The following is a 225991-nucleotide window of genomic DNA, read 5'->3' as shown; positions in this document are numbered from 1 at the left end:
GTACAACGCGCGCAAGCACGGACTGATCGGCCTCACACGGACGTTGGTGGCGGAGAGGGGCGGCCGGGGCGTACGTGCGAACGCGGTCTGTCCAGGGTGGGTGAAGACGGAAATGGACGCGGCGGACCAAGCGCCGGCGGCTATGCGGACGCCGACATCACGGACCGCGTCCCGATGGCCCGTTTCGCGTCCCCCGAGGAATCGCGCAGGCGACGGCGTTTCTGGCGGACGGGCGGCGGAGCGGGTTCATCAACGGGGTGGCGTTGCCGGTGGACGGTGGGTGGACGTCGAATGCGAGTTGGACGTCGCTGAGGCTGAGGCTGAGGAAGCGGGGAGCGGGTCGAATGGCGCGGCGGCCCCGTGTCTCATCGCGGAGTGGGTACCAGGCGCAGTCGAGTCGGCGGACCTGCTCGACTGCACCAGAGTCCGTCTGCGCGACGAGCCGCCCCTTGTCAGTGGCTGATCACCGGTTGATGGACTGAATCTCCTCGACGGTGATCGGCTGGTCGTTGCCGTACTCGCCGTTGGGGAGGTCGCCGCCCGCGCCGCCCGTGCCGGTCCAGGTGATCTCCCAGGTGGCGGTGGCCTGGAGGTTGAACGTGCCGTTGCCCGACGAGCGTTGGTAGGTGACGCCGCAGGGCGGCGTCTGCTTCGACTTGCCCTTCGCGTACGGCTCGCCGATCGAACCGTCGTCGTTCATCTCGCACTTGCCGGATGCGGGGAGCAGCGTGGCGTCTTCCGTACCGGGCTTGATGCTGAGCGCGACGGGCTTCGCGACGGTCGTCGCCTCGATGTGCAGCCCGGGGGCGTCGAGCGAGGCGGTCACGGACACGGGCTTGAAGTCACCCTTGTCGAGCCAGGCCCAAGTGGGGAGGTTGACCTTGGAGGGGCCGTCGGGGGCGAGGGTGACCTTGGTGCCGGGGACCTTGATCTGGTTGTAGGCGAGTTTGGCGAGGATCTCCGGGCTGATGGCGTTCGGGACGTCCGGGATCTCGCCGTTGTCGACCCAGAAGGGGGGATCGGTGCACTTCGCCTGTTCAGCGACCGTGGCGTCGGGGCTGAACTGGGCGCCCCACCACATCCCTTTCTTCTCCTTGTCGATGTTGTAGTTGTCCTTGGCGTAGGCGTGGTTCTCGTCGGACATGTCCTTCAGGGCATCCCGTGGAGCGCCGGGGTCGTGCCTCGCGGTGAAGTACATCCGGTCGCGGAACTTCGCGAACTCGCCGGCCTTCCACTCCGGGGCGTACCAGCAGGGCGGCGGTGTCCAATTGGGGTCGACTGACGTGACCGTGCCGCCGCCAGGAGAGGTGCCGGTGGACTTGTAGGTGATCTTGGCCTGGGCGGCGACCGTGTGGTCGGGACCCTTGGAACCCTGGCTGTCGATTTTGACGGGGTCCGCCGCCATCGCGGGAGTGCCCGCCAACAGGACCAGTGAGCCGCAAACAGCCGACACAATAAGTGGCTTACGCATACCTATCCCCCGTTATCCCCGTTATCCCATGCATTGCTGAGATTCGCCCTCCACCTTGACGAGGTCGGCCCGCCACAGTCCCTTGGTGCTCTTGGCGGCAGTCATCGAGATCTGCCAGGAGGAGTAATCCTTGATGCTCGGCTTGGTGCGGAGCACCTTCTTGGTTTTGACTTCCTTGCCGAAGAGCTTGTTGTCATTGGTGCAGAAGGTGACGGCGACGGTCTTCTTCTCCGTGACGGTCTGCACCTTCACGTCCGTGTACCGGCGCTCACCGGTGACGGTGTAACCGGCGTCGATGTGGTCCTTGATCTGCTTCTTCGCGTACGTCTGCGCCGGGCTGCCGATCTCCGAGTAGAACTTGTACGCGGCGTCGTCCGCATCCTGCTTGACGATTCCGTACTCAATGGCCCGCGCGTAATTCTGGGCGTCGTTCAGCGCCGCCACCTGGTCCGGGTCCGACAGGTTGACCTTGCCGAAGACAAGATCGACGTCGGACGGGAACTTCATCTCCGGCCGGTCGATCTCCGAAGCCCCGCCGGCTTCAGGGCTCGGCGAGGTGCCCTTCTTGGTGTCACCGGAACCGGCCCCCGGGATCTTGTCGCTGCCCGAATCCTTGCTGTCCCCGCCCCCGCACGCGGTCAAGAGGAGAGCAGCGGCAGCCGCCATCGAAACGGCGGCGACGGGCAGGGTGCGACTGCGGTTCACGTAGGACTCCCGGTGGGGCGACGGTTCTGCAAGCCATCAGACGGTACTGAAGTGGTCAATGGTTTCGCCAGAGTCGACCTTGCCGAATCCGACTGGCGAATACGAGCAACGCTCACCGGCACTGCGCAGCCTCGTCCTCGACCTTGGCCTTCTGAGCGAGCCAGAGGCCGTCGGTGCTCTTCGAGGGGACCATCTCAATCCGCCAGAGCCAGTAATTCTTGGGGCCCGGTTCGAAGGGGATCTTCTCTTTTGTCCGGAGATCCTTGCCGCTCATCTTGCTCTCGTCGGAGCAGAAGGTGACGACCATGCCCTTCTTGTCCGCGCCCTCGCCCGGCTGCACTTTCGCATCGCTGTGGGATCGCTCGCCCGCGACGCTGAAGTCGGCCGAGGAATGATTCCTGATCTGGGACTTCGCGTACTCGCGGGCATCACTGCCCGCCTCCGAGTAGAACTTGTACGCGGAGTTCTCCGGGTCCTGCTCGACGATTCCGTAGACGGTTGAACGCGCGTAATTCTGGGCGTCGTTCAGCGCGGCGGCCTGGTCCGGGTCGGACAGCTCATTCTTCTCGAAGACCAGACGTACGTCGGAGGGGAACTTCATCGCGGGCCGCTCGATCGCGGGCGCCTCGCTCCTCTTCGCGCTCGGCGAGGCACTCTTCTCCGCGTCTGCGCCCCCGGAAGCCTTGCCCTTCCCGGAGGAGTCACTGTCGTCACCCCCGCACCCCGTGAGCAGGAGAGCGGCGGCAGCCGTCAGCGAGACGGCTCCAGGCAGGACACGACTGCGGTTCACGTAGGACTCCCGGTGGGGCGAGGGTTCTTCACGCCATCTGACGCTACTTAAGTGGCAGATGGTTTCGCTGGGATTCACTTCACCGGGAAGTGAAGGTTTTGTCGCGCGCGGTGTACCGGTCGATGTCGGCCGGCACACCGCGCACTGCAGTCAGCGCAGCGGATCAGCGGCGGTTCATCGTCCGCTTGACCTTCTTGCCCGCCGGTGATTCATCCAGCGTCTTCCACAGCTTCGATGAGCTCAGGGACGTGTACACACCCGGAGCGCCCTGCGCCCCGCAGCCGTCCCCGTACGAGACGACGCCGATCTGGATCGGGGCCCTGCGGCCGGGGACGTTGCGGAAGATGGGGCCGCCGCTGTCGCCCTGGCAGGAGTCCTTCGTCTCAACTCCCGCGCAGAAGTTGACCTTTGAGTTGTACTCCCCGTAACTCGTCCCGCATTCCGCGTGCGAGAGGATCGGGACCTTTACCTGGCGCAGGCGGTCCGGGGTGTTGGGGAGTTCTGCGTCCGTGTTGCCCCAGCCCGTGACCGTGGCCTTCTGACCCGGGCGGATCAGGGCGTCCGTGCCTTGGGTGGGGAGGGCGATCGGGCTGATGCCTTTCACCGGCTTGCTGAGTTGGATGAACGCTACGTCGTACGCCTCCTGGCCCTTGAGGTAGCGGGGGTGAACGACCACTCCGCCCTTCGCGGCGTTGCGGATCTGGCCCTGGCCGGAGGAGGAGAGGACCGTGCGGCCCACCGCCATCTGTAGCTTCTTCGGGCTCACGGGCTTGCCCGCGTCGTCGACCAGGCAGTGCGCCGCCGTCATCACCGTGTCCGCGGTGACGAGGCTGCCGCCGCAGAACTGGCGGTCAAGCGCGCTGCCCTGGCCCTTGTCCATGACGGCCACCATGCACGGGTAGGCGTCGTTGGAGACTTCGGTGCCGCCGATGATGGCGTGCGCGGCAGGGGTGCCTGTCGCCAGCAGGGCCAGCGTCGCTGTCGCTACGCCCGCCGTCGCTGCCAAGGTCTTGCCCGAGCCGCGTCGTGTGCGTGAGGGAAGGGAGGGAAAGGAGGGAAAGGAGGGAAAGGAAAGTCTCATGGGGGTTGAATTTCTCTTTCGTGAGCAGGAGTTTCCGGCGCGGGACCCTGCCGCCGCTTCCGCTCGGTCACTCGATTGCTCGATCGGTGAGCTTTCGCCGCGCGGCCCTTGCGCCGGACTGTGAGATGAGGGACAAGGGGCTGGGGTTCATCGGCCGCCCTTAGGGAACTGGCTGTCCTTCGGGGAACTGGCCGCCCTTAGGGAACTGGCTGTCCTTCGGGGAACTGGCCGTCCTTCGGGGAACTGGCCGTCCTCAGGGAACCGGCCCCGCCCCTTCCGGCGTCATCCGTGCGGTTGATGGATCAGCGGTCCGGTTAGTCACGGATCGGTCGGTGTCCCTCATCGCCCCGCACCGCGCCGCCCGTTGCGCAAAGGGCGTTCATTCGCGTACGCACATCCCCGCCCCCTTCCGCGATCCGGGAATGCGTGGGAACCATGGAGCATGGATTGCGCGTGAATAACGATGAGGCGGGCGGGCTCCGGCAGTCTCAGCGCGCCTTGAGGGGCTTATGTGCTGCTGATACGGTGCGATGACTTGACACTGTGCCTGGGGCTGAATAGCCCGCCCGAGGCGGGCGAGAGAGTCGCGAGTGTCCGAAAATGACCGAAACTTCTTGGGCGTGCGGGGAGCAGTTGCGTGAAGATCCAAGAGCGTACGGGGGCGGGCAACAGCCGTTCCGCCGCGCCGGTTCAGCCAGCGGTCGGTGAGCGCCTTCCCGCGCCGCCTCGCGAGCGCAAACCGGCACTCGCCGCCCTGGCCGTTCTGCTCATCCTGATCGGTGCCCTCGGCGCTACCGTCCTCGTGCTGCGCGCCGGAGAGCGCGTAGAGGTCGTGAAGGTGACGCAAGAGATCGCGGCGGGCGAGTCGGTGAGTGACAGCAATGTCACCTCCGTCATGGTCGCCGACGACGCGAGCATCAACTACGTGAAGTGGTCCCAGGTCGACGGCCTGAAGAAGCTCAAGGCCACGAACACCATCCCCAAGGGTGCGGTGGCCGTGGGCGAGATGTTCTCCAGCAAGAGCGGCCTGCCCGCGGGCAAGTCCGCCGTCGGTGTCGCCCTCAAGGAGGGCCAGTACCCCGCGGACGGGCTGAAGGCAGGCGACAGCGTGGACGTCTACCAGGTCGGCGACGACGCCCCCGCCGGCAGTGACGACAAGGCGACCGGCGGTTCGGCCGGATCGAGTGCGAGTGACTCGCCGATCGTGTCCGCCGCCCGCGTCAGCTCCATCGCGGACAAGAGCGACTCGACCGTGAGCACCGGCGCCCTCGGCGTCACGCTCCTCGTCGACACCGCCGACGCCGCCGCCGTCACCAGGGCAGCGTCCGCCGGTGCCGTCGCGCTCGTCCAAGTGTCTCCCAACGGCAACTAGAGGCGAGTAGAAGAGACATGGCGCTCATTGCTCTCGCCGCTGACAAGGGGTCTCCCGGAGTCACCACCGCGGCCGTCGCGCTCGCTGCCGTCTGGCCGCGCCGCGTACTCGTCGCGGAGACCGACCCCGCCGGTGGCGACCTCGTCTACCGCAGTGCCGCCGCGCACGGCGGACCGCTCAACCCCAACACCGGGATGCTCAGCATCGCGGCCACCGCACGCCGAGGCCTCGTACCCGACCAACTCTGGGACCACACCCAGCCGTTGGCCGGTGGGCTAGAGGTCCTCGTCGGGCTCGGAGTGGCCGAGCAGGCCGCCGGTCTCGCGGGGCTCTGGCCCACCCTCGGCCGTGCCTTCTCCCAGCTCGCCGACTCCCCGCACGCGCCCGCCGATGTGATCGCCGATTGTGGTCGCATCAGTGGGGACACTCCTGCCGTCGAGCTCTTCCCGCAAGCCGCCCTCGTGCTGCTCATCTCGCGGACCGAGCCCGAGGCCATCGCCCGCGTACGTGACCGTGCCGCCGCCCTGGCCACCAAGCTGCACGGCGGATCCCGTGGCGCCGCGTCGCTCGCGACCCCGCTCATCGGCGTACTCCTGATCGCCGAACCGTCGACGTCCGCCAAGCTCGTCCACCAGGTCAACGACATGCTGATGGCCGCGCAGACCGGCGCACGCGTCGTCGGCACGCTCGCCGAGGACCCGGCGGGCGCCGAGCAGTTGGCGGGTCGCAAGCGCGGCCGTCTCGACAAGTCGATGCTGATCCGCTCGGCCCGCAAGGTGACCTCCGACCTGTACCAGCAGTACGGCGCCGCCTGGACGAACCCGACCGCGGGTACGCACGGCGGACACGGCACGCACGGCGGACACGGTACGCATGGCACGCACGGGGCAGGCCGATGACCGTTCCCGTCGATCACCAGCTCGTGAAGCGGTTCCGGCAGGACGCCGGTGACCGCATCGCCGAGCAGCGCCGCCTGGACCAGGTCTCCGGCGTCACCCCCATGTCGGGCGAGGACGAGCGGCAGTACGCCCGTGCCGTCATCGCCCAGATACTGGAGGAGTACGCCCGGATAGAGATCAACGCCGGGCGCACCCCGCTGGACGCGGACACCGAGGAGAAGTACGCGGCCGCCGTGCACGCCGCGCTCTTCGGCGTCGGCCGGCTCCAGCCGCTGCTCGACGACCCGGAAGTCGAGAACATCGACATCAACGGGTACGACCAGGTCTTCGTCGGATACGCCGACGGCCGCGAGGCCAAGGCGGACCCGGTCGCCGAGACCGACGAGGAGCTCATCGAGCTCATCCAGATCCTCGGCGCCTACTCCGGCCTCTCCTCGCGCCCCTTCGACTCCGCGAACCCGCAGCTCGACCTCCGGCTGCCCGACGGCTCGCGTCTGTCGGCCGTCATGGACGTCACGCGACGCCCCGCGCTCTCCATCCGACGTGCCCGCATGGGCAAGGTCTTCATGTCGGACCTGGTCGGCAACGGCACGGTGACTCCCGAGGTCGCGCACTTCATGGCATGCGCGGTGCGGGCCCGCAAGAACATCATGATCGCGGGCGCGACCAACGCCGGAAAGACCACGCTGCTGAGGGCGCTCGCGAACGAGATCCCGCCGCACGAGCGTCTGGTGACCGTCGAGCGCGCCCTTGAGCTCGGCCTCGACCAGTACGCCGATCTGCACCCCAATGTGGTGGCGTTCGAGGAGCGGCTGCCCAACTCCGAGGGGCAGGGCACCATTTCGATGGCGGAGCTCGTGCGCCGTTCGCTCCGTATGAACCCCTCCCGCGTCATCGTCGGTGAGGTGCTCGGCGACGAGATCGTGACCATGCTGAACGCGATGTCGCAGGGCAACGACGGCTCGCTCTCCACGATCCACGCCAACAGCTCGAGTGAGGTCTTCAACCGCATCTCGACGTACGCACTCCAGGCCACCGAGCGGCTGCCCATCGAGGCGAGCCAGATGCTCGTGGCCGGAGCCGTCAACTTCGTCGTCTTCATCCAGCGGCGCAACAACTACCAGACCGGCGGCAAGCTCCAGCGCATGGTGACCTCGGTCCGCGAGGTCAACGGCGTCGACGGCCGCGTCCTGTCCAGTGAGGTCTTCGCGGAGGCCTCGAACGGGCAGATCGTCGCGCACGCGCCGATCGCCTGCATGGACGACCTGGCCCAGTTCGGCTACCGCCCCGCCGGGCAATGGGGGTGAGCACGACATGAACTCACTCGGCTCGATGGGCGGCCTTTTCTCGCTGCCCGTCCTGTACGCACTGGGCTGCGGCATCGCGGTCGGCGGTGGCCTCGCGGTCCTCGCGATCGCGCTGCGCGGCCTGCCGGTGAAGCCCGAGCACGAGAAGCAGAAGGCCAGCGCGCGGATGAGCGAACTCATCCGGTTCGCGGGCCAGCGCGGATCGCTCGCCATCGGCGTCGGTCTGGTGGTGCTTCTCCTGACCCGCTGGGCGGTGGCGGGCATCGCGTCCGGCATCCTCGTCTTCTTCTGGGACAAGCTGTTCGGCGGCGCTTCGGAGGAGCGCGCGCAGATGAAGCGCGTCGAGGCGCTGGCCGCGTGGACGGAGTCCCTCCGAGACACCATCGCGGGCGCGGTCGGCCTGGAGCAGGCGATCCCCGCTTCGGCGCGGGCCGCTGCGCCGGTGCTGCGGCCGCATCTGGATGCTTTGGTGGACCGGCTGCGTGCGCGTACGCCGTTGCCCGAGGCGCTCCAGGTGCTTGCGGACGAGATTGATGACGCGTCTGCGGACATCATCGTGGCGGCACTGATCCTGAACGCGAAGCTGCGTGGGCCGGGGCTGAGGCAGGTGCTCGGCGCCCTTGCCAAGTCGGCGCGCGAAGAGGTCGACATGCGGCAGCGCGTGATGGCACAGCGGGCGTCGACGCGGCGGTCGGTGCAGATCGTGGTGGCGGTGTCGATCGCGTTCGTACTCGGTCTGTCGATCTTCAACCGGGACTTCGTCTCGCCGTACGGCACGGCGGTCGGGCAGCTCGTACTCGCGTGCGTCTGCGGTCTGTTCGCGCTCGGCTTCTGGTGGCTGCGCAAGCTCTCGACGGTGGAGACCCCGGACCGCTTCCTGGTACGGGACGAGCCGGGTGTGCAGTTCGTTCGTCCGCGGGGTCCGGGCGCGGGCCCCGCGGGTGGTGCCGCTTCGGGCGAGCAGGCGCCGCTGACGGGCCCGGCGGGCCCGTACGGCCAGCCTCAGCCGGGTCAGGGCCCGGGTCAGCCTGGTCAGCCGGGCTATTCGAATCCTGAGGGGGTACGTCGATGAGCCTGACGATGCCGATAGTGATCGGCGCGATCATGGGCCTGGGCATCTACGCCCTCGTGCGTGCGCTGATGCCCTCCAAGCGGAGTGCGGTCGCGACTGTCGCGCGGATTGACGCCATGCGGGCTCGGGGGGCGGCCTACGAGGCGCAGCGTTCACCGTCCGGTGACGGCAAGAAGGCCTCCGGCCGGATTGATTCGACGCGGGCCCGGGTGGGTGCGCGGGTCGCCGAGTTCTATCTCGAGCAGGGCTGGGAACAGCGCTCGCTGCGGGCCGACTTGGCGGTGCTCGACCGCAGCTGGGAGAAGTTCCTGGCGACGAAGACGTTGCTGGCGGCCGTGGGGGTCTTCTTCGGACCGTTCATGTTCGCCGTCATCTGGACGCTCGGCGTCGGCAGCAGTCCGATCATCCCGGTCTGGCTCGCGTTGATGTTCGGCGCCATCTTCTTCTTTCTGCCCGACCTCGAAGTGCGGCGTGACGCTGCGAACAAGCGACGCGACCTGCGTCGCGTCATCGGCGCCTATCTGGACCTGGTGTCGATGAGCCTGGCGGGCGGGCGTGGCCTTCCCGAGGCGCTGATGGCGGCGGCGGAGATCTCCGACGGCTGGGCGACACGGCGTATCCGGGCGGCGTTGGCCGATGCCCGGATCACCGGCATCAGCCAGTGGCAGGCGCTCGGCGCGCTCGGCGAGCAACTGGGCGTCGAGGAGCTCAAGGACCTGTCCGCTTCTCTCGGCCTGGTGGCCGATGACGGCGCCAAGGTGCGCGAGTCGCTCGCCTCCCGCGCGGAGACGATGCGGCACCGCGAAATGGCCGAGATCGAGGGCAGTGCGGGTGAGAAATCCCAGTCGATGCTCGTCGCCCAGCTGCTGTTGTGCGCGGGCTTCCTGGTCTTCCTGATCTTCCCGGCGGCGATGCGCGTGTTTCAGGTCTAGCGATCTTTACGGCGATGGACGGGCCGGCCGAAACGTCGGTGGCCCGGGACCCTTCCCCCCACTCCTGAAAGGACAACTCACCATGAACGGACGGAACTTCAGCACCGGCAACCCCGGTCTGGACCTCGTGATCACCTTCTTGCAGGGCCGCGTGCAGCGCGCCCGCTCCGGCGAGCTCGACCGCGGTGCGTCCGCGGTCGAGTGGGTCATCATCTCGGCGGTCGTCGTGGCGATCGTCGGCGTGGTCGCCGCCGTCATCAACGGAGCGCTGAAGGGCGGCGCGAACGACGTCAAGAAGTGCATCGAGGGCGCTGACCAGGACGGCACCTGCTGATCAGCCGGTGACCGGGGAGCGAAGGCGGCCAAGAGTGCACGGGTGCGTTAAGCGATGGGTACGCCGCAGGGTGGAGGCAGCCTCCACCCGCGGCGAGTCCGGCATGACCGCGATCGAGTTCGTGCTGCTCACTCCGGTCCTTTTCTTCATGATCTTCGCGACGGTGCAGTTCGCGCTGTACTTCTTCGCGGATCATGTCGCCCAGGCCGCGGCCCAGGCGGGTGCGCGCAAGGCCCGTGCGACGGCAGACGCGAACCCGGGCGGTTGGCGGGGCGACGCGCGTGACGTGGTCGACGACTACATCCAGCAGCTGGGACCGAAGTTGGTGCTCGGCCCGGACGTGAAGGTGATCGAGCCGAAGGCGAACACGGTCGGCGTGGAGATCACCGCGAAGGTGCCATCCGTCTTTCCCGGCCTTGATATGACGGTGCGCGCGCAGTCGGCAGGCCCGGTGGAGCGGTTCGTGGAGGAAGACGGCTGATGAGGAAAGCATGGGCCCGTGCTGTCCTCCACGGGATGTGCGCGTCGGGCCGTAGGTCGGATCGAGGGCTCTCGACCATCGAGGTGGTCATCCTCGCGCCTGTGATGATCCTCTTCATCCTGATCCTGGTGGCCTTCGGCCAGCTTGTCGACGCCCGGGGAGGCGTTGACGGGGCGGCGCGTGACGCCGCGCGTGCCGGTTCGATCCAGAAGAACCAGGGCACGGCGATGGCCGAGGCGAAGGCGGCGGCGGAGGCCGACCTCGAGGGAATGTGTGTCGGTCCGGTCAACGTCAACCAGACGAGCGCGGGCTTCGAGTCCGGCACGTTCTTCACGGTCGAAGTGAGCTGTCAGGTAAGAGGCCTGGCCATCCTCGGCCTCGACATGGAGACGACGCTGAAGGCCAGCTTCAGCTCTTCACTGGACCCACTGCGGAGGTCGGTGTGAGCATCAGTCCTCGCATACGAGATTGGGCCGCCGCCCGCCGTGAACGCCTCGACGACCGTGGTTCGGGCGCCGGTGCCGTCATCATCTTCGCGCTGGTCTTCCTCTCGCTGTCGGCGTTCGTCATCGACGGTGGCCTGTCCATCTCCAAGCGGGAGCGGGCCGCGGACATCGCGGAGCAGGCAGCGCGTTACGCGGCGCAGGACATAGACCGCGAGGGCATCTACGAAGGTGCCAAGGGCGCGCCCATCAACTACGAGAACTGCGGCGCGCGAGCCAAGGAGTTCGCCCGCTCGACGGGTATGCGTGGTGCGGACGTGGGGGCGACGCACTGCGTGACCGCCAACGCCAACCAGGTCGAGGTCGAGGTCCAGCTGACGTACAGCCCGGTGTTCACCGGGATGTTCTACGGCGGCGATGTGACGGTGCACGGAACCGCGGTCGCGGAGAACGAGGTCGGCTGAGCAAGGGCTCTGCTCCGGCCCCCAAGGGCTACTCGGGCCCCCAAGGGCTACTCGGGCTTCCACTGGGTGGCTGTCACCACGTAGCTGCGGAGATTGTCGTTCGTCGGCTCCTTGTTGACCTTGGTGATCCACAGGTGCGTGACGGGTCCGTCGCTGGACTCAATGCAGATGCCGGTGTTCGCCTTGAGGAGCGAGTCGTTCCTGATCTGGCTCAGTTTGATGGGGTTGGGCAGATTAGCCTCGCGCGCGCCGTCGCGGCACGCGCTGGGGGTGGGGCGTTCCTCGGTGGTGGTGCTGAAGGCGCCGCTGCCGTCGGCGAGGCGGATGCCATTGATGCTGAGGGGCTCCGCGCAATCCGTGTACGTGAGGTAGGGGCCGGAGGTCATCGCGTACCCCGAGCTTGTCTTGAGGTCCAGGTCATTGATGCTGAGCTCGGTGGCATCGGTCGGCAGGCAGTGGTCAAGGCCGCCGTCCTTGGAGTTGGGGTCGAACTTGGGTGCTCGCAGGGTCAGCGGCTTGTTCTGAGCGCTGATCTGCCACCCCGCCTCGGACTTCGGCGCGTTGGCCGCCTTCTCCGGTGACGCCTCACCGCCCGCTCCGGTGTCGCTGCCGCCGGGCTTGCTGCCAGCCTCGGAGCCGGAACCGGTCTTGCCGCCCGCCGAGTTGTTCTCCTTTTCGTTCCCCATGAGCTGGTACGCCGCGAAGCCCCCGCCTCCCACCGCCAGCACCCCCACGACAGCGAGCGCCGCGATCAGCGGCGTACGGCGTCGCTTGCCGCCCGTCGTCGGGGCGGAGGGCGGCGCGTATGCGGGCGAGGTCGGCGCGGCAGCGGCGAAAGCCGCCCCCGGCGTATGCGCGGGCTGCGTCGGCAGCGGCGGCTGTGCGGGGGCGTAGGAAGGCGGCCCGGCGGGGGAAGCCGGCGCACCGGAGGCCGGCCCACCCGAAGCCATGTGCAGCCGCATCGTCTGCTCCTGCCGCGCGATCTGCTGCGCGACGGCAGGCGGCAGCCACCAGCCCTCCTGGCGGGCAAGCCCCGACGTACCGGCGAGCGAGGCGCACGCGTCGACGAGCTGGGCCGGGGTCGGCCGAGCCCCCGGCTCCTTGGCGAGGCAGGCGGCGATCAGGGGACGCAACTGCTCGGGGCAGGCGGAGAGATCGGGCTCGTTGGAGACGATGCGGTAGAGCAGCGCATGTGAGGAGCCGTCGCCGAACGGATGCTGCCGGGTCGCGGCGAAGTACGCCACGAGGCCGAGCGCGAAGACGTCGAGGGCCGGGGTGACATCGCCGCCCATGGCCTGCTCGGGGGCCATGTAGGCGGGCGTGCCGAGCCGTACGTCCGTGCCGGTCAGCGCGGTGGTGTCGGCGGCGCGGGCGATGCCGAAGTCGATGACGCGGGGGCCGTCGGCGGCCAGCAGGACGTTGGAGGGCTTGAGGTCGCGGTGGATGACGCCGGCGGCGTGGACGCTCTGCAGGGCTTCGGCGATGCCGGCCATGAGTTGCAGGACGGTCGGTACGGGGAGCACTCCGTGCTCGTACACGGCGGAGGAGAGGGAGGGCCCGGGGACGTAACTCACGGCGAGCCAGGGTTCGGGCCCTTCGGTGAAGCTGTCCAGGACGGGCGCGGTGTAGGGCCCTTGGACGCGGCGGGCGGCGGTGACTTCCTGCGTGAAGCGTTGCCGGAACTCGGGGTCCTGCGCGTACTCCCGCCGTACGACCTTCAGAGCCACGGGCTGGCCGCCGCGCGTGTGCGACAGATAGACCACGCCCATACCGCCCTCGCCCAGACGGGCGCGCAGTCGGTATCCGGCTATCTCGCGGGCGTCGTCCGGCGCCAGCTCGTCCATGGTGGATCCTCCCCGAAGTATTGGGGCCCATGGTACGGAAGGGGTTTGTGGTCCGGCTCGCGCAGCGTCCTGTCGTCCAGGCGGATCACGCGTCCGCCCTGCTCCTGGAACTGGGCAGTCTCGACGTACAGCCATGGGTCGTCATGGCGCGTGAAGACGACCCATGGTGAACGACGCTGGGTGAGGGTGGCGCTCATGGTCGAGGTTCTGGATCAGCGGTTGATCGACTGGACTTCCTGGACGTTCATGTCCTGGGTCGTCTCGAAGGTGCCGTTCGGCAGCAGGTGTTTGCCGTCGTTGTCCGAGCCCTCCCAGGAGATCTCCCAGGTGATGGAGGCCTTCAGCTGGTACGGCTTTCCGTCGGTCGCGCGGAGGTACTTGATGCCGCACGGCGGGTCCTGCTTCGACTTGCCCTTGGCGTAGGGCGTGCCGATGCTGCCGTCGTCGTTGATCTTGCACTCGCCGGACGCCGGGAAGGTTTCCGCGTCCGCCGTGCCCGGTTCCAGGTGGAGGCTCTTCGGCTTGGCCGTGGTCTCTGCCCAGAGCGGGGTGTTCGGGAGCTCCGCGCGGACCTTGACGTCTTTGAAGGTGCCCTTGTCCAGCCAGGCCCAAGTAGGCAGGTTCACCGTCGACTTGGCCTCGGGCTTCAGCTCTACCTTGGTGTCAGGGACCTTGACCTTGTCGTAGGCGTACTCGGCGAGCATCTTCGGCGTCGGGGCATGCGGGTCGTTCGGGATCTTGTTCGCGTCCACCCAGAACATGATGCGGCCACAGTCCCATGACTTGGAGTCCGAGGAGTCGGGCGCCACGCCTCGCCAGAAGCGGCCGTCCTTGCCCTCGTTGTAGTCCTTGTAGCCGTCGGCCTGGCTGTTCGAGGCCGCGTGCAGGTCGAAATTGTCGGCGGGCTTGCCGTCCCGGTAGTGGTCGGTCCAGAGCCCCTTGCCGAACCAGGACTCGTGGATGCCGACGTCGCCGCCGCCGTCCTTGTCCACGAACTCCTTGAGCTCCTTGGAGGTGAAGGCCGGCTCGTACCAGCAGGCGGGTGGCTCCCAGTTGGGGTCGATCGGGGCGAGGTTGCCCTTCTTGCCGCCGCCATCGCCACCGGAGGGGAACGAGAGCTGGATCGAGGAGACTCCGGCCGACAGGTTGCCCTTCTTGTCGGAGCCGCCGCTCGGCTTCTCGTTGGACGGGGGGTCAGTGGTGTTGTCCCCCGGCCCGGCCGCGTAGGCGGCTCCGCCCGACCACAGCACGGCTGTCGCCGCCATTGCCGCGGACCATCGCACCGCACGTCGTGAGGATGTCATCGCCGGCACTCCTTCACTCGACCTTCGACCTCGATCTGCAGCACCTTCCAGATCTTCTCCGAACCCTTGGGCTGCTTCATGAGGAGGCGGAACTCCTGGTAGTCGTCGAGACTCGGCTTCGTGTGCCTGATCTTCTCGGTCTCGACGCTCTTGCCGTAGAACTTGCTCTGGTCGCGGCACATGGTGACGAGCACACCGGCCGTGCCGACCTTGTCGGTCTTGGCGCGGTAATAACTGTCTGTTCCGGTAGCGGTCCATTTGTCGTCCACCCACGACTTGATCTGCTTCTGCGCGTAGCGGGTGGCATTGCCCAGCGAATAGAACTGGTACGCCGGGTCCTTGGGGTCCTGAGCGGTGATCCCGTGATTGAGGGCCCGGATGTAGTTCTCGGCGTTCTCCTGAGCCGCCGCGTGACGCGGGTCGGACGACTTCGAGGAGTCGAATTCGACCTTCAGGTCACTCGGCAGGCTGACATCCGGCTCGCCGGGATTCGCGGGAGCCGAAGACTTCGACTTCTCCGAGCCGCCCCCCGCCCCCTCGATCTTGTCCGAGGAGTCATCGCTCCCGCCGCCCCCACAGGCGGTAAGGAGCAGGGCCGCGCCCGTCACCAGCGCGGTCACGATGGGCATAGTGCGACGGGCCACGATTGCAGTCCCCCAGAGTTCGATATGTGTGCAGGAGAGAATGGAGCCGGACGAAGTTACCAGGCGTGGGTTACCAGCGCTGGTGGGCCGTGTGAAGGTTCTCGCGTTCTGTGCGATGACGGAAGCGAATGGTCCTCAAGTGCTACGTGGGCGCAGCGATTCCGTGCCGGAACTGTGACTCGGGGGGATGAATGTTGTTCCGGGTGGTCAATCACGGGGTAGCAACCGCTCAGGAATGCCTGCGATTACGGGGTAACTCGGGTGTAAACGGGCATCCGTAGAAGCTCCTTGGGGGTCGTGTGAAGCCGTTGCCCCTGTCTGACCTTCGGCCCCTTCCGTACCATCACCTCAGTAGGCTCAGCGCAAGGACCACTGAACGCTGAAGGCTGAAAGCTGAAGAAAGACCACTGAAGAAAGACCACTGAAGACCGCGGACGACCGCTGCCCCCCACCCGCTCCCTCTCAGAGGACACCAGGACACCCGCCATGGCGCGCACCACTTCAAGTTCGACAGGCGGCCCGTCGGCTCCACGGAATCGGACGCCGCAGCCGCTGCCCCGGCGTCGTCGTACGTTCGGGGACTTCGTCAAGGCGTTCTTCGCCTTCGTCGCGTTGGCCGCGCTGCTCTTCGGTGTGCCTGGCGCCCTCGCGTACGCCGTGGGGTGGCCGCTTCCCGGCGGTGCGCCCTCGCTGGACTGGCTGCAGCAGGAGATCACGGTCGGGACGTTCATCAACGTACTGACCGTCGTCGTCTGGCTCGCCTGGGCCCAGTTCACCGCCTGTGTACTGGTGGAGATCAAGGCCGCGCTCTCCGGCGTCGGTATGCCGGGCCGCGTTCCCGGTGCCGGTGGCAGTCAGATCCTGGCCCGTCAGCTCGTCGCCGCCCTGCTCCTGGTGGGCGCCACCGCCGCCAGCTTCGCTCCCGGGCTCTCGCAGTTCGGGCATTCGCTGGAGGGGAACCAGAAGCCCGCTTCCGCCGCCTCCGCCCAGCAGACGCCCGGTGGCCTTTTCGGGCAGGAGCAGCAGGCAGGGAGTGCCGCGAGCGCCATTGCCGAGCAGGCCGAACAGGCTGCCGCGCACGCCGACGGCGGGGGCAGCAACAAGGACGGGGACACCAAGTACTACCGGATCCAGCCGCCCGAAGGGCGTCACCACGATTCGATGTGGGAGATCGCCGAGCGGCACCTGGGAGACGGTCGCCGGTACAAGGAGATCTACCAGCTCAACAAGGACCGTGAGCAGCCCGACGGTTCGAAGCTCTCCGAGGCCAGTCTCATCCGGCCCGGCTGGATCATGGAAATGCCCGCGGACGCGCACGGCGGCGAGCTCGTCGAGATGCCCGACGAGGCGCCCAAGGTCTCGCAGGACGTGAAGGAGCAGATCTCCGACTACGCCAAGTCCGGGGACCAGGCGAAAGAACAGGGTGGCGGTCAGCAGGGCGGCAGCGGTTCCGGCTCCGGCTCCGGTTCAGTCGATCGCGATACCGCCCACATCACCATTCCCGAGCAGCAGCGGCCCTCCGAGGGTGGTGGGCACGGGCAGCAGGAGGCTCCCGTCGCCAGTAGTGGGAGCAGCGAGTCCGACAGCTCCTCCTTCGGGCTGCCCGAAGCCCTCATCGGTGCGCCCCTCCTCGCCGCCGGGCTCCTCGGAGCCCTCGGCCGCCGTCGGCGTCACGCGCTGTGGCAGTCGGCCATGGGTGCCGTCGGCGGGCGTCGCGGCATGGAGCCGCCGACGCCGACCGGGGGCGCGGCCGACGCGCAGGACGCGTTGCTCGTGGGGGCCGACCCCGAAGGCGTACGCCTTCTTGATCTGTCACTGAGGGGGCTCGCCGCATCCCTCGCCGAGGAGTCCCGCGCGCTGCCCACCGTGTACGCGGCCTGGCTGAGCCGCGGGGATCTGCATCTCCAGCTCGCGCAGCCCGCCGGGCGGCCGCCCGCTCCCTGGCAGCTCGGGCAGGACCAGACGTTCTGGATGCTGGCTCGTACCGACGCCGAGCAGTACGAGGACGTGGACACCGCCGCTCCCTATCCGGGCCTGGTGAGTCTGGGAACGCTCGATGACTCCCGGCTGCTGCTCAACCTCGAAGCCGTGCCCGGTGTCGTGTCGCTGAGCGGGCGCGAGGCCGATCGCGCCGCCGTCTTCGCCTCCGTCGCCGCCGAGCTCGCCACCAACGGGTGGTCCGACCGCATGACCATCACCCTCGTCGGATTCGGGCAGGACCTGACGCCGCTCGCGCCCAACCGCCTTCGGCACCTCGACGACATCGAGGCGCTGATCGAAACCATGGAGGCGGAGACGCGACAGCGGCGCGGAGCCCTGGGCGCCGCCGGTCACGACTCCGTGCTCACCGGTCGTACGGGGCCCGCCCAGCACACCCGCTGGGCTCCGCATCTCGTGCTCCTCGCCGCCGAGCCCGCCGGGGACGATGCCGTGAAGCTCGCTGAACTGGCCGCCGATGCCAGCCGGTTGGGCATCGGGTACCTCGTCGGTACCGAGTCAGGGGATCTGCCGGGTGCCGCCTGGGAGATGGAGATCACCCGCGAGGGCAAGCTGCTCGCCCCGCTGCTCGGGCTCGAGCTGGAGGCGCAGTCGCTGCCCGAGGCCCAGCAGCGGGCCGTCGTGGAGCTGTTCGTCGATGCCGATCCGGGGCAGGGCGAGGGCGAAGGCCGTGGCGCTGGGTTCGGTGCCGGTTCCGGTCGTACTTCCGGACGTACGGGTGCCAATCCGCCGTTCCTCGTCGACGTCACCGAGCAGGGGCGTCCCGCCGTGTACGCCCGCCTCGTCGGTACGTACGAGATCATCGGCCTCGAAACGCCGGACGGCGAGCGCAGTCCGCTGATGCACGAGGCGCTCGCCCTGCTCCTGCTGCACCGCGAGGGTGTGCACCCCCGGGTGCTCGCCTCCGCGCTGTGGCCGCGCGGGGTCACCGAGGACGTACGCGACGCGCTCGTCGACCGGCTGCGGGAGTGGCTCGGTACCGAACCCGACGGGTCGGCGCGGCTGCGGGCCGACCAGAGCGGGCGGCTCACCCTCGCCAAGTCCGTCGTATCCGATCTGGATGTTCTGCGGTCGCTCTACCACGAGGCGACTCAGGGGCGCGGGGCCAACAGCCGGGCCGTGCGCGGGCGGATGCTCACCGATGCGCTGGTGCTCGTACGCGGGCCGCTGCTCTCGGACCGGCCGCAGGGGCGGTACGCGTGGCTCACGCACGAGATCATCGATGCGCAGCTGCCGCTCCTCGTCGCCGACATCGGCCTCGCTCTGTCCGAGTTCCACTTGGAGAAGGGGCGGTCGGAGAAGGCCATCGAGGCGCTGAACGCTTCGCTGAATTCCGCGCCGGGGGATGAGCGGCTGTGGAACGAGTTGCTGCGGGCCACGCATGAGGTGGGCGACCCGGGTCGCCTTCAGCAGGTGGCTGCGGATCTCGTTGCACGGAGCGGGGCTCGGGGCGTACCGCCCCGGACTGAAGCCCTGCTGGACGAGTTGCTTCCTGCCTGGCGCAGTGGGCTCTCTGCCGTGGGGTAGTTCGGTTCCGTTCCCCTCTGCGGGTGGGGGGCGTTTTCGAGGCCGCCGCTTCGCGGCGGATGTTTCCCACCCACCCACCCGTATCTCCGCGTCTAGAGGGTGAACCGTTGGACCCCTTGGTGTATCTCGTCGTCGGGGGCGCTCTCTGGGGCGCCCTCGCCGGGCTTCTCGTGCCCCGTGCCGCCTACCGGCTGTCCGTGGCGCCCGATGAGGCCTGGCGTGCCGAATGCCCCGACGGGCATCCCGTCGGGGGCTGGGTCGGGCTCGCGCGGTGTGCGGACGGGACCCGGAACGGGCCCCGCACCCTGACCGTCTCCCTCGCCACCGCCCTCGTCTGCGCCGCCCTCGCCGCCGCGACCGGCGCACGGCCCGAGCTGGCCGTCTGGATGCTGCTCGCGCCCTTCGGCGTACTGCTCGCCATCGTGGACTTCACCGTGCACCGGCTGCCCGATGTGCTGACTCTGCCGCTCGCCGTGGCCGCGCTCGCGCTCCTCGGAGGCGCCGCGCTGCTGCCCGAGCACGGCGGGTCCTGGCCGCACGCGCTGTACGGGGCGCTCGGGCTCGGCGGTGGGTACTTCGTGCTGTTCCTGATCAGCCCGAACGGCATGGGCTTCGGCGATGTGAAGCTCGCGCTCGGCCTCGGGGCCGTCCTCGGCTGGTACGGGTGGGGCGGGGTGCTGCTCGGCACCTTCGCCGGGTTCCTGCTCGCCGCCCTGTACGGGGCGGTGCTCGTCTTCGCCCGCCGCGCCGGGCGCAAGACGGCCATCCCCTTTGGGCCCTTCCTGATCGGCGGCGCGTTCGTCGGGCTGCTCGTCGGGGCGTACGCCGCCTGACGTCGGGCGGCCCGAAGGGCTGGCGTACGCTGAATCAGTCCGTCCAGAACCCTTACGAAAGGGACGCCCCGGTGACCGAGAAGGCCGACCTTCAGTCCGTCCTCGACCGTGCCGCCGCAGGTGGGCGGATCAGCGAAGAAGAGGCGCTCGACCTCTACCGCGATGCCCCGCTGCACGCGCTCGGCGCCGCCGCCGACGCCATCCGCCGCCGTCGGTACGCCGGGACCGAGCACATCGCGACGTACATCATCGAGCGGAACATCAACTACACCAACGTGTGTGTGACCGCCTGCAAGTTCTGCGCCTTCTACGCCGCCCCGAAGGACACCAAGAAGGGCTGGACGCGCGACCTCGACGACATCCTGCGGCGCTGCGCCGAGACCGTCGAGCTCGGTGGTACGCAGGTCATGTTCCAGGGCGGACACCACCCGGACTTCGGCGTCGAGTACTACGAAGAGCACTTCTCCGCGATCAAGAAGAACTTCCCGCAGCTGGTCATCCACTCCCTCGGCGCCTCCGAGGTCGAGCACATGGCCCGCATCTCCAAGGTGTCCGTCGAGGAGGCGATCCAGCGGATCCACGCCGCCGGGCTCGACTCCTTCGCCGGCGCCGGTGCCGAGCTGCTCCCCGCCCGGCCGCGCAAGGCCATCGCCCCGCTCAAGGAGAGCGGCGAGCGCTGGCTGGAGATCATGGAGATCTCCCACGGCCTCGGTGTCGAGTCGACGTCCACGATGCTCATGGGCACGGGCGAGACCAACGCCGAGCGCATGGAGCACCTGCGGATGATCCGCGACGTACAGGACAGGACCGGCGGCTTCCGGGCCTTCATCCCGTACACCTACCAGCCTGAGAACAACCACCTCAAGGGGCGGACCCAGGCCACGATCTTCGAGTACATCCGCATGATCGCGATCGCGCGGATCTTCCTCGACAACATCGCCCACATCCAGGGTTCCTGGCTGACCACCGGCAAGGAGGCGGGTCAGCTCACGCTGCACTACGGAGCGGACGACCTGGGCTCGGTCATGCTGGAGGAGAACGTCGTCTCCTCCGCCGGTGCCAAGCACCGCAACAACCTGCGCGACATGATCGACATGATCCGCACCGCGGACCGTGTCCCCGCCCAGCGCGCCACGACGTACGAGCACCTCGTCGTGCACGACGACCCGGCGAACGACCCGACCGACGACCGCGTCGCCTCGCACATCTCCTCCACGGCGATCGAGGGCGGCACGGCACACCCCGAGCTGAAGCTCCTCGCCAGTAACTGAGGCCGCTTTGCGCACACTTCACGTCGCCGATGGGACACCGGAGGCGGCGGTCCTGGTCGACGGGGCGGTCATCGCCGCCGTCGGCCCGTACGACGAGCTCGCCGCCGCGCACCCCGCTGCCCGCGTCCGGCGCTGGCCCGGCATCCTCACGCCGGGCCTGTTCAATCCGTACGGTCCCGAGCTTCTCGAAGCCACCTACCACCCTGACCCGCGCGAGGCCGAACGGCTCGGCACCGAGCCCATCGGCGGGGAGCGCGCGCGGGCGATCTTCCGTACCGACCCGTCCCGTATCGGCGCCAGCGCCCGGCGGGGCGTGCAGCGGCTCCTCGCGCACGGCACGGTGGCGGTCGCGGGCGAACTGCGGGCCCGCCCCGTCGTCGACGCCGTCCGCCGGGCGGGCCTCGGGGTGGGCCGCCGCCCGCCCCGGGTGCAGGGTCCTGTGTCCCTGTCGCCGACCCCCCTCGTCCTCCTGCCGCCCTTGAGGGAGGGCGGCCCGGCCCGGTTCGCGATCTTCGATGTGCCCGACCGGGCGGAGCTGGTGCGCCAAGGCGCGGGAACGTGCGTGGCGACGGTAGTGGGCGGCCGATTGGTGTACCGAGCCCGTTGAGGGCCGTCCCGCAGGGGCGCCCTCAGGGACGCGGGGAACTGCGCGAGCAACCACAACGAACCCGCACGCGCCACGCAGACGGCACCGGGCAGACGCTTCCGCGAAGAAGCCCGCCGCAGGCGAAGCAGGGCGCCGCCAGGGCAGGAGGTCGGCCTGACACAATGGTCAAGTGACCCGAGCTTCCCTGGACAAGCAGCCCCACGAAGTCGCTTCGATGTTCGACGACGTAGCGGAACGCTACGACCTCACGAACGACGTGCTCTCCCTCGGCCAGTCCCGGCTCTGGCGCAAGGAGGTCGCCAAGGCGGTCGACGCCCGCCCCGCGCAGAAGGTCCTCGACCTCGCCGCGGGCACCGCCACCTCCTCGCAGCCCTTCGCGCGGGCCGGCGCGTACGTCGTGCCCTGCGACTTCTCGCTCGGCATGTTGCGGGTCGGCAAGCAGCATCACCCGTGGATGCCGTTCACCGCGGGCGACGCGACGAAGCTGCCGTTCAAGGACGACACGTTCGACGCCGTCACGATCTCCTTCGGGCTTCGCAACGTCCACGAGACCGATGAGGCGCTGCGCGAGATGTACCGCGTGACGAAGCCCGGCGGCCGGGTCGTCATCTGCGAGTTCTCGCACGCGACGTGGGCGCCGTTCCGCACGGTCTACGAGGAGTATCTGATGCGGGCGCTGCCGCCGGTCGCGCGCGCGGTCTCCTCCAACCCTGACGCGTACGTCTATCTCGCGGAGTCCATCCGCTCCTGGCCGGACCAGCCGACGCTGGCCGCGCGCATGAAGGAGGCGGGCTGGTCGAAGGTGGCGTGGCGGAATCTGACCGGCGGGGTCGTGGCGCTGCACCGGGGGTTCAAGGCGGCGGCCGCATAGGCCTGTCCCTGTTGCGAATCCCTCTTGCGGATTCCTCTTGCGAACGCAGTTGGCGGAACCGGGCTGATGGGAACCAGCCAACGGGCAATATGTGTCCGTTGATACGACTCCGCCGACGCGACGGTGTCGACGGTGTCGAAGCGAATCCGCTCTCTCGCCTCGGCCCGCCGCGTGTTCGGTCGGCGGCGTGGATCGGTCTTATCGGTCATCTCACCAATGACGGAGCGTTGCCATGGCGTCGCACTGCCCTCACTGCGGGGCACCCACCCCTGAAGAGGCCCGCTTCTGTATGAAGTGCGGGCGGGAGCGTCCGCGTGACACGACAGTGGACGCGGGGCCCGCGGAATTGACTGCGGCGTCGGAGGGCCCTGAGCTCGAAGCTCCCGGGACCGAAGCTCCTGAGCTCGAAGCTCCCGGGACCGAAGCTCCTGAGCCCGAAGCTCCCGGCAGTGAGGCGGGCCCCGGGTTCACTGAGATCTCCCTTCCCGCGCCCGCACTTCCCGCCGCCCCGGTGTCTCCGCCCCCGCCCCCGCCCCCGCCCGCGTACGTACCCGTGCCCGCACCCGTGCCCGCACCGCCGCCCTCGGCTCCCTCACCCCTGGGTGCCTTCTTCGGGCGGGCGTTTCGTGGGGACTGGGCCGGGGCCGCCCAAGCTGCCCTGTGGCCCGTGGGGTTGGTGCTTGTCGCGGCTGTCGCGCTGGCCATCCCCTCCTACGGACAGGGCGATGACGCCGACGTCGCCGTCGGGTTCGGCGAGCGGCTGCGGATCGCTCTCGCGCTGCTGCTCCAGGCCGTGGGCGGCGGCTTCGAGGTGTCGGGGAGTGAGCGGCAGCAGTCGTCCGTCTTCGGCGGTGACAGCTCCGGAGTGGACGCCGCCTTCGACGGCAGTGCCACGCTGCACCTCATTCCGCTGACCGCCACCGCCTTGTGGATCGGGGCCCTCTTCATCGGCGTACGCATCCTGCGGAACCGTGTCCTCGTACGTCAGGCAGGCAGCAACAGTGGTAACACCGTGGGGCTCGAAGCGGCCGTGCGCGTCACCCTGTTGGTGACCGTGGGCACCCTCGTGCTCAGCCTTTTCGCGCAGCCCGAGATCGAGGGCGTCGAGCTCTCCTCCTCGCCGGTGCTCGCCGCGCTCGGCGCGCTCGTGCTCGGACTCGCTGTCTCCTTCGGGGTACTTCACCGCGACGACTTGGCTGCGTGGACGGCACAACGACCGGGCTGGCAGGTGCTGTTCCGCGCAAGTGGCACGGCACTGCGCGCGCTCGCGATCGTGCTGGTCCTGTGCTCGGTCGTCGCGTTCATCAGCCTCACCCAGATCGACGACCTCGAAGGTCTCACCGACCTCGACGACACCGACGTGTCCCCGCTGCTCATCGCCCTGCTCCTGCTGCCGAACCTCGGCGTCGCCGCTCTCGGCCTCGGGTGGGGAGCGCCGTTCGAGGCGTCGGTGCGGGGGAGCGGTTCGGGGTACGGCGGTGGCTATGAGAGCGAGTCCTTCGGCCTCTCCGAACTGGGGGACGTCACCAACTCGTGGGCGATCGTGGGGGCGTTGACGCTCGGGCTCGTCTGCGCGCTGACCCTCGGCATCCTCGCCGCGCGCCGCTCCGCACACCGGGGGGAGCAATTGCTCGCCGCCGGTGTCTTCTTCGGGCTCTTCCTGCTGCTCGCCGGGGTCGGCGGGCTCAGCGTCGATGCGTCCGGAAGCGCGTCGTCGGAGTTCGGCGGTGGCGGGAGCAGCAGCGGCAGCGGCTCGGGCAACGGCAGCTTCGATACGGGCGTGAGCGTGCCGGATGCTCTGCTCTTCGGGCTGCTCTGGGTGTTCGTCGCTGCGCTCATCGCGCCGTATCTGCTCCAGATGCTCGGGCAGCGGACGGGACCTGGTGCAGTGGGGGCAGCGGGGGCAGTGGAGACGGCGGGGGCAGTGGGGACGGTAGGTGCGGTAGGCCCCGTGGCAACGGTCTCCCCCGAGCCCGGAATTGCGGAACCCACGCCGCCAGCCGCGTACAACCAGGGCGCCTACGCCCCCACCTACGACGCCGCCTACGCCCCCCACGCCTTCCAGCTCCACCAGCAGCCCACCGCGCCCCCCACCGCCGAGCCCCGCCGCACCGCCCTCTGGGTGGCGACCCTCACCGCCGCCTTCGTCATCGGCAGTGGCATCGCAGCCGGGGCCCTGCTCTGGCAGGACAACGGTGACGGTACGGCCGACAAGGCGGGCGGCAAGGACGACAAGGCCTCCGTGAGCCGGACCGACGACCCTGACCAGCAGTCCTCGTCCTCACCGTCCCCCTCTCCCGCCAGCTCTCCCTCCACCTCTCCCTCGGAACAGCCGACCGCCGGCCCCGACACCGTGGACCAGGACACTCAACTGCCCGCGGGCTCCGACCTGGTGTCCGACGTGAGCGGCTTCGAGTTCGCCGTGCCCGACGGCTGGACCCGGCATGGCGAGGACCGCCCTGGCCAGATCGTGTACGCGGGGTCGACCGGCCGTGAGGAGTTCCTGGTCGGCGTGGTCCGGAACGCCACGTACACCTCGTACGAGAACTTCACGACCATCGAGAAGGACGCCAAGAAGGACCCGAAGAAGACGGACTACCAGCGGATCCGCCTTGAGCCGAACACCTTCCAGGGGCGTAGCGGTGCGATCTGGGAGTACACCTACGTCGACACGGCCGGCCGTGAGATCCATGCGCTGGACCAGAGCTACGTCGCGGACGACGGCACCGAGTACGCCATCCAGCTCTCCTGGCGCGCGGACTTCTGGTCCGCGGACGAGGGCGCGAAGATCCACGGGATCGCCCTCGACCACTGGCGGGTCAACGACTGAGCCCTCTCAATAGATCCCGCGGCGCGCTACAGCTCGAGCCGGAAGCAGTACGCCTTCCGGTCCGACCCGGACCCCGACCCCGACCCCGACCCCGACCCCGACCCCGGAATCGTGAAGGCGGCCCCGTCCCGCTCCATGCCGAGCCGTCGCGTCACCGCCACGGACCGCTCGTTGCGGGCGTCGACCATCGCCACCACATTCCGTACGCCCGCCGCGCGCACCCGCTCCAGGGTGGCCTGCGCGGCGGCGGTCGCGTACCCCTGCCCCCAGGCGGCGCGGCCGAGCCGCCAGCCGATCTCGACCTCGCCCTTGGGGCCCCAGTCGTGCGGCCACGGCTGTGCCCCGGTGAAGCCGATCGGCTCGTCCCGTGCGTCGAGCAAGGTCCAGAAACAGAAACCGATTTCAGCGTCGTGTCTGCGCTGGCGGGCAGTCAGCTCCTCGTACACGGAGAGCTCGGACGACCTGCCGCCGAAGAACTCCATGACGTCCGGGTCGTCGAAGAGCCGGTGCCAGGCGAAGGCGTCCTCGTGCGTCGGGACCCGGAGTCGCACGGCGGGCAGCGTCTTGAGCGCGGCGGCAGGGGTCTCGGTCGGCAGTGCCTGCTTTGTCACGGGTGGCCCTTCGGCTGGCTGATCAGTACCGCTGCATAGACTGCCCACATCCCGTGCCGGTCGGCACACAGATTTCGAGCCTTGGGGAGAACCCGCCGTGACCGAGCCCCAGCCCCTCACCGAACACACCGCTGATGTGATCGTCGTCGGGGCCGGGCCAGCCGGTTCCACGACGGCCTACTACTTGGCGAAGGCCGGACTCGACGTACTTCTTCTTGAGAAGACCGCGTTCCCAAGGGAAAAGGTCTGCGGCGACGGCCTGACGCCGCGCGCGACCAAGCAGCTCGTGTCCATGGGGATCGACATCTCCGAGGAAGCCGGCTGGCTGCGGAACAAGGGCCTCCGGATCATCGGAGGCGGCGTACGACTCCAGCTCGATTGGCCGGAACTCGCCGCCTACCCGAACTACGGCCTCGTCCGAAAGCGCGACGACTTCGACGAGCAGCTCGCGCGCCAGGCCCAGAAGGCGGGCGCCCGGCTGCACGAGCGCTGCAATGTCGGTGCCCCGATCATCGACGACCGCACGGGCCACATCACCGGCGTGCACGCCAAGATGGGCGAGGAGAAGACCCCGGTTACGTTCCACGCGCCGCTTGTGGTCGCCGCCGACGGCAACTCGACGCGGCTCTCGCTCGCGATGGGTCTGCACCGCAGGGAAGACCGTCCGATGGGCGTCGCCGTCCGTACGTACTTCACCTCGCCTCGCCACGACGACGACTACCTGGAGTCCTGGCTCGAACTGTGGGACCGCCGCGGCAGCGAGGACCGGCTGCTGCCCGGCTACGGCTGGATCTTCGGCATGGGCGACGGCACGTCGAACGTCGGACTCGGCATTCTCGACTCCTCCGCCGCCTACAAGGAGCTCGACTGGCGCGAGGTCCTGAAGGCCTGGTGCGCCTCGATGCCCGAGGACTGGGGCTACACCCCGGACAACATGACGATGCCGATCCGCGGCGCGGCCCTGCCGATGGCCTTCAACCGTCAGCCCCACTACACCAAGGGCCTGCTCCTGGTGGGCGACGCGGGCGGCATGGTGAACCCCTTCAACGGAGAGGGCATCGCGTACGCCATGGAGTCCGGGCAGATCGCGGCGGACGTCGTCGTCCAGGCGCACTCCCGGCAGACCCCCGCCCAGCGGGAGTTGGCGCTCCAGCGCTACCCGAAGGTCCTCAAGGACACCTACGGCGGCTACTACACACTGGGCCGCGCCTTCGTGAAGCTCATCGGCAACCCGAAGGTCATGAAGATCGCCACGCAGCGCGGCCTGACCCACCCGATGCTGATGCGCTTCACCCTGAAGATGCTGGCCAACCTCACCGACCCGACGGGCGGCGACGCGATGGACCGCATCATCAACGGCCTGAGCAAGGTGGCTCCGAAGGCGTGAGCCCTGGGGATCCCGGGGTGCGGGACATATCCGATTTGCCCTCACCCCGTGGGTAGTACGACGCTGGTCGCATGATTTTCATCGCAGTCAAGTTCACCATCCGCCCCGAGCACACCGACACCTGGCTGGAGCGGACCGCCGAGTTCACCCGGGCCACGCGCGCGGAGGAGGGCAACCTCTTCTACGACTGGTCCCGCAGCGTGGACGACCCGAACCAGTTCGTCCTCCTGGAGGGCTTCGCCTCACAGGAGGCGGGCGCCGCGCACGTCGGCTCCGACCACTTCAAGGCCGCCATGGAGACGATGTCCGAGGCGATCGCCTCGACCCCGGAGATCATCCACACGGAGATCCCGGGCAGCAGCTGGTCCGAGATGGGCGAGCTCTCGCCGAAGAGCTGATGCGTGCGCCTCGCTGAGCGCACAGAAGGGCCGGGAACCCCGTCGGGGGTTCCCGGCCCTTCTAGGTAGCTGTGAGGGCCGTCAGAGGACGCGCACGGCGCCGCTGGCGGGGTAGCCCGACAGGTCCTGGACGACAACGCCCTTGCCGGGGTTGGCGGCGTCGAGGTACTGGCCGTTACCGATGTACACACCCACGTGGTACGCGGAGCCCGCGCCACCCCAGTAAAGGATGTCGCCCACCTGGACGTTGTCGAGCGAGACCGGCGTACCGGAGACCGACTGGTCCTGCGAGACGCGCGGAAGGTCCACGCCCGCCTGCTTGAACGCGGCCTGGACGAGGCTGGAGCAGTCCCAGGCGTTGGGTCCAGAGGCACCCATGACGTACGCGTCACCGAGCTGGGCCTTGAGGAAGCTGATGACCGTGCCGACGCTGCCGCTGGCCGGGGCCACATCGGCGGCGGCGCTGGAGCCGGAGCCCGAGGCGCTGAGCGTCGTGCGCTCCTCGGAACGCGAGGCGCGCTCCGCCTCCGCCTTCTTCTTGGCGGCGGCCTCGGCCTTCGCCTTGGCCTTCGCCTTCTTCTCGGCGGTGGCCTGGTCTTCCTTGGCCTGCTTGGCGGCCTTCACGGCGGCCGCGTCCTGCTCGGCACGGAGCTCGTAGCTGTCGGCGGTCTGCTGGGTGGCATCCGCGGACTGTGCGATCTGCGTGGAGAGGTCCGTGGTGAGCGTGGGCATTTCGATGGTCTCGGTCACCGGCTCGGCGGCGGTCGCCGTGCCGGCAGCCGCGGCCACTGCCAGGGTGCTGAGGACGCCACCGGCAACTCCGGCGCGCAGTGCCATTTTCGAGGCGCTGCGACGGGGCTTCCGGTGGCTGGGTATGTGAGCGGTGTGGGACATGAGAACAACCGCTATCAGGGAGTCAGGGTTCCCATCAAGAAACGTGGTCTGCGCCACAGTTGCTCCCGGAGGCATTGAATCCCGGGCGTGTCACTTCTTATTGACGCCGTAACGGGCAATGTGGACAACGGTAATCACGCCTGTGATCATGGGTTTTCTGCGATACGCCCGAATTGCCCGTGGTCTACCACCCGTTGAGCCAGTTGGCCAAGCCCGGTTTCTCGACGGCAAGCTGCCGTGTGGCGCAGGTCACAGGTGTGGCCCTAGGGGATCTCCCTGAGATCCCACCGAGACCTTCCCGAGATATCCCGAAGAATTCAGGGGTGTTGTCGGTGTGGGGGACCGGTGACGGATCGACGGTGGATCGACGACGGATCAGCGGTGGATCAACGACGGGTCGACGGCGGACCGGCAGTGGATCAACGACGGGTCGGCGCTGAACCCGTGCCGGATCGGTGTCGGGGTCGATCCCGGATCGGTGTCGAGGTCGATGCCGGATCGGTTTCGGGCTGAAGCCGGTTCACGCTCACGGTGATATGTCGGTTCACGTTCACGGTGACACCCAGTCGGCCACGTGCCGCCCACGTGCCGCCCAGGTGTCGCCCACGTACGGATCACGCGTCGACTACATGCCGCCCGCTACGCGCCGCCCGCGCCCGCGACGCCCCGCCGACCGCTACACGCCGCCCGCGCCCGCGAGACCCCGCCGACCGCTAGTGAATCTGTGCACGCATCCGAGTCCGTCCACTCCTGCCCTCTCCTGCTCTCTCCCGGCCCCTCCCCTCCGCTTCCGTCCACTCTCATCCACACCCCTCCCGCCAAAGTGTGAACGCGCCGCCACTATCAAGCTGACCTGTCCAGCGCCAATTTGCTGGAGAGCGCGATCTCTTGATAGGGCGACCCCCTCCTGACCAGGGGTAACTAGCGAAGATGTCACCTCTGGTGATCACTCAGGCGCTTCGCGTATGAAGATCACCGCTCATCCGACTTCATGATCCTTCGTCAGGTGGTGGAGATCACAAAGCCGTTGTCGTACCCCGTGTCGCAGATCACAGACCGGCGGGCATAAGATGCGGGGCAGTTGGGCTTGTGACCTGCTTCACATGTAAGCGATCTTCGTGGGGCAGGACGCGCAGTCCAATGCAACCGCCAACAGTCAGTGCCGACTGAGAGGAGCGAGGAGCGTGAATGCCTATGCGCCCATCCTCGTGCTGGGAGCCCTCGGGGCAGGCTTTGCGATCTTCTCCGTGGTCATGGCCACGCTTATCGGTCCAAAGCGGTACAACCGCGCCAAGCTCGAGGCGTACGAGTGCGGTATCGAGCCGACGCCGACTCCGGCCGGCGGTGGGCGATTCCCCATCAAGTACTACCTGACGGCGATGCTCTTCATCGTCTTCGACATCGAGATCGTCTTCCTTTACCCCTGGGCCGTCACGTTCGACGCACTGGGGATTTTCGGGCTCGTGGAGATGCTGCTCTTCGTGCTCACCGTCTTCGTCGCGTACGCGTACGTATGGCGGCGTGGCGGCCTGGAATGGGACTAAGGGTCTGAGGGGCAAAGAGCAATGGGACTCGAAGAGAAACTGCCGAGCGGATTTCTGCTGACCACCGTCGAACAGGCCGCGGGCTGGGTGCGCAAGTCATCCGTGTTCCCCGCGACCTTCGGCCTCGCGTGCTGCGCCATCGAGATGATGACGACGGGGGCCGGGCGCTATGACCTGGCCCGCTTCGGCATGGAGGTCTTCCGCGGTTCACCGCGCCAGGCCGATCTGATGATCGTGGCCGGACGCGTGAGCCAGAAGATGGCGCCGGTCCTGCGGCAGGTCTATGACCAGATGCCCAACCCCAAGTGGGTCATTTCCATGGGGGTTTGTGCTTCGTCGGGCGGGATGTTCAACAATTACGCGATTGTGCAGGGAGTGGACCATATTGTCCCTGTTGACATCTATTTGCCCGGCTGCCCGCCGCGGCCCGAGATGCTGATCGACGCGATCCTCAAGCTCCACCAGAAGATCCAGGGCGGCAAGCTCGGGGTCAACGCGGAGGAAGCGGCCCGCGAGGCGGAGGAGGCGGCGCTCAAGGCGCTCCCCACCATCGAGATGAAGGGGCTGCTCCGGTGAGCGACGCACACGACGAGCACCTGAACGGGGATGGGAACGGGAACGGCGTCCCGGCCCCCCGCGGCGAGACCGGTGAGGTCATCGGCGTACGCAAGGGCATGTTCGGCGCCGACAACGGCGGCGATACGTCCGGTTACGGCGGGCTCGTGCGGACGGTCACCCTGCCGGGCGCCACCGCGCGCCCCTACGGAGGCTGGTTCGACGAAGTCGCGGACGAGCTGGAGGGGGCCCTGGAAGAGCAGGGGCTCCTGCCTGCGAACGCGATCGAGAAGACGGTCGTCGACCGCGACGAGCTGACCTTCCACATCGCGCGCGAGCACCTCGTCCGGGTCGCTCAGACCCTGCGCGACGACCCGGCCCTGCGCTTCGAGCTCTGTACGGGTGTCTCGGGGGTGCACTTCCTCGAGGACAAGGGCCGCGAGCTGCACGCCGTCTACCACTTGCGCTCGATCACCCACAACCGCCTGATCCGGCTCGAAGTCGGTGCCCCCGACGCCGATCCGCACGTCCCCTCGCTGGTCGCGGTCTATCCGACGAACGACTGGCACGAGCGCGAGACGTACGACTTCTTCGGCCTGATCTTCGACGGTCACCCGGCGTTGACGCGGATCATGATGCCGGACGACTGGCAGGGCTTCCCGCAGCGCAAGGACTACCCCCTAGGCGGCATCCCCGTCGAGTACAAGGGCGCCCAGATCCCGGCTCCGGACCAGCGGAGGTCGTACAGCTGATGAGCACTTCACACGCATCCGCACGGGAGACGACCGAGGGGACTGTATATACAGTCACCGGCGGCGACTGGGACGAGGTCGTCCAGTCCGCCGCCCGGTCCGACGACGAGCGCATCATCGTCAACATGGGTCCGCAGCACCCCTCCACCCATGGTGTGCTCCGGCTCATCCTGGAGATCGAGGGCGAGACCGTCTCCGAGGCCCGCTGCGGCATCGGCTATCTGCACACGGGCATCGAGAAGAACCTCGAGTACCGCACGTGGACGCAGGGCACGACGTTCGTCACGCGCATGGACTATCTGACGCCGTTCTTCAATGAGACGGCGTACTGCCTCGGGGTCGAGAAGCTCCTCGGCATCGAGGATCAGATCCCGGACCGCGCCTCGATCATCCGCGTCCTCCTGATGGAGCTCAACCGGCTCTCCTCGCACCTGGTGTGCATCGCCACTGGCGGCATGGAGCTGGGCGCGACGACGATCATGATCTACGGCTTCCGCGATCGTGAACTCGTTCTCGACATCTTCGAGTTGATCACCGGCCTGCGCATGAACCACGCGTTCGTCAGGCCCGGCGGACTCGCCCAGGACCTGCCGCCGGGTGCGGTGGACCAGATCCGCGAGTTCGTGAAGAAGATGCGGAAGAACCTCGGCGAGTACGACAAGCTCGCCACCGGCAACCCCATCTTCAAGGCCCGTATGCAGGACGTCGGCTATCTCGACCTCGCGGGCTGCATGGCTCTCGGGGCCACGGGACCCGTCCTGCGCTCGGCGGGCCTGCCGCACGACCTGCGAAAGTCGGATCCCTACTGCGGCTACGAGAACTACGAGTTCGACGTGCCGACCGCCGACACCTGCGACTCCTACGGACGCTTCCTGATCCGCCTGGAGGAGATGCGCCAGTCGCTGCGCATCGTCGAGCAGTGCCTGGACCGCCTGGAGCCAGGGCCGGTCATGGTCGGGGACAAGAAGATCGCCTGGCCCGCGCAACTGGCGCTCGGCCCGGACGGATTGGGTAACTCGCTCGATCACATCAAGAAGATCATGGGCACCTCCATGGAGGCCCTGATCCACCACTTCAAGCTGGTGACCGAGGGCTTCAGGGTCCCGGCCGGGCAGGCGTACACCGCGGTCGAGTCACCCAAGGGCGAGCTCGGCGTGCATGTCGTCTCCGACGGCGGCACCCGCCCCTACCGGGTCCACTTCCGCGACCCGTCCTTCACCAACCTGCAAGCCATGGCGGCGATGTGTGAGGGCGGCCAGGTCGCCGACGTCATCGTCGCCGTCGCGTCCATCGACCCCGTGATGGGAGGCGTCGACCGGTGACCACCACTCCTTCCCAGCAGGGCGCGGGCGTCAGCCTTGGGATGCCCCAACTCCCCGCCCCCGACTACCCGGCCGATGTGCGCGCCAGGCTCGAAGCGGACGCCAAGGAGGTCATCTCCCGCTACCCGGACTCCCGGTCCGCGCTCCTGCCGCTGCTGCACCTGGTGCAGTCCGAGGAGGGCCACGTCACGCGCACGGGCATGGCCTTCTGCGCGGAGGTGCTCGGCCTGACCACCGCCGAGGTCACCGCCGTAGCGACCTTCTACACGATGTACCGGCGCAAGCCCTCCGGGGACTACCAAGTCGGGGTCTGCACGAACACGTTGTGCGCCGTCATGGGCGGTGACGCGATCTTCGAGTCGCTCCAGGAGCACCTGGGCGTCGGCAACGAGGGGACCACAGAGGACGGCAAGGTCACGCTGGAGCACATCGAGTGCAACGCAGCCTGTGACTTCGCTCCCGTCGTGATGGTCAACTGGGAGTTCTTCGACAACCAGACTCCCGAGACCGCCAAGCGGCTCGTCGACGACCTGCGCGCGGGCGTGCAGGTCGAGCCGACCCGCGGCGCCCCCTTGTGCACGTACAAGGAGACGGCCCGGATCCTGGCGGGCTTCCCGGACGAGCGCGCGGGTGCCGTCGAGGCGAGCGGCGGCGCGGGCCCCGCATCACTGATCGGACTGCGCCTGGCCAAGGGTGAGTTGCCGCAGCCGCGCGTGGTCCACCCGCGCACGGGCGGCCCAACGGGCGGCCCGCAGGACGAGGCGCCCGCCGAGCACCTCAGCTCGCATGACGCACCGCAGCAGACCTCGGCATCCGACCCGGCCCACCCGGCCGGACCGACCGCCGAGGAGGGGGAGTGATGACCTTGGCAGCCGAGATCGACCACGAGACGAGCCCCGAGAAACTGCTCGCGCCGGTGCTTTCGGCGTTCTGGGACGAGGAGAAGTCCTGGACGCTGGACACCTACCGACGGCACGAGGGGTACGAGGGCCTGCGCAAGGCCCTGGCCATGGCGCCGGACGACCTCATCGCGTACGTGAAGGACTCCGGTCTGCGCGGCAGGGGCGGCGCGGGATTCCCCACCGGAATGAAATGGCAGTTCATTCCACAGGGAGATGGAAAGCCGCACTATCTAGTTGTCAACGCCGACGAATCGGAGCCGGGGACCTGTAAGGACATCCCGCTCCTCTTCGCGAACCCGCATTCCCTCATCGAGGGGATCGTGATCGCGTGCTACGCGATCCGTTCTTCTCATGCCTTCATCTACCTGCGTGGTGAAGTCGTCCCCGTGCTCCGGCGGTTGCACGAGGCCGTGCGTGAGGCGAAAGAGGCGGGATTCCTGGGCGAGAACATCCTGGGCAGCGGACTCGACCTGGAACTCACCGTGCACGCGGGCGCCGGCGCGTACATCTGTGGTGAGGAGACCGCGCTGCTCGACTCGCTCGAAGGCCGCCGTGGCCAGCCGCGACTGCGTCCCCCTTTCCCGGCCGTCGCGGGCCTCTACGCCTGCCCCACTGTTGTCAATAACGTCGAATCCATCGCGTCGGTTCCCGCGATCCTGAACCGCGGAAAAGACTGGTTCAAATCGATGGGCAGCGAGAAGTCCCCGGGCTTCACGCTCTATTCGCTGAGCGGGCACGTCACCAATCCCGGCCAGTACGAAGCCCCGCTCGGCATCACGCTGCGCCAGCTGCTCGACATGAGCGGCGGGATCAGGGCGGGCCACCGGCTCAAGTTCTGGACACCGGGCGGCTCTTCGACGCCGATGTTCACCGACGAGCACCTCGACGTCGCCCTGGACTATGAGGGAGTGGGCGCCGCAGGTTCGATGCTCGGCACGAAGGCGCTCCAGTGCTTCGACGAGACGACCTGTGTCGTACGGGCGGTCACGCGCTGGACCGAGTTCTACGCCCATGAGTCCTGCGGCAAGTGCACGCCCTGCCGCGAAGGGACGTACTGGCTGGTGCAGTTGCTCCGCGACATCGAGGCGGGCAAGGGCGTCATGTCCGACCTGGACAAGCTGAACGACATCGCCGACAACATCAACGGCAAGTCCTTCTGCGCTCTCGGTGACGGCGCCGCGTCGCCGATCTTCTCCTCCCTCAAGTACTTCCGCGAGGAGTACGAGGAGCACATCACCGGCAAGGGCTGCCCCTTCGACCCGGCCAAGGCGACTCTCTGGGCCGACCGGCCCGCCGCACATTCGGAGGTGAACGCATGACAGTGACCACAAACAGCGCTCCCTCCGGGGGCGGCGAGGCGGCGGTTCCGCCGGAAGATCTCGTGTCGCTGACGATCGACGGCATCGAGATCAGCGTCCCGAAGGGGACGTTGGTGATCCGGGCCGCCGAGCTCCTCGGGATCGAGATCCCGCGGTTCTGCGACCACCCGCTGCTCGACCCGGCAGGCGCCTGCCGCCAGTGCATCGTCGAGGTGGAGGGCCAGCGCAAGCCGATGGCCTCCTGCACCATCACCTGCACCGACGGCATGGTCGTGAAGTCGCAGCTGTCGTCGGCGGTCGCCGAGAAGGCCCAGCGCGGTGTCATGGAGCTGCTCCTCATCAACCACCCGCTGGACTGCCCGGTCTGCGACAAGGGCGGCGAGTGCCCCTTGCAGAACCAGGCGATGCAGGTCGGCGACACGGACACACGCTTCGAGGGCAAGAAGCGGACGTTCGAGAAGCCGGTGCCGATTTCGACGCAGGTCCTTCTCGACCGCGAGCGGTGTGTGCTCTGCGCGCGCTGCACCCGGTTCTCCAACCAGATCGCGGGCGACCCGATGATCGAGCTGCTTGAGCGCGGCGCGCTCCAGCAGGTCGGCACGGGTGAGGGCGACCCCTTCGAGTCGTACTTCTCCGGGAACACCATCCAGATCTGCCCGGTCGGCGCGCTGACATCGGCGGCGTATCGGTTCCGCTCCCGGCCCTTCGACCTGGTGTCGTCGCCGTCGGTCTGCGAGCACTGCGCGGGCGGCTGCGCGACGCGCACCGACCACCGGCGCGGCAAGGTCATGCGGCGGCTCGCCTCGAACGACCCCGAGGTCAATGAGGAGTGGCTCTGCGACAAGGGGCGCTTCGGCTTCCGTTACGCGCAGAAGCCGGACCGCCTCACCACGCCGCTGGTGCGCGACTCCTCGACGGGCGAGCTGGAGGCGGCCAGTTGGCCCGAGGCTCTGGAAGCCGCGGCCAACGGTCTCGCCGCCGCGCGCGGCCGTGCCGGTGTGCTCACCGGTGGGCGCCTGACCGTCGAGGACGCCTACGCGTACAGCAAGTACGCGCGCGTGGCGCTCGATACGAACGACATCGACTTCCGCGCGCGCGTGCACAGCAGCGAGGAGGCCGACTTCCTCGCCGCTCGTGTCGCGGGCCGTGGCCGGGATCTCGACGGGAGCGGCGTCACGTACGCCGCTCTGGAGAAGGCTCCCGCCGTCCTGCTCGTCGGCATGGAGTCCGAGGAGGAGGCGCCCGGCGTCTTCCTGAGGCTGCGCAAGGCCTGGCGTAAGCACGGCCAGCGGACCTTCTCCCTCGCGACCTTCCAGACCCGCGGCCTGGAGAAGGCGGGCGGCACGCTGCTGCCCGCCGCTCCCGGCACCGAGACGGAGTGGCTCGACGCGCTCGCCGCCGGAGCCGGTCTCCAGGGTGACGGTGCCAAGGCTGCCGATGCGCTTCGTACTGAAGGCGCGGTGATCGTCGTCGGTGAGCGTCTGGCCGCCGTGGCGGGCGGGCTCACCGCCGCCGTACGGGCCGCCTCCGCGACCGGTGCGCGGCTGGTGTGGATTCCGCGCCGGGCGGGGGAGCGCGGCGCCATCGAGGCGGGCGCGCTGCCTTCGCTGCTTCCCGGCGGGCGTCCTTCCACCGACCCGCGTGCGCGTGACGAGGTCGCGGCTGCCTGGGGCGTCGCCGAGCTCCCGCACCGCTACGGCCGCGACACCGGCCAGATCGTCGAGGCCGCCGCGACCGGCGAACTGGGCGCGCTCCTGGTGGCGGGTGTGGAGGTCGCCGACCTTCCTGACCCGGCACGCGCGCGTGAAGCGTTCTCCGAGGTCGGGTTCCTGGTCTCCCTTGAGCTGCGGCCCAGTGAGGTGACCGAGCACGCCGATGTCGTACTTCCGGTGGCCGCGGTCGCGGAGAAGCCGGGCACCTTCCTCAACTGGGAGGGGCGGGCGCGGATGTTCGACGCCGCGCTCAAGCCCGACCAGATGACGCGCACGCTGGCCCCGACGGACGCGCGTGTGCTGCACATGCTGGCCGACGCCGGGGACGTACACCTGGGTCTTCCCGACCTGACGACGGCCCGGCGCGAGCTCGACCGGCTCGGCGGGTGGGACGGGGCGCACGCCACCGAGCCCGTGGAGACCGGCGCTCAGTCGCAGAGGCCCGCCTCCGGAGAGGCCGTTCTCGCGGGGCACCGGCTGCTGCTCGACCAGGGCCGCCTCCAGGACGGCGACGATGCCCTTGCCGGAACGCGGCACGCGGCGGTCGCCAGGCTCTCCGCGGCCACCGCGGCCGAGGCGGGCGTGAAGGACGGCGACGTCCTGGCCGTCACCGGCTCCGCGGGGGCGACCGAACTGCCGCTCCGGGTCACCGAGATGCCCGACCGCGTGGTGTGGCTGCCGCTGAACTCGACCGGGGGAGGCGTCACTTCCGACACCGGCGCCCGCCCCGGCGATCTCGTCCGCATCGGCCCGGCGCTCCTGCCGGAGCCTTCTGAGGCCCCGGAGGTGACGTCGTGATGCACACCGTGGTGCCGCTTGCGGCGGAAGACCTGTCCATGTTCGGCACTGACCCCTGGTGGCTGGTCGCCGTCAAGGCGGTCTTCTGCTTCGCGTTCCTGATGGTGACGGTGCTCTTCTCCATCGTCTGGGAGCGCAAGGTCGTCGCCTGGATGCAGCTGCGTATCGGGCCCAACCGGCACGGCCCCTGGGGCATGTTGCAGTCCCTCGCGGACGGCATCAAGCTGATGCTCAAGGAAGACGTGATCGTCAAGCGCGCGGACAAGGTGGTGTACGTCCTCGCGCCGATCATCGCGGCCATCCCGGCCTTCATGGCGATCGCGGTGATCCCCTTCGGTCCCGCGGGCAACGAAGTCTCGATCTTCGGCCAGCGCACGACGATGCAGCTCACCGACCTGCCGATCGCGATGCTCTACATCCTCGCGGTCGCCTCGGTCGGCATCTACGGCATCGTGCTCGCCGGTTGGAGCTCCGGCTCCACCTATCCGCTCCTCGGCGGCCTGCGCTCCTGCGCGCAGATGATCTCGTACGAGATCGCGATGGGCGCGGCCTTCGCCTCGGTGTTCCTCTACTCCGGGTCGATGTCGACATCGGCGATCGTGGAGGCGCAGGCGGACCGCTGGTACGTCCTGCTGCTTCCGGTCTCGTTCCTGATCTACATCATCACGATGATCGGTGAGACCAACCGCGCTCCCTTCGACATGCCGGAGTCCGAGGGCGACCTGGTCGGCGGCTTCAACACCGAGTACTCGTCGATCAAGTTCGCGCTGTTCATGCTCGCCGAGTACGTCAACATGGTCACCGTCTCGGCGGTCTCGGTCACCCTCTTCCTGGGCGGCTGGCGGGCCCCGTATCCGGTCAGCACCTTCTGGGAGGGCGCGAACCACGGCTGGTGGCCGATGCTCTGGTTCGTGATCAAGGTCCAGCTGCTGCTGTTCTTCTTCATCTGGCTGCGCGGCACGCTGCCACGCGTCCGCTACGACCAGCTGATGAAGCTCGGCTGGAAGGTCCTGATCCCGGTCTCCGTCGTCTGGCTGATGCTCGTGGCGACAGTCAGGGCGATGCGGAACGAGGAGTACGACTTCACCTCGATCGCGCTCTATGTGGGCGGCGGAGTCATCGCGTTGCTCTTGCTCTCCGTCGTCGTCGACATCTTCCGCGACAAGCGCGAGAAGGAAGCGGCGGTCGAGGAGGAGCCGGTCGCCTTCGACCCGATGGCGGGCGGATTCCCGGTCCCGCCGCTGCCCGGACAGAGCCTGCCGCCCGTACCGCGCCGACGCCCGCGACAGGAGCGGGAGTTGATTGTCAGTGGTGGGCCGGATACTCAAAGTGACGGAACCCGAAGTGACGGAAAGGAGGCGTCCGATGGCTGAGTCGAAGAAAGAGTCACACCAGTCACAGAGCGAGTCGAACCAATCGAAGCAGGGGTTCCAGAACCCCGTCGCGGGCTTCGGCGTGACCTTCAAGGCCATGTTCAAGAAGCGGCTGACCGAGCAGTATCCGGAGCAGGAGAAGACCACCGCTCCCCGCTTCCACGGCAGGCACCAGCTCAACCGCCATCCGGACGGCCTGGAGAAGTGCATCGGCTGCGAGCTCTGCGCCTGGGCCTGCCCCGCGGACGCGATCTATGTGGAAGGCGCGGACAACACCGAGGAAGAGCGCTACTCCCCGGGCGAGCGTTACGGCCGCGTCTACCAGATCAACTACGCCCGCTGCATCCTGTGCGGTCTGTGCATCGAGGCGTGCCCCACGCGCGCGTTGACGATGACGAACGAGTTCGAGCTGGCCGACAGCAGCCGCGAGAAGCTCATCTTCACCAAGGAGCAGCTGCTCGCCGGCCTGGAGGAAGGCATGGTCGAGTCACCGCACTCGATCTTCCCGGGTACGGACGAGCAGGACTACTACCGCGGTCTGGTGACCGAGGCGGCGCCCGGCACGGTGCCCCAAGTGGCCGTCAGCAAGGGCGAGAAGCCCGCTGGCGAGCACCAGGAAGAGGGGGTGGAGGCATGACCGCGCTCGCCGCCTACACCACCTCCACCGGTGAGGCCGTGCAGTTCTGGGTGCTCGGCACGGTCGCCGTGATCGGCGCCCTGTGCACCATCCTTATGAAGAAGGCCGTGCACAGCGCGCTCTGTCTCGCCGGGACCATGATCATCCTGGCGGTCTTCTACCTCGCCAACGGGGCGTACTTCCTGGGCATCGTCCAGGTCGTCGTCTACACCGGCGCGATCATGATGCTCTTCCTCTTCGTGGTCATGCTCGTCGGCGTCACCGCCGCCGACTCCCTGAAGGAGACCATCAAGGGGCAGCGCTGGCTGGCGGGCCTCTGCGGCTTCGGCTTCGCCATCCTGCTCTTCGCGGGGATCGGGAACGCCTCGGTGAGCGAGTTCGCCGGGCTGAGCAAGGCGAACGCAGGCGGCAATGTGCAGGGCCTCGCCGAGAGCATCTTCACGAAGTACGTCTTCGCCTTCGAGATCACCGGCGCGCTGCTCATCACCGCCACGGTCGGCGCGATGGTGCTCACCCACCGCGAGCGCACGGAGCGCGCCAAGACGCAGCGCGAGATGTCCGAGGAGCGCGTGCGGTCCAATCACCTGCCGCCGTTGCCCGCCCCCGGTGTCTACGCCCGGCACAACGCCGTGGACGTCGCGGGCCTGCTCCCCGACGGCACCCCGTCGGAGCTCACGGTCAACAAGACACTGCGTGAGCGCGGCCAGATCCGCGATGTGTCCAACGAGGCCCTTGACGATCTGCGGGCCCTGGAGCAGCGCTCCGAGGACCGTCTCGAGCGGTCGTCCAAGAGCGAGGAGGCGTCGAAGTGAATCCGGTCAACTACCTGTATCTCGCGGCGCTGTTGTTCTCGATCGGCGCCACCGGCGTACTGATCAGGCGGAACGCGATCGTGGTCTTCATGTGTATCGAGCTGATGCTCAACGCGTGCAACTTGGCCTTCGTCGCCTTCTCCCGGCTGCACGGCAATCTCGACGGCCAGATCATCGCCTTCTTCACGATGGTCGTCGCCGCGGCGGAAGTCGTGGTCGGCCTCGCGATCATCGTGTCGCTGTTCCGCTCCCGTCACTCGGCCTCGGTCGACGACGCCAGCCTGATGAAGCTGTAAGGGGTCGCTGAAAAGTGGAGAACCTGATCGCGCTGCTCGTAGCGGCGCCTCTGCTCGGAGCGGCCGTACTGCTGTGCGGCGGGCGGCGGTTGGACCGTGTGGGCCACTGGCTCGGCACCCTGCTCGCTGCCGCCTCCTTCGTCGTCGGTGCGGTGCTCTTCGCCGACATGCTGGGCAAGGGCGCCGAGGAGCGCTCCCTGTCGCAGCACCTGTTCAGCTGGATCCCCGTAGAGGGCTTCCAGGCGGACGTCGCCTTCCAGCTCGACCAGTTGTCGATGACGTTCGTCCTGCTGATCACCGGTGTGGGCACACTGATCCACATCTACTCCATCGGGTACATGGAGCACGACGAGCGGCGCCGCCGCTTCTTCGGCTATCTGAACCTGTTCCTCGCGGCGATGCTCATCCTGGTCCTCGCCGACAACTACCTGCTCCTGTACGTCGGATGGGAGGGCGTGGGCCTCGCCTCGTACCTCCTGATCGGCTTCTGGCAGCACAAGCCCAGCGCGGCCACCGCCGCGAAGAAGGCCTTCCTGGTCAACAGGGTCGGCGACATGGGCCTCTCGATCGCGATCATGCTGATGTTCACCACCTTCGGGACGTTCGCCTTCGGGCCTGTCCTGGAGGCCACCGGTGAGACGTCGGAGGGCAAGCTGACGGCCATCGGCCTGATGCTGCTGCTCGCGGCCTGCGGCAAGTCCGCCCAGGTGCCGCTGCAGTCCTGGCTCGGCGACGCGATGGAGGGCCCGACCCCGGTCTCGGCCCTCATCCACGCGGCGACGATGGTGACCGCGGGCGTGTACTTGATCGTCCGCTCCGGCGAGATCTTCAACGCGGCGCCGGACGCCCAGCTCGTCGTCACCGTCGTGGGCGCGGTCACGCTTCTCTTCGGTGCGATCGTCGGTTGCGCGAAGGACGACATCAAGAAGGCCCTCGCCGGGTCGACGATGTCCCAGATCGGGTACATGATCCTGGCCGCGGGCCTCGGCCCCATCGGCTACGTATTCGCGATCATGCACCTGGTGACGCACGGCTTCTTCAAGGCGGGGCTCTTCCTCGGGGCCGGTTCGGTCATGCACGGCATGAACGAAGAGGTCGACATGAGGAAGTACGGCGGCCTCAGGAAGTACATGCCGGTCACCTTCGTGACCTTCGGGCTCGGCTATCTGGCGATCATCGGCTTCCCCGGTCTGTCCGGCTTCTTCTCCAAGGACAAGATCATCGAGGCGGCGTTCGCCAAGGGCGGCACGGAGGGCTGGATCCTCGGCTCGGTCGCGCTGCTCGGCGCCGCGATCACCGCGTTCTACATGACGCGCGTGATGATCATGACCTTCTTCGGTGAGAAGCGGTGGCAGCCGGATGCGGAAGGCAACGAACCGCACCCGCACGAGTCGCCCAAGTCGATGACGATCCCGATGATCGTGCTCGCCTTCGGGTCGGTCTTCGCGGGTGGGTTCTTCAGCATCGGCGACCGCTTCATGCACTGGCTGGAGCCGGTCACCCACCACGACCACGGTGACTCTCCGCTGAGTGCCACCACGGTCACCGGCGCCACCATGGTGGTCCTGGTCATCGGTGTGGCCCTCGCCTACGTCCAGTACGGCCGCCGTCCCGTCCCGGTCACCGCCCCGCGCGGTTCGCTGGTCACCCGGGCGGCCCGGCGCGATCTCCTTCAGGACGACTTCAACCACGTCGTCCTGGTGCGTGGCGGAGAGCACCTCACCCGCTCCCTGGTGTACGTCGACCACACCCTGGTCGACGGCGTCGTCAACGGCACGGCGGCCTCGGTCGGCGGGCTCTCCGGACGGCTGCGCAAGATGCAGAACGGCTATGCCCGCTCCTACGCGGTCTCGATGTTCGGCGGCGTTGCGGTACTCATCGCCGTGACCCTGCTGATGAGGGCGGTCTGATACCGATGTCCTTTCCTCTGCTGACAGCGACGGCGGTGCTCCCCGCGGTCGGCGCGATCGCCACGGCAGCCGTCCCGGCCGCCCGGCGGACCGCCGCCAAGTGGCTCGCGCTGCTCGTCTCGCTCGCCACGCTCGCGCTCGCCGTGACCGTGCTCGTGCGCTTCGACCCCGACGGATCCCGCTATCAACTGACCGAATCGCGGGCCTGGATCGCGGAATTCGGGGTGCGGTACGAGCTCGGGGTTGACGGCATCGGTGTCGCGCTCCTCGCGCTCACCGCCCTGCTGATGCCCTTCATCATCCTGGCGGGCTGGCACGACGCCGACCCCCTGGAGACGAAGTCCTCGCGCTGGCGGCCGACCCAGGGCTTCTTCGCCCTGATCCTGGCCGTCGAGGCGATGGTGATCATCTCCTTCGCGGCCACCGACGTCTTCCTCTTCTACATCTTCTTCGAAGCCATGCTCATCCCGATGTACTTCCTCATCGGCGGCTTCGGAGACCGCGCTCACGCGGGCAGCGACGAGAAGGCATCGGCGCAACGCTCGTACGCGGCCGTGAAGTTCCTCCTCTACAACCTGGTCGGCGGCCTCATCATGCTGGCCGCCGTGATCGGGCTCTACGTAGTGGCGGGGAACTTCTCGCTCCAGGAGATCGCCGAGGCGCGGGCCAACGGCACGCTCGACATGGCGACCAACACCGAGCGCCTGCTCTTCCTCGGCTTCTTCTTCGCCTTCGCGGTGAAGGCGCCGCTGTGGCCGCTGCACACCTGGCTGCCGAACGCGATGGGCGAGGCCACGGCCCCGGTCGCCGTACTGATCACGGCAGTCGTCGACAAGGTCGGCACGTTCGCGATGCTGCGGTTCTGCCTCGGTCTCTTCCCCGAGGCGAGCAAGTGGGCGACGCCGGTCATCCTCGTACTGGCGCTGATCAGCATCGTCTACGGCGCACTGCTCGCGGTCGGCCAGCGTGACATCAAGCGCCTGGTGGCGTACGCGTCGATCTCGCACTTCGGGTTCATCATTCTCGGCATCTTCGCGATGACGTCCCAGGGGCAGTCCGGCGCGACGCTCTACATGGTCAACCACGGGATCTCGACGGCCGCCCTGATGCTGGTGGCCGGCTTCCTGATCTCGCGGCGCGGTTCGCGGCTCATCGCGGACTACGGAGGGGTGCAGAAGGTCGCACCGGTGCTCGCGGGCACCTTCCTGATCGGCTCTCTCGCGACGCTCTCGCTGCCGGGGCTCGCGCCGTTCGTGAGTGAATTCCTGGTCCTGGTCGGCGCGTTCGCGCGCTATCCGGTGGTCGGCATCATCGCCACCATCGGCATCGTGCTCGCCGCGCTCTACACCCTCGTCCTCTACCAGCGGACGATGACGGGCCCGGTGAAGCCGGAGGTCTCGGCCATGCCTGACCTGCGGGTGCGTGAACTCGTGGTCGTCGCGCCGCTGATCGCGCTCCTGATCGGCCTCGGCGTCTACCCGAAGCCGCTCACCGATCTTGTGAACCCGGCGGTCAAGCACACCATGTCCGACGTACAGAAGAAGGACCCGAAGCCCGACGTGGAGGCGGCCAAGTGAGCGCATCAGCCGTCCACAGCCTGTGGACAATGGCGTCGGCCGCGGCGCCCCAAGATCAGATCGACAAGATCGACACTCCCACGATCGAGTACGCGCAGCTGTCGCCGACGTTGATCGTCATCGGTGCGGCGGTCATCGGGGTGCTCATCGAGGCCTTCGTGCCCCGCAAGTCCCGTTACTACGTCCAGGTGTTCGTGGCCGTCGTCGCCATCACCGCGGCCTTCGCCGCGGTCGTCGGGCTCGCGGCCACCGGATACGGCTCGACGAAGGCGCACATCGCCGCCATGGGAGCGATCGCGGTCGACGGACCCGCGCTCTTCCTTCAGGGCACGATCCTCCTCGCGGGACTCGTCGCGATCTTCACCTTCGCGGAACGGCGTCTCGACCCCGTGGCGCATGGCAACCGCGTCGACTCGTTCGCCGCGCAGGCCGGTGCCGTGCCGGGCAGCGCGGGCGAACAGGCCGCCACGAAGGCCGGGTTCACCACCACCGAGGTGTTCCCGCTGGCCCTCTTCGCGATCGGCGGGATGCTCGTCTTCCCGTCGGCGAACGACCTCCTGACGCTCTTCATCGCCCTCGAGGTCTTCTCGCTGCCGCTCTACCTGCTGTGCGCCCTCGCCCGCCGCAAGCGGCTCATGTCGCAGGAAGCCGCCGTCAAGTACTTCCTGCTCGGCTCGTTCTCCTCGGCGTTCCTGCTCTTCGGGATCGCCCTCCTCTACGGGTACGCGGGCTCGGTGTCGTACGGCACGATCGCGAAGGTCGTCGACGGCAGCATCAAGACGGTCGACCCGGCGCTCGCCGACACCATGGGCAACGACGCGCTGCTCCTGATCGGCGCCGCCCTGATCGTGATGGGGCTGCTCTTCAAGGTCGGCGCGGTGCCGTTCCACATGTGGACGCCTGATGTGTACGAGGGCGCGCCCACGCCGGTCACCGGCTTCATGGCGGCGGCGACGAAGGTGGCCGCCTTCGGCGCGCTGCTCCGGCTGCTCTACGTGGTCCTGCCGGGGCTGCGCTGGGACTGGCGTCCGGTGATGTGGGGTGTCGTGATCCTCACCATGCTGGCCGGTGCGATCGTCGCGATCACCCAGACCGACATCAAGCGGCTCCTCGCGTACTCCTCGATCGCGCACGCGGGCTTCATCCTCGCGGGTGTCATCGCCATGACACCGGACGGCATCTCGTCGGTCCTCTTCTATCTGGCGGCCTACTCCTTCGTGACGATCGGCGCGTTCGCGGTGGTCACACTGGTGCGGGACGCGGGCGGCGAGGCCACGCACCTGTCGAAGTGGGCGGGGCTCGGCAGGCGCTCGCCGCTGGTCGCGGCCGTCTTCGCCGTCTTCCTCCTCGCCTTCGCCGGCATCCCGCTGACCTCCGGTTTCTCCGGAAAGTTCGCGGTGTTCAAGGCGGCGGCCGAGGGCGGCGCGGGTGCGCTCGTAGTGGTCGGTGTGATCTCGTCCGCGATCGCGGCGTTCTTCTACATCCGTGTGATCGTGCTCATGTTCTTCAGCGAGCCGAAGGCGGACGGCCCGACGGTCGCCGTGCCGTCGCCGCTGACGATGACCGCGATCGGCGTGGGTGTCGCGGTGACCCTGGTCCTGGGCGTGGCCCCGCAGTACTTCCTGGATCTGGCGAACCAGGCGGGGGTCTTCGTCCGGTAGTCCAGCTGTTCTACTTGCCGCCGCCCGGCACCCCGTCCGACAGGGGTGCCGGGCGGTGGCCTGTGGATAACTCCGTGACTGTCGGTGTGGCGCCCTATCGTGGAGGCAGTGGTCGAAGCACGACGTACGGGGGCAGGGCGATGAACGGGATTGATGGCATGAGCGAGGTGACCGTACCGATCGCGGTGGCGGAGAGTGACGCACTGCGGACGCTGCACCGCGTCTTCGGGTACGACGCGTTCCGCGGTGAGCAGGAAGCGATCATCGAACATGTGGTCGCGGGCGGGGACTCCGTCGTTCTGATGCCCACCGGTGGCGGCAAGTCGCTCTGCTATCAGATCCCGGCCCTGGTGAGGCCAGGCACCGGCGTAGTCGTCTCGCCGCTCATCGCGCTCATGCAGGACCAGGTCGACGCGCTGCGGGCGCTCGGCGTGCGGGCCGGGTTCATCAACTCCACGCAGGACTTCGACGAGCGGCGCGTGATGGAGGCCGAGTTCCTCGCGGGGGAGCTCGACGTGCTCTATCTGGCACCCGAGCGGCTGCGCCTCGAGGGGACGCTCGATCTGCTCTCGCGCGCCAAGATCTCCGTCTTCGCGATCGACGAGGCGCACTGCGTCGCGCAGTGGGGCCACGACTTCCGCCCCGACTATCTGGCACTCTCCCTGCTCGGCGAGCGCTGGCCCGACGTACCGCGCATCGCCCTGACGGCGACGGCGACGCACGCCACCCACCGGGAGCTCACCGAGCGGCTCGGTATGCCGGACGCCAAGCACTTCGTGGCGAGCTTCGACCGGCCCAACATCCAGTACCGCATCGTGCCCAAGGCCGAGCCCAAGAAGCAGCTCCTGTCCTTCCTCAAGGAGGAGCACGCGGGAGACGCGGGCATCGTCTACTGCCTCTCGCGCAACTCGGTCGAGAAGACCGCTGAGTTCCTCTGCCGGAACGGCATCGAGGCCGTGCCGTACCACGCGGGTCTCGACGGCGGGACGCGCGCCAGACACCAGTCGCGCTTCCTCAGGGAGGACGGCCTGGTCGTGTGCGCCACGATCGCCTTCGGCATGGGCATCGACAAGCCGGACGTCCGTTTCGTCGCCCACCTCGACCTGCCGAAGTCGGTCGAGGGGTACTACCAGGAAACGGGCCGTGCGGGCCGTGACGGACTCCCCTCCACGGCCTGGATGGCGTACGGCCTCCAGGACGTCGTCCAGCAGCGGAAGATGATCCAGGGCAGCGAGGGCGACGAGGCGTTCCGCCGCCGGGCGGCCTCACACCTGGAATCGATGCTGGCGCTGTGCGAGACGGCCCAGTGCCGCAGGGGCCAGCTCCTGACGTACTTCGGCCAGGATGCGGACGGCCAGTCCTGCGGCAACTGCGACACCTGCCTCACACCGCCGGAGACCTGGGACGGCACGGTGGCGGCCCAGAAGGTCCTCTCCACGGTCGTCCGTCTCCAGCGCGAGCGCGGGCAGAAGTTCGGCGCCGGCCAGATCATCGACATCCTGCTCGGCAAGAAGACCGCCAAGATCATCCAGTTCGACCACGACCAGCTCTCGGTCTTCGGCATCGGCGAGGAGCTCGCCGATGCGGAATGGCGGGGCGTGGTGCGGCAGTTGCTGGCGCAGGGCCTGATCGCGGTCGAGGGGGAGTACGGGACGCTGGTCCTGACCGAGGAGAGCGGCACTGTGCTCGGCCGCGAGCGGGAGGTGCGGTTGCGCAAGGAGCCGAAGCGGCCTGCCGCGGCGAAGTCCGCGTCCGCGAAGGGCGAGCGGAGGGCGAAGTCCGCGGCGGCCGTCGCCGACCTGCCTCAGGAAGCGGTGCCGGTGTTCGAGGCGCTGCGGGCGTGGCGCGGGGCACAGGCCAAGGAGCTGGGCCTCCCGGCATACGTGATCTTCCATGACGCCACACTGCGGGAGATCGCCACGCTCCGACCGGGCTCCCTGGCGGAACTCGGCGGAATCGGCGGCCTCGGCGAGAAGAAGCTGGCTACGTACGGGGAGGGGGTGCTGGAGGTCCTCGCGGAACTGGACGGTACGGCCACGCATCCTGCGGAGGCCTCACAGGCTCCGGAGGAGTGGCCGGAGCCGCCGGACGAGTTCTGAGCGCCCCAAAGGGGCGCGGGGAACTGCACGGCCAGCCACGACGGCGCCGCAGAAGATCGAACGCACCGCGCGGAACCGCTGCCGCCGGGGGTGACCCACCCCCGGCCGGCAGTGTCAACGGGCCGCGGCGACCCTGCCAGAAACCTCTCCGAGGCCCACCCGGGTGCCATCCGGGCCCGGGGCCCACGCCGAGAGGGTCACCTCATCACCATCCTCGAGGAACGTCCGCTTCCCGTCCGGAAGGACAAGAGCGTCGCGGCCGTTCCAGGTGATCTCGATCAGCGAGCCGTACTGACCCTCGGACGGCCCGCTCACCGTGCCAGAGCCGTACAGATCACCCGTGCGCAGGGACGCGCCGTTCACCGTCATATGGGCCAGCTGCTGGGCGGCCGTCCAGTAGACGGTGGAGAAGGGCGGCTCGGAGATGACGTGGCCGTTCAGCGTGACGGTGATGCGCAGGTCGTAGCCCGCGGGCTCGTCTGCGACGGACTCCGCCGAGTCGTCCAGGTAGGGGAGGAGCTCGTGCGTACGGGCGGGAGGGGCGACCCGCGCCGCGTCCAAGGCCTCAAGGGGGGTGATCCACGCCGAGACGGAGGTGCAGAAGGACTTGCCGAGGAACGGTCCGAGCGGGACGTACTCCCAGGCCTGGATGTCACGCGCCGACCAGTCGTTGAGGAGGCTGAGCCCGAAGACGTGCTCCCGGAAGTCCGCGAGCGGCACCGGCGTGCCGAGCTCCGACGGCGTACCCACGACGAAGCCGACCTCGGCCTCGATGTCGAGCCGGACCGAGGGCCCGAAGACCGGTGCCGTCTCCGCGGGGGCCTTGCGCTGACCCGTGGGGCGTACCACTTCCGTCCCAGAGACCACAACGGTGCCGGATCGGCCGTGGTACCCGATGGGCAGGTGCTTCCAGTTGGGGGTCAGCGGAGTCGGTGATTCGGGGCGGAAGATCTGCCCCAGATGAGTCGCGTGGTGTTCGGAGGCGTAGAAGTCCACATAGTCCGCGACCTCGAAGGGGAGGTGCAGTGTGACCTCGGATAGCGGGTGGAGGAGGGGGCGCACGACCTCGCGGTGGGCCGGGACCGTCACCCACGCCGTGAGCGCGCGCCGTACGTCGGACCAGGCCGTGCGGCCCGCGGCGAGCAGCGGGTTAAGCGTGGGCCGGGAGAGCAGTGAGACATAGGGCGAGCCGAGTGCCGCGGCCGCGGCGCCCGCGTCCAGGACATGATCGCCGAGCCGCACACCGACCCGGCGCTCCGGGCCCCCGGCCGAGGCGTGGGCCGAGTCGCCGGCCAGGGAGAACACGCCGTACGGGAGATTGTGCGGCCCGAAAAGGTGGCCCTCGGTGAGAGCGAAGGGGTCGCCTTCGGAGGGGACGGAAGGGTTGCTCCCGGCCGGATCGAGCGGGGTCTGCTCGGACATGCGTACCTGCCTCGCTTTCCATATGGGTGTGCCACACGGTACGTGGAAAGTCCCTGGTTACGGCAGTGGCTAAAGAGTTAGCAATGTCCGAATAAGCCTTGCTGGAGGGGTCAATTCGGGCTTAGCGTCTTTTGGGGGACGCGGACTGGCTGGGTCCGGGTCGGATTGAGGGGACACGTGGGGGGACCCGTGGCCAGGAGTGACGACAGCGTGCCTTTCTCGGTGGACCGAGGGGTGCCCGGCCTGATCGTGAAGTTCGGCAGCTATCCGCTGCACCACGGCGGCGTGGGTGCGATCCGCAGCCTCGGGCGCCTTGGCGTGCCCATGTACGCGATCACGGAGGACCGGTACACGCCCGCCGCGGCCTCCCGCCACCTCACCCGTGCCTTTCCCTGGCCGACCACCGGGGCGGAGGAGCCGGAGCGGCTCGTCGACGGGATGCTGCGCGTCGCGCGCCGGATCGGCAGGCCTGCGGTCCTGATCCCGACCGACGAGGAAGCGGCCGTTCTCATCGCCGAGCATCAAGGGCCGCTGAGTGACGCGGGATTCCTCTTCCCACGCGTAGAGCCGGAGTTACCCCGCCGCCTCGCCAGCAAGCAGGGCCTGCACGAGCTGTGCGTGGAGCACGGCATCGCCTCGCCGGCCGCGGCCTTCCCCGAGAGTTACGGGGACATCGAGGAGTTCGCCGCATCGGCGGTCTTCCCCGTGGTCGCCAAGAACCGCGAGGCGTTCACGCGCCGCAGCCGTCCCGCGGTGAACGGGACGACACGTATAGAGACGTCCGACGGCCTGCTGAGCCTCGCCCGCGACTGGGGCGTACGGCCCGGAGTGATCCTTCAGGAGTATCTGCCGCGCGAGCAGGCCGAGGACTGGATCGTGCACGCGTACTTCGACGCGGACTCGACACCCCTGGCGATGTTCACGGGCGTCAAAGTCCGCTCCTGGCCGCCGCACGCGGGGATGACGGCGAATGCGTACGTCGTCGACAATCCGGAACTCGCGGACCTCGCCGCACGTTTTATCAAGCAGATCGGCTTCACCGGCGTCATCGACCTCGACCTGCGCTTCGACCGGCGCGACGGTCAGTACAAACTGCTCGATTTCAACCCCCGCATGGGTGCCCAGTTCCGGCTCTTCGAGAGCGAGTCGGGGATCGACGTCGTCCGTGCGATGCACCTGCACCTGACAGGGCGCCCGGTTCCGGAGGGGGAACAGCGCGCCGGCCATCGGTACGTCGTCGAGAACATCGACCTGCCCGCCCTCCTCGCCTACCGCCGCAGCGGATACACCACGCCGCACGCGCCCCCACGCGCGAGCGGCACGGAGCTGGCGTGGCTCGCGGCCGACGACATGAAGCCGTTCTTCACGATGCTCGCCCGTTTCGTACGGCCGGGGGCGAAGCATCTGTACCAACTGTGGCGGACCAACCGCCGTGGCAGCACGACCAGTTCGCACAGCACCACCGGCAATTAGCAGAGCGGCACCACGAAGTAGGCACACGCGGTAAGTGACGTCCTGGGGAGGGACTTCGTGATCCATCCAGTAGCAGTCATCGGGGCGGGGCCGTACGGCCTGTCCACCGCGGCCCATCTGCGGGCGCGCGGCATCCCGGTGCGGATCTTCGGTGACCCGATGGTGAGTTGGCGTGACCACATGCCGGCGGGGATGCTTCTCAAATCGACGCCCGTAGCCTCGAACATCGACGCGCCACAGCGCGGATACAGACTCGTGGACTACTGCGACGCGGCAGGAATCCCACGCCTCGTCACGGACGAGGACATCATCCCCGCCGCGACGTTCGTGGCCTACGGGGAGTGGTTCCAGCAGAAGCTCGTGCCCGAGCTCGAGCGGGTGCGGGTGGTGTCGGTGGAGCGAAGAGGCACGGCGGGCTTCGAGCTGAAGCTGGACTCGGGCGAGCAGTTCACGGCACGCGCGGTCGTCGTCGCGACCGGCCTGTCCGGTCTCGCTCATGTCCCGCGCGAGCTCGCCGCAGCCGCGCCGGACGGGCCGACCCCCACAGGGCCCGTCTCGCACAGCTCCCAGCACCACGATCTGTCACGTTTCTCCGGCCGTGAACTGATAGTCGTCGGGGCCGGTCAATCAGCCTTGGAGACCGCCGCGCTGGCGGCCGAGGCGGGGGCGAGTGTGCGTGTCGTGGCGCGCGGCAGGGGCGCGGTGGACTTCGGCGACCCGCCGTGGAACCAGCCGAAGCTGCGTCCGGAGTCGCCGTTCGGCCGCGCCTGGTCGCTGTACGCGTTCAGCTATCACGCCGATCCGTACCGCTACCTCCCTCCCCAGGCCCGCCACTTCCTGGTCCGCCGCATCCTGGGCCCGCTCGGCGCGTGGTGGCTGAGAGACCGCTTCGAGGACAAGGTGCGGACACGCGAGGTGCGGCGGATCATCAAGTCCGAAGCGCGGGAGGAGGGGTCGGTCCTCCGGGTGGAGACGCCCGGCGGCCGCATCGAGGAGCTCACCGCCGACCACGTGATAGCGGCGACGGGCTACCGCGTGGACTTGGCCGCGATGGACTTCCTCGGCCATGAACTGCGGGCCCGCCTGGCCGTCAGCCGCGGCACACCGAAGCTGGGCGCGGGCTATGTCTCCTCGGTCCCGGGCCTGTACTTCACGGGGATGCTGGGCGGCTCGTCGTACGGCCCGATCATGCGGTTCGTGTGCGGCACGGAGTTCGCCTCGCCGCGGCTTGCGGGGCATTTGGCCAAGGTGCACGGCTGAGGGGTCTCAACTCGGGCACACCCCGCCGCCCTCGCGCAGGCCGATGGCTCGAAGCGACACGTCCCGGTGAATCCTTCGAGCGCCGGTGGTGCGACCGGCGCACTGTGCGCGTCACAGCTCCTGTCGCATTGCGTTCAGCAGCGCTGTGGATCCGTATTCTCTGGATCATGGCTGCACCCCTCGCATATTCACTCATCGCCACTGACCTGGACGGGACGCTGCTGCGCGGCGACGACACCGTCTCCGACCGGTCGCGGGCCGCGCTGGCCGCGGTGGTCGGGGCGGGGGCCCGGCATCTGGTGGTGACCGGGCGGCCCGCGCCGCGGGTGAAGCCGTTGCTCGATGATCTGGGGGGTGCGGGACTCGCCGTCTGCGGGCAGGGGGCGCAGTTGTACGACGCCGGTGCGGACCGCATGGTCTGGTCCGTGACGCTCGACCGGGAGCTCGCCGAGGCCGCGCTCGGGAAGATCGAGGCGGAGGTCGGGCAGCTCTACGCCGCCGTTGACCAGGACGGAGTGGACGGGCTGACCCTTATCGAGCCCGGGTATCTGATGCCGCACCCCACCCTGCCCGCCGTGCGGGTGAAGGGGCGTGACGCGCTCTGGGCCGAGCCCATCAGCAAGGTGCTCCTGCGCCATCCCGAGCTGACCGACGACGAGTTGGCCGCCGTCGCGCGTGACGCTGTGGGGCCCCTCGCCACCGTCACCATGTCAGGGCCCGGCACCGTCGAGCTCCAGCCGCGCGGGGTGACCAAGGCGACCGGGCTCGCTCTTGCCGCCGAGCGGCTCGGGATGACTGCGGAGGACACCGTCGCCTTCGGTGACATGCCCAATGACGTGCCGATGTTCGTGTGGGCGGCGCGTGGTGTCGCCATGGCCAACGCGCATCCCGATCTCAAGTCGGCCTCGGACGAAGTTACTTCCTCCAATGAGGATGACGGGGTGGCTCTGGTGCTCGAGCGGTTGCTGGCAACGGGGGAGTAGCCCGAGCAGCCCCCGGACAGTCCTAGCCCGCCGTGCGTGGGATGCGTTTCTCCCACGTCCGGTGGAACACCACCTCGCCCCCCTCCTTGCACACCACCTCGTTGGACGTGATGAAGTCCGTCGCGTCGCAGGTGATCTCCGAGCGGGACTCGACCCGTACGTCCCATGCCAGTTCGGGGCGGTGCAGCCGGATCGTCCAGTCGGAGCGGGTGCGGGCGCTGAGGGGGTCGGACTCGTTGATCGTGTACGCCTCGACCGCGTCCTCGGTGAATTCGAGGCCGTCCGGGTAGACCCGCGTACCGCCGTAGCGCGGGTCCACCTCCAGGCGCCATTCGCCCTTCGCCACATCGCGTACGACCAGGCGCTCGGGGCGCGGCTCGTCGAGCGTCGCCGGGTAGACCACCTCGAGGGGTGCTGACTGCTCGGGGGCGGGGAAAGTGATCGAGGGGTCCAGATCGCCTTCCCGTACCGGGAGGTCGAGCGCGCTGCCCGCCGGGTCGAGGACGAAGCCCGCCGAGTCCGCCTGCGGCCAGATCCACGGCCAGTACGCCGATGACACCGCGAGCCGGATCCGGTGTCCCGGCGGGAAGGTGTGGCCGATGGCGTTCAGTTCGAACGTCACGTCCTCCGTGGCGCCGACCGGCCACGGCTCGACCTGGTCACGGCCGTTGCGGGCGGAGAGGTTCAGTGCGCCGCGGGTGACCAGGGTCGACGAGCCGTCCGGCGCCACGTCGCAGACGCGCGCGATCGCCTGGCCGGTGGGGGCATCCATGCGCAGCCGAAGGGTCACCTGGGGGCGGCCCAGGATGCGTACGGCCGAGGGGACCTCGAACTCGAAGCACGCCGACTTCGCGTCCTCGTCCCGCTGGTCCGGCGGCAAGTCCGCGTCGTTGCCGAAGGGGAAGTAGCGGCCCGCGTCCAGGCCCGTGTGCTGGGGGGAGTCGACGACGAGAGGGGCGCCCTGGAGGGCGTACGAGGTCGTGGTGATGTTCGGGGAAGGCCAGGAAGGGTCGCCGACCCAGCCGCCCGGCAGCTCGTCGTACACCGTCGCCGGCGGGTGCGAGTCGCTGATCCAGGAGCGGAGCTTCGGCTCGGACATGATGCCTGTGTCCACCCCCTTGAGGTGGTGGTCCCACCAGCGCAGGGTCTCCTGGAGGAAGCCGATCGCCGGGCCCGGCGGCAGGCCCCGGTCCGGGTACTGGTGCGACCACGGCCCGATCAAGCCCCGTACGTCACCCGGCAGCTGCTCCACCAGGCGCAGGACCGTGTCCCGGTAGGGGTCGTGGAAGCCGCCCACCGCGAGCACCGCCGCGCCGATCGCCGAGTAGTCCTCGCAGACGCTGCCGTGCTGCCAGTACGCGTCCCGCGTCTGGTGGTCCAGCCACGTGTGGATGAAGGGGTCCACGGCTTCGAGGCGGTCGACCCACATCTGACGCCAGCGGTCGCCGACGAACAGCGGGTCCGGCGGGCGGGAGACGAAGGCCAGCATCGTCGCCGCCCATGCGTGCATGTCGACGGCGAGGACGGAACCACCCATGTAGTGCACGTCGTTGTCATAGCGGTCGTCCGCCGAGCAGACCGTGATGATCGCCTTGAGCGGCTCGGGCGCGAGGGCCGCGATCTGGAGGGAGTTGAAGCCGCCCCAGGAGATGCCGAACATGCCGACCTTGCCGGAGCACCAGGGCTGCTCGGCGAGCCAGTTGACGACCTCGACCCCGTCCGCCAGCTCCACGGCGTCGTACTCGTCGCCAGGCAGACCCTCCGAGTTGCCGTGGCCCCGCACGTCCACGCGCACGGAGGCGTAGCCATGGCCCGCGTACCAGGGGTGGCGCTGCGCGTCGCGTGGCGCCGTCCAGTCGCTCAGACGGTAGGGGAGGTACTCCAGGAGCGCGGGGACGGGTTCGTCCGTCACCGGGCGCCAGATGCGCGCGTAGAGCTTGGTCCCGTCCGGGAGGGGTACCCGGACGTCCTCGTGCGTCGTCTCGTACGGGAAGGAAGTGCGAATCTGCATGGCGGGAACCTCGGGAACCTCAGTGTCCTCAGTGGACGGGGTGCATGGTGCGGCGCAGCCACGGTGCGAGCAGGATGACGGCGATACCGGCGGCGACCGCGATCGCGCCGTTCACGCCGAAGTACGCCGGGTTGGAGACCTCTCCGTAGAGCTTCACGATCTGCGCCTGGATGCCGTTGGCGAGGGCGAGCGAGAGAAACCAGAGGGCCATGGTCTGGCTGGCGAAGGCCTTCGGGGCGAGCTTCGTCGTGGCCGACATGCCCGAGGTCTCCACGAGGATGTCGCCGAGCCCGAGCAGCAGGTACGAGCCGACGATCCACCAGACCGCCATCTTGTACGAGTCGTCGCCGTGCCCGGAGGTGGGCAGGACCATCAGGAGGAACGACAGACCGCCCAGGATCACGCCGAACGCGATCTTGTTGGAGGCGTGCGGCTGGCGATGGCCCATCCGGGCCCAGACCGCGGCGACGACCGGGGCGAGCGCGACCTCGAAGGCGCCGAGCGCGGAGGCGTACCAGCTGGCGGGGAAGGTGAAGCCGAAGATCGAGGTCTCGGCGTTCGTCGAGGCGAGCAGGATCATCGTCGAGTAGGCCTGGAAGAGGATGAAGTTGAAGACGACCGAGGCCAGGAAGAGGACCACGTAGGGCTTCAGGCGCCCGCGTTCCTCGCCGCTCACGCGCGGGCTGCGGAACATGACCACGAAGTAGACGACCGGCGCGATCACCGAGATGACGGTGAGCAGGTCGACGAAGCGGTCCATCGTCAGCCAGCCGACGCCGGCGAGCAGGGCCGCGACGGCGGCGACCACGAGGACGCCCACGACGATCAGGACGACCGCGCGGCGCATCGCGTCCTTGGGCAGCGCGAATTCGGCCGTCGCCTTGCGTCCGGCGAGGTGGCGGCGGCCCAGGACGTACTGGATCAGGCCGAACGTCATGCCGATCGCGGCCGCCGAGAAGCCCCAGTGCCAGCCCTTGTGGTCGCCGAGCCAGCCGGTGATCAGCGGGCCCGCGAAGGCACCGATGTTGATGCCCATGTAGTACAGCGCGAAGCCCGCGTCACGCCGGTCGTCGTCGGTGCGGTAGAGCTTGCCCACCATCGAGGCGACGTTCGGTTTGAGCAGACCCGTACCCGCGCTGATCAGGCCGAGGCCGACCCAGGTCATCGTCGCCGTCGGGACCGCCATCGAGTAGTGGCCGCAGGCGATGAGGATGCCGCCCCACAGGACCGCGCGGTACGAGCCGAGGATGCGGTCGGCGAGCCAGCCGCCCGCCACCGACACCAGATAGACGAGTGTTCCGTACGCCGCCGACACCGACGCGGCGGTCCCGGAATCCATGCCCATGCCGTCGTTCGTGACGGAGTCCGCGAAGTAGAGGACCAGGATGGCCTGCATCCCGAGGAACGAGAAGCGTTCCCAGACCTCGAGGCCGGAGAGGGTGAGCAGCCCGCGCGGCTGCCCGAAGAAGGCGTGGTCGTCGCCCGGTGGCGGCTCCGTGGGTGGTTCAGCGGGCGGCTCGGTGTCGGCCTCGGTGCGGGACAAAGGTTCTGCTCCGGGTAGTTCCGTTGTTGATGGGGCTTCTGCTGTTAGCGGCGCGGGGTTTCCGCCGTTAGTGGGGTGATGCGGTCTTCTCGGTCGTATCAGCTGATCAAGAACATACCGGTGGTCATGGAACGTCGCCTGGGCGGCATGGCACAGGCGGGTGCCCACTGTGATCGAAAGGCGACCGGATACGCTGACTTGAGTAATGGCAGCGACACATCGACAAACCGTGTCATCGACCCCGTCATCGCGCAAAGATCGACCGAGTGATGATCGACCGAGCGACCGACTTGTGATCGTCAGCAGACAGGAGAACCCCTCGTGACCGTCGTCGGGCCCTTCGGCCTCAGCGTGCGGGACCAGGCTCTCGAAGCCGATGTCCAGGCCGGATTGGTGGCCGTCGAGGAAGGTCTGCTCGACGCCACCAAGAGCGGGGTCCCCTTCATCACGGAGGCCGCGCAGCACCTGGTGCGCGCGGGCGGCAAGCGGTTCAGGCCGCTCCTCGTGATGCTCTCCTCGCAGTTCGGCGATCCGTTCGCACCGGGCGTCGTGCCCTCCGCAGTCGTCGTCGAGCTCACGCACCTCGCGACGCTGTACCACGATGACGTGATGGACGAGGCGGACGTACGCCGAGGCGTCGAGAGCGCCAATCAGCGCTGGGGCAACTCGGTGGCGGTCCTCACCGGCGACTTCCTCTTCGCCCGCGCCTCGTACATCCTGGCCGACCTCGGCCCCGACGCCGTGCGCATCCAGGCGGAGGCCTTCGAACGCCTGGTCACCGGCCAGATCCTGGAGACGGCGGGCCCGACCGAGGGGCGCGACCCGGTCGACCACTACCTCGACGTGCTCGGCGGCAAGACCGGCTCGCTGGTCGCCGTGGCGTGCCGGTTCGGCGCGATGATGTCGGGCGCCGACGAGACCGTCGTGGACGTCCTGACGCAGTACGGAGAGCGGCTCGGCGTCGCTTTCCAGCTCGCCGACGATGTACTGGACATCGCGTCCGACTCGCGTGAGTCAGGCAAGACGCCGGGCACGGACCTCCGTGAAGGCATTCCCACCCTTCCGGTCCTGCGGCTGCGTGAGCGCGTGGAGAAGCTCGGGCTCCCCGATGACATCGCCCTGTGCGAGCTCCTCGACTCGGACCTGACGGACGATGCGCGGCATGCCGAGGCGCTGGCGCGGCTGCGGGTCCACCCGGCCCTGGAGCAGGCGCGCAAGGACACCGTGCGGTTCGCGGAGGAGGCGCGTGCGACGCTCGCGCCGCTGCGGGAGTGCGACGCGAAGACCTCGCTCGTCGAGCTCTGCGATCTGGTGGTGCACCGGGCGGGCTGAGACCGCTCGCAGGTGTGTGACGCAGGTCACATTCATTTTGTCCAGTCTGGATTGAGTCCAGGGTCAGATCCCTTCCGTACCTATGCCCGGAAGCCGACGCAGGGGGCGTCGGCTCAGGCAGGGGGATTTCAGATCATGGGCACTCTTCGCACCTCAGGCACTCTTCGTACCTCAGGCACTTCTGTTTCTGTGAACCGCCGCGGCCGGGCACTGCTCGCCGTGGGTGCGGCCGTCGCCGCCGCGGCGGGAGTGGCGGTCGCGGCACCGCCCGCCGTCGCGCACAGCGGTGGCACAAGCGGCGGCGGATCCGTCTTCGCGGCGAGCATGAACGGCGCGAACGAGGTGCCGGTGCAGGGCGGGCCCGCGGTCGGCGACAAGGACGGCAAGGCCCTGGAGTTCATCAAGGTCGAGGGCGACAAGGTGTCGGTCACGGTCAAGTGGCGCGGCACGGGCAAGCCGACCGCCCTCCACATCCACCAGGGCGCCAAGGGCACCAACGGCGGCGTCAAGGTCGACTTCACCAAGCTGCTCGACAAGGGCAAGAAGGACCACCGCGTCTCCGGCACGGTCACGGTCGACGACGCGGCGCTGCTCGAGCAGTTGAAGGCCGACCCCGGCAGCTTCTACGCCAACCTGCACACCGCCGAGTTCCCGGGCGGGGCCGTCCGCGGCCAGCTCCACCAGGTGACGGCCGACGTCGACTTCGGCCACGCGGCGGCCAACTTCCAGGCGTCCGTGATCCAGGGCAGCCAGATCTACGAGTGCAAGAAGGCCGATGACGGCTCCGGCAAGTTCGCCTTCGCGCAGCGTGACGTGAGCGCGCGGCTCGGCGGCCACATCGCGCACAGCTTCACCGCGCCCAACTCGGGCACCCCGCAGTGGGTGGCCCCCGACGGCAGCGCGGTCACCGGCAAGCTGATCTCCAAGACCCCGAACGGCGACAAGAACATCGCCGAACTCGACCTGGCGGCCACCCAGACAGGCAAGTCCCACGGGCTGCTCGCCGGGACCACGGAGATCCTGCGCCTGAACACGGTGGGCGGGGTCGCGCCGGCGGGCGACTGCGAGGCGGGGGCCATCGCGAGCGTGCCGTACAAGGCGGATTACGTGTTCGTTCAGCGCTGAGTCGGAGCTGAGTCGGCGCTGAGTCGGCGCTGAGTCAGCGCTGCGCTCGTACGGCTGACGCGGCGTCTCCCCTACGGGATGGGGGAGGCGCCGCCTCTCTGTGTCATCCCACAGCAGTACGTGGAGTTGCTCCCGGGGTCTGACGCTTCTCGCTGGCCGATTTGGTCGTATAGAGGCAAGCAAGGTCCAGCAAGACCAACCACTCCTGACCTATTCGGGTGAGAATGGCGGCGCGGGGTGGACGCACGCACGTACTGGGAAGGCCGCCGCCGACCACGGAGGTAGGGCACACAATGGCACCGTACGAACCGGAGCAGAACACCAGCGACGCAGGGGAGCTGCGCGCAGGCCGTCGCAAGGCCGCGCGTTACGTCGTCCCGATCGCGGTGGCGGGGGTGGCGGCGGCGACCATCGGGCTCGTCCCGGCGCTCGCCACGTCGGGCGACCCGGACCTGCCGAAGGTCACCGCACAGGAACTCATCGAGAAGATCGCCGCTTCGGACACGGAGCAGCTCTCGGGCACTGTGAAGATCAGCACCGACCTGGGCCTGCCGTCCTTCGGGGGCATGACCGGCGGCTTCGCTCCGGGCAGTGGCTCGGGCGGCGGAAGCGAGGACGGCGAGGGCTCGTCCGCGGACCCGCAGTCCAAGCTGATGGAGCTGGCGTCCGGCACGCACACACTGCGCGTCGCCGCCGACGGCCCCGACAAGCAGAAGCTGTCCGTCCTGGACAACGCCGCGGAGTACAGCCTGATCCACAAGGGCGACGACGTCTGGGCGTACGACAGCAAGTCGAACGAGGCCTATCACTCGAAGGCGGCGGGCAAGGCTGCGGGCAAGCACGGGGACGCCGGCAAGAAGGATGTCCCGAAGGACCTCCCCAAGGATGTCCCGTCCACGCCCAAGGAGTTGGCCGACGAAGCACTGAAGGCGGCCGACGGCACGACGTCGGTCAAGGTCGACGGCACCGCGCAGGTCGCGGGCCGCGACGCCTACCGCCTGGTCATCAAGCCCGAGCAGGCCGGTTCGACGGTCGGGCAGATCACGGTCGCGGTGGACGCCGAGACCGGTACGCCGCTGAAGTTCACGCTCACCCCGTCGAGCGGCGGCAGCGCGGTCGTCGACGCGGGCTTCACGAAGGTCGACTTCGGCAAGCCGGACGCGTCGACGTTCGACTTCACACCGCCCAAGGGCGCGAAGGTCACGGAGGCCGACGACGCCAAGGCCGAGAAGCACGGCTTCAAGGGCGACGCCAAGGAGTTCAAGGGCGAGGAGGGCCTGAACGGTCTGAACGTCATCGGCAAGGGCTGGAACTCCATCGCCGAGCTGAAGGCGCCGGGCGGCCAGGGCCTCCCGACCGGCAAGTCCGGTGAGTCCGGTGAGTCCGGTGACGTCCCGCCGGACGCACAGCGCCTCCTCGACTCGCTCGGCGACAAGGTGACGGGCAAGTTCGGCTCGGGCACGGTCTTCAAGACACGCCTGATCAACGCCCTCATCACCGACGACGGCAAGGTGTACGTGGGAGCGGTGACCAAGGACGCCTTGGTCAAGGCAGCGAACGCCGCCCACTAGCGCCCCGTAAGGGGCGCGGGGCTGTGACATCTGCGGCTCCGCCGCGTGGGCGCGACAAGCTACGACGCACCGCAAGTGGCATACGGCGGCGGATTCAGGGGGCAGACCTCTGAGTCCGCCGCAGCTACGGGTGGCGCTCGGACGACGGGAGGACAAGAGTGCCGAGCACCACCGGCAGTGCGACGGAAAGCGTCATCGAGACGTCAGGACTCACCAAGCGCTACGGCAAACAGCTGGCCGTGGACAGCCTCAGCCTCACCGTCCCCACAGGCAGCGTCTTCGGGTTCCTGGGGCCGAACGGCTCCGGCAAGACGACCACCATCCGGATGCTGATGGGCCTGATCGAGCCGACTTCCGGCCATGCCAAGGTCCTCGGCCGCCCCATGCCGCGCGAGACCCGCACGGTGCTCCCGCACGTGGGCGCGCTCATCGAGGGCCCGGCCCTCTACGGCTTCCTCTCCGGCCGCGACAACCTCCTTCGTTACGACGCCGCCGACCCGACCGCCGATCCCCGCACCCGCCGCGCCCGAGCCGAATCGGCCCTGGACCGGGTGGGGCTGACGGCCGCCGGGAGCAAGAAGGCGAAGGCGTACTCGCTCGGCATGAAGCAGCGCCTGGGCCTGGCCGCCGCCCTGCTCCAGCCGCGCGAACTCCTCGTGCTCGACGAGCCGACCAACGGGCTCGATCCGCAGGGAATGCGTGAAATCCGGGCGCTGGTGCGGGAGTTGGCGTCAGAGGGCACGACCGTCTTCCTCTCCTCGCACCTCTTGGACGAGATCGAGCAGGTCTGCACCCATGCCGCGGTGATGGCCCAGGGCCGTCTGATCACCCAGGGCCCGGTCGCCGAACTCGCCGCGGGCGCGCGGGGGCGGCTCGTCGTGACGACCCCGGACACGGGAGAAGCGGCCCGCGTCCTGAAGGAGCTCGGCGTGACGGATCTCGTCGTGACGGAGGACCGGGTGACGGGCGAGCCACCGGGCGCGGACGCGGGAACGGCCACCCGCACGGATGTCGGCACGGACACCGGCATGGATATCGCGGAGTTGAACGCCGCCCTGGTCGGGGCGGGCGTACGCGTACGGGGCTTCGGCGTCGAACGAGCCTCGCTGGAGGACGCGTTCGTGGCGCTGACGGGGGAGGGTTTCGATGTCGCGGGCTGAGATCACCGACGTACGGGAGATGGAAGACGTACGGGAGAGCGGCGATGCACGCGAAAGCGGCGACGTACGCGAAGTGCGCCGCATCTGGAGCCTCGGGCTCCTCCGCAGTGAACTGGGCATCACCTTCCGCCGCTGGCGCACCCTCGCCCTGCTCGGCGTGCTCGCCGCCGTGCCGATCCTGGTGGGCATCGCCCTCAAGATCGAGACCAGCGACGGCTCGTCGGTCGGCGGGGGCGGCGAGGGCGGTGGGCCCGCGTTCATCGCGCAGGTCACCAACAACGGCCTGTTCCTGGTCTTCACCGCGCTCGCAGCGACGCTCCCCTTCTTCCTGCCCATGGCGGTCGGCGTCGTCGCGGGCGACTCCATCGCGGGCGAGTCGAGCGCGGGCACGCTCCGCTATCTCCTGGTCGCCCCGGCGGGCCGGACCCGCCTGCTGCTCGCCAAGTACGCGACGACGATGGTGTTCTGCGTGGTCGCGACCCTGGTCGTGGCCGCGTCCGCGCTCGCCGTCGGTGCGCTGCTCTTCCCGCTCGGCGAGGTCACCACGATCTCCGGCACCCGGATCAGCTTCGGCGAAGGGCTGCTGCGTGCCCTGCTCATCGCCCTCGCGGTCGCCGCGTCACTGATCGGCGTCGCGGCGCTCGGGCTCTTCGTGTCGACGATGACCAGCAGCGGTATCGCGGCCATGGCGACGACCGTCGGCCTGCTGATCACGATCCAGATCCTCGACCAGATCCCCCAGCTGCACGCCATCCAGCCGTACTTCTTCTCGCACTACTGGCTGTCCTTCGCGGACCTGATGCGCGAGCCCGTCTACTGGGACGAGCTGGTCAAGAACCTCGGCCTGCAAGGCCTGTACGCGGCCGTGTTCGGCTCGGCGGCGTGGGCGCGGTTCGGGGCGAAGGACATCACGGCGTAGGGGGCATCCCGTAGAGGGCGTCCGTAGGGGGCGTCCGTAGGGGGCGTCAGCTTTCGTATGGGAAGCGGGCCACCTGCGGCTCCTGCGCGAAGAACGTCTTGGCCTCGGTCAGCGCGTGCTCGTCCTTCAGTACGTCGCCGGGCTTGCTGCCGTTGCCGAGCAGTACGCCGCCGAAGCGCATCCCGAGATACGCGGCGGAGTTCCGCAGGGTGCCGACGAGCGGCTCCGCGACGACCGGCTCGCTGCCGGCCAGTGCTGTCACGCCCCACAGGGTGCGCCCGGCCATCGTGGCCTTGAAGTCGACGCTGGGAATGCGCAGCCAGCCCGACCAGTAGTCGAGGTAGCGCTTGGTGGTGGCCGAGACCGAGAACCAGTACAGGGGCGACACGATGACGATGTCGGTGGCCTCGACGGTGGCGTCGAGCAGCAGCCTCGCGCTGTCGCCGCTCGGCCTGACGAAGTCGCTGTCGTGCCGGAGGTCCTCGAAGTCGGCCAGCGGGTGGTCGGCGAGGTTCAGCCAGCGCTGCTCGACGTCCGACGGGAGCTGCTCGGCGGCCCTGCGGGCGAGGATCTCGCTGTTGCCGTCGGGGCGCGAGCTGCCGAGTACGAAGAGGAACTTACGGGTCTGAGTCATGAGGTGCCCCCTGGGTGCGATGCCGCGCAATTACCTGCACGTGCACTATATGCACGCGCAGGTAATTGCGTCCAGGGGGTACTGAGGGGGTGCTACCGGGCCGCTGCCCCGGCCGGGCTCAGGAGGAGAGCCCCCATATCGCGTACGCGATGGCGTCGCTGTTGTGGTCGAGCGCGGTCCCGTCGATGTTCTTCTCCGTGTCGCACGCGGAGTGGTAGCACTTGTCGAACGGCTCACCGGCCGTGCCGCCCCAGTTCTGGGCCTGCTCGGCGGTCTTCTTGTAGTCGGCGCCGCTGAAGAGGCCGCCGACCGGGATGCCCGCGTCCTTGAACGGGGCGTGGTCCGAGCGGCCGTCGCCCTCCTCGTCGGGCTCCGTGGCGAGCTTGAGGTCGCCGTAGAAGTCCTTGAAGGTCTTCTCGATCGTGGGGTCGTCGTCGTAGACGAAGTAGCCCGGGTTCGGGGAGCCGATCATGTCGAAGTTCAGGTAGTCCTTGATCTTCGAGCGGTCGGCGGCCGGCAGTTTGTCGACGTAGTGCGAGGAGCCGACGAGTCCCAGCTCCTCGGCGCCCCACCAGGCGAACCGCAGATGCTTGGTGGGCTTGTACTGCTCTTTCGCCACGGTGAGCGCGGTCTCCAGGATCGCGGCGGACCCCGAGCCGTTGTCGTTGATGCCGGGGCCCTCGCCGACGCTGTCGAGGTGCGAGCCCGCCATGACGACCTGGTCGGCGTCGCCGCCCGGCCAGTCGGCGATGAGGTTGTAGCCGGTCTTGCCGCCGGAGGTGAACTCCTGGAGGGAGGTGGTGAATCCGGCCTCGTCCAGCTTGCCCTTCACGTAGTCGATGGAGGCCTTGTAGCCCGCGCTGCCGTGGGCGCGGTTGTCGCCGTTGGACGAGGCGATGGACTGCAACTGCGAGAGATGGGCCTGGACGTTGGTGACGGAGATGTCGGGCGCGGCCGCCGTGGGGGAGGGGGCCGCGGAGGATATCGCGCTGGTGGTGAGGAGTCCGGCGGCGGCTATGACGGCGGCTGCCGTGGCGCGACCGGGAATGGAGAGCTTCATGTGGGGGGCTCCGAATTCCGTGAATGTCGAACGGGATTGGCGTGCCTGATGGTGCTGTGGAGATTGACCGTGCGTCAAGAGCGCATATCGGTCGACGTGTTCCGCATGGCGGTGGGTGCCGTCGTCTTGGCTGGTGGCCGGTGCTTGGCAGTTGGCGGTCAGCGGCGGGTGCCGGGCTTGGGCAGCGGGCGGGGGCGGGGGATCGAGCGGGGCTTGGGGTCCCGCCCCCGCTGTCCGTTGAACTCGTTGCGGGGAAGGCCGGTGGGGTGAACTCGCAAGGTTGCTCCTGGGGTCGGGCGGGAACGTAGGGCGGGCATGTGGAGCGGGGTGTCGGGCGGGCGTACGGTCATGCGCCGTGATGCGCCGTGATGCGCTGCAACTGATGTACTCTGATTGAAGTGGTTAGAACGTAGTACTTCACTTGCAGTGGTGTCAATGGATTTCTGGGCTCACGTCCCGCCGAGTCCCGCTGTCGCCGAGTCCTGCCGAGTCCCACTGAGTCCCGCCGAGTTCAGGAGAACCTCATGCGTCAGAACCCCGCCCGCCGCGCCGCGCTTCTGGACGCCGCCATCGAGGTGCTCGCCCGCGAGGGGTCACGCGGGCTGACTCTCCGCGCTCTCGACACCGAGGCGGGCGTCCCCACGGGCACGGCGTCGAACTACTTCACCAACCGCGCCGACATGCTGGGCCAGATCATGCGGCGCACGCGGGAGCGTCTGACGCCCGAACCGTCGGCGGTGGCCGAGACGCTGGAGGCGGGGCCTTCGCACGAGCTGGTGAAGACCTTCATGCACCAGATCATCGAGCGGATGCGGGCCGACCGCAGCAGCCACCTGGCCATGCTGGAGCTGCGCCTGATGGCCACCAGGAGTCCCGAGCTCCACGCCGAGCTGACCCGCTTCTTCAGCGAGGAGCTCGAAGGCAACATCCGCTTCCACCTCGACAGCGGCCTGCCGGGCGACGGCACGGGCATGGTGCTTCTCTACCTGGCCATGCTCGGCTTGACGGTCGACGAGCTGACGATCCCCGAGCTTCTGGCACCGCATCAGCCCGAGCGTCTGGTCGACGAAATGGTGACGCGACTGCTGCTGTGAGCTGCTAGTCGTGAGCTGCTAGTCGTGAGCCGCTAGTGGACGCAGAACTCGTTCCCCTCCGGGTCCGTCATGACGACCCACTCGCCCCCCGGCTGCTTCACGCGGCGCAGGACGGCCGCGCCCAGCGTCTCCAGACGTGTGACCTCGGTGTCGCGGGTGCCGGGCGCGGAGTGCACATCGAGGTGCAGCCGGTTCTTGCCTGTCTTCGTCTCCGGTACGCGCTGGAAGAGGATCCGCCTGCCAAGGCCCGTGCCGCTCTCCTCGTCGTACGGATCGTCCGGATGGCGCACGGCCACGAGATCACGGAAGGCGCGGCGGCCGAGGAACTCGACGGTCTCCGACTCCGGGACCGCGCCGAAGCCGAGGAGCCGGGTGATCAGCGCGCTGTTGTCCTCGGTCTCATAGCCCAGGGTCTCGGCCCAGAAGACGGCCTGGGCATGCGGGTCCGTGGCGTCGACGACGAGTTTCCAGTGCAGAGTCATGGCGTCATGCTAACCACTTATAGTGGTTACGTGAGGGAGACAGGACGGAGATAGCGGCAATGGGACAGGCGTGGCAGCCGGGGTTGATGCTGAGCCCTCCTCAGGGGCGGCCCTTCCACTTCGATCCGGGCGCGCTCTGCCTGGAGTTGCTCGCGACGGGCGGCCCAGGGGTCTTCGCGCGCTTCGAGGTGCTGCACGAGCCGTCCGACCTGGTGCACTGGGCGGGCGAGAGCCGCCTTCAGACCGGCGGTCTTGAACTAACCGTCACGGGGGAGGAGCTGGCGGATGTGCGGCGGACGCGCGACGCCCTGTTCCTGCTCACCGCCGACAGCGCCCACGGTCGCCCGATCGACCCCCGGCACCTGTCCGCGCTGAACGGCGCGGCGGCCGAGCCCCCGCTCATCGCCCGTATGGAACCGGACGCCGCGCGCGCGTGGGCCCCGGGCGCCACCGGCACACAGCTCCTGTCGACCGTCGCCCGAGACGCCGTCGACCTCTTCACCGGGCCGTACGCACACCGCATCCGCGAGTGCGCGACCCACAACTGCTCCTTGCTCTTCGTCGACATGTCACGCCCTGGGCGCCGCCGCTGGTGCTCCATGGAGCGCTGCGGAAACCGCCAGAAGGCGAGGGCACACCGGGCCCGGAGCGTCTGAGGCGGCGGCGGTCTGCAGCAGGGGCTTGGGGCCCGAAGGGGCGCGGGGAACTGCGCGCCCAGCCAACGACGAACCCGCAGAGGTAGATGTTGGCAGCCAGCAGCCAGCAGCCAGCAGCCAGCAGCCAGCAGCCGGCAGCCGGCAGCCGGCAGCCGGTAGTCAGCAGCCAGCGCCAGCAGCCAGCAGCGTCAGGCCGCAGGCTCAGTCTCCCGCACGGCGGCAGTGGAGGCCGACGAGGCCGCGGCCCGCCGAGCAGCGGCAAGCCTCCCCGCGTTCCCCCGCGCGGAGCGCACCGCATCCCAGGTCAGCAAGGTCAGCGCCAGCCACACAAGCCCGAACCCGGCCCACCGCTCGGGCGGCATCGCCTCGTGGAAGTACAGGATGCCGAGCACGAACTGGAAGACAGGGGCGAGGTACTGGAGCAGCCCCAGCACCGAGAGCGGCACCCGGATCGCGGCGGCGCCGAAGCAGACCAGGGGAGCGGCGGTGATCACGCCGGTCGCCGCGAGCAGCGCCGCGTGCCCCGCGCCCTCGGCGCCGAACGTGAGGTCGCCCCGCGAACCGAGCCACACCAGGAAGGCGACCGCGGGCACGAACTGGATCGCGGTCTCGGCGGCGAGCGACTCGAGCCCGCCGAGGCCGACCTTCTTCTTCACCAGGCCGTACGTGGCGAAGGAGAAGGCCAGGCAGAGGGAGATCCATGGCGGCTGCCCGTACCCGAAGGCGAGGACCAGGACCGCCGCGAGGCCGACGGCGACCGCCGTCCACTGCATGGGACGCAGCCGCTCGCCGAGGAGGAGGACGCCCATGGCGATGGTGACCAGGGGGTTGATGAAGTAGCCGAGGGAGGCTTCCACGACGTGGCCGGAGTTCACGGCCCAGATGTAGACGCCCCAGTTGACCGTGATCACCGCAGAGGCGATCACGACCAGGCCCAGCTTGCGGGGCTGGCGGAGCAGTTCGCCCGCCCAGGCCCAGCGCCGCACGGCGAGCAGCGCGATGCCGACCACGACGAGTGACCAGGTCATGCGGTGCGCGAGGATCTCGGCCGCCCCCGACGGTTTGAGCAGGGGCCAGAAGAGGGGCACGAGGCCCCACATCCCGTAGGCCGCGATGCCGTTCAGCAGCCCTATGCGCTGCTCGCCCTTCGACTGCTGGGCAGCTGTGGCAGCTTCCACGGCCCCTCCTTCGTGCGGGGCAGCCTCTCGCTGCCTCCACGAAGGTAGCCGCACCGGCGCCCTCGTGTCATGCCCGTCTCACGAAAACGGTCATGACCCCCGCATCGTCGGCGTCAGCCCTTCAAAGCCACTGAGATCGCGTCGGCGAGAGGCGTGGTCGGCCGCCCGATGAGCCGGGCCAGATCGCCGCTCGTACCGGCGAGCAGGCCTCGCTCGATCGCCGCGTCCACGTCGACGAGGATCGCGGCGAACTGCTCGGGAACACCGGCGCCGGTCAGGATGGCGAGGTTCTGCTCGGCGGGGACGCTCGCGTACGAGATGTCCTTGCCGGTCTGCCGGGCGATCTCGGCGGCGTACTCGGCCAGGCTCCACGCGACGTCGCCGCTCAGCTCGTAGGCCTTGCCCTCGTGTCCTTCGCCGGTCAGTACGGCGACGGCGGCAGCCGCGTAGTCGGCGCGCGACGCGGAGGCGACCCGGCCCTCACCGGCGGAGGCGACGACGGCGCCGTGCTCCAGGACGGGGGCGAGGTTGGCCGTGTAGTTCTCGTGGTACCAGCCGTTGCGCAGGAACGTGTGCGGCAGGCCGGAGTCGAGGACGATCCGCTCGGTCTCCTTGTGCTCGGCCGCGAGGTCGAAGTCGGCGTCGGGTCCGCCGAGGACACCGGTGTACGCGAGGAGCGCGACGCCCGCGCCGCGCGCGGCGTCGATCACCGCGCGGTGCTGCGGAACCCGCTGCCCGACCTCGCTGCCGGAGATCAGCAGGACCTTGTCGCCCGCGGCGAAGACCCCGGCGAGGGTCTCGGGGGCGTTGTAGTCCGCGATGCGCAGCTCGACGCCGCGTGCGGCCAGGTCGGCGGCCTTCTCCTTGTTGCGTACGACGGCGGCGATCTGCCCGGCGGGGACCTGCGCGTCGAGCAGCCCGTCGATGACGAGACGGCCGAGGTATCCGGTGGCTCCGGTGACGACGATGCTCATGTCTGAAATCTCCCTGAACTGCTTTGGGTGCTTTAGGCGCTTTAGGCACCTTAGGTGTGCTTCTGGAGATGAGCCTACGTCGAGCACTAACTATTGGAAAGTACCCACTTTGAAGTAAGGTACCCACATGGCAGTAAGTAGCTGGAACCTCGGGGACGAGGGCATGTGCCCGCAGCGCCTCGTCCTGGAACACGTCACGAGCCGCTGGGGCGTGCTCGTCCTGATCGCCCTTGACGAGCGCTCGTACCGCTTCGGCGAGCTGCGCCGGGCCCTCGGCCGGGTCAGCGAGAAGATGCTGACGCAGACCTTGCAGACCCTGGAGCGCGACGGCCTCGTGCACCGCGATGCCAAGCCGGTCATCCCGCCGCGCGTCGACTACTCGCTCACCGACCTCGGGCGCGAGGTCGGTGAGCAGGTCCGGGCGCTCGCCGAGTGGACCGAGCGGCGCCTGGCGGACGTACAGAAAGCGCGCGGGGTGTACGACGAAGCCCGGTCCTGAAAGCTCCTGAGAGTTCAGAACCGGGCTTCGGGGCAGACAAGCCGCAGACGGGCGGGTCGCGAGTCGAGCTAGCCGACGACCGTCCAGGTGTCGCCCCCGGCGAGGAGCGTGGCCAGGTCGCCCTTGCCGTTCTGCTCGATGGCGGTGTCGAGCTGGTCGGACATCAGCGTGTCGTAGACCGGGCGCTCGACGTCGCGGAAGACGCCGATGGGGGTGTGGTGCAGGGTGTCCGGGTCGGCGAGGCGGGAGAGCGCGAAGGCCAGCGTGGGTGAGGTCGAGTGCGCGTCGTGGACCAGAATCTGAGACTCGGTCTCAGACGTGACCGGGACAACTTTGAGATCGCCGGTCGCCGGATCGCGTACGACACCCTTGGAGCCGTCGGCTCCGAACCGGATGGGCTGTCCGTGCTCCAGGCGGATCACGGCTTCCTCGGCCTGCTGCCGGTCCTTCAGGACCTCGAAGGCGCCGTCGTTGAAGATGTTGCAGTTCTGGTAGATCTCGACCAGCGCGGTGCCGGGGTGCTGGGCGGCCTCCCGCAGGACCTGCGTGAGGTGCTTGCGGTCGGAGTCCACCGTCCGCGCCACGAACGACGCCTCCGCGCCGATCGCCAGGGACACCGGGTTGAAGGGCGCGTCGAGCGACCCCATCGGCGTCGACTTCGTGATCTTGCCGACCTCGGAGGTCGGGGAGTACTGGCCCTTGGTCAGGCCGTAGATCCGGTTGTTGAACAGCAGGATCTTCAGGTTCACGTTGCGGCGGAGGGCGTGGATGAGGTGGTTGCCGCCGATGGACAGCGCGTCGCCGTCACCGGTGACCACCCACACGCTCAGGTCCCGGCGCGAGGAGGCGAGACCGGTGGCGATGGCCGGGGCACGGCCGTGGATGGAGTGCATCCCGTACGTGTTCATGTAGTACGGGAAGCGGGACGAGCAGCCGATGCCCGAGACGAAGACGATGTTCTCCTTCGCCAGGCCGAGTTCCGGCATGAAGCTCTGCACGGCCGCCAGGACCGCGTAGTCACCGCAGCCGGGGCACCAACGCACCTCCTGATCGGACTTGAAGTCCTTCATGGACTGCTTGGCCTCGGCCTTGGGCACCAGTGAAAGCGCTTCGATCGTGCTCCCGCTCCCGGTGCCTTCGGTCTTCGTGTCAGCCATTGATGGCCTCCTTGAGAGCCGTGGCGAGCTGCTCGGCCTTGAACGGCATTCCATTGACCTGGTTGTACGAGACCGCGTCCACGAGGAACTTGGCGCGGACCAGCGTGGCGAGCTGCCCGAGGTTCATCTCGGGAATCACCACCTTGTCGTAACGCTTCAGGACTTCGCCCAGATTCCGCGGGAACGGGTTGAGGTGGCGCAGATGGGCCTGCGCCACGCTCACGCCGACCGCTCGCAGGCGGCGGACGGCCGCGGTGATCGGGCCGTACGTCGAACCCCAGCCCAGAACAAGCAACTTGGCGTCGCCGCTCGCGTCGTCGACCTCCAGGTCGGGCACCTGGATTCCGTCGATCTTGGCCTGGCGGGTGCGGACCATGAAGTCGTGGTTGGCGGGGTCGTACGAGATGTTGCCCGTGCCGTCCTGCTTCTCGATGCCGCCGATGCGGTGCTCAAGACCCGGCGTGCCGGGGACCGCCCAGGGGCGGGCGAGGGTCTGCGGGTCGCGCTTGTAGGGCCAGAAGACCTCGGTGCCGTCGTCCTCGGTGTGATTGGTGCCCGAGGCGAACTGCACGCGCAGGTCCGGCAGTTCGTCGGTGTCCGGGATGCGCCAGGGCTCGGAGCCGTTGGCCAGATAGCCGTCGCTCAGGAGGAAGACGGGAGTGCGATAGGTGACCGCGATACGGGCCGCCTCGATCGCCGCGTCGAAGCAGTCGGCCGGAGTCTTCGGCGCGACGATCGGCACCGGCGCCTCGCCGTTGCGCCCGTACATCGCCTGAAGCAGATCCGCCTGCTCGGTCTTGGTCGGCAGCCCGGTGGAGGGCCCGCCGCGCTGGATGTCCACGACAAGCAGCGGCAGTTCGAGCGAGACGGCGAGCCCGATGGTCTCCGACTTCAGCGCCACTCCGGGCCCGGAAGTCGTCGTCACCCCGAGCGAACCGCCGAACGCGGCTCCGAGCGCGGCGCCGATGCCAGCGATCTCGTCCTCGGCCTGGAAGGTCCGTACGCCGAAGTTCTTGTGCTTGGACAGCTCGTGCAGGATGTCCGATGCGGGAGTGATCGGGTACGAGCCGAGATAGAGCGGCAGGTCTGCCTGTCTGCCGGCGGCGATCAGGCCGTACGACAGGGCGAGGTTCCCCGAGATGTTGCGGTACGTGCCGGTGGGGAACGCCTGGGACGCCGGGGCGACTTCGTACGAGACCGCGAAGTCCTCGGTCGTCTCGCCGAAGTTCCAGCCCGCGTGGAAGGCGGCGATGTTCGCCTCGGCGATGTCCGGCTTCTTGGCGAACTTCGTGCGCAGGAACTTCTCGGTGCCCTCGGTCGGGCGGTGGTACATCCACGAGAGCAGCCCGAGCGCGAACATGTTCTTGCTGCGCCCCGCGTCCTTGCGCGAGAGGTCGAACTCCTTGAGCGCCTCGACCGTGAGCGTCGTCAGCGGCACCGGATGGACGCTGTAGCCGTCCAGCGAACCGTCTTCCAGCGGCGAGACCTCGTAGCCGACCTTCTGCATCGCCCGTTTGGAGAACTCGTCCGTGTTGACGATGATCTCCGCGCCGCGCGGCACGTCGGCCATGTTCGCCTTCAACGCGGCCGGGTTCATCGCGACGAGGACGTTCGGCGCGTCGCCCGGCGTGAGGATGTCGTGGTCGGCGAAGTGCAGCTGGAAGGAGGACACGCCAGGCAGGGTCCCGGCAGGGGCGCGGATCTCGGCGGGGAAGTTGGGAAGCGTCGAGAGGTCGTTCCCGAAGGACGCCGTCTCTGAGGTGAAGCGGTCACCGGTGAGCTGCATACCGTCGCCGGAGTCACCCGCGAAACGGATGATCACCCGGTCCAGACGACGTACATCCTTCTCACCAGCAGGCTTTCGTTGCTCTCCGACGACTGCCTCATCGGCCTGCTCGGCTGGGCTACTGACCTGGCTGGTCACTGAACTGGACCTCCCTCGGGCGGCTGAGCGAGAAGGGCTGGGCGACCGGCCTTCCCAATGCCCACCCTACGTCGGTAAGGGTCGCCTTCCCGGGGTAGATCGCATGATGGACGTGCTTTTGAGACGCGTAGATGCCCTGGTTTGTCATGATGTGCCTAGCCCCCCGGCCCGACATGGAAGACGCCCCCACTCATCCTTTGGTTCTAGGACTGTTCTCCGTAATCGTGCTGTTCTCGCTGGTTTCGCTGTTCTCGCTGGTTTTCGGCCTGCTGGCTGATCTCGGTTGTTCCGGCCGTTCTGGCTGGTCCGGCCGGTCTCGCTGTTCTCGACTGTCTTCGTGCGGCATTCGTGCGTCATTCGTGTGCGCCAAATAACTGACAGAGTGTCAGATTGTCAGGAGTTGAGGTAGGTGAGAACCGCCAGTACGCGCCGGTGATCCCCGTCACTCTGGGAAAGGCCCAGCTTCAGGAAGATGTTGCTGACGTGCTTCTCCACGGCGCCGTCGCTCACCACGAGCTGCCGGGCGACCGCCGAGTTCGTCCGGCCCTCGGCCATCAGGCCCAGTACCTCGCGCTCGCGCGGCGTCAGCCCCGCGAGGACGTCCTGCTTACGGCTGCGGCCGAGCAGCTGCGCCACGACCTCGGGGTCGAGCGCGGTGCCGCCGTCGGCGACACGCACCACCGCGTCCACGAACTCGCGCACCTCGGCGACGCGGTCCTTGAGCAGATAGCCGACGCCGCGGCTGGACCCGGCGAGCAGCTCGGTGGCGTACTGCTCCTCGACGTACTGCGAGAGGACGAGCACCCCGAGCTCCGGAAACTGCTGGCGCAGGTGCACCGCGGCCCGCACTCCCTCGTCGGTGTGTGTCGGCGGCATCCGCACGTCGGCGACGACCACGTCGGGGAGCGCACCCGTGGCGGAGAGTTCGTTGATCGTCTTGATCAGCTGGTCCGCGTCGCCCACCCCCGCGACGACGTCGTGCCCACGGTCGGTCAACAACCGGGTCAGGCCCTCCCTGAGCAGCACTGAATCCTCGGCGATGACCACCCGCACCTTGTCCTCCACGTCCACGGCCCCCCGCATATTGATTTCGCTGTCCCCCGACACCTCAGTATCGCGCGTACATCGCGCGTACGGGGGAGCGTTACAGCGTTCGTGGACAGACAGCTCTGCCGTGTTCGGTCTCTTGATACGGGCGGCAGAATGAATCGGCGCCCAGCCGATGGGCCGGGCGCCGATCTACGAGGCGACTACGCCCGCCACGGCAACTCCGCCGTCACCGTCGTAGGCCCGCCCACGGGCGAATCCACGACCAGAATCCCGTCGACCGCATCCAGCCTCTCGGCGAGGCCCGCGAGCCCGGACCCACTGGTCACATCCGCACCTCCCGCACCGTCGTCGGAGACCTGAAGCATCAGACGGTCCTCGACCTGCCAGACGTCGACCGAGCCCCGGGTCGCCCGCGCGTGCTTGCTGATGTTCTGGAGGAGCTCGGAGACAGTGAAGTACGCGATGCCCTCGATCGCGGCGGCAGGCCGCGCGGGCAGATCCACCTCGACCTGGACCGGGACCGTGCACCGGGCGGCGAGCGAGGAGAGCGCCGCGTCGAGGCCGCGGTCGGTCAGGACAGCCGGGTGGATGCCGCGGGCCAGGTCACGCAGCTCCTGCAAGGCGACCTTCACCTCGCCGTGGGCCTCGCCCACCATGCGCGCCGCGGCCTCCGGGTCCTCCGTCAGCTTCTCCTTGGCCAGGCCCAGATCCATGGCGAGCGCGACAAGGCGGGCCTGCGCTCCGTCGTGCAGGTCGCGCTCGATGCGGCGCAGGTCGGCCGCCGCCGTGTCGACGACGACGCCACGGTCCGACTCCAGCTCGACGACACGCGTCGCCAGGCTCGACGGGCCGAGCAGACCGACGACCATGACGCGGTCGACGGTGGTCAGGGCCCGGATGATCCAAGGGGTGGCGAGGGTGATCAGGAGGCCGGTGAGGGCGGTGACGCCGATCTCGAAGGGGTTGTCCAGGTAGATGCGGTGGCCGTCGTCGCCGTAGAGCTGGATGCCGCCCTGGCCGCCGTACATCGGGAAGAGCCACTGCCACAGCGGGTACGTGAGCATCGCCCAGCCGTACGTCCAGAAGACCACCGACACGGTGAAGGAGAAGACCGCCCACGGCATGTGGATGACGGAGTAGATGACGTGTCGCCAGGAGACGCCGCTCTTGAGCACGGCGCCCATCCACGCCATCGCGCCGCCGCCGTTCTTGGGCCGCAGCGGCTCCGGGTTCGCCACCTCCACGTCGAGCAGCGCCCGCGCCCGCACCCGCTCCAGGGAGCCGACGCCGCGGCAGGCGGCGAGCCCGGCGGCCAGGACGGGGATGCCGATGAACGTGATCAGGAGTCCGGCGCCGAGGGACAGCATCGTGACCGCGAACGTGAACGTCATGAGGCTGATCGGAAGGCTCAGCAGCACATAGCCGAACTCCTTCCAGGCGCGGGCCTCGATCGGCGCGCGAAGCCCGGCGGGGATACGGCTCCGCCGCTCGTCGAGGTCGGATCCCCGGAACTCCGAACGGTTCATGCGCCCGTACTCCTGTCCGTACTCCGTGGCCATCGGTGTCGTCCGTTTCTGCTCGGTCGGGCGTGGTGCGCTGCGTCGGCGGTGTATCTCAGCGGCGGTGTATCTCAGCGGCGGTGTATCTCAGCGGTGGTGTACCTCAAGAGTGCTGGCCGAGCGCGATCCGGACCATGTGGTGCGTAGGTGTCTTGGACCGGGGGTTTTCCCTACCCCTGGTCCCGGTCCCGCCACGGCAGCTCCGCCGTGATCGTCGTCGGCCCGCCCTGCGGCGAATCGATGACGAACAGGCCGTCGACCGCACCGAGCCGGTCCGCGAGCCCCGCCATGCCCGTACCCCCTTCGAGGCTCGCGCCGCCCCGCCCGTCGTCCCACACCTGGATGAGAAGCCGCTGGTCGGAGCGCCACACCTCGACGGACGCCGAACGCGCCCCGCTGTGCTTGCTGACGTTCTGAAGAAGCTCGGAGACCGTGAAGTACGCGATGCCCTCGATCGCGGCCGCCGGGCGCGCGGGCAGGTCCGCCGTCACCTTCACCGGGACCGTGCACCGCGAGGACACCGAGGAGAGCGCCGCGTCGAGGCCGCGGTCGGTCAGGACCGCCGGGTGGATACCGCGGGCCAGATCACGCAGCTCCTGGAGGGCCAGTTTCACCTCGCCGTGCGCCTCGTCGACCATCGCCGCCGCGGTGTCGGGGTCCTCCAGGAGCTTCTCCTTGGCCAGACCGAGCCCCATGGCGAGCGCGACAAGGCGGGCCTGCGCTCCGTCGTGCAGGTCGCGCTCGATGCGGCGCAGGTCGGCCGCCGCCGTGTCGACGACGACGCCACGGTCCGACTCCAACTCGACGATGCGCCGCTCCAGTTCGTCGGAGGGCGAGAGCAGCCCGCGCACCATCGCGCGGTCGGCGTTGGTCAGACCGCGCACGATGTACGGGAGCACCGGCCAGAGCACGAAGACCCCGACCAGGGAGATGGTGAAGGTCAGCACGCCCCAGGGCAGCCGCATGAATCCGAACAGCATCGCGCGCCAGCCGACCGGGTCCTTCAGGCTCGACCACAGCCAGCTGAAGAATCCGTGCCCGCTCGGCTTCGGCATCGGGCTCGGCTCATCGATCCGCACCCCGAGCAGCGCCCTCGCCCGAGCCCGCTCCATCTTGCCGAGCTGTCGCGCGCCGAGCAGCGCGCCCGCGAGCAGCGGCAGGCCGATGACCGTCACGGCGAGACCGCCGCCGGCCGCGAGAGTCGTGACCACGTAGACGAAACAGGCCACACCCAGCGGGAGGTTGACGAGGAGGTGCGCGATCTCCTTCCAGGTGTGCCGGTCGTACGCCGCGAAGCGCGCGGGCGGTGGCGAGGGGGAAGGGGAGGGCGCGGGCGAGGAGGCGGACAAGGACATGGCGCGTGCGGTCATACGGGCCAGAGTGCACGGCTCGGCGCTCTGATGCCATGAGGGGGACCGCCCAGGTGTACGGGGGATAACCCCACCTGGCCTGACCGAACTGTGACGCTCTGCTTACCTGGCCTTTAGCAGGCCCTAGACTCCCGTGCGTACAGATCGTCGAACAACGATCAGTGACGAGTGACAAGTGACGAGTGACGAGTGACGAGTGAGAGTGATGAGTGAGGGGCTGACGTGCACGTGACGAACGTCGCGGCGAGCTACTACCAGTCGTACTCCGTCGTCGGACTGCTCGCCGTGGTCGGCGTGCTGTTCGTCGCTGTCGCCTTCGGCGCGGGGCGGCTGCTGCGGCCGGTCGTGCCGACACCCGAGAAGCTCCTGACGTACGAGTGCGGTGTCGACCCGGTCGGCGAGGGATGGGCCCACACTCAGGTCCGCTACTACGTCTACGCGTTCCTCTATGTCATCTTCGCCGTCGACTCGATCTTCCTCTTTCCATGGGCGACGGTCTTCGCCGCGCCTGGCTACGGTGCGACGACGCTGGTGGAGATGTTCATCTTCCTCGGCTTCCTGACCGTGGGCCTGCTGTACGCATACAAGAAGGGCGTCCTCACATGGACGTGACCCCTGCTCCCGTCGACCTGCCGGAGCCCCAGCGGCTGGGCGTGCTCTCCCGCCTGGCCCCCGAGCCGATGAAGGTGGTCCTCAACTGGGGCCGCCGGTACTCGTTGTGGGTCTTCAACTTCGGCCTCGCCTGCTGCGCCATCGAGTTCATCGCCGCCTCCATGGCCCGGCACGACTTCATCCGGCTCGGCGTGATCCCGTTCGCGCCGGGCCCGCGCCAGGCCGACCTGATGGTGGTGTCGGGCACGGTGACGGACAAGATGGCCCCGGCCGTGAAGCGCCTCTACGAACAGATGCCGGAGCCCAAGTACGTCATCTCCTTCGGCGCCTGCTCCAACTGCGGCGGCCCGTACTGGGATTCGTACGCGGTGACCAAGGGCGTCGATCAGATCATTCCGGTCGATGTGTACGTTCCCGGCTGCCCGCCCCGTCCTGAGGCGCTGCTCCAGGGAATCCTCAAGCTCCAGGAGAAGATCGCCGCGGAGTCGCTGGGCGAGCGGTACGGCAACGGCAACCGGCCTTCGACGGCGGCTCTCCAGAGCGGCCTGGTGAAGCCGCCGGTGGCTGTGACGCCGGGTGCTTCGACGCCAGGCGCCTCGACGCCGGGGGAGGGGCAGGTATGACCGGCTGGCTGCCGAGCCCCGTCGAGGAACTCTTCGGCGCCGATGCCACAGCCGACGAGTCGTACGACCTCTTGACGGTCGACGTCCCGCCGAGCTCGTGGATCACGGCGCTCGAAACCGCGCGCACGACCCTGACCTGCACCTATTTCGACTGGCTGAGCGCGGTCGACGAGCCGGGCACGGGCTTTCTCGTCTCGGCCCACGTGGTCGCACTCTCGCCCGTACGACGCCTCCTCATCCGTACGACCGTCCCGCACGACGCCCCGGTCCTGCCGACCGCGGTCGACGTCTACGCGGGCGCGGCGTGGCACGAGCGCGAGACGCACGAGATGTTCGGCGTCGACTTCACCGACCACCCGCATTTGGTACCCCTGCTCCTCCCCGACACCTTCGAAGGCCACCCCCTGCGCAAGGACTTCGTCCTGGCGGCCCGGGTCGCGAAGGCGTGGCCCGGTGCGAAGGAGCCGGGGGAGTCGGAGCACGGCGGCCCCAAGCGCCGCCAGATGCTGCCCCCCGGCGTACCCGACCCGAACGAATGGGGCCCCCTCAAGGGCCAACTCCCCGCGGCCCCGGCCCGCCCGGCCCGCGGCGCCGCCCGCCCGGCAGGCGACCGCCCGGTCCGCCGGTCCCGCACGGCGGGCGAGGGCTCGGCGTCCCAGTCCCAGTCCCAGTCCCAGAGCCCGGCAGCGAAGACGCCGGTTGAGGCGAAGCCCGAGGCAGCCCCGGCACCCGAGGCGAAGCCCGAGGCGGCTCCGGCACCGGCTCCAGCTCCTGAGACGAAGCCCGAGGCGCCCGAGGCCAGTTCCGACGCCCCGTGGCACCAGGCACGCCCGGCGTTCGACGGTACCGACACCACCGACACCGACACCGGCAAGGGCACCAGCACCGACACCGGCAAGGGCACCGAAACCGACGAAACCGACGACAATCGCCCAGGAGGCACGGAGTGACCGACGCGCTCGACGTCGCCCTGCGTCTCCTCATCGTCTTCGCCGTCTTCCTCGTACTGCCCCTCGTGATCGGTCAGACCGAGCACAAGGTGATGGCCCACATGCAGGGCCGCCTCGGCCCCATGTACGCGGGCGGTTTCCACGGCTGGGCCCAGCTCGTCGCCGACGGAGTCAAGTTCGCGCAGAAGGAAGACGTCGTACCGGCCGATGCCGACCGCCGTATCTTCCAGCTCGCCCCCGCTGTCGCCCTGCTGCCCTACCTCCTCGTCCTCGTCGCCATCCCCATCGGCCCGAGCGAAGGCGCCGTCGGCCAGCTCGTCGACGCGGGCATCTTCTTCGTGCTCGCCGTCATGGGCGTGGGCGTACTCGGCTCGCTCATGGCGGGCTGGGCGAGCGCCAACAAGTTCTCCCTCCTCGGCGGCCTCCGCACCGCCGCCCAGCTCCTCGCGTACGAACTCCCGATGCTGCTCGCCGCGGCTTCGGTCGCGATGGCGGCCGGCACGGTGTCCCTCCCCGGCATCCTCAATGCCTTCGAGTGGTGGTGGCTGCCCTGGCAGATCGTCGGCGCCCTCGTCTTCTTCATCGCGGGCCTCGCCGAACTCCAGCGCCCGCCCTTCGACATGCCGGTCGCCGACTCGGAGATCATCTTCGGCGCGTACACGGAGTACACGGGTCTCCGCTTCGCCCTCTTCCTCCTCGCCGAGTACGCCGGAATCGTCGTCCTCTGCGGCCTCACCACCGTCCTTTTCCTCGGCGGCTGGCACGGACCCTGGGGCGCCGACGGGCTCGGCTGGGTCTGGACCCTCCTGAAGACAGCGGTGCTCGCCTTCCTCGTGATCTGGCTCCGCGTCAGTTACCCCCGTCTCCGCGAGGACCAGCTCCAGAAGTTCTCCTGGACCCTCCTCGTCCCGCTCGCCCTCGCGCAGATCGCGCTCACCGGCATCGTGAAGGTGGCGATCAACTAAATGCCTCCGATCCCTGGGTCCGGCCTGGCCAAGGGCCTCGCTGTCACCCTCCGCACGATGACGAAGAAGACCGTCACCGAGCAGTACCCGGAGCACCAGCCCGAACTCCCGCCCCGCACCCGGGGCGTCATCGGGCTCTTCGAGGAGAACTGCACGGTCTGCATGCTCTGCGCCCGGGAATGCCCGGACTGGTGCATCTACATCGACTCCCACAAGGAGACGGTCCCGGCAGCCGTCGAGGGTGGCCGCGAGCGCAGCCGCAACGTCCTCGACCGCTTCGCCATCGACTTCTCCCTCTGCATGTACTGCGGCATCTGCATCGAGGTCTGCCCCTTCGACGCACTCTTCTGGTCACCGGAGTTCGAGTACGCCGAGACCGACATCCACGAACTCACCCACGAGCGCGACAAGCTCCGCGACTGGATGTGGACGGTCCCGGCCCCGCCCGCCCTGGACCCCGCCGCCGAAGAACCCAAGGAGATCGCCACGGCGCGCAAGGCGGCGGAGAAGCTGGCCGCCGCCCAGGAAGCCGAAGCAGCTCAGCAAGCCGAAGCAGCTCAGCAAGCCGAGGCAGCTCAGCAAGCCGAGGCAGCCCAGCAAGCCGAAGCAACCCAGGCCCCGGAACCCGGACCGGAGGCAGAAGCGTGACCCTCGCAGCCGCTGCGGCGACAGCAGCCAACGCCCCCCTGGCGGCCAATGCCCCCCAGGGCTTCCTCTCCCCGACGGGAGTGGAGATCGCCTTCGTCCTGGTCGGCCTCGTCACCCTCGGCTCAGCGATCGTCACCGTCACCACCAAGCAGCTGGTGCACGCCGCCCTGTGGCTCGTGGCGACACTCGGCGGCCTGGCCGCCGAGTACCTCCTGCTCACCGCCGAGTTCATCGCCTGGGTGCAGGTCCTGATCTATGTCGGCTCCGTCGTCGTCCTCCTTCTCTTCGGTCTGATGCTGACGCGGGCCCCCATCGGCCGCTCCCCGGACGCCGATTCGGGCAACCGCCCGGTCGCGCTCGCGGTGGCCGTCCTCGCGGCAGCCGCCCTGGTCTGGGTCGTCGTCGACGCCTTCCGGACGACCTGGATCGACCTCGACCGCGCCGCCGACGAGGCCCAGGGCTCCACCGCCGTGACCGGAAAGTTCCTCTTCCGGCACTGGGTACTGCCCTTCGAAGCCCTCTCGGTCCTGCTCCTCGCCGCCCTGGTCGGCGCGATCGTCCTCTCCCGCAGGAACGCCCGCATGACGCGCATGACCCGCAAGACCGACGCCCCCGGCGACACCCGCACGAACGGTGCCCCCAGCGACAAGGAGCAGCGCTGATGCACCTCGCCTATCCCGCCGTCCTGGCCGTCCTCCTCTTCTGCGTAGGCCTGTACGGAGTGCTCGCCCGCCGCAACGCGATCCTGGTCCTGATGTCCGTCGAGCTGATGCTCAACGCCGTCAACCTCAACCTGGTCGCCTTCGACGTCTGGCTCCGCGACGCCCTCCACTCCGGCCAGGCCCTGACCCTCTTCACCATCGCCATCGCAGCCGCCGAGATCGGCATCGGCCTCGCGATCGTCCTTGCGGTCTACCGCAACCGCGGCTCCTCCGCAGTCGACGAACTCCGCGACACCGCCGAGGGCCCCGACGGCGACGCCGAGGACGCCGTCGACGAAAAGCCCGCCCCGGCACAGAAGGCTGAGGCCACCGCGTGACCACGACCACCCTCGCCGTACTCGTCCCCCTCCTGCCGTTCCTCGGCGCGGTCGCCGGTCTGCTGCTCGGCCGCACCGTCCCGGGTCTCGTACGCCCCCTCGCGGTGCTTCCCACCCTGGCGGCGCTGGTCATCGCCGTCCTGGTCGCCGCCCGCCACGGCGGCGGCGCCGACATCGAATCCGCAACCGAGCTCACCCCGACCGGCTCGGTCCCCATCGAACTCGCCCTGCACATCGATGGCTTCGCCGCCCTCGTCGCCGTCCTGGTCGGCGTCGTCGCCTCCTGCGTGCAGATCTACTCGACGGGCTATCTGCGCGACGACCCGCGCTACCCCTCGTACGCCGCTCTCGTCTCCCTCTTCACCTCCGCGATGCTGCTCGTCGTCTACTCCGGCGACCTGATGGTGCTCATGGTCGGCTGGGAGATCATGGGCATCTGCTCGTACTTCCTCGTCGGCCACTACTGGGAGACGCCCGAAGCCCGCGCGGCCTCCCTCAAGGCCTTCCTGGTCACCAAGCTCGGCGATGTCCCCTTCCTGATCGGCCTGTTCGCGCTCGCCGCCGACGCCGGGTCCTTCCGCATCACGACCGTCCTCGCCACGGTCGCGGACGGCGGCCTCGACCACCCGACGCTGATCGCTCTGCTGCTCCTCGCCGGAGTTGCCGGCAAGTCCGCGCAGTTCCCGCTGCACACCTGGCTGCCCGACGCGATGGCGGGCCCCACCCCCGTCTCCGCGCTGATCCACGCCGCGACGATGGTCGCCGCCGGTGTCTACTTCGTGGCCCGCCTCCTCCCGGTCTTCGCCGCATCCGCGGCAGCGTTGGTCGTCCTCGCCGTCATGGCCGCCGTCACCATGGCCGGCTCGGCACTGGCCGCGCTCGCCCAGGACGACATCAAGCGCGTCCTCGCCTACTCGACGATCGGCCAACTCGGCTATCTGACCGGCGCCCTCGCCGTCGGCGACCGCGGTGCCGCCGTCTTCCACCTCCTCTCGCACGGCGCCTTCAAGGCGCTCCTCTTCCTCGGCGCGGGCGTGATCATCCACGCCTCCGGCACCAACTCCCTCGCCGCGATGTCCCGCATGAAGAGCCTGCGCGACCGGGTCCCCGACGCCTTCTGGACGATGACCGTGGCGCTCCTCGCGCTCGCCGCGATCCCGCCCTTCAGCGGCTTCTTCTCCAAGGAAGCCGTCCTGGGCGCCGCCGAGCACGCGGCCACAGGACACTCCGAGACCGCTCCCAGCGCGGCAGGCTGGATCGTGCTCGTCGCCGGTCTCATCACCGCCCTGCTCACCGCCGCCTACGCGACCCGCCTCTGGCTGCTCGCGTTCAACGGCCGGGGCCCCGAAGCCCCGGATCACGGTCGCCAGCCCATCACCATGACCGCCGTGCTCTGGGTGCTCGCCGTCCCCTCACTCGCCTTCGGCCTCACCGTCGGCGTCCTGCCGGACTGGTTCGACGGCCACTCGCTCACCCCGACCCTCACCACCTCCGTACTCGGCACGGGACTCGCCCTCGTCGGCGGGCTCGTCACGTACGGCGCGTGGCGGCACACCACAGCACTCGCCGCCCGCGTCCCGATGGGTGCGGTCGCCGCCGACGCGGGAGCCGACGGAGGCCTGGTCGAAGCGGAGGCCATCGCCTCGCACGAACCCGCCTACGGAGACGTGGCCGCCGCCCACGACCCGGCCGACCCCGGCCGACTCCTGCTCGGCCCGCTGCACCGGCACGCCGCAGTCGGCTTCCACCTCGACGCCGTCTACGCCGCCCTGTTCGTGCGCCCCGTCCAAGCCGCCGCGAGCCTCGTCCGGTTCCTGGACCGCGAGGTCGTCGAGACGTACGTCCGCGGCGCGGGCACCGCACCCCGCTGGCTCGGCGCGGCCGTCCGCCGCGCACAGACCGGCAATGTGCAGACCTACCTGAGCGCGCTGCTCGCAGGCACCGTCGTCCTGGCTGTCGCCGCCGTCCTCGTCGCCACCGTCGGAGCGTGAGCAGCCGTGATCGATATCAGTGAATCCGTGATGCAGCTTCTCCTGGCGTTGATCGTGGTCGGCCCGCTCATCGGCGCCGTGGCGGCTCTCCTCCCGGCCCCGCCCGGACTGAAGGGGAAGTCGCCCGACCAGGCGGTGCTCCGCCACGGCGTGGTCGTGACCGGCGCGATCCTCATCGCAGCGATCGTCCTCGCGCTCGGCTTCAACCATGACAATCCGTCAAAGATGCAGGCCACGACCGATATCAGCTGGATCCCCGCACTCGACGTGCGCATCCACCTCGGCATCGACGGCATCTCGCTCCCCCTCCTGGTCCTGACCGCGCTCCTGACCTTCCTCTGCGCGCTGTACTCCTACTTCAAAATGCCGTCGGGCCCGTCTCCCAAGGCATTTGTCGCGCTGATCCTCGTGCTCGAGTCCGGCACCCTCCTGACCTTCGCCGTCCTCGACCTGCTGCTGTTCTTCCTCGCGTTCGAGATGGTCCTCATCCCGATGTACTTCCTCATCGCCCGCTGGGGCGGCGCCCAACGCACGCAAGCGGCTTGGAAGTTCATCCTCTACACGCTTCTCGGCTCCGTCGTGATGCTGCTCGGTCTCCTCCTCATCGGCCTCAAGTCCGGCACATTTGACATGGTGGCACTCGCCACTGACAACGGCCGGGGCCTGACCACATCCGTGCAGGTCATCGCCGTTCTGGCGATCGGGATCGGGCTCGCGGTCAAGACGCCGATGTGGCCGCTCCACAGCTGGCTGCCGGACGCGCACACCGCCGCGCCCACCGTCGGCTCGGTGCTGCTGGCCGGCGTGCTGCTGAAGATGGGCACGTACGGATTCGTGCGGATCCTGCTGCCCATCGCGCCCGACGGGATGCACACCTTCGCGCCGTACCTCGCGGCCTTCGCCGTGGTCGGGATCATTTACGGTTCGCTCGCCTGCCTCGCGCTCGCCAAGCAGGGCGCGAAGGGCGATCTCAAGCGCCTCATCGCGTACTCGTCCGTGGGCCACATGGGATTCGTCCTGCTCGGCATCTCGACGATGAGCCCGACCGGCGTGAACGGCGCGCTGTTCGCCAATATCGCGCACGGCCTCATCACCGGCCTGCTGTTCTTCCTCGTCGGTGCGCTCAAGGACCGCACCGGCACGAGCGACCTCGACACCCTCGCGCAGGAATCGGGCGCCGCGCTGTACGGCAAGGCCCCACGCCTCGGCGGTCTCCTCGCCTTCGGCGCGGTCGCCTCGCTCGGCCTTCCTGGTCTCGCCGGGTTCTGGGGCGAAATGCTCGCCCTGTTCGGCGCGTTCAAGCCCGCCGACGACCTCAGCCGCCCCGCCTTCCTCACCTTCATGGCGATCGCCGCCTTCGGCACCCTGCTCACGGCCGCGTACATGCTCATCGTCGTACGCCGTGTCTGCATGGGCCCCATGCCGCAGGGCGCAGCCAAGACCGACACCCCGGCGCTCGCCGACGTCCAGGGCTATGAGTTCGCCGCCTGGACCCCGCTCGTCGCTCTCACCGTCCTCGCCGGACTCTGGCCCGCCGCTCTGCTCGGCCTCACCGACCCGGCCGTGCAGCAGCTCCTCGCAGGAGGCAAGTCGTGACCGTGGCCGCCGAAAGCGCCGCCAATGTGGTCCAGTCCGTCGACTGGCTCGCGATCGCTCCGCCCACCATCGCGGCGGTCGTCGGTCTCCTCGTGCTCGTCGCCGACCTCTTCGTGGGCGACAAGAAGAAGGCGCTGCTCGGCTGGATCTCCGTGGCGGGTCTTGCCGCCGCCGGACTCTCCCTGCTGCCGATCCTGAACGACGACCGGTCGACCTTCTGTCTGACCGGAGTCGACGCGGACGCTTGCAGCTACACGGCCGACCGCTTCACACTCGTCATCCAACTGCTCGTCATCGGCGGCGCCCTGCTGGCCGCGCTGCTCTCGATGAGCGCGCTCAAGGACGCGAACGGCACGGACAAGGAACTCCCCGAAGGGGAGTTCTGGTTCCTGCTGCTCTCCTCCGCCGCGGGTGCCGCGCTGCTGCCCGCATCGCGTGACCTCGCGACCCTGATCGTCGCCCTCGAAGTCGCCTCGCTGCCCGCCTTCGCGCTCGTCGGCCTCAGGCACGGCGACAAGCGGTCATCCGAAGCGGCCCTGAAGTTCTTCCTGTCCTCCGTCACCGCGACCGCCGTGACGCTGATGGGCGTCAGCTTCGTGTACGCCGCGACAGGCACCCTGCACCTCACGGAGATCGCCGCCGAGCTCCAGCACGTCGACGGGCAGCTGGACACACTCGCCCAGGCCGGCGTCGCCCTCACCCTCGTCGGCTTCGCCTTCAAGGTCGCCGCAGTGCCCTTCCACTTCTGGGTACCCGACACCTACGTAGGCGCGCCGTTGCCCGTCGCCGCCTACCTCTCCGTCGTCGGCAAGGCGGTCGGCTTCACCGGCCTGATCCTCGTCACCGTCGTCGCCTTCCCCTCGTACGCGGACGTATGGGGCCCGGCACTCGCCGTGCTCGCCGCCCTCACCATGACCGCGGGCAACGTGGCAGCGCTGCGCCAGCGGGCCACGCGCGCGTACAGCGCGGTCCGCCTGCTCGCCTGGTCCTCGGTCGGCCAGGCGGGATACCTCCTGGTGCCGATCGCGGCTGCCGGATACGCCGACAACCCCGCGGAGGCCGAGAAAGCCGTCGGCTCCACCGTCGCGTACGCCCTGATGTACGCGGCCGTGAACCTCGGAGCCTTCGCTGTCGCAGCGCTCGTCGGCCGTACGCAGCTACTGAACCGCGTCAGCGACTACCGCGGCCTGTACGCGCGAAGCCCCCTCGCGGCCCTGGTGCTCGGCTTCTTCCTGCTCTGCCTCGCGGGCCTGCCCCCGGGCATCATCGGCCTCTTCGCGAAGGTCACCGTCTTCTCGGCGGCGGTCGACGCGGGCCTCGGCTGGCTGGCCGTGGTGATGGCCGTGAACGTGGTGATCGCGCTCTTCTACTACCTCCAGTGGACCGCGCTGCTGTTCCGCGCCCCCGAGGGCGAGCCGGTCAAGCACCGCGTCCCGGCACCCCTGACGGCGGCCATCGCCCTCACCGCGGTCCTCGGCATCGCGCTCTCCGGAGCACCCCAACTCATCCTGAGGTTCTCCGACACCGGCCTCTTCTGACGAGTCCCTTCTCCGAAGGGCCGCTCGGGCATCACCCGAGCGGCCCACATCGCTGCCGCACCGCTCCTGCACGCACAAGGGAACTAGTGCTCCCCGCCTGGCGTTGACCAGTACGGGAGGGTCCACTGAAGAGTGGAAGCACCAGTAGCCAGAGGGTTCCCCCACGCACCACAGGAGGGCGTACCGTGCACCGCCGGCACAACGGGCTGAAGACCGCCGTACTCCTCGGGGGACTGTCCGCTCTCATCCTCGTCATCGGCAGTTTCTTCGGACGTACGGGCTTGATCGTCGCGCTCTTCGTGGCGCTCGGCACCAATGCGTACGCGTACTGGAACAGTGACAAGCTCGCTCTGCGCGCCATGCGTGCGCGCCCGGTGAGCGAATTCGAGGCGCCCGAGCTGTACCGCATGGTCCGCGAGCTCTCCACCCAGGCCCGTCAGCCCATGCCCCGCCTCTACATCTCGCCCACCGAGGCGCCGAACGCGTTCGCGACGGGCCGCAATCCGCGCAACGCGGCGGTGTGCTGCACCGACGGCATCCTGCGCCTCCTGGACGAGCGTGAACTGCGGGGCGTCATCGGCCACGAGCTCAGCCATGTCTACAACCGCGACATCCTGATCTCGTCCGTCGCGGGCGCACTCGCGTCGGTGATCATGTTCCTGGTCAACTTCGCCTGGCTGATCCCCATCGGCAGGTCGAACGACAACGAAGGCCCCGGCATCTTCGGAATGCTCCTGATCATGCTCCTGGGTCCGCTCGCCGCCTCCGTCATCCAACTCGCGATCAGCCGCTCCAGGGAGTACGAGGCCGACGCGTCCGGCGCGCAGCTCACGGGGGACCCACTGGCCCTCGCGAGCGCCCTGCGTAAGCTCGACGCGGGCACGAAGCAGCTTCCGCTGCCTCCTGAGCCCCGCCTCGAGACGGCAAGTCACATGATGATTGCGAACCCTTTCCGTCCAGGGCAGGGCATGTCCAAGATGTTCTCCACGCATCCGCCGATGGCGGAGCGCATTGCCCGGCTCGAGCAGATGGCAGGTCGTAACCAGTGAAGACAATCCTCAACGTCATTTGGCTCGTCCTGTGCGGCTTCTGGATGTTCCTCGGCTACGTGCTGGCGGGGTTGCTCCTCTGCATCACGATCATCGGCATCCCGTTCGGCCTCGCGAGCTTCCGGATCGGCCGCTATGCCCTGTGGCCCTTCGGCTACACGACAGTTGAGCGCCGCGACGCGGGCGCGCCGTCCTGCGTCGGCAACATCCTGTGGCTGATCCTCGCGGGCTGGTGGCTCGCGATCGGCCACATCGTCACCGGCTTCCTCCTCTGCGTCACGATCATCGGCATCCCGCTCGGCGTCGCCAACTTCAAGCTGATCCCGGTGTCGTTGATGCCGCTCGGCCGCGAAATCGTGCGCACGGACCAGCCGTTCGCGACGCGCTAGCGGAACCGCACCCGTCCCTTGTGACGTCCTTCAGGACAACAGCACGAAGAGGGGCAGGTTTCACCGCATGGGCATCATCAGCTGGATCGTTCTGGGGCTGCTGGCCGGTGTCGTGGCCAAGGTCCTGCTGCCGGGCCGCGACCCGGGCGGCTTCATCGGCACGACCGTCATCGGCATCGCGGGCGCCTTCATCGGCGGCTGGCTCTCCGCCCGCTATCTCGACCGCCCGATAGCCACCGACATCTACGACGGGGCGACCTGGGCGGCGGCGATCGGCGGCTCACTCGTCCTGCTGGTCGCCTACCGCATCTTCTTCGGCCACTCGCGCCGCTGAGGCGCCGTACCCCCGATCTGCGGCCAGCAGCAAGGGCGGGCACCCGGTCCGGGTGCCCGCCCTCCGCCGTCGTACGGCTATCCAACCAGTAGGTACTGGGAACTACCTGTAGTTCACGAACTGCACCGCAAAGTCGAAGTCCTGCCCCTTGAGCAGCGCCTGTACGGACTGCAGGTCGTCGCGGCTCTTCGAGCTGACCCGCAGCTCGTCGCCCTGGACCTGCGCCTTGACGCCCTTGGGGCCCTCATCGCGGATGATCTTGGCGACCTTCTTCGCGTTCTCCTGGGAGATGCCCTCTTCGATCGAGGCGAAGAGCTTGTACTCCTTGCCGGACAGCTGCGGCTCGCCCGCGTCCAGCGACTTCAGTGAGATCCCGCGCTTGATCAGCTTGGACTGGAAGATGTCGAGGATCGCCTTGACCCGCTCCTCGCCGTTCGCCTCCATCAGGATCTTCTCGTCGCCGGACCAGGCGATCGAAGCACCCGTGCCCTTGAAGTCGTAGCGCTGCGAGATCTCCTTGGCGGCCTGGTTGAGGGCGTTGTCGACCTCCTGCCGCTCGACCTTCGAGACGATGTCGAAACTGGAGTCGGCCATGTCCTGTGGCTCCTTGTATCGGGGTCTGCGTACTCAGCTGGTGCACGGCCTTCGGTCCCTGGCCGCATCCGCAAAGCCTAGCCACCGCCCCCGCGCCGGGCACTGATCAATCGGGTGGCGAAGCACCCCTGTCCATCGGGTATCGTTTACGTCGTTGCCACGGAGCGCCCGCGTCAAGCGGACGATTCCAGGCAGCGACCCAGGCGGTGTGCCCGAGCGGCCAAAGGGAGCAGACTGTAAATCTGCCGGCTCAGCCTTCCCAGGTTCGAATCCTGGCGCCGCCACAGGGAAACAAGAAGGCCCCTGGTCTGCCGAAATGGCAGACCAGGGGCCTTTTTGCTGTGCGCTCCCAGAGGGGTGGGACTGTCTCACTCTTTCTCGGTTTCGAACGCTCCGTCTCAGAGTGTGTGGACGGCGCGTGGACGGGATTTCCGGGCCCTCAACCTCGCCCGTTCAGCCGAGCGGAGATCTTGGCGTTTGCGGCCTCGTCTCCGTCGCTGAGGAACTTCGCGTACACCCGGAACAGCACGGCGACGCTATGCCCCGCCCGTTTGGCCACGAGCTGAGGCTCCACACCGGAGCTGAGCCATGTGGAGACCGCGGCGTGACGAAGGTCATACGGGCGCTTCGCGAGTGTCGACTCTCGTTGAGCGGGCGTGAGAGCCCGCCTACGAGCCTCTGCCCAGACCTCCCCATAACCGGTGTCCTGGATAAGCCCGCCACGGCTCGTCCGGAACACGCGGCCGTCGGGCGCGGTGCCGTACGCCGTGATGTGCCAGCGCAGTAGCGCGACTAGCTCCGGTGGGATGGGGACGGCCCGCATAGCTTTCCGTGGGCGGTGCTTCAGGCCCCGCTTGTCGTGAGCCTCGCCGCTGTCCGTCCACGCCGACCCCGAGCGCGGGCGTGTTTCCCGCAACCGCAGGGCGCCCCAGCCTCGGCGTGGGAGGTCGCAGTCCTGCTCCCGCAGGCCGATCACTTCGGCCGGACGCGCGGCCCCGTAGTAGATGCACCCGAAGAACGCAATGAGTCGGCGCCCCCGAGGGCTCTGCTCGCGCACGGCCTTCAGGAGTGCCGCGCCCTGCTCGGGGTCCGGCACGCATTCCGGGTCCACCTCTTCCTCGACTTGCTCCGGAAACTTCCAGCGGACCTGGGGGAGCGGGTTGTCGTTCAGAAGGCCGGCGTCGACCGCATAGACGAGCGCGTTGTGGAAGATTGCGCGCTTGCGGCGGATAGAAGAGGCCGCGGCGGTCGTGCCGTCCAACTTCTTCGTGAGAGCGTCCAGCGCGGTGCGTACCTGCATCCGGTCGGCGAGTGCTGAAGTGGGGAGCGACTTGCGCTCGAACCAGGCGAGCGTCTTGGCGACTTCCGCTGGCGGTTCCTGATCCCATCGGTTCTTGTTGAACGCCCAGCTATAGAGCGCCGTGCGGACGGCGTGGACGTCGGGCATTCCCCTCGTGTCCTTGACCAGTGCAGGTGTAACGCTCGCCATGGCCTCGGCGAGCGTCCGCCGCGTGGAGCCGGGGGCGTGGGTCCACTTCATCTCGATGTACCGGCGGGCGTGCTCGTACCAACTGATGTCCCGTTCCTTGGCCACCAGCGATTTGGGAAGCCCGCTGGCCACCTCGAAAGGCTCGCCCTCACGGGCCGCTGTGATGAGCTGGGCGCGTCGGCTCTCCGCGAGGCCCAGGGTCAGGAACGACTCGGAGTGCGGCTTGGCGCCGACTTTCCAACGGAGCTGGTATGGCTTCCGGTAGTCGCGCTTTCGGATCGCCCAGACCCGCACGGTGTAGCTCCACTCCACTACGCAGCCTCCATCGTGTTGAGAAAGTCGTCCAAGTCGCTGCGCCAGACGCGCAGATGTCCGTTCGGAAGGCGGTGGGCCTCGGGGCCCAAGCCGCGATTGCGCCAGCGGTACCAGGCGGCGCGGCTGATGCCGATTTCGTCCAAGACGACGCTCAGAGGGAGGAGTTCGTCGGCGGACTTGCGCTTGCGAGGCGTGGTCATACGCGGGTCTCCTCTGCGAACTCGGGACCGTGCGGAGAGAGGGCCAGTGCCGCAGAAACCGCAGAATCCGCAAAAAGGTGGGTGCGGACGGCCTGATCTGCGGTGTCGGAGGTGTGGGGGTGGTTGCCGCAAAAATCGCGGGAATCGCCGCAGAAATAGGCGGCGGGGCCGGGCACGTGCTGAGGTCCGGCGGCGGCGCTGATTTGTGCGGCGGGTTCGCGGGTTTCTGCGGCGGCGGGGCGCGTGGGGCGTCGCCGCAGGTGGGTGGGGGTGGGTTCGGGTTTCTGCGGACTTTGCGGTTTCTGCGGCGGGGGCCCCATGCGGGAGCGGGTGCGCGGGCTCATGCCTTGGCCTCCCACACAGTGGGGTGGATGACGTAGCGCGGGGCCGGTGGGCGTCCGCGCTTGCCCGTGCGGGGCGGGGTCTCGCTACGCAGGTAGCCGTGCTCCTCCAACAGAGCCACGGTGGGCTCCAGGTCGGCGACCGTGGGGAACTCGGAGCGGGAGACCTTGGCGAACAGGTCGCGTCGGGTCACGCTCTCCCATCCGTTGTCCCCGATGACGGACAGGAGACTGCGGGCGCGGGCAAGAGTGGCGTCGGCGCCCATGAGGTCGAACACGGTCAGGGCGTGGGCGGCGAAGTAGTCGCCCAGCTCGATCGCGGCGTTCATGGTGTCGGCGCTGATGGGCTGGGTGTATCCGTTCTCCAGGTGCTCGCCCAGGTGCAGCAGGCCCGCGATGCGGGCGGTGGCGCCCACGAGCTTGCTGGCCCACTCGGTCACGTGGCCAAGCCGCCCGCCGCGGGCTCGGAGCTGCGGCTCCACGCGCTCGTTGTACGTGCCCAAGACCTCATCTGCCTCGGGGGTGAGGCGCAGGACTGCGGGGTCAGTCCAGTCGGCGAGCGAGAGGGTGAGGGCGGTGACGGTGCGCTCGTACGCTTCGGCGACGGGCTCGGGGACCTGGTCGGGGTTGGCCTTGCGGTAGCCGACCAGGGATTCCGGGAGCGCGTACAGGAAGCGGGCGAGCAGGCCGCGGCCGTCCATGACGCGGTTCTGCCCGATGTCCTTGAGGACGGACGGCTGGACCGCCAGGCCCATGGTCAGGGCGGGAGATTCGATGTTCTCGGAGCGGGTGCGCCGGTCCACGCGCAGCCAGTCCCCGGCGTGGCCCTTGAGGAAGACCTCCATGTTCGGGGTGCCGGAGTAGCGGCCCGCGATGATGTCGAAGATGCCGCCCTCGGCGGACATCACCGACAGCCGTCCGCCCTGTTCGCTCATGAGCGTGGTGACGGTCTCCGGGGTGGAGTCGTCGGCCAACAACCGGGGCTCGTTGGGGACTTCGAGACTGTCGGCGGCCTGCGCGAGCGCGATGGCCTCTGCGGTCAGTCCGTCGCGCTCCATGCCCTCGGCCTTGGCGGCTTGGGTGGCGGCCTTGTCGGCAGCCTCGCGAGCCATCTTGGCGGTCACCTCCGCCTCGGCGATGCGCCCGGCGGCAGAGGACACGAGTAGCTTCTCCGCGGCCCGCAGCGGGGACGTGAGAGCCGCGAAAACGGCTGACTTACGGTTGCCGGGAGGAAGCGCGACGACCGTGAACAGGTTCGTCGGCTCGCGCCAGCGCCCGCGCAGTTGGACGATGACGCGTCCGCCAGCCGCCGTGGCGAGCACCGCCAGGGCGAGCGTCCCGGCAAGGTCCGCCGGGGTCTGCGTCTCCTCCGCTACCGCGTCCACGAACTCGCGCAGCCACGCGGGCAGGACGTGGCTCGGGAATGGCGGGAGCTGCGGCTGCGTGGTGAGCGGGATCGGCTCGCCCCACGTTCCCGGCAGGGTCTCGGCACTGAGCGCCAGGGCCTCGCGCAGATCCTCGGGGGTGGCGTCCGGGGTCATCCCGGCCTGTACGAGGCGGGTGCCTGCTTCGATGCTGCGGCGGCGCTGAGCGTGGCCGTGGACGATCTCCGCGTAGTGGGCGGCGTTCGCGGCGGTGGGGACGGCCTGGACAAGGGTGTGGAGGTACGGCCGTCCGCCGACGCGGGGCAGGTCGCCGGTCTGTTCGAGGTGGTGCCCGAGCGTGATCGGGTCGACCGCCTGCCCTTGGCTGTGCAGGTCGAGGATGGCGCGGTGGATCGTCTCGTGAGCGGGCCGGTAGTGGTCGGCCGCATCCATGACCGCCGTTACCTCGGCGATGGCATCGGGGGCGAGCATGAGGGCGCCGACGATGGCCTGTTCGGCGTCGACGTCATTGGGCGGGACGCGGGTGAAATCATCGGTGGTGCGGTCACGCATCGGCAGCACACGGGCGTGCTGTCCGTGCGCGGGCTCAGGTGTCATGCTGGGATTTCTCCTTGTTCTGTTGGAGGGACGGGAGAAACCGGGCGGGCGCGGTCTTGTGGTGAGAGGCGCCCGCCCGGGCTTATCTACGGCTCGTCGTCGGTGCCGGGCAGGGGCCCGGACCAGCCGATCGGGCTAGACGCGCTGTGGGCCTTCTTCAGGGCGGCGGTGAGCACGTCGGCGTGCTCCATCGCGTCGCGCAGTGCGGTGATGGCGTCGCCCACGTGCTGCCGTGCCGTGGTCGGCGGTCAGGTGGCCGCTCGCGTCCATGGCATCCAGGGCCTCGGCCGTCTGGTCGAGGGACTGCGGCAGGCGCTGCGCGAGGGACACGAACGCGCCGATCACGTGGTACGCCGTGCCGGGGTAGGCGATGGCCGACGCCGCGTCACGGCGGGGGTAGGTCGCGTGGTTGAACTCGCGGATGGCTTCGGCGGCGTGGCGGATGAGGGCGTCGGGGTGAACGGGCTTGTCGGTCATGGAGGTTGAGTCCTTCCGTGGGCGTTCAGAGGTCAGTGAGGGTGGCGGCGACCTTCTCGGAGGTGGGCATCAGTGCTCCATGTCGTTGTCGGCGGGGGTGAGTTGGGGCAGGCCCGCATCGGCAAGGGCCTTGGGGTCGAAGCCGGGCAGAGCAGCGCGGGTGAGCAGGGCGGTGGCGAGCTGTTCGGCGTAGGCGGCGCCGGTGCGGGCCACCTCGATCTGCGCTCCGGCCCGCAGGGCTTCCACGCGCTCGATGTGGGCGTGTTCCTCGCGCCGCTCGGTGGTGTGCCGTTCATGGGCGACACGCTCGCGGTGGTCGGTGCGCCAGTAGCGGGCCGCGAGCCCGTATGCGACGACGGTGGCCAGCACCCACAGCAGCAGCGGCAGGGAGAGACCGTCGGAGTATCCGGCGACACCCGTAAAGGCCAGGGCCCCGGACGTGGCGAACGCCGTTCCGGCAATGACGCGGTCTCCGGCGAAGCCGGCGGAAGCGAAAGCGCCAGCCGCCCCGGCGGCGAGGGACAGGGCGGCCATCAGCACGGCGTTGCCAGCGGAGTGCTCGGCGCCGTTGGCGTTCCAGATCCTCGCCAGGATCAGCACGGTGGAGGTGGCCAGTGCGGGGGCGGCCTTGGGCGCGATGATGGCGAGCCAGTGGCGGGCCACAATCTGTTCGTTCACGGCGGTGTCCTCCTTGTCAGGGCCGCAGGTTGCCGAGCGCTTGGGCGAGCGCGGTGCACAGGTTGCGAATCGGCTCATCCGCGCCGGTTCCGGCGGTGAAGAACCCGAGCAGGAACAGGACGATGGCGGGGCCGATGCCTCCGGCCTTGGCCTTGACGATGAAGATGGCGGCGATGCCGAACAGGAGGATCGCGGAGAGGTTGACCGCCATGGGCGGGTGCTCCTTTGCGTTCAGCGGGCGGGGCAGGACGTGAGCAGCAACCCGAGGGCGACGCCGATGAGCGCGAGGCGCAGGATCGCGCTCATGCGGTCGGCGCCTTCCGGGAGCCCGCGGCCTTGGCGGCGGCTTCGTCGGCGGCGCGGCCCGCGCGGTAAGTGCGGGCCCACAGGTTGTAGAAGTGGCGCCCGACGCGTATGCGGATGCCGTTGCCGTCGCACTTGCGGCAGTGCTTGCCGCGCTTGGGCTTGCCCTTCTTGGTGTAGGTGAGCTGGAAGCCGAGTCCGTCGCACTTGCGGCAGGATTTCCAAGGGGAGGCCGCGCACACTCCGATATAACCGAGCGTGTACAGAATCAAGAGGGTGCTAGCGAGCAGGGGAAGGGTCATGGGAGCCTCTCAGGGCGGGTTTCGGGGTTCTCGCAGGTGGGTCGCTAGGTGCTAGCGACCTGATCAGGGGCGGTATTGGTCGCTAGCGAGGTTGCTAGGTCTAGCGACCTCGCTCGCTAGACCTAGCGGTCTCCGGCGCCTACTTGCCGCCCCGCTTCTTGTTGCGCTCTGTAATCGTGTCGATGATGTGCTGACGCTCGATGCCGCGCCGGTTGGCGCCCTTGCCGCCCTCGGTCTTGCCCCACACCTGGCCGGTGGTGATGCCGTACGGCTTGAGCGCGGCGGCGAGCTGGTCGGCCTTGGCGCGGCCCTCCAGGTCGGCCCACTCGCCGTAGACGGCGGGGGCGAACTCGGCGAGGCGGTCGACGACCGTCTCCGACCACACCTTGTCCTCGCTGCGACCGAGCACAGCGGCGACGTCGTCGAGGATCGCGTCCGCACTGCGGGTGGCGCTGGACTCGCCCGCGGCGTCGCCGGACAGCGTGCCTTCGTCCTCGCGCAGGGCGCGGGCACGGTTCAGGATCGTGTCCGCGTCGCGGCCGGTGGCCAGGTAGGTGCGCACGATCCCGGAGTCGTCGGTCATGCCCTTGAGCAGGCCAACTCCCTTGTGGGACTTGAGGAGCTTGGACGCGTCCAGGCCCTCGCCATAGGAACCGGCACCGAGCACCACCTCAGAGACGTGGTACGAGCCGACCCGCAGTGAAAAGCGGGCCTGGTGCTGGTCACGCAGCACGCTCGGGCATGCGGTGTCGTCGGGCTTCTGTGTGGAGTTCATGACCGAGACGCCGACCGCCGGGGCCACGCGGGCGAGGTAGACGAGCAGGTCAAGGATGGTCTTGCCGTGGGTGGGGTGCTGCAAGTACTCCTGCACCTCATCCACCACCACGAGGGTGAGCGGCATGTTCAGCTTCCGGTCCCGGCTGATCTCGGGGGTGAGCTTGCCCTCCGGGCAGATGTGCAGGGGCAGTTCGGACAGCCGGTGGTAGCGGTCCTCCACATCAGCCTTCAGCTCCATCAGGGCGTTGACCAGGTGCAAGACCGGGTCAAAGCCGTCGCGAGGGACGATGCCGAAGCCGATCCGGTGCGCGACCTTGGTGAAGGAGCGCCAGTCCGGGGAGGCCTTGCCGTCGAACACGATCAGGCGGACGTTCGGGTCCAGGGCGGCGGCGAGCGCGATGGTGCGGGCGGAGAACGTCTTGCCCTGTCGCGGCACCGCGCCGACCAGCAGCGACAGCCACAGCATGGTGGCCATCACGGGGTTGCCTCGCTCGTCGACGCCCCACGGGAACGGCTTCCAGAAGTCCACGCGGGTGGCTCCGAGCAGCGGCGTCTTCCCGGACGGGACGGCGAGCGGGTCGCGGTCGGCGATCCAGTAGGAGGCGCGCCGGCCGCTGGTCTCGTCCTTGTCCATGAACAGCTGGGTGGGGGCGATGTCCATGCCCGACGCCAACCGCGAGTGCGCCTTCAGCGCGTCCTCAAAGGTCATGCCGTACGGGAGGTCGACCACCACACGCCAGCCGTCCCCGTCACGGCCGATCGGCCGCGGGAAAGCGATCGTCTGATCCTTCGTGGTCAGCTTCGCGGCCTCGTGTGCGCGGATGACGATGTCCGAGGACAGCTTGCGCTTGCGGAACGTCACCTTCGCCCGGTCGATGAGCGGCTTGTCCGCAGGCGCTCCCCCAAGTCCCAAACCGGTGGTCAGGGTGGCAATCGACAGGGCGAGCAGCCACGTGGGAGCCATGACCCACAGCAGTAGAGCGACCGTGAGGCCGACGACGCTGGACACGGTCGCGATGACCGAGCGCAGTCGCACCCGGGCATCGCGCTGCCGGGACAGCTTCAGGTACGTCGCGGCGTCCTCATCGAGCACGGAGGCCAGGCGCAGGGCCCGCCCTTCGGCGTCGAAGACCCACTTGCCGATGGCGGACGACCAGCGCCAGGCGCCGCGCGGCGAGTAGGCGACCAGCTTGGGCGTGTAGACGCACGGCAGGCGCCAGGCGTGGTAGCCGAGCATCGCGGAGTAATGCCGCACCGCCCACTTGCGGACGGCCTTGCGCTGGTCAGGCAGCTTCACCCAGTCCGGGAAGACCGACTGACGGACCTTGTCGCGCTCCTGCATCCACTCGTTGATGGACGGCGGGTAGATCTCCTTGGGCGGGTCCACGTCCGCGCCCTCGGTCAGCCCTTCAGCCTCAGGGTCCTCGGTGTCGGGGAGTTCGGCCTGCCACTCGCCCGGCTTCACCGTGTCCGGTGCCTGCTCAGCAGGGTTCGGGGCGGAGGCCCTCTTGAGCTTGAACGGCAAAACTGCGGCGGACTTTTCCTCTTCCGGCCCCTCAACGGGCGGACCGGACACGTTGATCTCGGTCATGCTGAAGTGCTCCTACAGGGAGTTGAAAGGGGTTCGGCCGCCGCGGTCGAAGGTGAGCGGCCGAACCCCGAAAGGGCTGGTCAGGCAGCGACCTGAAGGTTGGGCTAGGCGCAGGGCACGCACATGCCGAGCGAGGTGGGGATGACGTATCCGGCATCCCGCCGACACTCGGGGCAGGTGCGGCGCGCACGGTTGGCCTCGGCGAGCGCGGCCCGCTTGGCGAGCGTCATCGGCCGCACGGGCTTGGCCAGTTCGACGCGGTACAGGTACGCGGTCAGCGGCTCGCGCCGACGGCGCGGACGCAGGAGCTGAGCGGCGATGTCCTGCCCACCCGGTCGCAGATCGCGGGCCCGCAGTTGGCGGCGGGTCGCCAGCCCCTCGGGGGTCAGCTTCCACGGGTAGGTGGGAAGGCCGAACCGCTCGCCCGCGGGGTCGAAGCAGTCAGCCAGCGTCAGCCGCATCACGCGGCCAAGGGCTCGTCGCGGATGTCTTGCAGGCGGGCGCTGACCCATCCCACCGACCAACCGGTTCGGTCGGCGATGGTGCGGACCGAGTCGCCCGCGGCGTGTCCCTCACGGACTGCGGTGAGCGCGTCGGCCTCGTTCATCTTGTCCACGGCTGTGGTGTTCACGGCTCGCGGCGTGGGGGTCGGCTTGGGCCGTCCGGCGCGTTCACGAGCGGCGGCCTCAGCGCGTTCACGAGCCTGGCGTTCACGCTGTTCACGCTCGGCCCGCTCCTGCTGTTCACGGCGCTCGCGGTCGGCCCGCTCGCGTTCCTCGCGCTGTAGCTCGTACTGGCGCTGCTCGTGCCGGGCCCGCTCCTGCCGGTCGGCTTCCTCGCGGCGGAGACGTTCCTCGTGTTCGCGCTGCTCACGTCGCTCGTTCGCCTCGCGCTCAGCGCGCTGGGCTTCGAGGCGTTCGGCGTGCTCGCGCTTCTCTCGCTCAGCGCGTTCACGGGCCTCGCGCTCGCGTTCACGCTCGTCCCGGGCAGCTTGTTCACGGGCCTTGCGCTCGGCGCGTTCACGCTCGGCCTGCTCTGTCTGGGCACGAGCGATTTCGTCCAGGCGGCGGGTGATCGCACGGCGGTAGGCGAGCCCGGCTTCACCGGTCGCGATGAGCAGTACGGGGGCGACCATGTGAACACCCACGCCGACCAGATCGCCCTTGAGCGCAGAGTCTCCGATGTTGAGCGCGACGGTCATCAAGCCCGTGAGCCAGCGCAGGATGGCTGGCCACCTTCCCGCGTCGCCCCCGAGCCGGGCCACCGTGGAATCCAGGCGGATCACGATGACGACGGCGGAGTCAACTACGAGCGGCAGGATCGGCGCCGTCCAGCCCCACCCACCGGGCGTCACGCGCTGAACCAGCGGCGTGACGGTGAGGACGCTGAAGAGGATCGCGCCGAACGTGATGGTCCACGTGCCCAGGCTCAGGGTGCGTTCCGCACCCTGAATCTGCTTCGGGGTCATCGCGGCGACCTTCACGCCACAGCCTCCTTGCGGACGCGGCGGGAGCGGCGCACGGGCCGCGTGAGCGGAACGACGTTGAACAGTTCCGGCACGTGCTCCTCGATCGCCGCGGCGGCAATCCGGATCGCGTCGTCGGGGAGGTGGGGGTTCTCGGCGAGGATGTCGCGGGCCGCGTCCAGGCGGGCCGCGCGCTCCAGCTCGCTCTCGCCGTCCACACCGAGCCAGAGTTCAACCGGGGTGCCCAGGGCGAGTTCAACGAAGTCGGTGGCGCTCACGGCCTGATTGCCGCCGATGTAGCTACGCATGACGTGCTCCCGATATTGGAGGGACGGAAGATGGCCGGGCCGCTCGCGGTGCCTTGGTGAGAGGGCGAGCGGCCCGGAGGTGAGCCTCTGCTACAGAGCGGCGAGGCGGCGCCCCGGCCGGGAGTCGAACCCGGCCTTCGACCATCGGGGCGGTTGTGCGAGTGCGGTTGGTGGCTGATGGGGGGAGCGGCTTACTCGTCGTCGGTCTCCTCGGTCTTGACCCCGGCACCCATGACCACGTCGCCGTAGACGACTCCGCCGGAGACGCCGACCTGGTCGCCCAGGACGATGTCGCCGCCGAACGTGATCTCGGCATCCCCGAAGTTGAAGACCACGCGGCTCTTGTCGCTCATGTGCTTCTCCTCTGTCGATGTGCGGGCGGTCAGATGACCGCAGCACCCCGGAGCGGATTCGATCCGCCGCCATCGAGGCTTGTCCGGGGCTCCCGAAGAAGTCGGGATACGGCTTCACCGGCGCCCCGCTACCACGGAGCGCCGGTCCCGAGCCGGAAGAGTCGGGCGCGTCATCGTCACTGCTCTGACGCCAGCAGGGCGGCGCGCATCAGGTGGCGTCCAAGGGGCTGTTCTCCAGGAATGGAGGCATGTTCCCCAAGGGCGTTTCTCCAGAGCTGACACGCGGGGCAGGACAGGTTCGCCTGCCACGAAGTGGCCGCCGGCGGCCATCACCCGGGCCGTTGCGGGAGACGGGGCGAGTGCGCCCCGTCGGCTGATTGGCACTGTTCAGTTCTCAAGGACCGAGCACTTCCGGTAGAGCGCGGTAACCCCTCGAAAGGGGGCTCCCGTTCCTCTCGGAGCGGGACCCAACCGGAGCATTCGTGCAGGTCAAAAAGGTTTCGCGAGCTCCCCGACCCCTTGGGGACCGAGCCGCTCGCTCAACTGCATCTCAGAGTGCACTGTGAGGCAGAGTGCGTCAAGTGCCATCACGGAACAAGTGACGCGGGGCGCTGGTTCTATCTCTGAGGCTTGGGCACTATGAGGCAGAGACCGAGACGAGACTTGGGGTACAGATGGTCGAGTGGACCGGCAAGTTCGCCTATCAGCAGGTAGCCGATGACCTGCGGCGACGCATCGCGGATGGCGAGTTCGCCGAGACTGGACAGCTCCCCTCGTACGGGGATCTCCAGAAGTCGTACGAGATCACGGTGACCGTGGCCCGTACCGCCATCAACCAGCTCAAGACCAACGGACTGGTCGTGAGCCACCAAGGCAAGGGGGTCTTCCTGACCCCCGACGCCGACCGCACTGCCGCACAGCTCGCCGATCCAGTCGGGGCCGTGACTGAGCTGCGCGAGGAAGTCGAGAAGCTGCGGACCGAGGTCGGAGAGCTGCGACAGCGCGTCGCGACCCTGGAAGGGGACTGATTCTCCAGCAGGCCGAGTTGGGGCCTGTACGGTCGCGCCGTGGGGCATCTGAACCTCCTCGTTCGGTGTGGGAACAGTTCACCGCCGCGGCGCGAAACCCGGTATCACATTGCGCTACCTGACATGTTCGAAGCGGTTTTATACATCCGCTTACACATGCGATATCACGAATTTCCATAGCTCTAGTCGGGCCGCTACACTCGCGGCTCCGAGTAGCTATCTAGGAGGGGCAGATGGCTCGGAAGCACTCAGATTGGAAGCCCGAACTCCTGCGAATGCATCGCGAGGAGATAGGGCTCACCCTGGAAGACACGGGGGAGAAGCTCCGCGAAATCGCGGAGCGGCATGGCTTCAATATTGCCGCAAACTTCCAAACGATCTGGGGCCACGAAAAGGGTTCGGTATATCCCGGTCCGCATTACCGCCGGGCGTACTGTCGCCTCTATCGACGCAATGAGGCCCAACTCGGCTTCCGTAAAGCCCTGCCCGGAGAGGATGCCCCTGTGGAATCCGTACCGGCGCCCGCACCAGTTGAGCGTAAGCTCCCCGACCAGCCAGACGCAGTACGCCAAGCGCTCGGTAGCATCCGCGAAGGTACCGATGGCGTGGACAGCGAGCTTCTGCGCAATCGCGTGATCAACGCATGGCGTAATGGCGCCGCAGCAAGCAACACCGACGGCCCCATCGTCGTCCTGGTCGGGGGATACGCCGGGTCCGGGAAGTCGGAGTTCGCGAAGTTCCTCGGGGGGCTTACGAGCTGGCCCATTCTCGACAAGGACTCGCTAACTCGTCCACTGGTGGATCAGCTCTTGGTCGCGCTGGGCGGGGAGGCTCACGACCGGAGTTCGGAGCTTTACCGGGAAAAAGTCAGGCCGTACGAATACCGATGCCTCATGGAAGCCGCATGGGACAACTTGAATTGCGGAATCTCCACGATCCTCGACGCCCCATTCATCTCTGAATTTTCCCAAGCCGAGTGGATGCGGCGATTCCAGAACCGTTGCCGGTCCAAGCGGGTTTCCGTCGCCCCTATATGGGTCGAGTGCGACCCGGATTCCATGCGCGAGTACATCGAGTTCCGGGGAGCGGCCCGCGATGCCTGGAAGATGGAGGCGTGGGACGAATACGTCTCGGGTCTCGATCTGAAGATGCGCCCGCAGGGCCCGCACTTCGTCGTCGACAACCGGCTCGGCGCCGCTGTGGCCCTGGTCGACGAAGCCCGCGACGTACTAAGTGGAGGCGGGCTGTGAGCCCTTGCGGCGTCATCCTGTATGGCCCACCGGGTTCCGGCAAGGACACGATCACAGCCGAACTGTCCGCGCTGCGACCGGAGTTCGTTCTCTTACAGCGGCTCAAGGCGGGCCCTGGGCGGACTACGGGGTACCGACTGACGACAACCGACCACATCGAGGAACTGGCTCGGGCCGGAGAGGTCCTGTACCGCAACAGCCGGTACGACGCGGAGTACGCCATCGACCGCGGCGAGGTCTCCGCGCTCGTCGGCTCCGGCCGCATCCCGGTTCTCCACATGGGGCAGGTCGCCGGGGCGCGGGCCGTCGCGGCCTTCCCCATCAACTGGGTGCGGGTTCTTTTGTGGTGCCCGGAGGACGTGACACGGCAGCGGTGCAGTGAGCGCGGGGACAAGGACCTGGAAGCCCGGCTCAAGGTCTGGCACGAGACCCGGCAGGACCTCTTGGACCATGCCGCCGAACCCTGGTCTCTCGTCATCCGAACCGACGACGTCAGCGCGGCTCAGGCCGCGCACGCCATCGACGAAGCCCGGTTGGCCGGCATCCACGCCGAAGTACGAGACATCCGCGGGCTGGTCGGATGACCGTCGTCGGGGTGCTGCACCCCGGGAGCATGGGCGCCGCTGTGGCCGCACAGGCCTGCCTAGGCGGCGCTGAGGTTCTGTGGTGCCCAGCGGGCCGCAGCTCAGCGACCAAAGAGCGGGCCCTGATGCACGGGCTCACTGCGACGAACAGCCTCGGAGAGCTGGTCGAGCGCGCCGACGTCATCCTCAGCATCTGCCCTCCGGCCTATGCGGAGGACGTCGCTGTCGAGGTCTCGGCGTACCCGTTCGCGGGGGTCTACGTAGACGGCAACGCCATCGCTCCGGCGACCATGGCGCGGGTCTACGCCATCCTGTCCCGCACTGAGGCGACCGTCGTCGATGGCTCCGTCATCGGCTCGCCCCCGTCCGCGTCGAAGTCCACCCGCCTGTACCTGTCTGGCCCCGGGGAGGCTCTGCCGCCTGTTGCAGCGCTCTTCGACGGGACGGCGGTACACGCTCACGCATTGCCCGGCGGCATCGGTCGCGCTTCGGCGTTGAAGCTGTCGTACAGCAGCTACCAGAAGGCGAGCCGCGTACTGGCCGCCGTCTCGTACGCCCTGGCGCGGGACTACGGAGTCGAAGATGAGCTACTAGACATCGCGCAGGGACGCAGCACGAGCTACCTCGCGGAGACGGCCTACATTCCGAAGGTCGCAGCACGGTCATGGCGCTGGGGCCCCGAGATGGACGAAGTGGCCTCGGCACTCCGTGAGGCAGGTCTCCCGACCGACCTTGCGGAGGCGTCAGCCTCCGTCATGAGCCGCTGGGACAGCCTCAGGGACGCGCCATCGAGCATCCCCGAAGCGCTTGAGCAGCTGCACACCGCACCGAACAGCGAGCCTGCCCAAGAGAGGGGCGGGTGTGGTCAACTCCACCCCTAAGCAGGCGGGTTACCGACTGGTGGAAGGTCGAGCGGCGGTAGCGTGCCGTCGACCGCACACCACGACCCTTGACCGGGAGCCACTCCGCGATGTCTGGCCTTACCGACGTGCCGCGCGAACCTGAACCCGAGACCGCCGACGGTTACCAACCGTGGGTGGGTGATGTCCTGCATCACCTCGCATACGAAGGCCAGCGGCTGTCGGAGGCCGACATACTCACCCCCCTCCCCGAGGGCTTCGTGTTGACTTGGGAGGGCGTAGACGCGATCCTCTCCGCCGCCTGGAAGACCGATAGGGAAGAACTCAAGTGGACCATAGACGTCCAAATAGCCCGACAGGTCAGATACGCCAGCGACGGCGCGTACGTCTTCCATCGGGAGTATGGGTCACCTGACCGATACAAACCTTACGTACTACTTAAGAATTTGTTCCCCGCAGAATCGGGTTCCACCTGGGGCGACCTCGTTGAAGAAGTCATTGAATCTCTCAATGACCCAAAACAAGAGTACGGATGGCGCTTAGAGCCCACCAAACAGTACGAGTACGCGAACAGCGTTATCGCCTACCGGCGGGACGTCGCGACGGCGGAACGCCGCATACGGAGGGCTCTGCTGTCGCGGTGGCTCCGGCTGGTGCCGCTTGTGGTGATGCCACTGGTTCTGACAGTGGTCGGGTGGGGAAACCTGTGGCCGGAGAACGTGCCGGACCTGCGCACGTTCAACAGCGTGACCATCGCGGTGATGTTGGTCCTGGTGGTGGTGTTCCTGGTCGGCTTCTTCCTGCGGGTTAAGGACGAGAAACACGGTGTCAGGTCGGTGTTCCTACTCCGCAGGGATCTGGAGATCATCCACGATAGATGGATCCTCAATGCCTCAAAGACGCGCCCGACGACGGAGCGGCGGGACGGCTACCGGGAGCACATACCTCGGGTGATAGATCGCTTGCGACGCGATACACGGTTCTACCGGCGTATTCACAACTGGTTTCAGTGGGGGGTGTTCTTCGCGTCGGTGGGGACCACGGCGACTACGGCTTTCTGGGAGACCCCGCAGCCGGGTAAGACGATCCTGATCGTGCTGGGGTCGTTCCTGGCGTTCGCCACCGCAGTGACGGGCTATTTCAAATTCCGTGAGCGGGCGTACAACCTTCAGCAGACCGCGGACCAGGTAGAGCAACACGCCACGGCTTTCGATTTGGGGATTGCGCCGTACGCGGATGCGGACGCGGCGGTGAACCTGGAGAGGTTCGCGGAGAACGTGGAGACGCTTCGGATGGAGCAGCGCAAGCGGGAACAACAGTTGGAACAGCCGCATCAGGGGCAGGCCGACGTCATCTGACCAGCAGCAAGACGGCCGTCAGTAGGCCTTGGACTGACAGGACACCGAATGACCCCGGTGAGGCTGGTTCGGCCGTCGATGACCGTTCCGTATAGGGCTACGGATCAAACCACCTGCTTAGCGGCCCGGCGGGAGTGGAACCTCGTAAGCGACTTCCCACCGCGAGTCGGGGACGATGATGTCCGCTGTCTCCACGGGGCGGCCGTCCGCGTCGTAATAGGTGCGCTCGATGCGAAGCACCAGTTCGCCCGGGGTGATGCCCAGCAGGCCCGCTTGCTGCGGGGTGGCGCGAGCAGGGTGTGGAAGTTCCACCGCCCGCTCGATGGCGACGCCGATGGACCGCATTCGCTCCACCACACCGGTACCGGCCATCGGCCCCATCTCCGGCAACAGGATCGGGGTGCCGTCCGTGACGGCCATGGGTTCCCAGGACGTCGACAGCTGCGCGGGCCGGTTGTCGGCGAGGAACTCGTAGTCGGTACGTACACAGAGCGCTTCGGGTTGGATCGCGAGTCGCTGCGCGATGTCTTCCGGCGCTGGTACCCGCGCTTCTGAGTGGCAGTCCCACGAGCCGTGCTTGCCGAGTTCCTTCATGTCCGCGCGGAAGGGACTGCCATCGCGCGACTCATGGTGACGCGAACGCACCATCCGGGCCCGCTGGCGCGGTTCGCGTACGTAGGTCCCGGAACCGGCGCGACCTTCGAGGAGCCCCTCTGTGATCAGCCTTTCCTGGGCTCTCTGTGTGACGTTCGTCCCCACCCCGTATTCCTCGGCGAGCTTGGCTCGCGAGGGCAAGGGTGCGCCAGCTTCCCACTCTCCGGACTGAATCCGGCGACGCAGATCGTCAGCGACACGGATGTACGGCGGCTGGTATTGGCCCATGCGACAGCTCTCCGGGGGTCCGAACGGCACATGCAGCGGGTCTCAGACTGCGTTGACAAGCTAATGCATCAGGTGCAATCTAATTGATTAGCACAACGCTACGTGATCGCGTCCTCACGAGGGAGATTCGTGCGTTCCCCCACTACTGAAGCGGCCCATCTCGCTGCACTGCTCACCGCCGCGACTGGACACGAGCCGCGGATCACAGGGGCGGGGGAGCTGATCCGTATCGAGGTCGACTTACCCGATGAGCTGAGCGAGACCGCAAGTCGCACCATCCTCGCCGCGCTCGGCTCGGCCACGCGCTTCGGCTACGAGCGAGCCGACGGTCACGCGTACGTCTGGGCCACGCTCAGCAGGCCAACCGCAGAGGAGTACGACGTGGGCACTGAGCCCCTGAGATACGCACCCCCCGGGCCGCGTACGAGGCGACCCGAATGGCTCCCCCTCGGCAACACCATCGAGACCGTACCGGCTGGCGTGTTCTGGAATGCCGTCCGAGTGCCGGCCGATGTCGGCGAGAAAGTGCTGAGGGTGCTCGGCGAGTTCACTGGAGCAGTCATTGAGGACCGTTCCGCCCAGACGCTGTACTGGCTCGTCCCCCCGCGCGCCGCGCGGGAATGGGGCCTCCCGGGCGTCGAAATTCTGGGCATCGACGCGTGGGTGGGGGTCCCGGGTCCGTCCGTCGAGTATCGGTGCCGATGGCGGATCAGCGTGGACGATGCCGGGCCACTCACCGAGCCGGACGCGCTTCGCACGGCACTCGTCGCGGTGCTGGCGGAACTTGGCGACGGGAGCCCTGCATGAGTGCCTGGGCAGCGCCCGGCGCCAGCTTGCCGAGTGCGGGCGCTGCCCCTTCTCCGGGCCTGATCGCATCACTTGGCGTACGGGTCTGGCTGGAGGCGTCCGAGACAGGACAGCTCTTCGCGCCCCTGTTGATCACACATCCGCCTGCCCGGCGTGAGGGCAAGACGTCCGAAGAGATCGTGACGCGTATGCGTACGGTTGCCGAAGCGCTTCGTCTGGGGGGGTCCCGGTTCGCGCGTCCCCGACGTTGGAGCACGTGTGACCGTCTCGCCGCGTGGCCCAGTGCTGCTCCACTTCAACGACACACCGTGGGCGCTGCGGTTGCCGATCAACAGGGTCTACGCGACAGCCCTCACACAGCTCGGTTACGTCCTCCTGGCGGTCGGTCTCGACCCGCTGAGCAAGGGGGCGAGTCGCGAGGTCATGGACCGCTACATCCGAGAGGAACTTCTCGGTGAGCGGCTCCTACTCGGCAGCGCGACGGTTGTTCCCGCCCACGACGGTCAGCGAGGAGCCCCCGGCAAACTCAGCAGGTGATCGAGCGCCGTGAGGACATGCGGGGCGATGTGGTCCGGCTCTGGCCAGCGTCCCGGTCCCTCCGGCCACGGCTTCCCATTGCTCACCCAGATCGTGTGCAGACCGGCCGCGCGGCCAGCGGCGACATCGGTCGCCAGGCCGTCCCCGACCATCCATCCCCCATCCGCGATAGCACGCCCGCAGCGCCTCGCGGCCACTTGGAGGGGAAGCGGATCAGGCTTTCGCACGCCGAACTCGCCAGAGACGCAGTACGCGTTGATGCGTGAGGCGATGCCGGAGCGCACGAGCTTGGCCCGCTGGATGTCCTCGGCGCCATTGGTAACAACCGCGACTGACCAGCCCTGCCCCTGGAGCTGGTCCAGGCCGTCGAGGATCTCGCCGGGGCACTCTACATTCGCGGCCAGGGTGCGGACGTAAGCCGCCCACAGAGACTCGACCGGCTCAGCGAGACGGAACCGCTCACGCAGCTCTGCGAAATCGGACGGGTAAGCCCGCTGAGCCAGGGCGCCCCGCATCCAGCCGACGGCCTCAGCGCCCAGAGCGCGCTCCTCGCAGAAGACGCTGAGGCATGCCTCAAGCGCTCGCTGCCGGTTCACGAGCGTGTTGTCCAGGTCGAACAGAGCAAGACGTTGCACGGGGCGGGAGCCTACGCGCTGGGCCCGTTCCCTGAGCCGCTCGCAGATGACGGACGTCGAGACTTCGGGCAGCCGCCGCGACCGCACGAAGCCTCGGGCCCAGTCCTCCAGTCCCCGCTTCGGTCGACTACTGAGATTCGTTCCGTGATGTCGCTGTCCGGTCGGTAGAGCTGCGGCTATGACCGAGCTGCGGACGACTTCACTCGAAGATCACGAGTGGCGGCATATTGAGACGCCACCGCGGTCTCGGGAGGCATCTATCACCTGCAAAGGGGCCCTGGCGGGTTTAGCCGTCGGCCTCATACTCGGCAGCCAACTCGTGCGCGAGGCGATGCCGCGTCCAGACCTCCGGTCGGGTGAGTACCGAGTGCCCGTACCACACCGGCACCGGCAGGATGCGCACGCGATTAGCAGGGAATTCACCGGTCACGGGGATTTTTTTGACACGTGACCAGAGACTGTCAAGTAGAACGGTCAAGTCAAAGCGGGGACGCATCGAGACGATATGTTTCACGTGCTCGGAGATGACCTGCCATTCAAGCGCGTTGCGTTGATGTGGTGGTGTGGCAATCATGACCAGCATATCGATGCGGAGCTTATGGCTGGCTGCTGCCAGGAGGGCGACGTTTCCGCCATGGCTGTGAGCGAATACTTTCGAGAACCCCGTACATTGGCGATCGGCAGCCCATTTGGCTAGAGCATGTGCGCCAGCAACCCGATCGTGGACGGTGAACCCAGTGGGCCAGCGGTAGTAATTGTCATGGGCGTAAAGATCGTTACCGACGGGCGGGAAGGTGCCGTCAGAGGGCTCACTGTTGCCGGGTTCCTTCTGGAGATAGTCGAAGAGCCGCTCCCCAGGCCGCCACCATGATGGCCGCTTGAACCGGCTCCATGTGCCGGGCACGATGACTGAGGTGTGAGCTCTCTCAGCGCCCTTCCCCTCATCTGGCTTGTGGCTTTCCCTGAGCTCGGCCAGGACTGGGTGGCTCGGGGCAGCGTGCAGCAGGGCGTCGATGGCGATTTGCTGGACTGTGTCGTTCGCGGACGAGCAGCCTTCGGCGAGGGTTTCGATTGTCGGCCAGGTCAGGGTAGTGCGGAGGCCCGCCAGAGAAGAAGCCGCAGCGACGCGCACGATCTGATGTCGACTGAACTGGCTGACGTGGAGCAGAGAGGCCGCTGCAGCCCTCGGGTCCTTGTCCTGCCTGACTGCCTCGTACAAAGTCGGAGCCAGGGCACTTTCTAGCCCGCCGTACTCGTCCCACCATCGCTGGGGTGCTGGACGGACCATGTCCTGAATATGGCTCGCAATCGGTTGTGACCAGCCAGGAAACTCATGCCAGTGGAACGGCAACTCGATACGCAGATGATCTTGGATATAGAACTCGGCGAACTCCGTGAGGAATGGGTAGCTCAGTGGCGGAATTTCCGGGATTTGCAGTTCGGTCGCGCCATCCTCGCTCCGGAGCGCGTCTGCCTGCCCTGCCAGTTGCAGGCCCAGACCCACAACCTGGGCGGCCTTCGACCAGGCGGCGATCTCGTCGTCCTGTGCGAAGGCTTGCTCCCCGGGAAGGGGACTCTCAATCACTGGATCCAACAAGACCAATCCCCAATCCACCTGGACGAAGCGGGCTGATGGAGATCAGATCAGGCACTCTCTGTGAATGCAGGTTGCCTCGCGATTTCAGCGGAATATCTCACTCTCCCAGCACACAGCAGGGCGCGCGCCCATTGATGATCTTCGAGCCCGCAGCTCGGGCCTAGCTGCAGCTCCACGTGCCGGGTAGCGGCATCACGCGACGAATCTCAGTAGGTGCTGTCAATGTCGAAGAGTGTCAGCACATAACGACGCCACTGGCCCCACTCAGAGGGCGGTATGAGAGTGCGTAGGTGTTTTGTCGTCACCTGAACGTGTAGCGGTGTGGCATCTCGGCCGGTCGGCGGCCCTGGGCATGTTGAGCTGGTCGCCGTGAGCGAGCGCAAGTCCTACAAGACCGACCTGAGCGATGAGCAGTGGGTGTTGGTCGAGCCGGTGATCATCGCGTGGAAGGGTGCGCATCCCTCGGTCAGTGGTCATCAGGGTCGGTACGCGATGCGGGAGATCGTCAACGCGCTGCTCTACCAGGGCCGGACCGGTTGTCAGTGGGAGCTGCTCCCGCACGACTTTCCGCCGCCCGGCGCGGTGAAGTACTACTTCTACATCTGGCGCGACGACGGGACCGACCAGACCATCCACGACCTGCTGCGTTGGCAGGTGCGAGAGAAGCTGGGCCGGAAGGCAGATCCGAGCCTGGTGGTGCTCGACACTCAGAGCGTGCACGCGGCGGCCGGAGTGCCCGCCGAGTCGACGGGGCGTGATGCGGCAAAAAAAGTACCGGGCCGCAAGCGCGGCCTGGCCGTTGACGTTCTGGGACTGGTGATCGCAGTGGTCGTGGTGGCCGCGTCGGCGCACGAGAACGCCGTCGGGATCGCGCTGCTGAACAAGGTTGCCGCCGACACCGACGCCGTGGAGAAAGCCCTGGTCGACCAGGGCTTCAAGAACGCCGTCGTCGCGCACGGGGAGAAGGTGGGCATTGAGGTGGAGGTCGTGGAGCGCAACCCCGCACAGACCGGGTTCGTTCCCCAGGCCAAGCGGTGGGTCGTGGAGCGCGCCTATGGGATCTTGGTGCTGCACCGCAGGCTGGTGCGCGACTACGAGCACCGGCCCCGCAGTTCGGAGTCACGGGTGTACTGGGAGATGACCTCGGTAATACTGCGCCGGTTGACCGGGGCGACCGCGCCGGCCTGGCGCACCTCGTGACCGGTGGAGAGCTGACGCTCGGGGCGGTGCTGGCCCGGCTGGAGGAGCGGGAACGAGAGATCACCGCGCAGGCCGAGGCAACGAGGGAACGGATCGCGCAGCTGACCGCACAGCTCGACGAACTCGACCGGGCCACCGAGGAAGTTCGGATCACCCGCAAGACACTGCTGGAGCTGCCCGATCCGCAACCGCCCGCACCCCCGGCACCGAAACTTCCGGATCATCCGGCCTATCAGCAGATCATGGCGGTGTTCACCGCGGCCGGCCACCCGCTGCGAGCCCGGCAGGTCTGCGAGGCGATGGACCTGGCGGTCGCGCCCAACAACATCAACAACATCCGCCTAAAGCTCAAGCGGCTGGCCGACCGCGGGATCCTGGCCGAGACCGAGCAGGGCTTGTTCACCCAGCCCCGGCCGTAGCCGCCACGACCTGCCCGCCCACCCCGGACAAAACCAAGAATCGGGCATCAGGTCTCATACCGTCCTCACCCGGCCTCCTTCAGCAGGGCCGCGATGGTGTCGCGGCCCGCCGTCCGCCCCCGGCCGGCAAGCTCGTCCGCCAGACGGCGCAACGACTTCGTCGTCCACGTCAGCGGCTTCATCGGATCGCCCTGCGTGTTGTCCTCGACCAGCCGCAGCAGGGCCGGCACCAGAGTCGGGTCCTTCATCGCCAGGGCCGGGCGGCCCGCCCCCGGCCGCCGCACCCGCCCGTCCGGCTTCTCGCCCGCGTCGAGTTCGACCAGGCCACGGCTGACGCAGCCGCGCGAGACGCCCGCGGCCCGCGCCACCGCGGCGATCCCGCCGTGCCCGAGCTGCCGGGCCTCTGCCGCGTACAGGATCCGGCGCTGCCGCTCGTCCAGATACGGCGTCACCGCCTCCAGCTTCTCCCGCAACGACTCCACCGACCCATCGAAGCACCCCATACACCATCAACGAGGCCAACTACCGCATGTGACCCACTAATTCATCGACGGCCCCCCTTGGCCGGAGAGTTTCGGGCTCGGCCGAAACTTCTTCCTCCACTCTCGTGGTCCATCTAACTTCCTGCCTATGAAGCACGGGAAGGAGGTTGACATGGCTCAGAAGATCACGATCCGGCGGCTGGACAAGAAGGAGACCACCGACGACGGCAGCGGCATGTGCGGCTGCTAAAGACGGTGCGTACCGCAAGGTGACCACAGAGGTCACTCCGAGCGAGCGGCGCCCGGTCCTTGGCCTGGCGCCGCCGTGTCACCGGCCAGCAGACAGAGCGCAGGGGGAGGAGAAGCGGCATGACCGCGGGACCCGAGACAGCAACGGCGATACGCCGGCCACGGATCAAGCCCGAGCACCAGCCGTACCGCACCACGGACGGCCACGTCCGCATCGGGAGCGTCATCTATGGCATCGGCGCGGAGATCGAGGACCCCAACGGGTGGATCTGGACACTCACCGAGGCCATGGACGGCACCCGTGCGCCGGAAGGCATCATAACTGTGGTACGCGCCGAGCACCCGGACGTGCCGCCCGAGGACATCCGGCAGGCGATGGCAGACCTGCGCGAGGCCGGATTCTTGGAGGACGCCGGGGCAACTCCACCTCCTGGGTTCGGCGAGCGTGAACAACACCGGTACGGCCGAGGAGTGACACTCCTGCGATGGATGGACCTCTCCTCACGGGTGAGCGCCTGGGACACACAACAGCGGCTGCGCCAGGCGCGCGTACTGCTCATCGGCGTCGGCGGTACTGGCGGCTTCGCCGCCCATGCCCTGGTGGCCTCTGGGGTGGGCCACCTGCACGTTGTCGAGCCCGACATCGTCGAGCTGTCCAACCTCAACCGACAGCCACTCTTTCGCGAAGACGACATCGGGACACCTAAGCTGGACACCGCGCTGGTCACGCTGCGCGCGCTGAACTCGGATGTGACGGTCACCGGGGAGCAGCATCGCGTTCGCGATGTCGACGACTTCGCCGCCCTGTTAGCCGCGCCCACCGCAGGTGGCAGGAGCGGCGAGCGTCGCGGCTACGACCTGGTGGCACTCGCCGCGGACCATCCACCCGAGATTCGCCGCTGGGCGAACCGGGCGTGTCTGGACGCGGATGTCGCCTGGGTGGAAGCCGGCTACCACGGGCCGTTGGTGTCGGTCGGGGTGCACGTTCCCGGCCAAGGACCGTGCTGGCGGTGCCTTCGCGACGGCGAGATGGCACGGCTGGATCTGCGACTGGCACCCGGCCAGGACGAGGAAGCCGCCTCGCCCCGCATGTCCTGGAACCCCGTCAACGCCGTGACTGCGGGCCTATCCGGCAGCCTGATGGCCCACGCGGCCATGGCCCTGCTGACCGGGGCACCGCCGATGCGGCCCGGATTCCGGTTCGGAATTAACCTCATGGCCCTCGCCGACCCGGTCCACGCGCGCTTTCCACGCCGTAAGGAGTGCCCAGACTGCGGCAGGTACGGACAGCAGGACCAGCCGTGACGGACACGACGCCCCGCGAACACCAGATCAACGCGAACTTGGCAACCCGGGTCCGACTCCACCCGCTGGCGCGTCGCGACGACGGCGACGCGTGGATCGTCGGCCGGGTGGAGGCCCGTACCTTCGTCGCCCTGCCCCACATCGGCGTTCGGGCCGTCGACCTGCTCGGGCGCGGGCTCACCGCCGCGCAGGTCAGCCAGCATCTGACGGCCGAGACAGGCGACGACATCGACGTCCCCGCGTTCATCAACGACCTGGCCGGGCTCGGCTTCGTAGCCGGGCTCGACGGCCGGACCCTCCCATCCGCCGAGGTACCGCCCGCGACCTTCCCATGGCTGCGCCCCCACCACGTCCGGTTCACGCTCAGCCCTCTCCTGCCCTTTCTGCTCGGCGTCCTCACCACCGCCGCCGCAGTTGTACTGGCCCTACGTCCCGATCTGCTCCCCACCTACCGCGACCTGTTCTGGAGTCCGCACGGAAGCCTCGTCATCGGCTTCTCCGCCGTAACCGGATGGACTCTGGTGCTGATTCACGAGCTCGCGCACCTGACGACCGCACGGGCTGCGGGAGTACCCGGCACGATCCGGCTGGGCACCCGTCTGCAGTTTCTCGTTATGCAGACCGATATCAGTGGAATCGAACTCGCCCCACGCCGCCACCGCATGACGGCCTACCTCGCGGGCATCGCCGTCAATCTGGCCATCGCCGCGGCCGGGATCGTCACGCTGGCCGCCCTGCCCGCGGGAGGTATTACCCACCGGCTCCTGTCCGCCACGGTTCTGATCTCCCTTCTCTCCCTCCCCTTCCAACTCATGGTGTTCATGCGCACCGACGTCTATTTCGTATTGCAGGACCTGACCGGCTGCCGTGATCTCTTCCACGACGGCATCCGCTACACCCGCTACCTGGCAGGGCGTGTCGGCCGTGTCCTCGCGCATGGCGACGCTCCTGCCCCTGCGGACCCCAGCTTGCTGCTGTCGACGAAGGAGCGTCGGGCTGTCCGCCTCTACAGCCTCGTCCTGGTCGTCGGCACCACGTTGTGCCTGGCCGTCCTTGCGGCCGTCACCCTGCCTGCCAATGTCGCGCTCCTCGGCCGAGCTGCAACCCACGTGGGGCCCGCGCACCCCACAGCGGAGAACCTTGACAGCGTCACCGTCCTCACCACGCTCGGCGGCATGCACCTCCTGTGGGCCGCCACCTGGTGGCGCAACCACCACTCCAAGAGGCGGTAACCTCAACGGCGGCGCTGCTCTTCGTCACTCGGCTTTGCCCCGCCGGTCAGGCCCTGTTGGGCGAGACCCAGACTCCACCGACGTCTGCCCTTGCTGGAGAAGCTCGGCTTCGTGCGTGAAGGGACGTTGCGGGAAGACTGCGTCGTCAACAGCGAGGTCTCTGACTCGTGGGTCTACGGGCTGATCAGGCGAGAGTGGCAGCCGTCGTCCGAGCCGGTTCCCGCCCACTGAGTTCCGTCGCTCGGCACCCGGTATCGGCTAACCCCAAGCAACTGATTACTGCGCCTCATCCACACACAATGGCGAACCAGGCAAAGAGTCACATACCGCCCTCTCAGGACTCCCGCCTGGGGACGTCCTTCACAGTGGTGGTGCGGACAGTGCCTCACGCGCTGCGGCCACGAACGTTTGGTAGTGGGTGCTGGCATCCCGCATCAGCTCGTCGAATCGGGGTTGGGTACTAGCGTCCAGACCTGGGGCTCCCCGCAGAGGTTCGACGTAGCTCGCCACCCCGGCAAGCGCAGCCCAAACGCGCGCAGCGCTGCCGTCAACATCCTGAGGGCCCGCCAGGGTGACGCGTGTGTGGAGCCTCGCCAACTCCTCTAGACGGGCGTCGAGAGCAAAGCTGTGTTGCTCGATCGCGAACCAAGCTGGTTCCGAGAATTCGTCTGGTTCCGCCAGGCACTCACGGAGGTCGGCCAGGAGGAGGAGCGTGCGCTCCGCTTCCTCCAGGAAGACCAAGTACGCCGATTTGCGCTCGTCCCGAAGCCTCAGCCCATGGTCGAGGCGCCCTTGGTCTCGCGACTGATGTCGCGCCGTCATGTAACCGAGCAGCGCAGATCCCAGACCACCTGCGATACCAACTCCCGCCCCGAGAACGGCCGCTATTCCCTGATCCATGGGGGCAGCCTGCACGACCGGCGCTCTGGTGTCCGACGGTTGCCCCGTTGTCCTGATCGTCGTCCAGTTCGCTGACGGACGTCACCATGCGCGCAGTTGGAGGGCGTGGGCGCCCACGGAGGTCCTGAGAGGAGACGGAAGGGTCCTCAGAGAGGGGTGCTCCGGAGCGCTCTTTGGACGACACGTGGACGGTGAGCGTGCTGCCCTGCGACCCAATGGCCCCCCACGCAGGTCAGAGGGGGTGCACGTTGCTGATGTTCGGGTGACTGTAAATCTGCCGGCTCAGCCTTCCCAGGTTCGAATCCTGGCGCCGCCACACGAAGGAGACCCTCTCCGGTCTTGCGGAAACGCAAGTCGGAGGGGGTCTTTTCGTACGCTGAGCGCATGTCGTCCATGCCATCCGTGCCATCCGTGCCGTTCACGTCATCGCGCCGCAGGCACTGCCCCGAATGCCGCCGTGAGATCGCCGTAGTCGGAGGCCGGTTCGCCCGCCACGATCCGCCGGGCCCGCGTGGCGGCGGCGACCTCGTCTCCTGCCCCGGTTCCCGCAGGCAGGCCCAGCTGGGAGCCGCACAGCCCGCTCTGGACGGTTACGAGGTCCCCGACTTCCCCGGCCAGCTCCCGCTGTTCTGAAGCGCTCTCACAGGCCTTCAGGGCTGTCGTACGTCCATCCTGCTCACCAGGCCGTCGGCGCGGAAGCTGTAGACGTGCTCGACCGTCGTGGGCGCCCAGTGGTCACCCGTCCCGTCCCGCAGTCCGGGCCGCACGGTCGCCACGACCCGCCGCCCGTCGTCGTCGAGCCGCAGCCGCTCCAGGTGCACGAGGGGGTGCATCACCGCGAACTGCCGTGCCCAGTAGGCGCGGACCTCCGCGACACCGTGGGCCCGGGTGTTGTCCAGGAGGTTCGGCCAGTCCACGTCAGGCGCCAGGGAGCGGGGGATGAACGCGTCGCGCTCTTCGGTACTGAAGACGGCGTACATCTGCCGCAGAAGGGCTTCCCGCGCGGCGGGCACATCGGAAGCAGGCATCGTGTTCCTCACGTAGGCGGCAGCTCAAGACAAGCACCGCCCCGCGCGCGGGACATCCCTCGGAAGGCCGACTTCGCCGTACGGACGTCAGTTCCCCGCAACGGACTTGACCGCCACGGACACCGGAGTGGACCCGCTGATCAACTCCAGCGTCAGCTCTGCCGTCGCCGATGAATCGACCAGCTCCGCGAGCACCGCGGCCACGTCGTCACGGGGGACCGGGCCGCGTCCGGTCGACGCCTCCAGGCGTACGAGACCGGTGCCCGCGTCGTCCGTCAGCATCCCTGGACGCAGGATCGTCCAGTCCAGGGCCTTGCGGCGTCGTACGGAGGCATCGGCTTCGCCCTTGGCGCGCAGATAGGCGTCGAAGATCTCGTCGCCCTTGTGCGCGGGGTCCGCGCCCATCGACGACACGACCACATAGCGCCGCACTCCGGCGCGCTCAGCCGCGTCCGCGAAGAGCACGGCGGCGTCGCGGTCCACGGTGTTCTTGCGGTCGGCTCCGCTGCCCGGCCCCGCGCCCGCCGCGAACACGGCGGCGTCGGCGCCTTCCAGGTGCCCCGCGACCTCGTCGACGGACGCCGACTCCAGGTCGCACAGCACGGCTTCGGCACCCGCGGCCCGCAGGTCGGTCTCCTGCCCTGCCCTGCGGACGAGCCCGACTACTTCGTCACCCCGCGCGGCGAGCAACCGCTCGAACCGCAGCGCGATCTGACCATGACCACCAGCGATGACAATGCGCATGTCTTCGACCGTACGGCAGCCCCCGCATGATCGCCCCGCGCACGCCGGGGCACGCGCGGCGGTCATCCGCCCTCAGGACGGTTCCAAGCCTTTCGGCCGACCCGGCCCGGCATCCTTGGACCGCCCCTGACGGGGCAGATCGAGCGCCACGGCGGCAGCCGAGTCGCAGTACTCCCGCACCGCGCTCGTCCGTGCCACCACGCGCCCCCGGTGCACCACGAGGCGGCTGTACGCGAGCGAGAGCGCCCCCGCGAGATGGTCGCCCCGCACCGCGAGCAGCTCGGCGGGGAAGCCCGCCTCCACCCGGACCTGGGGAAGCCCCATCGCGGCCCGCGCCGCGGCGCTCACCGAGCCGTACGCGTCCTCGGGGTGCAGACCGCACCGCGACGCCAGCAGGTAGGCGGCCTCCAGCGGATCCCCGCGCCCCACCGGATTGGACACGTCCCGCATCGCCCCACTGCCCGCGGCGACCCGCACCCCGGCCGCGCGCAGCAGCCGTACGGGGGCGACCGCGCCGCGCCGGTCCACGCTTCCGCACCCGCCCTGCGGCAGGCACACCACCGTCACACCGCCCGCGGCCAGCTGATCGGCGGTCCGAGCGGCCACGTCCGACGGCAGCCGGCCGAGCCCGCCGCACGGGCCGATGGTCACCCCGGGACGCAGCCCGCCCGCCATCGCGGCGAGCCGCCCGAGCCGCGCCGGATCACCGCCGTCCGTGTGCAGATCGACGGGGCAGCCGTGCTCGGCGGCGACCTCGAGCACCGCTTCGACGTACCCGGTCGGATCGGGGTCCAGATCGGGGCAACCGCCCACTACGGAGGCGCCCATTTTCACCGCGTCCCGCAGCATCGAGAGCCCGTCGGCACCGGCGATCCCGGTCAGCAGCCGCGGCACGGCCACGGCCGTCAGATCGACCAGGCCACGCAGCGAACGCCGCGCCTGGAGCACCGCCTCCATCGACGTGAGCCCCTGGACGTCGCCGATCCGCACATGAGAGCGCAGCGCTGTCGCGCCGTGCCCGAGTTGCAGGAGGGCTGCCTCGGTGGTCCTGCGCTGGACGTCCGCGAGTTCGTACGAGACGGGCCCCTCCGCGTCGGCGGACAGTGCCGTGTCGCTGTGCGCGTGCGGCTCGGCCGCGGCCGGCAGCAGGAGATAGCCGCCGAGGTCCACGCGCGGGGCGTGCGAGGTGAGGCTGCCCGCGGTGCCGACCGCTTCGATGCGCCCGGAACCGAGCCGCACGTCCACGGTCCGGCCGTCGGTCAGCCGGGCGCCGCAGAGATGCAGCGCGGTGGCGTCGGCGGCGTCCTCACCGGAGGCGCCGGCGGAGCCGGATGAACCGGACGAGCCGGAGGAGTGGGGCTGCGGCTGGCTGTCGGGCATCGCGCTCCTGAGGTTCGGGGGCGGCTGCGGGCATGGCATCGAGGCGTCCAAGATCACGCAGCATGGGTCGAGCCTAGGACGATGGCGGGCCCGCTTCGAGGAGGAGCGGAATAGTCGTACCGGCGTGGTGTGAGGCTCCGAACCGGTGTGGCGTGAGGCGCCGAAGTGACGTGGTGAGGCGCCTGGGACGCACCCCGAGATGCCCCTGGACAGCCCCGGCGAAACGGATTTGGGCGATCGGCGACCGACCGTGTAATGTCTTCATCGCTCGCCCCAATAGCTCAGTCGGTAGAGCGTCTCCATGGTAAGGAGAAGGTCTACGGTTCGATTCCGTATTGGGGCTCTGATGTCGAGTGATCCTCGCCTCCGGGCGAGGAGATCCGGCATCTACAGCGGTGTAGCTCAGTCGGTAGAGCAAGCGGCTCATAATCGCTGTGTCACCGGTTCAAGTCCGGTCACCGCTACTGAATTGGTAGCCGATTGTGGGGTCGGACCTTCGATCGGCTACTCTTTTTTTGCGTTCATCCGTCCATCCGTCCGTCAAGGAGCACTCACGTGGCTGCCACAGACGTCCGCCCGAAGATCACGCTGGCCTGCGTGGAGTGCAAGGAGCGGAACTACATCACCAAGAAGAACCGGCGTAATGACCCGGACCGTCTTGAGATGAAGAAGCACTGCCCGCGCTGCAACGCGCACACTGCGCACCGCGAAACGCGCTAGATACAGGCTCGTACACGAGGCCGTCCCCGATTTCTGGGGGCGGCCTCGCGTCGTTTACCCACACCTGTCGTTCACCCATACCTGCAGGAGGTGCCGAGTCCATGGCGCTCGACCAGTCCTTCGTGGGGCGGTCCTACCCGCCCACCGATCCCTATGAGGTCGGCCGGGAGAAGATCCGTGAGTTCGCCGAGGCGGTGGGCGACACCAATCCCGCCTACACCGACGCGGACGTCGCCAAGGCTTTCGGGCACCCCGATGTGATCGCCCCGCCGACTTTTGTGTTCGCCATCTCGTTCAAGGCCGCGGGCCAGGTCATCGAGGACCCGCAGCTGGGGCTGGACTACAGCCGTGTCGTGCACGGCGACCAGAAGTTCGCGTACACCCGGCCGGTGTGCGCGGGGGACCGGCTCACGGTCACCTCGACCATCGAGGCCATCAAGTCGATGGCGGGCAACGACATCCTGGACATCCGCGGCGAGGTCCACGACGAGGCGGGCGAGCACGTCGTGACCGCCTGGACCAAGCTCGTCGCGCGTGCGGCGGAGCCTGCGGCAGAGGGCGTGTGAGGCGATGACAGCGAAGATTTCGTACGACAGCGTCGAGGTCGGCACCGAGCTGACGGCCCAGGCCTTTCCCGTGACACGCGCCACACTCGTGCGGTACGCGGGCGCCTCCGGTGACTTCAACCCGATCCACTGGAACGAGAAGTTCGCGGTCGAGGTCGGTCTTCCCGACGTCATCGCGCACGGCATGTTCACCATGGCCGAGGCGATCCGCGTCGTGACGGACTGGGCGGGCGACCCGGCCGCCGTCGTCGAGTACGGCGTGCGGTTCACCAAGCCCGTTGTGGTCCCGAACGACGACAAGGGCGCGCTGATCGAGGTCAGCGCCAAGGTCGCCCAGAAGCTCGACGACAACCGGGTCAGGGTGGACCTGGTGGCGATGAGCGCGGGCCAGAAGGTGCTCGGCATGTCCCGCGCGGTGGTCCAGCTCGCCTGACGGAGTAGGCAGTAGCGGACAGGTAAGGGGCACCCCGCAGTTGCGGGGTGCCCCTTACTCGTACGCCCTCCCGAGGGCCTCTTGACATAATTAGTGATTGGTCACTAACTTAGTCGCATGGCAAGGATGAGCGCAGAGGAGCGACGCGAGAGCGTCATCCGCGCGGCGATGATCGAGTTCGCCCGCGGTGGCTACAACGGCACGTCCACCGAGGTGATCGCCAAGCGGGTGGGTGTCTCGCAGCCGTATCTCTTCCGCCTCTTTCCGGGGAAGCAGGCCATCTTCCTCGCCGCGTCCGGGCGTTGCTGCCAGGAGGTCACCGGGGTCTTCAAGGAGGCCTCCAAGGGGCTCGAGGGTGAGGGCGCCCTCCATGCCATGGGCGAGGCCTACCAGGCGCTCATCGCCGACGACCCGGACATGCTGCTCATGCAGATGCAGATGTACGTCGCCGTGGCCTCCGCCGAGGCGGCCGGTGACCGGGAGTTCGGCGAGGCGCTGCGCGCCGGCTGGATGGAGATGTACGACACGGTTCGCCTCGCGTTGGGGCCGGACCTCGGAGATACGACGCAGTTTCTCGCGTACGGGATGCTGGTCAACGTCCTGGTGTCGATGGGGTTCCAGCCCGATCATCGGGTGTGGACCGGCTTCTACGAGTCGGCGCAGCCCAAGAAGTGAGTCGTGTGTGTCAGGGGGGTGCGTACTTTTGCGCCCAGATAAGTTAGTAATCAATAACTAACCACAGGGGAAGCAATGTCACAGCAGGCAGCACGGCGCGGGGGCGCAGCCTGGGCCCTCGCCATCACCGGCGTCGCCGGATTCATGGCGGCCCTCGACAACCTCGTCGTCACCACCGCTCTGCCGTCCATCCGTGAGGACCTCGGGGGAGGGCTCGACGACCTCGAATGGACGGTGAGCGCCTACACCCTCACGTTCGCCGTGCTGCTGATGTTCGGCGCGGCCCTCGGCGACCGCTTCGGCCGCCGCAAGCTCTTCACCGCCGGCCTCGCGGTCTTCACCGGAGCCTCCGCAGCGGCGGCCCTCGCGCCCGGCATCGAAGCGCTGATCGCCGCCCGCGCGGTCCAGGGCGTCGGCGCCGCGATCATGATGCCGCTGACGCTCACCCTGCTGACGGCGGCCGTGCCGGTGGCCAAGCGCGGGATGGCGTACGGGATATGGGGCGCCATCAACGGCCTCGCGGTCGCCAGTGGGCCGCTGATCGGCGGGACTCTCACCGAACACGCGTCCTGGCAGTGGATCTTCTGGCTGAACGTTCCGCTCGGCATCGTCGTACTGCCGCTCGCCCGGCTGCGGCTCGCCGAGTCGTACGGCACGGGCGCGCCACTCGACATCCCCGGCACGCTGCTGGCCAGCGGCGGGCTCTTCGGCATCGTCTACGCGCTGATCCGCGGCAACCTCGACGGCTGGACCAGCGCGACCGTCCTCGTCGGCCTGATCGGCGGCGGGGTGCTCCTGGCGCTCTTCGTGCGGCACGGAATCCGCAGTGAGAACCCGATGCTGCCGATGCGGCTCTTCCGTAGCCGTGCCTTCTCCGCGATCAATGCCGCGAGCCTGCTGATGTTCGTCGGGATGTTCGGCTCGATCTTCCTGCTCAGCCAGTTCCTCCAGACCGTCGTCGGCTACTCGCCCACCGAGGCGGGCCTGCGGATGCTTCCCTGGACCGGTATGCCGATGATCGTCGCCCCCATCGCGGGCTACCTCTCGGACCGGATCGGCGGGCGCCCGGTCGTGACCGTGGGCCTCGCACTGCAGGCCATCGGCCTCGCCTGGTTCGCGGCCGTCGTGGAGCCCGATATGTCGTACGCCGCCCAGCTCCCCGCCCTGATCATCAGCGGCGTCGGCATGGCGCTCTACTTCGCCCCGGCCGCGAGCCTGGTGATGTCCAGCGTCCGCCCGTCCGAGCAGGGCATCGCGTCCGGCGCCAACAACGCCCTGCGTGAGGTCGGCGGCGCCCTCGGTATCGCGATCCTCGCCTCGGTCTTCTCCGCCCAGGGTGGCTACGGATCCCCGCAGAGCTACGTGGACGGCCTCGCACCCGCGCTGTGGGTGGGCGCCGCGATGGTCGGCGTGGGCGCGGTGGCGGCCGCGATGCTTCCGGGGCGGACCGTGGCGGGGAAGCCTGCCGGCGCCGTACCGGACGCGGCCGACGAGCGCACTCCGGCCGGCGTCTGAACCGGCTCCGCCCCGCGTCACACCTCCCACGGTCCGTGGCCCCGCCCGAGAGGCGGGGCCACGGACCGTACCCTTGAGCACGTGCAGGAACTCCACGATGCTCCCCTCGCCCCGCTGACCACCTTCCGGCTCGGTGGCCCCGCGACCCGACTGATCACCGCGTCGACCGACGCCGAGGTGATCGCTGCCGTCCGTGAGGCCGACGACTCCGGGACCCCTCTGCTGCTCATCGGCGGCGGCTCGAACCTGGTCATCGGAGACAAGGGCTTCGACGGCACCGCTCTGCGCATCGCCACGAAGGGCTTCGAACTCGAAGGTACGAAGCTCGAACTGGCGGCCGGTGAGGTGTGGACCGACACCGTGGCCCGTGTCGTGGAGGCCGGTCTCGCGGGCATCGAGTGCCTCGCGGGGATCCCCGGCTCCGCGGGCGCGACGCCGATCCAGAACGTAGGGGCGTACGGCCAGGAGGTCTCGTCGACCATCACCGAAGTGGTCGCGTACGACAGAAAGACGCACGAGACGGTCACCGTCACGAACGCCGAGTGTGAGTTCTCGTACCGTCACAGTCGCTTCAAGGCCGATCCCGACCGCTTCGTGGTCCTGCGGGTCCGCTTCGAGCTCGAGGACGCCCAGGGGATGAGCGCCCCCATCAAGTACCCGGAGACGGCCCGCACGCTCGGCGTGGACGCGGGGGACCGGGTCCCGGCGTCGATCGCCCGGCAGACCGTCCTGAAGCTCCGCGCGGGCAAGGGCATGGTGCTCGACCCCGAGGACCACGACAGCTGGTCGGCCGGGTCCTTCTTCACCAACCCGATCCTCACGGACGAGGAGTTCACCGCCTTCCACGCCCGCGCGCAGGACCGTCTCGGCCCGGACGTCGCACCCCCCGCCTTCCCGACCGGCGACGGCCGTGTGAAGACCTCCGCCGCCTGGCTCATCGACAAGGCGGGCTTCACCAAGGGCTACGGACAGGGCCCGGCCCGCATCTCCACCAAGCACACCCTCGCCCTCACCAACCGCGGCGGCGCGACCACCGAGGACCTTCTCGCCCTGGCCCGCGAGGTCGTCGCCGGAGTACGGGAAGCTTTCGGGGTCACGCTGGTCAACGAGCCGGTGACGGTGGGCGTCAGCCTGTAGCGGTCCCTCTACGGAGCGGGCCGGTAGGCCACTAGTAGGTCACTAGTAGGCGACGCCCACGCCCTGCTTCACGGTCGACAGGTCGTCGACCATCGCCAGCATCGCGTGCGCCACATCGGACCTCGCGATGAACCGCGCGCTGACCGGCGTGCCCCCGACGACCTGGCGGTAGACGCCCGTCGCGGGCTTGTCCTGTAGGCGCGGCGGGCGCACGGACGTCCAGTCCGTCGCGCTGCGGGCCAGCTCGGCCTCCATGGCCCGCAGATCGTCGTACACGGGCTTAAGGATCTTGCTGACCAGGGATCCCGCGATCCGGTCGATCACCGGCTGACGCTCCGGGGCCGGGCCGACAGGACCCGCGCTCACCACCACGAGCCTGCGCACCCCCTCGGCCTCCATGGCGTGCACCACCGACCGCGTGAGCTCGGCCGCGATCCCCGCGTCCGCCTTCTTGCGCGGCCCGAGCCCCGACAGGACCGCGTCACGCCCGGCCACCGCCGCTCGCAGCGCCTCCGGATCGGCCAGGTCCGCACGGAACACCTCCAGGCCGTCTCCCGTCGCGTCAAGCCGCGAGGGATCACGTACGACGGCCGTGACCTCGTGGCCGGCCGCCAGCGCCTGCCGGACGATCTCTCCGCCGATGCCTCCGGTCGCACCGAACACCGTTAGTTTCATTGCGCACCCTCCCCGGGTGGGTAAGTATTCACTCACCTCTAGGGTGAGTACTCGCTCACCCCTTCGTCAAGCTTGGTTGGACGCCACATGCAGCAGAAGCCCACCCGGGCCCGCATCCTCGACGCCGCCCATGACCTCATGCTCACCATCGGCCTCGCTCGCGCCACCACCAAGGAGATCGCCAAGGCGGCGGGCTGCTCCGAAGCGGCGCTCTACAAGCACTTCGCGAGCAAGGAGGAGCTGTTCGTGGGCGTCCTGCAAGAGCGCCTTCCCCGCCTGGGCCCGCTCCTGCGCCGCCTCGCCGAGGACCCGGGGGAGCGTCCCGTGGAGGAGAACCTCGCCGAGATCGCCCGCCTGGCCAGCCACTTCTACGCCCAGAGCTTCCCGATCGCCGCGTCCCTCTACGCCGAGACCAGACTCAAGCGCCGCCACGCGGACTCCATGCAGGAGATGGGCACAGGGCCGCACGTGCCCATCGAGGCCCTCGACGCCTACCTCCGCGCGGAACGCGACGCCGGCCGGATCGCCCCCGGTGCCGACACCTTCGCGGCCGCCTCGCTCCTCCTGGGCGCCTGCGCCCAGCGCGCCTTCGCCTACGACTCGATGATCGGCAAGGAACCCCCGCAGCCCGTCGACGAGTTCGCCGCCGCCCTCGCCCGCACCCTCCTTGCGGGCATCAGCCCCTGAGCCACTCCTCGATCCCGGACAGCAGTTCTCCTTGTACGTCGACGGGGGCGGCCGAGCCGCGCACCGACTGCCGGGCGAGCTCGGCCAGTTCGCTGTCCTCGAAGCCGTGGTGCTTGCGCGCGATCTCGTACTGGGCCGCGAGCCGTGAACCGAAGAGCAGCGGATCGTCGGCGCCCAGGGCCATCGGCACCCCGGCGTCGTACAACGTCCGCAGCGGCACGTCCCCGGGCTTCTCGTAGACGCCGAGCGCGACGTTGGACGCCGGGCACACCTCGCAGGTCACGCCCCGCTCGGCGAGCTGCTTCAGGAGCCGCGGGTCCTCGGCCGCCCGCACCCCGTGCCCGATCCGCCCCGCGTGCAGGTCGTCGAGGCAGTCGCGCACCGAAGCGGGCCCGCTGAGCTCACCGCCGTGCGGCGCCGCGAGCAGGCCGCCGTCCCGTGCGATCGCGAAGGCCCGGTCGAAGTCCCGCGCCATGCCACGGCGTTCGTCGTTCGAGAGCCCGAAGCCGACGATGCCGCGATCGGCGTACCGCACCGCGAGGCGGGCCAGTGTCCTGGCGTCCAGAGGGTGCTTCATGCGGTTCGCGGCGACGAGCACGCGCATACCGAGGCCGGTGTCCCGCGAGGCGCTCTCGACGGCGTCCAGGATGATTTCCAGGGCCGGGATGAGCCCACCGAGCCGTGGCGCGTACGACGTCGGGTCGACCTGGATCTCCAGCCATCCCGACCCGTCCCGCAGATCCTCCTCGGCGGCCTCACGCACCAGGCGCTGGATGTCCTCCGGCTCCCGCAGGCAGGACCGCGCCATGTCGTAGAGCCGCTGGAAGCGGAACCACCCGCGTTCATCGGTCGCCCGCAGCTGCGGAGGCTCCCCGCCGGTCAGCGCCGGTGGCAGCCGCACCCCGTACTTGTCGGCGAGTTCCAACAGGGTCGTGGGCCGCATCGACCCGGTGAAGTGCAGATGCAGATGGGCCTTCGGCAGCTCTCTTACGTCCCGTACACGCTCCATTCAAGGATCTTGCCGTACGTACATGGCCTCCCGGTAGCCGCTTTCCCCTTCGGGTTCCGCCCCGAACGAAGAAACGGGCCGCCTCCCCGAAGAGGGGAGACGGCCCGCATGCGCGCGCGTGGAGCGCGAAAACTACCGGTGAAGCCTCAGTCGCGAGCCTCGGCAAGCAGCTTCTGCAGTCGCGAGACGCCCTCTACGAGGTCCTCGTCACCCAGGGCGTACGAGAGGCGCAGGTAGCCCGGCGTCCCGAAGGCCTCGCCCGGGACGACCGCGACCTCGGCCTCCTCCAGGATCAGCGCGGCGAGCTCCACGGAGCTCTGCGGGCGCTTCCCGCGAAGCTCCTTGCCGATGAGGGCCTTCACCGAGGGGTATACGTAGAACGCGCCCTCGGGCTCGGGGCAGAGCACTCCGTCGATCTCGTTCAGCATCCGCACGATGGTCTTGCGGCGCCGGTCGAAGGCCTCGCGCATCTTCTCGACGGCGGTCAGATCGCCGGAGACGGCGGCGATGGCCGCGACCTGCGCGACATTGGAGACGTTCGACGTGGCGTGCGACTGCAGGTTCGTCGCGGCCTTCACGACGTCCTTCGGGCCGACGATCCACCCCACGCGCCAGCCGGTCATCGCGTACGTCTTGGCCACGCCGTTGACCACGATGCACTTGTCACGCAGCTCGGGCACGATCGCCGGGAGCGAGGTGAACTTCGCGTCTCCGTAGACGAGGTGTTCATAGATCTCGTCGGTCATCACCCACAGGCCGTGCTCGACGGCCCAGCGGCCGATCGCCTCGGCGTCGGCCTCGCTGTAGACGGCACCGGTCGGGTTGGACGGCGACACGAAGAGGACGACCTTCGTGCGCTCAGTGCGCGCGGCCTCCAACTGCTCCACCGAAACGCGGTAGCCGGTGCTCTCGTCGGCGACGACATCGACCGCCACGCCGCCCGCGAGACGGATCGACTCCGGGTACGTCGTCCAGTAGGGCGCGGGGACGATGACCTCGTCGCCCGGGTCGAGGATCGCGGCGAACGCCTCGTAGATCGCCTGCTTGCCGCCGTTCGTCACCAGGATCTGCGAGGCGTCGACCTCGTATCCCGAGTCGCGCAGCGTCTTCGCGGCGATCGCGGCCTTGAGCTCGGGGAGCCCGCCGGCCGGGGTGTAGCGGTGGTACTTCGGGTTCTTGCAGGCCTCGATGGCGGCTTCGACGATGTAGTCGGGCGTCGGGAAGTCGGGCTCGCCCGCGCCGAATCCGATCACCGGCCGCCCGGCGGCCTTGAGGGCCTTCGCCTTGGCGTCGACAGCCAGGGTCGCGGACTCGGAGATCGCGCCGATGCGGGCGGAGACCCTGCGCTCGGTGGGAGAAGTGGAAGCGCTCATCACCCCATCGTTCCAGACCTGAAACGCCCCCGGCACACGGGTTTCGGTGTTTGCCGACGGACCGCCGGATCTGATTCTGTTCGACGGAGGGCCGTGGAGCACGTACACTCACTGCTCGTTGGCCCTCAGCGGTCGCACCCTCTCACCGCACTCTGTGCACTCGGGCGGATGCGGTAGGTTGGGGGAAATCAAAGGGTCGTAGCTCAATTGGTAGAGCACTGGTCTCCAAAACCAGCGGTTGGGGGTTCAAGTCCCTCCGGCCCTGCTACACACTCCTCTCGCCAGGAGGTGTGCGCATGTACGTACTGCATTGCACCGCCGTGCGGCTCATACCGGGCGCGGCACGGCCACGACCCGGAATCAGGTGAGGACGAGTGACGGACGCCGTGGGCTCCATCGACATGCCTGATGCCCAGGACGAGGCGCCGGAGTCCAAGAAGAAGGCCCGAAAGGGTGGCAAGCGCGGCAAGAAGGGCCCCTTCGGCCGTCTCGCGCTCTTCTACCGCCAGATCGTCGCGGAACTCCGCAAGGTCGTCTGGCCGACTCGCAATCAGCTCACGACCTACACGACCGTGGTGATTGTCTTCGTCGTCATCATGATCGGCCTCGTGACCGTGATTGACTATGGGTTCAACCAGGCCGTCAAGTACGTCTTCGGCTGAGCCGATGGCTGAGCCGAGAGCGAAGGGCGCCGTACCCGGCGCCCATTTCGCGCGTTCCACCCCTCTGTATCCAGGAAGAAGCAGCCACAGTGTCTGACCCGAACCTGAACGACGCCATCGAGTCAGTCGAGTCCGCTGAGGACGAGCTCGACATCGTCGAGGCGGCGGACGCCGAGGAGCCGGACCAGGCCGAGGCTGCCGACGCCGCCGCGGGCGAGGCCGCCGAAGAGGCAGCCGTGCACGTCGAGACCGACTCGGAGCCTTCCGAGTCCGAGGAAGACGCCGAGTCCGCTGACGAAGCAGTCGCCGACGAAGCCGCCGCCGAGTCCGACGAGGACGGCGAGGCCGCCGCCGAGGACGAGACCGAAGAGGCCACCGACGCCGAAGAGGCCGCTGAGTCCGACGAGGACGCCGAAGAGGCCGAAGAGGCCGAGCCGGTCGACCCGATCGTCGCCCTGCGCGAAGAGCTCCGCACCCTCCCGGGCGAGTGGTACGTCATCCACACGTACGCCGGTTACGAGAACCGCGTGAAGACCAACCTCGAGCAGCGTGCCGTCTCGCTGAACGTCGAGGACTTCATCTTCGCGGCCGAGGTGCCGCAAGAAGAGGTCGCGCAGATCAAGAACGGCGAGCGCAAGACCGTCCGTCAGAACAAGCTCCCCGGATACGTCCTGGTGCGCATGGACCTGACGAACGAGTCCTGGGGCGTCGTCCGCAACACCCCCGGCGTCACCGGCTTCGTGGGCAACGCCTACGACCCGTACCCCCTGACCCTGGACGAGATCGTCAAGATGCTCGCCCCGGAGGCCGAGGAGAAGGCCGCCCGCGAGGCCGCAGAGGCCGAGGGCAAGCCCGCTCCGCAGCGCAAGCTCGAGGTCCAGGTGCTGGACTTCGAGGTCGGCGACTCGGTCACCGTCACCGATGGCCCGTTCGCCACGCTGCAGGCCACGATCAACGAGATCAACGCCGACTCGAAGAAGGTCAAGGGTCTCGTCGAGATCTTCGGCCGCGAGACCCCGGTCGAGCTCAGCTTCGACCAGATCCAGAAGAACTAGCCTTCGCGGCTTCCTCTGGAACACACGCCTCCGACCAGGTCAGACGGGCTCTCAAAGCCGGTCTGACCTGCTCGGTTTTTAGCCGCACGACTATACCCGTTATCGTGGTGCGGTATGCCTCCGTCCGGATGACTGGGCGGTGGCTGGAAACTCTCACTAGGACCCGGAGAGAGCAATGCCTCCCAAGAAGAAGAAGGTCACGGGGCTTATCAAGCTCCAGATCCAGGCCGGCGCAGCCAACCCGGCCCCGCCGGTCGGCCCCGCGCTGGGCCAGCACGGCGTCAACATCATGGAGTTCTGCAAGGCCTACAACGCCGCGACCGAGTCGCAGCGTGGCTGGGTCATCCCGGTGGAGATCACGGTCTACGAAGACCGCTCCTTCACCTTCGTGACCAAGACTCCGCCGGCCGCCAAGATGATCCTCAAGGCCGCGGGTGTCGAGAAGGGCTCCGGCGAGCCGCACAAGACCAAGGTCGCCAAGATCACCGAGGCGCAGGTCCGCGAGATCGCCACCACCAAGATGGAAGACCTCAACGCCAACGACCTGGACGCCGCGTCGAAGATCATCGCCGGCACCGCCCGTTCCATGGGCATCACGGTCGAGGGCTGAGACTCCCCGTCTGACCTTTCTCAGTGGTAGGGCCACGCGCCGGCCCGCACCACGACTCCACACCTGAAACCACAGGAGCAGAAGTGAAGCGCAGCAAGACTCTCCGCGCTGCGGACGCGAAGATCGACCGGGACAAGCTCTACGCCCCGCTCGAGGCCGTCCGTCTCGCCAAGGAGACCTCCGCGACCAAGTTCGACGGCACCGTCGAGGTCGCCATGCGTCTGGGCGTCGACCCGCGCAAGGCCGACCAGATGGTCCGTGGCACCGTGAACCTCCCGCACGGCACCGGCAAGACCGCCCGGGTCCTGGTCTTCGCGACCGGTGACCGTGCTGCGGCCGCGGAAGCCGCTGGGGCCGACATCGTCGGCGCCGACGAGCTCATCGACGAGGTCGCCAAGGGCCGCCTGGACTTCGACGCCGTCGTCGCCACCCCGGACCTCATGGGCAAGGTCGGCCGCCTCGGCCGCGTGCTCGGTCCGCGTGGTCTGATGCCGAACCCGAAGACCGGCACCGTGACCCCCGATGTCGTGAAGGCTGTCAACGACATCAAGGGCGGCAAGATCGAGTTCCGCGTCGACAAGCACTCGAACCTGCACTTCATCATCGGCAAGGTGTCCTTCGACGACACCAAGCTGGTGGAGAACTACGCCGCGGCGCTCGACGAGATCCTTCGTCTGAAGCCGTCGGCCGCCAAGGGTCGCTACATCAAGAAGGCCGCGCTCACCACCACGATGGGCCCCGGCATTCCGCTGGACAGCAACCGCACCCGCAACCTCCTCACCGAGGAGGACCCGGCCGCCGTCTGAATCTGACGGCAGTCGCGTCGCGCACGCGTTTTTGCTGACGGGCCCCGCAACCTTTCGAGGTGCGGGGCCCGTCCTCGTATAGGCGCACGCCTGTGAGAGGGCTGCGCTAGCGTGCGGGTTTCACACAAGTGCTAGGGGTGGGATGTCATGAACAGCTCGACCATGCGACGTACGGGTCTTTCGATCGCGGTGGCTGCCGCGCTGACCGGGGTCGCGGCCTGTGGTTCGTCCGGCGGCTCCGGGGGCGGCGAGGGCAAGAGCAAGGGGAACGGCTCGCCGGCTCTCAGCCCGATAGCCGCCCTGCGCACCATCCAGAACAAGACCGACAAGGCCGACTCGGCCAAGGTCGAGGGCAAGACGGTCATGGGCACCCAGATGTCGATGAACATGGACGGCGCCATGGCCTGGTCGGACGGCATCACCGGCAATGTCACCGCGACCCTCACCGGTGGCACCCAGGCCGATCAGATGAAGCAGATGGGCCAGTCGAAGATCGACTACCGCTATCTGAAGACAGGCTTCTACGCGAACATGGGCGACAAGTTCGCCTCCCAGGCCGGTGGCGGCAAGCACTGGATCGCGTACGACTACGCGACGCTGGCCGAGATGGGCGGCGCGGCCGGTGACGCCTTCAAGGACCAGATGCAGAACACCACCCCGAACCAGTCGGTCAAGATGCTGCTCGCCTCGGGTGATGTGAAGCGCGTGGGCGAGGCCACGGTCCGCGGGACGAAGGCCACGCACTACTCCGGGGTCGTCGATGTCGCCGACTTCACCGGCAAGAACTCGAACCTGGACTCGTCCCAACTGGCCGAGCTGAAGAAGCAGTTCAGCCAGGCAGGCATGAGCACCGAGACGATCGACATCTGGGTCAACGACGACGACCTCCTGGTCAAGAAGATCGAGAAGGCCGAGATGAAGACCGGCTCCTTCGAGCAGACGGTCTACTACAGCGACTACGGCACTCCGGTCTCCGTCGAGAAGCCCCCGGCCACGGACACCATGAGCTTCAAGGACCTCATGAACCAGCAGCCACAGGCTTGATCACTCCTGTCCGGTAGTCTCGCCATACGCATTTTTATCGATCATGTGTTCCTAGGGGTGGGGTCATGACTGCAAAGAGAGTGGCGGGCGCCGTGCTCGCCACCGCGCTGCTGTGTACGGGCGCGGTTGCCTGCCAGGGCTCCGACAGCGACGGCAAGGCCAAGGGGGCGGGCTCGGGGGAGACCCAGTCCCGGTCACAGGTGACCGACGTCATCACAGCGGCGTACGAGAAGACCTCGAAGGCCAAGTCGGCCAAGGTCGAGATGACGATGTCGGTGCCGTCGAGTCCGATGGGTACGGTCGGCGGCAAGGGCGCCGGTGACATGAAGATGTCCGGCGTCATGGGCTGGGACCCGACCGTCATGGATATGACGATGTCGGGTTCGGCGCTCACGGAAGCCGACCCGGAGGCCCCAGAGAAGATCCGGGTGCTCTGGCAGGACAACGTGATGTACATGGACGTGGGGGCTGCCGCCGCCAAGGACATGGACGGCGGCAAGCGGTGGATGAAGATGGACCTGAACTCCATCGCGAAGCAGGCCGGTGACGAGAAGCTCGCCAAGCAGATGACCGGCGGCCTGGACAACATGAACCAGGACCCGGCGCAGCAGCTCGCGATGCTCCTCGACTCGCCGAATCTGAAGCACCTCGGTTCGGCCGAGGTCGACGGTGTGGAGACCCAGCGCTACAAGGGCCGGCTCACCGTCAAGGAAATGATGGCGTCCAACAAGGGCCTCAGTGACGTGCTCAGCAAGAGCGAGCGCGACAAGGTGTTCAAGAACATGAAGAAGTCGGGCATCAAGGGCTACGACACCGAGGTCTGGGTCAACAAGGACGATTACCCGGTCCGTATGGACATCGACATCAAGTCCCCCGAGGGCACGCTGAAGACGTCCCAGAAGTTCTCCGACTACGGCGCGGCGGCCAAGGTGACCGCTCCGCCTGCCGGGGAGACCTTCGACCTGATGGACACGTTCAAGGAGCTCGGCAAGGGCGGCTCGGGAGCCGGCGCGGACAGCGGCTTCTGACCGGCCCCTTGCAGCGGCTCTGAGCCGATTTGCCTGACGCGAACCCGTTCGCGTACTCTTCCACAGAAGCCAAAGACCGCTGGTCGTTGCCGTGCGCTTGCAAGAGGGCGCGGTGGCCGAAGGATCCGCTGAAATTGCGGACGACCCGCGTAGGTGACTGTGGAAGTGCTCCCGGACGGGATTCCGTCAGGTCGAGCTCAGCCCCGGCGCCTGCGCCGGGGCGTTTTGTTTTGTCAGCCCCTTCTGAGCGGTCCTCATCACCCGGAAGGAGGCCGACGCTCTATGCCGACGCCCGACAAGGCTGCCGCGGTAGCCGAGCTCACGGACAAGTTCCGCAGCTCGAACGCCGTCGTGCTGACCGAGTACCGGGGTCTCACCGTGGCCCAGCTCAAGCAGCTGCGCCGTTCCCTCGGTGAGAACTCCGAGTACGCCGTGGTGAAGAACACGCTGACCAAGATCGCGGCCAACGCGGCCGGGATCTCCTCGCTCGACGACCAGTTCACTGGTCCGACGGCAGCTGCCTTCGTCACCGGTGACCCGGTGGTGTCGGCGAAGGGTCTTCGTGACTTCGCCAAGGACAACCCCAACCTCATCATCAAGGGCGGTGTCCTTGACGGTAAGGCGCTGACCGCCGATGAGTTCAAGAAGCTCGCGGACCTCGAGTCCCGCGAGGTTCTGCTCGCCAAGCTGGCGGGTGCCATGAAGGGCAAGCAGACTCAGGCTGCTCAGGTCTTCCAGGCGCTCCCGTCGAAGTTCGTCCGCACCGCGGAGGCGCTTCGTGCCAAGCAGGCCGAGCAGGGCGGTGCCGAGTAATTCGGCTCGCGCATTGATCGCCGCCCGCTAGGGCGACGGTCGCAGCGGGCCCAACGTACGCCCGCCTTCATGTACACCCGGCACCAGCCGAATTAGTGGAAGGATCGCCCATCATGGCGAAGCTCAGCACCGAAGACCTGCTCGCCCAGTTCGAGGAGCTCACCCTCCTTGAGCTCTCCGAGTTCGTGAAGGCCTTCGAGGAGAAGTTCGACGTCACCGCCGCCGCGGCCGTCGCCGCCGCCCCGGCCGGCCCGGGTGCCGCTGCCGAGGTCGTCGAGGAGCAGGACGAGTTCGACGTCATCCTCACCGGCGCCGGCGAGAAGAAGATCCAGGTCATCAAGGTCGTGCGTGAGCTGACCTCGCTGGGTCTCAAGGAGGCCAAGGACCTCGTCGACGGCACCCCGAAGCCGGTCCTCGAGAAGGTCGCCAAGGAGGCCGCCGAGAAGGCTGCCGAGTCCCTCAAGGCTGCCGGCGCCTCGGTCGAGGTCAAGTAACCTCGCGAGTCGTCTGACTCCTTCACAGCGCCGCTCAGGCGGCGCTGCGCCAAGGGCGATCACCCATCTGGGTGGTCGCCCTTCGGCGTTCTCCGGCGCACCCCTACGGCTGCCTTGCGTAGCCCGCTCCGACGAGTATGGTGATCTTCGTTGTGCCTCGGAACGGCCGTGACGGTGACGCTCTGAGAGCCATGTCGGGGCAGGGGGGCCTTGACGAACCGCACGCAGCGCGCAATTCTCAGGACGCGTCGTCACAACGATCCGTATCCGAGGCATGGATCGACGGCGAAGAGGGCAGTATCGATGCGTTGAGGACGTGGCTTGCCGCAGGTGTTGAGAACAACGAGGGTCTTCCAAAACCCGCACTGGACATCAGTGGGCCTAGTGGCTACACTGACCCTTTGCGCTGCCTGTTAGCTGCCTCCTGCCCGTCACCAGGGGCATGCCCATGCTTGAGCACCGTGGACCGAAATTTCCCTGACCGGGGATTTCTGTCTCTGTGTCCATCTTGGGACCGGTACGCGCGTAGTGAGTCCGAGCCCTCGGAAGGACCCCCTCTTGGCCGCCTCGCGCACTGCCTCGACCGCGAATACGAACAACGGCGCCAGCACCGCCCCGCTGCGCATCTCCTTTGCAAAGATCAGGGAGCCCCTCGAGGTTCCGAACCTTCTTGCGCTGCAGACCGAGAGCTTTGACTGGCTGCTCGGGAATGAAGCGTGGAAGGGTCGTGTCGAGGCGGCTCTCGACAGTGGACAGGACGTCCCCACCAAGTCAGGTCTGGAAGAGATCTTCGAGGAGATCTCTCCGATCGAGGACTTCTCTGGGTCGATGTCCTTGACGTTCCGCGACCACCGTTTTGAGCCTTCGAAGAATTCCATCGACGAGTGCAAGGAGCGCGACTTCACGTTCGCCGCTCCGCTCTTCGTCACCGCCGAGTTCACCAACAACGAGACCGGCGAGATCAAGTCCCAGACGGTCTTCATGGGCGATTTCCCGCTCATGACGAACAAGGGCACTTTCGTCATCAACGGCACCGAGCGTGTCGTCGTGTCGCAGCTGGTCCGTTCGCCGGGCGTCTACTTCGATTCCTCGATCGACAAGACGTCCGACAAGGACATCTTCTCCGCCAAGATCATCCCTTCCCGGGGTGCCTGGCTGGAGATGGAGATCGACAAGCGCGACATGGTCGGTGTGCGCATCGACCGCAAGCGCAAGCAGTCGGTCACCGTTCTGCTCAAGGCTCTCGGTTGGACGACCGAGCAGATCCTCGAGGAGTTCGGCGAGTACGAGTCCATGCGCGCCACCCTGGAGAAGGACCACACCCAGGGCCAGGACGACGCACTGCTCGACATCTACCGCAAGCTCCGTCCTGGCGAGCCGCCGACGCGTGAGGCCGCTCAGACGCTGCTTGAGAACCTCTACTTCAACCCCAAGCGCTACGACCTCGCGAAGGTCGGCCGCTACAAGGTCAACAAGAAGCTGGGTGCGGACGCTCCGCTCGACGCGGGCATCCTCACGGTCGAGGACATCATCGCCTCGATCAAGTACCTGGTGAAGCTGCACGCCGGTGAGACCGAGACCGTTGGTGACAGCGGTACGTCGATCGTCGTCGAGACCGACGACATCGACCACTTCGGCAACCGTCGTCTGCGCAACGTCGGCGAGCTCATCCAGAACCAGGTCCGTACGGGTCTGGCTCGTATGGAGCGCGTCGTGCGTGAGCGGATGACGACTCAGGACGTCGAGGCGATCACGCCGCAGACCCTGATCAACATCCGGCCGGTCGTCGCCTCCATCAAGGAGTTCTTCGGCACCAGCCAGCTGTCGCAGTTCATGGACCAGAACAACCCGCTGTCGGGTCTCACCCACAAGCGCCGTCTGTCGGCGCTTGGCCCGGGTGGTCTCTCCCGTGAGCGGGCCGGCTTCGAGGTCCGTGACGTGCACCCGTCTCACTACGGCCGTATGTGCCCGATTGAGACGCCTGAAGGCCCGAACATCGGTCTGATCGGTTCGCTCGCCTCGTACGGCCGCGTCAACGCGTTCGGCTTCGTCGAGACGCCGTACCGCAAGGTCATCGAGGGCGTCGTCACCGACGACGTCGATTACCTGACGGCCGACGAAGAGGACCGCTTCGTCATCGCCCAGGCCAACGCCGTGCTGGGTGAGGACATGCGCTTCACCGAGTCGCGCGTCCTGGTCCGCCGTCGTGGCGGCGAGATCGACTACATCCCCGGCGACGACGTCGACTACATGGACGTCTCGCCGCGCCAGATGGTGTCGGTCGCGACCGCGATGATCCCGTTCCTCGAGCACGACGACGCCAACCGTGCCCTCATGGGCGCGAACATGATGCGTCAGGCCGTGCCGCTGATCACCGCCGAGGCTCCCCTCGTCGGCACCGGCATGGAGTACCGCTGTGCGGTCGACGCCGGTGACGTGATCAAGGCCGAGAAGGCGGGTGTGGTCCAGGAGGTCTCCGCGGACTACGTCACGGTCACGAACGACGACGGCACGTACACCACGTACCGCATCGCGAAGTTCTCCCGGTCGAACCAGGGCACCTCCGTCAACCAGAAGGTTGTCGTCGACGAGGGCGCCCGCGTGATCGAGGGCCAGGTCCTGGCCGACGGTCCCGCGACCGAAGAGGGCGAGATGGCCCTCGGTAAGAACCTCCTCGTGGCGTTCATGCCGTGGGAAGGCCACAACTACGAGGACGCGATCATCCTGTCGCAGCGCCTCGTACAGGACGACGTCCTCTCCTCGATCCACATCGAGGAGCACGAGGTCGACGCCCGTGACACCAAGCTCGGCCCGGAGGAGATCACCCGGGACATCCCGAACGTCTCCGAAGAGGTCCTCGCCGACCTCGACGAGCGCGGCATCATCCGTATCGGTGCCGAGGTCGTCGCCGGCGACATCCTCGTCGGCAAGGTCACGCCCAAGGGTGAGACCGAGCTGACGCCGGAAGAGCGCCTGCTCCGCGCGATCTTCGGTGAGAAGGCGCGCGAAGTGCGCGACACCTCACTGAAGGTGCCGCACGGTGAGATCGGCAAGGTCATCGGCGTACGCGTCTTCGACCGTGAAGAGGGCGACGAGCTGCCGCCGGGCGTGAACCAGCTGGTTCGTGTCTACGTGGCGCAGAAGCGCAAGATCACGGACGGTGACAAGCTCGCCGGTCGTCACGGCAACAAGGGCGTCATCTCCAAGATCCTTCCGATCGAGGACATGCCCTTCCTTGAGGACGGCACGCCGGTCGACATCATCCTCAACCCGCTGGGTGTCCCGTCCCGAATGAACCCGGGTCAGGTCCTGGAGATCCACCTCGGCTGGCTCGCCAGCCAGGGCTGGGACGTCTCCGGTCTCAGCGAGGACTGGGCGAAGAGCCTGCAGCGCATCGGCGCCGACCAGGTCGCCCCGCGGACGAACGTCGCGACTCCGGTCTTCGACGGCGCCCGTGAGGACGAGCTGACCGGCCTGCTCGAGCACACCGTCCCGAACCGCGACGGCGACCGCATGGTCCTCCCGTCCGGCAAGGCGCGGATGTTCGATGGCCGCTCCGGCGAGCCGTTCCCGGACCCGGTCTCGGTCGGGTACATGTACATCCTCAAGCTCCACCACCTGGTCGACGACAAGCTCCACGCTCGCTCGACCGGTCCGTACTCCATGATCACCCAGCAGCCGCTGGGTGGTAAGGCTCAGTTCGGTGGTCAGCGCTTCGGTGAGATGGAGGTGTGGGCGCTCGAGGCTTATGGCGCCGCTTACGCCCTCCAGGAGCTGCTGACGATCAAGTCCGACGACGTGACCGGCCGCGTGAAGGTCTACGAGGCCATCGTCAAGGGCGAGAACATCCCCGAGCCCGGCATTCCCGAGTCCTTCAAGGTGCTCATCAAGGAAATGCAGTCGCTCTGCCTCAACGTGGAGGTGCTGTCCTCGGACGGCATGTCCATCGAGATGCGCGACACCGACGAGGACGTCTTCCGCGCGGCGGAAGAGCTCGGTATCGACCTGTCCCGGCGCGAGCCGAGCAGCGTCGAAGAGGTCTGACGGGTTGGCCGGCCGGACCTCGTGTCCGGCCGGCTCTCCCCGGACCCGTTCAGACCATGATTGAGACTCGACCCCGAAAGAGGGATTGACGACAAAGTGCTCGACGTCAACTTCTTCGACGAGCTGCGGATCGGCCTTGCCACCGCGGACGACATCCGACAGTGGTCCCACGGCGAGGTCAAGAAGCCGGAGACCATCAACTACCGCACGCTCAAGCCCGAAAAGGACGGACTCTTCTGCGAGAAGATCTTCGGTCCGACCCGGGACTGGGAGTGCTACTGCGGTAAGTACAAGCGTGTCCGCTTCAAGGGCATCATCTGCGAGCGCTGCGGCGTCGAGGTAACTCGCGCCAAGGTGCGTCGTGAGCGGATGGGCCACATTGAGCTGGCCGCGCCTGTCACGCACATCTGGTACTTCAAGGGCGTCCCGTCGCGCCTCGGCTACCTGCTTGATCTCGCTCCGAAGGACCTCGAAAAGGTCATCTACTTCGCGGCGTACATGATCACGTTCGTGGACGAGGAGCGCCGCACGCGTGACCTGCCCTCCCTGGAGGCGCACGTCTCCGTGGAGCGTCAGCAGGTCGAGAACCGTCGCGACTCCGACCTCGAAGCCCGCGCCAAGAAGCTCGAGACCGACCTGGCCGAGCTTGAGGCCGAGGGCGCCAAGGCCGACGTACGCCGCAAGGTGCGCGAAGGTGCCGAGCGTGAGATGAAGCAGCTGCGCGACCGTGCGCAGCGCGAGATCGACCGTCTCGACGAGGTGTGGAACCGCTTCAAGAACCTCAAGGTCCAGGACCTGGAGGGTGACGAGCTGCTCTACCGCGAGCTGCGTGACCGTTTCGGCACGTACTTCGACGGTTCGATGGGTGCCGCTGCTCTGCAGAAGCGCCTTGAGTCGTTCGACCTGAATGAGGAAGCCGAGCGGCTTCGCGAGATCATTCGTACCGGCAAGGGCCAGAAGAAGACCCGTGCGCTCAAGCGCCTCAAGGTCGTCTCCGCGTTCCTGCAGACCAGCAACAGCCCCAAGGGCATGGTGCTCGACTGCGTGCCGGTCATCCCGCCGGACCTGCGTCCGATGGTGCAGCTGGACGGTGGCCGCTTCGCGACCTCCGACCTGAACGACCTGTACCGCCGCGTGATCAACCGCAACAACCGCCTGAAGCGACTCCTTGACCTCGGCGCCCCCGAGATCATCGTGAACAACGAGAAGCGCATGCTTCAGGAGGCCGTCGACGCGCTCTTCGACAACGGCCGTCGTGGTCGCCCGGTCACGGGCCCCGGCAACCGTCCGCTGAAGTCGCTGTCCGACATGCTCAAGGGCAAGCAGGGTCGTTTCCGTCAGAACCTTCTCGGTAAGCGTGTGGACTACTCCGCGCGTTCCGTGATCGTCGTCGGCCCGCAGCTGAAGCTGCACCAGTGTGGTCTGCCGAAGGCCATGGCTCTGGAGCTCTTCAAGCCGTTCGTGATGAAGCGCCTGGTCGACCTGAACCACGCGCAGAACATCAAGAGCGCGAAGCGCATGGTCGAGCGCGGCCGGACCGTCGTGTACGACGTTCTGGAAGAGGTCATCGCCGAGCACCCGGTTCTGCTGAACCGTGCGCCGACGCTGCACCGCCTCGGCATCCAGGCCTTCGAGCCGCAGCTGGTCGAGGGCAAGGCCATCCAGATCCACCCGCTCGTCTGCACCGCGTTCAACGCGGACTTCGACGGTGACCAGATGGCCGTGCACCTGCCGCTTTCGGCAGAGGCGCAGGCCGAGGCCCGCATCCTGATGCTGTCCTCGAACAACATCCTGAAGCCGGCAGACGGCCGCCCCGTCACCATGCCGACCCAGGACATGGTCCTCGGCCTCTTCTTCCTCACGACTGACGAGGAAGAGCGCAAGGTCATCGGTGAGGGCCGTTCGTTCGGTTCCTCCGCCGAGGCGACCATGGCGTTCGACGCCAAGGAGCTCTCGCTCCAGGCGAAGGTCGACATCCGCTTCCCGGTGGGCACCATCCCGCCGCGCGGCTGGACCCCGCCGGTCGGCGAAGACAGCGACGACGCCGTCGGGGGAGATGCCTACCAGCAGGGCGACAGCTTCCGGCTGCGTACGACCCTGGGCCGCGCGCTCTTCAACGAGCTGCTGCCCGAGGACTACCCGTTCGTCGACTACTCGGTGGGCAAGAAGCAGCTCTCCGAGATCGTCAACGACCTGGCCGAGCGCTACCCCAAGGTCATCGTGGCGGCGACGCTCGACAACCTGAAGGCGGCGGGCTTCTTCTGGGCGACCCGTTCCGGTGTCACCGTGGCCATCTCCGACGTCGTGGTCCCCGAGGCCAAGAAGGCGATCGTCGCTGGCTACGAGGCGCAGGACGAGAAGGTCCAGAAGCAGTACGAGCGCGGTCTGATCACCAAGGACGAGCGCACGCAGGAGCTCATCGCGATCTGGACCAAGGCGACCAACGAGGTTGCCGAGGCGATGAACGCGAACTTCCCCAAGACGAACCCCATCTTCATGATGGTTGACTCGGGTGCCCGAGGAAACATGATGCAGATGCGTCAGATCGCCGGTATGCGTGGTCTGGTGTCGAACGCGAAGAACGAGACGATCCCGCGCCCGATTAAGGCATCGTTCCGCGAGGGTCTGTCCGTCCTCGAGTACTTCATCTCGACGCACGGTGCTCGTAAGGGTCTTGCGGACACGGCTCTCCGTACCGCTGACTCCGGTTACCTCACCCGTCGTCTGGTCGACGTCTCTCAGGACGTCATCATTCGCGAGGAGGACTGCGGCACCGAGCGCGGTCTGAAGCTCAAGATCGCGGTCAAGGGCGAGGACGGTGTGCTCCGCAAGACGGAGAACGTTGAGACCTCGGTGTACGCCCGCATGTTGGCCGAGGACGTCGTCATCGACGGCAAGGTCATCGCGCCGGCGAACGTCGACCTCGGTGACGTCCTCATCGACGCCCTGGTCGCCAACGGCGTCGAGGAGGTCAAGACCCGTTCGGTCCTGACCTGCGAGTCCGCGGTCGGCACCTGTGCCTTCTGCTACGGCCGTTCGCTCGCCACCGGCAAGCTGGTCGACATCGGTGAGGCGGTCGGCATCATCGCCGCCCAGTCCATCGGTGAGCCCGGCACGCAGCTGACGATGCGTACGTTCCACACCGGTGGTGTGGCCGGTGACGACATCACGCAGGGTCTGCCCCGTGTCGTCGAGCTCTTCGAGGCTCGTACGCCCAAGGGTGTCGCCCCGATCTCGGAGGCGGCCGGCCGCATCCGTATCGAGGAGACCGAGAAGACCAAGAAGATCGTCGTCACGCCGGACGACGGCAGCGACGAGACTCCCTTCCCGATCTCGAAGCGTGCCAAGGTCCTCGTGCGTGAGGGTGACCACGTCGAGGTGGGCCAGAAGCTCACCTTCGGTGCCACCAACCCGCACGACGTGCTGCGGATCCTCGGTCAGCGCGCGGTCCAGGTCCACCTGGTCGGCGAAGTCCAGAAGGTCTACAACAGCCAGGGCGTGTCGATCCACGACAAGCACATCGAGATCATCATCCGGCAGATGCTGCGCCGCGTGACGATCATCGAGTCCGGCGACGCTGAACTGCTGCCGGGCGAGCTCGTCGAGCGCTCGAAGTTCGAGACCGAGAACCGTCGCACGGTCACGGAAGGCGGCCACCCGGCCTCCGGCCGTCCGCAGCTGATGGGTATCACCAAGGCCTCGCTGGCGACGGAGTCGTGGCTGTCCGCGGCTTCCTTCCAGGAGACGACCAGGGTCCTGACGGACGCGGCGATCAACGCCAAGTCCGACTCCCTGATCGGCCTCAAGGAGAACGTCATCATCGGTAAGCTCATCCCGGCCGGTACGGGTCTCTCCCGCTACCGCAACATCCGGGTGGAGCCGACCGAGGAAGCCAAGGCTGCGATGTACTCGGCCGTCGGTTACGACGACATCGACTACTCGCCCTTCGGCACGGGCTCCGGCCAGGCTGTTCCGCTGGAGGACTACGACTACGGGCCTTACAACCAGTAGGCGTTGCTTGCCAGTCGCTTGAGTTGAACTGAAGGGCGCTCACTCCGTTTCGTACGGGGTGGGCGCCCTTCGGCGTTGCCGGAAGGCGGCCCGGGTCAGGCCCTCGGCTGGAGGTACGGCTGTAGATGGTGCAGGCGTGTGTGGTACTCCGGGTGCGAGGCGAGCAGCCTGGCCAGGGATTCCTGCTTCGGCTGGGCGTTGTGGCCGGCCGGGAGTGCCGCGTGCTCGGCGTGTTCCATCTGACCGAGGACCTCGATGAGCATCGGTGCGAAGCCCAGGGCGGCTGCCTGCTGGTCGGCGCGGAGTTCCGCGCGGCGGCCCACCGCGGCGATGGCGTACGGCATGACGAGGATCAGCAGTGGCAGGCAGTACAGCGTCTGTACGGTGACGAACACGAGGCTGCCGAAGAGCAGGACCAGCAGGCCCGCGCCGAAGCAGGACAGGCAGCCGGAGACCTTGCGGATGCCGGTGGCGGTGCCGCGCACCACGCGCCAGGCGAGGCGGCCGGGGAGTGCGTACCAGTAGCCGAGCAGGGACGACCAGGAGTGGCCGCCGATGTGGTGGCCCAGCTCGTGCGCCAGGACGGCGGCGAGCTGTCCCGAGGGCAGCCGGTTCACGGCGAAGCGGGTCACGCCGACGATGTGCCCGGCGGCGGCGACCGCGTTCAGGTCGTCGCTGTCCTCGATCCACAGCTGGTAGGTACGTCCTTCGACGCCCGCGCGTGCGGCGACCTCGTGCCACACCGGTTCGAGGCGGGCACGCTCCTGCGGGGTCGGGTAGCGCAGCCGCAGCAGGTGGCGGGCGATGACGCCCTCCGCGGCGTGGTTGAAGATGAGCAGTCCGCTCAGGAGCCAGAGCAGGACGAGGATCAGCCCGATGCCGCCGAGGAACGCCGCGACCATGCCGACGATCAGCAGGCTGCAGAGGAAGTTCGGCACATGCAGCAGCAGACCGCCGATGGCGGCGGCGTCGGCACCGCGCTGGTGCTCGGCGAGGTGGACGCGGCGCTGGTCGAGGTTGAGCTCGTGGGGGTGGGGCGGCGGGGCCTGGAAGTGGGAGGTCTGGGGGGCGCTTGGTGGCTGCTGTTGGTGTTGGTGTTGATGGGGGAATTGAGGGGGTTGGGGCTGTTGGGGGTACGCGGGGGCAGTCGGCCCGCCGGGGTACTGGGGTTCCGGAGTGGATGGAGGAGCGGTGGGCTGACCCGTCGGGTACTGCGGTGCCTGGGGGTAGGTGGGTGGCTGTGCGGGGCCGGTGGGGTACTCCGGCTCCGGTTGGGGGGACGGCGGTGGTTGCGTCATGGGGATCCTCGGTCGGGTGGGGACGGCTCAGCCGGTGAGCAGAGAGGCTGGTATCAGGGCGGTGCCGGCGCAGAAGGCGATCAGTCCGCCGCGGACCCACTGGTGCTTGCGGGCGGCGATGCCGCTGGTGTGCTCCAGGGCCGCGAGCAGCGCGGGACCTGGGTCCCGCGCGGTGTCGGCGAGGGCGTCCGTCAACTGCCCGGCGCGGGCGGCATGCTGGATGTCACCGAAGTAGGTGAGGGGCCTGCCCGGTGTCCATGGGGTGCCGCTGTAGCGCGGCAGCACGGCCATCAGCAGGCAGAACAGGGCGAGGGCCAGGCTGAGCGCGCCGGCCCACCACAGGGCCGTGCCCGGCGGGCCGAGGCGGCCCGGCGTCCACTCGCTGCTCGCGAGGCGCCCGCTGGAGACACCCCCGGTCAGGCCGAGCGCGGCGACCAGGACGGACGCCTTGGTGTCGGCTCGGCCGATCTCGGCGCGGAGGTCGGCGAGCAGCCGTTCCCCGGCTTCCGTGCGGGTGTGCGTGGGCGCCGGTCCGGTGGATGTCACTGCCCGCGGTCCTCGGGTTCCTGCGCCTTGTCCAGCGTGCCGCCGTCCGCCGCGGGAGCCGGCGGTGTGGGCGGCGCGGGAGGTTGCTGGGCGGCGCCGGGAAGCCGCTGGTTGAGGATGTCGTTGGCCACCTGCATGGCCAGGCGCTGGGGCTGCTCCTTCTGGTAGTCCTCCAGTTCGTCGCTGTTGAGCAGCTGCTTGGCCATCTCCTTCTGGTCCTGGACCATCTGGCGCTGGTCGCTGAGTACGTGTTCCGCGACGAGCTGGGTGTCTTCGGGATGCCGGGAGAGGTGCAGCGCCAAGGCCGCGGACCCACCCTGTTGCAGGTGGTACCTGTAGAAGTCGATCTTCTGGGTGTTGATCTCCTGGAGCTGCTTGGTCCGCAGCACCTCCAGTTCGTGGTCCTGGTGCTGTGCCCGCATTCGCAGTGCGTGCTGCGGGTCGAGGAGTTCACCGGCGTACCGGATGTCCCGCAGCTGTCTGCGGTGCGCGATCGCGGCCTCGTCGAGCCGCAGCCGCACCGCGCAGCCGACGCGCAGGCCGACGGCGGAGGCGAAACCACCGGGCACGGAGTCGACGGCGCGCTGCACGGCGGACTCAGCCGCCGGGCTGTGCTCGATGGAGTGGCCACGGGTGAGGGGGCGCGCGAGTTGCTCCAGCTCGCCGCGCAGCCGACTGGGGACGTTGCGCTCGCCGCTCATCACGTACTGCGTGGGATCGCCGACCTGCCAGCTCAGGTCGGCGCTCGCGGAGAAGACGAAGGCGTCGTCGTCGCTGGGCAGTTCCAGGTCGAGATGGACGGTGTGCAGGCCCATGTCCACCTCGTACACCGCTGTGTACCGCCGGGAGGCGGCGTCCCCGCGGGTGGGACGGTACGGCGGGACGAAGGCGTCGTACGTTCCGTCGGCCGTGGCGAAGACCAGGGCGTGGTCGATCCCGGTGGTCGGGCGGCGGGCGAACTCGAAGCGGGAGATAGGCCGCACGGTCAGCACGGGGTCGATCAACTGCGAGTGCCGGTCGACCTGTTGCTGCCACTCGGGCGGGCGGCGGAAGTCCGCCATGGGCTCAACTCCTAGGTGAAGGGGATGTCAGTACGGTCAGCAGGCGACCGGCGGCCTCGGGCGGCGGCCCGCCCCGCTCGCCCGGCGCGGTGCGCAGCAGATGGCTGAGCCGGGACAGGTCCTCGCCGCTGGCGACGAGCTGCGGGAGCAGGGTGGCGAGGGCGAACTCGGTCTCGGGGTGCCGTTCGGCTTCGTAAAGCCAAGAACGCAGCGCGTCGAGGGTGGCCCGCGTGTGCGTGCGGTCGTTCAGCCCCAGGCGCCAGAGCGTGGCCAGGTCGCGGATGCCGTCGGGGTTGCGCACCCCTTCCGCCGCGAACCAGGCGAGCACTCCGTCCTCGTCGGTGTGCGTGCAGGCCGTGACGAAGGAGGAGAGCACGAAGGAACGGATGGCGGGCGACTCCTGGCGGCCGAGCGCGGCCAGCGAACCCAGCATCTCGGCGCGGTCCCCCGCAGCCAGGAGCAATGCCGCCGACTGGGCCAGCTGGCCCTGCTCGTAGTCGCTGCTCGCGTCGGACCGGGCGCGGCCCGCGAGTGCGTCGAGGGCGGCCGACGCCTGGTCGGGGCTGAGCGGCGCGAGCAGGGCGTAGCCGCGGATCGCCGTCCAGCGGCGGGCGTAGTGCCGGTCGGTGCACCACTGGGCGAGGATGCGCGGGACGGCAGGGACACCGAGGAGGTGGGCCAGGGTCAGCGCGTTCGCGGCGATGAGACGGGGCGCGAAGGCGCGCGTGGTGGCCCAGCCGTCGATGAGCTGGGCCATGGCCGATGGCAGGTCGGCGGTGGCGAGCAGCGCGGTGCAGGCCGCGGCCCGGGTGCGTACGACGGGCCGGGGATCGGCGGCGAGCTGCTTGATCCAGCGGACCAGGGCGGGCCGCGCGGACGGCTGCCCGGTCCACACCTCCTCGAGCAGGACGCGGGCGGTGCGCGGGTCCTCGTACTCGGCCATCAACTGGGGGACGGGGCCCCACTCCGTGGCTTCGTTCTCCTCGTAGCCGCGGGCGCGGGCCAGGCGGAGGCGCTCGGCGGGGGAGGAGCCGAAGACCGGGATCCGCGCGGTCTCCTGCGGAGTCTCGGTCAGCTGGAGCTCCGCGAAGAGCCGGTCACCGAGCTCGGCGGCGAGCGTGTACGGCGCCTGGTCGAAGACCGCGAGGGAGATCAGGAAGGCCTTGTCGCGCAGGCCGGTCGCGGCATCGTCGAACCACTGCCGCACCTGCCGTTCGACCGTGGCCCGGCTGAATCCCGCGAGCTCGTCCAGCGACACGCCGCCGCGGTGGAAGTCGGCGAGCCGCTCGGCGAAGGCGGCAAGCTCCTGCGGCCGGTGGTCGTGGGCGAGGAAGTCGCGCACCACGTCAAGACCGGACACCTCGTCGGCGCCGCTCCTGCCGAGCAGGTGGCCGAGGTGGTTGTAGAGGATGTCGACGGCCTGGGGCGGCTCCCAGCGCTCGGTTCCGACGCCGTGCAGTGCCGCGGTCCGCTCGGCCGTCACGACGAGATAGCCGTCTCGTTCCCGCAGCCGCTCCCGCGCGGCGAGGACATGATGCTCGCGCAGCGGCCGCCCCCTGCTGAGGGCGAGCTCGCACAGTACGTGCCCGTGCGCCCCGGTGATCTGGTCCGGTATGGCGGCGGGCGACACATCGGGGTCCAGGGCGCGCACGGAACGCACGCCTACCCGGTGCAGCAGCATCAGGGCGGCGGCGCGGCGCCCGGTGGAGTGTGCCCCGGTGAGGACCACCACCCGCTCCCGGGAGAGCCGCTCGAGCGCAGGGGCGAAGGAGCCGCTCTCGGCGAAGACCGCGGCGAGGCGGTCGAGTTCGGCGCGCGGGATCTCGCCGGACGCGTGGCGGGGCCCCGCGGGGCCGTGGTGGTGGTGCTCGGTCTTGCCGCCCATGAAGACATCGCCGGCGACCTGACCGCCGGACACCCCGTGCTGGCTGCCGCCGACCAGGGAGCCGCCGAACGCGGCCGAGGCGCCGAGGATGAACTCCGGTGCGTGCTCGATGAGTTCGCGCCGCGCCGCATGGGCCTCCTGTGGCTCGTCCGGCTGCTCCGGCTGGCCGTCCGGAGCGCCCTGGGGCGGTGCCGCGCCGCCCTCGGCGTCCGGGGCGGGGGGCCGCTCCCGGCCCGCCTGCTGTTCCGCGTACGCGGTCATGCGTCCTCACCGCTCCGCGTACCGCCGAGGTGGACGTCGCCGTGCACGGTCCCGCCGGACACCCCGTGCTGGTCGCCGCCGACCAGGCTGCCGCCGAAGCTCGGTGAGCCGCCGTTGAAGGTGAAGGCGGTGCCGCCAGGGCGGGGGGCGGCCTCCTGCCCCGGCCCCCCTCTCACAGTGGTCCTGGTCCTGGTCCTGATGCGGGCCCGGCACCGGCCCGTGCAGCCACGCCTCCAGCGTCCCGTTCTTGCTCTCGACCCTGACGGCGTGGAAGCCGTCCGCCGGTACGCCCGGACGGTCGTGCCGCACGATCCCGGCGTACACGCTCTGTGAGACGCACAGCGCGAAGTCGTCCGTGCGCTCCCGCAGCGCCGCCCGGAGGACCTCGGCGTCGAGCAGCCGGCAGGCGTGGTTGAGGTCGGAGCCGACCCAGCCGTCGAGCTCGTCCACCGCCACGTACCCCGTCGCCAGCACGGCCCGCAGTCTGATCTGCGCGGAGCTGGACGCCATCCGGTTCACCGCGCGCAGCTGCGCAGGCACCTCGGTGAGCAGGGCGCGGAGCAGCGCGGTCAGCGAGGCGTTGGCGTCGATCAGCTCCATCACGCTGTCACCGCGGTCCGCGCGGAGCCGCAGCGTCTCCTCGATGCCCGCGTTCTCCAGGGCGCGATCGGTGATGTCGTAGAGCATGCGCCGCAGATAGGCCTGCTCCACGTCGTCCCGGTCGCTGTACTTCTCGATGTCGAGCAGCAGGATGGTGCGGCTCACGGGGTCGGTCATGGTCGCCCTTCAGGTGGGGGATCCGTACTGACCAGCAGCGTGGTGGTGCGGCGCTCCCCGTGGTGAGGGCGGATGACGCACTCGAAGTGTGACCGTGTGCACAGAGTCACTTTGGGGGAGTGCCTTGTCGCTGAGGGTTACACGTGTACGGAGGGGACATAGGGTGCGGACTACAAGGGCCCGGCGTGGCCCTCGCGGGCGATCTTCCGCAGGACGTCGGGGCGCAGGATCACCAGCTCGCGCCGCCCGGTGGCCACGGCTTCGCGGTTCCGCAGCTCCTTGAGCAGCCGCTGCACCATCTCCCGGGACGCGCCCACGGATCCGGCGAGCTCCTGTTTGCTCAGCGGCACCGCGAGTTCGATGCCTTCGTCGGTACGTCGCCCATGAGTGCGGGCCAGGTCGAGCAGCAGCGCGGCGAAGCGCTCCCGTACGGTCATCGACGCGAACTCCAGACGGCGCCGGTCGGCGGCCCGTGTCCGGTCGGAGGTGAGCCCGAGCAGGGCGAAGGAGGCCGTGGGGGAGCGGGCGAGGAAGCCGGTGAACTGCTGAAGCTGGACGGCCACGGCCCGCACCGGTTCGAGCGCGGTGACGGTCGCGGAGCGCGGGCGCCCGGTCAGCGCGGCGGACTCGCCGACGATGTCTCCCGGGCCGCGCAGGGCGAGCAGCGCCTCGTAGCCGTTGGCTGCGGACGCCGTCACCTTGGTCCAGCCGTTCAGGATCAGCAGGATGTGCGAGGACGGCTCGTTCTGGTGGATCAGGGGTGCGCGCGCCGCGAACGGCAGTGTGCTGCCCAGCGCGAGCAGTGCGGAGCGGTCCTCACGCTCCAGTCTGGCGAGGAACGGCACCCGGTCGTCGAGGCCGCCGTCGCCGGGTGTCTGCGCGGCTGTCATGTGCGCCCCCGATCATCAAGCTGACCGATGAACGTAGTGAAGGCGGCCGTCGTGCGAGCGGGAACGGCTGAAAGCGATGGCCCTCGCGCTTCGAACGGCTGGATCGCGTCAGAAGCGCCCAGCTGAAGGGCCGAAAAGCCCGGCGTGTCGCCCCCCACCGCATTTGTTTTGACCAACCCCGATGAGGTAGGTACGCTCAGACCTTGTGCCTGGGGTGTGCCTGGGCTCGCGCGCGTGTCCTCAACCGCATCGTGAGTCCGTCAACGGCCACCGTGATCTGCGCCCCTCTTCGCCTTCCGGCGGGAGTCTGCAGCATTCGACACACCCGACCGCGTGGGTCGGCGACGTTCCAGGTTAGTTTTACTATTCGGCACACAGAAACCGGAGACGTAGTGCCTACGATCCAGCAGCTGGTCCGGAAGGGCCGGCAGGACAAGGTCGAGAAGAACAAGACGCCCGCACTCGAGGGTTCGCCCCAGCGCCGCGGCGTCTGCACGCGTGTGTTCACGACCACCCCGAAGAAGCCGAACTCGGCACTCCGTAAGGTCGCGCGTGTGCGTCTGACCTCCGGGATCGAGGTTACGGCCTACATTCCGGGTGAGGGACACAACCTGCAGGAGCACTCCATCGTGCTCGTGCGTGGTGGCCGTGTGAAGGACCTGCCGGGTGTTCGTTACAAGATCATCCGCGGCTCCCTTGACACCCAGGGTGTCAAGAACCGCAAGCAGGCCCGCAGCCGCTACGGCGCCAAGAAGGAGAAGTAGAAATGCCTCGTAAGGGCCCCGCCCCGAAGCGCCCGGTCATCATCGACCCGGTCTATGGATCCCCTCTGGTGACTTCCCTCATCAACAAGGTGCTGCTGAACGGCAAGCGCTCCACCGCCGAGCGCATCGTCTACGGCGCCATGGAGGGCTTGAAGGAGAAGACCGGTAACGACCCGGTCATCACCCTCAAGCGCGCGCTCGAGAACATCAAGCCGACCCTCGAGGTCAAGTCCCGCCGTGTTGGTGGCGCCACCTACCAGGTGCCGATCGAGGTCAAGCCCGGTCGCGCCAACACGCTCGCGCTGCGCTGGCTCGTGGGTTACTCCCGCGCCCGCCGCGAGAAGACGATGACCGAGCGTCTGCTCAACGAGCTTCTCGACGCTTCGAACGGCCTCGGTGCGGCCGTCAAGAAGCGCGAGGACACCCACAAGATGGCCGAGTCCAACAAGGCCTTCGCGCACTACCGCTGGTAGTCACCACCCACATCGAGACCGAGAGAAGACTGAGCCTTATGGCCACCACTTCGCTTGACCTGGCCAAGGTCCGCAACATTGGGATCATGGCCCACATCGACGCGGGCAAGACGACGACCACTGAGCGGATCCTGTTCTACACCGGTGTGTCGTACAAGATCGGTGAAGTCCACGATGGCGCAGCCACCATGGACTGGATGGAGCAGGAGCAGGAGCGTGGCATCACGATCACCTCTGCTGCCACCACCTGTCACTGGCCGATGAACGACGTCGACCACACCATCAACATCATCGACACGCCGGGCCACGTCGACTTCACCGTCGAGGTGGAGCGTTCCCTTCGTGTGCTCGACGGTGCTGTGACGGTGTTTGACGGCGTCGCCGGCGTCGAGCCCCAGTCCGAGACCGTCTGGCGTCAGGCGGACCGCTACGGCGTGCCGCGTATCTGCTTCGTCAACAAGCTCGACCGTACGGGTGCCGAGTTCCACCGCTGCGTCGACATGATCGTCGACCGCCTCGGTGCGACCCCGATCGTCATGCAGCTGCCCATCGGCGCAGAGGCTGACTTCAAGGGTGTCGTCGACCTCGTCACGATGAAGGCCTTCGTCTGGTCCGCTGAGACCAAGATGGGCGAGGCGTACGACATCGTCGACATCCCGGCGACGCACACCGAGGCCGCTGATGAGTGGCGCGGGAAGCTCCTCGAGGCTGTCGCCGAGAACGACGAGCAGATGATGGAGCTGTACCTCGAGGGCAAGGAGCCCTCCGAGGAGCAGCTGTACGAGGCGATCCGTCGCATCACCATCGCCTCCGGCAAGGGCGGCGACACCACCGTCACCCCCGTGTTCTGCGGCACCGCGTTCAAGAACAAGGGCGTCCAGCCCCTGCTCGACGCGGTCGTGCGTTACCTGCCTTCCCCCCTGGACGTCGAGGCCATCGAGGGCCACGACGTCAAGGACCCCGAGGTCATCGTCAAGCGCAAGCCTTCGGACGAGGAGCCGCTTTCGGCTCTCGCGTTCAAGATTGCGAGCGACCCGCACCTCGGCAAGCTCACCTTCGTCCGGATCTACTCCGGTCGCCTCCAGGCCGGCACCGCGGTGCTGAACTCGGTCAAGGGCAAGAAGGAGCGCATCGGCAAGATCTACCGAATGCACGCGAACAAGCGTGAGGAGATCGAGTCGGTGGGCGCCGGTGACATCGTCGCCGTCATGGGCCTGAAGCAGACCACCACCGGTGAGACGCTGTGTGACGACAAGAAGCCGGTCATCCTGGAGTCCATGGACTTCCCGGCGCCGGTCATCGAGGTCGCCATCGAGCCCAAGTCCAAGGGTGACCAGGAGAAGCTGGGTGTAGCCATCCAGCGGCTCTCGGAGGAGGACCCCTCCTTCCAGGTCCACTCGGACGAGGAGACCGGCCAGACCATCATCGGTGGTATGGGCGAGCTTCACCTCGAGGTGCTCGTCGACCGCATGAAGCGCGAGTTCCGCGTCGAGGCGAACGTCGGCAAGCCCCAGGTCGCGTACCGCGAGACGATCCGCAAGACCGTCGAGCGTCATGACTACACCCACAAGAAGCAGACCGGTGGTACCGGTCAGTTCGCCAAGGTGCAGATCGCGATCGAGCCCATCGAGGGCGGCGAGGCGTCGTACGAGTTCGTGAACAAGGTCACCGGTGGCCGTATCCCGCGGGAGTACATCCCGTCGGTGGACGCCGGTGCGCAGGAGGCCATGCAGTTCGGCATCCTGGCGGGCTACGAGATGACTGGCGTCCGCGTCACGCTTCTCGACGGTGGCTACCACGAGGTCGACTCCTCCGAGCTCGCCTTCAAGATCGCCGGTTCGCAGGCCTTCAAGGAGGCCGCGCGCAAGGCAAGCCCCGTGCTGCTCGAGCCGATGATGTCCGTTGAGGTCACCACGCCCGAGGACTACATGGGCGACGTCATCGGCGACATCAACTCCCGCCGTGGTCAGATCCAGGCCATGGAGGAGCGCAGCGGCGCTCGCGTCGTGAAGGGCCTCGTGCCCCTCTCGGAGATGTTCGGCTACGTCGGAGACCTCCGCAGCAAGACGTCGGGTCGCGCAAGCTACTCAATGCAGTTCGACTCCTACGCCGAGGTTCCGCGGAACGTCGCCGAGGAGATCATCGCGAAGGCCAAGGGCGAATAACTCAACCGAGTTCACGCTTTAGGCTTGACTCCGGAGTCTCTGGGGCATTCCGACCCTCTTCGGGTCGGGTGCCCCGGGCCCCGGGCATCCCAGCAAAGATCACCTGGCGCCGATGAAGCAAGGCGTACAGAACCACTCCGCAGGAGGACCCAGTGGCGAAGGCAAAGTTCGAGCGGACTAAGCCGCACGTCAACATCGGCACCATCGGTCACATTGACCACGGTAAGACGACCCTCACGGCCGCCATTACCAAGGTGCTGCACGACGCGTACCCGAACCTGAACGAGGCCTCGGCCTTCGACCAGATCGACAAGGCTCCCGAAGAGCGCCAGCGCGGTATCACGATCTCGATCGCGCACGTCGAGTACCAGACGGAGACCCGTCACTACGCCCACGTCGACTGCCCCGGTCACGCGGACTACATCAAGAACATGATCACGGGTGCGGCGCAGATGGACGGCGCCATCCTCGTTGTCGCCGCGACCGACGGCCCGATGCCGCAGACCAAGGAGCACGTGCTCCTGGCCCGCCAGGTCGGCGTTCCGTACATCGTCGTCGCCCTGAACAAGGCCGACATGGTGGACGACGAGGAGATCCTGGAGCTCGTCGAGCTCGAGGTTCGTGAGCTCCTCTCCGAGTACGAGTTCCCGGGCGACGACCTTCCGGTCGTCAAGGTCTCGGCTCTCAAGGCGCTCGAGGGCGACAAGGAGTGGGGCGACTCCATCCTCAACCTGATGGCCGCCGTCGACGAGTCGATCCCGCAGCCCGAGCGTGACGTCGACAAGCCGTTCCTGATGCCGATCGAGGACGTCTTCACGATCACCGGTCGTGGCACCGTCGTCACCGGTCGTATCGAGCGTGGTGTCCTCAAGGTCAACGAGACCGTCGACATCATCGGCATCAAGACCGAGAAGACCACCACCACGGTCACCGGCATCGAGATGTTCCGCAAGCTGCTCGACGAGGGCCAGGCCGGTGAGAACGTCGGTCTGCTCCTCCGTGGCATCAAGCGCGAGGACGTCGAGCGCGGCCAGGTCATCATCAAGCCCGGTTCGGTCACGCCGCACACCGAGTTCGAGGCCCAGGCCTACATCCTGTCGAAGGACGAGGGTGGCCGTCACACCCCCTTCTTCAACAACTACCGCCCGCAGTTCTACTTCCGCACCACGGACGTGACCGGCGTCGTGACCCTCCCCGAGGGCACCGAGATGGTCATGCCGGGCGACAACACTGAGATGACCGTTGAGCTCATCCAGCCCGTCGCGATGGAAGAGGGCCTGAAGTTCGCCATCCGTGAGGGTGGCCGGACCGTCGGCGCCGGCCAGGTCACCAAGATCAACAAGTAAGCTTCTCGCTTGCTTGAAGATCGGGGAGACCCGGTCGCTCTGAACTGAGCGCATCGCAGTACAGGTAGTACAAGCAGTACACGCAGTAACGGAAGGGCCCGTACGACTTCGGTCGTACGGGCCTTTTTGTGTGGGCGGGGTCTGACCCTGGCTGGACCTTTGCTCCCCCGCACCGCCGCGGAGCTCAGGAGTAGAGCGGGAGCGCCTCGGTGGAGATGGTCCACTCGGCGAGGGTGATGTCCTCGCCGTAGACGAAGTCCTTGCGGGTGGCGTAGCGCGGGCCCTGGGGTGTCGGATGGATCTCGGAGAGGACCGCTCCGGTGCCCGTGCGCGGGTCGAAGATCGCGTAGATGGGGATTCCCAGGAGTGGGTAGTCGCGCATCTTGCTCACCCAGTCGTTGTCCGGACTGGAGCGGGAGACGACTTCGATGGCGGCGATGAGAGTGCGCGGGTCGAAGGAATCCTGGACCTCCATGTCCGCCTCGGCGATCACCATGATGTCCGGGTGGCGCATGATCCCGCCGGGCTGGTCCTCCACATCGGGCGTCCCCGTATGGGCGACCAGCTCCTCCGGCATCACCTTCTCCAGGCGCTTGCGGACGCGTAGAGCGGTCAGCTCGTGGGGTCCGACGGGCGACATCAGGTCGTGGACGATCCCTTCCAGGGTGATCTCGAACTTGCCGGGAAGGGCGTCCCCCATGTGAACGACGGCGTCGCGCATCGCCTGGTACTGGGAGCTGCCCTGTCGTGCGCTGTGCGGCGTGACGGTCATGGCGTGCGCTCCTCGTTCGTACCCAGGGGCAAGGGTCGTCACGTTCATGCTAGGCGGCCGCTCCGAGGACGGGACGACACCCGCCGCAGTGGCCCGGAGCGGGGGCGCGGAAGGCGCGGTCGCAGGTGTCGCAGTTCTGGAGCGGGTGCCGGACGGGTGGTGGTGCGGGCGCGGCCAGGGGCGTGGGCGGCAGCAGTGCTGCCAGGCGGTGGGCCAGGAGGGCGGCCGGGTGGCGGGGGCCATCGGGGGGCAGGTCGCTGGTCAGGGCGTGGCGTACGGCGGCGGGGGGCACGTCACGCTCCAGCCAGGCGGCTACGCCGGGGGCGAGATGGGCCGTGTCGCGGGTGGTGAGGAGGAGGCGGGGGTCGTGGCGGCGCAGGTCCGCGAGGAGGTCGGTGGCCTGGCTGAGGAGGGGCGGGGCCGGGTAGGCCGGGTGCGGTACGGCGGGGAGGGGGCGGGGTTGCTTGCGCGGCTGGGGGTGTGAGTGTGGGGCCGGGTGCTCCGGCCGCGTTGGGGTGTGTGTGCGGGGTGGGCTGGCGTGCGGCTGGTTGCAGGACGTCGTGCGGGTGATGATGCGGCCCGCTGCGGTGCGTTCGCGGTCGCGGCGCAAGTAGCCGTGGGTCTCCAGCTCGCGCAGGGCGCCGGCGATACGGGTGGCGCCCTCCGGGAAGCGGGCGGCGAGCGTCTTGATGTCGGCGCGGGCCCCTGCGGGCAGCGACTGGATGTGGCAGCCGATGCCGATGGCCAGGAGGGAGAGCTCCTGGTGCTGGGTGAGGTGGTTGCCGATCACCGTGAAGCGAGTGGTGTGGCGGGTGTTTTCGTGCGCGATGCCCGAGGGGCGCGCAGCGGTGGAGCGCGCGCGGCCGAGGGGGCGGCGGGTCGCTCGTGCGTGGGGTTGATTGCCGCCTACGGCGGACTGGGCGCGCGGGGGCGCGCTAGGGTTCTGGGTATCCATCGGGAAGCCTTTTCTTCCTCGGTGGTCAGGCCCTCGCTTCGGGATTGCAGTCCCGGCGGGGGCCGTCGCATGTCTGCTGTTGTTTTGCCTACTAGGGCTGAGAGTAGGGCAGTTGGGGGATCGAAAATCCAGCTGAGCCGGTGATGTTCACTCTCGTGAGTGAGCGGGGTCCTCGGTGTTGCCGGTGGCATCCGGGCGGGCGGTGGGCTGAGGTGGGGTGGGGTTTGGTGGGGTTCTTTCTCCCTCTCAGGTTTCTTGGGGAAAGGCGCCCGTGGCACCGGAGCACGAGGGGACGGGTTCCGGCGGCGTGAGGGTCAGTTCGGCCCAGACGGCCCAGACGGCCCAGACGGCCCAGACGGCCCAGACGGCCTTGCGGGGGTAGCGGTCCTCCGTCACTCCCCAGCGGTGTGCCAGTGCCTCGACGAGCAGCAGTCCGCACCCTGACTCGACCTCGGGGGAGGGGAGTTGGGGTGCGGGGAGCCGTTCGGGGCGGGTGTCTGCGGCCTCGATGCGGAGGGTGTCGGCGGTGGCGTAGAGCGCGAGCCGGAAGTCACGGCCGGGGTCGTAGTCGTGAGTGGCGGCGTTGGCGGTCAACTCGGCGACGATCTGGCGGGCCGGGCGTCCTGGTCCGCGATTCCAAGAACGCCCAGGGCCCCCGTTTCGCCGTAGGCGGCACGGCGTGGACGGACTTCGTGACGTACGCCTCCGGCCGATGCATCGCTTCGTGTGTGTGTGTGGGGCTGACCATGCGCGCAACGTAGGGCCCTGCGGGAAAGGGGCAGCGGCATATGCCAATGGCTCACCGGAACGAGTGAGCGCGAGCCGGGAGTGGGGCCCAGGTTTGACCTGCGGCACGCACCGGGTACGCTGCCCAGCTTCGATTAGCCAGGCCCATGCCCCGTATGGCAGACTGTCGGGGTTGCTCGGTTGAGTGCCGATGCTGCGCGCCTCCCGCCGGGAGGACCGGAAGCGAGTCCCACAGTACTCGTCGCCCCATCTGCCGATGGTTGTCAAGACCGCAGGCAGCACTGGAGCGGACGTACGGGAATCTTCTGGGAAGCGTGGGCGGGGTACCAGCCAGGCACCCGGTGGGTTTCTTCCCCCGGCCAGCGGTCCTTGGGCCGCGATCCCACAGCAGTGGATTTCCTTCGGGAGATTCCGTCAGTGAGATTGCGACACGCCCGACCGCGTGGGTCGGTCAGAAGATGAATGGAACACCGGGTTCCAGAGCGTTTCGAGAGACAGGACTACCAAGTAGCCATGGCGGGACAGAAGATCCGCATCCGGCTCAAGGCCTACGACCACGAGGTCATCGACTCTTCGGCGAAGAAGATCGTCGAGACGGTGACTCGCACTGGTGCGTCGGTCGCAGGCCCGGTGCCGCTGCCCACTGAGAAGAACGTGTACTGCGTCATCAAGTCGCCGCACAAGTACAAGGACTCTCGCGAGCACTTCGAGATGCGCACGCACAAGCGCTTGATCGACATCCTCGACCCGACTCCCAAGACCGTTGACTCGTTGATGCGCCTGGACCTTCCGGCCGGCGTCGACATCGAGATCAAGCTCTGAGAGGCGCGGACAGATGACTAAGCAGATCAAGGGCGTCCTGGGCGAGAAGCTCGGCATGACCCAGGTCTGGGACGAGAACAACCGTGTCGTCCCGGTCACCGTCGTCAAGGCCGGACCCTGCGTCGTTACCCAGGTCCACACCAATGACTCCGACGGCTACGAGTCGGTCCAGATCGCCTTCGGCGAGATCGACCCTCGCAAGGTGAACAAGCCCCTCAAGGGTCACTTCGCCAAGGCCGACGTGACTCCCCGCCGCCACCTGGTGGAGATCCGCACCCCTGGAGCCAGCGAGTACACGCTGGGCCAGGAGATCACTGCGGAGGTGTTCGAGTCCGGCGTCAAGGTTGACGTCACGGGCAAGAGCAAGGGCAAGGGCTTCGCCGGTGTCATGAAGCGTCACAACTTCAAGGGACTCGGCGCGGGTCACGGAACCCAGCGCAAGCACCGCTCTCCCGGTTCCATCGGTGGCTGTGCCACCCCGGGCCGTGTGTTCAAGGGCCTCCGCATGGCGGGCCGTATGGGCAACGAGCGGGTCACCACCCAGAACCTGACCGTTCACGCCGTTGACGCGGAGAAGGGTCTGCTGCTCATCAAGGGCGCAGTCCCCGGTCCGAACGGTGGCCTCGTCCTGGTCCGTACCGCGGCCAAGGGGGTTTGAGGAACCGATGAGCACCATTGACATCCTTTCGCCGGTAGGCGACAAGGCCGGGACGGTCGAGCTCCCCGCGGAGATCTTCGACGTAGAGAAGATCAGCATCCCGCTTCTCCACCAGGTCGTTGTCGCCCAGCTGGCCGCTGCCCGTCAGGGCACGCACAAGACCAAGCGCCGCGGTGAAGTCCGCGGTGGTGGCAAGAAGCCGTACCGCCAGAAGGGCACCGGCCGCGCGCGCCAGGGTTCGACCCGTGCGCCGCAGTTCGCAGGCGGTGGCGTCGTCCACGGCCCGCAGCCGCGTGACTACTCGCAGCGGACCCCGAAGAAGATGAAGGCCGCGGCCCTGCGCCACGCCCTCACCGACCGGGCCCGCAACGCTCGTATCCACGTTGTCACCAACGTGGTCGAGGGCGACATCTCGACGAAGGCCGCGAAGACGCTGCTCGGCAAGGTCAGCGAGCGCAAGAACGTGCTCCTGGTCATCGACCGTGCGGACGAGACTTCGCTGCTCTCCGCTCGCAACCTGCCCCAGGTGCACATCCTGGAGCCGGGCCAGCTGAACACGTACGACGTTCTCGTCTCGGACGACGTGGTCTTCACCAAGGCCGCCTTCGAGTCCTTCGTGTCTGGCCCCAACAAGGCCGATGAGACCGAAGGGAGCGAAGCCTGATGGCTACGCGTCACCCGAGCATCGCCCCCAAGGCGGCCAAGGTCGCCAAGGCAGCGCGCCTCGCCAAGGCGAAGCGCCACGCCACCGAGGGCAAGAACACCGTTGAGACTCCGCTGAGCAAGTCCTTCACGGACCCCCGTGACGTTCTCGTCAAGCCGGTCGTCTCGGAGAAGAGCTACGCGCTTCTCGACGAGGGCAAGTACACCTTCGTCGTGGCGCCGGGCGCCAACAAGACCCAGATCAAGCAGGCCGTCGAGGCGGTCTTCTCGGTCAAGGTCACCGGGGTCAACACGATCAACCGGCAGGGTAAGCGCAAGCGGACCAAGACCGGTTTTGGCAAGCGCGCTGACACGAAGCGCGCCATCGTGACCCTCGCTGAGGGCGACCGTATCGACATCTTCGGCCAGGCCTCCTAACGGAGCGCCCTGGTCCGAATATCGGACGAGGACTGAGAAATGGGAATCCGCAAGTACAAGCCGACTACGCCGGGCCGTCGTGGCTCCAGCGTCGCCGACTTCGTCGAGGTCACGCGGTCCACGCCGGAGAAGTCGCTGGTCCGCCCGCTGCACAGCAAGGGCGGCCGTAACAACGCCGGTCGTGTGACCGTTCGCCACCAGGGTGGCGGACACAAGCGCGCCTACCGAGTGATCGACTTCCGTCGTCACGACAAGGACGGCGTGCCGGCGAAGGTCGCGCACATCGAGTACGACCCGAACCGCACCGCGCGCATCGCGCTCCTGCACTACGCGGACGGCGAGAAGCGCTACATCCTGGCCCCCCGCAACCTGTCGCAGGGTGACCGGGTGGAGAACGGACCGGGCGCGGACATCAAGCCGGGCAACAACCTGGCCCTCCGCAACATCCCGGTCGGTACGACCATCCACGCCATCGAGCTCCGGCCCGGCGGCGGCGCGAAGTTCGCCCGCTCCGCGGGTGCCTCCGTGCAGCTGCTGGCGAAGGAGGGCACTATGGCCCACCTTCGTATGCCGTCCGGTGAGATCCGGCTGGTCGACGCCCGCTGCCGCGCCACGATCGGCGAGGTCGGCAACGCCGAGCAGTCGAACATCAACTGGGGCAAGGCCGGCCGTAAGCGCTGGCTGGGCGTTCGCCCGACCGTTCGCGGTGTGGCGATGAACCCGGTCGACCACCCGCACGGTGGTGGTGAAGGCAAGACCTCCGGTGGTCGTCACCCGGTCTCGCCGTGGGGTCAGAAGGAGGGTCGTACTCGTTCGCCGAAGAAGGCGAGCAGCAAGTACATCGTCCGCCGCCGCAAGACGAACAAGAAGCGCTAGGAGCGGGTTTAGATGCCGCGCAGTCTCAAGAAGGGACCCTTCGTCGACGGACACCTCATCAAGAAGGTGGATGTCCAGAACGAAGCAGGTTCCAAGAACGTCATCAAGACCTGGTCCCGACGCTCGATGATCGTCCCGGCCATGCTGGGCCACACGATCGCGGTGCACAACGGCAAGATCCACATCCCGGTGTTCGTCACCGAGGCGATGGTCGGCCACAAGCTCGGCGAGTTCTCGCCGACTCGCACCTTCCGCGGCCACGTCAAGGACGACCGGAAGTCGAAGCGCCGCTAGCGCGGGGTGGAACGACTATGACTTACACCGAAGGGACAACCATGGAAGCCAGGGCCCAGGCGCGGTACATCCGCGTCACGCCCATGAAGGCCCGCCGAGTGGTGGACCTCATCCGTGGCATGGATGCCACGGAGGCTCAGGCGGTCCTGCGTTTCGCCCCGCAGGCCGCGAGCGTGCCGGTTGGCAAGGTGCTTGACAGCGCCATCGCCAACGCTGCACACAACTACGACCACAGTGACGCCTCTTCGCTGGTCATCAGCGAGGCGTACGTGGATGAGGGCCCGACCCTGAAGCGGTTCCGTCCGCGTGCTCAGGGCCGTGCCTACCGGATCCGTAAGCGGACCAGCCACATCACCGTGGTCGTCAGCAGCAAGGAAGGAACCCGGTAATGGGCCAGAAGGTAAACCCGCACGGGTTCCGGCTCGGCATCACCACCGACTTCAAGTCGCGTTGGTACGCCGACAAGCTGTACAAGGACTACGTCAAGGAAGACGTCGCCATCCGCAGGATGATGACGTCCGGCATGGAGCGCGCCGGCATCTCGAAGGTTGAGATCGAGCGCACCCGTGACCGCGTGCGGGTGGACATCCACACCGCGCGTCCCGGCATCGTCATCGGCCGCCGTGGCGCCGAGGCCGACCGCATCCGCGGCGACCTCGAGAAGCTCACGGGCAAGCAGGTCCAGCTGAACATCCTCGAGGTCAAGAACCCCGAGGTCGACGCTCAGCTGGTCGCGCAGGCCGTTGCGGAGCAGCTGTCCTCCCGCGTCTCCTTCCGTCGCGCCATGCGTAAGAGCATGCAGTCGACGATGAAGGCCGGCGCCAAGGGCATCAAGATCCAGTGTGGCGGCCGTCTCGGCGGCGCCGAGATGTCTCGCTCGGAGTTCTACCGCGAGGGCCGCGTGCCCCTGCACACCCTCCGTGCGAACGTCGACTACGGCTTCTTCGAGGCCAAGACGACCTTCGGCCGTATCGGCGTGAAGGTCTGGATCTACAAGGGCGACGTCAAGAACATCGCCGAGGTCCGCGCCGAGAACGCCGCGGCCCGTGCGGGTAACCGCCCGGCCCGTGGTGGCGGCAACGACCGCCCGGCCCGTGGTGGCCGTGGTGGCGAGCGTGGCGGCCGCGGCCGCAAGCCGCAGCAGCAGTCCGCGCCGGCTGCCGAGGCCCCCAAGGCCGACGCTCCCGCCGCAGCTGCCGCTCCGGCTGAGAGCACCGGAACGGAGGCCTGACCGACATGCTGATCCCTCGTAGGGTCAAGCACCGCAAGCAGCACCACCCCAAGCGCAGCGGTATGTCCAAGGGTGGTACGCAGGTTGCGTTCGGCGAGTACGGGATTCAGGCCCTCACTCCGGCGTACGTGACCAACCGCCAGATCGAGGCGGCTCGTATCGCGATGACCCGCCACATCAAGCGTGGCGGCAAGGTCTGGATCAACATTTATCCGGACCGCCCGCTGACGAAGAAGCCCGCCGAGACCCGCATGGGTTCCGGTAAGGGTTCCCCCGAGTGGTGGGTCGCGAACGTCAAGCCCGGACGGGTGATGTTCGAGCTGTCCTACCCGAATGAGAAGACTGCGCGTGAGGCGCTTACCCGCGCTGCTCACAAGCTTCCGATGAAGTGCCGGATTGTTCGGCGCGAGGCAGGTGAGTCGTGATGTCGGCCGGTACCAAGGCGTCCGAGCTGCGCGAACTGGGTGACGAGGAGCTTCTCGCGAAGCTCCGCGAAGCCAAGGAAGAGCTGTTCAACCTCCGCTTCCAGGCGGCGACCGGTCAGCTCGAGAACCACGGTCGGCTCAAGGCCGTCCGTAAGGACATCGCGCGGATCTACACCCTGATGCGTGAGCGCGAGCTGGGCATCGAAACGGTGGAGAGCGCCTGATGAGCGAGAGCAACGTGACTGAGACCAAGACTGACCGCGGATTCCGCAAGACCCGTGAGGGTCTGGTCGTCAGCGACAAGATGGACAAGACCGTCGTCGTCGCTGTCGAGGACCGCGTGAAGCACGCGCTGTACGGCAAGGTCATCCGCCGTACCAACAAGCTCAAGGCGCACGACGAGCAGAACGCTGCCGGCGTCGGCGACCGCGTCCTCCTGATGGAGACGCGTCCGCTGTCGGCGACCAAGCGCTGGCGCATCGTCGAGATCCTCGAGAAGGCCAAGTAATTCCGAGGGGTTTTCCTCTCGGATCAGTTCCGCCAGGCTCGGTGGGGGCCGGCTCCCGTAAGGGATAAGGCCCCCGCCGGGAACCGGCAGACAAACAGGAGATAGACGTGATCCAGCAGGAGTCGCGACTTCGGATCGCCGACAACACGGGTGCGAAGGAAATTCTCACCATTCGTGTTCTCGGTGGCTCGGGTCGCCGCTACGCGGGTATCGGTGACGTCATTGTCGCCACCGTCAAGGACGCGATCCCCGGTGGCAACGTGAAGAAGGGTGACGTCGTCAAGGCGGTCATCGTTCGCACCGTCAAGGAGCGCCGCCGTCCCGACGGCTCGTACATCCGCTTCGACGAGAACGCCGCCGTCATTCTGAAGAACGACGGCGACCCTCGCGGCACCCGTATCTTCGGCCCGGTGGGCCGTGAGCTGCGCGAGAAGAAGTTCATGAAGATCATCTCGCTCGCGCCGGAGGTGCTGTAAGCATGAAGATCAAGAAGGGCGACCTGGTTCAGGTCATCACCGGTAAGGACAAGGGCAAGCAGGGCAAGGTCATTGCCGCTTACCCGCGCGACGAGCGCGTCCTGGTCGAGGGTGTCAACCGGGTCAAGAAGCACACGAAGGCCGGCCCGACCGCCAGCGGTTCGCAGGCCGGCGGCATCGTGACGACCGAAGCCCCTGTCCACGTCTCCAACGTCCAGCTGGTCGTGGAGAAGGACGGCAACAAGGTCGTCACGCGTGTCGGTTTCCGCTTCGACGATGACGGCAACAAGATCCGCGTTGCCAAGCGGACGGGTGAGGACATCTGATGACGACCACCACCACTCCGCGTCTGAAGACGAAGTACCGCGAGGAGATCGCGGGCAAGCTGCAGGAAGAGTTCTCGTACGAGAACGTCATGCAGACCCCGGGTCTCGTCAAGATCGTGGTCAACATGGGTGTCGGCGACGCCGCCCGTGACTCGAAGCTCATGGACGGTGCCGTCCGTGACCTGACCACCATCACGGGTCAGAAGCCGGCCATCACCAAGGCCCGGAAGTCCATCGCGCAGTTCAAGCTGCGCGAGGGTCAGCCGATCGGCTGCCACGTCACGCTCCGTGGCGACCGCATGTGGGAGTTCCTGGACCGCACCCTGTCGCTCGCGCTTCCGCGCATCCGCGACTTCCGTGGTCTGTCCCCCAAGCAGTTCGACGGCCGTGGCAACTACACCTTCGGTCTCACGGAGCAGGTCATGTTCCACGAGATCGACCAGGACAAGATCGACCGCGTCCGGGGTATGGACATCACCGTGGTCACCACGGCGACCAACGACGCTGAGGGCCGTGCCCTTCTCCGTCACCTCGGCTTCCCCTTCAAGGAGGCGTAACCGAGATGGCGAAGAAGGCACTTATTGCCAAGGCTGCTCGTAAGCCCAAGTTCGGTGTGCGCGGCTACACCCGCTGCCAGCGCTGTGGCCGTCCGCACTCCGTGTACCGCAAGTTCGGCCTGTGCCGCGTCTGCCTTCGTGAGATGGCTCACCGTGGCGAGCTGCCGGGCGTGACCAAGAGCTCCTGGTAATTCCCCTCTGTCCTTAGGGACTTGGGAATTACTGGAGGCTCTCGGTAAGTATCTGGTCGGTAGGTAGCCCACCCCTCTATGCCTTAGGCTAGGAGGGTTGGGCGCCTGCCGCCCTGACCGACTTACTACGCCGTAGGTCCCCGCGCCGCACCCGTCCCGCCTCTGAGTGGGGAGAGGGATGGCGCAGATAGGAAACCACGGCGAGAGAGGCCGAAGGCCAATTCATGACCATGACTGATCCGATCGCGGACATGCTGACTCGTCTGCGTAACGCGAACTCGGCGTACCACGACTCCGTGGCTATGCCGCACAGCAAGATCAAGTCTCACATCGCGGAGATCCTCCAGCAGGAGGGCTTCATCACGGGCTGGAAGGTCGAGGACGCCGAGGTTGGCAAGAACCTCGTTCTCGAGCTGAAGTTCGGCCCGAACCGTGAGCGCTCCATCGCGGGCATCAAGCGGATCTCCAAGCCCGGTCTCCGGGTTTACGCGAAGTCCACCAGCCTGCCGAAGGTTCTGGGTGGCCTGGGAGTGGCGATCATCTCCACGTCCCACGGTCTCCTGACCGGCCAGCAGGCAGGCAAGAAGGGCGTAGGTGGGGAAGTCCTCGCCTACGTCTGGTAGTCGGGAACGGAGGAATAGCTAATGTCGCGTATTGGCAAGCTCCCCATCACGGTTCCCGCCGGCGTGGACGTCACCATCGACGGCCGGACGGTCTCGGTTAAGGGTCCCAAGGGCTCCCTTTCCCACACCGTCGTCGCGCCGATCGACATCGCTAAGGGTGAGGACGGCGTTCTCAGCGTCACCCGCCCGAACGACGAGCGTCAGAACAAGGCCCTGCACGGCCTGTCCCGCACGCTGGTGGCGAACATGATCACCGGTGTGACCACGGGGTATGTGAAGAAGCTCGAGATCAGCGGTGTCGGTTACCGCGTACTCGCGAAGGGCTCCAACCTGGAGTTCTCGCTGGGCTACAGCCACCCGATCCTCGTCGAGGCCCCTGAGGGCATCACCTTCAAGGTGGAGTCCGCGACCAAGCTTTCGGTCGAGGGCATCGACAAGCAGAAGGTCGGCGAGGTTGCGGCCAACATCCGCAAGCTGCGCAAGCCCGACCCGTACAAGGCCAAGGGTGTCAAGTACGAGGGCGAAGTCATCCGGCGCAAGGTCGGAAAGGCAGGTAAGTAAGCCATGGCATACGGTGTAAAGATCGCCAAGGGTGACGCTTACAAGCGTGCCGCCAAGGCTCGCCGCCATATCCGCATCCGTAAGAACGTGTCGGGTACGGCGGAGCGTCCGCGCCTCGTCGTGACTCGCTCGAACCGCAACATCGTTGCTCAGGTCATCGACGACCTCAAGGGTCACACCCTTGCGTCGGCGTCGACCCTGGACGCGACGATCCGCGGTGGCGAGGCCGACAAGTCCGCGCAGGCCAAGCAGGTCGGCGCGCTCGTTGCCGAGCGTGCCAAGGCTGCGGGTGTCGAGACCGTCGTGTTCGACCGCGGTGGCAACAAGTACGCCGGGCGCATTGCCGCTCTGGCGGACGCCGCCCGCGAAGCCGGGCTGAAGTTCTAAGCCCCGGTTCCGGAGCTAGCGGACGTAACAGAGAGAGGTAATTCCAATGGCTGGACCCCAGCGCCGCGGAAGCGGTGCCGGTGGCGGCGAGCGGCGGGACCGGAAGGGTCGCGACGGTGGCGCCGCCGCCGAGAAGACCGCATACGTTGAGCGCGTTGTCGCGATCAACCGTGTCGCCAAGGTAGTCAAGGGTGGTCGCCGCTTCAGCTTCACCGCGCTGGTCGTGGTGGGCGACGGTGACGGCACCGTAGGTGTCGGATACGGCAAGGCCAAGGAAGTTCCCGCGGCCATCGCCAAGGGCGTCGAAGAGGCCAAGAAGAGCTTCTTCAAGGTTCCGCGTATCCAGGGCACCATCCCGCACCCGATCACGGGCGAGAAGGCCGCGGGCGTTGTCCTGCTCAAGCCTGCTTCCCCCGGTACCGGCGTTATCGCCGGTGGCCCGGTGCGTGCTGTGCTCGAGTGCGCCGGCGTTCACGACATCCTGTCGAAGTCGCTCGGCTCGTCCAACGCGATCAACATCGTGCACGCGACCGTGGCGGCCCTCAAGGGCCTGCAGCGTCCCGAGGAGATCGCGGCTCGCCGTGGTCTGCCCCTCGAGGACGTCGCCCCCGCGGCTCTGCTTCGTGCACGTGCGGGAGCGGGTGCGTAATGGCCCGTCTCAAGATCACGCAGACGAAGTCGTACATCGGCAGCAAGCAGAACCACCGTGACACGCTGCGTTCGCTCGGGCTCAAGCGCCTGAACGACGTGGTCGTCAAGGAAGACCGCCCCGAGTTCCGCGGAATGGCTAACACCGTCCGCCACCTCGTGACGGTTGAGGAGGTCGACTGACATGGCGGAGCAGAACCCGCTGAAGGTCCACAACCTCCGGCCCGCCCCGGGCGCCAAGACCGCCAAGACCCGTGTGGGTCGTGGTGAGGCGTCCAAGGGTAAGACCGCAGGTCGTGGTACCAAGGGCACCAAGGCCCGTTACCAGGTTCCGGAGCGCTTCGAGGGCGGGCAGATGCCCCTCCACATGCGCCTCCCGAAGCTCAAGGGCTTCAAGAACCCCTTCAAGACCGAGTTCCAGGTCGTGAACCTCGACAAGCTGAGCGCGCTGTTCCCCGAGGGTGGCGAGGTCACCGTTGAGGGACTCGTCGCCAAGGGTGCCGTTCGCAAGAACAGCCTTGTCAAGGTCCTCGGCCAGGGTGAGGTCACCGTGGCGCTGCAGGTGACGGTTGACGCCGTCTCCGGCTCCGCCAAGGAGAAGATCACCGCCGCCGGCGGTACCGTCACCGAGCTCGTCTGAATTCTTCAGGCATCTCGATGACTTGAGCGATTCCCAGCCGGGGATGCCCCACATATGGGGCATCCCCGGTTGGTCGTTCCAAGGGGGGCACGGTCGCCGGTAAGGTGGCGTGCACTGTCCAGGCTCCGTGCGGTCTGTCCGTACGGTTTTTCTGACTGATATGTATTCGTCATTCCTCAGACCACTACCTCTTGCGCACGCGCGCGGGGGTCGCAGGAGGCACCGTGCTCACCGCGTTCGCCCGGGCGTTCAAGACGCCCGACCTGCGCAAGAAGCTGCTCTTCACGCTCGGCATCATCGTGATCTATCGAATCGGCACGCATGTGCCGATTCCTGGCGTTAGTTATAAAAACGTCCAGATCTGCATGGACCAGAACGACACCAATCAAGGGTTGTTCGGCCTGGTCAACATGATGAGTGGTGGCGCGCTGCTGCAGATCACGATCTTCGCGCTCGGCATCATGCCGTACATCACGGCGAGCATCATCCTGCAGCTGCTGACCGTGGTGATTCCGCGGCTCGAAGCCCTGAAGAAGGAGGGCCAGGCCGGCACGGCGAAGATCACGCAGTACACGCGTTATCTCACCGTCGCGCTCGCGATCCTCCAGGGCACCGGCCTGGTGGCCACCGCCCGCACGGGCTCCCTGTTCTCCGGCTGCCCCGTCGCCAACGAGATCGTCCCCGACCAGTCCATCTTCGTGACCGTCACCATGGTCATCACGATGACCGCGGGCACGGCCTGCGTGATGTGGCTCGGTGAGCTCATCACCGACCGGGGCATCGGCAACGGCATGTCGATCCTGATGTTCATCTCGATCGCCGCGACCTTCCCGAGCGCCCTGTGGGCCATCAAGAAGCAGGGCTCCCTGGCCGGTGGCTGGATCGAGTTCGGCACCGTCATCGCGGTCGGTCTTGTCATGGTCGGTCTTGTGGTCTTCGTCGAGCAGGCTCAGCGCCGCATTCCGGTTCAGTACGCGAAGCGAATGATCGGCCGCCGGTCCTACGGCGGTACGTCGACCTACATTCCGCTGAAGGTCAATCAGGCGGGCATCATCCCTGTGATCTTCGCCTCTTCGTTGCTCTATATCCCTGCGCTGGTAGCCCAGTTCGCGGGTGGCAACTCAGGGTGGAAGCAGTGGATCGAGGCCAACCTGACCAAGGGCGACCACCCGATCTACATCGCGACGTACTTCTTGTTGATCGTGTTCTTCGCCTTCTTCTACGTGGCTATCTCGTTCAACCCCGAGGAAGTCGCGGACAACATGAAGAAGTATGGTGGCTTCATCCCGGGCATCCGGGCTGGCCGACCGACCGCTGAGTATCTGAGTTACGTACTCAACCGGATCACGTGGCCGGGCTCGCTGTATTTGGGGCTGATCGCTCTTGTGCCGACGATGGCGTTGGTGGGCTTCGGCGCGAACCAGAACTTCCCGTTCGGCGGGACAAGCATCCTGATCATCGTGGGTGTGGGTCTGGAGACCGTGAAGCAGATCGAGAGCCAGCTTCAGCAGCGCAATTACGAAGGGTTCCTCCGCTGATGCGAATCGTCCTCGTCGGGCCGCCCGGTGCGGGCAAGGGAACGCAGGCCGCGTTCCTCGCCAAGAACCTGTCGATCCCGCACATCTCCACGGGCGACCTCTTCCGCGCCAACATCAGCCAGGGCACGGAGCTGGGCAAGCAGGCGAAGGCCTACATGGACGCCGGCAACCTCGTCCCCGACGAGGTCACCGTCGGCATGGCCCACGACCGCATGGAGCAGCCGGACGCCGTGAACGGCTTCCTGCTCGACGGCTTCCCGCGGAACGTGTCGCAGGCCGAGGCCCTGGACGAGTCGCTCAAGGCGGACGGCCAGAAGCTGGACGCGGTGCTCGACCTGGAGGTCCCCGAGGACGAGGTGGTCAAGCGCATCGCGGGCCGCCGCATCTGCCGGAACGACTCGAGCCACGTCTTCCACGTGACGTACAGCAAGCCGAAGACCGAGGGCGTCTGCGACGTCTGCGGCGGCGAGCTCTACCAGCGCGGTGACGACCAGGAAGAGACCGTGCGCAAGCGTCTCGACGTGTACCACCGCGAGACCGAGCCGATCATCGACCACTACAAGGCCCAGGGCCTGGTGGTCACGATCTCCGCGCTCGGCAAGGTGGACGAGGTCACGAAGCGTGCGATGGACGCGATCAAGGGCGACAAGTAGCCCGTACGCTGTCCAGTACGCTGTTTCGGCCGCGGTGCCCCTCGGGGGACCGCGGCCGTAGTGTTGTGTAGACAGCAGCTGGTTGTTGGACGGATGACGGAGAGCGGAAGCCCCATGGTGCAGATCAAGACCCCCGAGCAGATCGCGAAGATGCGTGAGGCGGGCCTTGTGGTGGCCGCCATCCACGCCGCGACGCGTGAGGCGGCGGTGCCCGGTGCCACCACGAAGGACCTGGACGACGTCGCGCGCAAGGTGCTCTCAGAGCACGGTGCCAAGTCGAACTTCCTTGGGTACGGCGGCTTTCCGGCGACGATCTGTACCTCGGTCAACGAGGTCGTCGTGCACGGCATCCCGGATGACAAGACCGTCCTGAAGGACGGCGACATCATCTCCATCGACGCCGGCGCGATCATCGACGGCTGGCACGGGGACGCGGCGTACACCGCGTTCGTCGGCACCGGTCACGCGCCGGAGCTCGTGGAGCTCTCCCGGGTGACCGAGGAGTCGATGTGGGCCGGGCTCGCCGCCATGAAGCAGGGCAACCGGCTCGTCGACATCTCCCGCGCCATCGAGACGTACATCCGCCGCCAGCCGAAGCCCGGCGGCGGCAAGTACGGCATCGTCGAGGACTACGGCGGCCACGGCATCGGCACCGAGATGCACATGGACCCCCATCTCCTGAACTACGTAGAGCGCCGCCGAGGCAAGGGCCCCAAGCTGGTCCCCGGTTTCTGCCTGGCCATCGAGCCCATGGTCTCCCTCGGCACCCCCCGCACGGAGGTCCTGGAGGACGACTGGACCGTCATCACTACGGATGGCACCTGGTCCTCCCACTGGGAGCATTCCGTCGCGCTGACGGAGGAGGGGCCGATCGTGCTGACGTCTCCGGACTGCGGCAAGGCGAAGCTGGCGGAGTACGGGGTCACGGTCGCGCCGGATCCGCTGGCGAAGTGACCCTGCTGCTTAACGATCTTGCTCGTGGGGCAAACTTCCTCGATTCGTCTTTCCGGGGTGCCTGACGTAGACTGACTCGTCGGCTCTCGTGCATCCGTGTGCCTGCATACGGCGTACGAAGTCGATCAAGGTAGTCGATTCGAAGGGCAGAGCGTGGCCAAGAAGCAAGGTGCCATCGAGATCGAGGGCACTGTCGTTGAGTCTCTTCCGAACGCCATGTTCAAGGTAGAGCTCCAGAACGGCCACCAGGTCCTGGCACACATCAGCGGCAAGATGCGTATGCACTACATCCGCATCCTCCCTGACGACCGGGTCGTGGTGGAGTTGTCTCCTTACGACCTGACCCGTGGCCGGATCGTCTACCGGTACAAGTAGATCTCGCCCATACCTCATTCACGTGGGGTGTGGCACTGACCCGGAGAACCTCACCAATGAAGGTCAAGCCGAGCGTCAAGAAGATCTGCGACAAGTGCAGGGTGATCCGCCGTCACGGCCGGGTCATGGTTATCTGCGACAACCCGCGCCACAAGCAGCGCCAGGGCTGACGCACGACTGCAGTTCGCAGATTTTCGCGCGACGCACGTAAGCACATATGCAGGGCCCGTCCCTCTTCAGTAATGGAGGGCGACACCCCCGGTCGGAGGCCGGGGACCCAGGATGTACCTCAGACGGCACCTGGGAACGGCTCTGCTGCAGACCTCCGAAAATCAACAGGAGCCTTGAATGGCACGCCTTGAAGGTGTTGACCTCCCGCGCGAAAAGCGCGTCGAGGTCGCCCTCACGTACGTGTTCGGCATTGGCCGCACGCTGTCCCAGCAGACGCTGGACGCCACCGGTGTGGACCGCAACACCCGTGTTCGTGATCTGTCCGAAGAGGACCTGATCAAGATCCGCGAGTACGTGGACGCCAACCTCCAGACCGAGGGTGACCTCCGCCGCGAGATCCAGGCCGACATCCGCCGCAAGGTCGAGATCGGCTGCTACCAGGGTCTTCGTCACCGTCGTGGCCTGCCCGTCCGCGGTCAGCGCACCAGCACCAACGCCCGCACCCGTAAGGGCCCGCGTCGCGCCATCGCCGGTAAGAAGAAGCCGGGCAAGAAGTAGTCCTCAGCGGTCGATCGACAGCTGTCGCTGCAGGACCGACCACCTCGCGTAGGAGTTAATAGATGCCCCCCAAGGGTCGTCAGGGCGCTGCCAAGAAGGTGCGCCGCAAGGAAAAGAAGAACGTCGCTCACGGGCACGCCCACATCAAGAGCACGTTCAACAACACCATCGTCTCGATCACGGACCCCTCGGGCAACGTGATCTCCTGGGCCTCCGCCGGCCACGTCGGCTTCAAGGGCTCGCGCAAGTCGACTCCGTTCGCCGCGCAGATGGCTGCCGAGTCGGCCGCCCGTCGCGCGCAGGAGCACGGAATGCGCAAGGTTGACGTCTTCGTCAAGGGTCCCGGCTCCGGCCGTGAGACCGCGATCCGCTCCCTCCAGGCCACTGGCCTCGAGGTCGGTTCGATCCAGGACGTCACGCCGACGCCGCACAACGGCTGCCGTCCCCCCAAGCGTCGCCGCGTCTGATTCGCGTCGCTTGACTCAGGGATTTTCGGGCGGTGCGGCTCCTCGGAGCCGTACCGCCCGTACCCTTGTAACAATCAAGGACATCAAATAGTGGGTGTCCATGACTGAAGGAAACACTTCATGCTGATTGCTCAGCGTCCCTCGTTGACCGAAGAGGTCGTCGACGAATTCCGCTCCCGGTTCGTGATCGAGCCGCTGGAGCCGGGCTTCGGTTACACCCTCGGCAACTCCCTGCGTCGGACCCTTCTCTCCTCGATCCCGGGTGCGGCCGTCACGTCCATCCGCATCGACGGTGTCCTGCACGAGTTCACCACCGTGCCGGGCGTCAAGGAAGACGTCACCGACCTCATCCTCAATATCAAGCAGCTGGTCGTCTCCTCGGAGCACGACGAGCCTGTCGTGATGTACCTGCGCAAGCAGGGCCCGGGTCTGGTCACCGCCGCCGACATCGCGCCCCCGGCCGGTGTCGAGGTGCACAACCCCGACCTGGTCCTCGCCACGCTCAACGGCAAGGGCAAGCTGGAGATGGAGCTGACCGTCGAGCGCGGTCGCGGCTACGTCTCCGCCGTCCAGAACAAGCAGGTGGGCCAGGAGATCGGTCGTATTCCGGTCGACTCCATCTACTCGCCGGTGCTCAAGGTCACGTACAAGGTCGAGGCGACCCGTGTCGAACAGCGCACCGACTTCGACAAGCTGATCGTCGACGTCGAGACCAAGCAGGCCATGCGCCCGCGTGACGCCATGGCGTCCGCCGGTAAGACCCTGGTCGAGCTGTTCGGTCTGGCGCGCGAGCTCAACATCGACGCCGAAGGCATCGACATGGGCCCCTCGCCGACGGACGCGGCCCTGGCCGCTGATCTCGCCCTGCCGATCGAGGAGCTCGAGCTCACCGTTCGGTCGTACAACTGCCTCAAGCGCGAGGGCATCCACTCCGTGGGTGAGCTCGTGGCCCGCTCCGAGGCGGACCTGCTCGACATTCGCAACTTCGGTGCGAAGTCGATCGACGAGGTCAAGATGAAGCTGAACGGGATGGGCCTGGCGCTGAAGGACTCGCCTCCCGGCTTCGACCCGACCGCTGCGGCTGACGCCTTTGGCGCCGATGACGACGCGGACGCGGGCTTCGTGGAGACCGAGCAGTACTGATTTTTACTGCGGGCCCGCTTCGACTGGTCGCGCCCACGCGGCGGAGCCGCAGATAGATACAGACCCGCGCCCCTATCAGGGCGCGGCCACTGACTCCGGTACCTGATACGGCCGGGGCAGACAACAAGGAGAAACACCATGCCGAAGCCCACCAAGGGTGCCCGTATGGGCGGCAGCGCCGCGCACGAGAAGCTCCTCCTGGCGAACCTTGCCAAGCAGCTCTTCGAGTACGGCCGCATCACCACCACCGAGGCGAAGGCCCGTCGGCTGCGTCCCTACGCGGAGCGTCTGGTCACCAAGGCGAAGAAGGGTGACCTTCACAACCGCCGCCAGGTGCTCCAGGTGATCACGGACAAGAGCATCGTGCACACGCTCTTCACCGAGATCGGCCCGCGCTACGAGAACCGCCCGGGTGGCTACACCCGTATCACCAAGATCGGTAACCGTCGTGGCGACAACGCGCCCATGGCGATCATCGAGCTGGTGGAGGCCCTGACCGTGGCGCAGGCTGCCACCGGTGAGGCCGAGGCGGCGACCAAGCGTGCCGTCAAGGAAGACGCCCTCAAGAAGGACGCGCCCGTCGAGGACGCGCCGGTCGAGGCCGCCGAGGCCCCGGTCGAGGAGTCCAAGGACGCCTGAGGCTCTGCCTTGCTGTGAGCGGGTCCGCCCTTCGGGGCGGGCCCGCTTTCGCGTGGTCGGCTTCCTGAGAGGATCAGTTCTGTGAGTGATGAAGTAGAGCCCGGGTTCGTGCGGGTGCGCCTCGACCTTTCGTACGACGGTAAGGACTTCTCCGGCTGGGCCAAGCAGCGGCAGGGGCAGCGGACCGTTCAGGGCGAGATCGAGGACGCGCTGCGGACCGTGACGCGGTCGCAGGAGACGTACGAGCTGACCGTCGCGGGGCGGACCGACAGCGGGGTGCACGCGCGGGGGCAGGTCGCTCATGTCGATCTGCCCGAGGGGGTGTGGGCCGAGCACAGTGACAAGCTGCTGCGCAGGCTTGCCGGGCGGCTGCCGCACGATGTGCGGATCTGGAAGGTGGCCGAGGCTCCCGCCGGGTTCAACGCGCGGTTCGCGGCCGTGTGGCGGCGTTACGCCTATCGCGTGACCGATCATCCGGGCGGTGTCGATCCCCTGTTGCGCAGTCATGTGCTGTGGCACGACTGGGAGTTGGACCTGGATGCCATGAACGCCGCCGCGGAGAAGCTGCTCGGCGAGCATGATTTCGCCGCCTACTGCAAGAAGCGTGAGGGTGCCACGACCATTCGTACGCTCCAGGAACTGCGGTGGGAGCGGCGGCCCGACGGGATTCTCGAAGCGACCGTGCGGGCCGATGCGTTCTGCCACAACATGGTGCGGTCGTTGGTGGGCGCCATGCTGTTCGTGGGTGACGGGCATCGGCCCGTGGAGTGGCCCGCCAAGGTGCTTGCCGCCGGGGTGCGGGACTCCGCCGTGCATGTCGTACGGCCGCACGGGCTCACGCTCGAGGAAGTCGGCTATCCCGCTGACGAGTTGCTCGCCGCGCGCAGCAAAGAAGCGCGCAACAAGCGGACGTTGCCCGGCGCCGGGTGCTGCTGAGCCCCGGCCGCCGGACTCTCGATCGCCGGACTACTCCGGGGCGGTGGCCGCGGCGGAAGCCTGGGCCTCGCCCCGGCGGTTGATCTGCCCGAAGGCGAAGCGGGCCAGGTCGTTGCCGACGGTGTAGACGCCGGTCTCCTTCTTCGTGACGTCCTTGTCGCTGGTGAAGCCGGAGGTCGTGAAGTAGGCGTAGCGGCCGTAGGCGTTGTACGTGCCACGGCAGACCGCCGTACGGCAGAAGCTGGGCACGCCCTTGCCGGGCAGCGAGACGACCAGGCCCTTCTTCGCCTGCTCGTTGACCTTGGTGGCCTGGGCCGCCGTGTCGAAGACGGCGACGCCGACCGTCACCGCGATGTTGCCCTTCACATAGCTGGCGCGGAAGAGCTGCGTGCAGTCGTGCTTGCTGAGGACCGCGCCCAGTGCGGCCTGGGTGACGCTCGCGCACTTCTTCGTGCCGCTGGTGGCGCCCTTCTTGTAGACGCGGTCGCCCGAGGTCAGCGACTTGCCGGGGAAGAGCGTGTCGGCGCTGAGCGGCGCCTTGTCCTTCTTGGCGCTGGAGATGAACTCCTTGGGGTCCGGCGGGGGCGGCGGCGTCGTCTTTTCGAAGGACGGGCCGGGGTTCGTGCTCGCGCCGGGGATGTCCGCGGTCGACGGCAGCTCGCTGGCCGGTTTGTTCGACGCGGAGGAGTTGTCGCTGTTCGCGGAGACGACCGCGATGGCGACGGCAGCGGCGACCACGACGGTGGCGAGCGCGCCACCGCCGATCATCAGCCATTTGCGGCGCCGGGTACGCGATTCGGATGCCTCGGCGAGCGCTGCCCAGTCAGGCGTCTGTGAATCCCCTGGACCCCACTGAGGTCCACCTTGCCCAAAGCTCATGCGCCGCATCTTAGACGGGGAGTTGGGGATGTTGAGCGGGGGCCGGGGGCGGCGTCCGACCTAGCCTGATCTGTATGAATACGGGCAAAGTAGCTGTTAGTGGATGGTTGCTGCGGCCGGTGACCTGGCATGTCCGGGCGGTGGTCGGGGCCGTGCTGCTCGCCTCGGCCGTCCGGGTGGGGCTGCGGGGTCCGGACGGCGGGATGGACAACGCGATCGTGGTGCGGGCGGCCGAGGCCTGGCTGGACGGGCGCTCGCCCTATGCCGACCGGCATTTCCTCTATCTGCCGGGGGCTGTGCTCGCCGCGGTGCCGCAGGCGCTGCTTCCGGAGTCCGTCGTGCGGTTCCTCGTGCCGGCGGGGGTCGTGGCCGCGCTCGTCCTGGGGTGGGGGTGCGCGCTGCGGCTCCATGGGGTGGCGTGGCGCAGCCGGTTCGCGGCGCTCGGTCTGCTCGCCCTGGCGGTGGGGTTCGCGCCGTTCGGGCACCTCGTCGACCTGGGGAACTGGACGGTCGCATCGGCGGCCGCACTGCCGCTCGCGCTGCTCCTGGTGTGCCGGGGGAAGTGGGTGGCCGCGGGCCTGGTGATCGGGACGGCGGTCGCCGTGAAACCGCTGCTCGTGCCCGTGGTGCTGCTCTTCGTCTTCGCCCGGCGGTGGCGAGGGCTCGGGGCGGCGCTGCTGATGCCCGGAGTGGTGTCCGTGGGGGCGGCACTGGCCATGCCGGATCCGGCGGGGTTCTTCACGCGGACGCTGCCGTTCCTGCTGCGGGGAGACGACTCCTTCGTACGGCTCTACGAGGCGTCGCCCGCAGCCGTCCTGCCGCGGCTCGGGGTGCCGCAGGGGGCGGCCTCGCTGCTCGCCGTCGTGGCCGCCGGTGCGGGGGTGTGGTGCGCGTGGCGGCGGTGGGGGAGCGGTGGGGGGCCGGCGGAGCTGCGGGTGGTCGAGACGGCCGTGATGCTGATGCTGGCGGCCTTCCTGGTGTCCAGGCCTTCGTACGATCACTACCTGGTGGTCGTCGTGCCGCTGCTGCTCGCGGGGGCGCTCGTGCCGGGGGCGGTGGCCGGCGGGCCGTGGTTCTGGCTGGCGCTCGTGCCGCAGATTCCGGGGTTCAGCTGGCCCTGGCTCGAGCCGGGTACCAGGCGGGCCTTCCGGGACTTCATGACGCTCTGTGTGCTGGCGCTCACGGTTGCCCGGAGCTGTGTCCGGACGAGCGGGGTCGGCGTGGAAAGTGTGGACCCGCCTGTGGTGGGCGAGCCGCCGGTGCCGCTCTCCAGAGGTGCGTTTTGACCCGTACGGTGCGGCGCGGGTACTCTCGGGGATTGTTATGCGTATTGGCTTCGTCGTTCTCACGCGAAGGGCCCTTACGTAGGTTCCCTGGAGCAGTTACCAGTGGCTCGCATACGGGCAGCGTCCCCGGCATTGTGAGCCCCAGCTGCATGATCCGCTTCTGGGATGCCGTGTGTCTGGACCCCATCCACTGAAGAAGCGAAGGCTACGAAGTGCGTACGTACAGCCCCAAGCCCGGCGATGTGACCCGCCAGTGGCACGTCATCGACGCTCAGGACATCGTCCTGGGTCGTCTGGCGACCACTGCCGCCATCCTCCTCCGGGGTAAGCACAAGGCGATTTACGCGCCCCACATGGACATGGGCGACTTCGTCATCATCATCAACGCCGACAAGGTTCACCTGTCCGGCAACAAGAAGACCCAGAAGATGGCGTACCGCCACTCCGGTTACCCGGGCGGTCTGCGTTCCGTGCGCTACGACGAGCTTCTTGCGAAGAACCCCGAGAAGGCCGTCGAGAAGGCCATCAAGGGCATGATCCCCAAGAACACCCTGGGCCGTCAGGTGCTCTCGAAGCTGAAGGTCTACGCGGGCGACCAGCACCCGCACGGCGCTCAGCAGCCGGTCCCGTTCGAGATCACCCAGGTCGCGCAGTAGTTCCGGCCACCACCCCCAAAGACGTAAGAAATTCTGAGGAGAATCGTGGCCGAGACCACCGTTGAGCAGCCGGTCGAAGAGACCGAGGTTGTTGACGTAGAGCAGTACACCACCGAGTCCGAGGCGCCCGTCGAGGGCGAGTACACCTCTGAGTCGAACCCCGCGATCTTCGGCGACCCGCAGCCGGCCGCCGGCCTGGGCCGTCGCAAGAACGCGATCGCCCGTGTCCGGATCGTCCCGGGCACCGGCAAGTGGAAGGTCAACGGGCGCACGCTCGAGGGCTACTTCCCGAACAAGGTCCACCAGCAGGAAGTCAACGAGCCCTTCAAGGTGCTCGAGCTCGACAACCGCTACGACGTCATCGCCCGCATCTCGGGTGGCGGCGTCTCCGGTCAGGCCGGTGCGCTCCGTCTGGGTGTCGCCCGTGCGCTGAACGAGGCCGACACCGAGAACAACCGCGCCGCGCTCAAGAAGGCCGGTTACCTCAAGCGTGACGACCGTGCGGTCGAGCGCAAGAAGGCCGGTCTCAAGAAGGCCCGTAAGGCTCCGCAGTACAGCAAGCGTTAATCTGCCTGCTTGTACTGTTCGTTCGCCCCGGCGGCACGTTATGTGCTGCCGGGGCGTTCGTTTATCGGAAACCCCGGTGATCCCGGGAAGAAGTCCGGAGGAGGACAGCAGTGGGACGACTCTTCGGTACGGACGGCGTGCGCGGTGTCGCCAACGCGGATCTGACGGCCGAGCTCGCGCTCGGGCTCTCCGTAGCGGCGGCTCATGTGCTCGGCGAGGTGGGCACGTTCGAGGGCCATCGGCCGGTCGCGGTGGTGGGACGTGATCCCCGCGCGTCGGGGGAGTTCCTGGAGGCCGCGGTGGTCGCCGGTCTCGCGAGCGCGGGCGTGGACGTCCAGCTCGTCGGTGTGCTGCCCACCCCCGCGGTGGCGCATCTCACCGGTGCGCTGGGCGCCGACCTCGGCGTGATGCTCTCCGCGAGCCACAACGCCATGCCGGACAACGGCATCAAGTTCTTCGCGCGCGGCGGCCACAAACTGGCCGACGAGCTCGAGGACCGCATCGAGTCCGTGTACGAGCAGCACCGCACCGGTGCTCCCTGGCAGCGCCCCACGGGCGCGGGCGTCGGCCGCGTGCAGACGTACGACCAGGGGCTCGACCAGTACGTCGCACACCTCCTCGGTGTGCTCCCCAACCGCCTCGACGGACTGACGATCGTCCTCGACGAGGCGCACGGCGCCGCCGCCCGCGTCTCGCCCGAGGCGTTCGCACGCGCCGGTGCCGAGATCATCACGATCGGCGCCAAGCCGGACGGCCTGAACATCAACGACGGGTGCGGATCGACGCACTTGGGGCTGCTCAAGGCCGCCGTCGTCGAGCACGGCGCCGACTTCGGTGTCGCGCACGACGGGGACGCCGACCGGTGCCTCGCCGTGGACCACACGGGTGCCGAGATCGACGGGGATCAGATCCTCGCCGTCCTCGCGCTCGCCATGCGGGAGCACGGCACGCTGCGCTCGGACACCGTTGTCGCGACGGTCATGTCGAACCTGGGCTTCAAGCTGGCCATGGAGCGCGAGGGCCTCTCCCTCGTGCAGACCGCTGTCGGCGACCGGTATGTGCTCGAGTCGATGAAGGAGCACGGCTTCGCCCTCGGCGGCGAGCAGTCCGGGCACGTGATCATCCTCGACCACGCGACCACCGGTGACGGCACGCTGACGGGTCTTCTGCTCGCGGCACGCGTCGCCGAGACCGGGCGCAGCCTCGCGGAGCTCGCCGGGGTCATGCAGCGGCTTCCGCAGGTCCTCATCAACGTGCCCGACGTCGACAAGTCCCGGGTCGCGACCTCCGCCCAGCTGACGGCGGCCGTCGCCGATGCCGAGCGTGAACTGGGCGCCACCGGGCGGGTGTTGCTGCGCTCGTCCGGCACGGAGCCGCTGGTGCGGGTCATGGTCGAGGCCGCCGACATCGACCAGGCGCGGTCCGTGGCCGAGCAGCTCGCCGACGTGGTGAAGTCCGCGCTGGGCTAGGACAGTTGTGCCTTGGCGGTACGTTCGCGCTGCCTGGCCCAGAGGAACTTCTGGGCGAGCAGCGTGAGCGTACCGGCGAGGACGATGCCCAGCAGGTTGAGCAGGAGCTGTTCCGTGGAGCCCCAGGTCTGCTCGGCGTCTCCGTAGCTGAGCGCCACCGCGGCGTTGGCCGCCGCGGGGACCGTCGTCACGGAGATGGCGACGCCGACCAGAGCGCCCGACTTCGCCGATGTGAGTGAGAGCGTTCCGGCGGCTCCGGCGAGGACCGCCACGACGAACGAGAACCAGTCGGGCGCGTACACGAAGCTGGTGTTGGGGCGCTCCTGGTCCAGTTTCTTCTCGCTGAACAGGCTTACCGCGTCCATGAAGTAGCTGAAGCCGACCGTCACCGCCATCGCCACCGCGAAGCCCACCAGGATCGCGATGAGCGAGCGCATGGCCAGGCGCGGGGCGCGCTGGACCAGAGCGGTGCAGAAGCCCGCGAGAGGGCCGAACTCGGGGCCCACCGCCATCGCGCCGACGATCAGGATCGCGTTGTCGAGGACCACACCGCAGGCCGCGATCATCGTGGCGAGCGTGATGAACGCGACGTACGTGATCGAGAGCGTCGACTCCTCGTGGGTCGCGTCGGTGAGTTGCTCCCACAGGACCGCGTCCGCGCCTTCGCCCGGTGCGTCCTTCTCCGCCTTGTCGGCGCGATGGGACAGGGACAGGTCGATGTTCTCGACCGCGATCGAGCCCGACTCGTCGATGCCGAGCGCGCGCAGGGCGCCGATCAGTTCGTCCCCCGCCTCGCGGGCCACGTCGCACATCACGACGTCGCCCGTGGGGTTGCGGGCCGCGCCCGGCACGACGGCGAGGTGCGTGGCGCCGACCGTCCGCTCGATCAGGCGCACCACGTCATCCGTCTTGTCCGCCGGGGTGATCAGGCGTAGATGCAACATGCGCGCAGGTTAGCCGCCGGTTCGGAGTTCGCGCAGGTTCAGAGTTTGCGCAGGCTCAGTCTCTGCACCTTGTGGTCGGGGCCTTTGCGGATGACGAGGGCCGCACGGCCCCGAGTGGGGGCCACGTTCTCCACGAGGTTGGCCTTGTTGATGGTGCGCCAGGTGGTGCGGGCGTAGTCCAGGGCCTCCTCCTCGGAGACCTGGGTGTACTTGCGGAAGTACGAGGACGGGTTCTGGAACGCCGTGTCGCGCAGCTTCTTGAAGCGGTTCAGGTACCAGCGCTCGATGTCCTCCACGCGCGCGTCGACGTACACGCTGAAGTCGAAGTAGTCGGCGAGGCCCACGCGGGTACGGCCGTCCTTGCCGGGCAGGGCCGGCTGGAGGACGTTCAGGCCCTCCACGATGAGGATGTCGGGGCGGCGGACCGTGAGGCGCTGGCCGGGCACGATGTCGTAGATCAGGTGGGAGTAGACGGGGGCGGTCACCTCGTCCTTGCCCGCCTTGATGTCCGCCACGAAGCGGGTCAGGGCACGGCGGTCGTACGACTCGGGGAAGCCCTTGCGGGACATCAGGCCGCGGGCCTCCAGCTCCTTGGTGGGCAGGAGGAAGCCGTCGGTGGTCACCAGCTCCACCCGGGGGTGCTCCGGCCAGCGGGAGAGCAGGGCCTGAAGGAGGCGGGCGACCGTGGACTTGCCGACGGCCACGGAGCCCGCGACTCCTATGACGAAGGGCGTCCCCGACTGGGAGCCCTTTTCGCCGAGGAAGGTGTTGAGGGCGCCGCGCAGGCCGTCGGTCGCGCCTACGTAGAGGTTCAGGAGGCGGGAGAGCGGGAGATAGATGTCCCGCACTTCGTCCAGGTCGATGACGTCGCCGAGACCGCGCAGCTTTTCGAGTTCCGCGGCGGTCAGCGGGAGCGGCGTCTTGTCGCGCAGGGCGCTCCACTCGGTGCGGGTGAGGTCGACGTAGGGAGTCGCCTCCGGCTTGTGCCGGTGGGCGCTCCGAGGTGTCGTCGGGGGTTCGGAGACCGAAGAGATCACAGTCCATTGTTACGGCTGTTTGAACGGGGTGGAGGGTGGGGTGCGTCACCCCCCGCGGGCCTTGAGCGGTTCAGCGGTGGGTGCTCGTAGGCTGCTGCTCGTGATTATCGGGGTCGGTATCGACGTGGCGGAGATCGAGCGGTTCGGGGCCGCGCTCGAGCGCACGGCCGGGATGGCCGAGCGGCTTTTCGTGGAGCGGGAGTTGCTGCTGCCCAGCGGGGAGCGGCGGGGGATCGCCTCGCTGGCGGCGCGGTTCGCGGCCAAGGAGGCGCTGGCCAAGGCGTTGGGGGCGCCTGCGGGGCTGCGGTGGACGGACGCGGAGGTGTTCGTCGAGGAGAGTGGTCAGCCGCGCGTACGGGTGAAGGGGACGGTCGCCGCGCGGGCCGCCGAGTTGGGGGTGTGGTCGTGGCACGTCTCGCTCAGTCATGACGCGGGGGTCGCGTCAGCCGTGGTGATTGCTGAGGGGTAGGCGCCGGGTGACACTCGGGTCATGCGTACTGCGTACAGCGTGGAATCGGTCAGGGCCGCCGAGCGGGAACTGATGGCCCGGGTGCCGGAAGGGGCCCTGATGCAGCGGGCCGCCGCGGGGCTCGCGGTGGTCTGTGCCGAGGTGCTCGGCAAGGTGTACGGCGCCCGTGTCGTACTCCTCGTGGGCAGCGGGGACAACGGGGGCGATGCCCTCTACGCGGGGGCCAGGCTCGCCCGGCGCGGGGCGGGGGTTTTTGCGGTGCTGCTGTCGCCCGAGCGGGTGCATGTGGGCGGGCTCGCGGCCTTCCGTGCGGCCGGGGGGCGGGTCGCCGGTTCTGCGGATGCCGTGGCTGCGGATGTCGTGCGGAGGGCCGATCTTGTCGTCGACGGGATCGTCGGTATCGGGGGGCAGGGCGGGCTGCGGGCCGGGGCGGCTCAACTGGCGGGGACTGTGCGGGAGTCGGGGGCGCCTGTAGTCGCCGTCGATCTGCCGAGCGGGGTGGACGCCGACAGCGGGGTGGTGAGCGGGGACGCGGTCCGGGCCGATGTGACGGTGACCTTCGGGGCGTACAAGCCGGGGCTTCTGATCGATCCGGGGCGGGAGTACGCGGGTGTCGTGCGGCTCGTCGACATCGGGCTCGGGGCGGTGCTCGGTGAGGGGGAGGCCGAGGCGCTTCAGTACGCCGATGTGGCCTCGCTCCTGCCGTTGCCGACCGGGGAGAGCGACAAGTACCGGCGGGGTGTCGTGGGGATCGTCGCCGGGTCCGCCCGGTATCCGGGGGCCGCTGTGCTCGCGGTGGCCGGTGCCTTGCGAGGCGGGGCGGGGGCCGTGCGGTACGTGGGGCCCGCCGCCGACGCGGTGATCGCCCGCTTTCCGGAGGTGCTCGTCTCCGATGGGCCCGCGGCCAAGGCCGGGCGCGTGCAGGCGTGGGTGGCAGGGCCGGGGCTCGGGGACGATGCCGAGCGGCTGGCGGACGTGGTCGGCGCCGATGTGCCCGTACTGATCGACGCGGACGGGCTGCGGCTCGTCGATGCGGGCGTGGTGCGGGGGAGGGACGCGCCCACCTTGCTCACGCCCCATGCGGGGGAGGCCGCCGCCCTGTTGGGGGTCGCGCGGGAGGAGGTCGAACGCGGGCGGCTTGCCGCTGTGCGGGAGTTGGCGGGGCGGTACGGGGCGACTGTGCTGCTCAAGGGGGCTACGACGTTGGTCGCAGGGCGCGACGGGGACGTGCGGGGCGGTGCTGTGCGGGTCAACCCGACCGGGACGCCGTGGCTCGCCACCGCCGGGAGCGGGGACGTGCTTTCGGGGCTCTCCGGAGCCTTGCTCGCCGCCGGGCTCGGGGCTCGGGACGCGGGGTCCGTGGGCGCCTATCTGCATGGGCTCGCCGGGCGGCACGCGGCGGACGGGGCGCCGGTGGGGGCGCAGGACGTGGCGGAGGCGATTCCGGCGGCCTGGCGGGACGTACGCGGGTAGCGGGGATGTACGGAGGTAGCGGGGACGTACGGAGGTGAAGGAGCCCTTCGGGTGACCTCACCGCGCGGCACTGCGTGACCGGAGTGGCGCCGGGGTTCGCTCATCGCATGATCAGTAAGACAGCCAAGGGTGGCCTGGCCATGCTCCTCGCGGTGGCCGCCGCGCTTCCGGCGGGCCCCGCGCTCGCCGACCCCGCACCGCCGAGACCCGCGTCCCCCGGCGCCCGCCTGGTCCCCGGTGTCCCGCTTCCGCCGAGCCACCCGTGGCAGCTCGACACCCCGGACCAGGCGATGGCGCCGCGCGTCTATACGCCCAGCGCCGCCGAGGACGCCGTCGAGCCGGATGCCGCTGTCGGCGAGCAGCTCATCGAGTACGTGCCGCGCAGCGAGGTCTCCGCCGCCCGCTGCACCACGCGCAGCGGCCCCCATCAGCGCCAGGCCGAGCGGTGGTTGAAGCTCACCGTGGACGGCAAGCAGTCCCCGGAGGACTGCCGGGCGATCCGCGCCTTCCAGCGCAAGGAAGGCATCCGGCCCGCCATCGGCTTCGCCGGGCCCGTCACCTGGGCCCGGATGCGGCTGATCGCCGCCCGCGAGAAGCCGAACGCGGCGAAGAAGTGCCCCACGCCCGCGCAGCGCCTCGCCTGCGTCGATCTGCGGCGGCAGCTGATGTGGGTGCAGAAGGGCAAGAAGGTGCTGCTCGGTCCGGTGCCCATCAGGAGCGGGCGGGCCGGGTACACGACGCGCACCGGCTGGAACAAGATCTACTGGAAGCACAAGAACCACTGGTCGTCGATCTACGAGACGCCCATGCCGTACAGCCAGTTCTTCAACGGCGGACAGGCCTTCCACGGCATCTACGGCAACATCTACAACCCCCCTGGTTCGCGCGGCTGTGTGAACATGCGGATCGCCGACGCGCGCGCCCTGTGGAAGACGCTGCACAAGGGCGACCGGGTCTACGCGTGGGGACGCAGGCCCGGGACCTGAGGCGCGCGGCTGCGAGGGTGTCAGTGGGCTCTGAGACACTGGTCGGCGTTATGACTGAGACCGCACCCCTGCGTGCCCGCGCCGAGATCGACCTGGCCGCCCTCCGGGCCAATGTGCGGACTCTGCGCGCCCATGCGCCGGGCGCCGCCTTCATGGCCGTAGTGAAGGCGGACGGGTACGGCCACGGCATGGTGCCCTGCGCCCGCGCCGCCATCGAGGCGGGAGCCACCTGGGTGGGCACCGCGACCCCCGAGGAGGCGCTCGCCCTGCGCGCCGCCGGGATCCAGGGGCGCGTCATGTGCTGGCTGTGGACCCCGGGCGGGCCCTGGCGCGAGGCCATCGAGGCCGATCTCGACATGTCGGTGAGCGGGCTCTGGGCGCTGCGCGAAGTGTCCGCCGCGGCGCGGGCGGTGGGGCGTACGGCGCGTATTCAGTTGAAGGCCGACACCGGGCTTGGGCGCAATGGCTGTATGCCGGGCGACTGGCCCGAGCTCGTCTCGCAGGCAGGTCAGGCCGAGGCCGAGGGCCTGGTGCGCGTCACCGGGCTCTGGTCGCACTTCGCGTGCGCCGATGAGCCGGGGCATCCGTCCATCGCCGCCCAGCTCGCCCTCTTCCGCGAGATGGTCGCGGCGGCCGAGGAGCGGGGGATCAGGCCCGAGGTGCGGCACATCGCCAACTCCCCCGGGACACTCACGCTTCCCGAGACCCACTTCGATCTCGTACGACCGGGGATCGCGATGTACGGGATCTCGCCCAGCCCCGAGGTCGGGACCCCGCAGGAGTTCGGCCTTCGCCCCGTCATGACGCTCAGCGCCTCGCTCGCCCTGGTGAAGCACGTCCCCGGGGGTCACGGCGTGAGCTACGGGCATCACTACATCACCCCCGGAGACACGACTCTGGGGCTCGTGCCTGTCGGGTACGGGGACGGGATCCCGCGGCACGCGTCCGGCACCGGGCCCGTGCTCGTCGGGGGCAAGTGGCGCACGGTGGCCGGGCGCATCGCGATGGACCAGTTCGTGGTCGACCTCGGCGGGGACGAGCCGGAGCCGGGCGCCGAAGCCGTCCTGTTCGGGCCCGGTGACCGGGGCGAGCCGACCGCCGAGGACTGGGCACAGGCGGCGGGCACCATCGCGTACGAGATCGTCACACGCATCGGATCGCGCGTTCCGCGCGTCTATGTGAATGAGCGACCCGACGAGTGAGTAGGAGCGGCACGTGAGCGAGACCAGCACGGGGGCGGCCGCGGAAGTGGTGACGGAAGTCGCCGCTGCGGCCGGGAACTGGCGCAGGGCCGGCCTCGCCGGTGCCGCGATAGGCGTCGTCGCCGCGGGTGCCGCGGCCGGTGTCGCCATCGAGCGGCTGACCGTCGGCCGCGGTATGCGCAAGAAGGCGCGGCTGGCGCTCGACGCGTCGGGGCCGTACGGATCGCTGCGCGGTATGCCGGGCACGGCGTACGCGGACGACGGCACGGAGCTTTCGTACGAGGTCGACGAGGCCGATCCGGAGAGCGCGCAGTCACCGCGCCGCCGCAGGCTCTTCGGGCGCAAGGCACCCGCTCCCGTCACCGTCGTCTTCAGCCATGGCTACTGTCTGAGCCAGGACTCCTGGCACTTCCAGCGGGCGGCCCTGCGCGGCGTCGTGCGCTGTGTGTACTGGGACCAGCGCAGCCACGGCAGGTCGGGGCGCGGTGCCGCGCAGCTCGCGGACGGGACGCCGGTCTCCATCGACGAGTTGGGCCGGGACCTGAAGGCCGTCATCGACGCGGCGGCGCCCGAGGGACCGCTGGTCCTCGTCGGGCACTCCATGGGCGGCATGACGACGATGGCCCTCGCCGACCACTTCCCGGAGCTGATCCGTGAGCGCGTCGTCGGCGTCGCCCTCGTCGGTACGTCGTCCGGGCGGCTCGGCCAGGTCAACTTCGGGCTTCCGGTCGCCGGGATGAACGCCGTGCGGCGGGTGCTTCCGGGTGTCCTGAAGGCGCTCGGCTCGCAGGCCGACCTTGTGGAGAAGGGGCGGCGGGCCACCGCGGACCTTTTCGCGAGCGTCATCAAGCGCTATTCGTTCTCGTCGAAGGACGTGGACCCGGCGATCTCGCGGTTCGCCGAACGGATGATCGAGTCGACGCCGATCGACGTGGTCGCCGAGTTCTATCCGGCGTTCGCCGAGCACGACAAGGCGGAGGCGCTGAAACACTTCACGGAGTTCCCGGTGCTCGTCCTGGCCGGGGACAAGGATCTGGTGACGCCGAGCGAGCACAGCGAGGCCATCGCCGATCTGCTCCCGGATGCCGAGCTCGTGCTCGTCCCCGACGCGGGGCACCTGGTCATGCTGGAGCACCCCGATGTGGTCACGGACCGGCTCGCGGACCTCCTCGGCCGTGCGGGAGCCGTTCCTGCGGCGGCTGATGCGCGGACGTCCAGCGGCTAACGTGGGTGGGTATGGAAGCACCGTACGATCCGGCCCCTGTGAACTCCCTCGGCATCACCGTCAACTCCCCTGAGCAGATGGGTGAGTTGGGCCGCCGCCTGGCGAAAATGCTGCGCCCCGGCGACCTCGTGATGCTCACCGGTGAGCTCGGCGCGGGCAAGACGACACTGGCCCGCGGCCTGGGCGACGGCCTCGGCGTCCGCGGCGCGGTCACGTCCCCGACCTTCGTCATCGCCCGCGTCCACCCGTCACTCTCCGACGGCCCGCCCCTGGTGCACGTGGACGCGTACCGCCTGGGCGGCGGGCTCGACGAGATGGAGGACCTGGACCTCGATGTCTCGCTGCCCGAATCGGTGATCGTCGTGGAGTGGGGCGACGGCAAGGTCGAGGAGCTCTCGGACGACCGCCTGCGTGTCGTCATCGACCGCGCCGTCGGCGACACGACGGACGAGGTGCGGGAAGTGACGCTGACCGGGGTCGGGGCGCGGTGGACGGACGCGGACCTGACACTGCTGTCCGCCTGAGCCTCGTACGGCCGCCAAGGTCTTCAACGGCCTCGTACGTTCCACTGAACGTTCCGACAAGTCGTCGGCAAGATGTTGCGCGGCGTGCGTCGCGCGTGGTCACATGGATGCCAGTACTGGTTAGGTCTACCTAACCACGTCTGCCCCCGGAGCCCCAGGAGGCATCCATGTCGGCTTCAGAACGTGACCCACAGCCGCGGCCGCACGGTCTTTCGGGGCCATCGGGGATCTCGATGAGCGATCTGCTGGCGTCCTGCGCGGCGGCGAGCGCGGTGTCGACACCGCCACGCCGGCACGCGGACCCGGAAGTCCCTACGGAACGACGACGACCTTCTTGCTGATCGTCGCGAACTCCCACATCGCGTTGCCGTCCTTGCGCGACTCGCGGATACCGCCGGTCTTCTTGTCCGGGTCCGGCTTCGGCGTCGAGCCGTCCATCGCCGCGCTGAAGCCGATCGCGATGCCGTCCACGGTCGCGAAGCGCACGACGTGCTCGATCGCCACCCCGTCCGTACCGGTGACCTTCCCCGAGCGCGAGGTGACGGCGTACGTCCCCGGCACCGGGTCCACCGTGCTCGGCGTGACCTTGAAGGTGCGCCGCGTCTTGCCGGAGCCCGCGACGAGCCACACGCGGTCGTCGCCCACGGAGTAGACGACCCGCTCGCCCGCACCGGACCGCGCCGGGAGCGCCGTCCGGTGGGCCTTGTCCTTGGGGGAGCGCGACGCCGACGCCGAAGGGGACGTGTCCGGCTTCTTGCCCAGGTCGTCCGGCGCGCTGGCCGAGGCCTGGTAAGCGAGGAAGCCGACCGCGGCGACCGCGGCGGCGGTGAGCCCGGCCACGATTCCCGAGCTGCTCCTTGACACCTGCGCCACCCTCTTCGTACTCCGTACGGCTATGGGGTGACGTTAGCAGCAGGTGTGCGGCATCCCGGGTCGGCCGTGCGCCGTGCGCCGGAGCCGTAGGCTATTCGCGTGCTCTTGCTCGCTCTGGATACCGCCACTCCCGCCGTCACCGTCGCGCTGCACGACGGCTCGACCGTCGTCGCAGCCTCCAGTCAGGTGGACGCCCGCCGCCATGGCGAGCTGCTGCTTCCCGCCGTCGACCGGGTGCTCTCCGACGCCGGGCTGAGACTCGATGCCGTGACCGGCATCGTGGTCGGCATCGGCCCCGGCCCCTACACGGGCCTGCGCGTCGGCCTGATGACCGCCGACACCTTCGGCCTCGCGCTCGGTGTGCCGGTGCACGGGGTGTGCACGCTCGACGGCCTCGCGTATGAGTCCGGCATCGAGAGCGGCCCCTTCGTCGTCGCCACGGACGCGCGGCGCAAGGAGGTCTACTGGGCGCGGTACGCGGACCCGCGCACCCGCCTCACCGAGGCCGCAGTGGACCGCCCCGCCGACATCGCGGACGAGGTGGCGGGCCTGCCGGCCGTCGGCGCGGGCGCGGTGCTCTACCCCGAGACCTTCCCCGACGCCCGTGCGCCCGAGTACGTCTCGGCGGGCTCGCTCGCCTCGCTCGCCGCTGAGAAGCTGGCCGCGGGCGAGGAACTGCCGGCCCCCCGGCCGCTGTACCTCCGCCGTCCTGACGCTCAGGTCCCCAAGAACTACAAGGTGGTCACCCCCAAGTGACATCCGTGACGACAGCTGTCCTGCGCGAGATGCGCTGGTGGGACATCGAGCCCGTCTTCGTCCTCGAGAAGGAACTCTTCCCGGACGACGCCTGGTCGCGCGGCATGTTCTGGTCCGAGCTCGCCCATGCGCGCGGGCCGCTGGCCACCCGCCGCTACGTGGTGGCGACGGACGGGGACCGTCTCGTCGGGTACGCGGGTCTCGCATCGGCCGGTGACCAGGCCGACGTACAGACCATCGCGGTGGCCCCGAGCCACTGGAGCACGGGGCTCGGCTCCCTGCTCCTCACCGATCTGCTGGGTGCGGCGACCGCCTTCGAGTGCTCCGAGGTCCTGCTCGAAGTGCGGGTCGACAACAAGCGGGCGCAGAAGCTGTACGAGCGCTTCGGCTTCGAGCCCATCGGCTTCCGGCGCGGCTACTACCAGCCGGGCAACGTGGACGCCCTGGTGATGCGCCTGACCGACCCCTCAACCTCCGTACAAGGAACCGACACCCATGGCTGACTCGCGCGACCAACCTCTCGTCCTCGGGATCGAGACCTCCTGCGACGAGACCGGCGTCGGCATCGTCCGTGGCACCACCCTGCTCGCGGACGCCGTCGCCTCCAGCGTCGACGAGCACGCGCGCTTCGGCGGTGTCGTGCCCGAGGTCGCGTCGCGGGCACACCTGGAGGCGATGGTGCCGACCATCGAGCGCGCCCTGAAGGAAGCGGGGGTGACGGCGAGGGACCTCGACGGCATCGCGGTGACCGCGGGGCCCGGTCTCGCGGGCGCGCTGCTCGTGGGCGTATCGGCGGCCAAGACATACGCGTACGCGCTCGGCAAACCGCTCTATGGAGTGAACCACCTGGCCTCGCACATCTGCGTCGACCAGCTGGAGCACGGCACGCTGCCCGAGCCGACGATGGCGCTGCTCGTCTCCGGCGGCCACTCCTCGCTGCTGCTCTCCTCCGACATCACATCGGACGTACGACCGCTGGGCGCGACGATCGACGACGCGGCGGGCGAGGCCTTCGACAAGATCGCACGGGTACTCAACCTGGGCTTCCCGGGCGGTCCCGTCATCGACCGGTACGCGAAGGAGGGCGACCCGAACGCGATCACCTTCCCGCGCGGCCTCACCGGGCCGCGCGACGCCGCGTACGACTTCTCCTTCTCCGGCCTGAAGACGTCCGTCGCCCGCTGGATCGAGGCGAAGCGGGCCGCCGGCGAGGACATTCCCGTACGTGATGTGGCGGCGTCCTTCCAGGAGGCGGTCGTCGACGTGCTGACCCGCAAGGCCGTACGGGCCTGCAAGGACGAGGGCGTGGACCACCTCATGATCGGCGGCGGTGTCGCCGCCAACACGCGGCTTCGGGCCCTCGCCCAGGAGCGCTGCGAGGCGGCCGGGATCCGGCTCCGGGTGCCGCGGCCGAAGCTGTGCACGGACAACGGCGCGATGGTGGCGGCTCTCGGCGCGGAGATGGTGGCGCGGAACCGGTCGGCGTCCGACTGGGATCTTTCGGCGGACTCTTCGCTGCCGGTTACGGAGCCGCACGTTCCGGGGCACGCGCATACGAGCGATCACGACCACGATCATGTGCACGAGGTCAGCAAGGACAATCTCTACTCATGACCGTCGCGCTGATGTGGGAGGCCCGTGCCGCCGAGGGGCGGGGCGATGAACTGCTCGCCTGGGCGCGGGCGCAGGTGCTCGACGGGGAGCCGGTCCGGCGGGAGAGCTTCTGCGCCCCGCAGGACCGGGTGCTCGTCCTGACCTGGTGGGACGCCGCGTACGACGCTGACCTGCCCGAACTGCCGGAGCCCGCACCGGAGTTGGTGATGCGGGCGGTGCACAGGTGGCGGTTCGAGTCGGTGGGCCTGGACTGACTCCCCGTACCGGCCGGGGGTGGTTCAGGGGCGTCGCGCCCGGCCCAGGAGCCCGTCGATGACCGCGCCCAGCTGCTCGGACACGTCGTAGGCCTCGGTCAGTTCCAGCCAGCGGTCGGCGAGCGCTGTCATGTGGGGCAGGTCGGTGGCGTCCGCCTCCGTGATCATGCCGGGGAAGTGGCGCTTGCGGTCCGGTTCCGCGGAGCGGCGGGCCATCGCCTGCCGGAAGACCAGGTCGCCGTAGACGCAGTGCCAGATGGTGCGGTAGGCCGCGACGGCCTGGGCCTGGGTGAGCCCGCAGGCGATGCCGCAGCCGATGATCTCCTCGACCATCCACAGGGCGCCCTTGTCGGTGAGGTCGCCGAGGCTCAGTACCTCGACCACCCACGGCATCCGCGCCAGCGTGTCGTGCATGTGCAGGGAGACCGCGAGCAGCCGGTCGCGCGGATCGTCGGGGAGCTCGGGGCGCGGGGTCGAGTCGGCCGTCCCTGACAGGGTGAGCATCAGGAGCTCGTCCTTGTCGTGTACGTGGTGGTAGAGCGCCATGGGGGTCGTGCCGACCTCCTTGGCGACCCGGCGCATGCTCAGGGCGGCCACGCCCTCCTCCTGGAGGATGCGGCGCGCGACGTCGACGATCGTGTCGAGGTCGATGCGGCTGGGGCGGCCGCGCTTCTTCTTCTCGCCGCCTGATTTCGCTGTTTCTGGCTCTGGCGCTGGTGCTGGCTCTGCCTTCTCTGCTTCCACGTGGCTCATTGTCGCGCCCGCGGCGGGTGGGTGGTGCTCTCCGCTGTATTTTCTATACGCGTATAGTAATGTGCGTGGGCATGGTGAATACCACTGACTCCACCACTGACTCCACTGCTGACTCCCCGCCCTCACAGACCCGTTGGCTGCTCCCGGTGCTGCTCACCGTGCAGTTCCTGGTCTCCCTCGACATGTCCGTCGTCAACATCGCGCTGCCCGACATCGGCGACGACCTCGGCTTCGGTGCCGATTCGCTGCTCTGGGTCGTCAACGCCTACGCGCTCGCCTTCGGCGGCCTCCTCATGCTGGGCGGCCGCCTCGCCGACCTGGCGGGGCGGCGGCGCACCCTGATCGCCGGGTTCGCCGTCTTCGGCGTCGCCAGCCTGGCGGGCGGGCTCGCGCAGACACCGGGGCAGTTGGTCGCGGCGCGGGCCGTGCAGGGCGTGGGGGCGGCGGCGCTCGCACCGGTCGCCCTCGCGCTGATCACCGTCAACTACGCGGCGGGGCCCGCGCGTTCAAAGGCGCTCGGACTCTGGGGTGCGGCGGGCGCGCTCGGTGCTGCGGTCGGGGTGATGGCGGGCGGGCTGCTCACGGACGTGGCGGGCTGGCGCTCGGTGATGCTGGTCAACGTCCCCGTGGTGCTCGGCGCCCTCGCCCTCTCGCGGCGGGGCGTGCCCGCCGACCGGCGCACCGGGCCCGCGCCGCGCCTCGACGTGGTGGGGGCGCTCCTCGTCACCGCGGGGATGGCGGTGCTCGTCCTCGGGCTCGTGCGCACGGAGACGTACGCATGGGGGTCCGGCACGACCCTGGGCACGCTCGGTGCGGCGGCGGGGCTCCTTGTCGCGTTCGCCGTCGTCGAATCCCGCAAGCGGGAGCCGCTGCTCCGGCTCGGCCTGCTCAGGAACAGGCCCGTGCTCTCCGCGAACGCGTTCGCGCTGCTGATGTCATCGGGGCAGTTCGCCGCCTTCTACTTCACCTCGCTCTACCTCCAGGAGGTCATGTCGTACGGATCGACGCGGGCGGGGGCGGCGTTCCTGCCGTTCTGCGCGGGCGTCGTCGCCGGGTCGGTGATCTCGGCGCGGAAGGCCGGGCGGTTCGGGGAGCGGGCGCTCCTGGTGACCGGCGGGCTCCTCGGGGCGGCCGGGTTCGGGTGGTTCGCCCTCGCGGTCGGGCCAGGCGGCACCTTCCTGGGGTCCGTCGTGGGGCCCTCGCTGGTCGCGAGCGTCGGCATCGGCATGTGCTTCGTGCCGCTGGGCTCGGCGGCGACGTCAGGTGTCGCCGCCGAGGAGACCGGCATGGCGTCGGGGCTGCTCAACAGCTCACGCCAGCTGGGCGGCTCGCTGGGGCTCGCGGTCCTGGTCACGGTGGCGTCGGGCGTCACGGGGGAGCGCCGGAGTCCTGGCGCGCTCGCGGACGGGTACGCGATGGCGTTCGGGGTCGCTGCGGCGCTGCTGGTCGCGGCCGCGCTGGCGACGGCGGTGCTGCATCGTGCGCCAGCACGGCTGCGACCTGCACAGACGTATGACCGGAAAGATTCTTCGAAGAATCTGGGCGACGATGTCGATCCGGGCGTCTCCCGTTCGACGCATGGGTGAGAGGCGGGAAGAAGCCCCGCCACCACCCGATGGGAGAGCACCGTGCCGCGCTACCTGACGATGATCCGTATCAACGAGAACGACATGCCCGACGAGGGTGGTCCGAGCCTCGAACTGCAGGAGCGCATGGGCGTGCTGTTCGAGGAGATGACCAAGGCCGGGGTGATGCTCGACAACGCGGGCCTCCGGCCGACCGCCGAGGGCGCTCGCGTCACCTGGGAGAAGGGTGAACTGTCCGTCACCGACGGTCCGTTCACCGAGACCAAGGAGGTCATCGGCGGTTACTCGATCATGCAGGCCAAGGACAGTGCCGAGGCGATCGAGTGGACCAAGCGGTTCCTGAAGACCCACGAGGAGTACTGGACGATCACCGTGGAGGTGCGGGAGATCGGGGAGGGCTGAGGGGGAACCCGACCCTGGCCTGAGCCTTTGCGGCGTCCGCGGTGGGGTGCTCTGATGGGTGGCCGTGAGCCAACCGCCGGAGCACCCCCGCTGCCGTACGTCGTCGGACACCGTCGAGACCGTCTTCCGCATGGAGTCGCCGCGCATCATCGCCGGCGTCGCGCGGATCGTGCGGGACGTCGGCATCGCCGAGGAGCTGGCGCAGGACGCCTTGGTCGCGGCCCTCGAACAGTGGCCGGATGCGGGCGTCCCCGACAACCCGGGCGCCTGGCTCATGGCCACCGCCAGGAACCGTGCCGTCGACCTGGTGCGCCGCCGGGAGCGCTACGCGCGCAAGCTGGCGGAGGTCGGCCGGGACCTGGAGTCCGCGCCGCCGCACGTCATGGACGAACCGGCGGACCCCGACGACATCGACGACGACCTCCTCCGCCTCGTCTTCACCGCCTGCCACCCGGTGCTCTCCGCCGAGGCCCGCGTCGCGCTGACCCTGCGGCTGCTCGGCGGTCTGACCACCGCGGAGATCGCGCGCGCGGTGCTCGCGCCGGAGGCGACGGTGGCGCAGCGGATCGTGCGGGCGAAGCGGACCCTCGCCGCGAAGGGCGTCGTCTTCGAAGTCCCGTACGGCCCGGACCGGGAGGCCCGCCTCGGGTCCGTCCTCGGGGTCATCTACCTCATCTTCAACGAGGGGTACGCCGCTACCGCGGGGGACGACTGGCTGCGCCCCGCGTTGTGCGAGGACGCGCTGAGGCTGGCCCGGGTGCTCGCGGGCCTGATGCCCAAGGAACCCGAAGTGCACGGCCTTGCGGCGCTGCTGGAGCTCCAGGCTTCGCGCGCGGCGGCGCGGACGGGCCCGTCCGGCGAACCGGTCCTGCTCAAGGACCAGAACCGGGCCCGCTGGAACCGGCCGCTGATCCGGCGGGGCTTCGCCGCTCTGGAGCGGGCGCAGGAGGTGTCCACGGGGGCGGCAGGCCCCTACGCGCTACAGGCCGCGATCGCGGCCTGTCACGCCCATGCGCATACGTACGGGGAGACCGACTGGCGGCAGATCGCAGCCCTCTACGCCCTGCTCGCGGCCCGCACTCCGTCCCCGGTGGTCGAGCTGAACCGCGCGGTCGCGGTGTCGATGGCCTCCGGCCCGGCGGAGGCATTGCCCCTGGTGGACGCGCTCGCGGCGGAACCTTCCCTGCGGGGTTACCACTTGCTGCCGAGTGTGCGGGGGGATCTGCTGGCCCGCCTGGGGCGGCGGGCGGAGGCGCGGGCGGAGTTCGAGCGGGCGGCGGGGCTTGCGGGGAATGCGCGGGAGCGGGAGTTGCTGCTGGGGCGGGCGGAGGCGCTGCGGGGTGATCGGGCGGGTAGGTGGGAGAGCTAGCCGCTCCGGCGTTTGAGGAGCGGGGTTCGGGGCGGAGCCCCGTGGCGGTCACCCCGCCGCCGGGTGCCCGATCAGCATCGTCGGGGCGCCGGCCACCCGCGTGAGGAACACGGTGGCTGAGTTCTTGCCCTGCGGCTTCACCTTCCGGCGGAGTTCCTCCGGTTCCACCGCCGAGCCTCGCTTCTTCACCGTCAGGACGCCGACACCCCGCTCCCGCAGCAGCGCCTTCAGCTTCTTCACCCCGAAGGGGAGTTGGTCCGTGATCTCGTACGCCACCGCGTACGGCGTCTCGTGCAGCGCGTCGGACGTGACGTACGCGATCGTCTCGTCGATCAGTCCGCCCTCGACCCGCGAGGCCACCTCCGCCACCAGATGCGCGCGGATGACGGCCCCGTCCGGCTCGTAGAGGTAGCGCCCCACCGCTCGCACCTGCGGGTCCGGCAGCATCGCGTCGAGCGAGGACCACAGGGAGGCGCCCGAGGGCAGCAGCGTCGCGCGGTGCGATGACGGGGTGTCCGTGCCGAACCACAGCACGGCCTCCTTCACATCGCCGCCGTCCGAGATCCACTCCGCCGCGGCCTCGGCGGGAACCGCCTCGTGCGGAATGCCGGGAGCGATCTTCAGCGCCGCGTGCGGGGCCTTGCGGGCGGCCTGGACTGCCCAGGAAAGGGGCGGGGAGTAGGCCTCGGGGTCGAAGATGCGGCCCCGGCCGCCACGCCGCGCAGGGTCCACGAAGACGGCGTCGTACGCGGCTGTGTCCACCTCGGTGACATCGGCCTCGCGCACCTCGATCAACTCGGCGAGTCCCAGCGCGTCGGCGTTCGCGCGAGCCACCGCGCAGGTCAGCGGGTCGCGGTCGACGGCCAGGACGGCGATCCCGGCACGGGCGAGGGCGATCGCGTCGCCGCCGATGCCACAGCAGAGGTCGGCCACACTGCGTACGCCAAGGGCCTTGAAGCTCTCGGCGCGATGGACGGCCACGCTCGTACGCGTCGCCTGTTCGACGCCGTTCGGCGTGAAGAACATCCGGCCGGCGTCCTCGGCGCCGAACTTCGCCACCGCACGCCGCCGCAGCCGCGCCTGCGCGAGCACCGCCGTGACAAGGTCCGCCGGGTGCTCGCGGCGCAGGCGGGTGGCGACGGCCAGTTCCCGCGCCGGATCGGCCTCCCGCACCTCGTCGATGTCGAGCAGGGACCGGCCTTCGGCGGTGAGCAGCGCGGAGAAGGAGGCCAGGGCGGTCGAGGCGCGGTCGAGGTCGTTCACCCGGCCCATTGTGGGCCAGTCGGTGGACGGTGTGCGCCCGGCGGCGGTGTCGGGCCGTCCGCAGGGCCGTGAGCTGCAAAGATCCGGCGCCATGCAACTAGTACGACAAAACGACAAATTCAGGGCGAGACGGAAGGGTCCGGGGTTGGTCCCGGCGCGGAGTCGGGTGAGGGGGCGGGTGCGGGGCCGGGTGAGAGGACGGGTGCGGGCCGGGGTGGCCGTCCTCGCCGTCGCCGCGATCGCCTCCGGCTGCGCCTCGGGGTCCGACGGCGGTGTGCAGCCCGCCCCCGGCCAGCAGCACCTGGAGGCACCGCCCGCCCGCGCCCTCGACTCCTACGCCCAGAAACTCCGCGTCGCCCAGGTCGCCCGCGCAGCCGCCGCGAAACGCTGGGGTCTGGCGAAGACCCCGCTCAGCGCACCCGCCGCCCCCGCGAAGAAGCCGCGGATCACCACCCGCAAGGGGTTCGAGGTCACGGGCCAGGCGAGCCTGCCGCCCGTCTTCACGACCGTCCCGACCAAGAAGAAGATCGTCTTCCTGACCATCGACGACGGCGCCGAGAAGGACCCGGCGCTGCTGAAGATGATGAGCGAGCTGAAGATCCCGTACACCGCGTTCCTCAGTGACTACCTGGTCAAGGAGGACTACGGCTACTTCAAGAAGATGCAGTCGCGCGGCGTCTCGCTGAACAACCACACCCTCAACCACCGCTACCTGCCGGGGCTTTCGTACGAGGGGCAGCGTCGCGAGATCTGCGGTATGCAGAACACCATCCAGAAGCACTACGGCAAACGGCCCGAGCTCTTCCGCCCGCCGTACGGCAACTACAACGTGGACACCCTGCGCGCCGCCAAGTCCTGCGGCGTCAAGGCGGTGCCGCTGTGGGCGTCCGAGGCCTTCACCGACCACATGGAGTGGCGCGAGTGGGACCGGGACCTGCATCCCGGCGACATCATCCTCACGCACTTCCGGGGGCGCGAGGACTGGAAGGGCACGATGCCCGACATGGTCCGCAAGGTCATGAAGACGGTCACCGACAAGGGGTACGCGGTGGCCAGGCTGGAGGACTACCTGTGACCGGGCGGGCGCGGGTGCGGCGGTTTCTTGTCGGGGCTCTCGCGGCAGGCGTGCTCGCGCCCGCACTGCTCTCCGGGTGCGCACAGTCGGTGGACCCGATCGAGCGCTTGGGCAGAAAGGCGGCGGAAAAGGTCCCCCAGAGAAAGCCGGGGCCTTCGACTGCCCCTGGCTGTGGGCAGGCGTTCCGCAAGGCGAGTGGGGCCTCCCCTGGTGGAGCGGAGCCGAGACCTTGGGGAAGGGTGGGCACAGCCCCACCCGCGGGCCCGCCGGAAAAGCAGCGGTACGAGGCAACGGAGACGGAACCCCCCACCCCGGGGAAACGTTGCCCCGAGGGGCGCCAAGCCCCTCCGTACAGCACCCCACCCGGCTAAGACCCGCGTCAGCGAATTGGCACTCCGCTTGACCGAGTGCTAATCCCCGTCCTAGTGTCGACCCTGGCACTCACCACTGGAGAGTGCCAATAGCGACGGGCAGGTCCGGCACCCGCGACGACGGATCCACCTGGTCGCCACCCCAGACTGTTAACCCCGTAGATCTCCGAAGGGGGAGACCGGATCGTGACGACCACCAGCTCCAAGGTTGCCATTAAGCCGCTCGAGGACCGCATTGTGGTCCAGCCGCTCGACGCCGAGCAGACCACGGCCTCCGGCCTGGTCATTCCGGACACCGCGAAGGAGAAGCCCCAGGAGGGTGCTGTCCTCGCCGTGGGGCCGGGCCGCTTCGAGAACGGCGAGCGCCTGCCGCTCGACGTCAAGGTCGGCGACGTCGTGCTGTACAGCAAGTACGGCGGCACCGAGGTGAAGTACAACGGCGACGAGTACCTCGTCCTCTCGGCTCGCGACGTGCTCGCGATCGTCGAGAAGTAATTCACCCGCTTCACCAGTTTTGCTTTTGAGCTGCGCCCCTGGTCACCCCGCTGATTGCCGGGCGGCGAGGGGCGCATCTCGTTAAACCCGAGTTTCGAGAGGGCTGAACCGCTCCCATGGCGAAGATCCTGAAGTTCGACGAGGACGCCCGTCGCGCCCTCGAGCGCGGCGTCAACAAGCTTGCCGACACGGTCAAGGTGACGATCGGCCCCCGCGGCCGCAACGTCGTCATCGACAAGAAGTTCGGCGCCCCCACCATCACCAACGACGGTGTCACGATCGCCCGCGAGGTCGAGCTCGACGACCCGTACGAGAACCTTGGCGCGCAGCTCGTCAAGGAGGTGGCGACCAAGACCAACGACATCGCGGGTGACGGCACCACCACCGCGACCGTTCTCGCCCAGGCCCTGGTCAAGGAAGGCCTGCGCAACGTAGCCGCCGGCGCTTCCCCGGCCGCCCTGAAGAAGGGCATCGACGCCGCCGTCAAGGCCGTGTCCGAGGAGCTCCTCGCCACCGCGCGCCCGATCGACGACAAGGCCGACATCGCGGCCGTCGCCGGTCTGTCCGCCCAGGACCCGCAGGTCGGCGAGCTCATCGCCGAGGCGATGGACAAGGTCGGCAAGGACGGTGTCATCACCGTCGAGGAGTCCAACACCTTCGGCCTTGAGCTGGACTTCACCGAGGGCATGGCCTTCGACAAGGGCTACCTGTCGCCGTACATGGTGTCCGACCAGGAGCGTATGGAGGCCGTCCTCGACGACCCGTACATCCTCATCCACCAGGGCAAGATCTCCTCCATCCAGGACCTGCTCCCGCTGCTCGAGAAGGTCATCCAGACCAACGCCTCGAAGCCGCTCCTGATCATCGCCGAGGACGTCGAGGGCGAGGCCCTGTCGACCCTGGTCGTGAACAAGATCCGCGGCACCTTCAACGCCGTCGCGGTGAAGGCCCCCGGCTTCGGCGACCGCCGCAAGGCCATGCTCGGTGACCTCGCGACCCTCACCGGCGCCACCGTCATCGCCGAAGAGGTCGGCCTCAAGCTCGACCAGGTCGGTCTCGACGTGCTCGGCACCGCCCGCCGCGTGACCGTCACCAAGGACGACACCACCGTCGTCGACGGTGGCGGCGACTCCTCGGAGGTCGCGGGCCGCGTCAACCAGATCAAGGCCGAGATCGAGTCCACGGACTCCGACTGGGACCGCGAGAAGCTCCAGGAGCGCCTCGCGAAGCTGGCCGGCGGCGTCTGCGTGATCAAGGTCGGCGCCGCGACCGAGGTCGAGCTCAAGGAGAAGAAGCACCGTCTGGAGGACGCCATCTCCGCGACCCGCGCCGCGGTCGAGGAGGGCATCGTCTCCGGTGGTGGCTCCGCTCTGGTGCACGCCGTCAAGGTCCTCAAGGACTCCCTCGGCAAGGAGGGCGACGAGGCCACCGGTGTCGCCGTCGTCCGCCGCGCCGCCGTCGAGCCGCTGCGCTGGATCGCCGAGAACGCGGGCCTCGAGGGCTACGTCATCACCTCGAAGGTCGCCGAGCTCGACAAGGGCTTCGGCTTCAACGCCGCGACCGGTGAGTACGGCGACCTGGTCAAGGCCGGCGTCATCGACCCGGTCAAGGTGACGCGCTCCGCGCTGGAGAACGCCGCGTCCATCGCCTCGCTGCTCCTCACGACCGAGACCCTGGTCGTCGAGAAGCCGGCCGAGGAAGAGGCTGACGCCGGTCACGGGCACGGTCACTCTCACTGACCTGCTCCGCTGAGCTGAACTGAGGCCCGGTGCCCCCTGCTTGGGGGCGCCGGGCCTCGGTGGGTTCTCGGGTGCGGACCGTCTCGGCTGGTCGCGCAGTTCCCCGCGCCCCTTACGGGGCGCTCCTCTGGACTTGTCTACTGCGGGCCGTACTTCCTGCCCGTCCGTGAAGTCACCCCGCCCAGGAGTGCCCTCGGCGTCACCTTCACCACGCCCATCAGTGCCTTGTACCGCGTGTCCGGGATGGACAGGGTCTTGCCCCGTGCCAGGTCGGCCAGCGCGGCGGCGACCAGCTTGTCGGCGTCGAGCCACATCCACTTGGGGATGTTCGACGTCCCCATTCCGGCGCGCTCATGGAACTCGGTCCGTACGAAGCCGGGGCACAGGGCCATCAACCGCACCCCGGATCCGGCCAGATCCTTCGCGGCTCCCTGCGTGAACTGCACGACCCACGCCTTCGACGCGCCATACGTACCGCGCGGCACGAACGCCGCCACCGAGGCGACGTTGACGACACCTCCGCGGCCCCGCTCCCGCATCGACTCCGTCGCCGCCGACGTCAGCCGGAGCACTGCCTCGCAGTGCACCTTGAGCATCGTCAGCTCGTCCTCGATCGACACTTCCAGGTACTGGCCCTTGTTGCCGAACCCGGCGTTGTTCACCAGGAGGTCGACCGGGCTCCTGCGGTCCGCGAGCCGCTTCTCGACGGCATTGATCCCGTCGTCCGTCGCGAGGTCCGCGGTCAGGACCTCCGCCTCGATGCCGTGCCGGTCGTGCAGTTCGGTCGCCTGCTCCCGCAGTCGCTCGGTGTTCCGTGCCACCAGGACCAGGTTGTGGCCGTCACCGGCGAGCCGCCGGGCGAAGGCCGCGCCGATACCGGCGGTCGATCCCGTAATCAGAGCCGTAGTCATGGGCCAAGGTTAGTGAGATCCGGTGACCGCGGTGTGCCCCGGACGCCCTCCCGGCCTGCCCTGCCAGGGGATTCGCGGCGGGCCATGCCCAAGTCGCCATGTCCTGCCATCAGTTACGAACTCTGCGATCAGTTACGAAGTCTGCGAGCCGTACTTCTCCACGTACTTCCGAGCCGTCTCGATCAACTCGGAATGGAGCGCGTCACCGGCGGCCAGCAGGCTCGGCAGCAGCGTCTTCTCCGTCGTGACCGCCCGGAACTGGAGGGCGACGGTGATCTCGTGCCCCGGCCGGTGCACGACCTCGATCGTGTCCCCGCCCCTGATCTCACCCGGCTCGATCACCCGCAGATAGGCGCCGGGAGCGCCGTGCTGCGTGAAACGCTTGACCCAGCCCTTCTCGCCGAGATGGCCCTGGAACGTGCGACAGGGAATGCGGCCCGACGTCACCTCGAGCAGCAGATCGGGGCCGACGCGCCAGCGCTCGCCGATCTTCGCTCCGGTCACGTCGAGCCCGGACGTCGTGAGGTTCTCGCCGAAGGAGCCGTTGGCCAGCGGGCGCCCGAGCAGGCGCTCCCACTCGTCGAGGTCCTCGCGGGCGAAGGCGTACACCGCCTGGTCGTTCCCGCCGTGGTGCCGCAGATCGCAGACCTCGTCCCCGGCGAGACCACTCCCCGCGACGCCCTTCGCACCGGGAGCCGTCACCCGTACGGCCCCATCGGTGGGCTGTTTGTCGATGCCGGTGCCGCCCGCGGGAGCGTCGGTGTATTCCACGGCCTTGAACCGGCCCAGATTCACAGAGAGAAGCTTCATGACGGTCATGACAGAAGGCTAGGCCTCCTCACTCAAAGCGTCGACGCATTATTGGGCGATCGCCCCAAGTGTCACTTATGCTTGATCCATGATCGAGGCCCGTCATCTCCGCGTTCTCCGTGCGGTCGCCACCACCGGATCCTTCTCCGCCGCGGCGCGCGAGCTCGGCTGCACCCAGCCCGCCGTCAGCCAGCAGATGAAGGCGCTCGAAGCTTCCGCCGGTACGCCGCTGCTCATCCGCACCGGGCGTGAGATGCGCCTGACGCAGGCAGGCGAGGCCCTGGTCCGGCACGCCACGGGGATCCTGGCCGGTCTCACCGCCGCCGAGGAGGAGGTCGCCGCCATCGCGGGCCTGCGGGCGGGCCGGGTCCGCCTGGTCTCCTTCCCCAGCGGCAGTTCGACGCTGGTGCCGAGCGCGCTCGCCGCCCTGCGCGCGGCGCACCCCGGCACCCGGGTCTCCCTCGTGGACGCCGAACCGCCGCGCTCGGTCGAGATGCTGCGCGAGGGCGACTGCGATGTCGCGCTCGCCTTCCGCTATGACGGCGCGTCCGCCGCCGAGGAGTGGGACGACCTGGTCGTACGCCCCCTTCTCGCGGACCGGCTCGTCGGTCTCGTCCCCGAAGGGCACCGGCTCGCCAAGGCGGAGTCGGTCGCCATCGGGGAACTCGCCGACGAGCCGTGGATCGCGGGCTGTCCGCGCTGTCGTAGGCAGCTGGTCGAGGTCTGCGAAGGGGCGGGATTCGTGCCCCGCATCGATTTCGCGACCGACGACTATCCGGCGGTCATCGGCCTGGTCGGCGCGGGCCTGGGGGTCGCGGTCCTCCCCGAGCTCGCCATCGAGTCCGTACGCCCCAAAGGTGCACGCACAGTGACGGTGGAGCCTGCCGTGCAGCGCGAGATCGTCGCGCTCACCCTGCCGGACCTGGCGCAGGTACCCGCGGTGGCCGCCACGCTCGACCACCTCGCGCGGGCCGCGCGGCGCTGACCGCGCCGCAGAGCGCCCAGGCGCGACCGAAGAGCACCGAGGCGCGGCCGAAGAGCCGAATAGTCGAAGAAACGTTCCTTCACGGCCGCGAGATCATGCCGCCGCTCGAGGCCGATGTCGCGGCCGCGGGTGCCGACGTCGTGACGAGGCGGTTGCGGGCGCGGCCCATGAGTTCCTCGCGCTCGTCCTCGGTAAGTCCGCCCCAGACGCCGTACGGCTCCCGTACCGCGAGGGCGTGAGCGGCGCACTCCGCACGCACCGGGCACCGCATACAGACCTCCTTGGCGGAGTTCTCACGCGCGCTGCGTGCCGCGCCCCGCTCACCCTCCGGGTGAAAGAAGAGCGAGCTGTCGACCCCGCGGCAGGCCGCAAGGAGCTGCCAGTCCCACAGATCTGCGTTCGGTCCGGGAAGGCGGGAGAAATCTGCCATTGCTTGTCTCCTGGTAGCCGTTCTGCGCGGATACGGTGCCCATGACCGTACATCTACTGTCTAAGGAGATGAAAATATGACTCATAGGAAAATCTAGCCACAGACACCACTAAAAGGGAAGGAAGGCGGCTAAATGGGGCATCGGTTGTGATGAAAGGTTGAGGGTCTCCCGCGCTCTCTGCTCTGTGTCCGCGCCCTCACGTAGAGTGCCGAAGGTGGCTGGCCGCCCCGTAACTCTTTCGGGTGACCGTCGTTGAGAGTGCGGAGGCGGTTGAAAGAACAAGCGCTCGGGCAGATGTCCGAGAGCGTCAACCGCGCAGGTGACGAATAAGTACCAGCCTGGAGGCTCAAGGTGACGCGCAGCAGCTGTGAGAGCCGCGGAGGACAGTCATGACATCCGTCCTCGTCTGCGACGACTCCCCGCTTGCCCGAGAGGCGCTCCGCCGCGCGGTCGCGACCGTGCCCGGCGTCGAGCGTGTGACGACAGCGGCCAACGGCGAGGAAGTCCTCCGCCGCTGGGGCGCCGACCGCTCGGACTTGATTTTGATGGACGTACGCATGCCCGGTCTGGGTGGTGTGGAGACGGTCCGGCGGCTCCTGTCCGCCGACCCCGGTGCGCGCATCATCATGCTCACGGTCGCCGAGGATCTGGACGGTGTCGCGCTCGCGGTCGCCGCCGGTGCCCGCGGCTATCTGCACAAGGACGCCTCGCGCGCCGAACTGCGCGCGACCGTCACCCAGGCGCTCGCCGATCCGACGTGGCGGCTCGCTCCGCGCAGACTGCGTTCGGCCGAGATGGGCGCGGCGCCGACACTCACCGCGCGCGAGATCCAGGTGCTCGAGGGCATGAGCCACGGCCGGTCGAACGCCGAGATCGGACGTGAGCTTTTTCTCTCCGAGGACACGGTCAAGACCCACGCCAGGCGGTTGTTCAAGAAGCTCGGCGCCTCGGACCGCGCGCACGCCGTGGCGCTCGGTTTCCGCTGGGGCCTGGTCCGATAGGTGTGCCGCCGTGCGGGCACGGCGCTCCCCGCCCGCCATGTGGTGGGCGGGGCGACGGATGCCCGTTGCTCCCCTTCGCGGGAGCGGTTGCTGTTGCTTCGCCGCCGATGCCGCATCCTTGAGGTGTGGAGTTCCTCGGGGACAGGTCGGTCGAGCGGGAGGGGAGGGCGCAGGAGATGAGTTCCGGCGCACCTGCTCATAACGCTTCGGTGCACAACTATGGACGTGGTGCCGCGGATCAATCGGCGCCAAGGCACCATGGACCGATGCGCGATGACAAGACGACGGTGATCGGTGCCCTCGTCCTTCGCGCGGTCGAGGGCGATGAGCAGGCCACGCACGACCTCCTGGCCCATGTGCACCCCCTGGCGCTGCGCTACTGCCGCACTCGGCTCTCCCGACTGCCCGGTGACGCACGGCATTTCGTGGAGGACCTGGCGCAGGAAGTGTGCGTCGCCGTTCTCCTCGCGCTGCCGCGCTACAAGGACACGGGGCGCCCGTTCGAAGCGTTTGTCTTCGCTATCGCCGCACACAAGGTCGCCGACCTGCAGCGCGCCGCGATGCGCCACCCCGGTTCCACGGCGGTGCCGTCGGACGAGATGCCGGAGCGGCCCGACGACTCGCTGGGTCCCGAGGAGCGCGCGCTGCTCAGCAGCGATGCCGCGTGGGCCAAGAAGCTCATGGCCAACCTTCCGCAGAACCAGCGCGAGCTGCTGCTCCTGAGGATCGCGGTCGGGCTCACGGCCGAGGAGACCGGGCAGATGCTGGGGATGTCCCCGGGCGCTGTGCGGGTGGCGCAGCACCGCGCGTTGAGTCGTTTGCGGGCGCTGGCCGAGCAGTAGAGGTTTCAGTGGCCGGTCGATGATCGCTGCCGTGCCCACTTTCGAAGGTCATCGGTGGCCATCGGTGACGTATGAACGTACAAATCTGATCGATGATCTTGATCGTGGAATGAGACACCTCCAGTTCCCGTTAGCATGGACGTCCGCACCGATCAAGGCCATGGGGAAGGTGTCATGACTGCAAACGTCGACGGAGTGCCCGAGAAATTCGCGACGCTCGGGCTGACCTACGACGACGTGCTGCTGCTGCCCGGCGCGTCGGACATGGCGCCGGACCAGATCGACACTTCCTCGCTCATCTCGAAGAACGTGCGCGTGAACGTCCCGCTGCTGTCCGCGGCGATGGACAAGGTCACCGAGGCCCGCATGGCGATCGCCATGGCGCGGCAGGGCGGCGTCGGCGTGCTGCACCGCAACCTCTCCATCGCGGACCAGGCCAACCAGGTCGACCTCGTGAAGCGCTCCGAGTCCGGCATGGTCACCGACCCGATCACGGTGCATCCGGACGCGACGCTCGGCGAGGCCGACGCGATCTGCGCCAAGTTCCGCATCAGCGGCGTCCCGGTCACCGACCCGGCGGGCAAGCTGCTCGGCATCGTCACCAACCGTGACATGGCCTTCGAGTCGGACCGCAGCCGTCAGGTGCGCGAGGTCATGACGCCGATGCCGCTGGTCACCGGCAAGGTCGGCATCTCCGGTGTGGACGCCATGGAGCTGCTGCGCCGCCACAAGATCGAGAAGCTTCCGCTCGTCGACGACAGCGGCGTCCTCAAGGGCCTCATCACGGTCAAGGACTTCGTCAAGGCCGAGAAGTACCCGAGCGCCGCCAAGGACAAGGAAGGCCGCCTCCTGGTGGGCGCGGCCGTCGGCGTCGCGGGCGACTCCTTCGACCGTGCCCAGGCCCTCATCGAGGCGGGCGCCGACTTCATCGTCGTCGACACCGCGCACGGCCACTCCCGCATGGTCGGAGACATGGTCGCCAAGATCAAGTCCAACGCCTCGGGCGTGGACGTCATCGGCGGCAACATCGCCACCCGTGACGGCGCCAAGTCCCTCATCGACGCCGGTGTCGACGGCATCAAGGTCGGCGTCGGACCGGGCTCCATCTGTACGACGCGCGTCGTCGCCGGTATCGGCGTACCGCAGGTAACGGCAATCTACGAAGCGTCGCTCGCCGCCAAGGAGGCCGGTGTCCCGGTCATCGGCGACGGTGGCCTTCAGTACTCGGGCGACATCGCCAAGGCGCTCGTCGCCGGTGCGGACACGGTCATGCTGGGCTCGCTGCTCGCCGGCTGCGAGGAGTCCCCCGGAGAGCTGCTCTTCATCAACGGCAAGCAGTTCAAGTCGTACCGCGGCATGGGTTCGCTCGGTGCGATGCAGACCCGCGGCGACCGCAAGTCCTTCTCCAAGGACCGCTATTTCCAAGAGGGTGTCGCCTCCGACGAGAAGCTCGTCCCCGAGGGCATCGAGGGGCAGGTGCCCTACCGCGGTCCGCTCTCCGCGGTCGTGCACCAGCTGATCGGCGGTCTGCGTCAGTCGATGTTCTACGTAGGCGGCCAGACGGTGCCCGAGCTCCAGCGGAACGGCCGTTTCGTACGGATCACATCGGCGGGCCTCAAGGAGAGCCACCCGCACGACATCCAGATGACGGTCGAGGCGCCGAACTACACGAACAAGCGCTGACCGAAATCGCAGCGCACGCGCGCGTGGGGGGCGGACCGGATTCCCGGGTCCGCCCCCTTTGCGCGCGTCGGGGATACTGGAGCGGCAGAGCGAGTGCAGAAGTGCCGAGAAGTGCAGAAGTGCCGAAGAAGTACCGAAGTGCCGAAGAAAGCTGAAAGGCCACCCACGTGACTGAGATCGAGATCGGGCGCGGCAAGCGCGGCCGCCGGGCGTACGCCTTCGACGACATCGCCGTCGTACCGAGCCGTCGTACGCGCGACCCGAAGGAGGTCTCGATCGCCTGGCAGATCGACGCCTACCGCTTCGAGCTGCCCTTCCTGGCGGCGCCCATGGACTCGGTCGTCTCGCCGCAGACCGCGATCCGCATCGGTGAGCTGGGTGGCCTCGGCGTACTGAACCTCGAGGGCCTGTGGACGCGGTACGAGGACCCGCAGCCGCTGCTCGACGAGATCGCGGAGCTCGACTCGGAGACCGCGACCCGTCGCCTCCAGGAGATCTACGCGGCGCCCATCAAGGAAGAGCTGATCGGGCAGCGCATCAAGGAGGTGCGCGACTCGGGCGTCGTCACCGCCGCCGCGCTCTCCCCGCAGCGCACCGCCGAGTTCTCCAAGGCCGTCGTGGACGCCGGTGTCGACATCTTCGTCATCCGTGGGACCACCGTCTCCGCCGAGCACGTCTCCGGTGCCGCGGAGCCGCTCAACCTCAAGCAGTTCATCTACGAGCTCGACGTGCCGGTGATCGTGGGCGGCTGCGCCACCTACACCGCCGCGCTGCACCTGATGCGCACCGGCGCTGCCGGTGTCCTCGTCGGCTTCGGCGGCGGCGCCGCGCACACCACGCGCAACGTCCTGGGCATCCAGGTGCCGATGGCCACCGCCGTCGCGGATGTCGCGGCCGCCCGCCGTGACTACATGGACGAGTCCGGCGGCCGGTACGTGCACGTCATCGCCGACGGTGGCGTGGGCTGGTCCGGCGACCTGCCCAAGGCCATCGCCTGCGGCGCCGACTCGGTGATGATGGGCTCGCCGCTGGCCCGCGCCACGGACGCGCCCGGCAAGGGGCACCACTGGGGCATGGAGGCCGTCCACGAGGACGTGCCGCGCGGCAAGGCCGTCGACCTCGGTGTGGTCGGTACGACGGAGGAGATCCTCACCGGTCCCTCGCACATCCCGGACGGCTCGATGAACTTCTTCGGGGCGCTGCGCCGGGCGATGGCCACGACGGGCTACAGCGAGCTCAAGGAGTTCCAGCGCGTCGAGGTGACGGTCGCGGATTCGCAGCACAAGCGCTGACGGTTCGGTTTCTGGACGCAGTCCTACGGAGGGCCCCGGTTTCGTACCGGGGCCCTTCTTGCGTGCCAGAGGCGGTGGTCAGAGGCGGTGGGCGGCGCCCGCCGGGGTGGCGCCCCTGGTGTCGAGGAGCAGTTGGGCCTTCACGGCGAGACCTTGCAGGTCGTACGTGCGGTGGTGCTGGAGCAGGATCGTGAGGTCGGCGTCGGCCGCGGCTTCGTAGAGGGAGTCCGCGCGGGGGACGGGATGCCCGAGCACGCTCCAGTTCGGCACGTAGGGGTCGTGATAGCTGACGGCGGCGCCCATCTCCATCAGGCGCGTCGCGACCTCCTGGGCGGGGGCGCCCTGCTGGTCGGCGAGGTCGGGCTTGTAGGTGACGCCGAGGAGCAGGACGCGGGCGCCGCGGGCCGACTTGCCGTGTTCGTTGAGCAGGGTCGCAGAGCGCTGGATCACGTACTGGGGCATACGGTCGTTGACCTGCTGGGCCAGTTCGACCATGCGCAGGGGGCGGGCGCCGCGGCCGGGGCCCGGGATGTCCAGGGGGACGCCGTGGCCGCCCACCCCGGGGCCGGGGCGGAAGGCCTGGAAACCGAAGGGCTTGGTCTCCGCGCAGCGGATGACGTCCCACAGGTCGATGCTCAGGTCGTGGCAGAGCACGGCCATCTCATTGACCAGGGCCATGTTCACGTGCCGGTAGTTGGTCTCGAGGAGGTGCACGGTCTCGGCCTCGCGTGGGCCACGCGCGCGTACGACCTTGTCGGTGAGGCGGCCGTAGAAGGCGGCGGCCGATTCGGTGCAGGCGGGGGTGAGGCCGCCGATGACCTTGGGGGTGCCCGCGTAGCCGTGGCTGCGGTTGCCCGGGTCGAGGCGGCCGGGGGAGTACGCGAGGTGGAAGTCGCGGCCCGCGCGCAGCCCTGAGCCCTGTTCGAGGATGGGGCGGAGGAATTCCTCCGTGGTTCCGGGGTACGCGGGTGACTCGAGGATGACCGTGGTGTGCGGGCGCAGCCGTGCGGCCAGGGCGTGGGCGGCGTCCGCCACCTGGCTCAGGTCGAGCGACCGGTCCGCCGCCGGAGGAGTGGGGGCGCAGATGACGGCGGTGCGGACCCGGCCGAGCTCGACCGGATCGGTGGTGGGCCTGAATCCCCTCGAGAGCATCCGGCGGACATCGGCGGCGGTGAGGGTTCCCTCGGCGCCGTCGCAGGGCAGCCGGCCGCCTGCGAGGTCTACGGCGCGGACGGGGTCGTAGCCGACGGTGGCGATGCCGCCGGAGACGGCGGCCTGGGCCAGGGGCAGGCCGAGGTGGCCGAGGCCGATGACGGCGAGATCTGCGGGCATGGCGGTGGGCCGTCCTCCCAATAGCCGGAGCGGGACGAGCGCGCAAGCCCTGTGGACAAGGTGGACCAGCGCAATGTCAGACTAGGAGTAAATATGACCGTTATGCGGCATTGTGCTGTGCCGGACGTCGGAGTGTTGGCCGCGAGTTGTCCACAGGCGGCGGTCGAACTCAGCGGACCTGACCAGAATCTGGGCATGATGTGAGCGCGACCACACCCGACAATCAACGGGAGGCAGCGGTGAGGACAGCGACCTTGGGGCCGGCGGAGCGTGCCGAGTCACTTGCGGGAATGGCCGAGCGGGAGCTGGATGTCCTGGTCGTGGGCGCGGGAGTGGTCGGTGCGGGCACCGCACTCGACGCTGTGACCCGCGGACTGTCCACGGGCCTGGTCGAGGCGCGGGACTGGGCGTCGGGCACGTCGAGCCGGTCGAGCAAGCTGATCCACGGCGGCCTGCGCTATCTGGAGATGCTCGACTTCGCGCTGGTGCGCGAGGCGCTGAAGGAGCGCGGGCTGCTCCTGGAGCGGCTCGCCCCGCACCTCGTGAAGCCGGTGCCGTTCCTCTATCCCTTGCAGCACAAGGGATGGGAGCGGATCTATGCCGGTTCGGGTGTCGCGTTGTACGACGCGATGTCGATGTCACGGGGCCATGGCCGAGGCCTGCCCATGCACCGCCACCTGACCCGGCGTCATGCCCTGCGTGTCGCCCCGTGTCTGAAGAAGGACGCGCTGGTCGGGGCCATGCAGTACTACGACGCGCAGATGGACGACGCCCGCTATGTGGCGACCCTGGTGCGCACCGCGTCGGCGTACGGCGCGAAGGTCGCCAACCGGGCGCGGGTGACGGGCTTCCTGCGGGAGGGAGAGCGCGTCGTCGGCGCCCGCGTGCAGGACGTCGAGGGCGGCGGGGAGTACGAGGTCAGGGCCAAACAGGTGGTCAATGCCACCGGTGTGTGGACCGACGACACCCAGGCGATGGTGGGGGAGAGGGGGCAGTTCCACGTCAGGGCGTCCAAGGGCATCCATCTGGTCGTGCCCAAGGACCGGATCAACTCGACGACCGGTCTGATCCTGCGGACGGAGAAGAGTGTCCTCTTCGTCATTCCGTGGGGCCGCCACTGGATCGTGGGGACGACCGACACCGAGTGGGACCTGGACAAGGCGCATCCGGCGGCGTCGAGCGCCGATATCGACTATCTCCTCGAGCATGTGAACTCGGTGCTCGGAGTGCCCCTCTCACGCGACGACGTGCAGGGGGTATACGCAGGCCTGAGGCCGCTGCTCGCCGGAGAGTCGGACGCCACGAGCAAACTGTCGCGTGAGCACACGGTGGCGCATCCGGCGCCAGGCCTCGTGGTCATCGCGGGCGGCAAGTACACGACGTACCGGGTGATGGCGAAGGACGCGGTGGACGAGGCGGTGCACGGCCTCGACCAGCGGGTCGCCGACTGTGTCACGGAGGACATCCCGCTGGTCGGCGCCGAGGGGTACAGGGCGCTGTGGAACGCGCGCGCCAGGATCGCCGCCCGCACCGGGCTGCACGTGGTGCGCGTGGAGCACCTGTTGAACCGGTACGGCTCGCTGGCCGAGGAAGTCCTCGAACTCGTCACGGCCGATCCAGCGCTCGGTGAGCCGCTGCCCGCCGCGGACGACTATCTGCGCGCCGAGATCGTCTATGCCGCGTCGCACGAGGGGGCCCGGCACCTGGACGACGTGCTGACCCGGCGCACGCGCATCTCGATCGAGACGTTCGACCGGGGCACGCGCAGCGCGCGGTTGTGCGCGGAGTTGATGGCGCCGGTGCTCGGTTGGGACAAGGACCAGGTGGAGCGGGAGGTGCAGCACTACGAGAAGCGGGTGGAGGCTGAGCGGGAGTCGCAGCGGCAGCCGGATGACCTGACGGCGGACGCGGCGAGGCTGGGGGCGCCGGACATCGTGCCGCTCTGATGCTCCGCCGGCTATAGGCGGAACTCGGCCGTCAGGAGGGCCGGTTCGATGTCCGGGTCGGGCGTCTCGGCTATCTCGTCCGTGTTGACCCGGAACGTGAGGACGCGGTCGCTGTCGCGGGTGGCGGTGGTGCGGTGGCGGTGGTGCGGTGGCGGCGGTGCGGTGGCGGTGGTGCGCACATGGCTTCCGGCGGTGCGGCCGTTGTGACCCGCGCCGCCGAGGGCCGCTACGGCATGGGCGATGAACGTCTTCGTGATGCTTCCGGTCCGGCGGTGGGGGCCTTGCCCCGGGTGGCGAGCAGCGGAAGAGTGACGTCCGTGGCCGGTGCCGGGGGCGGCGGCGCGCTGGCGGAAGTCACACCGATGAGGGACGCCGCAAGGGGGATGGCCAGCAGTGTTTGTGAAATGGGCATGGTGATCCCTCCTTGTGCGGAGCCCGTCATGAGGGACGTTGGACCCTGGGCATGGACCAGTCCCTGAATGAGGGACAATGAAGGCTCTGTCAGGGCGGGTTGCGCAGGTAGCAGAGGTAGCAGCAGAGGGGACGCATGTCGGACGCGGAGCAGACGGGTGAGTCCCGTCAGGACAAGAGCGAACGTCTCCTCTCCGGGCGCTACCGGCTGGGGGAAGTGCTCGGCCGCGGCGGAATGGGCACCGTCTGGCGTGCCAAGGACGAGACACTCGGCCGTACGGTCGCGGTGAAGGAGCTGCGCTTTCCCTCGAGCATCGACGAGGACGAGAAGCGGCGGCTCATCACGCGAACGTTGCGTGAGGCGAAGGCGATCGCGCGGATCCGCAACACCAGTGCGGTGACCGTGTACGACGTGGTCGACGAGGACGACCGGCCGTGGATCGTGATGGAACTCGTCGAGGGCAAGTCGCTCGCCGAGGCCCTGCGCGAGGACGGGCTGCTCACGCCGAGGCGCGCGGCCGAGGTCGGTCTCGCGGTGCTCGATGTGCTGCGGTCCGCACACCGCGAGGGAATTCTGCACCGCGACGTGAAGCCGTCGAACGTGCTGATCGCCGAGGACGGGCGGGTCGTCCTCACGGACTTCGGTATCGCACAGGTCGAGGGCGACCCGTCGATCACGTCCACCGGCATGCTCGTCGGCGCGCCCTCATACATCTCGCCGGAGCGGGCGCGCGGGCACAAGCCCGGTCCCGCGGCCGACCTCTGGTCGCTGGGCGGGTTGTTGTACGCGGCGGTGGAGGGCGTTCCTCCGTACGACAAGGGCTCGGCGATCGCGACCCTGACCGCGGTGATGACCGAGGACGTCGAGCAGCCGGTGAACGCGGGGCCGTTGGAGAAGGTCATCTACGGCCTGCTCGCCAAGGACCCCGACCAGCGGCTCGATGACACGGGGGCGCGGGCGCTCCTGCTCGACGTGATTCACGCGCCCGAGGTCAAGGACGACCCGGAGCCGGCCGACGCGACGAAGGTCGTGCCGCTGCCTCCGGTGCCGCCGGAGACGCGTTCCGGCAGCCGGAAGGGCGAGGAAGCCGCTGAGCGGCTGAAGGGTGCGCTCCGGTCGGTGCGGAAGGCGGCGGCGACGGCTACCGCTGCCGCTACAGCGCGGGGTACGGGTACGGGTGCCGGGGCGGGGACGGCTGCTTCCGGGGCTGGTGCTGGGGCTGATGCTGGTGCCGCTTCGGGGGCGGTGGCGGAGAGTCCGGCTGTTGCGGGCGGGGCGGCTGGGTCGGCTGGGTCGGCTGAGGGTTCGAGTACTCCGTCCGTTCCCGCGATGCCGCCGCGTGCGCCCGGCAAGGCCGCTTCCACGAAGGCCTCGCTCACCGATGTGGTGCCGCGGCGCACGCTCGTGATCATCTCGGTGGTCGTCGCGCTCGCGGTGCTCGGGACCGTCCTTGCTCTCGCGTTGAACGGCGGGGGCGACGGCGGTGCGCAGGACAACAAGAGCGGTGGCGACAAGGCCGCGTCCAGCGGGGCGAGCGCGGGGGGCGGCGAGAAGGGCAATGACAAGGGCACGGGCGCCGAGAAGGGCGAGGGCGACTCGGACCCGGGATCGGGTTCAGGGGCGAGTCCGGGCTCGGGCGACGGCAAGGACCCGACCGGGAGTGGCGACGACAGCGGCGACAGCGGCGATGACAGCGGTAAGAAGCCGGATGACGGTGCCGAGTCGACGTACAAGCACTCCCAAGGTTTCTCGGTGGGCCTGCCCAAGGGGTGGAAGTACCAGTCCACGGCCGCGGCGGGCGCGCGTTTCACCGGTCCTGACGGACAGAAGCTGCTGATCGGCTGGACTCCCACTCCCAAGTCCGACCCCGTGGGCGACTGGAAGAAGCAGGAGTCGTACATGGTCCGGTCGCAGTACAAGCGGATCCGGATAGAGAAGGTCGGCTTCCGCGGCTGGAACGCGGCGGACTGGGAGTTCACGTACGTCGACGGCGGCACGAAGTACCGGTCGATAGACCGTGGCTTCGTCGTCAACGACCATCTGGGCTACGGAATGATGTACACGGCCAAGGCCGACAAGTGGGGCAGCGGCGAGCGCAAGGACACGTGGAAGACCCTTACGCGGACGTTCGAGCCGAAGAAGTAGCGCGGGGAGTCCGCGGGTTTCCGGGATCGGGGGAGTCCGCGGAATCCGCGGAACGGGTCCTGGTCAGATCTCGCATCCCCTCAATGTGGTTTGCCTCCGGCACGTATCGTGAGTGCTTGCGGACCGTACGCAGCCGCAACAAGCCGTAAGACGAACGGAATTGACCACCGGGCGGTCGGGGGAGGCGTCGTGGACGAATACGCGGGGCGGGTACTCGCCGACCGCTATCGCCTGCCGCTGCCGCCGGCGGACGAGTACGAACTCGCGGAGACGCGGGCCTTCGACACCTACAGCGGGCAGGAAGTCCTCGTCAGGCAGGTGCCGTTGCCCGAAGTCGTCGACGCGGAAGTGCTCGAGCTCGATGAGCGTGACCTCCCGGACGGTGAGCTTCCCGCGGGGTTCGTGAGCGCGGGTGCGGTGCGGCAGTCGTCGGCGCGTACGACGCGGAGGCCGTCGGATCCGGCGGTGCGGCGCGCGATAGAGGCGGCGCAGGCCGCCGCGCAGATCCCCGATCACCCACGCCTCGACCAGGTCTTCGATGTGTTCGCCGAGGGTGGTTCGCTGTGGATAGTCAGCGAGTTGGTGGCGGCGAGGCCGCTGGCCGCGCTGCTCGCGGACCGGCCGTTGAGTCCGTACCGGGCGGCGGAGATCGCGTCGGACGTGGTGACGGCGCTGCGCGTGCTGCACGCGCACGGCTGGGTGCACCGGAACATCACCGCGCGCACGGTGCTGGTCTGCGACGACGGCCGGGTGGTCCTCACGGGACTCGCGGCGGGTGCGGCGGAAGAGGCGCTGTGCGGGTACGACCCTCGCCCTGAGGAGGTCCTCGGGGGGTTCGACGGCGGGTCCGGTGAGGCTGTTGCCGGTGAGGGTGCGATCGAAGCCGTCCCGGCCGTGGAGCCGGGCGGCGATGTGCGGGCGGCGCGTCCCAGTGCCATAGCCGCGTATCGCGCGGGGGCGCGGGCCGCGGCACGGGTGAGCGAGGACGAAGGGCGACGGGACTCGTCCTCGGCGGCGGGTGCGGAGTTGCCGGGGCCTCGGGATGGCGGGGCGTTCGGGGTGAGCTTGGGGTTCGGCGAGGGCGCTGAATCGGGGGCCGGGGGTGATGCGGGGAACGGCACTGAGGTCGGGAGCGGCATCGGGAACGGCACCCGGGTCGGTCATGGAGACAGTGGCGAGGCTGCCGGGCGGATCCTGGACCCGTACGGCGTCGGGAATGCGAAGCCGTGGCATGGCGCCGTGCCCAGGGGCGGCGGCGCGGGGGCGCGGAGTTCCGGTGCGGGGGCGGATGCCGGTGGGCCTGCTGGAGGGTTCGCGGGTGGAAGCGGCGCGGATGGTGGGGCAGGTGACCTAGGCGGTACGGGTAGTACGGGCGGCACAGGCGGAACAAGCAACACAGGCAGCACAGGCGGAGCAAGCAGCACAGGCGGAGCAAGCAGCACAGGCGGAACAGGCGGAGCAAGCAGCGCCGATGTGCCCGGTCCCGAGTCGCGTCACCACGCACCGGGCTCCGCGCTCAGCCACAACACCCCCGCCCCCATCACCCCCACCCCCACCCCCGCCCCGACAACCGGGCACAGCTACTGGGACGCCCTCGTAGCGGAGCGCAACGCGGGCCCCCGCCGAGGCCCCGCCACCGCCCTTGCCGCGGAGCGCGCCCGGCACGCTCGGATGACGGTCGTCGGCGGTGTCACCGAGCGGTGGGCGCCCGAGCAGGCCGGGCCCGTGCACGAGAACTGGCAGCTCGCCCCGCCCATCGGCCCCGCCACCGATCTCTGGGCGCTGGGCGCCTTGTTGTTCCGTGCCGTACAGGGACATGCGCCCTACCCGGAGGAAAGCACCTTCGAGCTCGTCCAGCTGGTCTGCGCGGAGCCGCCCGCCTTCGCGGAGGAGTGCGGGCCGCTGAGGCCCGTCGTCGAGTCGCTGCTGCGGCAGGACCCCACCGAGCGGCTCGACATCGAGGAACTCAGCGGCTGGCTGCGGTCCTTGGTCCGCTCGGCGCCCGAGCCCGAAGCGGGGGCGAATGTCGTGCCCGCGCCGCCGTTCGACGCCCGGCGGCTGCCTGTCGTACGCCGTCGCGGTGATCTCGTACGCCGCAAGAAACGGCGCACCTCCTCACCTGCCGCCACCGCCACGCTGAACTCCCGGCAGAACGGCCGCCACAAGCAGAAGCACAAGCGAGGCCGGGAGGGACGGGACGGCAGGGAAGGCAGAGACGGCAGGGAAGGCAGGGAAGGCAGGGAAGGCAGGGACGGCAGGGAAAACCGGGCAGTCCCCGCACAACATCTGGCCTCGCCCCCGCCCCCACGCGCCCCCAAGCGGAGCGAGACGGGCAGGCCGCGGTCCCTGGGGCGCCTTCTGCTCCTGCTCATCCTGGTCGGCCTCGCCGCAGTGATCGCGTACGCCATGATCTTCATGCCCAAGTCGGGGGACACGAAGGGCAGCGAGCGCGCCGGATCCGCCGGTGACGTCGGCAGCAGCGAGGCGCCCGACTCCGGCAGCAGCTCAAGCGCCCGGCCCAGTGAGGAAGGCAGGCCCAGCGATTCGGGCAAGGCGAGCGACAAGCCCGAGAAGAGCCCGGGTTCGCAGCAGCCGCAGACCAGCGGGCCCGAGCTGCCGCAGGGTTTCACGCTCCGCAAGGACACCGAGGGCTTCCGGGTCGCCGTCGCCAGTGGATGGGACCGGCAGTCCAAGAACGGGCGGGGGCAGGTCCTCTACACGCACGGCGACTTCGAGCTGATCGTCGTGCCGGGGCGGGACGGCACGGACGAGTACGGCAAGGACCCCATGAAGTACCAGCGCGAGCACGAGCGCGAGTTGCAGCCGTTCCGCGACTCGACCTGGGCCACGTCCAGCGGGATGCGCACGGTGGACGTGGGCGGGCGGACCATGGCCGAGGGGCAGTTCACCTGGCAGGACGCGGAGGGGCGTGAGACCTTCGTACGCAATCTCGCCATGGCTGTCGGCGGGAAGTATCACGTCGTCCAGATCCGGGGGCCCGAAGCAGAGCGGGACGAGGTTTCGCGGCTCTTCGAGCAGGCTTCGGCCACTTATCAAGCCGATTGAGGTCACTGATCGGGCACTGATCGGGGCACTGATCGTGCTACTGATCGGGCACTGATCGTGCTACTGATGGGGGACCTGATCGTGATCGGGCCACCAATCGAGTCGCTAATTAGCCGCTTGACCAGCGGAAGTTGACGCTTTCCGACCACTCCGTGGCATTGCGTGAAGCGTCACAGTGCGGTCTCCGAGGCACCCCGGCGGTTCCCCACACGCCCCACGCTCCCTAACCTGGGCCATGTCAGAACCATTGCGGGGGAACGTGAATCAGATGCAGGGCCTGCTCCTCGCGGGCCGCTACCGGCTCGGTGAGTCCATAGGCCGCGGTGGCATGGGACGTGTGTGGCGCGCACACGACGAGGTGCTGCACCGGACCGTCGCCGTCAAGGAGCTGACGGCCGCGCAGTTCGTGCAGGAGGCCGACCGCGCGGTCCTTTTGGCGCGCACGCACGCGGAGGCGCGGGCCGCTGCCCGGATCAACCACCCCGCGGTCGTCACCGTCCACGACGTCATCGAGTACGACGACCGGCCCTGGATCGTCATGGAGCTGGTCGAGGGCTGTTCCCTCGCGGACGCCGTCAAGGAGCAGGGCCGCATCGAGCCCGGCGAGGCCGCCCGCATCGGCCTGTGGACCCTCAAAGCCCTGCGTGCCGCTCATGCCGCCGGGGTGCTGCACCGTGACGTCAAGCCCGGCAACGTACTTCTGGCGAACGACCGGCGGATCCTGCTCACCGACTTCGGGATCGCAGCGATCGAGGGCGATTCGACGATCACACGGACCGGGGAAGTCGTCGGCTCCGTCGACTACTTGGCGCCCGAGCGCGTCAGCGGCGCCAATCCCGGGCCCGCGTCCGACCTGTGGGCGCTCGGCGCCACGCTGTACACGGCGGTCGAGGGGAACTCCCCGTTCCGGCGCACGTCACCGCTGGGGACCATGCAGGCCGTGGTCATGGAGGAGCCCGAGCCGCCCGAGTACGCGGGGGCGCTGGCGCCCGTCATCAGCGCCCTCCTGCGCAAGGACCCGAACACCCGGCCTACCGCCGAGGAGGCCGAGCTGATGCTGGCCGAGGCGGCGGAGGGGCGGCGGCCGAGCGGGGCACAGGCGTATGTGCCGACGCAGATCCACACGACGTCCCAGCAGCAGGCCCCGCAGCCGGTGGAGCAGACTCCACCCCAGTCCATGCCTCAGCAGGCACAGCACCAGACGGCTTATCAGGCGCAGTCACAGCACCAGACGCCCTATCAGGCGCAGTCACCGTCACAGTCACACACGCCGACACACACGCCGCACCCCGGTCGCCCCATCGAACCGGGTACCTACGTCCACGACACCCAACAGCCCGCACAGCTCCCCCAGAAGCGCCGCAAGTGGCCCGCGATCGTCGCCGTGGTCACGGCGGTCGTGCTGCTCGGCGGTGGAACCGCCGGCTACCTGTACCTCCAGAAAAGCGACAACAGCAGTACGCAACAGTCCGGGGACGGGGACGGGAGTGGGGACGGGAAGCCGGGCGAGGGTGTCGGTGACATCCCCGCGAACTGGCACCGGGTGCGGGACGCCGAAGGCTTCAGCCTCGCGCTGCCCAAGGGCTGGGTGCGTGAGATGAACGGCACGCAGATCGACTACACGCCCGACCACGGACGGCACTTCGTACGCATCAGCATCGACCGCAACTCGACGTGGGAGAGCCCCTACACGCACCAGCTGGACCTGGAGAAGGGCGTGCGGCCCAAGCTGCCCAACTACAAGCGGCTGCAACTGAACTCGAACAGCTTCCGCGACCGGCCCGGCGCCCTCTGGGAGTTCAGCTGGACGGCGGGGGCGAACGACACGACCGTGGGTCGCCGCCGTGCCATCGAACAGACCTATCTCAGCCGTGACGGCGTCGAGTACGTGATTTACATGTCGTCCCCTCTCGCCGACTGGCCCACGGCGCGGCAGCAATTCGACGCGATACTCCGGGGCTGGCGGGAGGGCTGAGTGCGGGCGTCCGCAGCCGGGATGACTGGGACGAGCGGCCGGAACCAGTCCGCTGTACGGGCCCGCAGGGTCCGCATCCACACGTGTGGGGCATGATGGCCGCATGGGGAGCGTGGGGGAGAACGCCCGGATCATAGCTGGCCGTTACCGCCTCGATGTGCGGCTCGGCAGGGGCGGCATGGGCGTGGTCTGGGAGGCCACCGATCTGTTCCTCGGCCGTCGCGTCGCCGTCAAGGAACTCGCCCTCGACGAGACGCTCTCCGCATCCGAGTCCCTGCTCCAGCGCGAACGGACCCTGCGCGAGGCGCGGGCGGCGGCGCAGCTCAGACATCCGCACATCATCGTGGTCCACGATGTCGTCGTGGACGACGACCAGCCGTACATCGTCATGGAGTTGATCGACGGCGGTTCGCTGGCCGGGCGGATCTCCCGGCAGGGCCCGATGGACGCGCGGACCGTGGCCCGGATGGGCATCGACCTCCTCGGCGCGCTGCGTGTCGCCCATACCGCCGGGGTCCTGCACCGTGACATCAAGCCCGCGAACGTACTCCTGGAGGAGTCGACGGGCCGCGTCGTCCTCACCGACTTCGGGATCGCGCAGGTCAGCGGGGCGACGACGCTCACGGAGACCGGGTCGTTCGTCGGCTCGCCCGAATACACCGCGCCCGAGCGGATGTCGGGCGAGCGGACCGGGCCCGAGTCCGACCTCTGGTCGCTCGGCGCGCTCCTCGTCGCCGCGGTGACCGGAGAGTCGCCGTTCCGGAGGGACTCGATGGGCGGTGTGCTGCACGCCGTCGTCTTCGACGAGATCCGCCCGCCGCCCGCCGCGGCACCGCTCCTGCCCGTCGTCCTCGGCCTCCTGGAACGCAATCCGGACCGGCGACTCGACGTGGCGGAGGCCGAGAGGCTGCTGCGGCAGTACGTCGACACGGGGCGGATGCCGTCGACGGCCGCGGGCCGGGCGGGCGGACAGCCGTCGGCGAAGCCGGGGGTACGGCCGGGCGACTACTCGCCCACCTACCGTGACCTGCCCGTCTCCCCGCCCGCGCGCCCGGTGGGGCAGTCCCAGGGCCGTCGCAGGGCCATGCTGATCGCCGCCGCGCTCGTGGCAGCGGTGGCCGGGGCAGGGGTGTCCGCCGCCGCGCTCCTGATGGGCAGGGACGGTGACGGTGACGGCCGTACGCCATCGACCACGGCCTCGCGGAGTTCGCAGTCCGCGCAGACCGGGACGGCAAGCCCGTCCCCGTCCCCTTCGCCGACCCCGACGGTCACGGTCACGCGCGGCTCCCGCACCCCGAAGCCCTCCGCGCCCGAGGCGCCGGACGGCTACCGCGTGGCGGAGGACCGAAAGGGCTTCACGCTCGCCGTGCCGAACGGCTTCACACGCGAGGTGGACGGGCCCCGCGTCTTCTACAAGTCGCCGGGTGGCGTCTTCCGTATCGGCATCAAAGAGTCGGCCCCGCAGCCGGGCGGCCCGCTCGCCGTGCAGCGCCGCTCCGACGCCAAGGGCCCGGTGAACAACCCCGGATACCGGAACGGCGAGGTCAGCGAGACCTCGCACAACGGCAGGCTCGCCGCTCTCTGGAAGTTCAGCTGGGACGGCTTCGATGAGGTGGAGGGCGACCGGCACACGTTCGACCTGTGCTGGGAGGAGGGCGGCCGGATGTATGACGTGTGGGTCTCGGCGCCGGTCGGCAAGTCCGAGGAGAGCAGGCGGTACTTCGACACGGCCGTGGACACGTTCGTACGTCGCTGAATCCCTGCTCCGGTGCATCACCCCGGTCACAAGTCAGTGACCCGAGTGGAACCTGAGGCCCCGGGCAAGGTAGTCATGTGGGCATGAGCAATGACGGGGGAGCCTCCTACGGCCCGTACGAACCCACCAGTTTCGGACTGCAACCGCCGCAGCCGGGCGTGCCTGGGCAGGGGGCGCAAGGGGGGCAGGGTGGGCCGGACGGCCAGGGTGGCAACCCGTACGCGGGGCAGCAGCAGCCGCCGGAGCAGCCGCATTCGCAGCAGCAGACCGCGTATCACCCGGCGGGGTCGCAGCAGCCCGCCGGACCGCAGCGCCCGTCAGGACCGCAGCAGCCCGCCGCGCCGGCCCCGCCCCCCTCGCCGTACGCCCAGCCCACCCAGGTGGTCCCGAACCAGCCATCCGAGCCCGACCCCGGCGCAGGCCGCCTGATCGCGGGCCGCTACCGCCTGCTCTCCAAGTTGGGCCACGGCGGCATGGGCACGGTCTGGCGCGCGAAGGACGAGACGGTTGACCGTGAGGTCGCCGTCAAGGAACCCCGCATCCCCGACCATCTGCCCGAGCGCGAGCGCACCAACGTCTTCGAGCGGATGCGCCGCGAGGCACGCGCCGCGGCTCGCCTCGACCACCCGGCCGTGGTCAACGTCCACGACGTGGCGGTGGAGGACGGCCAGCCGTGGATCGTCATGGAGCTGGTCCAGGGCCGCTCGCTCGGCGCCACGCTCCAGGAAGGCACCCTGAGTGCCCGCGAGGCCGCCCGCGTCGGCCTGGGGGTGCTCAACGCCCTGGACGCCGCGCACCAGGCGGGCATCCTGCACCGTGACGTGAAGCCGGACAACGTCATGCTGGGCCAGCACGACCGCGTCATCCTCACCGACTTCGGCATCGCCCAGATCGAGGGCGAGACGAACCTGACGGACACGGGCGGCTTCGTCGGTTCGCCCGAGTTCATCGCCCCGGAGCGGGTCCTTGGCCAGCGCCCCGGCCCGGCGTCCGACCTCTGGTCGCTCGGCGTGGTCCTCTACGCCGCGACGGAGGGCGTCTCGCCTTTCCGCCGCAACAACACCCCGGCGACGCTCCAGTCCGTCCTGAACGCGACGCCCGCGGCGCCCGCTTCGGCCTCGGGCCCGCTCGCGCAGGCGATCAACGGGCTACTGGTCAAGGACCCGGGCCAGCGCCCGCGCGCCGCGCAGGTCCGCGCCCTCCTGGAGGAAGCGTCCCAGCCGCCGCAGGCGGCGCCTACGCAGGTCGTGCAGATCGGCGGGGGCGGTGCCTCCGGCGGCAAGGGCGTCACCATCGGCCGCAAGGGCCTGTTCGGCATCGGCGCGGTGGTCGTCGCCGCAGCGGTCGCGGCGTACCTGGTGATCGCGAACCCGTTCGCCGGATCGCTGCCGGACGAGTGGGAGACGCACGAGGCGAAGAACCTCGGAGCGACGATGGCGGCGCCCAAGGGGTACTTCAGGTCCGTGCCGGAGCCCGATGCGACGGACGACAAGAACTGGGTCCGCTACACCGACTACAGCGGCGACATCACGGTCACCCTGTCGCTCGACAAGAAGTCCGAGGACGATCTCGACGCGATCGCGAGCACCTCGATGGCCGAGGCGTACGACGACATCAAGTCGGCCGAGCAGGGCAGCAGCATCGTCGGCGACCTGAGCCCCGACGAGATGGGCAACGGCAAGAAGACCACGCAGGGGAAGTACGAAGGACGGCAGTCCGCCGAGAACCTCATCCCGTACGTGACCGTGGACGGCGAGTCGAAGTGGCCGCGCGAGGCCAAGGTCTTCTACTACAAGACCAAGTCCGGCGACATGTACAAGCTCTGGATCGACTACCCGAGCAAGGGCGACTTCACCGAGCGCGGCCGCGAGGTCGCCAAGACCGCCATCGCCAACCTGGAGATCGCGAAGCCCTGACCACGGTGACCGCCGCTGACTGGTTAAGCCCCTGATCAGGGGCTTTACCGCCAGCAATCGCTGGCACCGTGTGTGCGCCCGGTGAAAGCTGATTACCGACGGGTACCCAAAACCCTGACCTGGGCCTACGCTCACCACCATGACGGACTCGCAGGCCACCGCAGCGCCCCTCGGAACGAACCCGATAGCCACCGCCCCCGAAGGCGCGCGCACCGCCGCCGATGTGGTGACTCCCGAGCTGATCGCGCAGCTCACCCGGGATGTGATCGGCTCGGGGCGGACCGCCAACCACGCGCCGTTCACCGGCGAGAAGCTGGCGGACCTGCCCGAGTCCACCCCCGAGGACGTGGCCACCGCCTTCGAGCGCGCCCGCGTGGCGCAGGTCGCCTGGGAGCGCACCCCGGTCCGCCGCCGCGCCGCGGTCCTGCTCCGCTTCCACGACCTGGTCCTGCAGCGCCAGGCAGAGGTCCTCGACCTCATCCAGCTGGAGACCGGCAAGGCACGCCTGCACGCGCACGAGGAGCTGCAGGCCGTCGCGGTCGCCGCCCGGCACTACGGCCGCAAGGCCCCCGCCTACTTGAACCCCAAGCGGCACACCGGCGTCGTACCGACCCTCACGAAGGTCACCGAGAACCGTCAGCCGCGCGGTGTGGTCGGCCAGATCGCGCCCTGGAACTACCCCCTCGAGCTGTCCATCGGCGACGCCCTTCCCGCCCTCGTCGCGGGCAACGCCCTGGTGATGAAGCCCGACACGGAGACCTGCCTGACCGCCCTGTGGGCGCGGGACCTGATCATCGAGGCCGGGCTTCCGGCCGAGGTCTTCCAGGTGGTTCTCGGCGAGGGGCCCGTCGTCGGGCCCGAGATCGTCAAGCACGCCGACTACGTCTCGTTCACCGGCTCCACGCGCGTCGGCCGCGAGGTCGCGCAGGGCGCCGCGGGCCGACTCGTCGGTGTCTCGCTCGAACTGGGCGGCAAGAACGCCATGCTGGTGCTCCACGACGCCGACATCGACAAGGCGGCGGCGGGCGCGGTGCGCGCCTGCTTCTCGTCCGCGGGTCAGCTGTGCATCTCCATCGAGCGGTTGTACGTCCATGAGTCGATCGCGGACGAGTTCGTGGAGCGTTTCGCGGCGCGGACCAAGGCGATGCGGCTCGGCCGCTCCCTCGCGTACGGGGCGGAGATGGGTTCGCTGGTCGGCGAGCGGCAGTTGGAGACCACCAAGCGGCATGTCGACGAGGCGGTCGCCAAGGGCGCCACGCTGATCGCGGGCGGCGTCGCCCGGCCCGACATCGGCCCGTTCTTCTTCGAGCCGACGATCCTGGACGGCGTCGAGTCCCCGATGGCGGTGTGCGGCGAGGAGACCTTCGGCCCGGTCGTCTCCATCTACCGCTTCACCGACGAGAACGAAGCCGTCGAGCTCGCCAACTCCACGTCGTACGGTCTGAATTCCTCGGTCTGGACGAAGGACGGCAGCCGCGGCCGCAAGATCGCGGCCCGCCTGCGCACCGGCACGGTGAACGTGAACGAGGGCTTCGCGCCCGCCTACGGCAGTGTGCAGTCGCCGATGGGCGGCATGAAGGACTCGGGCCTCGGCCGCCGGCACGGCTCCGAGGGCATCCTGAAGTACACCGAGGCCCAGACCGTCGCGCACCAGCGGCTCATGCCGCTCGCGCCGTCCTTCGGCATGGACGACGAGAAGTACGCGGCGTTCATGAGCCTGAGCCTGAAGGTGATGAAGTCACTGCGCCTGCGCTAGGCCAGGGTCTTCGGCCGGTCGTCAAAAGCCTTTCTCTAGGGGTCAGTTCTCAACGAGGAGAGTCAATGTCACAGGAGAGCTCTGTCCAGAAACCGCCGGACAGTGATGCGGGCGGGGGCGACGGGGGCGGGGGCGACGGGGACGGCGACGCGTCGTACGACTTCGACGTCATCATCGTCGGGTCAGGCTTCGGCGGCTCCGTCTCCGCCCTGCGTCTGACGGAGAAGGGCTACCGCGTCGGCGTACTCGAAGCGGGTCGCCGCTTCACCCGTGAGTCGCTCCCGAAGAACTCCTGGGACCTCAAGAATTACCTCTGGGCACCGGCTCTCGGCCTCTACGGCATCCAGCGCATCCACCTGCTCGGCAATGTGATGGTGCTGGCGGGAGCGGGCGTCGGCGGAGGTTCGCTGAACTACGCGAACACGCTCTACGTGCCCCCCGCGCCGTTCTTCAACGACCCGCAGTGGAAGGACATCACGGACTGGCAGGACGAGCTCGGCCCCTACTACGAGCAGGCCAAGCGCATGCTCGGGGTGCGGCTCAACCCGACCACGACTCCGTCCGACGTCCACCTGAAGGCGACCGCCCAGGCCATGGGAGTGGGCGACAGCTTCCACATGGCGCCGGTCGGCGTCTTCTTCGGCGACGAGCAGGACGCCTCAGGTACTTCAACGGCCGAGCCCGGCGCAGAAGTTCCCGACCCCTACTTCGGCGGCGCGGGCCCGGCCCGCAAGGCCTGTACCGAGTGCGGCGAGTGCATGACGGGCTGCCGCCACGGCGCGAAGAACACCCTCAACGAGAACTACCTCTACCTGGCGGAGAAGGCGGGCGCCGTCATCCACCCGATGACGTCCGTCGTCACCGTCACCGAGGACTCGCGGGGCGGGTACGCCGTCGCCACCCTCCCCACCGACGACAAGCGCAAGGGCAAGGGCCGTACGTTCACGGCAGGCCACGTCATCGTCGCCGCGGGTACCTACGGCACGCAGACGCTCCTGCACCGCATGAAGGACACCGGCCTGCTCCCGCAGATCTCGGGGCGGCTCGGCGCGCTGACCCGCACCAACTCCGAGGCCCTGGTCGGTTCGCAGACCACCGACCGCCGCTACCGCAAGCAGCACGGCGCCGAGAAGGCGGACTTCACCAGGGGCGTCGCGATCACCTCGTCGATCCACCCCAACGCTTCCACGCACATCGAGCCGGTCCGCTACGGCAAGAAGTCCAATGCGATGGGCGGCATGACGATCCTTCAGGTGCCGTACAGCCTGAAGGGCGGGAGGGCGCGCGTCGCGGGCTGGTTCGGCAATGTCGCCAAGCATCCCTGGCTGACGGTCCGTTCGCTGTCCAACCGGCGCTGGTCGGAGCGGACCATCATCGGCCTTGTCATGCAGACGCTGGACAACTCCCTGACGACCTACCGCAAGGAGAAGGGCCTCGGGAAGGGCCTGCTGACCGCCCGGCAGGGCCATGGCGCGCCCAATCCGACGCAGATCCCCGAGGCCACCGAGGCCGCGACGTTGCTCGCCAAGGAGATCAACGGCTTCGCGGGGTCGAACATCGGTGAACTGATGGGCACCCCGCTGACCGCGCACTTCCTGGGCGGCTGCCCGATCGGCGACTCGGCGGAGACGGGCGTCATCGACCCCTACCACCGCCTCTACGGCCACCCCGGCATCTCGGTCGTCGACGGCGCCGCGGTCTCCGCGAACCTGGGCGTGAACCCCTCCCTGACGATCACCGCGCAGGCCGAGCGCGCGATGTCCTTCTGGCCCAACAAGGGCACCGAGGACACGCGTCCCGCGCCGGGTGCGCAGTACGTACGTCTCGCGGCCGTCGAGCCGAAGGCCCCGGCGGTGCCCGCGGAAGCGTTCGGCGCGCTGAAGCTGCCGTTCCTGGGGATGCCGACGGTACCGGCGAAGAAGTAGCGCGGCAGTCCCGCAATATCTGCGTACGGCGGAATCTACGTACGACGGAAACTACGTACAGCGGAAATTGCGTACGACGAAATCTGCGGACGTACGCGAAAGGACCTGCACCCCCCTCCGAGCGCAGGTCCTTTCGCGAGCGTGGCCTCAGGCGCTGTCACGCGCCGTGGCGTCAGGCGTTGGCGTCCGCCTTCTTGCGGCGGACGACGAAGACCGCGCCCGCACCGGCGACGACGGCGACACCGCCGACGAGACCGATGGTCGGCAGCATGGAGCTCGATCCGGTCTCGGCGAGATTGCCCGTGGTCGGGATCTCGTTGGCGCCGCCCTGGGGCTTCTTGCCGCCGGTGGGCTTCTTGCCGCCCTTGTCCTCTTCGGCCTCACCCGGGTTCTCGTTGCTGCTGCCGGCCTTCAGGACCGTGAACTCGTAGAACGCGAATGAGTTGTGCACGCAGTTCTGCTCGGCGTCGAGGTAGCCGCCGAGGCCGAGCGCGTAGCCGTCACCGGCCGGGGCCTTGGCGCTGATGTTGACGCGCAGCTTGATGTCGACCTTTTCCTTGGCGCCCAACTCGGTGGAGCCGAAGTAGAGGCCGCCGGAGACCTCGTCCGCGATGGGCTCCCAGGATTTGGACTCGGGGTTGAAGTACTGGATCTGCGCGTAGCTGGCCAGCCAGTCCTTCTCGTCCTGGCTGTCCGTGAAGTTGTCCACGGCCGCCAGCCACTGGACCTCGCCGAGGTCCTCGTCGCTGGGGTTGGCGGCGGTCAGCTTGAACTGGTGCCAGCCGCTGCCCGCGACGATCTTGCCGGGCAGACCCGAGAGCCCGAGCTCCAGCTTCGAGTCGGCGTCGACGCCGTCCTCGTCGACCGGGCAGTCCGTCGGCTCCTCGGTGGGCTCGTCGGTCGGCGTGGCCGACTCGGTGGGCTTCTCCGTGGGCTTGACCGTCTCCGTGGGCTTCGAGGCCGGCGGCGGGGTGCTCGACTCGGTGGCCGACGGGGTCGGCGTCACCGTCGCGGACTCCGTCTCGGACGGCGTGACCGCCGGGGGAGGCGTGGTCGACTCGGTGGCCGATGCGCTCGGGGGCGAAGTGGTGTCCTCGGTCGCGAAGGCGGCAGGAGCCGAGAGCAGCGCGACCGGGGCTATGGCAGCGGTCGCGGCCGCGGCGGCCATGACACGTCGAAGCTTCATGAAGACCTCAGGGAGTCCGGCGTACCACCTGGTGAGCGGTACGGAGGTGGAGGCCTCCGCGGTGGGGACGCGGGTGTGGCCGTTGTTACGCATGGATGACCTGCGTCCCCTGTGAATGGTTGTCCTCGAACTCACAGAATTCTTATGTGGCTTGGATCACATGGCTTGTGCGGCTGTCGTCCGTTGCCGTAGAAATTCCTCCGCTCGACGGTGATCTACCGGGAGCAACGGGCGGTAGGAGGGGGCGGCGTGGCGGAGCCGGATGAGATACGGGACGAGATACGGGACGAGATGCCGGAGGGAATGCCGGAGGGAATGTCGGACGGGATGCCGGACGACGTGTGGGAGCGGTTCGAGCGCGACAGCCTGCGCGACATCCGTACCTCCGCGCCGAAGGAACCGTCCGCGCGGGCCCGCATGGTGGCCGAGCGGTTGCGGCGTCTCGACGAGGAGGCGGCTCGTCAGCAGGCCGCGGACTCACGGGCGTTGGGCCGCAGGCGCCGGAAGCGCAAGGCGGCGGAGGGGGTGGGCACGGCCGGGGCATGGCGGCCCGACGAGTGGCGGTCCACACCGACCGGGCCGCGGCGTGACGCGCGTTCGGAGCGCAGCCGACGGGTGTGGAGCGTGGTGATCGTGGTCGGCCTCATGGCGCTGGCGATCGTGTTGCTGAGCCCGTTCAGATTCTGGATGTGGCGGTAGTCGTCAGTCGTTGTGGTCACCCGGAGGTGGGGAACCGCCCGCGATGATCTCCCGTCGTAGGAGTCGTAGGAGTCGTAGGAGTCGTAGGAGTCGTAGGAGTCGTAGGAGTCGTAGGAGTCGTAGGAGTCGTAGGAGTCGTAGGAGTCGTAGGAGTCGTAGG

The 225991-nt window shown here is 68.5% G+C and carries 221 protein-coding genes, 5 tRNA genes and 6 pseudogenes (1 of these 232 only partly in view); 163 read left to right on the top strand and 69 right to left on the bottom strand.

Annotated features, from left to right (window positions below; all coding sequences use genetic code 11):
• A protein-coding gene (locus tag ACGFSB_RS18165; RefSeq protein ID WP_393399865.1) for an SDR family NAD(P)-dependent oxidoreductase crosses the window boundary here: on the top strand, window positions 1-463 show its 3' portion. Its footprint begins 212 nt before the window's first position; the window shows 463 of its 675 coding nt (coding positions 213-675); its start codon lies off the left edge, out of view; its stop codon occupies window positions 461-463.
• On the opposite strand, the gene ACGFSB_RS18160 is transcribed toward ACGFSB_RS18165, so the two are convergent.
• From ACGFSB_RS18160 to ACGFSB_RS18145, 4 genes are all read right to left on the bottom strand, one after another.
• Window positions 464-1423, bottom strand: a complete 960-nt coding sequence (locus tag ACGFSB_RS18160) for a hypothetical protein (RefSeq protein WP_393399863.1) — start codon at window positions 1421-1423, stop codon at window positions 464-466.
• Between the two features lie 69 nt (window positions 1424-1492).
• Window positions 1493-2176: a hypothetical protein gene (locus ACGFSB_RS18155; RefSeq protein ID WP_393399861.1), complete on the bottom strand. Its 684-nt coding sequence runs from the start codon at window positions 2174-2176 to the stop codon at window positions 1493-1495.
• A 112-nt stretch (window positions 2177-2288) separates the two neighbouring features.
• Window positions 2289-2966, bottom strand: a complete 678-nt coding sequence (locus ACGFSB_RS18150; protein WP_393399859.1) for a hypothetical protein — start codon at window positions 2964-2966, stop codon at window positions 2289-2291.
• Window positions 2967-3129: 163 nt separating this feature from the next.
• On the bottom strand, window positions 3130-3972 hold the full coding sequence (locus ACGFSB_RS18145) for a S1 family peptidase (RefSeq protein ID WP_393399856.1): 843 nt from the start codon (window positions 3970-3972) through the stop codon (window positions 3130-3132).
• A gap of 712 nt (window positions 3973-4684) precedes the next feature.
• Between ACGFSB_RS18145 and ACGFSB_RS18140 the strand changes: the two genes are divergently transcribed.
• The 9 genes from ACGFSB_RS18140 to ACGFSB_RS18100 all read left to right on the top strand — a co-directional run bounded on the left by ACGFSB_RS18140 (window position 4685) and on the right by ACGFSB_RS18100 (window position 11351).
• On the top strand, window positions 4685-5419 hold the full coding sequence (locus tag ACGFSB_RS18140; protein WP_393399854.1) for an RcpC/CpaB family pilus assembly protein: 735 nt from the start codon (window positions 4685-4687) through the stop codon (window positions 5417-5419).
• Window positions 5420-5436: 17 nt separating this feature from the next.
• Entirely contained in the window at window positions 5437-6318 is an 882-nt protein-coding gene (locus tag ACGFSB_RS18135) for a hypothetical protein (RefSeq protein WP_393399852.1), read from the top strand.
• On the top strand, window positions 6315-7625 hold the full coding sequence (locus tag ACGFSB_RS18130) for a CpaF family protein (protein WP_393399850.1): 1311 nt from the start codon (window positions 6315-6317) through the stop codon (window positions 7623-7625). The genes ACGFSB_RS18135 and ACGFSB_RS18130 overlap by 4 nt, the downstream gene beginning before the upstream one ends.
• A 7-nt stretch (window positions 7626-7632) precedes the next feature.
• Complete coding sequence (locus tag ACGFSB_RS18125; protein ID WP_393399847.1) at window positions 7633-8697, top strand: type II secretion system F family protein; 1065 nt, start codon at window positions 7633-7635, stop codon at window positions 8695-8697.
• Window positions 8694-9629 (top strand): type II secretion system F family protein, encoded by a 936-nt coding sequence (locus tag ACGFSB_RS18120; protein WP_393399844.1) that lies wholly within the window; start codon window positions 8694-8696, stop codon window positions 9627-9629. Before ACGFSB_RS18125 ends, ACGFSB_RS18120 begins: the two co-directional genes overlap by 4 nt.
• Before the next feature lie 82 nt (window positions 9630-9711).
• Window positions 9712-9963, top strand: a complete 252-nt coding sequence (locus tag ACGFSB_RS18115; RefSeq protein ID WP_393399842.1) for a hypothetical protein — start codon at window positions 9712-9714, stop codon at window positions 9961-9963.
• A gap of 103 nt (window positions 9964-10066) precedes the next feature.
• Window positions 10067-10444 (top strand): TadE family protein, encoded by a 378-nt coding sequence (locus ACGFSB_RS18110; protein WP_393399840.1) that lies wholly within the window; start codon window positions 10067-10069, stop codon window positions 10442-10444.
• Window positions 10444-10890, top strand: coding sequence for a TadE/TadG family type IV pilus assembly protein (locus ACGFSB_RS18105; RefSeq protein ID WP_393399837.1), 447 nt, complete (start codon window positions 10444-10446; stop codon window positions 10888-10890). Before ACGFSB_RS18110 ends, ACGFSB_RS18105 begins: the two co-directional genes overlap by 1 nt.
• Window positions 10887-11351 (top strand): TadE/TadG family type IV pilus assembly protein, encoded by a 465-nt coding sequence (locus tag ACGFSB_RS18100; protein WP_393399835.1) that lies wholly within the window; start codon window positions 10887-10889, stop codon window positions 11349-11351. Before ACGFSB_RS18105 ends, ACGFSB_RS18100 begins: the two co-directional genes overlap by 4 nt.
• 47 nt (window positions 11352-11398) lie before the next feature.
• Here the strand turns inward: ACGFSB_RS18100 and ACGFSB_RS18095 are convergent, their stop codons facing one another.
• Window positions 11399-13195: a serine/threonine protein kinase gene (locus tag ACGFSB_RS18095; protein ID WP_393399832.1), complete on the bottom strand. Its 1797-nt coding sequence runs from the start codon at window positions 13193-13195 to the stop codon at window positions 11399-11401.
• A gap of 29 nt (window positions 13196-13224) precedes the next feature.
• On the opposite strand from ACGFSB_RS18095, the gene ACGFSB_RS18090 reads away from it, so the two are divergent.
• The gene (locus ACGFSB_RS18090) at window positions 13225-13365 is read left to right on the top strand and encodes a hypothetical protein (protein WP_393399830.1); all 141 of its coding nucleotides are present in this window, start codon (window positions 13225-13227) and stop codon (window positions 13363-13365) included.
• 42 nt (window positions 13366-13407) lie between these two features.
• Here the strand turns inward: ACGFSB_RS18090 and ACGFSB_RS18085 are convergent, their stop codons facing one another.
• Together ACGFSB_RS18085 and ACGFSB_RS18080 are read right to left on the bottom strand one after the other, a co-directional pair.
• On the bottom strand, window positions 13408-14499 hold the full coding sequence (locus ACGFSB_RS18085; protein WP_393399828.1) for a hypothetical protein: 1092 nt from the start codon (window positions 14497-14499) through the stop codon (window positions 13408-13410).
• On the bottom strand, window positions 14496-15143 hold the full coding sequence (locus tag ACGFSB_RS18080; RefSeq protein ID WP_393399826.1) for a hypothetical protein: 648 nt from the start codon (window positions 15141-15143) through the stop codon (window positions 14496-14498). The genes ACGFSB_RS18085 and ACGFSB_RS18080 overlap by 4 nt, the downstream gene beginning before the upstream one ends.
• Window positions 15144-15629: 486 nt before the next feature.
• On the opposite strand from ACGFSB_RS18080, the gene ACGFSB_RS18075 reads away from it, so the two are divergent.
• From ACGFSB_RS18075 to ACGFSB_RS18045, 7 genes and pseudogenes are all read left to right on the top strand, one after another.
• On the top strand, window positions 15630-18668 hold the full coding sequence (locus ACGFSB_RS18075; RefSeq protein ID WP_393399824.1) for a BTAD domain-containing putative transcriptional regulator: 3039 nt from the start codon (window positions 15630-15632) through the stop codon (window positions 18666-18668).
• 107 nt (window positions 18669-18775) lie between these two features.
• A complete protein-coding gene (locus ACGFSB_RS18070; protein WP_393399821.1) occupies window positions 18776-19501 on the top strand; it encodes a prepilin peptidase in 726 nt (241 codons plus the stop codon).
• Between the two features lie 71 nt (window positions 19502-19572).
• On the top strand, window positions 19573-20772 hold the full coding sequence (gene mqnC, locus ACGFSB_RS18065; protein WP_393399818.1) for a cyclic dehypoxanthinyl futalosine synthase: 1200 nt from the start codon (window positions 19573-19575) through the stop codon (window positions 20770-20772).
• Between the two features lie 7 nt (window positions 20773-20779).
• Window positions 20780-21379, top strand: a complete 600-nt coding sequence (locus ACGFSB_RS18060; RefSeq protein WP_393399815.1) for a hypothetical protein — start codon at window positions 20780-20782, stop codon at window positions 21377-21379.
• 169 nt (window positions 21380-21548) lie between these two features.
• A complete protein-coding gene (locus ACGFSB_RS18055; RefSeq protein WP_393399813.1) occupies window positions 21549-22250 on the top strand; it encodes a demethylmenaquinone methyltransferase in 702 nt (233 codons plus the stop codon).
• 232 nt (window positions 22251-22482) lie between these two features.
• A pseudogene (locus ACGFSB_RS18050) lies at window positions 22483-22551 on the top strand (zinc-ribbon domain-containing protein); the annotation flags it as partial.
• Window positions 22552-22917: 366 nt separating this feature from the next.
• Window positions 22918-25080, top strand: a complete 2163-nt coding sequence (locus tag ACGFSB_RS18045) for a hypothetical protein (protein ID WP_393400209.1) — start codon at window positions 22918-22920, stop codon at window positions 25078-25080.
• A gap of 26 nt (window positions 25081-25106) precedes the next feature.
• Here ACGFSB_RS18045 and ACGFSB_RS18040 read toward each other — a convergent pair whose 3' ends face one another.
• Entirely contained in the window at window positions 25107-25691 is a 585-nt protein-coding gene (locus ACGFSB_RS18040) for a GNAT family N-acetyltransferase (protein ID WP_393399811.1), read from the bottom strand.
• 97 nt (window positions 25692-25788) lie between these two features.
• Between ACGFSB_RS18040 and ACGFSB_RS18035 the strand changes: the two genes are divergently transcribed.
• Both ACGFSB_RS18035 and ACGFSB_RS18030 read left to right on the top strand, forming a co-directional pair.
• On the top strand, window positions 25789-27078 hold the full coding sequence (locus ACGFSB_RS18035) for a geranylgeranyl reductase family protein (RefSeq protein ID WP_393399808.1): 1290 nt from the start codon (window positions 25789-25791) through the stop codon (window positions 27076-27078).
• Between the two features lie 71 nt (window positions 27079-27149).
• Entirely contained in the window at window positions 27150-27476 is a 327-nt protein-coding gene (locus tag ACGFSB_RS18030; RefSeq protein WP_393399805.1) for a putative quinol monooxygenase, read from the top strand.
• 81 nt (window positions 27477-27557) lie between these two features.
• On the opposite strand, the gene ACGFSB_RS18025 is transcribed toward ACGFSB_RS18030, so the two are convergent.
• Window positions 27558-28370: a C40 family peptidase gene (locus tag ACGFSB_RS18025; RefSeq protein WP_393399803.1), complete on the bottom strand. Its 813-nt coding sequence runs from the start codon at window positions 28368-28370 to the stop codon at window positions 27558-27560.
• Window positions 28371-29554: 1184 nt separating this feature from the next.
• Between ACGFSB_RS18025 and ACGFSB_RS18020 the strand changes: the two genes are divergently transcribed.
• The 15 genes from ACGFSB_RS18020 (at window position 29555) to recQ (ending at window position 47639) form a co-directional block, all read left to right on the top strand.
• Window positions 29555-29914, top strand: a complete 360-nt coding sequence (locus ACGFSB_RS18020) for an NADH-quinone oxidoreductase subunit A (RefSeq protein WP_003992243.1) — start codon at window positions 29555-29557, stop codon at window positions 29912-29914.
• Window positions 29915-29935: 21 nt separating this feature from the next.
• Window positions 29936-30490, top strand: a complete 555-nt coding sequence (locus ACGFSB_RS18015) for an NADH-quinone oxidoreductase subunit B family protein (protein ID WP_363311146.1) — start codon at window positions 29936-29938, stop codon at window positions 30488-30490.
• Window positions 30487-31221, top strand: a complete 735-nt coding sequence (locus ACGFSB_RS18010) for an NADH-quinone oxidoreductase subunit C (protein WP_393399799.1) — start codon at window positions 30487-30489, stop codon at window positions 31219-31221. Before ACGFSB_RS18015 ends, ACGFSB_RS18010 begins: the two co-directional genes overlap by 4 nt.
• The gene (locus tag ACGFSB_RS18005) at window positions 31221-32543 is read left to right on the top strand and encodes an NADH-quinone oxidoreductase subunit D (RefSeq protein WP_393399796.1); all 1323 of its coding nucleotides are present in this window, start codon (window positions 31221-31223) and stop codon (window positions 32541-32543) included. The genes ACGFSB_RS18010 and ACGFSB_RS18005 overlap by 1 nt, the downstream gene beginning before the upstream one ends.
• A gap of 41 nt (window positions 32544-32584) precedes the next feature.
• Window positions 32585-33403 carry an NADH-quinone oxidoreductase subunit NuoE gene (gene nuoE, locus ACGFSB_RS18000; RefSeq protein WP_393400185.1) on the top strand — a complete coding sequence of 273 codons (819 nt, stop codon included), beginning with the start codon at window positions 32585-32587 and terminating at the stop codon, window positions 33401-33403.
• Entirely contained in the window at window positions 33403-34764 is a 1362-nt protein-coding gene (gene nuoF / locus ACGFSB_RS17995) for an NADH-quinone oxidoreductase subunit NuoF (protein ID WP_393399794.1), read from the top strand. Before nuoE ends, nuoF begins: the two co-directional genes overlap by 1 nt.
• Window positions 34761-37274, top strand: coding sequence for an NADH-quinone oxidoreductase subunit G (locus ACGFSB_RS17990; protein ID WP_393399791.1), 2514 nt, complete (start codon window positions 34761-34763; stop codon window positions 37272-37274). Before nuoF ends, ACGFSB_RS17990 begins: the two co-directional genes overlap by 4 nt.
• The gene (gene nuoH, locus ACGFSB_RS17985; RefSeq protein WP_393400183.1) at window positions 37274-38647 is read left to right on the top strand and encodes an NADH-quinone oxidoreductase subunit NuoH; all 1374 of its coding nucleotides are present in this window, start codon (window positions 37274-37276) and stop codon (window positions 38645-38647) included. The genes ACGFSB_RS17990 and nuoH overlap by 1 nt, the downstream gene beginning before the upstream one ends.
• Window positions 38640-39284: an NADH-quinone oxidoreductase subunit NuoI gene (nuoI, locus tag ACGFSB_RS17980; protein WP_393399789.1), complete on the top strand. Its 645-nt coding sequence runs from the start codon at window positions 38640-38642 to the stop codon at window positions 39282-39284. Before nuoH ends, nuoI begins: the two co-directional genes overlap by 8 nt.
• Window positions 39281-40096: an NADH-quinone oxidoreductase subunit J gene (locus ACGFSB_RS17975; RefSeq protein WP_393399787.1), complete on the top strand. Its 816-nt coding sequence runs from the start codon at window positions 39281-39283 to the stop codon at window positions 40094-40096. The genes nuoI and ACGFSB_RS17975 overlap by 4 nt, the downstream gene beginning before the upstream one ends.
• Window positions 40093-40392 (top strand): NADH-quinone oxidoreductase subunit NuoK, encoded by a 300-nt coding sequence (gene nuoK, locus ACGFSB_RS17970; protein ID WP_249588397.1) that lies wholly within the window; start codon window positions 40093-40095, stop codon window positions 40390-40392. The genes ACGFSB_RS17975 and nuoK (ACGFSB_RS17970) overlap by 4 nt, the downstream gene beginning before the upstream one ends.
• A gap of 14 nt (window positions 40393-40406) precedes the next feature.
• A complete protein-coding gene (gene nuoL / locus ACGFSB_RS17965) occupies window positions 40407-42302 on the top strand; it encodes an NADH-quinone oxidoreductase subunit L (protein WP_393399783.1) in 1896 nt (631 codons plus the stop codon).
• 5 nt (window positions 42303-42307) lie between these two features.
• On the top strand, window positions 42308-43879 hold the full coding sequence (locus ACGFSB_RS17960) for an NADH-quinone oxidoreductase subunit M (protein ID WP_393399781.1): 1572 nt from the start codon (window positions 42308-42310) through the stop codon (window positions 43877-43879).
• Complete coding sequence (gene nuoN / locus ACGFSB_RS17955; RefSeq protein WP_393399778.1) at window positions 43876-45540, top strand: NADH-quinone oxidoreductase subunit NuoN; 1665 nt, start codon at window positions 43876-43878, stop codon at window positions 45538-45540. Before ACGFSB_RS17960 ends, nuoN begins: the two co-directional genes overlap by 4 nt.
• Before the next feature lie 158 nt (window positions 45541-45698).
• Window positions 45699-47639 carry a DNA helicase RecQ gene (recQ, locus tag ACGFSB_RS17950; protein WP_393399775.1) on the top strand — a complete coding sequence of 647 codons (1941 nt, stop codon included), beginning with the start codon at window positions 45699-45701 and terminating at the stop codon, window positions 47637-47639.
• A gap of 114 nt (window positions 47640-47753) precedes the next feature.
• Here recQ and fahA read toward each other — a convergent pair whose 3' ends face one another.
• A complete protein-coding gene (fahA, locus tag ACGFSB_RS17945) occupies window positions 47754-49061 on the bottom strand; it encodes a fumarylacetoacetase (RefSeq protein WP_393399772.1) in 1308 nt (435 codons plus the stop codon).
• 210 nt (window positions 49062-49271) lie between these two features.
• Here fahA and ACGFSB_RS17940 point away from each other — a divergent pair, with 210 nt between their 5' ends.
• From ACGFSB_RS17940 to ACGFSB_RS17930, 3 genes are all read left to right on the top strand, one after another.
• On the top strand, window positions 49272-50534 hold the full coding sequence (locus ACGFSB_RS17940; RefSeq protein ID WP_393399770.1) for an ATP-grasp domain-containing protein: 1263 nt from the start codon (window positions 49272-49274) through the stop codon (window positions 50532-50534).
• 57 nt (window positions 50535-50591) lie between these two features.
• Window positions 50592-51794, top strand: a complete 1203-nt coding sequence (locus ACGFSB_RS17935) for an NAD(P)-binding domain-containing protein (protein ID WP_393399768.1) — start codon at window positions 50592-50594, stop codon at window positions 51792-51794.
• 167 nt (window positions 51795-51961) lie between these two features.
• A complete protein-coding gene (locus ACGFSB_RS17930; protein ID WP_393399765.1) occupies window positions 51962-52777 on the top strand; it encodes an HAD family hydrolase in 816 nt (271 codons plus the stop codon).
• 22 nt (window positions 52778-52799) lie between these two features.
• Here ACGFSB_RS17930 and ACGFSB_RS17925 read toward each other — a convergent pair whose 3' ends face one another.
• Window positions 52800-54788: a CocE/NonD family hydrolase gene (locus tag ACGFSB_RS17925; protein ID WP_393399762.1), complete on the bottom strand. Its 1989-nt coding sequence runs from the start codon at window positions 54786-54788 to the stop codon at window positions 52800-52802.
• A gap of 28 nt (window positions 54789-54816) precedes the next feature.
• On the bottom strand, window positions 54817-56331 hold the full coding sequence (locus ACGFSB_RS17920; protein ID WP_393399760.1) for a peptide MFS transporter: 1515 nt from the start codon (window positions 56329-56331) through the stop codon (window positions 54817-54819).
• Window positions 56332-56652: 321 nt separating this feature from the next.
• Between ACGFSB_RS17920 and ACGFSB_RS17915 the strand changes: the two genes are divergently transcribed.
• The 5 genes from ACGFSB_RS17915 (at window position 56653) to ACGFSB_RS17895 (ending at window position 62438) form a co-directional block, all read left to right on the top strand.
• Window positions 56653-57663 (top strand): polyprenyl synthetase family protein, encoded by a 1011-nt coding sequence (locus ACGFSB_RS17915; RefSeq protein WP_393399757.1) that lies wholly within the window; start codon window positions 56653-56655, stop codon window positions 57661-57663.
• A gap of 189 nt (window positions 57664-57852) precedes the next feature.
• The gene (locus ACGFSB_RS17910; RefSeq protein ID WP_393399755.1) at window positions 57853-58788 is read left to right on the top strand and encodes a CHRD domain-containing protein; all 936 of its coding nucleotides are present in this window, start codon (window positions 57853-57855) and stop codon (window positions 58786-58788) included.
• 293 nt (window positions 58789-59081) lie between these two features.
• On the top strand, window positions 59082-60359 hold the full coding sequence (locus ACGFSB_RS17905) for an outer membrane lipoprotein carrier protein LolA (RefSeq protein ID WP_393399753.1): 1278 nt from the start codon (window positions 59082-59084) through the stop codon (window positions 60357-60359).
• Window positions 60360-60517: 158 nt separating this feature from the next.
• A complete protein-coding gene (locus ACGFSB_RS17900) occupies window positions 60518-61519 on the top strand; it encodes an ABC transporter ATP-binding protein (RefSeq protein WP_393399751.1) in 1002 nt (333 codons plus the stop codon).
• Window positions 61506-62438, top strand: coding sequence for an ABC transporter permease (locus ACGFSB_RS17895; protein ID WP_393399749.1), 933 nt, complete (start codon window positions 61506-61508; stop codon window positions 62436-62438). Before ACGFSB_RS17900 ends, ACGFSB_RS17895 begins: the two co-directional genes overlap by 14 nt.
• A 46-nt stretch (window positions 62439-62484) precedes the next feature.
• On the opposite strand, the gene ACGFSB_RS17890 is transcribed toward ACGFSB_RS17895, so the two are convergent.
• Together ACGFSB_RS17890 and ACGFSB_RS17885 are read right to left on the bottom strand one after the other, a co-directional pair.
• Window positions 62485-63072 carry a flavodoxin family protein gene (locus ACGFSB_RS17890; protein WP_393399747.1) on the bottom strand — a complete coding sequence of 196 codons (588 nt, stop codon included), beginning with the start codon at window positions 63070-63072 and terminating at the stop codon, window positions 62485-62487.
• Between the two features lie 118 nt (window positions 63073-63190).
• The gene (locus tag ACGFSB_RS17885) at window positions 63191-64132 is read right to left on the bottom strand and encodes a M28 family metallopeptidase (protein WP_393399745.1); all 942 of its coding nucleotides are present in this window, start codon (window positions 64130-64132) and stop codon (window positions 63191-63193) included.
• 524 nt (window positions 64133-64656) lie between these two features.
• On the opposite strand from ACGFSB_RS17885, the gene ACGFSB_RS17880 reads away from it, so the two are divergent.
• Window positions 64657-65226, top strand: a complete 570-nt coding sequence (locus ACGFSB_RS17880) for a TetR/AcrR family transcriptional regulator (protein WP_393399743.1) — start codon at window positions 64657-64659, stop codon at window positions 65224-65226.
• 32 nt (window positions 65227-65258) lie between these two features.
• Here ACGFSB_RS17880 and ACGFSB_RS17875 read toward each other — a convergent pair whose 3' ends face one another.
• Window positions 65259-65708 (bottom strand): VOC family protein, encoded by a 450-nt coding sequence (locus ACGFSB_RS17875; protein WP_393399741.1) that lies wholly within the window; start codon window positions 65706-65708, stop codon window positions 65259-65261.
• Between the two features lie 59 nt (window positions 65709-65767).
• Here ACGFSB_RS17875 and ACGFSB_RS17870 point away from each other — a divergent pair, with 59 nt between their 5' ends.
• The gene (locus ACGFSB_RS17870; protein WP_393399739.1) at window positions 65768-66364 is read left to right on the top strand and encodes a CGNR zinc finger domain-containing protein; all 597 of its coding nucleotides are present in this window, start codon (window positions 65768-65770) and stop codon (window positions 66362-66364) included.
• 188 nt (window positions 66365-66552) lie between these two features.
• On the opposite strand, the gene rarD is transcribed toward ACGFSB_RS17870, so the two are convergent.
• Together rarD and ACGFSB_RS17860 are read right to left on the bottom strand one after the other, a co-directional pair.
• Window positions 66553-67542 carry an EamA family transporter RarD gene (rarD, locus tag ACGFSB_RS17865; RefSeq protein WP_393399736.1) on the bottom strand — a complete coding sequence of 330 codons (990 nt, stop codon included), beginning with the start codon at window positions 67540-67542 and terminating at the stop codon, window positions 66553-66555.
• Between the two features lie 113 nt (window positions 67543-67655).
• The gene (locus tag ACGFSB_RS17860; protein WP_393399733.1) at window positions 67656-68516 is read right to left on the bottom strand and encodes an SDR family oxidoreductase; all 861 of its coding nucleotides are present in this window, start codon (window positions 68514-68516) and stop codon (window positions 67656-67658) included.
• 127 nt (window positions 68517-68643) lie between these two features.
• Between ACGFSB_RS17860 and ACGFSB_RS17855 the strand changes: the two genes are divergently transcribed.
• A complete protein-coding gene (locus tag ACGFSB_RS17855) occupies window positions 68644-69015 on the top strand; it encodes a winged helix-turn-helix transcriptional regulator (protein WP_393399730.1) in 372 nt (123 codons plus the stop codon).
• A 68-nt stretch (window positions 69016-69083) separates the two neighbouring features.
• Here ACGFSB_RS17855 and ACGFSB_RS17850 read toward each other — a convergent pair whose 3' ends face one another.
• The 5 genes from ACGFSB_RS17850 to ACGFSB_RS17830 form a co-directional block, all read right to left on the bottom strand.
• On the bottom strand, window positions 69084-70172 hold the full coding sequence (locus tag ACGFSB_RS17850) for a 2-oxoacid:ferredoxin oxidoreductase subunit beta (RefSeq protein ID WP_393399727.1): 1089 nt from the start codon (window positions 70170-70172) through the stop codon (window positions 69084-69086).
• Window positions 70165-72096: a 2-oxoacid:acceptor oxidoreductase subunit alpha gene (locus ACGFSB_RS17845; protein ID WP_393399724.1), complete on the bottom strand. Its 1932-nt coding sequence runs from the start codon at window positions 72094-72096 to the stop codon at window positions 70165-70167. The genes ACGFSB_RS17850 and ACGFSB_RS17845 overlap by 8 nt, the downstream gene beginning before the upstream one ends.
• A 393-nt stretch (window positions 72097-72489) precedes the next feature.
• Window positions 72490-73179 carry a response regulator gene (locus ACGFSB_RS17840; protein ID WP_393399721.1) on the bottom strand — a complete coding sequence of 230 codons (690 nt, stop codon included), beginning with the start codon at window positions 73177-73179 and terminating at the stop codon, window positions 72490-72492.
• Between the two features lie 167 nt (window positions 73180-73346).
• Entirely contained in the window at window positions 73347-74705 is a 1359-nt protein-coding gene (locus ACGFSB_RS17835; protein ID WP_393399719.1) for a sensor histidine kinase, read from the bottom strand.
• Between the two features lie 170 nt (window positions 74706-74875).
• A complete protein-coding gene (locus tag ACGFSB_RS17830) occupies window positions 74876-76060 on the bottom strand; it encodes a sensor histidine kinase (protein ID WP_393400181.1) in 1185 nt (394 codons plus the stop codon).
• A 237-nt stretch (window positions 76061-76297) separates the two neighbouring features.
• Here ACGFSB_RS17830 and ACGFSB_RS17825 point away from each other — a divergent pair, with 237 nt between their 5' ends.
• The 13 genes from ACGFSB_RS17825 (at window position 76298) to ACGFSB_RS17765 (ending at window position 87809) form a co-directional block, all read left to right on the top strand.
• Entirely contained in the window at window positions 76298-76687 is a 390-nt protein-coding gene (locus ACGFSB_RS17825; protein WP_266863289.1) for an NADH-quinone oxidoreductase subunit A, read from the top strand.
• The gene (locus ACGFSB_RS17820) at window positions 76678-77310 is read left to right on the top strand and encodes an NADH-quinone oxidoreductase subunit B (RefSeq protein ID WP_393399716.1); all 633 of its coding nucleotides are present in this window, start codon (window positions 76678-76680) and stop codon (window positions 77308-77310) included. The genes ACGFSB_RS17825 and ACGFSB_RS17820 overlap by 10 nt, the downstream gene beginning before the upstream one ends.
• A complete protein-coding gene (locus tag ACGFSB_RS17815) occupies window positions 77307-78260 on the top strand; it encodes an NADH-quinone oxidoreductase subunit C (protein WP_393399714.1) in 954 nt (317 codons plus the stop codon). The genes ACGFSB_RS17820 and ACGFSB_RS17815 overlap by 4 nt, the downstream gene beginning before the upstream one ends.
• Window positions 78257-79225 carry an NADH-quinone oxidoreductase subunit H gene (locus ACGFSB_RS17810; protein WP_393399712.1) on the top strand — a complete coding sequence of 323 codons (969 nt, stop codon included), beginning with the start codon at window positions 78257-78259 and terminating at the stop codon, window positions 79223-79225. Before ACGFSB_RS17815 ends, ACGFSB_RS17810 begins: the two co-directional genes overlap by 4 nt.
• On the top strand, window positions 79226-79873 hold the full coding sequence (locus tag ACGFSB_RS17805) for a NuoI/complex I 23 kDa subunit family protein (protein ID WP_393399709.1): 648 nt from the start codon (window positions 79226-79228) through the stop codon (window positions 79871-79873).
• Window positions 79870-80535, top strand: a complete 666-nt coding sequence (locus ACGFSB_RS17800) for an NADH-quinone oxidoreductase subunit J (protein ID WP_393399707.1) — start codon at window positions 79870-79872, stop codon at window positions 80533-80535. Before ACGFSB_RS17805 ends, ACGFSB_RS17800 begins: the two co-directional genes overlap by 4 nt.
• Window positions 80535-80912 (top strand): NADH-quinone oxidoreductase subunit NuoK, encoded by a 378-nt coding sequence (gene nuoK / locus ACGFSB_RS17795; protein ID WP_393399704.1) that lies wholly within the window; start codon window positions 80535-80537, stop codon window positions 80910-80912. The genes ACGFSB_RS17800 and nuoK (ACGFSB_RS17795) overlap by 1 nt, the downstream gene beginning before the upstream one ends.
• Window positions 80909-82903: an NADH-quinone oxidoreductase subunit L gene (locus ACGFSB_RS17790; RefSeq protein ID WP_393399702.1), complete on the top strand. Its 1995-nt coding sequence runs from the start codon at window positions 80909-80911 to the stop codon at window positions 82901-82903. The genes nuoK (ACGFSB_RS17795) and ACGFSB_RS17790 overlap by 4 nt, the downstream gene beginning before the upstream one ends.
• Window positions 82904-82909: 6 nt before the next feature.
• Window positions 82910-84499, top strand: coding sequence for a NuoM family protein (locus ACGFSB_RS17785; RefSeq protein ID WP_393399700.1), 1590 nt, complete (start codon window positions 82910-82912; stop codon window positions 84497-84499).
• Window positions 84496-86037: an NADH-quinone oxidoreductase subunit N gene (locus ACGFSB_RS17780; RefSeq protein ID WP_393399697.1), complete on the top strand. Its 1542-nt coding sequence runs from the start codon at window positions 84496-84498 to the stop codon at window positions 86035-86037. The genes ACGFSB_RS17785 and ACGFSB_RS17780 overlap by 4 nt, the downstream gene beginning before the upstream one ends.
• A 185-nt stretch (window positions 86038-86222) precedes the next feature.
• On the top strand, window positions 86223-87086 hold the full coding sequence (gene htpX / locus ACGFSB_RS17775; protein ID WP_393399695.1) for a zinc metalloprotease HtpX: 864 nt from the start codon (window positions 86223-86225) through the stop codon (window positions 87084-87086).
• Window positions 87083-87475, top strand: a complete 393-nt coding sequence (locus tag ACGFSB_RS17770; protein ID WP_393399692.1) for a YccF domain-containing protein — start codon at window positions 87083-87085, stop codon at window positions 87473-87475. Before htpX ends, ACGFSB_RS17770 begins: the two co-directional genes overlap by 4 nt.
• Before the next feature lie 67 nt (window positions 87476-87542).
• Window positions 87543-87809: a GlsB/YeaQ/YmgE family stress response membrane protein gene (locus ACGFSB_RS17765; RefSeq protein ID WP_393399690.1), complete on the top strand. Its 267-nt coding sequence runs from the start codon at window positions 87543-87545 to the stop codon at window positions 87807-87809.
• Window positions 87810-87911: 102 nt separating this feature from the next.
• On the opposite strand, the gene ACGFSB_RS17760 is transcribed toward ACGFSB_RS17765, so the two are convergent.
• Complete coding sequence (locus ACGFSB_RS17760; protein WP_393399687.1) at window positions 87912-88403, bottom strand: YajQ family cyclic di-GMP-binding protein; 492 nt, start codon at window positions 88401-88403, stop codon at window positions 87912-87914.
• 202 nt (window positions 88404-88605) lie between these two features.
• Between ACGFSB_RS17760 and ACGFSB_RS17755 the strand changes: the two genes are divergently transcribed.
• Window positions 88606-88687 (top strand) — tRNA-Tyr (locus ACGFSB_RS17755).
• A gap of 155 nt (window positions 88688-88842) precedes the next feature.
• Here the strand turns inward: ACGFSB_RS17755 and ACGFSB_RS17750 are convergent.
• From ACGFSB_RS17750 to ACGFSB_RS17690, 13 genes and pseudogenes are all read right to left on the bottom strand, one after another.
• Window positions 88843-90204 carry a tyrosine-type recombinase/integrase gene (locus tag ACGFSB_RS17750; RefSeq protein ID WP_393399685.1) on the bottom strand — a complete coding sequence of 454 codons (1362 nt, stop codon included), beginning with the start codon at window positions 90202-90204 and terminating at the stop codon, window positions 88843-88845.
• Window positions 90204-90407 carry a helix-turn-helix transcriptional regulator gene (locus ACGFSB_RS17745; RefSeq protein WP_393399683.1) on the bottom strand — a complete coding sequence of 68 codons (204 nt, stop codon included), beginning with the start codon at window positions 90405-90407 and terminating at the stop codon, window positions 90204-90206. The genes ACGFSB_RS17750 and ACGFSB_RS17745 overlap by 1 nt, the downstream gene beginning before the upstream one ends.
• Before the next feature lie 340 nt (window positions 90408-90747).
• Window positions 90748-92289, bottom strand: a complete 1542-nt coding sequence (locus ACGFSB_RS17740; protein ID WP_393400178.1) for a YfjI family protein — start codon at window positions 92287-92289, stop codon at window positions 90748-90750.
• 69 nt (window positions 92290-92358) lie between these two features.
• Window positions 92359-92685: pseudogene (locus tag ACGFSB_RS17735) on the bottom strand (DnaB-like helicase N-terminal domain-containing protein); the annotation flags it as partial.
• 180 nt (window positions 92686-92865) lie between these two features.
• Window positions 92866-93207: a hypothetical protein gene (locus ACGFSB_RS17730; protein ID WP_393399681.1), complete on the bottom strand. Its 342-nt coding sequence runs from the start codon at window positions 93205-93207 to the stop codon at window positions 92866-92868.
• A 69-nt stretch (window positions 93208-93276) separates the two neighbouring features.
• Window positions 93277-93885: a hypothetical protein gene (locus tag ACGFSB_RS17725; RefSeq protein ID WP_393399679.1), complete on the bottom strand. Its 609-nt coding sequence runs from the start codon at window positions 93883-93885 to the stop codon at window positions 93277-93279.
• A 16-nt stretch (window positions 93886-93901) separates the two neighbouring features.
• On the bottom strand, window positions 93902-94096 hold the full coding sequence (locus ACGFSB_RS17720; protein ID WP_393399677.1) for a hypothetical protein: 195 nt from the start codon (window positions 94094-94096) through the stop codon (window positions 93902-93904).
• Between the two features lie 91 nt (window positions 94097-94187).
• Window positions 94188-94490: a hypothetical protein gene (locus ACGFSB_RS17715; RefSeq protein ID WP_393399675.1), complete on the bottom strand. Its 303-nt coding sequence runs from the start codon at window positions 94488-94490 to the stop codon at window positions 94188-94190.
• 139 nt (window positions 94491-94629) lie between these two features.
• Window positions 94630-96858, bottom strand: a complete 2229-nt coding sequence (locus ACGFSB_RS17710; protein ID WP_393399673.1) for a cell division protein FtsK — start codon at window positions 96856-96858, stop codon at window positions 94630-94632.
• A gap of 104 nt (window positions 96859-96962) precedes the next feature.
• Window positions 96963-97322: an RRQRL motif-containing zinc-binding protein gene (locus ACGFSB_RS17705; protein WP_393399671.1), complete on the bottom strand. Its 360-nt coding sequence runs from the start codon at window positions 97320-97322 to the stop codon at window positions 96963-96965.
• A complete protein-coding gene (locus ACGFSB_RS17700; RefSeq protein ID WP_393399669.1) occupies window positions 97319-98341 on the bottom strand; it encodes a DUF2637 domain-containing protein in 1023 nt (340 codons plus the stop codon). The genes ACGFSB_RS17705 and ACGFSB_RS17700 overlap by 4 nt, the downstream gene beginning before the upstream one ends.
• Window positions 98338-98631: a hypothetical protein gene (locus ACGFSB_RS17695; protein ID WP_393399667.1), complete on the bottom strand. Its 294-nt coding sequence runs from the start codon at window positions 98629-98631 to the stop codon at window positions 98338-98340. The genes ACGFSB_RS17700 and ACGFSB_RS17695 overlap by 4 nt, the downstream gene beginning before the upstream one ends.
• A 191-nt stretch (window positions 98632-98822) precedes the next feature.
• Window positions 98823-98984 carry a hypothetical protein gene (locus tag ACGFSB_RS17690; protein ID WP_393399665.1) on the bottom strand — a complete coding sequence of 54 codons (162 nt, stop codon included), beginning with the start codon at window positions 98982-98984 and terminating at the stop codon, window positions 98823-98825.
• Between the two features lie 674 nt (window positions 98985-99658).
• Between ACGFSB_RS17690 and ACGFSB_RS17685 the strand changes: the two genes are divergently transcribed.
• From ACGFSB_RS17685 to ACGFSB_RS17665, 5 genes are all read left to right on the top strand, one after another.
• Window positions 99659-100012: a GntR family transcriptional regulator gene (locus ACGFSB_RS17685; protein ID WP_393399662.1), complete on the top strand. Its 354-nt coding sequence runs from the start codon at window positions 99659-99661 to the stop codon at window positions 100010-100012.
• A gap of 233 nt (window positions 100013-100245) precedes the next feature.
• Entirely contained in the window at window positions 100246-101262 is a 1017-nt protein-coding gene (locus tag ACGFSB_RS17680) for an AAA family ATPase (protein ID WP_393399659.1), read from the top strand.
• Window positions 101259-101846: a guanylate kinase gene (locus ACGFSB_RS17675; protein WP_393399657.1), complete on the top strand. Its 588-nt coding sequence runs from the start codon at window positions 101259-101261 to the stop codon at window positions 101844-101846. The genes ACGFSB_RS17680 and ACGFSB_RS17675 overlap by 4 nt, the downstream gene beginning before the upstream one ends.
• A complete protein-coding gene (locus tag ACGFSB_RS17670) occupies window positions 101843-102727 on the top strand; it encodes a DUF1932 domain-containing protein (RefSeq protein WP_393399655.1) in 885 nt (294 codons plus the stop codon). Before ACGFSB_RS17675 ends, ACGFSB_RS17670 begins: the two co-directional genes overlap by 4 nt.
• Before the next feature lie 89 nt (window positions 102728-102816).
• The gene (locus ACGFSB_RS17665) at window positions 102817-104064 is read left to right on the top strand and encodes an SLATT domain-containing protein (protein ID WP_393399653.1); all 1248 of its coding nucleotides are present in this window, start codon (window positions 102817-102819) and stop codon (window positions 104062-104064) included.
• A 117-nt stretch (window positions 104065-104181) separates the two neighbouring features.
• Here ACGFSB_RS17665 and ACGFSB_RS17660 read toward each other — a convergent pair whose 3' ends face one another.
• The gene (locus ACGFSB_RS17660; RefSeq protein ID WP_393399650.1) at window positions 104182-104946 is read right to left on the bottom strand and encodes a GntR family transcriptional regulator; all 765 of its coding nucleotides are present in this window, start codon (window positions 104944-104946) and stop codon (window positions 104182-104184) included.
• 129 nt (window positions 104947-105075) lie between these two features.
• Between ACGFSB_RS17660 and ACGFSB_RS17655 the strand changes: the two genes are divergently transcribed.
• Window positions 105076-105753, top strand: a complete 678-nt coding sequence (locus tag ACGFSB_RS17655; protein ID WP_393399648.1) for a hypothetical protein — start codon at window positions 105076-105078, stop codon at window positions 105751-105753.
• Between the two features lie 258 nt (window positions 105754-106011).
• Entirely contained in the window at window positions 106012-106290 is a 279-nt protein-coding gene (locus ACGFSB_RS17650) for a hypothetical protein (protein WP_393399646.1), read from the top strand.
• On the opposite strand, the gene ACGFSB_RS17645 is transcribed toward ACGFSB_RS17650, so the two are convergent.
• Window positions 106257-106925, bottom strand: a complete 669-nt coding sequence (locus tag ACGFSB_RS17645; RefSeq protein ID WP_393399643.1) for an HAD family hydrolase — start codon at window positions 106923-106925, stop codon at window positions 106257-106259. The two genes, ACGFSB_RS17650 and ACGFSB_RS17645, sit on opposite strands and share 34 nt — an antisense overlap.
• A gap of 286 nt (window positions 106926-107211) precedes the next feature.
• Window positions 107212-108510, bottom strand: a complete 1299-nt coding sequence (locus ACGFSB_RS17640; protein ID WP_393399641.1) for a hypothetical protein — start codon at window positions 108508-108510, stop codon at window positions 107212-107214.
• A gap of 381 nt (window positions 108511-108891) precedes the next feature.
• Here ACGFSB_RS17640 and ACGFSB_RS17635 point away from each other — a divergent pair, with 381 nt between their 5' ends.
• A complete protein-coding gene (locus ACGFSB_RS17635; protein ID WP_393400176.1) occupies window positions 108892-109722 on the top strand; it encodes an IS5 family transposase in 831 nt (276 codons plus the stop codon).
• A complete protein-coding gene (locus ACGFSB_RS17630; protein WP_307530601.1) occupies window positions 109719-110141 on the top strand; it encodes a hypothetical protein in 423 nt (140 codons plus the stop codon). Before ACGFSB_RS17635 ends, ACGFSB_RS17630 begins: the two co-directional genes overlap by 4 nt.
• A 65-nt stretch (window positions 110142-110206) precedes the next feature.
• Here the strand turns inward: ACGFSB_RS17630 and ACGFSB_RS17625 are convergent, their stop codons facing one another.
• Entirely contained in the window at window positions 110207-110623 is a 417-nt protein-coding gene (locus tag ACGFSB_RS17625; RefSeq protein ID WP_393399638.1) for a hypothetical protein, read from the bottom strand.
• 369 nt (window positions 110624-110992) lie between these two features.
• Between ACGFSB_RS17625 and ACGFSB_RS17620 the strand changes: the two genes are divergently transcribed.
• From ACGFSB_RS17620 to ACGFSB_RS17600, 5 genes and pseudogenes are all read left to right on the top strand, one after another.
• A complete protein-coding gene (locus ACGFSB_RS17620) occupies window positions 110993-112177 on the top strand; it encodes a HesA/MoeB/ThiF family protein (protein ID WP_393399636.1) in 1185 nt (394 codons plus the stop codon).
• Window positions 112174-113409, top strand: a complete 1236-nt coding sequence (locus ACGFSB_RS17615) for a hypothetical protein (RefSeq protein WP_393399634.1) — start codon at window positions 112174-112176, stop codon at window positions 113407-113409. The genes ACGFSB_RS17620 and ACGFSB_RS17615 overlap by 4 nt, the downstream gene beginning before the upstream one ends.
• Window positions 113410-113499: 90 nt before the next feature.
• A pseudogene (locus ACGFSB_RS17610) lies at window positions 113500-113640 on the top strand (GNAT family N-acetyltransferase); the annotation flags it as partial.
• An 886-nt stretch (window positions 113641-114526) separates the two neighbouring features.
• Window positions 114527-114625: transfer RNA gene (locus tag ACGFSB_RS17605), tRNA-Tyr, on the top strand.
• A gap of 68 nt (window positions 114626-114693) precedes the next feature.
• Entirely contained in the window at window positions 114694-114942 is a 249-nt protein-coding gene (locus tag ACGFSB_RS17600) for a hypothetical protein (protein ID WP_393399632.1), read from the top strand.
• A gap of 17 nt (window positions 114943-114959) precedes the next feature.
• Here ACGFSB_RS17600 and ACGFSB_RS17595 read toward each other — a convergent pair whose 3' ends face one another.
• From ACGFSB_RS17595 to ACGFSB_RS17585, 3 genes are all read right to left on the bottom strand, one after another.
• Window positions 114960-115337 carry a nuclear transport factor 2 family protein gene (locus tag ACGFSB_RS17595; protein ID WP_393399629.1) on the bottom strand — a complete coding sequence of 126 codons (378 nt, stop codon included), beginning with the start codon at window positions 115335-115337 and terminating at the stop codon, window positions 114960-114962.
• Between the two features lie 87 nt (window positions 115338-115424).
• A complete protein-coding gene (locus tag ACGFSB_RS17590) occupies window positions 115425-116081 on the bottom strand; it encodes an SDR family oxidoreductase (protein WP_393399627.1) in 657 nt (218 codons plus the stop codon).
• A 72-nt stretch (window positions 116082-116153) separates the two neighbouring features.
• The gene (locus ACGFSB_RS17585) at window positions 116154-117461 is read right to left on the bottom strand and encodes an amidohydrolase family protein (protein WP_393399625.1); all 1308 of its coding nucleotides are present in this window, start codon (window positions 117459-117461) and stop codon (window positions 116154-116156) included.
• Between the two features lie 270 nt (window positions 117462-117731).
• On the opposite strand from ACGFSB_RS17585, the gene ACGFSB_RS17580 reads away from it, so the two are divergent.
• The 8 genes and pseudogenes from ACGFSB_RS17580 to ACGFSB_RS17545 form a co-directional block, all read left to right on the top strand.
• Window positions 117732-117804 (top strand) — tRNA-Thr (locus ACGFSB_RS17580).
• A 48-nt stretch (window positions 117805-117852) separates the two neighbouring features.
• Window positions 117853-117925, top strand: a tRNA-Met gene (locus ACGFSB_RS17575).
• A 91-nt stretch (window positions 117926-118016) separates the two neighbouring features.
• Entirely contained in the window at window positions 118017-118181 is a 165-nt protein-coding gene (gene rpmG, locus ACGFSB_RS17570) for a 50S ribosomal protein L33 (protein ID WP_004571794.1), read from the top strand.
• Window positions 118182-118282: 101 nt separating this feature from the next.
• Entirely contained in the window at window positions 118283-118747 is a 465-nt protein-coding gene (locus ACGFSB_RS17565; RefSeq protein WP_393399623.1) for a MaoC family dehydratase N-terminal domain-containing protein, read from the top strand.
• A gap of 4 nt (window positions 118748-118751) precedes the next feature.
• Window positions 118752-119180: a MaoC family dehydratase gene (locus ACGFSB_RS17560; protein ID WP_393399621.1), complete on the top strand. Its 429-nt coding sequence runs from the start codon at window positions 118752-118754 to the stop codon at window positions 119178-119180.
• 117 nt (window positions 119181-119297) lie between these two features.
• Window positions 119298-119855 carry a TetR/AcrR family transcriptional regulator gene (locus ACGFSB_RS17555; protein WP_393399619.1) on the top strand — a complete coding sequence of 186 codons (558 nt, stop codon included), beginning with the start codon at window positions 119298-119300 and terminating at the stop codon, window positions 119853-119855.
• 75 nt (window positions 119856-119930) lie between these two features.
• Window positions 119931-121370, top strand: coding sequence for a DHA2 family efflux MFS transporter permease subunit (locus ACGFSB_RS17550; protein WP_393399617.1), 1440 nt, complete (start codon window positions 119931-119933; stop codon window positions 121368-121370).
• Between the two features lie 63 nt (window positions 121371-121433).
• Window positions 121434-122507 (top strand): annotated as a pseudogene (locus ACGFSB_RS17545) (UDP-N-acetylmuramate dehydrogenase); the annotation flags it as partial.
• A 42-nt stretch (window positions 122508-122549) separates the two neighbouring features.
• Here the strand turns inward: ACGFSB_RS17545 and ACGFSB_RS17540 are convergent.
• Window positions 122550-123182: an NAD(P)-dependent oxidoreductase gene (locus ACGFSB_RS17540; RefSeq protein WP_393399614.1), complete on the bottom strand. Its 633-nt coding sequence runs from the start codon at window positions 123180-123182 to the stop codon at window positions 122550-122552.
• Between the two features lie 87 nt (window positions 123183-123269).
• On the opposite strand from ACGFSB_RS17540, the gene ACGFSB_RS17535 reads away from it, so the two are divergent.
• Window positions 123270-123869: a TetR/AcrR family transcriptional regulator gene (locus tag ACGFSB_RS17535; RefSeq protein WP_393399611.1), complete on the top strand. Its 600-nt coding sequence runs from the start codon at window positions 123270-123272 to the stop codon at window positions 123867-123869.
• Here ACGFSB_RS17535 and ACGFSB_RS17530 read toward each other — a convergent pair.
• Window positions 123859-124878, bottom strand: coding sequence for an adenosine deaminase (locus tag ACGFSB_RS17530; RefSeq protein WP_393399609.1), 1020 nt, complete (start codon window positions 124876-124878; stop codon window positions 123859-123861). The two genes, ACGFSB_RS17535 and ACGFSB_RS17530, sit on opposite strands and share 11 nt — an antisense overlap.
• Window positions 124879-125024: 146 nt before the next feature.
• Window positions 125025-126251 (bottom strand): pyridoxal phosphate-dependent aminotransferase, encoded by a 1227-nt coding sequence (locus ACGFSB_RS17525; protein WP_393399607.1) that lies wholly within the window; start codon window positions 126249-126251, stop codon window positions 125025-125027.
• A gap of 192 nt (window positions 126252-126443) precedes the next feature.
• Between ACGFSB_RS17525 and ACGFSB_RS17520 the strand changes: the two genes are divergently transcribed.
• From ACGFSB_RS17520 to ACGFSB_RS17470, 11 genes are all read left to right on the top strand, one after another.
• A tRNA-Trp gene (locus tag ACGFSB_RS17520) sits at window positions 126444-126516 on the top strand.
• A gap of 109 nt (window positions 126517-126625) precedes the next feature.
• On the top strand, window positions 126626-126913 hold the full coding sequence (gene secE / locus ACGFSB_RS17515) for a preprotein translocase subunit SecE (RefSeq protein WP_389916990.1): 288 nt from the start codon (window positions 126626-126628) through the stop codon (window positions 126911-126913).
• 89 nt (window positions 126914-127002) lie between these two features.
• Window positions 127003-127968, top strand: a complete 966-nt coding sequence (gene nusG / locus ACGFSB_RS17510) for a transcription termination/antitermination protein NusG (protein ID WP_393399605.1) — start codon at window positions 127003-127005, stop codon at window positions 127966-127968.
• A 175-nt stretch (window positions 127969-128143) separates the two neighbouring features.
• Window positions 128144-128578, top strand: a complete 435-nt coding sequence (gene rplK / locus ACGFSB_RS17505; RefSeq protein WP_160506641.1) for a 50S ribosomal protein L11 — start codon at window positions 128144-128146, stop codon at window positions 128576-128578.
• Between the two features lie 83 nt (window positions 128579-128661).
• On the top strand, window positions 128662-129384 hold the full coding sequence (rplA, locus tag ACGFSB_RS17500) for a 50S ribosomal protein L1 (RefSeq protein WP_393399603.1): 723 nt from the start codon (window positions 128662-128664) through the stop codon (window positions 129382-129384).
• A gap of 147 nt (window positions 129385-129531) precedes the next feature.
• Window positions 129532-130428: a hypothetical protein gene (locus ACGFSB_RS17495; protein ID WP_393399601.1), complete on the top strand. Its 897-nt coding sequence runs from the start codon at window positions 129532-129534 to the stop codon at window positions 130426-130428.
• A 65-nt stretch (window positions 130429-130493) separates the two neighbouring features.
• A complete protein-coding gene (locus tag ACGFSB_RS17490) occupies window positions 130494-131456 on the top strand; it encodes a hypothetical protein (protein ID WP_393399598.1) in 963 nt (320 codons plus the stop codon).
• 282 nt (window positions 131457-131738) lie between these two features.
• Complete coding sequence (gene rplJ / locus ACGFSB_RS17485; RefSeq protein ID WP_393399595.1) at window positions 131739-132269, top strand: 50S ribosomal protein L10; 531 nt, start codon at window positions 131739-131741, stop codon at window positions 132267-132269.
• A 113-nt stretch (window positions 132270-132382) separates the two neighbouring features.
• Window positions 132383-132763 carry a 50S ribosomal protein L7/L12 gene (gene rplL, locus ACGFSB_RS17480; protein WP_393399593.1) on the top strand — a complete coding sequence of 127 codons (381 nt, stop codon included), beginning with the start codon at window positions 132383-132385 and terminating at the stop codon, window positions 132761-132763.
• A gap of 558 nt (window positions 132764-133321) precedes the next feature.
• Window positions 133322-136807, top strand: coding sequence for a DNA-directed RNA polymerase subunit beta (gene rpoB, locus ACGFSB_RS17475; RefSeq protein WP_393399591.1), 3486 nt, complete (start codon window positions 133322-133324; stop codon window positions 136805-136807).
• A 96-nt stretch (window positions 136808-136903) separates the two neighbouring features.
• Window positions 136904-140818, top strand: a complete 3915-nt coding sequence (locus ACGFSB_RS17470) for a DNA-directed RNA polymerase subunit beta' (RefSeq protein WP_393399589.1) — start codon at window positions 136904-136906, stop codon at window positions 140816-140818.
• Window positions 140819-140913: 95 nt separating this feature from the next.
• Here ACGFSB_RS17470 and ACGFSB_RS17465 read toward each other — a convergent pair whose 3' ends face one another.
• The 6 genes from ACGFSB_RS17465 to ACGFSB_RS17440 form a co-directional block, all read right to left on the bottom strand.
• A complete protein-coding gene (locus ACGFSB_RS17465) occupies window positions 140914-142116 on the bottom strand; it encodes a M48 family metalloprotease (RefSeq protein WP_393399587.1) in 1203 nt (400 codons plus the stop codon).
• A gap of 27 nt (window positions 142117-142143) precedes the next feature.
• Window positions 142144-142662, bottom strand: a complete 519-nt coding sequence (locus tag ACGFSB_RS17460) for a Pycsar system effector family protein (RefSeq protein WP_393399585.1) — start codon at window positions 142660-142662, stop codon at window positions 142144-142146.
• Entirely contained in the window at window positions 142659-143723 is a 1065-nt protein-coding gene (locus tag ACGFSB_RS17455) for a PE-PGRS family protein (RefSeq protein WP_393399583.1), read from the bottom strand. The genes ACGFSB_RS17460 and ACGFSB_RS17455 overlap by 4 nt, the downstream gene beginning before the upstream one ends.
• Window positions 143724-143727: 4 nt before the next feature.
• Window positions 143728-145869: a hypothetical protein gene (locus ACGFSB_RS17450; protein WP_393399581.1), complete on the bottom strand. Its 2142-nt coding sequence runs from the start codon at window positions 145867-145869 to the stop codon at window positions 143728-143730.
• Between the two features lie 6 nt (window positions 145870-145875).
• Window positions 145876-146646, bottom strand: coding sequence for a hypothetical protein (locus tag ACGFSB_RS17445; protein WP_393399579.1), 771 nt, complete (start codon window positions 146644-146646; stop codon window positions 145876-145878).
• Between the two features lie 170 nt (window positions 146647-146816).
• Window positions 146817-147536: a Crp/Fnr family transcriptional regulator gene (locus tag ACGFSB_RS17440; protein WP_393399576.1), complete on the bottom strand. Its 720-nt coding sequence runs from the start codon at window positions 147534-147536 to the stop codon at window positions 146817-146819.
• A 392-nt stretch (window positions 147537-147928) separates the two neighbouring features.
• Here ACGFSB_RS17440 and rpsL point away from each other — a divergent pair, with 392 nt between their 5' ends.
• From rpsL to tuf, 4 genes are all read left to right on the top strand, one after another.
• Complete coding sequence (gene rpsL, locus ACGFSB_RS17435) at window positions 147929-148300, top strand: 30S ribosomal protein S12 (protein WP_003948652.1); 372 nt, start codon at window positions 147929-147931, stop codon at window positions 148298-148300.
• Between the two features lie 2 nt (window positions 148301-148302).
• On the top strand, window positions 148303-148773 hold the full coding sequence (gene rpsG / locus ACGFSB_RS17430; protein WP_055553483.1) for a 30S ribosomal protein S7: 471 nt from the start codon (window positions 148303-148305) through the stop codon (window positions 148771-148773).
• 38 nt (window positions 148774-148811) lie between these two features.
• Window positions 148812-150938, top strand: coding sequence for an elongation factor G (gene fusA, locus ACGFSB_RS17425; protein WP_393399572.1), 2127 nt, complete (start codon window positions 148812-148814; stop codon window positions 150936-150938).
• Window positions 150939-151090: 152 nt separating this feature from the next.
• Window positions 151091-152284: an elongation factor Tu gene (tuf, locus tag ACGFSB_RS17420; protein ID WP_393399569.1), complete on the top strand. Its 1194-nt coding sequence runs from the start codon at window positions 151091-151093 to the stop codon at window positions 152282-152284.
• Window positions 152285-152468: 184 nt separating this feature from the next.
• Here the strand turns inward: tuf and ACGFSB_RS17415 are convergent, their stop codons facing one another.
• From ACGFSB_RS17415 to ACGFSB_RS17405, 3 genes and pseudogenes are all read right to left on the bottom strand, one after another.
• Window positions 152469-153056 (bottom strand): Uma2 family endonuclease, encoded by a 588-nt coding sequence (locus ACGFSB_RS17415; RefSeq protein WP_393399567.1) that lies wholly within the window; start codon window positions 153054-153056, stop codon window positions 152469-152471.
• A gap of 49 nt (window positions 153057-153105) precedes the next feature.
• Window positions 153106-154011, bottom strand: a complete 906-nt coding sequence (locus ACGFSB_RS17410; protein WP_393399564.1) for a helix-turn-helix domain-containing protein — start codon at window positions 154009-154011, stop codon at window positions 153106-153108.
• Between the two features lie 246 nt (window positions 154012-154257).
• Window positions 154258-154656, bottom strand: a pseudogene (locus tag ACGFSB_RS17405) (ATP-binding protein); the annotation flags it as partial.
• Between ACGFSB_RS17405 and ACGFSB_RS17400 the strand changes: the two are divergent.
• The 32 genes and pseudogenes from ACGFSB_RS17400 to truA form a co-directional block, all read left to right on the top strand.
• Window positions 154596-154772 (top strand): annotated as a pseudogene (locus ACGFSB_RS17400) (DUF397 domain-containing protein); the annotation flags it as partial. The pseudogenes ACGFSB_RS17405 and ACGFSB_RS17400 sit on opposite strands and share 61 nt — an antisense overlap.
• Window positions 154773-155271: 499 nt before the next feature.
• Entirely contained in the window at window positions 155272-155580 is a 309-nt protein-coding gene (gene rpsJ / locus ACGFSB_RS17395; RefSeq protein ID WP_003948644.1) for a 30S ribosomal protein S10, read from the top strand.
• Between the two features lie 13 nt (window positions 155581-155593).
• Window positions 155594-156238 (top strand): 50S ribosomal protein L3, encoded by a 645-nt coding sequence (gene rplC, locus ACGFSB_RS17390; RefSeq protein ID WP_383319515.1) that lies wholly within the window; start codon window positions 155594-155596, stop codon window positions 156236-156238.
• Between the two features lie 7 nt (window positions 156239-156245).
• Window positions 156246-156902 carry a 50S ribosomal protein L4 gene (gene rplD, locus ACGFSB_RS17385; protein ID WP_393399561.1) on the top strand — a complete coding sequence of 219 codons (657 nt, stop codon included), beginning with the start codon at window positions 156246-156248 and terminating at the stop codon, window positions 156900-156902.
• A complete protein-coding gene (gene rplW, locus ACGFSB_RS17380) occupies window positions 156902-157318 on the top strand; it encodes a 50S ribosomal protein L23 (RefSeq protein WP_351170411.1) in 417 nt (138 codons plus the stop codon). The genes rplD and rplW overlap by 1 nt, the downstream gene beginning before the upstream one ends.
• Before the next feature lie 39 nt (window positions 157319-157357).
• Window positions 157358-158194: a 50S ribosomal protein L2 gene (gene rplB, locus ACGFSB_RS17375; protein ID WP_363311042.1), complete on the top strand. Its 837-nt coding sequence runs from the start codon at window positions 157358-157360 to the stop codon at window positions 158192-158194.
• 12 nt (window positions 158195-158206) lie between these two features.
• Window positions 158207-158488: a 30S ribosomal protein S19 gene (gene rpsS, locus ACGFSB_RS17370; RefSeq protein ID WP_393399557.1), complete on the top strand. Its 282-nt coding sequence runs from the start codon at window positions 158207-158209 to the stop codon at window positions 158486-158488.
• 41 nt (window positions 158489-158529) lie between these two features.
• Entirely contained in the window at window positions 158530-158877 is a 348-nt protein-coding gene (rplV, locus tag ACGFSB_RS17365) for a 50S ribosomal protein L22 (protein ID WP_016645177.1), read from the top strand.
• Window positions 158877-159719: a 30S ribosomal protein S3 gene (gene rpsC, locus ACGFSB_RS17360; RefSeq protein ID WP_160506663.1), complete on the top strand. Its 843-nt coding sequence runs from the start codon at window positions 158877-158879 to the stop codon at window positions 159717-159719. Before rplV ends, rpsC begins: the two co-directional genes overlap by 1 nt.
• A 5-nt stretch (window positions 159720-159724) precedes the next feature.
• Window positions 159725-160144: a 50S ribosomal protein L16 gene (gene rplP / locus ACGFSB_RS17355; protein WP_135332557.1), complete on the top strand. Its 420-nt coding sequence runs from the start codon at window positions 159725-159727 to the stop codon at window positions 160142-160144.
• Window positions 160144-160368: a 50S ribosomal protein L29 gene (gene rpmC / locus ACGFSB_RS17350; protein ID WP_003998824.1), complete on the top strand. Its 225-nt coding sequence runs from the start codon at window positions 160144-160146 to the stop codon at window positions 160366-160368. Before rplP ends, rpmC begins: the two co-directional genes overlap by 1 nt.
• Entirely contained in the window at window positions 160368-160652 is a 285-nt protein-coding gene (gene rpsQ / locus ACGFSB_RS17345) for a 30S ribosomal protein S17 (RefSeq protein WP_055564830.1), read from the top strand. The genes rpmC and rpsQ overlap by 1 nt, the downstream gene beginning before the upstream one ends.
• A 107-nt stretch (window positions 160653-160759) precedes the next feature.
• On the top strand, window positions 160760-161128 hold the full coding sequence (rplN, locus tag ACGFSB_RS17340; RefSeq protein WP_073768975.1) for a 50S ribosomal protein L14: 369 nt from the start codon (window positions 160760-160762) through the stop codon (window positions 161126-161128).
• A gap of 2 nt (window positions 161129-161130) precedes the next feature.
• Complete coding sequence (rplX, locus tag ACGFSB_RS17335) at window positions 161131-161454, top strand: 50S ribosomal protein L24 (protein WP_160506664.1); 324 nt, start codon at window positions 161131-161133, stop codon at window positions 161452-161454.
• Complete coding sequence (rplE, locus tag ACGFSB_RS17330) at window positions 161454-162011, top strand: 50S ribosomal protein L5 (protein WP_249588332.1); 558 nt, start codon at window positions 161454-161456, stop codon at window positions 162009-162011. Before rplX ends, rplE begins: the two co-directional genes overlap by 1 nt.
• A gap of 5 nt (window positions 162012-162016) precedes the next feature.
• Window positions 162017-162202: a type Z 30S ribosomal protein S14 gene (locus ACGFSB_RS17325; protein ID WP_003948630.1), complete on the top strand. Its 186-nt coding sequence runs from the start codon at window positions 162017-162019 to the stop codon at window positions 162200-162202.
• 224 nt (window positions 162203-162426) lie between these two features.
• Window positions 162427-162825, top strand: coding sequence for a 30S ribosomal protein S8 (gene rpsH, locus ACGFSB_RS17320; protein ID WP_393399550.1), 399 nt, complete (start codon window positions 162427-162429; stop codon window positions 162823-162825).
• Between the two features lie 21 nt (window positions 162826-162846).
• Window positions 162847-163386, top strand: coding sequence for a 50S ribosomal protein L6 (rplF, locus tag ACGFSB_RS17315; RefSeq protein ID WP_249588331.1), 540 nt, complete (start codon window positions 162847-162849; stop codon window positions 163384-163386).
• Between the two features lie 3 nt (window positions 163387-163389).
• On the top strand, window positions 163390-163773 hold the full coding sequence (gene rplR, locus ACGFSB_RS17310) for a 50S ribosomal protein L18 (protein ID WP_393399547.1): 384 nt from the start codon (window positions 163390-163392) through the stop codon (window positions 163771-163773).
• 46 nt (window positions 163774-163819) lie between these two features.
• A complete protein-coding gene (gene rpsE, locus ACGFSB_RS17305) occupies window positions 163820-164422 on the top strand; it encodes a 30S ribosomal protein S5 (RefSeq protein WP_383319529.1) in 603 nt (200 codons plus the stop codon).
• Complete coding sequence (rpmD, locus tag ACGFSB_RS17300) at window positions 164422-164604, top strand: 50S ribosomal protein L30 (protein WP_041985698.1); 183 nt, start codon at window positions 164422-164424, stop codon at window positions 164602-164604. The genes rpsE and rpmD overlap by 1 nt, the downstream gene beginning before the upstream one ends.
• A gap of 1 nt (window position 164605) precedes the next feature.
• Complete coding sequence (gene rplO / locus ACGFSB_RS17295) at window positions 164606-165061, top strand: 50S ribosomal protein L15 (protein WP_249588330.1); 456 nt, start codon at window positions 164606-164608, stop codon at window positions 165059-165061.
• A gap of 224 nt (window positions 165062-165285) precedes the next feature.
• The gene (gene secY, locus ACGFSB_RS17290; RefSeq protein ID WP_393399544.1) at window positions 165286-166599 is read left to right on the top strand and encodes a preprotein translocase subunit SecY; all 1314 of its coding nucleotides are present in this window, start codon (window positions 165286-165288) and stop codon (window positions 166597-166599) included.
• Window positions 166599-167252 carry an adenylate kinase gene (locus tag ACGFSB_RS17285; protein ID WP_393399541.1) on the top strand — a complete coding sequence of 218 codons (654 nt, stop codon included), beginning with the start codon at window positions 166599-166601 and terminating at the stop codon, window positions 167250-167252. The genes secY and ACGFSB_RS17285 overlap by 1 nt, the downstream gene beginning before the upstream one ends.
• A gap of 114 nt (window positions 167253-167366) precedes the next feature.
• Window positions 167367-168206, top strand: a complete 840-nt coding sequence (map, locus tag ACGFSB_RS17280) for a type I methionyl aminopeptidase (RefSeq protein ID WP_393399539.1) — start codon at window positions 167367-167369, stop codon at window positions 168204-168206.
• Window positions 168207-168359: 153 nt separating this feature from the next.
• Window positions 168360-168581 carry a translation initiation factor IF-1 gene (infA, locus tag ACGFSB_RS17275; RefSeq protein ID WP_003948620.1) on the top strand — a complete coding sequence of 74 codons (222 nt, stop codon included), beginning with the start codon at window positions 168360-168362 and terminating at the stop codon, window positions 168579-168581.
• A gap of 56 nt (window positions 168582-168637) precedes the next feature.
• The gene (gene rpmJ, locus ACGFSB_RS17270) at window positions 168638-168751 is read left to right on the top strand and encodes a 50S ribosomal protein L36 (protein WP_003974245.1); all 114 of its coding nucleotides are present in this window, start codon (window positions 168638-168640) and stop codon (window positions 168749-168751) included.
• Between the two features lie 178 nt (window positions 168752-168929).
• A complete protein-coding gene (rpsM, locus tag ACGFSB_RS17265) occupies window positions 168930-169310 on the top strand; it encodes a 30S ribosomal protein S13 (RefSeq protein WP_383319545.1) in 381 nt (126 codons plus the stop codon).
• 62 nt (window positions 169311-169372) lie between these two features.
• On the top strand, window positions 169373-169777 hold the full coding sequence (rpsK, locus tag ACGFSB_RS17260) for a 30S ribosomal protein S11 (RefSeq protein WP_003956432.1): 405 nt from the start codon (window positions 169373-169375) through the stop codon (window positions 169775-169777).
• Between the two features lie 120 nt (window positions 169778-169897).
• The gene (locus ACGFSB_RS17255) at window positions 169898-170920 is read left to right on the top strand and encodes a DNA-directed RNA polymerase subunit alpha (protein ID WP_016645160.1); all 1023 of its coding nucleotides are present in this window, start codon (window positions 169898-169900) and stop codon (window positions 170918-170920) included.
• Between the two features lie 138 nt (window positions 170921-171058).
• The gene (rplQ, locus tag ACGFSB_RS17250) at window positions 171059-171559 is read left to right on the top strand and encodes a 50S ribosomal protein L17 (RefSeq protein ID WP_393399534.1); all 501 of its coding nucleotides are present in this window, start codon (window positions 171059-171061) and stop codon (window positions 171557-171559) included.
• 81 nt (window positions 171560-171640) lie between these two features.
• Window positions 171641-172495 carry a tRNA pseudouridine(38-40) synthase TruA gene (gene truA / locus ACGFSB_RS17245; protein ID WP_393399532.1) on the top strand — a complete coding sequence of 285 codons (855 nt, stop codon included), beginning with the start codon at window positions 171641-171643 and terminating at the stop codon, window positions 172493-172495.
• Between the two features lie 30 nt (window positions 172496-172525).
• Here the strand turns inward: truA and ACGFSB_RS17240 are convergent, their stop codons facing one another.
• Window positions 172526-173374 (bottom strand): hypothetical protein, encoded by an 849-nt coding sequence (locus ACGFSB_RS17240; RefSeq protein ID WP_393399530.1) that lies wholly within the window; start codon window positions 173372-173374, stop codon window positions 172526-172528.
• A gap of 110 nt (window positions 173375-173484) precedes the next feature.
• Here ACGFSB_RS17240 and ACGFSB_RS17235 point away from each other — a divergent pair, with 110 nt between their 5' ends.
• From ACGFSB_RS17235 to glmM, 4 genes are all read left to right on the top strand, one after another.
• Window positions 173485-174660, top strand: a complete 1176-nt coding sequence (locus ACGFSB_RS17235; RefSeq protein ID WP_393400174.1) for a glycosyltransferase family 87 protein — start codon at window positions 173485-173487, stop codon at window positions 174658-174660.
• 212 nt (window positions 174661-174872) lie between these two features.
• A complete protein-coding gene (rplM, locus tag ACGFSB_RS17230) occupies window positions 174873-175316 on the top strand; it encodes a 50S ribosomal protein L13 (protein ID WP_393399527.1) in 444 nt (147 codons plus the stop codon).
• Window positions 175317-175361: 45 nt separating this feature from the next.
• Entirely contained in the window at window positions 175362-175883 is a 522-nt protein-coding gene (gene rpsI / locus ACGFSB_RS17225; RefSeq protein WP_393399524.1) for a 30S ribosomal protein S9, read from the top strand.
• A 110-nt stretch (window positions 175884-175993) separates the two neighbouring features.
• On the top strand, window positions 175994-177352 hold the full coding sequence (gene glmM / locus ACGFSB_RS17220; protein WP_393399521.1) for a phosphoglucosamine mutase: 1359 nt from the start codon (window positions 175994-175996) through the stop codon (window positions 177350-177352).
• Here glmM and ACGFSB_RS17215 read toward each other — a convergent pair.
• Entirely contained in the window at window positions 177349-178296 is a 948-nt protein-coding gene (locus tag ACGFSB_RS17215) for a DUF389 domain-containing protein (protein ID WP_393399518.1), read from the bottom strand. The two genes, glmM and ACGFSB_RS17215, sit on opposite strands and share 4 nt — an antisense overlap.
• Window positions 178297-178334: 38 nt before the next feature.
• Window positions 178335-179333 carry a type I pantothenate kinase gene (coaA, locus tag ACGFSB_RS17210; RefSeq protein WP_393399515.1) on the bottom strand — a complete coding sequence of 333 codons (999 nt, stop codon included), beginning with the start codon at window positions 179331-179333 and terminating at the stop codon, window positions 178335-178337.
• Window positions 179334-179433: 100 nt separating this feature from the next.
• Between coaA and ACGFSB_RS17205 the strand changes: the two genes are divergently transcribed.
• From ACGFSB_RS17205 to tsaE, 6 genes are all read left to right on the top strand, one after another.
• Complete coding sequence (locus ACGFSB_RS17205) at window positions 179434-179802, top strand: holo-ACP synthase (RefSeq protein ID WP_393399513.1); 369 nt, start codon at window positions 179434-179436, stop codon at window positions 179800-179802.
• A gap of 21 nt (window positions 179803-179823) precedes the next feature.
• Window positions 179824-181275, top strand: coding sequence for an NAD(P)H-hydrate dehydratase (locus ACGFSB_RS17200; protein ID WP_393399511.1), 1452 nt, complete (start codon window positions 179824-179826; stop codon window positions 181273-181275).
• Between the two features lie 107 nt (window positions 181276-181382).
• Window positions 181383-182261, top strand: a complete 879-nt coding sequence (locus ACGFSB_RS17195) for a L,D-transpeptidase family protein (RefSeq protein ID WP_393399509.1) — start codon at window positions 181383-181385, stop codon at window positions 182259-182261.
• 50 nt (window positions 182262-182311) lie between these two features.
• Complete coding sequence (gene alr, locus ACGFSB_RS17190; RefSeq protein WP_393399507.1) at window positions 182312-183463, top strand: alanine racemase; 1152 nt, start codon at window positions 182312-182314, stop codon at window positions 183461-183463.
• A 13-nt stretch (window positions 183464-183476) separates the two neighbouring features.
• Window positions 183477-184688, top strand: a complete 1212-nt coding sequence (locus tag ACGFSB_RS17185; RefSeq protein WP_393399505.1) for an alpha/beta fold hydrolase — start codon at window positions 183477-183479, stop codon at window positions 184686-184688.
• Window positions 184689-184699: 11 nt separating this feature from the next.
• Entirely contained in the window at window positions 184700-185212 is a 513-nt protein-coding gene (gene tsaE / locus ACGFSB_RS17180; protein WP_393399503.1) for a tRNA (adenosine(37)-N6)-threonylcarbamoyltransferase complex ATPase subunit type 1 TsaE, read from the top strand.
• Window positions 185213-185524: 312 nt separating this feature from the next.
• On the opposite strand, the gene ACGFSB_RS17175 is transcribed toward tsaE, so the two are convergent.
• Window positions 185525-186076 (bottom strand): hypothetical protein, encoded by a 552-nt coding sequence (locus tag ACGFSB_RS17175; RefSeq protein ID WP_393399501.1) that lies wholly within the window; start codon window positions 186074-186076, stop codon window positions 185525-185527.
• A 108-nt stretch (window positions 186077-186184) separates the two neighbouring features.
• Between ACGFSB_RS17175 and tsaB the strand changes: the two genes are divergently transcribed.
• The 4 genes from tsaB to ACGFSB_RS17155 are packed head-to-tail and all read left to right on the top strand — an operon-like array spanning window position 186185 to window position 188709.
• Window positions 186185-186841 (top strand): tRNA (adenosine(37)-N6)-threonylcarbamoyltransferase complex dimerization subunit type 1 TsaB, encoded by a 657-nt coding sequence (gene tsaB / locus ACGFSB_RS17170; protein ID WP_393399499.1) that lies wholly within the window; start codon window positions 186185-186187, stop codon window positions 186839-186841.
• Window positions 186842-186870: 29 nt separating this feature from the next.
• Window positions 186871-187344, top strand: coding sequence for a ribosomal protein S18-alanine N-acetyltransferase (gene rimI, locus ACGFSB_RS17165; protein ID WP_393400171.1), 474 nt, complete (start codon window positions 186871-186873; stop codon window positions 187342-187344).
• Window positions 187337-188455 carry a tRNA (adenosine(37)-N6)-threonylcarbamoyltransferase complex transferase subunit TsaD gene (gene tsaD, locus ACGFSB_RS17160; protein ID WP_393399497.1) on the top strand — a complete coding sequence of 373 codons (1119 nt, stop codon included), beginning with the start codon at window positions 187337-187339 and terminating at the stop codon, window positions 188453-188455. The genes rimI and tsaD overlap by 8 nt, the downstream gene beginning before the upstream one ends.
• Window positions 188452-188709 (top strand): hypothetical protein, encoded by a 258-nt coding sequence (locus ACGFSB_RS17155; protein WP_393399495.1) that lies wholly within the window; start codon window positions 188452-188454, stop codon window positions 188707-188709. Before tsaD ends, ACGFSB_RS17155 begins: the two co-directional genes overlap by 4 nt.
• A 24-nt stretch (window positions 188710-188733) precedes the next feature.
• Here the strand turns inward: ACGFSB_RS17155 and ACGFSB_RS17150 are convergent, their stop codons facing one another.
• Window positions 188734-189453 (bottom strand): TetR/AcrR family transcriptional regulator, encoded by a 720-nt coding sequence (locus ACGFSB_RS17150; protein WP_393399493.1) that lies wholly within the window; start codon window positions 189451-189453, stop codon window positions 188734-188736.
• Between the two features lie 80 nt (window positions 189454-189533).
• On the opposite strand from ACGFSB_RS17150, the gene ACGFSB_RS17145 reads away from it, so the two are divergent.
• From ACGFSB_RS17145 to ACGFSB_RS17135, 3 genes are all read left to right on the top strand, one after another.
• Window positions 189534-191048, top strand: coding sequence for an MFS transporter (locus tag ACGFSB_RS17145; protein WP_393399491.1), 1515 nt, complete (start codon window positions 189534-189536; stop codon window positions 191046-191048).
• 42 nt (window positions 191049-191090) lie between these two features.
• A complete protein-coding gene (locus ACGFSB_RS17140) occupies window positions 191091-191450 on the top strand; it encodes a YciI family protein (RefSeq protein ID WP_393399488.1) in 360 nt (119 codons plus the stop codon).
• Window positions 191451-191580: 130 nt separating this feature from the next.
• Window positions 191581-192819, top strand: coding sequence for an RNA polymerase sigma factor (locus ACGFSB_RS17135; RefSeq protein WP_393400168.1), 1239 nt, complete (start codon window positions 191581-191583; stop codon window positions 192817-192819).
• Window positions 192820-192867: 48 nt separating this feature from the next.
• Here ACGFSB_RS17135 and ACGFSB_RS17130 read toward each other — a convergent pair whose 3' ends face one another.
• Window positions 192868-194091: a methyltransferase domain-containing protein gene (locus ACGFSB_RS17130; protein ID WP_393400166.1), complete on the bottom strand. Its 1224-nt coding sequence runs from the start codon at window positions 194089-194091 to the stop codon at window positions 192868-192870.
• Between the two features lie 82 nt (window positions 194092-194173).
• Between ACGFSB_RS17130 and ACGFSB_RS17125 the strand changes: the two genes are divergently transcribed.
• From ACGFSB_RS17125 to groL, 3 genes are all read left to right on the top strand, one after another.
• Window positions 194174-195157, top strand: a complete 984-nt coding sequence (locus ACGFSB_RS17125; RefSeq protein ID WP_393399485.1) for a polysaccharide deacetylase family protein — start codon at window positions 194174-194176, stop codon at window positions 195155-195157.
• 557 nt (window positions 195158-195714) lie between these two features.
• Entirely contained in the window at window positions 195715-196023 is a 309-nt protein-coding gene (gene groES, locus ACGFSB_RS17120; protein WP_018528412.1) for a co-chaperone GroES, read from the top strand.
• A 116-nt stretch (window positions 196024-196139) separates the two neighbouring features.
• On the top strand, window positions 196140-197762 hold the full coding sequence (groL, locus tag ACGFSB_RS17115) for a chaperonin GroEL (protein ID WP_393399482.1): 1623 nt from the start codon (window positions 196140-196142) through the stop codon (window positions 197760-197762).
• 137 nt (window positions 197763-197899) lie between these two features.
• On the opposite strand, the gene ACGFSB_RS17110 is transcribed toward groL, so the two are convergent.
• On the bottom strand, window positions 197900-198673 hold the full coding sequence (locus ACGFSB_RS17110; RefSeq protein ID WP_393399480.1) for an SDR family NAD(P)-dependent oxidoreductase: 774 nt from the start codon (window positions 198671-198673) through the stop codon (window positions 197900-197902).
• 132 nt (window positions 198674-198805) lie between these two features.
• A complete protein-coding gene (locus ACGFSB_RS17105) occupies window positions 198806-199483 on the bottom strand; it encodes an MOSC domain-containing protein (RefSeq protein WP_393400164.1) in 678 nt (225 codons plus the stop codon).
• Between the two features lie 88 nt (window positions 199484-199571).
• Here ACGFSB_RS17105 and ACGFSB_RS17100 point away from each other — a divergent pair, with 88 nt between their 5' ends.
• A complete protein-coding gene (locus ACGFSB_RS17100; RefSeq protein ID WP_393399478.1) occupies window positions 199572-200468 on the top strand; it encodes a LysR family transcriptional regulator in 897 nt (298 codons plus the stop codon).
• Between the two features lie 79 nt (window positions 200469-200547).
• Here the strand turns inward: ACGFSB_RS17100 and ACGFSB_RS17095 are convergent, their stop codons facing one another.
• A complete protein-coding gene (locus ACGFSB_RS17095) occupies window positions 200548-200898 on the bottom strand; it encodes a WhiB family transcriptional regulator (RefSeq protein ID WP_393399476.1) in 351 nt (116 codons plus the stop codon).
• A gap of 390 nt (window positions 200899-201288) precedes the next feature.
• On the opposite strand from ACGFSB_RS17095, the gene ACGFSB_RS17090 reads away from it, so the two are divergent.
• The 4 genes from ACGFSB_RS17090 (at window position 201289) to ACGFSB_RS17075 (ending at window position 205717) form a co-directional block, all read left to right on the top strand.
• On the top strand, window positions 201289-201900 hold the full coding sequence (locus ACGFSB_RS17090) for a response regulator transcription factor (protein ID WP_003948568.1): 612 nt from the start codon (window positions 201289-201291) through the stop codon (window positions 201898-201900).
• A 266-nt stretch (window positions 201901-202166) separates the two neighbouring features.
• Window positions 202167-202742, top strand: coding sequence for a sigma-70 family RNA polymerase sigma factor (locus ACGFSB_RS17085; RefSeq protein WP_393399474.1), 576 nt, complete (start codon window positions 202167-202169; stop codon window positions 202740-202742).
• A 174-nt stretch (window positions 202743-202916) separates the two neighbouring features.
• Window positions 202917-204425 (top strand): IMP dehydrogenase, encoded by a 1509-nt coding sequence (gene guaB / locus ACGFSB_RS17080; RefSeq protein WP_393399471.1) that lies wholly within the window; start codon window positions 202917-202919, stop codon window positions 204423-204425.
• Between the two features lie 167 nt (window positions 204426-204592).
• Window positions 204593-205717 carry a GuaB3 family IMP dehydrogenase-related protein gene (locus tag ACGFSB_RS17075; RefSeq protein ID WP_393399469.1) on the top strand — a complete coding sequence of 375 codons (1125 nt, stop codon included), beginning with the start codon at window positions 204593-204595 and terminating at the stop codon, window positions 205715-205717.
• 78 nt (window positions 205718-205795) lie between these two features.
• Here the strand turns inward: ACGFSB_RS17075 and ACGFSB_RS17070 are convergent, their stop codons facing one another.
• A complete protein-coding gene (locus tag ACGFSB_RS17070; protein ID WP_393399467.1) occupies window positions 205796-207049 on the bottom strand; it encodes a nucleotide sugar dehydrogenase in 1254 nt (417 codons plus the stop codon).
• 239 nt (window positions 207050-207288) lie between these two features.
• On the opposite strand from ACGFSB_RS17070, the gene ACGFSB_RS17065 reads away from it, so the two are divergent.
• Entirely contained in the window at window positions 207289-208995 is a 1707-nt protein-coding gene (locus ACGFSB_RS17065; protein WP_393399466.1) for a glycerol-3-phosphate dehydrogenase/oxidase, read from the top strand.
• Window positions 208996-209006: 11 nt separating this feature from the next.
• On the opposite strand, the gene ACGFSB_RS17060 is transcribed toward ACGFSB_RS17065, so the two are convergent.
• Both ACGFSB_RS17060 and ACGFSB_RS17055 read right to left on the bottom strand, forming a co-directional pair.
• Window positions 209007-209174 (bottom strand): hypothetical protein, encoded by a 168-nt coding sequence (locus tag ACGFSB_RS17060; RefSeq protein WP_393399465.1) that lies wholly within the window; start codon window positions 209172-209174, stop codon window positions 209007-209009.
• Between the two features lie 47 nt (window positions 209175-209221).
• On the bottom strand, window positions 209222-209407 hold the full coding sequence (locus ACGFSB_RS17055; protein ID WP_393399463.1) for a hypothetical protein: 186 nt from the start codon (window positions 209405-209407) through the stop codon (window positions 209222-209224).
• A 135-nt stretch (window positions 209408-209542) separates the two neighbouring features.
• Here ACGFSB_RS17055 and ACGFSB_RS17050 point away from each other — a divergent pair, with 135 nt between their 5' ends.
• The 7 genes from ACGFSB_RS17050 to ACGFSB_RS17020 all read left to right on the top strand — a co-directional run bounded on the left by ACGFSB_RS17050 (window position 209543) and on the right by ACGFSB_RS17020 (window position 223946).
• Window positions 209543-211552: a serine/threonine-protein kinase gene (locus ACGFSB_RS17050; RefSeq protein ID WP_393399460.1), complete on the top strand. Its 2010-nt coding sequence runs from the start codon at window positions 209543-209545 to the stop codon at window positions 211550-211552.
• 189 nt (window positions 211553-211741) lie between these two features.
• On the top strand, window positions 211742-214618 hold the full coding sequence (locus tag ACGFSB_RS17045; RefSeq protein ID WP_393399458.1) for a protein kinase: 2877 nt from the start codon (window positions 211742-211744) through the stop codon (window positions 214616-214618).
• A gap of 268 nt (window positions 214619-214886) precedes the next feature.
• Entirely contained in the window at window positions 214887-216593 is a 1707-nt protein-coding gene (locus ACGFSB_RS17040; RefSeq protein WP_393400162.1) for a protein kinase, read from the top strand.
• 103 nt (window positions 216594-216696) lie between these two features.
• Window positions 216697-218349, top strand: coding sequence for a protein kinase (locus tag ACGFSB_RS17035; RefSeq protein ID WP_393399456.1), 1653 nt, complete (start codon window positions 216697-216699; stop codon window positions 218347-218349).
• Between the two features lie 83 nt (window positions 218350-218432).
• Complete coding sequence (locus ACGFSB_RS17030) at window positions 218433-220265, top strand: serine/threonine-protein kinase (protein WP_393399454.1); 1833 nt, start codon at window positions 218433-218435, stop codon at window positions 220263-220265.
• Window positions 220266-220404: 139 nt separating this feature from the next.
• Window positions 220405-222021 carry a succinic semialdehyde dehydrogenase gene (locus ACGFSB_RS17025; protein ID WP_393399452.1) on the top strand — a complete coding sequence of 539 codons (1617 nt, stop codon included), beginning with the start codon at window positions 220405-220407 and terminating at the stop codon, window positions 222019-222021.
• 65 nt (window positions 222022-222086) lie between these two features.
• Window positions 222087-223946, top strand: coding sequence for a GMC oxidoreductase (locus ACGFSB_RS17020; RefSeq protein ID WP_393399450.1), 1860 nt, complete (start codon window positions 222087-222089; stop codon window positions 223944-223946).
• Window positions 223947-224118: 172 nt separating this feature from the next.
• On the opposite strand, the gene ACGFSB_RS17015 is transcribed toward ACGFSB_RS17020, so the two are convergent.
• A complete protein-coding gene (locus ACGFSB_RS17015; protein ID WP_393399447.1) occupies window positions 224119-225225 on the bottom strand; it encodes an LAETG motif-containing sortase-dependent surface protein in 1107 nt (368 codons plus the stop codon).
• Between the two features lie 368 nt (window positions 225226-225593).
• A partial coding sequence (locus tag ACGFSB_RS17010) for a hypothetical protein (protein ID WP_393399445.1) occupies window positions 225594-225991 on the bottom strand: 398 nt, incomplete at its 5' end.

Source organism: Streptomyces sp. NPDC048441 (genome assembly GCF_043200235.1).
Taxonomy (GTDB): domain Bacteria; phylum Actinomycetota; class Actinomycetes; order Streptomycetales; family Streptomycetaceae; genus Streptomyces.
This window is presented reverse-complemented; position numbering and strand designations above follow the sequence as displayed.

Bases quoted from the DNA above. Each gene is read 5' to 3' on its own strand.
- ACGFSB_RS17050 (WP_393399460.1), top strand. From the start codon at position 209,543: ATGTCGGACGCGGAGCAGACGGGTGAGTCCCGTCAGGACAAGAGCGAA.
- ACGFSB_RS17285 (WP_393399541.1), top strand. From the start codon at position 166,599: ATGCGAATCGTCCTCGTCGGGCCGCCCGGTGCGGGCAAGGGAACGCAG.
- ACGFSB_RS17930 (WP_393399765.1), top strand. From the start codon at position 51,962: ATGGCTGCACCCCTCGCATATTCACTCATCGCCACTGACCTGGACGGG.
- ACGFSB_RS17465 (WP_393399587.1), bottom strand. From the start codon at position 142,116: ATGACGCAACCACCGCCGTCCCCCCAACCGGAGCCGGAGTACCCCACC.
- tsaE (WP_393399503.1), top strand. From the start codon at position 184,700: ATGGAAGCACCGTACGATCCGGCCCCTGTGAACTCCCTCGGCATCACC.
- ACGFSB_RS17960 (WP_393399781.1), top strand. From the start codon at position 42,308: ATGTCCTTTCCTCTGCTGACAGCGACGGCGGTGCTCCCCGCGGTCGGC.
- ACGFSB_RS18030 (WP_393399805.1), top strand. From the start codon at position 27,150: ATGATTTTCATCGCAGTCAAGTTCACCATCCGCCCCGAGCACACCGAC.
- ACGFSB_RS18135 (WP_393399852.1), top strand. From the start codon at position 5,437: ATGGCGCTCATTGCTCTCGCCGCTGACAAGGGGTCTCCCGGAGTCACC.
- ACGFSB_RS17600 (WP_393399632.1), top strand. From the start codon at position 114,694: ATGTCGTCCATGCCATCCGTGCCATCCGTGCCGTTCACGTCATCGCGC.
- ACGFSB_RS17805 (WP_393399709.1), top strand. From the start codon at position 79,226: ATGCCTCCGATCCCTGGGTCCGGCCTGGCCAAGGGCCTCGCTGTCACC.
- ACGFSB_RS17975 (WP_393399787.1), top strand. From the start codon at position 39,281: ATGACCGCGCTCGCCGCCTACACCACCTCCACCGGTGAGGCCGTGCAG.
- ACGFSB_RS17095 (WP_393399476.1), bottom strand. From the start codon at position 200,898: ATGGCAGATTTCTCCCGCCTTCCCGGACCGAACGCAGATCTGTGGGAC.
- rplW (WP_351170411.1), top strand. From the start codon at position 156,902: ATGGCTACGCGTCACCCGAGCATCGCCCCCAAGGCGGCCAAGGTCGCC.
- ACGFSB_RS18105 (WP_393399837.1), top strand. From the start codon at position 10,444: ATGAGGAAAGCATGGGCCCGTGCTGTCCTCCACGGGATGTGCGCGTCG.
- ACGFSB_RS17015 (WP_393399447.1), bottom strand. From the start codon at position 225,225: ATGCGTAACAACGGCCACACCCGCGTCCCCACCGCGGAGGCCTCCACC.
- ACGFSB_RS17665 (WP_393399653.1), top strand. From the start codon at position 102,817: ATGTCTGGCCTTACCGACGTGCCGCGCGAACCTGAACCCGAGACCGCC.
- ACGFSB_RS17890 (WP_393399747.1), bottom strand. From the start codon at position 63,072: ATGACTCAGACCCGTAAGTTCCTCTTCGTACTCGGCAGCTCGCGCCCC.
- ACGFSB_RS17715 (WP_393399675.1), bottom strand. From the start codon at position 94,490: ATGACCCTTCCCCTGCTCGCTAGCACCCTCTTGATTCTGTACACGCTC.
- rplX (WP_160506664.1), top strand. From the start codon at position 161,131: ATGAAGATCAAGAAGGGCGACCTGGTTCAGGTCATCACCGGTAAGGAC.
- ACGFSB_RS18015 (WP_363311146.1), top strand. From the start codon at position 29,936: ATGGGACTCGAAGAGAAACTGCCGAGCGGATTTCTGCTGACCACCGTC.
- ACGFSB_RS17200 (WP_393399511.1), top strand. From the start codon at position 179,824: ATGCGTACTGCGTACAGCGTGGAATCGGTCAGGGCCGCCGAGCGGGAA.
- rplR (WP_393399547.1), top strand. From the start codon at position 163,390: ATGGCATACGGTGTAAAGATCGCCAAGGGTGACGCTTACAAGCGTGCC.
- rpmD (WP_041985698.1), top strand. From the start codon at position 164,422: ATGGCCCGTCTCAAGATCACGCAGACGAAGTCGTACATCGGCAGCAAG.
- ACGFSB_RS17410 (WP_393399564.1), bottom strand. From the start codon at position 154,011: ATGGATACCCAGAACCCTAGCGCGCCCCCGCGCGCCCAGTCCGCCGTA.
- ACGFSB_RS17905 (WP_393399753.1), top strand. From the start codon at position 59,082: ATGGCACCGTACGAACCGGAGCAGAACACCAGCGACGCAGGGGAGCTG.
- ACGFSB_RS17105 (WP_393400164.1), bottom strand. From the start codon at position 199,483: ATGAAGCTTCTCTCTGTGAATCTGGGCCGGTTCAAGGCCGTGGAATAC.
- ACGFSB_RS18125 (WP_393399847.1), top strand. From the start codon at position 7,633: ATGAACTCACTCGGCTCGATGGGCGGCCTTTTCTCGCTGCCCGTCCTG.
- rpsQ (WP_055564830.1), top strand. From the start codon at position 160,368: ATGAGCGAGAGCAACGTGACTGAGACCAAGACTGACCGCGGATTCCGC.
- guaB (WP_393399471.1), top strand. From the start codon at position 202,917: ATGACTGCAAACGTCGACGGAGTGCCCGAGAAATTCGCGACGCTCGGG.
- nuoH (WP_393400183.1), top strand. From the start codon at position 37,274: ATGCACACCGTGGTGCCGCTTGCGGCGGAAGACCTGTCCATGTTCGGC.
- ACGFSB_RS17100 (WP_393399478.1), top strand. From the start codon at position 199,572: ATGATCGAGGCCCGTCATCTCCGCGTTCTCCGTGCGGTCGCCACCACC.
- ACGFSB_RS17495 (WP_393399601.1), top strand. From the start codon at position 129,532: ATGAACAGCTCGACCATGCGACGTACGGGTCTTTCGATCGCGGTGGCT.
- ACGFSB_RS17325 (WP_003948630.1), top strand. From the start codon at position 162,017: ATGGCGAAGAAGGCACTTATTGCCAAGGCTGCTCGTAAGCCCAAGTTC.
- rplP (WP_135332557.1), top strand. From the start codon at position 159,725: ATGCTGATCCCTCGTAGGGTCAAGCACCGCAAGCAGCACCACCCCAAG.
- ACGFSB_RS17130 (WP_393400166.1), bottom strand. From the start codon at position 194,091: ATGGGCCGGGTGAACGACCTCGACCGCGCCTCGACCGCCCTGGCCTCC.
- ACGFSB_RS17145 (WP_393399491.1), top strand. From the start codon at position 189,534: ATGGTGAATACCACTGACTCCACCACTGACTCCACTGCTGACTCCCCG.
- fusA (WP_393399572.1), top strand. From the start codon at position 148,812: ATGGCCACCACTTCGCTTGACCTGGCCAAGGTCCGCAACATTGGGATC.
- ACGFSB_RS17125 (WP_393399485.1), top strand. From the start codon at position 194,174: ATGCAACTAGTACGACAAAACGACAAATTCAGGGCGAGACGGAAGGGT.
- ACGFSB_RS17440 (WP_393399576.1), bottom strand. From the start codon at position 147,536: ATGACAGCCGCGCAGACACCCGGCGACGGCGGCCTCGACGACCGGGTG.
- ACGFSB_RS17620 (WP_393399636.1), top strand. From the start codon at position 110,993: ATGACCGCGGGACCCGAGACAGCAACGGCGATACGCCGGCCACGGATC.
- ACGFSB_RS17830 (WP_393400181.1), bottom strand. From the start codon at position 76,060: ATGTCCTTGTCCGCCTCCTCGCCCGCGCCCTCCCCTTCCCCCTCGCCA.
- rplB (WP_363311042.1), top strand. From the start codon at position 157,358: ATGGGAATCCGCAAGTACAAGCCGACTACGCCGGGCCGTCGTGGCTCC.
- ACGFSB_RS17025 (WP_393399452.1), top strand. From the start codon at position 220,405: ATGACGGACTCGCAGGCCACCGCAGCGCCCCTCGGAACGAACCCGATA.
- rplJ (WP_393399595.1), top strand. From the start codon at position 131,739: ATGCCGACGCCCGACAAGGCTGCCGCGGTAGCCGAGCTCACGGACAAG.
- ACGFSB_RS17525 (WP_393399607.1), bottom strand. From the start codon at position 126,251: ATGAGCGCTTCCACTTCTCCCACCGAGCGCAGGGTCTCCGCCCGCATC.
- ACGFSB_RS18005 (WP_393399796.1), top strand. From the start codon at position 31,221: ATGAGCACTTCACACGCATCCGCACGGGAGACGACCGAGGGGACTGTA.
- ACGFSB_RS18075 (WP_393399824.1), top strand. From the start codon at position 15,630: ATGGCGCGCACCACTTCAAGTTCGACAGGCGGCCCGTCGGCTCCACGG.
- rplL (WP_393399593.1), top strand. From the start codon at position 132,383: ATGGCGAAGCTCAGCACCGAAGACCTGCTCGCCCAGTTCGAGGAGCTC.
- ACGFSB_RS17860 (WP_393399733.1), bottom strand. From the start codon at position 68,516: ATGAGCATCGTCGTCACCGGAGCCACCGGATACCTCGGCCGTCTCGTC.
- alr (WP_393399507.1), top strand. From the start codon at position 182,312: ATGACTGAGACCGCACCCCTGCGTGCCCGCGCCGAGATCGACCTGGCC.
- ACGFSB_RS17885 (WP_393399745.1), bottom strand. From the start codon at position 64,132: ATGAAGCTCTCCATTCCCGGTCGCGCCACGGCAGCCGCCGTCATAGCC.
- ACGFSB_RS17855 (WP_393399730.1), top strand. From the start codon at position 68,644: ATGGCAGTAAGTAGCTGGAACCTCGGGGACGAGGGCATGTGCCCGCAG.
- ACGFSB_RS17690 (WP_393399665.1), bottom strand. From the start codon at position 98,984: ATGAGCGACAAGAGCCGCGTGGTCTTCAACTTCGGGGATGCCGAGATC.
- ACGFSB_RS18120 (WP_393399844.1), top strand. From the start codon at position 8,694: ATGAGCCTGACGATGCCGATAGTGATCGGCGCGATCATGGGCCTGGGC.
- rpsJ (WP_003948644.1), top strand. From the start codon at position 155,272: ATGGCGGGACAGAAGATCCGCATCCGGCTCAAGGCCTACGACCACGAG.
- ACGFSB_RS18110 (WP_393399840.1), top strand. From the start codon at position 10,067: ATGACCGCGATCGAGTTCGTGCTGCTCACTCCGGTCCTTTTCTTCATG.
- ACGFSB_RS17850 (WP_393399727.1), bottom strand. From the start codon at position 70,172: ATGGCTGACACGAAGACCGAAGGCACCGGGAGCGGGAGCACGATCGAA.
- tsaD (WP_393399497.1), top strand. From the start codon at position 187,337: ATGGCTGACTCGCGCGACCAACCTCTCGTCCTCGGGATCGAGACCTCC.
- nuoK (WP_393399704.1), top strand. From the start codon at position 80,535: ATGCACCTCGCCTATCCCGCCGTCCTGGCCGTCCTCCTCTTCTGCGTA.
- recQ (WP_393399775.1), top strand. From the start codon at position 45,699: ATGAGCGAGGTGACCGTACCGATCGCGGTGGCGGAGAGTGACGCACTG.
- ACGFSB_RS17835 (WP_393399719.1), bottom strand. From the start codon at position 74,705: ATGGCCACGGAGTACGGACAGGAGTACGGGCGCATGAACCGTTCGGAG.
- ACGFSB_RS18115 (WP_393399842.1), top strand. From the start codon at position 9,712: ATGAACGGACGGAACTTCAGCACCGGCAACCCCGGTCTGGACCTCGTG.
- ACGFSB_RS17695 (WP_393399667.1), bottom strand. From the start codon at position 98,631: ATGCGTAGCTACATCGGCGGCAATCAGGCCGTGAGCGCCACCGACTTC.
- ACGFSB_RS17760 (WP_393399687.1), bottom strand. From the start codon at position 88,403: ATGGCCGACTCCAGTTTCGACATCGTCTCGAAGGTCGAGCGGCAGGAG.
- ACGFSB_RS17450 (WP_393399581.1), bottom strand. From the start codon at position 145,869: ATGACCGCGTACGCGGAACAGCAGGCGGGCCGGGAGCGGCCCCCCGCC.
- ACGFSB_RS17455 (WP_393399583.1), bottom strand. From the start codon at position 143,723: ATGGCGGACTTCCGCCGCCCGCCCGAGTGGCAGCAACAGGTCGACCGG.
- fahA (WP_393399772.1), bottom strand. From the start codon at position 49,061: ATGTCCGAGCAGACCCCGCTCGATCCGGCCGGGAGCAACCCTTCCGTC.
- ACGFSB_RS17765 (WP_393399690.1), top strand. From the start codon at position 87,543: ATGGGCATCATCAGCTGGATCGTTCTGGGGCTGCTGGCCGGTGTCGTG.
- map (WP_393399539.1), top strand. From the start codon at position 167,367: ATGGTGCAGATCAAGACCCCCGAGCAGATCGCGAAGATGCGTGAGGCG.
- rplF (WP_249588331.1), top strand. From the start codon at position 162,847: ATGTCGCGTATTGGCAAGCTCCCCATCACGGTTCCCGCCGGCGTGGAC.
- groL (WP_393399482.1), top strand. From the start codon at position 196,140: ATGGCGAAGATCCTGAAGTTCGACGAGGACGCCCGTCGCGCCCTCGAG.
- ACGFSB_RS17090 (WP_003948568.1), top strand. From the start codon at position 201,289: ATGACATCCGTCCTCGTCTGCGACGACTCCCCGCTTGCCCGAGAGGCG.
- rpsK (WP_003956432.1), top strand. From the start codon at position 169,373: ATGCCCCCCAAGGGTCGTCAGGGCGCTGCCAAGAAGGTGCGCCGCAAG.
- rplV (WP_016645177.1), top strand. From the start codon at position 158,530: ATGGAAGCCAGGGCCCAGGCGCGGTACATCCGCGTCACGCCCATGAAG.
- ACGFSB_RS17215 (WP_393399518.1), bottom strand. From the start codon at position 178,296: ATGTTGCATCTACGCCTGATCACCCCGGCGGACAAGACGGATGACGTG.
- rplD (WP_393399561.1), top strand. From the start codon at position 156,246: ATGAGCACCATTGACATCCTTTCGCCGGTAGGCGACAAGGCCGGGACG.
- ACGFSB_RS17535 (WP_393399611.1), top strand. From the start codon at position 123,270: ATGCAGCAGAAGCCCACCCGGGCCCGCATCCTCGACGCCGCCCATGAC.
- ACGFSB_RS17745 (WP_393399683.1), bottom strand. From the start codon at position 90,407: ATGACCACGCCTCGCAAGCGCAAGTCCGCCGACGAACTCCTCCCTCTG.
- ACGFSB_RS17550 (WP_393399617.1), top strand. From the start codon at position 119,931: ATGTCACAGCAGGCAGCACGGCGCGGGGGCGCAGCCTGGGCCCTCGCC.
- ACGFSB_RS17055 (WP_393399463.1), bottom strand. From the start codon at position 209,407: ATGCCCATTTCACAAACACTGCTGGCCATCCCCCTTGCGGCGTCCCTC.
- rpsM (WP_383319545.1), top strand. From the start codon at position 168,930: ATGGCACGCCTTGAAGGTGTTGACCTCCCGCGCGAAAAGCGCGTCGAG.
- ACGFSB_RS17155 (WP_393399495.1), top strand. From the start codon at position 188,452: ATGACCGTCGCGCTGATGTGGGAGGCCCGTGCCGCCGAGGGGCGGGGC.
- ACGFSB_RS17020 (WP_393399450.1), top strand. From the start codon at position 222,087: ATGTCACAGGAGAGCTCTGTCCAGAAACCGCCGGACAGTGATGCGGGC.
- ACGFSB_RS17490 (WP_393399598.1), top strand. From the start codon at position 130,494: ATGACTGCAAAGAGAGTGGCGGGCGCCGTGCTCGCCACCGCGCTGCTG.
- ACGFSB_RS18130 (WP_393399850.1), top strand. From the start codon at position 6,315: ATGACCGTTCCCGTCGATCACCAGCTCGTGAAGCGGTTCCGGCAGGAC.
- ACGFSB_RS17875 (WP_393399741.1), bottom strand. From the start codon at position 65,708: ATGACTCTGCACTGGAAACTCGTCGTCGACGCCACGGACCCGCATGCC.
- rpmJ (WP_003974245.1), top strand. From the start codon at position 168,638: ATGAAGGTCAAGCCGAGCGTCAAGAAGATCTGCGACAAGTGCAGGGTG.
- ACGFSB_RS17070 (WP_393399467.1), bottom strand. From the start codon at position 207,049: ATGCCCGCAGATCTCGCCGTCATCGGCCTCGGCCACCTCGGCCTGCCC.
- ACGFSB_RS17035 (WP_393399456.1), top strand. From the start codon at position 216,697: ATGGGGAGCGTGGGGGAGAACGCCCGGATCATAGCTGGCCGTTACCGC.
- nuoE (WP_393400185.1), top strand. From the start codon at position 32,585: ATGCCCCAACTCCCCGCCCCCGACTACCCGGCCGATGTGCGCGCCAGG.
- rpsG (WP_055553483.1), top strand. From the start codon at position 148,303: ATGCCTCGTAAGGGCCCCGCCCCGAAGCGCCCGGTCATCATCGACCCG.
- ACGFSB_RS17720 (WP_393399677.1), bottom strand. From the start codon at position 94,096: ATGGCGGTCAACCTCTCCGCGATCCTCCTGTTCGGCATCGCCGCCATC.
- ACGFSB_RS17870 (WP_393399739.1), top strand. From the start codon at position 65,768: ATGGGACAGGCGTGGCAGCCGGGGTTGATGCTGAGCCCTCCTCAGGGG.
- ACGFSB_RS17530 (WP_393399609.1), bottom strand. From the start codon at position 124,878: ATGGAGCGTGTACGGGACGTAAGAGAGCTGCCGAAGGCCCATCTGCAT.
- ACGFSB_RS17595 (WP_393399629.1), bottom strand. From the start codon at position 115,337: ATGCCTGCTTCCGATGTGCCCGCCGCGCGGGAAGCCCTTCTGCGGCAG.
- ACGFSB_RS18085 (WP_393399828.1), bottom strand. From the start codon at position 14,499: ATGACATCCTCACGACGTGCGGTGCGATGGTCCGCGGCAATGGCGGCG.
- ACGFSB_RS17135 (WP_393400168.1), top strand. From the start codon at position 191,581: ATGGAGTCGCCGCGCATCATCGCCGGCGTCGCGCGGATCGTGCGGGAC.
- ACGFSB_RS17195 (WP_393399509.1), top strand. From the start codon at position 181,383: ATGATCAGTAAGACAGCCAAGGGTGGCCTGGCCATGCTCCTCGCGGTG.
- ACGFSB_RS17540 (WP_393399614.1), bottom strand. From the start codon at position 123,182: ATGAAACTAACGGTGTTCGGTGCGACCGGAGGCATCGGCGGAGAGATC.
- ACGFSB_RS17585 (WP_393399625.1), bottom strand. From the start codon at position 117,461: ATGCCCGACAGCCAGCCGCAGCCCCACTCCTCCGGCTCGTCCGGTTCA.
- rpmC (WP_003998824.1), top strand. From the start codon at position 160,144: ATGTCGGCCGGTACCAAGGCGTCCGAGCTGCGCGAACTGGGTGACGAG.
- ACGFSB_RS17840 (WP_393399721.1), bottom strand. From the start codon at position 73,179: ATGCGGGGGGCCGTGGACGTGGAGGACAAGGTGCGGGTGGTCATCGCC.
- rplC (WP_383319515.1), top strand. From the start codon at position 155,594: ATGACTAAGCAGATCAAGGGCGTCCTGGGCGAGAAGCTCGGCATGACC.
- nuoI (WP_393399789.1), top strand. From the start codon at position 38,640: ATGGCTGAGTCGAAGAAAGAGTCACACCAGTCACAGAGCGAGTCGAAC.
- ACGFSB_RS17240 (WP_393399530.1), bottom strand. From the start codon at position 173,374: ATGAGCTTTGGGCAAGGTGGACCTCAGTGGGGTCCAGGGGATTCACAG.
- ACGFSB_RS17660 (WP_393399650.1), bottom strand. From the start codon at position 104,946: ATGGGCCAATACCAGCCGCCGTACATCCGTGTCGCTGACGATCTGCGT.
- ACGFSB_RS17255 (WP_016645160.1), top strand. From the start codon at position 169,898: ATGCTGATTGCTCAGCGTCCCTCGTTGACCGAAGAGGTCGTCGACGAA.
- ACGFSB_RS17445 (WP_393399579.1), bottom strand. From the start codon at position 146,646: ATGACCGACCCCGTGAGCCGCACCATCCTGCTGCTCGACATCGAGAAG.
- rpsS (WP_393399557.1), top strand. From the start codon at position 158,207: ATGCCGCGCAGTCTCAAGAAGGGACCCTTCGTCGACGGACACCTCATC.
- ACGFSB_RS18090 (WP_393399830.1), top strand. From the start codon at position 13,225: ATGGTACGGAAGGGGTTTGTGGTCCGGCTCGCGCAGCGTCCTGTCGTC.
- ACGFSB_RS17085 (WP_393399474.1), top strand. From the start codon at position 202,167: ATGCGCGATGACAAGACGACGGTGATCGGTGCCCTCGTCCTTCGCGCG.
- ACGFSB_RS17555 (WP_393399619.1), top strand. From the start codon at position 119,298: ATGGCAAGGATGAGCGCAGAGGAGCGACGCGAGAGCGTCATCCGCGCG.
- ACGFSB_RS18025 (WP_393399803.1), bottom strand. From the start codon at position 28,370: ATGTCCCACACCGCTCACATACCCAGCCACCGGAAGCCCCGTCGCAGC.
- ACGFSB_RS17560 (WP_393399621.1), top strand. From the start codon at position 118,752: ATGACAGCGAAGATTTCGTACGACAGCGTCGAGGTCGGCACCGAGCTG.
- ACGFSB_RS17820 (WP_393399716.1), top strand. From the start codon at position 76,678: ATGGACGTGACCCCTGCTCCCGTCGACCTGCCGGAGCCCCAGCGGCTG.
- ACGFSB_RS17670 (WP_393399655.1), top strand. From the start codon at position 101,843: ATGACCGTCGTCGGGGTGCTGCACCCCGGGAGCATGGGCGCCGCTGTG.
- ACGFSB_RS17680 (WP_393399659.1), top strand. From the start codon at position 100,246: ATGGCTCGGAAGCACTCAGATTGGAAGCCCGAACTCCTGCGAATGCAT.
- rplO (WP_249588330.1), top strand. From the start codon at position 164,606: ATGGCGGAGCAGAACCCGCTGAAGGTCCACAACCTCCGGCCCGCCCCG.
- ACGFSB_RS18095 (WP_393399832.1), bottom strand. From the start codon at position 13,195: ATGGACGAGCTGGCGCCGGACGACGCCCGCGAGATAGCCGGATACCGA.
- ACGFSB_RS17730 (WP_393399681.1), bottom strand. From the start codon at position 93,207: ATGACCGACAAGCCCGTTCACCCCGACGCCCTCATCCGCCACGCCGCC.
- ACGFSB_RS17685 (WP_393399662.1), top strand. From the start codon at position 99,659: ATGGTCGAGTGGACCGGCAAGTTCGCCTATCAGCAGGTAGCCGATGAC.
- ACGFSB_RS17925 (WP_393399762.1), bottom strand. From the start codon at position 54,788: ATGCAGATTCGCACTTCCTTCCCGTACGAGACGACGCACGAGGACGTC.
- ACGFSB_RS17040 (WP_393400162.1), top strand. From the start codon at position 214,887: ATGCAGGGCCTGCTCCTCGCGGGCCGCTACCGGCTCGGTGAGTCCATA.
- rplQ (WP_393399534.1), top strand. From the start codon at position 171,059: ATGCCGAAGCCCACCAAGGGTGCCCGTATGGGCGGCAGCGCCGCGCAC.
- rpsC (WP_160506663.1), top strand. From the start codon at position 158,877: ATGGGCCAGAAGGTAAACCCGCACGGGTTCCGGCTCGGCATCACCACC.
- ACGFSB_RS17740 (WP_393400178.1), bottom strand. From the start codon at position 92,289: ATGACCCCGGACGCCACCCCCGAGGATCTGCGCGAGGCCCTGGCGCTC.
- ACGFSB_RS17990 (WP_393399791.1), top strand. From the start codon at position 34,761: ATGACAGTGACCACAAACAGCGCTCCCTCCGGGGGCGGCGAGGCGGCG.
- ACGFSB_RS17880 (WP_393399743.1), top strand. From the start codon at position 64,657: ATGCGTCAGAACCCCGCCCGCCGCGCCGCGCTTCTGGACGCCGCCATC.
- ACGFSB_RS17030 (WP_393399454.1), top strand. From the start codon at position 218,433: ATGAGCAATGACGGGGGAGCCTCCTACGGCCCGTACGAACCCACCAGT.
- rplE (WP_249588332.1), top strand. From the start codon at position 161,454: ATGACGACCACCACCACTCCGCGTCTGAAGACGAAGTACCGCGAGGAG.
- ACGFSB_RS17565 (WP_393399623.1), top strand. From the start codon at position 118,283: ATGGCGCTCGACCAGTCCTTCGTGGGGCGGTCCTACCCGCCCACCGAT.
- rpsE (WP_383319529.1), top strand. From the start codon at position 163,820: ATGGCTGGACCCCAGCGCCGCGGAAGCGGTGCCGGTGGCGGCGAGCGG.
- nuoF (WP_393399794.1), top strand. From the start codon at position 33,403: ATGACCTTGGCAGCCGAGATCGACCACGAGACGAGCCCCGAGAAACTG.
- ACGFSB_RS17815 (WP_393399714.1), top strand. From the start codon at position 77,307: ATGACCGGCTGGCTGCCGAGCCCCGTCGAGGAACTCTTCGGCGCCGAT.
- rpsH (WP_393399550.1), top strand. From the start codon at position 162,427: ATGACCATGACTGATCCGATCGCGGACATGCTGACTCGTCTGCGTAAC.
- ACGFSB_RS17590 (WP_393399627.1), bottom strand. From the start codon at position 116,081: ATGCGCATTGTCATCGCTGGTGGTCATGGTCAGATCGCGCTGCGGTTC.
- ACGFSB_RS17110 (WP_393399480.1), bottom strand. From the start codon at position 198,673: ATGACTACGGCTCTGATTACGGGATCGACCGCCGGTATCGGCGCGGCC.
- ACGFSB_RS17710 (WP_393399673.1), bottom strand. From the start codon at position 96,858: ATGACCGAGATCAACGTGTCCGGTCCGCCCGTTGAGGGGCCGGAAGAG.
- rimI (WP_393400171.1), top strand. From the start codon at position 186,871: ATGCGCTGGTGGGACATCGAGCCCGTCTTCGTCCTCGAGAAGGAACTC.
- ACGFSB_RS17415 (WP_393399567.1), bottom strand. From the start codon at position 153,056: ATGACCGTCACGCCGCACAGCGCACGACAGGGCAGCTCCCAGTACCAG.
- rplK (WP_160506641.1), top strand. From the start codon at position 128,144: ATGCCTCCCAAGAAGAAGAAGGTCACGGGGCTTATCAAGCTCCAGATC.
- ACGFSB_RS17895 (WP_393399749.1), top strand. From the start codon at position 61,506: ATGTCGCGGGCTGAGATCACCGACGTACGGGAGATGGAAGACGTACGG.